Source organism: Rhizobium acaciae (assembly GCF_025941625.1).
Taxonomy (GTDB): domain Bacteria; phylum Pseudomonadota; class Alphaproteobacteria; order Rhizobiales; family Rhizobiaceae; genus Rhizobium; species Rhizobium acaciae.
In genome coordinates, this window is the sequence record NZ_JAPCZO010000005.1 from 57,672 (window position 1) to 283,185 (window position 225,514).

Consider the following 225,514-nt stretch of genomic DNA (forward strand, 5'->3'; position numbering starts at 1 on the left):
ATACCTATTTCGCCGGTTACGACGAGTCGGCGGTCTTCCACATGCAGAAGCTGCTCGATGAGAACGAGACGGCGACCAGGCTGCTGCGCGCCATGTATTTCGGGCCGGAGCTGATCTTTCCGGCATTGCTGACGGCGCTGCTATTCCTTGCCTTCCTCAAGCTCGGCCCCGGCGGCGCATGGTTCGGCCGATCGGCGCATCCGCTCGTCGGCAAGGCAGTCTACCTGCTGCCGTTCATCTACGGCATCGCCGACTACGGCGAGAACATCTCGAGCCTCATCGCCTTCGGCAACGGTGCGTATGCAGGTCTTGCAACGCACCTGCTGCCCTGGATGACGCGATTGAAATTCGCAAGCCTCGCCATCTGCTTCATCCTCATCGCTCGGCTCGCCATCGCCCGCTGGCTCTCACCGCGCCGGGACTGAAGCGCCGGGTAATCCACCCAACACCGTGACGGATTGCAAAACCGGTACGCCTGGACGGCATGCATTTGGCAACGCCGGTGCCGATGCGGGGCAGCGCTGGCATCCGGCTTTCCTTTCAGCTAATGCTCGCGTCGAAAGCGGAAGCGGAAAGGAAACGGCCACACATGACCGGCTATCAAATCTTCTGGCCACTCCTTGCCCATGTGGCCCTGGTCTATGGTCTTTACGCGCTTCTTGGGCTTCGGCGCGCAAAAATGGTCCGCGCCGGCGGCATCGCGAAATCGGATTATCGCGAAAACCGCAGCGAGCCGGCCGAAAGCCTCGTCGTCAAGAACTGTCTCGCCAACCAGTTCGAACTGCCTGTGCTCTTCCATGTCTGCTGCATTCTTCTTTATATCACGGACGCCGACAATATCGTCACCGTCGGGCTTGCCTGGGCCTTCGTCGTCCTGCGTTATGCTCACGCCGCCGTCCACGTCACCAGCAACGAATTGCGCTATCGCAGCCCGCTTTTTGCGGCAGGCTATGCCGTACTCGCTGCCATGTGGATCTGGCTCGCCGTTTGGATGGCAATCGGCTGAACCTGCGTCGATCGCAGCCAATAGGACGCCGTGCTCGATGTCCTCGACAACGCGATGACTGTCTCTCTTCTCTGCGGGAGGATGGCACAACCTGTCGAGGTCTTTTCGATGTTCCGTCAATCCCCGCTATATGCTGTGAGACCTTGATTTCACAGGCTTTTGCCGACCGTTAAAATCCGAACGGTTCCATTTACGGCAGGTGAAGGCTTGCATGTCATACCCGCCCGACGCGCTGGCTGGCATATGCCTCCGTCGCGACAAAAAGAATGGGAACGACATGGGCGCGGAAAGCATGGATCGGATCGGCTTGCGCAGGAAGCCGAAGCAGGAGCGTAGCATCCAGAGGCTGGACCTTATTCTCGCCGCCGCCGCCAAGATCATCGCCGAAAAGGGCGTCAGCGCCATGCGGATGACGGAACTCGCCATCGCCGCCAAGGTGCCGATCGGTTCGGTCTACCAGTATTTCCCGGAGAAGGCGGCGATCGTCAAAGCCCTGTTCGACCAGCACGCCTCGGCGATCCAGGCGAAGATGGCGGCGATGTTTGCTGACGTACAGTCAATCGACCAGGCGCTGGACGTCGTCTGCGCCACCATCGACTGGTATTACGATTCCTACCACAACGATCCCGTTTATCTCGGCGTCTGGATGGGAACGGAGACCGATCAGGATCTGCTGCAACTGAATATCGAGCACAGCGGTCACGTCGCCGGCATCTTCCGTGACGCCGTGCGTCAGCTGGCTCCCGACCTTTGCGACGAAGAAATGTATGCGCGCACTTACCTGTTCAGCCACCTGATCGGCGCCGTCATCCGGCTTGCCGCCGTCAGCGAGGAGGCCTTGGCGCGGCGTATGCTCGATGAGTGGAAGCGCGTCATCCGTGCCTCCCTTTTCGCCACGACCGTGCCGCGCGCCGCCTGAGAGCGACTACCAGCTTGGGACCATATTGGCCGCCTTCAGCCGCGGATAAAGGCGCGCTTGGGCGGATTTGACGTCCGCCTCGAGGCTGTCATCGACGACAGTGGGCGTGATGTTGTCGAGGCAGGCGGTGATATGCGCCGTGATAGCATTCATCAGCGAGAGCGAAACGCCCGGTCGCTTCATGATGCCGATCTGCACCGGCGGCAGCGCCGGGAAACCGTCCGCCTGGCTCAACACCTTCATGCCCGTCCGCAGCGCCGATTCCGGCATCACCGAAACCGCCATGCCGGCAAGCACGGCAGCGGCAACGACGGTGCAGGACCAACTGGTGAACAGGATCTGGTGCTCGCGTCCCACAGCATCGAGCGCCGAGCAGGCGAGCTGGCGCCACTGGCAATCGCGCCGGCCGACGGCAAGCGGCACCGGCGCGTCGTCGCGGATCGGATGGTTGGCCGAGCCCACCCAGCAGAGCGGCTCGGTTCTCACCACATCCGACATGCGCTCGCGCGGATTGTGGGTCACAAGCGCTATGTCGAGCTCGCCCTTGTGCATGCGTTCGGCAAGATCCACCGAGGGCTCGCAGACGATATAGAGCTCGACATTCGGATGCGTCTTGGCGAAGCGGCCGATGATCTCAGGCATGTAGCGGTCGGCGTAGTCGTCCGGGGTGCCGATGCGCAACGTCCCCTCCAGCCTGTTGTCGTCGAAGGCGGCGATCGCCTCATTGTTGAGGCGGATGATGCGCCGGGCATAGTTGAGCAGCTTTTCGCCCTCGACCGTCAGCCGGTTGCCGCGGCCGTCCTTGATGAACAGCTGCTTGCCGATGCGCTCCTCGAGACGGCGCATCTGCATCGAGACGGCCGATTGGGTCTTGTAGACCCTGTCGGCGGCCTTGGTGAAGCTGCCGGAATCGACGATGGCGATGAAAGTCTGCAATTGGTCGAGATCAAGAGGCGCGGACATGTTTTCACCCATAAAGATAGCTGATGATAATCATTAGAAACATTCGTTGGACTGATCAATAGGTCTTTGGCATCTTCGGGATGCAAATCAAGTAAAGTGAAGGACAGACACCCTGCCTGTCCGAGCCAATTCAGCCTTGCTCCTTCCCGTGCGACCTCGCGGGAGGGGTGGGTTGTTGCGCGCCTAAAAGAAAATCGAAAGAAAGGAGAGTCCCATGCGGATGACAGACAGAACAATAGAACTCGACTGCGGCAAGCTCACCCCGACGTTTCCCCAGCGTCTGGCAGCAGGCCTCGCACCGTTGACCTCCCTCTTTCGCGGGTTCCGCAATCGAATGGAGATCAACACGCTGCACGATCTGAGCGACGCTCAGCTGAGGGATATCGGCCTTAGCAGGGCCGACCTAACCTCCGCGTTCCTGGCGTCGACCTTCTTCGAGGACCCGTCGGAACATCTGACGCGCTCGGCGCGCAATCGCTGGCGCCTGTCGTCGTTCTTGCGCCCCTACGAGGAGCAGGAGCGTTAAGTTTCCCCGCAGGGTGATAGCCAATAGCCCTGCCGCTTGACCCGGTGATCGGCTTTCCCAAGCCATCTCCGGGTTTTTTTATGCGTTAAAGCATGTCGCGCAAAGATGTGCCGCGGTTTTGCGGCAACGACATGCGGGAAACCAAGGACTTGAAGCATGGCAAGCGAATAGGAAAGATCGCGACGCGCTTTAGTGCGCTATTCGCTCTTTTCCGAGGAGGGCTTCGGCCGATAGGTTTCGAAGATCGCTTCCAGGTTCCGCTGGTAGTTCTTCTGCACTTCCAGTCCGCTGTCGAACATGGCGTTCAGCATCTCGGTATAGCTGTCGGCATTGACCTTCGCCTCTTCCTTCGGCGCCTCCGGCGTCTTGGCCTTGGTCGGGGCGGCCGGCTGCTGGCCGAGCCCGCCCATCATCTCCTGGAAGGCTTTGGCGAAGGGATTGTCGAGGAAGGGGTTCGGCTGAGATGTCGCTTCCGGCTTCGGCACCGAAAACATCAGCTGCATCGCCTGCGTGAAGGGATTATCGAAGATGCTGGGTTCCGGGGTCGTCTTCGGCTTCGGCGCAAAGCCGGTGCTTTCCAGCCACTTCTGGATGGTCTCGTTCATCGCGGTGTTGACGAAGGGGTTGACCGGCGAGGCCATCTGGCCGGTCGTCTGTTTGAACAGCCCGCCCATCAGCGTATCGGCGAGCACCGGCAGCATCCGCTTGTAGATATCCTGGCCGATGCCGGTCATCTGTGCGGCCTGGGCGGCGACCGCGCGCGAAACCTCCTTCGAGCCGAAAAGCTGGGCAAGGATGTTGTTGCCGTCGGAAATGCCCTCCGGCGTGAAGGCCCGGTTCATATCCTCGAAATATCGCGCATAGTTGCCGGAGGAGACCGCCTGCATCAGCCCGACGAAATCATAGGGATTGCTGGTGCTGCGTTTCAGCCCGGCGGAAAAGGCCGGCATCAGAGCCGCCATTGCCTTCGTCGCCTGTTCCTGCGCAAGGTTGAACTGCCGGGCGATCGCCTCCATCGCAGCGCCGTTCTGCGCCTGCATCATCATGTCGAAGAGTGGCAGCATGGAAGTCCCTTTCCCCCGGTCGTGACGTGTTGTAACGCCACTATAACCGGAAATGGCAATGCGCAAACGGCTTTTTGCCATAAGAACTTAGCCTGATGGGGCGAATGCCGCCATAACGACAGCCGGCCGTCACCCTCTGTCGGCCTATATGCTATCCTCACCGGAAACCGATCCCTGCGCACCGGCGTTCTTCTTCCATGGCCGAAACCAAATCCTCCACTGGTCACGACGAGGCGCCGCCGAGCGAAGACGCTGCGAAGCCGGGCGCCGACATTTCCTTCCCCTATGACAGGATGACCGTCGAACAATTCCGAAGACGTTTCCCCCGTGCCCGCTGGAATGATGCCCGCAAGGCCTGGTTCGTTCCAGGGCGGACGGCGTCGCGCCGCATCGGGCGATGGCTTGCCGAGATGGAGGCCGAAGCCGACGCCCATGCCGATGCGAAGGGCCGCGACGCCTTCGCCTTCGATCCCATCGACAGTCCTTACCTTGAACTCGGCAAGGCGGGCTTTCGGATCCGCACGCCGTATTCAAAGACCGTCGTCGACGAATTGCGCGAAGTGCCATTCTCGCGATGGGACGGCGATCTCAAAATATGGCACGTTCCCTTCCGGTCCTATGAGGAACTCAGACGCCGGTGGCCGGAGATCGAGGCGGCGGCACGCAGAAACGAGCCGGAGGAGAGACGACGTCGAGCCGAGGAGCGCAAGGGGACCGAACAGGATGTGCGCAGCAAGCTCCGCTCTGCGGAACGAAAGCGTCATCGCTACCCGCTTCAGAGCGACGATTTGCCGCCGATAGGCCGTCCTGTGGTCACCGCCTACGGAATCGTCGTCTTTAGCGAAATCTCAGGTGAACTGGTCGATCCGAACGTCGTTACGGACTTCTATCCCGGCGTGACCGAGGATCATGTCTGGGGATATTGGCGGGTGCCTACATTGGAAGAACTCGTCCGCACCTGGCCTGCGAAGATGCCACCGGTTCAGGATGCCGAGTGGTGGCTGCCGACGATCGAGGAACTGAGGCCTGCCCGCCGCACGGCAAGATCGCGCGAAGCCAGGAAGCGCGCGAGGGCGCCGTGACTGCAGCTTGCTAGAAGTCTGCCGAACTTGTAGCAACGTCAGGAGCGCCGACTGTACCACACATCCCCGCAAGAGGATGGCATGCGACCTGGAGCAGGACATGAGCGACAAAACCTTACGTCTGCACTTCCCCCAATGGCAGGGCGGAAACATGGAAGCCTATCATTTCGGCTCGCAGTTGCTGGCCATGCTTGCGCCTGCCGCCAGCGGTCCGATTGCCACGGTCGACGTTGCGGAACCCGATGGCACCGCGCTTTCCTTGGAAAATGGCATCGTTGCTCGCAGCATACTCTTGCGCCAGATCGATTCCGCCGAGCAAATCCTGAAGAGAGAAGCGCCTGACAAGATCGTGGTGCTCGGCGGCGACTGCCTGGTCGACCTCGCCCCGTTCTCCTATCTTAATCAACGATATGGGGGCGATCTGGCGGTTCTCTGGGTGGACGCTCACCCTGACGTTGTCACGCCCGAGCACGCTGCGCATGCGCACGCGATGGTGCTTGGAAATCTCATGGGCGAGGGCGATTCCGACTTTGCCAAGAGGGTAGGCCAGCCGATCAAACCTCAAAATGTCATGTATGCCGGCCTCTACGACATGTCGCCGGTGGAATGGCAGATCGTCGAAAGGCTCGGGCTTCGCATGGCGACACCGTCGCAATTGGCCGACGACAGCGAACCGGTTCTCGATTGGCTGCGATTAACGGGCGCCAAGCACGTCGCGATCCATTTCGATCTCGATGTCATAGACCCGTCGCAGTTTCGTTCGCTTAACTTCGCAATGCCCAATATCACTCCGGACGCCTTTGCTGGGGTGGCGCGCGGACGAATGACGATCCCGCACGTCATCCGTCTGCTGAACGATGTCGCCGCTCAGGTCGAGGTCGTGGGGCTGGGGATCACCGAACATCTGCCGTGGGACGCGCTGATCATCAGAGATATGCTGCGGCAGCTTCCGCTGCTCGGAGACAGTCGCAAATAGGGCGGCTGCTAGAGCAGGTTCAGTACTGATAGTCCTCGAAGACCGGTTCGACCGAGCCGTGCCAGCGGCCGTGATAGAGCGACAGCAGATCCTCGGCGAGCGTCGCCTTCTTGGCGAGCACTTCTTCGAGCGGCGCCAGGAAGATGCTCTCGTCTTGGCCTTCCCGGTTGAGCCTGCCGCGCGCCTTGAGGCCGGCCCTTGATATGCCGACCACTTCGCGCGCCATGTCGAAAAGCGGATGTCCGCGAAATTGTGCCTTCAGCCCTTCGGCCGGAACGGCATTGCGCAGGGTGCTGATCTCGGCAAAGCTCCAATCCTTCGTCAACTCATCAGCGGCATCGAGCGCCGCATCGTCGTAGAGCAGGCCGACCCAGAAGGCCGGCAAGGCACAGATGCGCCGCCATGGGCCGCCGTCGGCGCCGCGCATTTCCAGGAAACGCTTCAGCCGCACGTCGGGAAAGAGTGTCGAAAGATGGTTCGTCCAGTCACCCATCGTCGGCGCCGGATCGGCGACCTCACCCTTCAATGCGCCGTTCATGAACTGGCGGAAAGTGACATGGGTGCAGTCGTGATAGCGGCCGTCGCGGACGATGAAATACATCGGCGCATCGAGCGCCCATTCGGCATAGTCACGGAAGCCGAAATCGTCGCGGAAGGTGAAATCGAGCAGGCCGGCGCGCCGGTTATCGACATCGCGCCAGATATCGCCGCGCCAGGAGAGCAGCCCGTTCGGCTTGCCCTCGGTAAAGGGCGAGGATGCGAAAAGCGCGGTCGCCAGCGATTGCAGCTTCATCGAGACGCGCATTTTCTTGCGCATGTCGGCTTCCGAGGAGAAGTCGAGGTTCACCTGGATCGTGCAGGTGCGGTACATCATGTCGAGACCCTGGGTGCCGACCTTCGGCATATAACGGGTCATGATCTCGTAGCGTGATTTCGGCATCTGCGGGGTTTCCGCATAGGTCCATTTCGGACTGCCGCCGATGCCGAGGAAGCGGATGCCCATCGGTTCGGCGATTTCGCGCAGCGTCGCCAGATGCTGGTTCGATTCCCGACAGGTCTCATGGATCGTCTCCAGCGGTGCGCCGGAGAGTTCGAACTGGCCGCCGGGCTCGATCGAGATCGCGCCCATGCCGTTCTGCTCGGCAAGCCCGATGATGTTGCCGCCGTCGGTGATCGGCTCCCAGCCGCTTTTTTTCTGCAGGCCGGTCAGGAGGGCCGAAATACTGGCATCGCCGAAATAGGGAACCGGGCTGTTGTCGGCGCGAAAGAAGGCGAATTTCTCGTGTTCGGTGCCGATCCGGAAGCGCTCCCGCGGCTTGTTGCCCGCCGCGATATAATCGGTCAGATCCTGGACCGAAGAGAGCGGTGTCTGGTCGGTAGTGTCGCGGGCCATGCGGGATACCTGTATTCAAAAAGGCGCCCAGGGGGCCGGGCAATTGGAAGGGTGATTTGGACCCAAGCCACCTATGTTGCAAGTGAAATTCTTTCAATGACGCATCAAAAAAATAACAGTGATTTCCATGTCAACCCGTTTTCGACCTTAGTTCCAGTCGCCGATCGCGGCCTGCACCACCGCCAGTGCCGCAACGGCTGCCGTATCGGCCCGCAGGATGCGCGGTCCGAGCGGAATGGCGGTGATGAAATCGAGGCTTCGAAGCCGCGCCCGTTCCTCTTCCGAAAAGCCGCCTTCCGGCCCGACGAGCAGAGCGAGATGTCTTTCCCTGATCGCCGACAGCACCGGCAGCGGGTTTTGTCCGGCATCGCCCTCGTCGCAATAGATGATGCGGCGCTCGCTCGGCCAGCGGTCGAGCAGGTCGAGAAGCCTCACCGGCTCGGCGACTTCGGGGATGCCGAGGATGCCGCATTGCTCCGCCGCTTCGACGACATTGGCGCGCAGCTTGTCGAGATTGGTGATCTTGCCCTGGACGTGCTGGGTCATGACCGGCTGCAGCAGGCCGGCTCCCATTTCGACCGCCTTCTGCACGAGGTAGTCCATCCGGCCGACCTTGAGCGGCGCAAAGAGATAGTGCAGGTCGCAAGGCTGCGGCTGCGGCCGCGTCTCTTCGGTTGGCGTCAAAAGGATGCGTTTGCGCGTGGGGAAGGTAAGGGTCGCCTTCCATTCGCCGTCGCGGCCATTGAAGAGCAGGATCTCCGCACCGTCCTCCATCCTCAGCACATTGCCGAGATAGTTGAACTGATCGGCATTCGCCTCCACGACGGCGCCGCTGGAAAGCGGCGCGTCGACGAAAAGCCGTTGCATACGAAAATTGGCGCGCATTTAAAAAACTCGGGATCTCAGACGAAGAGCGCGAACATAACCCAATAAATCATTGCCGCAAGCGCTCCCGAAACCGGCACGGTGACGATCCAGGCGGCGACGATCGTCATGAAATGCGAACGGCGCACGAGATAGCGCCGCCGCCGCTCGTGGATATTCGGCTCTTCCGGCTCGTCGATATCAAAGCTTTCGGCCTTGCGTCTGATATAGGCGATGCGGCGCTTCGAATGGCGCGTGTACCATTCGCGGAAGAAGCCGACGCCGAAAACGGCACCGACGGCGATATGCGTGGTGCTGACCGGCAGGCCGAGCCAGGAGGCGACGATGACGGTAAAGGCTGTCGACGACGCGACGCAATAGGCCCGCATCGGATTGAGCTTGGTGATCTCCTCGCCGACCAGGTGGATCAGGCGCGGGCCGAAGAGCAGCAGGCCGACGGAGATGCCGAAGGCGCCGATCAGCATCACCCAGAGCGGCGGATGCCCGATGCCGCCGCCACCGCCGATGCCGACCGATTGGACAATCGCCGACAGCGGCCCGACCGCGTTCGAAACGTCGTTTGCGCCATGCGCGAAGGAAAGCAGCGCCGCAGAGCCGATCAGCGGCAGCCGGAACAGCGTCCGCAGCGAGCTGTTGCGGTTTTCGAGAGCCCGCGCTTGGGCGACAACGAGCGGCCGGGCGGCAAGCCAGCCTACCAGCCCGATGCCGATCCCGATGAGGAGGACGGTCAGCGGCGGGAACCTGCCCGGGGGCGACAGCTGCAGCACCATATAGGCCATGAAGCCGCCGGCCATCACCGCGACCAGCACCGGCACCCAGCGTTGAGCCGCCGCAATCTTGTCGTCGCGGTAGATGATCAGGGTCTTGACGAGATAAAGCAGCCCGGCGGCGATCAGCCCGCCGATCAGCGGCGAGGTGATCCAGCTCGAAGTGATCTCCAGCATCACCCGCCAGTTCACCGGCTCCGGCCCGACGGCTGAGATGCCGGCGCCGATCACCGCGCCGACGATCGCATGGGTGGTGGAAACCGGCGCGTTCATCCAGGTTGCGAGGTTGATCCAGAGAGCCGCCGCCATCAGTGCCGCCATCATGATCCAGCCGAGCATCGCTTGTGGCACCTGGACGGCGTCGACGATGTTTGCCGAAATCGTCTTGACGACCTCACCGCCGCCGACCGTAGCGCCAAGAAGTTCGAAAATCGCAGCGATGACCAGTGCCTGGCCCATCGTCATGGCGCGTGCGCCGACGGCGGCACCGACATTGTTGGTCACGTCATTGGCGCCGATGTTCAGCGCCATGTAGCCGGCAAGGGCTGCCGCCGCCACGACGAGCACTGCTCCCGGCCGGTCGAACACATAGACACCGGCAAAGAGCATGGCCAGACCGAGGAAGATCAGCCCGAGTCCAGGCGTCACCAGCCGCCGCAAAACATGCTTCGCCACGTCCTCGGCATGGGTGATCTTGTCGAGGTCCTTGTCGAGCGTACGTTTTGTGAGGACTGCGGGACGTGGCGGCATTCTTGTTCCTGAGGATGAATCTGCTTCTACGCTGCTTTCCTAGCAGTGCAAGATGGCAGGATTCATTCCGCCGGAATTTGTCTCACTTCTGGAATTTGCTTCGCCGCCTTGGCCGCAAGCCTGTCGCCCATCCTTTGCTTGAAGGCGAGGAAAAGGTGGCGGAGTTCCGGTTCATGCACGCGCCCGGCCGCTTCGTCGAATGAAACCCATTCGATCCGGCGCTCGCCCTTTTCCTTGAAGTTCTTCGCCATGTCGGTGGCTTCGAGCGCATAGACCTGCACTTTGCAGATCACTTGTACCCCGTCGCGCAGCACCTTCGAATAAGTGTAGGCGCCAAGCGTTTCCGTTTCGACGACGCCGCGGACGCCGGCTTCCTCGAAGGCTTCCTGCATCGCGACCTCATGGGCGCATTTGCGCGTCATCGGCCAGCCCTTGGGAATGACCCAGCGGCCGGTGTCGCGGCTCGTCATCAACAGCACCTCGATCTCACCGCTCTTCTTCTTCACCCGATAGCAGAGCGCACCATATTGCTGTCGCGGCGGACGCCGGAACATCAGTTGCACATCGGAAGCCAGTCGGGCGAAAAGAGTCAATGGTCGGGTCACCTTCGCAGTCGTCGTTAGGAATCACTCACATACGTATATCACGGAAAGCTTACGCAATTCAAAAGGCGCAGCACGACTCGAAACGCGATCTGATCGCCGTTCATAGGGAAATCGAGGTGGGACAGGTTCGGAAAATCCGCCACATCCTGTCTCGAATGCGTCACATTGCACAGCTGTACAATATGGCGTGATCTTGCCTTTCGTTCAATGGCGAGATCTAGTGATCCACTATGATTTTGCGAATGTCGTCGTCATGCGTCTTCCTCCGCTCAATGCCATCCGCGCCTTCGAGGCCGTCTGCCGTCACGGCAGCATTCTGAAGGCTGCCGAAGAGCTGAATGTGGTGCGCGGCGCCGTACGCCAGCAGATCGCAACGCTGGAGAATCACTTCGGCCGCAAGCTCTTCACGCGTGACGGCCGCAGGCTGGTCCCGACCTTGCCGGCCAGCACTTTTGCCGCCGCCGCGAGTGCGGCTTTCGACATTCTGCTGCGCGCCGCTTCGGAACTCGAAGGTGCCGTGCCGGGCCGCATCCGCCTTGGTGTGCCCTCCGCCTTCGCGGTCTGGTGGCTGATGCCGCGCGCAGCAGATATGCAAGCGAGCCTCGGCCATACCATCGACATCGTGCCGATGACCGTGGTCGAACCGCTGCAGATGCACCCCGAATTGGACGCTGTGATCATGGGCGGCGAATATCGGCCGGCCGCAGGCATCACCGCCCTGCGATTCATGGCGGACGAGTTCGGACCGGTCGCCACCCCGGCGCTTGCCGCGACACTGCCCATGGACCCAGCAGCGATGGGCGCGCTGACGATGCTCGCCAGCCGCAGCGTTCCGAAGCTCTGGGACGAATGGTTTGTCGAAAGCCGCACGCCACCGGTCGTCTTTTCCCGCGCCCAGGAATTCGAGGACCTGCTGCTGGCGCTGGGGGCGGCCCGCTCCGGGCTGGGCATTGCACTTGCGCCACGCGCTTCGATCGAGGACGATCTCCACCGCGGGCATCTGGTCGCGCCCTACGGTTTCATCTCCCGGCCATCGGGCTATAGCCTCTGCTGCCGCACGCCGGATGCGAAACGGCCGGCCTTTGCCGCCTTGTCCGGCTGGCTGCTTCGTAGCGGGACACCGGCTTGAAAGGGCAGATTTTCTGCCCCTTCGCCAGAATTACTTCCATATTCGCCGCCCCGTTGCTCCGCTAAAAACAGCACCAACACGCAAATAGGAAAGAGATGATGGAAAAGAGCGCAACCCGCATCGACTGGATCGGCAATAGCTGCCGGCTGCTCATGGCGACGGCGGCCGAATTCGAGCGGACGCGTCCTTTCGAGAGCCTGTCGATCGGCACCGGCATCCATCTGGAGCCGAAGACGGTGGCGCTGCTGATGACGCTTCGCGCCGGCGGCGCGCGTCTCGTCTGCACCGGCAATCTCAACAGCACCCAGCCTTCGACAGTCGAGTTCCTGCGTTCCCAAGGCATCACGGTATTTGCCACGCAGACGACCGATCCTACCGCTCATCATCGGAGCCTCGAAGCTGTGATCGCCGAAAAGCCGGATCTGCTGCTCGACAATGGCGGCGATCTCTTCGCCATCGTGGCGGAAAAACCCTACGCCAATCTCCGCGGCGGCACCGAGGAAACCACCTCCGGCCGCACCCGGCTGCTGCCCCTGCGCGAGCGCCTGAACATGCCGATCCTCGTCATCAACGACAGCCCGATCAAGCAGTTCGCCGAAAACAGGCATGCCGTCGGCCAGAGCCTGTTCGAAAGCTACTTGCGCTTCACCAACCGCTCCACCAACGGCAAACGCGTGACGGTCTTCGGCTACGGCGCCTGCGGCAAGGGCACGGCCGCCTGTTTCCGCAATGCCTTTTCCTCCGTCAGCGTCGTCGATATCGATCCGGTGACGACACTCGAAGCCCATCTCGACGGTTTCGTCACGCCGCTGCGTGACGCGGCGATCCGCTCGGCCGATATAATCGTCACCGTCACGGGTTTTGCCGCTATCGTCACGGCAGCCGACCTGCCGCTCGTCAAGGACGGCGCAATCCTGATGAATGGCGGCCATTTTCCGCATGAGATCGATGTCGATGCCTTCCGCCGTCACCCCGATGTCGTCGGCATCGACCATTACGAGGCCGATCACATCGAGACCTTCCATCTCAGCGACGGCCGCTCCTTCCATGTGCTCGGCGGCGGCCACATGGCCAATCTCGCCGGCCCACGGCCGCTCGGCAATACCGTCGAATCGATGGATCTCGGCTTCACGCTTCAGGCCCGCTGCCTGGAACGCATCGCCAAGGGCGAGGCCGGCCCCCAATCCTGCGTCGTGCCCGTGCCCGCCGATATCGATGCGATGGTGGCGAACGCCTATCTCGATCTGGCGCGCTAATTCCACCGACTGATTAAGACCCGTTGATCTCGACGACGAGCTTCCCGTCCGCCTGCCGGTGTTCGATCAGCCGATGCGCCTCATCTGTATCGGCAAGGCTGAAGCGGCGCGGGTCGAGCTTCGGCATTACCTTGCCGGCTTCGACGAGCTTCGTCATCTCCCGCATGATCTCACCATGATGGCCGCGTCCTTCGCCGGTCAGGAGCGGCAGCAGCGTGAAGACGCCGGAATAGGTGGCGGCCCTGAAGGAGAGCGGCGCCAGCGCGTGGTTTCCCCAGCCAAGGCAACTGACGACATGGCCGAACTGGCTGACCGCTCGGAATGCCGTATCGAGCCCCTGGCCGCCGATCGTATCGTAGACCAGATCGAAACCCCTGCTGGCGGTATGTCTTGCGACGTAGCCTTCCACCGTTTCCGCGCCACGATCGATCGGTGTTGCGCCAAGGCCGGCGAGATAGTCCGCTTTCGAAGCGCCGTCGACCACATAGACCTCGGCTCCCACAGCCCTGGCGATCTGCGCGACGATATGGCCGACACCGCCGCCGCCAATCACCAGAACCTTGTGGCCGGTCTTGACGCCGGCGCGGTCGACCAGCCCCTCCCAGGCGGTGATCGAGATCAGCGGCAGGGCGGCGGCCTCGCGCATCGACAGATTCTGCGGCTTTGGCGCCAGCAGCGCGGCGTCGACAGCTGCGAATTCGGCAAGCGATCCCTGAATGCCGCCGACCCCGCCGGTCATGCCGTAGACCGCGTCGCCCTGGCGGAAACCGCTGACGCCAGCCCCGATCTCTTCAACGATGCCGGCCATATCGATGCCGACAATGGCGGGAAGCGGATGGCGGGCATGGGCCGCATTGCCGGCCCGGATCTTGAGGTCGAGCGGATTGACGCCGCTTGCCTTGACGCGTACCAGAATCTGGCCTTCGCCGGGAACCGGTCTTGCAATATCGGCGATGCGCAATGGCGAATTCGGCGCTTCCGCCAGCAACGCTTTCATCGTTGATTTTACGGACATGGAACTCTCCTTCATTGGCAGTGCGGTGTCTGTAGGGACCTCGCAATGAATTTGTTCTGGAAGAAGATGGTCCATTGAAACGCGAATGAAAATGAAAGATAACGACTGAAGTCCATGCATTTTTGTTTGACGGATGCGACCGATGGAATGGAGTGACCTCAAGCTGTTTCTGGCGATCGCGCGGTTCGGCACGCTGGGGTCGGCAGCCCGCAGCCTCGGACTGACGCAACCGACGATGGGCAGGCGGCTGCGTGCCCTTGAAACATCTCTCGGCCAGACGCTCTTTCAGCGCACGACCGATGGCTTCGTCCTCACGGATGAAGGCGCGGCCGTGTTCGCCGGCGCCGAACGGATCGAGGAGGAGGCGCTCGCCGTCGAGCGTGTCCTTGCCGGCGACAGCCGTCAGCTCGATGGTTTTCTCAGGCTGTCCTCATCCGACTGGTTCGGCGCGCATGTGCTTTCGCCGGTGCTGGCGGAATTCTCGCAAGTCCATCCGAAGGTGGTGGTCGAATTGTTGACCGACAGTCGGTTTCTCAGCCTGTCGCGACGTGAAGCCGACCTCGTCTTCCGTATTCAGCCTTTCACGGAAGCGGAGGTCATATCGCGCAAGCTCATCCATATCGAATACGGCCTTTACATCAGCCGCGGCGCGCCGCACCCCGAAGCCGGCGACGGCGCGGGAACCCGCCTCGTCACCATGGACGAAGCTTTCGGCGACATGCCGGATGTCGGCTGGCTGCAGCGCCTGTTGCCGCGGGCCGGCATCGTCATGCGCAGCAACAGCCGCGACGTGCAGGCGGCGCTCTGTGCCAATGGCGCCGGGCTCGCCGTCCTGCCACGGCCGCTCGGCGATTCCCTTGCGGCCATCGAACTCGTCGATCTCGGTGAACCGCCGCCCGGCCGCGACACCTGGGTCGGCTATCACCGCGACATGAAGCGCCTGGCGCGGCTGCGCGCCCTGCTGGATCTCGTCATCGAGAGGCTAGCGCGCTGAACCTGCGCCGCCATCAGCGCTCCCAGTAGGGGACAGGCCCATAAAGTTCTGCCAGATAGTCGATGAACAGTCGCACCTTGGCCGGCAGGAACTGCCGGCTGGGATAGACCGCCGACAGCGCGACATTGTGCGAGCTCTCATAGGCCGGCAGCACCTGCACCAGGCGGCCACTCTTGAGTTCTTCGCCGATATCCCAGGTGGAGCGCAGCGCGATCCCGAGACCGGCGATGACAGCCTCGCGGATCACCTCGCTGGAATTGGTGATCAGCAAGCCTTCCGGCCTGAGACTCAGCGCCCCGTCCGGCCCCTTCAGCCGCCAGGTGTCGTTGTTATGGGCCGGCAGGCAGCGATGGTGTTTCAGCTCGTCGATGTGCTTCGGCTCGCCATGCGCCGCAAGGTAGTCCGGCGAAGCGCAGAGCAGCCGGCGCACCGGCGCCAGCCTTCGGGCAACGAGGCTCGAATCGGTGAGTTCGGCGATGCGGATCGCCAGATCGAAGCCGCCGCCGACGATGTCGCTGAATTCGTCGGTCAGCACCAGGTTGATCGCAAGCTCCGGATGCGCCTCCATGAAATCCTTCAGATGCGGCGCAATATGCATGCGCCCGAAGGAGGTCGGGGCCGAGATCTTCAGCGTACCGTGCATCTGCGCCGAGCGGCCGGAAATATAGAATTCTGCCTCTTCGAGCCCGGCGAGAATGCCGAGAACGCGGTCGTAGAAGCCCTGTCCGGCCTCCGTCAGCGAGATCTGCCGTGTCGTGCGTTGCAGAAGCCGGGTGCCGAGCCGGTCCTCCAGCCGCTTGATCCGTTTTGAGACGACGGCCGGCGAAAAGCCGAGCGCCCGCCCGGCGAGCGACATGCTTCCGGTCGAAACGACCTTGGCAAAAATTTCGAGATCACCCAGATTGGTCATACGGTTTTGTGACTTTTTCCCCTTTTGGCATAAGTGCTTAGCATTTGCGCCACTTTCGGGAAAGTGCTAAGCCGGTTTATCGGCGGCAGGGAGGTCGCGGCCGGTTTCCGTTGTCATCTTCCCGCTGTCATTCCCCGTCGTCAGGGCCAGGGAGAACGCCATGTCCGACGCCATTTCGTTTCTCGAGCCGCGCGCCGACGTGCTGGCGCGCCGAGCCCAGATCGTCGCCGATCTGACCGATCTTCTGCCGCCGGAATGCCTGGTGCATGAGGCGCGCGAGCTGGTGCCGTTCGAAACCGACGCCTTCGTGTCCTACCGCCGCCTGCCGCTCGCCGTTGCCCTGCCGCGCACCACGGCCGAGGTTTCTGCCGTCATGCGTTATTGCAATCGCTACGGCATTCCCGTCGTGCCGCGCGGCGCCGGCACTTCGCTCTCCGGCGGCGCCATTCCGCAGGAGGATGCCGTCGTGCTCGGCCTGTCGAAGATGAACAGCATCCTCGAAATCGATCTGCAGAACCGGGTCGCCGTGGTCCAGGCCGGCGTCACCAATCTCAATATTTCCGAATCCGTCTTCGCGGACGGCTTTTTCTATGCGCCCGATCCGAGTTCGCAGCTTGCCTGCACCATCGGCGGCAATATCGGCATGAATTCCGGCGGCGCCCACTGCCTGAAATACGGCGTCACCACCAATAATCTGCTCGGCGTCAGGATGGTGCTGGTCGATGGCACGGTGATTGAGCTTGGCGGCAAGGCGCTGGACGCGGCAGGCTACGATCTGCTCGGCCTCGTCTGTGGCCATGAAGGCCAGCTCGGCATCGTCACCGAGGCGACGGTGCGGTTGATCGCCAAGCCGGAAGGCGCGCGCCCGGTGCTCTTCGGCTTCGAAAGCTCGGAGGAGGCCGGCGCCTGCGTTGCCGATGTCATTGCCGCCGGCATCATCCCGGTTGCGATCGAATTCATGGACAAGCCGGCGATCGAGATCTGCGAGGCCTTCGCCCATGCCGGATATCCGCTCGATGTCGGGGCGCTTTTGATCGTCGAGGTCGAGGGATCGGAAGCGGAGATGGACGCCGCGCTGAAGGACATCGTCGAGATCGCCCGCCGTCACGCTGTGAAGACCGTGCGCGAATGCCAGTCGGCGACCGAGGCGGCGTTGATCTGGAAGGGCCGCAAATCCGCCTTCGGCGCCACCGGCCGCATCGCCGACTATATCTGCATGGATGGCACCGTGCCGCTCAGCCAGCTCTCCCACGTGCTGAAGCGGACCGCCGAGATCGTCGATCATTACGGCCTGCGCGTCGCCAACGTCTTCCATGCCGGCGACGGCAACATGCATCCGCTGATCCTCTTCAACGCCAATGATCCGGAGGATGCCGCCCGCGCCGAGGCGGCCGGCAACGATATCCTGAGGCTCTGCGTCGATGCCGGCGGCTGCCTCACCGGCGAACATGGCGTCGGCATCGAGAAGCGCGATCTGATGCGGCACCAATATTCCGAAGTGGATCTCGCCCAGCAGATGGCGGCGCGCGCCGCCTTCGATCCCGGCTGGATCCTCAATCCGTCGAAGGTCTTCCCGCTCGAAGGGCGCCCCGCCGCATGATCGATCTGATGCCGAAGACCGAGGAAGAGGCGTCGGCGTTCGTCCGTGCCCATGCGGAAGCCGGCCGTCCGCTCGCAATCTGCGGCGGCGATAGCCGCTCGGGCTTCGGCAATGCGGTGGCCGCCGAAGAGCGGCTGCGCTCGAGCGAAATCTCCGGCATCGTCGCCTACAACCCCGGCGAAATGGTCATGACCGTCCGATCCGGCACGCCGCTTGCCGAGGTCGAGGCGGCACTTTCAGAGAGCGGCCAGATGCTCGCCTTCGAGCCGATGGATCATCGCCCTGTAATGGGCACATCGGGCGAGCCGACCATCGGCGGCGTCTTCGCTGCCAATGCCTCCGGTCCGCGCCGCCTGATCGCGGGTGCCGCCCGCGACAGCCTGCTCGGCGTGCGCTTTGTCAACGGCAGGGGCGAGATCATCAAGGCCGGCGGCCGGGTGATGAAGAATGTCACCGGCCTTGACCTCGCCAAGCTGATTGCGGGCTCGCATGGCACGCTCGGCTTCCTCACCGAAGTCACCTTCCGTGTGCCTCCGCGCCCGAAGACGGAGCGGACGGTGGTGCTATCAGGTCTCAACGATGCCGAGGCGGCAAACGCCATGGCGGCGGCGATGGCCCTGCCGGTGGAAGTCTCAGGTGCCGCCCACCTGCCGCTGACGGTGACGTGGAAATTCCTCGCCGGCAAATTGCCCGAGGGTGAGGCAACGGTTCTGCGCATCGAAGGCTTGGCCGGCTCGGTCGACGTGCGCATCGAAAAGCTTGCCGCGGCAATGTCGGGCCTCGCCACGGTCACGCGGCTGGAACAGCCGGAAAGCTCCAGGCTCTGGCAGGACATCCGCGACGTCCTGCCCTATGCCGACGGCACCGCGCGACCGGTCTGGCGCGTCTCGGTCGCCCCCGGCACCGGCCATCAGCTGGTCGCGGCACTCCGCCTGGAAGCAGCCGTCGACGCCTTCTACGACTGGCAGGGCGGCCTCGTCTGGATGCGCATGGAGGCCGGCCCCGAAGCGGAACTGGTCCGTCGCTATATTAAGGCGCTCGGCGGCGGCCACGCAACGCTGATCCGTGCATCCGCTGAGGCGAGGGCGGTTACATCAGCCTTCCATCCGGAGCCCGAGGCAGTGGCGATGTTGTCCCGGCGGGTGAAGGAAAAATTCGATCCGGCCGGCATATTCAATCCGGGGAAGATGGGGTGAGGGGAAGATGAGTTTGCGTCTGAGATACCCCCCTCTGTCCTGCCGGACCCGGGGTCGAGCCACGGGTCTCGACCCGTCCTTCGGACCCCCACAAGGGGGGAGATTGGCTGGGAGCTATGACTTCCCCAAACAATTCGGGCACTGCGACTCCGACACGGCAGATAGGAAGCGATGGTCCAACCTCTTGTCGATCTCCCCCCTTGTGGGGGAGATGTCCGGCAGGACAGAGGGGGGTATTCCAGGCACAACGCCCGACATGCTCCCAAAGCGGAGGTCCCGCTAGATGCAAACCAACTTCACCCCGACCCAGCTCCTCGACCCTGATGTCGCCGAATCCGAGCAGATTCTGCGCAAATGTGTCCATTGCGGATTCTGCACCGCCACCTGTCCCACCTACGTGACGCTCGGCAACGAGCTCGACAGTCCGCGCGGCCGCATCTACCTGATCAAGGACATGCTGGAAAACGGCCGGCCCGCCGATGCCGAGGTCGTCACCCATATCGACCGCTGTCTCTCCTGCCTTGCCTGCGTCACCACCTGTCCCTCCGGCGTCGATTACATGCATCTGGTCGATCACGCCCGCGCCCATATCGAAAAGACCTATAAACGCCCGTTCATGAACCGGCTGACGCGCGCCATCCTTGCCGCCGTGCTGCCTTATCCCGGCCGTTTCCGCATGGCGCTCAATCTTGCCCGTCTCGGCCGGCCCTTCGCCGGCCTGATGCGCGGTGGCGCGCTGAAACCCTTTGCCGCCATGCTGGCGCTTGCGCCGCGGCGGATCCCGGCCGCTTCGGACCTTGCAAAGCCCGGCACGTATCGGCCCGAGACGGAACGGCGCGGCCGGGTGGCGATCCTTTCCGGCTGCGCCCAGCCGGTGCTCTATCCCGGCATCAACGCGGCGGCGATCCGGCTGCTGACGCGGTTCGGCGTCGAGGTCGTGATGCCGGAAGGCGAGGTCTGCTGCGGCTCGCTGGTCCATCACATGGGCCGCGCCGAACAGGCGCTCGAAAGTGCGCGTGCCAATGTCGATATCTGGACGCGCGAGATCGACGGGCAGGGCCTCGACGCGATCATCATCACCGCTTCGGGCTGCGGCACCACGATCAAGGACTACGGCCACATGCTGCGCCTCGATCCCGCCTATGCCGCAAAGGCGGCCAGGGTCTCGGCGCTGGCCAGGGACGTCACCGAATATCTCGCAACCCTCGACCTGCCGGCGCTCATGCCGAGGGGCATCACCGTCGCCTATCATTCCGCCTGTTCCATGCAGCACGGCCAGCGCATCACGCTGGCGCCGAAGCAATTGCTGAAAGCGGCGGGCTTTACGGTGCGCGATCCGGCGGAAGGTCATCTCTGCTGCGGTTCCGCCGGCACCTACAACATCATGCAGCCGGAGATCTCAGCCGCGCTGAAGGCGCGCAAGGTCAAGAACATCGAGGCCACCAAGGCCGATATCATCGCCACCGGCAATATCGGCTGCATCACCCAGATCGCCACTGGCACCGGCATGCCGATCCTGCATACGGTCGAGCTTCTCGATTGGGCCTATGGCGGCGCTGTGCCGGAAAAATTAACAGGTTTGACGTTAGGCTGAGACCTATTACAGCGCCGCGCATCTTTTCGAGAGCCGCAAAGGACGCTGTCTCGGGAGGTTGGGCGATGTGGCGTGGAATGATCGTATTTGCGGGACTGCTCGGTGCGGCAGGCACCGCCCATGCCGACAGTCGTTTTTTCTGTTCCGCCGATGACAAGGAAGCGCGCTTTACGCTGGAAAGCGGGTTCGAAAGCGCTGCCGGCCACAAGCTCAACCATTTCCGCGGCGCGCTGATCGTCAAGGATCCGGCTCAAGAGGCCGTGTTCGGAAAGCGTGTTTTCGAATCGCAGCACCTGACCAACCATTGGTCGCGCAACGGCGAACTGCTCATGGAAGTCTTCGACGGCGGCGAAGATGACACCGCCGGCGCAACGCTGGATCTGGTGGTCGTTGCCGGCGAGCGCGGTAAGCCGACGGCAAATTTCAGCGGCACATATTCCCTGACGATCGAAGGCGGTGAAAAACCCTATGCCGTCGAGGGCAAGGTCAGCTGTGGCACGAAATAGAGCAGTTTCAGGAAAAGTGCGAAGCGGTTTTCCGCCCGGAATTGCGTAGCAATAAAAGGTTAGAGCGGTTCTGCGCTTTTATGCGCTGAACCGCTCTAACGCCGCAGCTGAAATTTGTTACCAGTGGAACGATACGCCGACGTTGACGGCATTCGTGAAGATGTTGGTCTTCAGGTCCACTCCGCTGTCGATCGGAACGTCGATGCGCGAATAGGTTCCCTTGTATTCGACGAAGGTTGACCAGCGTTCGGTCACCTTGAAGTCGACGCCGGCCTGGGCCTGCAGCGTCACGCCGCCGAATTCATAGGCCCAGGTCTTGCCCTCAGGCCGAATCACTTCGACATGCGGAATGTTCACGCCGATACCGGCGCCGAGATAGGGTGTCCAGCGGCGGGTCGGATCCTGGAAGCGATAGAGACCGTTCACGGTGATGAGGTTCAGGCCGTCGGTGAATTCGAAATGCGACCAGCCGGCCTTGGCGAGCGTATCGTCGTCCGCATAGACCTTGTCATGGGTATAATCGAGCGAGATACCCCAGTTCGGCTTGTTGAAGTTCTCGAGCCACCAGGTGACGCGGGCACCGTAATAAGGCGGGCTGCCGAAGGACTTGCCTTCCCAGCCGGCGGTGAAACTCGTGCCGTCGGAAAGATCGACGCCGCTGTGCGGGGCGGTCTGGTAGCCGCCGTAGATGGAGAATTGCAGGTCTTCCGCCGAGGCGGAAACTGCCGAACAGATGGTCAAAAACGCGATGCCCGCAAGCAGGGAGGCGGAAGAACGCAGCGCATATGTCATTGAATAGCCCCGATATAAATATGTCGACTCTTAGGCAGATTTGCCAGCTTTTGGCCGCAAAGTCTAAGCAAAATGAAAGGCGCGTCAAAATGCGCCTTTCGTTTTTTTGGTAAGTGTTGCTCAGCCGCCAAACATCGTGCGCAGCACGTCGATGCCCCTGTCCTCGAATGCTACCTTGCCCTGCCTGTTGCCGGGGCCGATGACGATCACCTTGGTGCCGATAGCGGCGCGATCGTAGAGATGGGTCACATCCTCGTTCATCATCCGGATGCAGCCGGAAGACATGTTGAGACCGATCGTCCAGGGCTGATTGGTGCCGTGGATGCGGAAGATCGTGTCGCGGCCGCCCTGGTAGAGATACATGGCGCGGGCGCCGAGCGGATTGTCCTCTCCGCCTTCCTGGAAAGCAGGAATAATATGTCCCTTGGCGGCTTCGCGGCGGCGCATCTCGGCCGGCGGAGTCCAGCTCGGCCATTCGGCCTTTCGGCCGATCTTGACGATCCCCGACCAGCCGAAGCCGTCGCGGCCGACGCCGATGCCGTAGCGGGTGGCGCGATTGTTGCCTTCGACGAGGTAGAGATACTTGTTGTTGGTATCGATGATGACGGTGCCGGCGGCCTCCGTCGTTACCAGGCGCACTTTCTTGCGCTTGAACTGCGGCTTCACATATTTCGGCATCTGCGCGACGCGCACGATCTGCGCCGGACGCCGTGCATTGTCGGAACCGGAGCCGGCGGGTGCAGCAAAGGCGGATGTGGACATCAAGGACAGGACAAGTCCGGCGGCAGCCAGACCCGGCATTAGTTTGATCATGATCGATTCCCCTCAAGCAAATCCGCCCGAAGCTACATGAACTTCTGCCCGATTCAAGATCGGTGTGGCCGGATAAAGCATTTTTGGAGAAGGGGAGCCGGATGTTCTTGCGGCTGCCACGTCATAATTTATCCTCAAATCGGAATCGACTTAAGGAAAAATTATGCAGCAATTTAAAGGGTTGCAGCGCTGTTTGCGGATCAGAAAAGACGCGCGGCGCTGCAAGTATTGCGCCGCCGTTACATGACGATGACGCGGGTCCCCACATTGACGCGGTCGTAGAGGTCGACGACGTCTTCGTTGCGCAGGCGGATGCAGCCGGAGGAAACGGCGCTGCCGATCGACCAGGGCGCGTTGGTGCCGTGGATGCGATAAAGCGTCGAGCCGAGATACATGGCCCGGGCGCCGAGTGGGTTTTCCGCCCCGCCATCCATGCGCGCCGGCAGATAATGGCCCTTGGCGGCTTCGCGGCTGATCATCTCGGACGGCGGCGTCCAATCCGGCCATTCGGTCTTGCGGGTGATCTTGTGGGCGCCTGCCCATTCGAAGCCCGGCTTGCCGACGCCGACGCCATAGCGCCGCGCCTTGCCGCCTTGCATCACCAGATAGAGGAAGCGGTTGTTGGTATCGATGACGATCGTGCCTGGCTTTTCCGCGGTGTCGTAATCCACCATCTGCGGCAGGTATTGCGGCTCGATCGGACGGCGGATCGACGGGATGCCGGGATTGATCGCCGAAACGGTCTGCGGTGACACCTGCGGCGCCCGGCGGATGATCCTGCGCTGGAAAAGGCCGCGCTGCTGCGGCTGGATGACCGGCCGCTGATAGACGACGGGACGAACCCTGCCGCCGCCCAGCTGGTTGATCCAGGGCGCGGTCAGATCGGGGCTGAGCACGACGGGCGGGCGAGTGGCGTAGCGGTCGTCTGCGAGGGCGGCCGTGGAGAAAATGCCGAAGAGGGCTGCGGCAAGAACAAGCTGTTTCATCATCGGACGAACTCTCTACAAATGACCGAAAATGCGCTGGCGGGACATGTTCCGCCCGGGCGGAGATGTTCCGCCCGGGAATGACGCTGCCACCCTATCCGCCAGCGAATAGTAAAGATCGTTTCATGAAAAGCCGACCGACCGGATAAACTTTTCGTCAGGGTTACCGTTCGGTTTGGAAAGACGGTTTGCAAATGGTAAAGCCGGAATCATGAGCAGAGAACGAAGCGGACCCCCGCAGAATGAAGGATCATGAGCGCGACAGGCATCATCATCGGCGAGGACGGCAGGAGCCGCTGCCACTGGCATGCCAATCTGCCTGATTATCTGCGGTATCATGACGAGGAATGGGGCCGCCCCGTCACCGATGATACCCGCCTGTTCGAGAAGATCTGCCTCGAAGGCTTTCAGTCCGGTCTTTCCTGGCTGACGATCCTGCGCAAACGCGAGAATTTCCGCGCCGCCTTTTCAGGTTTCGATTTCGAAAAGGTCGCTCTCTTCGGTGAAGGGGATGTCGCTCGCTGTCTTGCCGATGCGGGCATCATCCGCCATCGCGGCAAGATCGTCTCGACCATCAACAATGCCAAGCGCGCAATCGAGCTCAAGGACGAATTCGGCTCGCTCGCCCATTATTTCTGGCGCTACGAGCCCGGCCATAACGAGCGGCCGGCGGTGGTCGACCGCGAGCATATCATCGCCAATCCGACGACGCCGACATCGGTGGTCATTTCGAAGGATCTGAAGAAACGCGGCTGGACCTTTGTCGGCCCGACCACAGTTTATGCTTTCATGCAGGCGATGGGTCTCGTCAACGATCATCTGGAAGGCTGCTTCTGCCGGCCCGAGGTCGAGTCGATGCGCACCGCTCTGGTTCGCCCATGAAAGATCATTCCGTGAGAACACTGATCGCCGCCGCTGCTCTTTTACTCCTGACCGTCTCCGCCATGGCGCAGACGCCGCAGCTCGACCCCGGCGAGAAGCTGGAGAAGCTGCAATTCCCGGCCGTCACCATGCAGTTGAAGGGCTGGACGAAATTCGGCAATGGCCATGTCTATACGCTGCCGGTGCGCGCCGGCCAGCACCTGAAGATCAGCTTTTCGACGAAAAGCAAATTTGCCTTCCTGGCGATTTTCGACCTGTCGAAACCCGATGACGAGGCCTTCTTCGGCACCGACGAGGACGGCATGAGCTTCGAGACGACGATCAAGGAAAACGCCACCTGGCTGCTGCGTCCCTATTATTCCAAGGTCTCGCCGCGCCGCGGCCTCGGCGCTCCCTTCAGCATCCTGATCGAGCCGCTGGCGGCTGCCCCGCAACAGCCGAAACCGGCCGCCGAGCCGGAGCGCCCCTCGCTGTTCCCAAAGGCTCCGCCCAAGCCGCAATGAGGCAGAGGTAGCGCCCGGCTTAGCCGAGCCGGTCGATCAGGTCGCGCAATTCGCCGAGATGGTCGATCTTGCGGAAGCGCGGCGCCTCTTTCGGCTCGTCCACATGTTCCAGCACCCAGGTCAGTTCGTGCGGCACGAAAACGCCGTAGCTGCCGGCAGCGATCGCCGGCACGATGTCCGATTTCAGCGAATTGCCGACCATCATCGCTCGCTCCGGCCCGTCGCCGACCTTGGCGAAGATGCGGCGATAGGTGACGGCCGTCTTGTCGGAGACGATCTCGACCGCATCGAAGAAGTCACCGAGCCCGGATTGGGCAAGCTTGCGCTCCTGATCGAAGAGATCCCCCTTGGTGATCATGACAAGCAGGTATTTGCCGGCAAGCGCTTCCAGCGTGTCGCGCACATGCGGCATGGTCTCGACCGGATGGTTGAGAAGGTCGCGGCCGGTATCGAGGATCCTGGCGATGACGCTCGCCGGAACCTTGCCCTCGGTGATCTCGATCGCAGTTTCGACCATCGACAGCGTAAAACCCTTGATGCCGAAGCCGTAATGGCGAAGGTTGCGTTTTTCGGCCTCCAGCAGCCGTTCGGAAATCTTCGGTCCTTCGGCGAAATCGGCAAGAAGCCCGGTGAAATGCGCTTCCGTCAGCCGGTAATATTGTTCGTTCTGCCAGAGTGTATCATCGGCATCGAAGCCGATCGTGGTCAGTGGTCGCGTCGTCATATGCGTACCTCTAGAGCATGATGCCGAAAAGTGTGAAGCGGTTTTCGGACGACATCATGCTCTAACTCTTTAAATTAGAACAGGATTCAGATTTTAGGCCGACCCGGTCTAAAATCATCCTGTTCTTGAAATATGGCCGACAATCTATCGGCTGCCTGTGTCGAGACAAGGGCATCCGCCTCCGCACAGCCAAGCTACGGCGTTGAAAAGCGCCGCCGCCGCACTACATGAAAATCGCCTCACCTTGCAGCCAGCCACGGCTGTGCCTGTCATATGCAGGCCAATAATCAAAAAATGAAGTTCAGTAGTTCGCAAGCCCCTCTTGCGGCAGACACAAAGGAATTTTTCGACCATGCGTTACAATCAACTCGGAAATACGGGACTTTTCGTCTCGGAAATCTGCCTGGGCACGATGACCTTCGGCGAAGCCAAACAGGGCAGTATGTGGGGCGCCATCGCCGACGTCGACCAGAATGCCGCCGACCGGATCGTCGAGCGCTCGCTTGCATCGGGCGTCAATTTCATCGACACGGCCGACGTCTATTCATCCGGCGAGTCCGAAAGGCTGCTCGGCCAGGCGCTGAAGAACCTCGACATCCCGCGCAAGGACGTCGTCATCGCGACCAAGGTCTACGGCGTCATGGGCGACAAGCCGAACGACCGCGGCGCCTCGCGCGGTCACATCATGGATTCGGTGGAGGCAAGCCTCAAGCGCCTGCAGACCGATCATATCGATCTCTATCAGATCCACGCGACCGATACGGTGACGCCGATTGAGGAGACGTTGCGCGCTCTTGACGATCTCGTTTCCCGCGGCCTCGTGCGTTATATCGGCGTCTCCAACTGGCAGGCCTGGCGCATTTCCAAGGCGCTCGGCCTCTCCGAACGGCGGGGCTTTGCCCGTTTCGAAACCGTGCAGGCCTATTACTCCATCGCCGGCCGCGATCTCGAACGCGACATCGTGCCGATGATGCAGGAGGAAAAGCTCGGCCTGATGGTCTGGTCGCCGCTCGCCGGCGGCCTGCTCTCCGGCAAGTACGGTCCCGGCGCGCCCGGCAACGGTGAAGGCCGCCGCGCCAGTTTCGATTTCCCGCCCGTCGACAAGGACAAGGCCTGGGCCTGCGTCGCCGTCATGCGCGAAGTCGCCGAGAAACACGGCGTCAGCGTCGCCACCGTGGCGCTCGCCTATATCCTCGCCAAACCTTTCGTCACCACAGTCATCATCGGCGCCAAGCGTGTCGACCAGCTCGACCAGAACCTTGCCGCCGTCAAGCTGAAGCTCGATGAAGACGATATGAAGAAGCTCGACGAGGTCAGCGCGCTTGCGCCCGAATATCCGGGCTGGATGCTGGCGCGACAGGGCGCCGGCCGTCGTCCGGCCGATTTCGAGCCGAAGGATTGACCTCGCCAACATAAGTCTTGGGGAACGCCTGACATTTCCGGCGTTCCCCTTTTCATCAACGATCGACTACTTGCCGTGGGCCTTGAGCCAGGCGTTCATCTCGGCTCGCGGTGAATGCCGGCTGCAACCAAATACTGCCGGCGGTCACATCCTGATCACCAGGCGGCAATGACCTTGTGCTCGATCCTATAATCCTTGCTCTCTTCGCCAAGCGGCGCGACCGGCCATGTCCAAGTTGCTTTTGCCGGCGGCGCTAAAACGCCATGCAGCAGGTCCGCCTCCTCATGCGTCTTGCCGTTGCGGTCGATGACGGCATAGGCGATGTCGGTTACCAGGCAGTTGCGGCAGGGAAGCCCCGACAGTCCGGTCAGATGTGCCGAGACCAGCCTTTCCACCGTGTCTTCAGGCATTCGCCCGGCCTCGGCCTCATGGCGCCGTTTCACGCCGCGGCCGATCTGCGACAACAGGTTGGCGGAAACCACGAAATCGAGATAGGGCACGCCGCGCAGGAAGCCGAGCGGTTCGGGCTCGCGGCCGGCGGCAAGTTCATCATAGCCGGAGAGATCGCGCTCGATCAGCCGGACATTGCGATAGAACTTGGCCGACAGCCACAGGCGCACCGAGGCGAGATGAACGAGATCGACCAGTACGACGGTGTCGAAATCCCGCGCCAGCACCTCGATCGGCACGTCGCGCAACGGGCCGGAGCCGAGGACGACGGCGGTCCGCTTCTGCTTGAGGTCGGCCGTCGCCGTCAGGATCGCCTTCCGGCTCATCTCCTCATGTTCGGCCCAATCCGCCGCACAGCGCCCGGCGCGCGACCAGAGATTGACGGAATAACGGATAAACTTTCGATGCGGCTTGCCGGTCAGCGGCAAGGTCGCGGCATAGAGAAGCGCCTCGGTGATCATGAGCATATCCGCATTTCTGATGATGCCTCTTCGTTCAATCGATTCTCGTCGTGACATCAAGGGCCTTCGCCCTTGCCGCTCCCCGCCCAATCCGCTAGGAAACCGCCACTGTCACAGTCAGTGGAATTGCCGGAAATGAACGACAAGCAGAAGAAACCGCAAAAGCTCAAGGCCCGCCTGCCGCGCGGCTTCGTCGACCGGACGGCCGGCGATATCCGCGCCGTCAACGAGATGACGGCAAAGATCCGGGAAGTCTATGAGCATTATGGTTTCGATCCGCTCGAAACGCCGCTGTTCGAATATACCGATGCGCTCGGCAAGTTCCTGCCCGACAGCGACCGGCCGAACGAGGGCGTGTTCTCGCTGCAGGACGATGACGAGCAATGGATGTCGCTGCGTTACGACCTGACGGCGCCGCTCGCCCGTCATGTCGCCGAGAATTTCAACGAGATCCAGTTGCCCTATCGCACCTATCGCGCCGGCTATGTCTTCCGCAACGAGAAGCCAGGCCCAGGCCGCTTCCGCCAGTTCATGCAGTTCGATGCCGATACCGTCGGCGCGCCTGGCGTCCAGGCCGATGCCGAAATGTGCATGATGATGGCCGATACGCTGGAAGCCCTCGGCATCAAGCGCGGCGACTATGTCATCCGCGTCAATAACCGCAAGGTTCTGGATGGCGTGCTCGAGGCGATCGGTCTCGGCGGCGAGGACAAGGCCGGCCAACGGCTCAACGTGCTGCGCGCCATCGACAAGCTCGATAAGTTTGGCCCGGAGGGCGTGGCCCTGCTGCTCGGTCCTGGCCGCAAGGATGAATCCGGCGACTTCACCAAGGGCGCCGGTCTCGACAAGGGGCAGATCGACAAGGTGCTGTTCTTTGTCGGCATCACGGACTATGCCGAAAGCGCTGTCCGTCTCGCCGAGCTGGTTGCGGGAACCGCCAGGGGTGGCGAAGGCGTCGAGGAGCTGAATTTCATCGGTGCGCTGGTGACCAGCGCGGGCTATGGCCCTGACCGCATCAAGATCGACCCCTCCGTCGTGCGCGGGCTCGAATATTATACAGGCCCGGTCTATGAGGCCGAACTGACCTTCGACGTCACCAACGAAAAGGGCGAAAAAGTCGTCTTCGGTTCGGTCGGCGGTGGCGGCCGTTATGACGGCCTCGTCTCCCGCTTCATGGGCCAGCCGGTTCCGGCGACGGGCTTTTCGATCGGCGTCTCCAGGCTGATGACGGCGCTGAAGAACCTCGGCAAGCTTGGTGCCACCGAGGTCATCGAGCCGGTGCTGGTGACCGTCATGGACGGCGATGTCGAGGCGATGGGCCGCTATCAGAAGATGACGCAGGAACTGCGCGCCGCCGGCATCCGCGCCGAGATGTTCCAGGGCAACTGGAAGAAGTTCGGCAACCAGCTGAAATATGCCGATCGCCGCGGCTGCCCCGTCGCCATCATCCAGGGCGGCGACGAGCGCGCGACAAGCGTCGTGCAGATCAAGGATCTGATCGAAGGCAAGCGGCTCTCCGGCGAGATCGAGGACAATGCCAGCTGGCGCGAAGCGCGCGTCGCGCAGGAGACGGCGCCGGAAGCCGACCTCGTCGCCAAGGTGAAGGAAATCCTTGCCGCCCAGGCCGAGGATCGGAAGCGAGCGGCGAATGCGTAATAAACCCCTCCCCAACCCCTCCCCACAAGGGGGAGGGGCTTTAAGTCGCAACGCTGTGCCCAACTCGGCGGTTGCTTCATCGAGAGCGCTCTCAATTTATTTCGGCGACCGCTGCGGGTTAGTGCCTCCCCCTTGTGGGGAGGGGTTGGGGAGGGGTCTTTTCCCAGGAGCGACACGATGCCCCTGATCAATCTCCCCGAATTCGCCAACGACCTCATTGCCGAATTCATCGAGCGCAACGCCGAGCGCATCGATACGCCTGTCATTCAGCCGGCCGAACCTTTCCTGGATATCGCCGGCGAGGATCTGCGCCGCCGCATCTTCATGACGGAGAGTGAAACCGGCGCCAGCCTTTGCCTGCGTCCCGAATTCACCATCCCCGTCTGTCTGCGCCACATCGAGACGGCGACCGGCACGCCGAAGCGTTATGCCTATCTCGGCGAGGTTTTCCGCCAGCGCCGCGACGGTGCCAATGAATTCTATCAGGCCGGCATCGAGGATCTTGGCGATATCGACCTGTCAAACGCCGACGCCCGCGCCATCGGCGATGCCACTGGCATTCTCGCCCGCCTGCTGCCGGGCCGGCGCTTAGCCGTGACATTGGGCGACCAGGCAGTGTTCGAGGCTGTCGTCCAGGCGCTCGGCCTGCCGCTCGGCTGGCAGAAGCGCCTGATCCACGCCTTCGGCAATATGACGCAGCTGGAAGCACTGCTTGCCAGCCTCGTCAGCCCGCAATTCGTCACCGGGCTGGACGACGATATTGCCAGGCTTGTCGCATCGGGCGACGAGCAGGCGCTGGTCGCCCATCTCGAGCGCGAGATGCAGAAGACCGGCTATTCGACGAATGCCGGCCGCTCGGCCTTGGAGATCGCCCGAAGGCTCAAGGAAAAGCTCATCCTGTCCGAAACGCGCCTCGACGATGCCGCCTTCCATGTGCTGGAAGAGTTCCTGTCGCTCGACGTGCCGCTCGTCAATGCGTCCGCGGCCCTTTCCGGTTTCGCCGATGCTGCCGGCCTGAAACTCGGCAACGCACTCTCGCGCTTCAACGGCCGCGTTGCAGCGCTTTCCAATGCCGGCGTCGATCTTTCCTGCCTCGACTACCGCGCCGCCTTCGGACGGCCGCTCGACTATTACACCGGCCTCGTCTTCGAGGTGACGGTGGAAGGCTCGACCGCGGTTCTGGCCGGCGGCGGCCGCTTCGATCGGCTCCTGACTTTCCTCGGTGCGACGGACCGCATCCCGGCCGTCGGCTTCTCCTTCTGGCTCGACCGTATCGAAACCGAAAGGGCAGCCGCATGACCATCACCATCGCGCTTCCCTCCAAGGGCCGGATGAAGGAAGACGCTTCGGCGATCTTCGAACGTGCCGGCATGACGATTTCTGCGGTCGGCAACGACCGCTCCTATCGCGGCCGCGTCGAAGGCTGGGACGATGTGGAAATCGCCTTCCTTTCGGCTTCCGAAATCTCCCGTGAAATCGGCAACGGCACCGTCGATTTCGGCGTCACCGGCGAGGATCTGATGCGGGAGGGGTTTGCCGAAGTCGACAAGCGCGTCGAATTCTGCGCCCGCCTCGGCTTTGGCCACGCCGATGTCGTCGTCGCCGTGCCGGAGATCTGGCTCGATGTCGACACCATGGCCGATCTCGTCGATGTTGCCGCCGATTTTCGCGCCCGCCACTCCAGGCGCCTTGCCATCGCCACCAAATACTGGCGGCTGACCCAGCAATTCTTTTCGAGCCAGCACGGCATCCAGCTTTATCGCATCGTCGAAAGCCTGGGCGCCACCGAGGGCGCTCCCGCCTCCGGCTCGGCCGATATCATCGTCGATATCACCTCCACCGGCTCGACGCTGCGCGCCAACCACCTGAAGGTGCTCCAGGACGGTGTCATCCTGCATTCGCAGGCCTGCCTGGTGCGCGCCCGCAAGGAGAGCCATGCCGGCGAGCCCGCTGTGCAGGCGATCATCGACGCGGTGCGTGCCGCCCTCTGATCTCAGTCATAAAGGCATAGAAAAACCCGCCGTCGGATGACGGCGGGTTCTGTATGTCCGGAAGGATGTCTGCTGGTGTCAGGCGGCTGCGTAGGCACCGCGGCGGGCGTCGAGCGAGTAGGCGCCTGCGCCATTGGTGGCGAGCATGATATAGGCGCCGGCGAGCGTGATGTTCTTCATGAGATTGACGAAGTTCAGGCCGTTGATCCAGCCGTTAGCGGCAGCCGGGAAATCCGGAACGTTGACCGGCGCAAGGTGGAAGACGAGGCCGGTGAAAACACAGAAGACGGCGAGCAGCCAGCCGACGATGCGGACCTGGAAGCCGACGAGCACGGCAATGCCGGTTGCGAGTTCGAAGAGGCCGGCGAGATAGGCGAGCGCGGTGGAAGCCGGAAGGCCGGCACCGGCGATCATGCCGGCGGTCGAGGCCGGATCGGTCACCTTGCCGAAGCCGGCGAAGATGAACATGAAGGAAAGCAGGATACGGGCAATCAGGATGATGACGTTGTTCGACATGGACGTTGTCTCCGTTTCAAGGACTTTGGAGATCTTGGTGCCCCGGCACCGGTTCGACCTCGGATGCCTCTATGTCGCTTTTTTCTTGCGTTGTGGAAAGGTAAACGGAAGCGGACACTTCGTTCACTAATGTCGAACGATCTCTTTACCGCTGCCCCTGCTTGCCTTTGCCGAGCCCGGTTTTTATGGTCGGCGCCCAACATGGAGAATCCGATGGCAGATCTTTCCGCATTTCCGATCACGACGCGCTGGCCGGCGAAAAATCCCGACATCATCCAGCTCTATTCCCTGCAGACGCCGAATGGGGTGAAGGTCTCCGTCGCTCTCGAAGAGCTCGGCCTCGCCTATGAGCCGCACTATGTTTCCTTCGCCGCCAACGAGCAGAAGTCGACGGAATTCGAATCTCTCAACCCGAACGGCCGCATTCCGGCGATCATCGATCCGAACGGTCCGGACGGAAAGCCGATCGGCCTTTTCGAATCCGGCGCCATCCTGCTTTATCTCGCCGAAAAAACCGGCAAGCTCATCCCTGCCGATGCCGCCGGCCGCTACGAAACCATCCAGTGGGTGTTTTTCCAGATGGCGGGCATCGGCCCGATGTTCGGCCAGTTCGGACATTTCTACAAATTCGCCGCCGACAAGGTCGCCAACAACTCTTACCCGGTGGAGCGTTATCGCGATGAATCCAAGCGCCTGCTCGGGGTGCTTGAAGACCGGTTGAAGGGCCGTCAGTGGATCATGGGCGATCAGTACACGATCGCCGACATCACCACCTTCACCTGGGTTCGCGGTGCCGATATTTTCTATGGCGGCCGCGAGGTTCTCGAATACGCGAAATTTCCCGCCGTCTCGGATTGGCTGGAGCGCTGCATCGCTCGTCCGGCAAGTGCCAGGGGCCTCAACATACCGGTCAAGCCGGAGTAGCGAACGGATCGCCGGAAAGCACGAAGGCCGCCCTCGAGGCGGCCTTTTATCTTGATTTCCGGCCTATCGCCGACTTGTGATCTGCTTTGCGCCTTCCAGCTTGAAGCGCGGAAAGACGAAGACGCCGACCATGCTGCCGCTGAATTTTTCTTCCAGACCGTTAGACTCGCCCATGCAGAAGAGCGGCTGGCGAAAGCCGTTCGGCATAATGATCGTCGTCGAAAAACAGAAGGAGGAGCAGAGCGTCGCCGCCTGCTCGAACAGCTCCAATATGTGGCTGCGGTCCTTGGCATCATAGCAGCGGATCAAGCTTAAAAGTCCGCATTCCCGTGCGGCGAGGCCGTGCAGCATCGCGCTCCACTCGCCGAGACGGAGCATGCCGCTCGAAAAATCTCCAGTCCAGGCTTCGGAAACGGAAAACTGCGCCAACATCTCGTGATTTTGATTGGCGTCATCAAACGAGCCGGGCGTCAAAGGTACGGCTGCATTGGCTCTGGCGATCTTAAACAAGGCGTTCTCCCGTTCGGATGCGGCTCCCGTCGCACGCTCGGCAAACACAAAGAAACAGGATCACGCAGCAGCGGGCATGATGCCCGCGCTTCATCCGGCGATTATTGCCACGGCCATCTGGCCTCCGTAACAGGAGCCCCTCGAAGCCGAACGTTCACGTATCGCCTTCCGCGCTCCGGCCTCGTCTATTGACGAAAAACTATCGCCGGGCGCGCTTTAATTGCAGCGCGGATTTATAGGGGCTTTTGGACAAACGGCAACGGCTTTTTAAGGGGTATTCGGATCGGCCTCATTTCGTGAGATCCCTGCATTTGCGTGCGATTTCGCGAGAAACAGCATCGAAAGATCGTCCTTTGAGGGCTTTGGAAGCGTTTTCATTCCGCGTGAGCCCGGAAATCTTGTCGTAACGCTGTGATCTCTCGCATGTCGGTGGGCTGAGAAAGACGCGGGCAACGCAAGCCTGGCGCAAGCTTCGCGCCTGGGGCTGCAGTAGAGAGCCGGGTAATCGTTTCATCGGCTATGTCAATCGGGCCTGCCGCGAATCGCTTTGCTCAAAAGAAAAGGGCGACCCGAGGGCCGCCCTTCCTATTCCGGATGCCGGAATGGTGGTCAGTGATGGCTTTCGCCGATCACATCATGTCCATTCCGCCCATTCCACCCATGCCGCCCGGCATGCCGCCGCCAGCCGATTCTTTCTTCGGCAGTTCGGCGATCATGGCTTCGGTGGTGATCAGCAGCGATGCGACAGAAGCAGCGTTCTGCAGCGCCGTGCGAACGACCTTGAGCGGATCGACGATACCCATGGCGATCATGTCGCCATATTCAGACGTCTGGGCGTTGTAGCCGAAGTTGTCTTCGTTCTTGTCGAGGACCTTGCCGACAACGATCGAGGCTTCGTCGCCTGCGTTTTCAGCGATCTGACGAACGAGCGACTGCAGGGCGCGGCGAACGATGTTGATGCCGGCTTCCTGGTCGTCGTTTGCACCTTTGACGGTGATCTTCGTGGAGGAGCGGAGCAGAGCGATACCGCCGCCGGGGACGATACCTTCCTGAACGGCAGCGCGGGTCGCGTTGAGCGCGTCGTCGATGCGGTCCTTCTTTTCCTTCACTTCGACTTCCGTCGAGCCGCCGACGCGGATGACGGCAACGCCGCCGGCGAGCTTGGCAAGACGTTCCTGCAGCTTCTCGCGGTCGTAGTCGGAGGTGGTTTCTTCGATCTGGGCCTTGATCTGGGCAACACGGCCTTCGATGTCGGTCTTGGCGCCCGAACCGTCGACGATCGTGGTGTTTTCCTTGGAGATCGAAACCTTCTTGGCACGGCCGAGCATGTCGAGCGTGACGGATTCGAGCTTGATGCCGAGATCTTCGGAGATGACAGTGCCGCCCGTCAGGATGGCGATGTCTTCGAGCATGGCCTTGCGGCGGTCGCCGAAGCCAGGAGCCTTGACGGCAGCAATCTTCAGGCCACCGCGCAGCTTGTTGACGACGAGCGTTGCCAAGGCTTCGCCTTCGACGTCTTCAGCGACGATGAGGAGCGGCTTGCCGGTCTGAACGACGGCTTCGAGAACCGGGAGCATCGACTGCAGGTTCGAGAGCTTCTTCTCGTGAAGGAGAATGAAGACGTCTTCGAGGTCGGCGATCATCTTTTCCGGGTTGGTCACGAAGTAGGGGCTGAGGTAGCCACGGTCGAACTGCATGCCTTCGACGACTTCGAGTTCGGTTTCGGCAGTCTTGGCTTCTTCAACCGTGATGACGCCTTCGTTGCCGACCTTCTGCATGGCTTCAGCAATGTCGAGACCGACCTGCTTGTCGCCATTTGCGGAGATCGTGCCGACCTGGGCGACTTCTTCCGAAGTCGAGATCTTCTTGGCCTTGGCCTGGAGATCCTTCACGACGTCAGCGACAGCGAGGTCGATGCCGCGCTTCAGGTCCATCGGGTTCATGCCGGCTGCAACGGCCTTGTTGCCTTCGCGAACGATCGCCTGGGCAAGAACGGTAGCCGTCGTGGTGCCGTCGCCGGCGATGTCGTTGGTCTTCGAAGCAACTTCGCGGACCATCTGTGCGCCCATGTTTTCGAACTTGTCTTCGAGTTCGATTTCCTTGGCGACCGAAACGCCGTCCTTGGTGATGCGCGGAGCGCCGAAGGACTTGTCGATGATGACGTTACGGCCCTTCGGGCCGAGCGTGACCTTGACTGCATCGGCGAGAATGTCGACGCCGCGCAGCATCTTTTCGCGCGCGGTGCGGCCAAACTTGATTTCTTTAGATGCCATATTCTTAACTCCTGAATTCGAGTTGTTCGGGCAAAAGGCCCGTCAGCCATTTCGGGAAAGCAGGTCGGCCGATCAGCCGATGATGCCCATGATGTCGGCTTCCTTCATGATCAGAAGGTCTTCGCCGTCGATCTTGACTTCGGTGCCGGACCACTTGCCGAACAGGATGCGGTCGCCAGCCTTGACGTCGAGTGCGACGACCTTGCCGGACTCATCGCGCGCGCCGGAGCCGACGGCGACGATTTCGCCTTCCTGCGGCTTTTCCTTGGCGGTATCGGGAATGATGATGCCGCCCTTGGTCTTGGCTTCGGACTCAACGCGGCGAACAACGACGCGGTCGTGAAGGGGGCGGAAGTTGGTGCTTGCCATTGTCTAATCCCTCGATCGAATGACATTCGCGGACCGGAGTGGCCCACATGGATAGATGTTAGCACTCCCTTGCGGTGAGTGCTAGCGACGAGCATTTAGGGATGGCTCCGAGAGGAGTCAATGAGAGCAATCACGAATTTTTGTGCCGGAATTGTGAAGAGGCCGGAGAATAGTCGAAGATTGCGGCCGAAACCCGGGTGCTGCCGAACTTTGCCGAACTCGTCCGCCGTCGGCGATCTGCCGCTTGACGATAATCGTCAAAACCCTTTGCCCTTCTGCTCTGCCGGACCGCCGTTCGAGTTCTTCGCATCGGCCCGGCAGCGAAGAAAATGCCTTGCCATCGCCTTGCGCCTTTGCAATGTCACCGGTGACTGAAGCAAATTGGGAAATCGGAATGGCCAAGCGGATAGAAAACTTCTCGGAGATATCAGGTCACTATGATGTGGTGCTCTGCGATGTCTGGGGCGTCGTTCACAACGGCGTCGATCCGTTCCCGAAGGCGGCCGCAGCCCTTGAAGCGGCAGGCGACAGCGGCCTCGCCGTCGTCCTCATCACCAATTCGCCGCGCCTTTCCTGGCAGGTGGTCGAGCAGCTGCGCCAGATCGGCGTTCCCGACAGCGCCTATGACAGGATCGTCACCTCTGGCGACGTCACGCGCGGTTTGATCGCAGAAGGGCCGAAGACCGTCTTCCTGCTCGGCCCCGAGCGCGACAAGGCGCTGCTCGAAGGCATTGGCGTCGAGCGCCGGCCGGCGGGCGAAGCGCAATCGCTGGTCTGCACCGGCTTTTTCGACGACGAGACCGAGAAGCCGGAGGATTACACCGACATGCTTCTCGATTTCAAAGCCCGCGACGTGCCGATGATCTGCGCCAATCCCGACCTCATTGTCGAGCGCGGCCATCGCATCATCCCCTGCGCCGGCGCCATGGCCGCCTATTATGAGCAGCTTGGCGGAAAAACCCGCATCGCCGGCAAGCCGCACCGGCCGATCTACGAGGCGACGCTAGCGGCTGCCCGCGAGCTTCGCGGCGATTTCCCGGTCGACCGCGTGCTGGCGATCGGCGACGGCATGCCGACCGATGTGCGCGGCGCCTTGAATTACGGCCTCGACCTCCTCTACATCAGCGGCGGTATCCACGCTAAGGAATATACTCTCAACGGCGAGACCGACGAGGCGATCCTCAACGCCTATCTCGAACGGGAAAACGCCGCGCCGAAGTGGTGGATGCCCCGCCTTGCATGAAGACACGCCTTGCATGAAGAGAAGCCAGCCGATGACCGTCTTCCACCGCAATGAAACCCGCGAACCCCTACCCCCCCATCTGAAGGGCGGCGTCATTGCCATCGGCAATTTCGATGGCGTGCACCGCGGCCATCAATCGGTGTTGAGCCGGGCGCTGGAGATCTCCAAGACGCGCGGTATCCCCGCTTTGGTGCTGACCTTCGAGCCGCATCCGCGCACGGTCTTCCGACCGCAGACACCGGTCTTTCGCCTGACGCCGGCGCCGTTGAAGGCCCGGATCCTGGAAACGCTGGGTTTCAGCGCCGTCATCGAATATCCCTTCGATTACGAATTTTCGCAGCGCTCGGCCGATGATTTCATCCATTCGATCCTGAAGGATTGGCTCGGCGCCTCCGAAGTCGTCACCGGCTTCGATTTCCATTTTGGCCGCGGCCGCGAGGGCGGTCCGGCTTTCCTGATGAATGCCGGCCATACCTATGGCTTCGGCGTCACCCTGATCGATGCCTTTCGCGACGAAAACGCCGATGTCGTCTCTTCGAGCCATATCCGCGCGCTGCTGAAGGAGGGCAATGTCAGCGAAGTCGCCGGCATGCTCGGTTACCGCTATACGGTGGAAGCCGAGGTGATCGATGGCGAAAAGCTCGGCCGGCAGCTGGGTTTTCCCACGGCCAACATGCGCCTGCCACCGGAGGTCGATCTTGCCGCCGGCATCTACGCCGTCCGCTTCCGTCGCCAGGACGGCACGCTCCACGATGCCGTCGCAAGCTACGGTCGCCGCCCGACGGTGACGGAAAACGGCGCACCGCTGCTCGAAACCTATCTTTTCGATTTCAGCGGCGATCTCTATGGCCAGCTCTGCTCCGTCTCGTTCTTCGGCTATCTCCGCCCTGAGCTGAAATTCGACGGCCTCGATCCGCTCGTCGCCCAGATCAAACGAGATGAGGAAGAGGCGAGGGCACTGCTTGCGGGTGTTAAGCCAATCGGCGCTCTTGATCGGAAACTCTGCTTTTCCTCAGCGCAATAGCCGGCTGTCGAAAGGATAACGGATCGTTTTTTCGATTGCCAGGCGCGACGCGTCCGGATGACGCGGATTGATGAGAATATTCGTGGCCTCTGGCATGATTGCCGATGGGACGCGCAGGAGACAGAAATCATTGTCTTCCAGTAATTTGCTGCCACGGTCGCGCGTCAGGCTGGTCTGGTTGATCGCAGCAGGATCGATCCCGATATCGAGGACTTCGATGTTATCCGGGCAATGGATTTTCAGGAGCTGAAAATCTCTCGGAATTTGATGCAGATCGACCTGTACCAGAATTTCGAGGAGCGCAGTCGACGGGTGATCACAGCAATAGACGACGGGAATTCCCTGATGATGCCATCGTCCCGGTGCAAGCAGCCCGCCGCGTCCGGAAAGATCGGTATAATTCGAGATTCGCCATAAGATCATCGCTTAAAGCAATTCCAGGAAAAGTGCGAAGCGGTTTTCCCAGGCAAAGCGCGAAGCGCTTGCCCGGGAATTGCGTAAAAACAGAAGGTTAGAGCGGTTCTGCGTTTCCATGAAAAATTGAACCGCTCTAGACGTAAATCCCGTGGTCGATCTGGTGCAGGGCCTGCTCGACGAGGCGGGCGCCGGTTTCCGATTCCAGCAGATCGATCGGCGCGATGCCGTCCATTCCGCGATTGGGCTTGCGCAGCCAATCGAACGCAACGGCTCCGTCGCCGAAAATGCGCTTAGCCATCTCGGCAATCCGCACGATACGCAATGCGCCGTCGTTTTCCTCGACCGTCAGCGGCTCGCCGTTCGCATTGCGTCTCGCCAGAGTTCGGCGCGGTGCGACGAAACGATATATTTCCTCCACGGAAAAGCCGAGCTCTGTCAATTTCAATGCCATCGCTCCATCATAAACCTGGACGGAGCCGTGCGAAGCGATCTCGAGGCGCTCGCGTATGGTCATCGATTCTGACGTCTGAAGAAAACCGAGCATTGCCAACCTCTGTGCCACTTGCCCCAATATATATGCGCATTTGGCGCTATCTTCAATTGCTTCCGTTGTGGCAAGCCGGCCTCTTCCTTTTCCCGGCAAAAACGCCTATGAACCGGCGCGATGAAGAAATATCGGCTGGCAATGATGATGCGAATTATCGGCCCGGCCTTCCGCGCGCGCTAAGCGGCCGGAAGGTCCGGGTTTTTGGCGCTTGGATACGAGCGCTTCCGTCACCAGCTATTTCACGCCCGTTGCGCCCCTTCCTGGGCCGCCAGAAAACGATTGTCAGACATGACCGACACAGCCGAAAAGATCGACTATTCGAAGACCCTCTATTTGCCCGAGACCGACTTTCCCATGCGCGCCGGCCTGCCGCAGAAGGAACCGGAACTCGTCAAGCGTTGGCAGGAGATGGGTCTCTACAAGAAACTGCGCGCGTCTGCGGCCGGCCGCGAGAAATTCGTCCTTCACGACGGCCCGCCCTATGCCAACGGCAACATCCATATCGGCCACGCGCTGAACAAGATCCTCAAGGACGTCATCAACCGTTCGTTCCAGATGCGCGGCTACGACGCCAATTACGTGCCCGGCTGGGATTGCCACGGCCTGCCGATCGAATGGAAGATCGAAGAAAAATACCGCGAGAAGGGCAAGAACAAGGACGAGGTCCCGGTCAACGAATTCCGCAAGGAATGCCGTGAATTCGCCGCCGGCTGGATCAAGGTCCAGGCGGAAGAGTTCAAGCGCCTCGGCATCGAGGGTGACTTCGACAATCCCTATACGACGATGAATTTTCACGCGGAATCGCGTATCGCCGGCGAACTCCTGAAGATCGCCGCAAGCGGTCAGCTTTATCGCGGCTCCAAGCCGATCATGTGGTCGGTGGTCGAGCGCACGGCGCTGGCCGAGGCCGAGGTCGAATACCAGGATTATGAGAGCGACACGATCTGGGTGAAATTCCCGATCGTCGAAGGTCCGGTCGCGCTCAAGGATGCGTTCGTGGTCATCTGGACGACCACGCCCTGGACGATCCCCGGCAACCGCGCGGTCTCCTTTTCCGCGCGGGTCTCCTACGGTCTCTACGAGGTGACGGCCGCCGAGAACGATTTCGGACCGCGTCCGGGCGAAAGGCTGATCTTTGCCGATAAGCTGGCCGAGGAATCCTTCGCCAAGGCCAAGCTGCAGTACAAGCGCTTGAGCGATGTCTCTGCGGCCGACTTCGCAGCGATGACCTGCGCGCATCCCTTCAAGGGTCTCGACGGCGGCTATGAATTCCGCGTGCCGCTGCTCGAAGGCGACCACGTCACTGATGACGCCGGCACCGGCTTTGTCCACACCGCACCCAGCCACGGTCGCGAAGACTTCGATGCCTGGATGTCGGCTGTCCGCACGCTTGAGGCCCGCGGCATCGACACCAAAATCCCGTTCCCGGTCGACGACGGCGGCTTCTATACCGCCGACGCTCCCGGCTTCGAGGGCGCCCGCGTCATCGACGACAACGGCAAGAAGGGCGATGCCAACGACCGTGTCATCAGGGAGCTGATCGCCCGCGGCGCGCTCTTTGCCCGCGGCCGTCTGAAGCACCAGTATCCGCATTCCTGGCGCTCGAAGAAGCCGGTCATCTTCCGCAACACGCCGCAATGGTTCGTCTATATGGACAAGACCCTTGCCGACGGCACGACGCTGCGTTCGCGCGCGCTGGGTGCGATCGACGATACGCGCTTCGTGCCGGCCGCCGGCCAGAACCGCCTGCGCGCCATGATCGAGGGCCGTCCGGACTGGGTGCTGTCGCGCCAGCGCGCCTGGGGCGTGCCGATCGCCGTCTTTGCCGACGAGCAGGGCGAGGTCCTGGTCGACGAAGCCGTCAACGCCCGCATCCTCGAAGCCTTCGAACATGAGGGCGCCGATGCCTGGTTTGCCGAAGGCGCCAAGGAGCGTTTCCTCGGCAATGACCACGACCATTCCCGCTGGACCCAGGTCATGGATATCCTCGACGTCTGGTTCGACTCTGGCTCGACGCACACCTTCACGCTCGAAGACCGCCCGGACCTGAAGTGGCCGGCCGACCTTTATCTCGAAGGTTCCGACCAGCATCGCGGCTGGTTCCATTCGTCGCTGCTGGAATCGGCGGCCACCCGCGGCCGTGCGCCTTACAATGCCGTCCTCACCCATGGTTTCACCATGGACGAGAAGGGCGAGAAGATGTCGAAGTCGAAGGGCAACGTCACAGCACCTCAGGAAGTGATGAAGGATGCCGGCGCCGATATCCTGCGCCTCTGGGTGATGACCTCGGATTATGCCGACGACCTGCGCGTCGGCAAGACAATCATCCAGACCAATGTCGATGCCTATCGCAAGCTGCGCAACACCATCCGCTGGATGCTCGGCACGCTTGCCCACGACAAGGGTGAGGAGATCGCGCTTGCCGATCTGCCGGAGCTGGAGCAGCTGATGCTGCACCGGTTGGCCGAACTCGACGAGCTGGTGCGCGAGAACTATGACACCTTCGACTTCAAGAAGATTGCCCGTGCGCTGATCGATTTCGCCAATGTCGAGCTTTCGGCCCTCTATTTCGATATCCGCAAGGATGCGCTCTATTGCGACGCGCCGTCGAGCCTGCGCCGGCGCGCCAGCCTGCACGTCATCCGTCAGATCTTCGATTGCATGGTGACATGGCTTGCCCCGATGCTGCCCTTCACCACCGAGGAGGCCTGGCTGTCGCGCAACCCGTCCGCCGTTTCTGTGCATCTGGAGCAGTTTGCCCCGGTCGCAAAGGAATGGCGCAACGATGCCCTGGCCGAGAAGTGGAAGAAGATCCGTGCAGTGCGTTCGGTCGTGACTGGTGCCCTGGAAATCGAGCGCAAGGACAAGCGCATCGGCTCGTCGCTGGAAGCGGCTCCTGTCGTCCATATCGCCGATCCGGAATTGCTGAAGGCGCTGGAAGGCCAGGACTTCACCGAAGTCTGCATCACCTCGGCAATCGAGATCAAGGCCGGCGAAGGACCGGTGGATGCCTTCCGCCTGGCGGAGGTGCCGGAGGTCAGCGTCGTGCCGAAGCTTGCAGAGGGCGAGAAATGCGCCCGCTCCTGGCGCATCACCAGGGATGTCGGTTCCGATCCGGAATATCCCGATGTTTCGGCCCGCGACGCCGCTGCCCTTCGCGAACTTGCCGCGCTCAAGTGAAGAATATTGCCGGATGAATTGCGCTTTCGCGGTTCATCCGGTAAAAGCTGCCTGAAAATGGCCGGATTTTTGCGTCAGGGGGACGGTTGTCCGGTTTGGGCGAGGATTGCACCGGCAGGGCTGGAAGGGTTTTCATGTTAGCAACGCATTGGTTCCGTATGGGCGCCTGCCTGTCTGTTGTAGTGGCGGGATGTTCCCTGGTGTCCGGTTGTGCCAGCAGCCCGACCTACGGCACCGACAAGACCGCCATGGAGCAGTTGACCGACGATCTCGGCCAGTCCGTGTCGTTGACCGGCCCGGACCCGAAGAACAAGGGCGTCAAGTACACGCCGCGTCCGACGCTGGTGCTGCCGGCGCAGGCGCAGAAAGAGACCCTCGTTGCGCCGCAGCAGACGGTCGCCAACAAGGACAATCCGCAATGGCTTGAATCGCCGGAGGAGACGCGTGCTCGTCTCGTTTCGGAAGCCGACGCGAATTCGGACAATCCGAATTACCGCTCGCCTCTCGCAAGCTCTGCGATCGAAGGCGGCCGGCGCACGACGGAAGCCCAGACCAAGGCCTATCGTGAAGCCCGTGCCCTGCAGAAGGGCTCCTATGTCGACCAGCGCCGCTATATATCCGATCCGCCGCCCGGCTACCGCACCGTCGACGATCCGGCAAAGCTCGATGATGTCGGCGAGCCCGAGCTCAAGAAGCAGAAGAAGCGCAAGAAGGATGCAGCTGTCGCCAACACCGGCAAACAGTGGTGGAACCTCCTGCAATAGCTTTTTTTGCGCGCCGGCAAGGATGACGGCGCCGCGCAGAGGCGCTGGGATTACGGCGCCTCTCTCCTTTGCGAAAAGAACTTTCGCAGCAGATCGGCCGATTGGACCTCGTTGAAGCCGGAATAGACCTCCGGGGCGTGGTGACAGGTCGGCTGCCCATAGAATCGCACGCCATTGTCGACGGCGCCGCCTTTCGGGTCCTCGGCGCCGTAATAGAGCCTGCGGATACGCGCAAACGAGATGGCTGCCGCGCACATGGTGCAAGGCTCCAGCGTCACGTAGAGATCGGCGCCGACAAGACGTTCCTGTCCGAGCGCTTCGCAGGCGAGCCGGATCGCGGCGATTTCGGCATGCGCGGTCACGTCTTTGAGCTCGCGCGTGCGGTTTCCCGAGCGTGAGACGGCAATATCGTCGACAACGACGACGGCGCCGATCGGCACCTCGCCGCGTTCTCCGGCGGCACGCGCTTCTTCGAGCGCCATCTCCATGAAACGATTTGTCTTCACGATCGCAAGAATTTCCACTTAACCGCAGATGCGTGACCTGATAGACAGGCCCAAAAGGCAGGCAAACAACAAATGACACCCAAAGACAAGCCAAAACGCCCGGGCGCAAAGCCCCTTTCACGGGATATCAGGTCGAAAGCCGGCCCGAAGGCGGACGGCGAGAAGCCGGCAAAGCCTGCGGCCGCCCGCGCGGTCGCCGCCGAGACCGATGGCGAGGCCAAGGCCGAACGCATTTCCAAGGTGATGGCGCGTGCCGGCGTCGCCTCCCGCCGCGACATCGAACGCATGATCATGGAAGGCCGTGTGACGCTGAACGGCAGGGTTCTCGAAACCCCCGTCGTCAACGTCACGCTCGCCGATCGCATTGAGGTCGACGGCGTGCCGATCCGCGGCATCGAGCGCACCAGGCTGTGGCTTTATCATAAGCCGGCGGGCCTGGTGACCACCAATGCCGATCCGGAAGGCCGCTCGACCGTGTTCGACAACCTGCCGGAAGAACTGCCGCGCGTCATGTCGATCGGCCGCCTCGATATCAACACCGAAGGCCTGCTGCTCTTGACCAATGACGGCGGTCTCGCCCGCGCGCTCGAGCTGCCGGCGACCGGATGGCTGCGGCGCTACCGCGTCCGCGCCCATGGCGAGATCGATCAGGACGCGCTCGACAAGCTGAAGGACGGCATTGCCGTCGACGGCGTGCTCTACGGCTCGATCGAGGCGACGCTCGACCGCACGCAAGGCTCGAACGTCTGGATCACCATGGGTCTTCGCGAAGGCAAGAACCGCGAAATTAAGAACGTGCTCGGCGCGCTCGGCCTCGACGTCAATCGCCTGATCCGCATTTCCTATGGCCCGTTCCAGCTCGGCGACCTACCGGAAGGCCATGTCGTCGAAGTGCGCGGACGCACATTGCGCGACCAGCTCGGCCCGCGCCTCATCGAAGAAGCCAAGGCGAATTTCGACGCGCCGATCTACAATGCGGCGGCGGTCGCTGCCGAGGAAGAGGCAGAGCCCGCAGCACCTGAAAAGCGCGAGCGTCCGCGCCGCGACGAGGACAAGCGCGAACGGGCGCTGAGCCGCCTCGACACCAAGCGCGACGACCGCCACGGTGGCGCGCGCAAAGAGGACGATCGCCGCGACGGCGGCCGCAGGGACGACGAGAAGCCGAAGCGTCCCCAGCCGCTCGGCCAGCGCCGCAGCGCCAATGTCTGGATGGCGCCGGGCGCCCGGCCGCTCGGCGAAAAGGCCGCGGCGAAAGCCGCCAAGAATGCGCAGACGGCGCGCCGGCGCGGCGAGCAGGCGCCGGCAAAGAATGATCGCATCGAGGATCGCCCGCGCACCCAGGTGAATCGCGTGCGCGAAGAGGATGGCGAGTGGATCCGCTCGAGCGAAGAGCCCCGTCGCAAGGATGAGGGCGAGGGCTTCGGCCGCAAGCGCGGCTTTGGTGATCGCCCCGCCCGCGAAGACCGCGGTTCTGGCGACCGCCCGGCGCGCGGCGAACGGCCGTTCAGTGATCGTCCCTCGCGTGGGGATCGGCCCTTCGGCGACAAGCCGCGCGGTGATCGCAAGCCGCGTACGGATGGTGACGAGCGTCCTCGTGCCGCGAGAAGCTCCGCAGGTGATGCCCGTTCGGAACGTCCGCGCGGCGACCGGCCGTTCGGTGATCGTCCCCCGCGTGGGGATCGTCCCTTCGGCGACAACCCGCGTGGTAGTCGCAAGCCGCGTACGGATGGCGACGAGCGTCCTCGGGCCGCGAGAAGCTCTGCCGGCGAGGGCCGTTCGGAGCGTCCGCGCGGCGACCGGCCGTTCGGTGATCGTCCCCCGCGTGGAGACCGGCCCTTCGGCGACAAGCCGCGTGCTGATCGCAGGCCGCGCGAGGACGGTGACGAACGCCCGCGGGCAGCCAGAAGTTTTGCCGGCGAGGGCCGCTCCGAGCGTCCGCGCGGCGAAAGATCGTTCGGCGACAAGCCTTCGGGTGACAAGCCTCGTGGCAAGGGCTTTGCGGCAAAGCCTGGTGGGACCAAACCTGGTGGGGCCAAGAGTTTTTCCGGCAAGCCGAAAGGCGCCAAGCCGGGCGGTGAAAGGCCGGGCGGCGATAGGCCTGCGGGCGGGCCGTCCAGAGGTGGTGCTAAAGGAAAGGGAATGACGCGCGGTGCGGATCGTCGGCGGTGAGTTTCGCGGACGGCCTCTCGCCGTGCCAAAATCCAACGAGATCCGGCCGACTGCCGACCGGACGCGCGAGAGCCTGTTCAATATATTGAGCCATGCCTATCCGGAATGCGTCGATGGCACCCGGATTCTCGACCTCTTTGCCGGCACCGGCGCCGTCGGGCTCGAAGCCGTTTCACGCGGCTGTCGCCATGCGCTCTTCGTCGAAAACAGCGTCGAGGGCAGGGCGCTGCTCTGGGAGAACATCGATGCGCTCGGCCTGCATGGCCGCACGCGCATCCTGCGCCGGGATGCGACCGATCTCGGCAGCGCCGGCAATCTCGACCCCTTCGACGTGCTCTTTGCCGACCCACCCTATGGCAAGGGTCTCGGTGAGAAGGCGATGGCGGCGGCGGCCGAGGGCGGCTGGCTGCGGCCTGGCGCAATCGCGGTGCTCGAAGAACGCGCCGATATTGTCGTTTCCGTCCATCCTGCCTATGTTTTCCTCGAAAGCCGCATCTTCGGCGATACGAGGGTGCATTTCTTCCGATATCAGCCGCAATAAGCGGGGGCGGGCGTGCAGCAGGCAGAGATCATCAGCCCGAAATTGCCTGCGATCAGCGATGTGCCGACGGTCGCCGTCGCTTTTGGCGGCGGCGGTGCGCGCGGACTTGCCCATATCCATGTCATCGAGACGCTCGATGAACTCGGCATCCGCCCGGTGGCGGTATCAGGCTCGTCGATCGGCGCGATCATGGGCGCCGGCATGGCGGCTGGCATGTCAGGCGCCGAAATCCGCGAACATGCGCTGACGACCGTCGGCAACAAGACGGCCGTCGTCGCCCGCATCTGGGGCCTGAGGCCGGCGACGGTGCGCGATGCGGTGGCCAAGGGTATCCGCATCGGCCAGTTCAATCTGGAGCGGATCCTCAAGGCCTTCCTGCCGTCCGAGCTGCCGGCCCGCTTCGAGGATCTGCTGGTCCCGATGAAGGTGATCACCACGGATTATTACGGGCAGTGCGAAGTCATCATCGAACAGGGCGAACTGTTTCCCGCACTCGCGGCCTCTTCCGCCATACCCGCCGTCTTCATGCCGGTGCGCCTGCGCGACCGGGTGATGATCGACGGCGGCATCAGCAATCCGGTGCCCTATGAATGCCTGATGGATCTTGCCGACATCGTCGTCGGCATCGATGTCGTCGGCGCGCCGGAAGGCGACGGCACCCATATTCCGAACCGTATGGAGAGCATCTTCGGCTCCGGCCAGCTGATGATGCAGACGGCGATCTCGCTGAAGTTGAAGCTTCGCCCGCCGCATATCTTCCTGCGCCCGACCGTCGGCCGCACCGGCGTCATGGATTTCCTCAAGGCCCGCGAAGTCCTTGCCATGTCCGTCGGCGTCAAGGACGATCTGAAGTTCGCCCTTGACCGGGAAATTGAGGCTCGGCTGAAGCGCTAGCTGCGTCACTGGGCATGGCCCTCATGGCCGGCATGACCCCCGCCGTTTGAAGCCTCATTCATCATCACCGTGCCCTCGAAGCTTGAGAAGAGCGCAAGCGCGGAAGAATCGAGGCCGGTCTCGGCATCCTTCAGTTTCGCAGCCAGCCCGGCGGCGTCATCTCCGGAAAGCCCGACTGTCTCCAGTGTCCCGGCATCCTTCAGGCTGTCGCCGCTGCAGAAATAGATGCTCCAGCCGTGATGCGTCTTCTTCATCAGGGCCCGTCCGCCGCGTCCGTCCTGCCGCCAGCCGACGATCGCCCAATCGGCCTGAACCACGACCGGGGCGATATCGAGCGGCTTGTCTGGCCTTTCGAACATCACCTTCAGCCTCGCCGGGATCGCCTGTTGCGGATCGTCATCCGCAGATGCGATGGATGCAAGCAGCACGCCGGCAAGAATAGCGATGATCTTCTTCATCTGATGGCCTCCCTCAAGCGAGAACACGTTTCAACAACGGTACGAACCGCACGACGATCTGGTCGAAGGCGATCATGACGAGAATCGCGAGCCCGCTCATCGGGAAGGTGACGGCGAAGATCCCGACTATCACCCACAGGCCGTAATAGATCGAAGGCTTTGGCGGCATGGGCGGCACGCCGAGGCGGCCGATCGGGCGCCGTTTCCACCACATGACGACGGCGGTCACGCAGCTGAGCACAATTGCAAGGCATGTTGCGAGCATCAGCAACTGGTTGAAACGCCCCCATTCCTGTCCCTGGTGGACATTGATGCCCCACTCGATCGCTTTGCCGAGGAACGGATATTGATCGAAGCCGATATCGATCAATGGTTTGCCGGAATACTGGTCGATATGGAGGGTGCGTTCGTCGGTAAGATCGTCGGGAAAGAGCGAGGCGGTATAGACGCCCGTCTCGTCGGAGGGGATCGCCACGTCGAAGCCTGGCGCCATTCCCAGCCGTTTGGGGATCTCCACCGCTTTGTCGAGGCCGATTGGCTTGGCTGATTGCGCTGCGGCGATATCGGAAAGCGGGACCGGCGCCTTCTCGACGATCCAGCCGCTGTTCGGAAGGATATCCTCGGTGACTTTTCGCGACTTCGGCACGTCGTCCCAGAGCTGCACCGGATAGCCGAGGCCGTGTTCGGTCAGCCAGGCATTGGCGTTCGCCCCCCAATAGCCCGACCATGGCATGCCTGACATCGCAAGGAAGAAGATCAGGACACCGGCGAAGGCACCGGTCACGGCATGCAGGTCGCGCCAGAAAACGCGGCGGCCGGGCGTTCCCCGCACGCTGACAACGCCGCCCGTCTGGCGTCGCGGCCACCAGAGATAGATGCCGGTGACGACGAGCACCATGGCAAAGCCGCCGGTGATCTCGGTCAGCCGGTTCGTTATGGTGCCGAAATAGGCGAGGCTGTGGATGCGCTTGACGACATAATTGAACTCGTCGGTCGATCCGACCACATCGAGCACCTTGCCGTCATAGGGGTTGACGAAGACCAGCATCGAGCCGGCATCGCTGGAGAGGGTGACGATGGCCGATCGCTCGGGCAGGACCGGGTCCTTGTAGGATGTTGCGGTTGAGCCCGGCGCGGCGGAGGCGGCGATCTCTGCGATCCGCTCCGGCGACAGCGCTTCGCCAGCCGGCTGGACACTGTAGCGGTAGCCAAAGAAGGTGCTGTTGATCTCGTCCTTGAAGAGATAGAGCGATCCGGTAACGGCCAGATTGAGCAGGAAGGGTATGACGAGAAGCCCGGCAAAGAAATGCCAGCGCCAGATCGCACGGTAGAGCGAAACGCCGTTTGCCGCGTCCTCTGCCGGTTCGGCAGCAGTAATGGTCGACATGAGAATGGATCCGTATCCACGACCGACGGCACGCATGCAGGTCGGCCGGCGTTGAAAGGCGCGTCACGGCGCCTGCCGCTACGCGAAGTTCAGGCAGGGATCGGATCGGAAGGAGGAGCCCGAGGACCGGTATTGGGTGGGAAAAGCTGGCGATGGAAGGCCTCAGCCCGGATCGGCAGTTCAACCGCAGCCGCAAAGGGTATGGCAGCACCGGCGATGTCCGTCGGCGCCGGCAGGAGGATGGCGGCGCTGATCCGGCAGGCTTCGCAACCGTGCGAATGCGCCTTGTCGTGCTGGCTCTGACCGGATGTGTCCGTCGTGGTGACGCAAAGCGTCGGCAGTGACCCGTCCGGAAGCACATATTGGCCGAGTTCAGCCGGATCAAATTCGCCAGCCGCTGCGGCGGGCACCTGATGGGCGAAGCCGACGAACACCAGTGCGACCGCGCACAGGATGCGCAGCGCCCATTGTTCGATCTGTCTCGTCCGTCTGATCAAGTTTCCCTCTTGGATCGCTCCGATCGCGCGTTTGATAAACGTCGCCCCCTTGATATTCAATGCGTCAATTTCGCAATCAGGTCGGGGCGATCAGGCGTCCGCCGTCGCATCTGCGGTTCCGGCCAGCGGATCGTCCTCGAAGGGATCGGCGGCGCGTTTCGGCTTGACCAGCGGTTCGGGGCGGACAGGGTGGGAAAACAGCATGTCGCGCCCGGCCTGCAGCCCTTCGGACACCTGCAGCACCAGGCGCGCCTCGTCGCGTTTGCGGATATCCTCGCCGATTTCGTAGGCGTCGACCTCGGAAACGCCGAGCGCCTCCAGCGTTCGCCGTCCAAAGAGCAGGCCCGATTCCAGCGTTTCACGCAGCTCGTAGTCGACACCCTTGTTGCGCAGTTCGATCGAATGGATGCGGTCGTAGGAGCGCACGTAGAGCCTTGTGTGCGGATAGTCGGCCTGCACCAGTTCCACCACCTTGTCGGTGATTTCCTTCTTCTGCGTGCAGACGAGCACGATCTTCGCCCGGTCGATGCCGGCCGAGCGCAGCACATCCTTGCGGGCGCCGTCGCCGAAATAGATGCGGAAGCCGAAGGAGGAGGCCTGGCGGATGCGGTCGGCCGAAAAATCGATGACGGTGACGCTGCGCCCGCCGGCAAGCAGGATCTGGGCGGCGATCTGGCCGAAACGGGAGAAGCCGACCATCAGCACGTCGGCGCCGGCGCCCTCGAAATCCTCGTCCAGTTCCTCCTGTTCGTCGCCGTTGAGCAGCCGCTTCGAAAGGGCCGCCCCGATCGGCGTCAGTGCCATGGACAGCGTGACGATTGCGATCAGCAGCGAGGCCGTGCTCGTCGACATCAGCCCGACCGCACCTGCCGCGGTGAACAGCACGAAGCCGAATTCGCCGCCCTGCGGCAGCAGGAAGGCGATGCGGATCGCATCGTTGTGCGGGGAGCCCGAGATCCGGCAGAGCCCATAAATGATGATCGCCTTGACGGCCATGATGATCGGTACGGCGACGATGACGAAGAGCGCGTTGTCAGCGAGGACGTCGAGCTCCAGCGACAGGCCGACGGCGATGAAGAAGATGGCGAGCAGCACGCCGCGGAACGGCTCGATATCCGCCTCCAGCTCGTGCCGGTAGGAAGATTCGGCAAGCATCACGCCGGACAGGAAGGCGCCCATCGCCATCGAAAGCCCGGCAAGCTGCATCAGGCTCGCCGATCCCATGACGACGAAGAGGGCAGCCGCGATCATCGCTTCGCGCGCGCCGGTCCGGGCGATGATCTGGAAAAGCGGCGTCAGCAGGTAACGCCCCATGACGATCATCGCCGCAACCGCGCCGACGGCCACGGCGAAATCCATCAGCGGCGCGTTGTTGCCCTTGTCGCCGCCGTCGAGGATGGTGATCAGTGCCAGCAGCGGCACGATCGCCAGGTCCTGGAACAGCAGCATCGAAAAGGAGCGCTGCCCGTATCTCGTATTGACGTCGCCGTCGCCCTCGAGGATCTGCATGGCAAAGGCCGTCGAAGACAGCGCCAGGCCGAAGCCGGCAACGATGCTGCCGCGCCAGTCGAGAACCTGGGAAAACCAGGCAAGTGCGGTCAGCGCCAGCCCCGTCACCACCACCTGCGCCGTGCCGAGGCCGAAGATGTCGCGCCGCATCTGCCAGAGGCGGGTGGGTTTCAACTCCAGCCCGATGATGAAGAGCAGGAAGACGACGCCGAGTTCGGCGACGGCGAGGATCTGTTCGCCATCGGTGATGCCGTGGAAGACCGGGCCGATGACGATGCCGGCGGCGAGATAGCCAAGCACCGTGCCGAGCCCGAGTTTCTTGAAGATCGGAGCGGCGACCACCGCCCCGCCAAGCAGCAGGATCGTTTCGGAAAAAAAGGCATTGGACGCTGACATGCTGACAATTTCTTTCGACGGCGGGGAGCAAGCAGGCAGCCCTGATAAAGAATCGGTGACGGCGGCCTTGATGCTTGGGAGAGTGCACAATAAATGGAAGCCGAAGGAAAGGCCAAATCATGTCCTCTGAAATTGATTCCTCGACACTTCTTTCCCGTGCAAGTCAATTGATCGATCTGGCAAGGAAGGCAGGGGCCGATGCCGCCGACGCCGTCGTCGTCCGGTCGCGCTCGCAATCGGTCAGCGTCCGCCTCGGCAAGGTCGAGGGCACGGAATCTTCCGAAAGCGACGATTTTTCCCTGCGCGTTTTCATCGGCCAGCGCGTCGCCAGCGTTTCGGCCAATCCGGGCTTCGATCTTCAGGCGCTGGCAGAACGCGCCGTCGCCATGGCCAAGGTTTCCCCGGAAGATCCCTTCGCCTGCCTGGCGGATGAGGCGAGCCTTTCGAGATCCTATCCCGACCTGCAATTGCTCGACACCACCGAGGTTTCCTCCGAGATGCTGCGCGAGGCGGGTCTTGCCGCTGAAGCCGCAGCCCTTGCGGTCAAGGGGGTTACCAATTCCTCCGGCGCCGGTGCGTCGGCCGGCATGGGCGGCCTCGTTCTTGCCACCTCGCACGGTTTCGAAGGCAGCTACATGGCCTCGCGTTTCGGCCATTCTGTCAGCGTGATTGCCGGCGAAGGCACCGGCATGGAGCGCGATTATGATTATGACAGCCGCCTCTATTATGCCGAGCTCGACGATCCCGCTGAAATCGGCCGTCGCGCCGGCGAACGGGTGATCAAGCGCGTCAACCCGCGCCAGGTGCCGACCGGCAAGGACGTCACCGTCATCTTCGACCCGCGTGTCGCCCGCGGCTTCGTCGGCCATATCGCCGGTGCGATCAATGGTGCTGCCGTCGCCCGCAAGTCCAGCTTCCTGCGCGACAAGATGGGCCAGCAGGTGCTGAAGTCAGGCCTGTCGATCACCGACGATCCGCTGATCGTGCGCGGCCCTTCCTCGCGGCCCTTCGACGGAGAGGGCGTGTCCGGCGAGCGGCTGGTGATGATCGAGGACGGTGTTTTGAAGCACTGGTTCCTCTCGACCTCGACCGCGCGCGAGCTCGGCCTCGAAACCAACGGCCGCGGCGTGCGCGGCGGCACCGCTGTCTCGCCCTCCTCCACCAACCTTGCGCTGGAACCCGGCGACATCTCGCCGGAGGATCTGATCCGCAGCGTCGGCAACGGTTTTTATGTGACCGAATTGATCGGCCACGGCGTCAACATGATCACCGGCGAATACAGCCGCGGCGCCACCGGCTTCTGGATCGAGAACGGCGAACTCACCTTCCCGGTCTCCGAGGTGACGATCGCCTCGAACCTCAAGGAGATGTTCATGCGCCTGACGCCGGCAAACGACATCGACCGGAAGTTCGGCGTCGCGGCCCCCACCTTCGCCATCGAAGGCATGACGCTTGCCGGACGCTAGAGCATGATGCCGAAAAGTGTGCGCGGTTTTCGGACGACATCATGCTCCAACTGTAGTTCAGAAATGGATTGATCTGATGAGCGACATGGAGAAAGCCCGCTGGCAGAGCGATCTCACGCTGATCGCCGATGCTGCGAGAGAGGCGGGCGCCGTCGCTTTCGGCTTCTTCAACCAGTCTCCCGAGGTCTGGTGGAAGAACGAGGACCGGTCTCCCGTCAGCGCCGCCGATTTCGCCGCCAACAAGACGCTCGAGACCATCCTGCGCAAGGCCCGGCCGGATTATGGCTGGCTGTCGGAAGAAACCGACGACGATGCCGACCGTCTCTCGCGCGAGACGCTGTTCATCATCGATCCGATCGACGGGACGCGCGCCTTCCTCGGCGGGCAGAAGGTCTGGTGCGTCAGCGTCGCGGTGGTTCATCGCGGCCGACCGGTCGCCGGTGTGCTCTATGCCCCGGCGCTCGAAGAGCTCTATGAGGCGGTCGAGGGCGGCGTGGCGCTGAAGAACGGCGTCCCCTTCACCGTCTCGGCGGCCGGACCGGAAGAGATGAGCCGCCTTGCGATCGGCGACGACCTGCTGAAGACCTTTCCGCCGGAGTTCCGCTACCGGGTGACGCGCGAGAAATACATTCCCTCGCTCGCCTATCGCATCGCCATGGTGGCGGACGGTCGTCTCGAAGGCACCTTCGTCAAGGGCAATTCACATGATTGGGACCTTGCGGCTGCCGATCTGATCCTTACCTGCGCCGGCGGCCGCCTCGTCGATGTCGAAGGCAGGCCGATCGTCTACAACCGCACTGAGGTCACCCACAAGGTCCTCTGCGCGGCGCCAACGCCCCGCCTCGAGGAATTCCTCACGGCCTTTGCGGGACGACGAGACAGTTGACGTTTCCGTCAAAATCCCGCAGATGGGTGGCGGAGGAGAATAGGCAGAAAGAGAAGAAAAAATGACTGATTCCGGTGACAAGAAGCAGCTTCTGCATCTCGTTTTTGGCGGCGAACTGGAAAGCCTCGATGACGTCCAGTTCCGTGACCTGCAGGGTCTCGATATCGTCGGCATTTTCCCGGATTATGCCACGGCGCTGACGGCCTGGAAGTCGAAGGCGCAGCAGACGGTCGACAATGCGCATATGCGCTACTTCATCGTCCACATGCATCGTTTGCTCGATCCGCAGGAAAAGCCCAAGGGCTGAGCTTAGCAAGTGCCGCCGGCCGGCCGCTCGTCGAGCGGGGCTTTGCTGGATGGCGCGCGCCCGTCGATCCGGATTGTTTGACGCATTCTGAACAAATTAATCGGCCATTGCGGCCGCAACGATAATTAGGGAATGGGTTTGATGTCGATCGGTTTTGATCGGAGGCTGGCGCGATGAGTTCCCGGATGGCGCGGTTCAGTCTGAGCGCATACCGTCTGGCGGGAACCGTGGCCTCTCCAGTCGTCGGCCTCTATATCACTTACCGCACGGCCAAGGGCAAGGAAGACCGGGCTCGCCGCCTGGAACGCTTCGGCTATCCGAGCGCCAACCGGCCGCAGGGCCCGCTTATCTGGTTCCATGCCGCAAGCGTCGGTGAAACCAACGCCGTCATCCCGCTGATCCGCGAAATCCGCCGCCGCGACATTCATGTCATCCTGACGACCGGCACCATCACCTCGGCCAAGCTCGCCGCCGAGCGCCTCGGCCAGGAAGCGATCCATCAATATGTGCCGCTCGACCTGAAACCCTCCGTCAGCCGCTTCCTCGATTACTGGCAGCCCGATTGCGCCATCATCGCCGAATCCGAGATCTGGCCGGCAACGGTTCTGGAGCTCGGCCGCCGCCGCATTCCGCAGATCCTGATCAATGCCCGCATGTCGGACCGCTCCTTTGCCCGCTGGCGCCGCCGCCCGGCGATCGCCGAAGCCTTGTTCGAGAATCTTGCCCTCGTCATCGCCCAGTCGGATGTCGATGCCGAGCGTTTCCGCGATCTCGGCGCCGTCCCCGTCATCACCTCGGGCAATCTGAAGGTCGATACCGACGCGCCGCCTTACGACAGCGCTGTCTTCGCCCGCTACAAGAAGCAGATCGGCGAGCGCAAGACCTGGGCGGCGATCTCGACCTTCGACGGCGAGGAGAATGCCGCCGCCATCGTTCACCGCGCACTCAGGGAGCGTGACCATCAATTGACGATCATCGTGCCGCGCCATCCCGAGCGCAGCGACGAGATCGAGGCAGCGCTCGTCAAGCAGGGGCTGAAGGTCGCCCGCCGCACCCGCGACGATGTCTTGTCGGCCGATGTCGATATCTTCCTCGGTGATACAATCGGCGAAATGGGCCTTTATCTCCGCCTGACGGAAATCGCCTTCGTCGGCCGTTCGCTCTTTGCCGAAGGCGGCCAGAACCCGCTGGAGCCCGCCATGCTCGGCTGCGCCATTCTCTCCGGCGGCCATGTGCAGAATTTCCGCGATGCCTATCAGAAGCTTGCCCGCAGCGGCAGCGCCCGCATGGTGCGCGATACCGAAATGCTGGCCAAGGGCGTGCATTATCTGCTGATCAACGACGAGGCCCGCCGCAACATGATCGAGGCCGGCATCACCGCCGTGCACGAGATGCGCGGCGCGCTGACGGCGACGGTAAAGGGGCTGGAACCCTATATCAATCCGCTGACGGTGAAGGCGCGGCTGCTGCCCAAGGCCGTGGCCCAGGTCTGAGGAGCGAAGATGTCGGCAGCGTCCCCTATCAAAGGCATTCTCTTCGACAAGGACGGCACGCTGCTCGATTATGACGAGAGCTGGCTACCGGTCAATCGCGAGCTTGCCCGCATCGCCGCCAAAGGGGATGAGCTTCTCGCCAACCGGCTGCTTTCGGCCTGCGGCATGGATCCGGTGAACGGCCATATCGTTCCCGACAGCCTGCTTGCCGCCGGCAATACCCGCCAGATCGCCGAGGGTCTCGTTGCCGCGGGCTCGATGGTCGATGTCGGCGAACTGACGATCCGCCTCGACGATCTGTTTTCCAGTGCTGCCGAATTTTCCGTGCCGGTGACCGACCTCGCCGGCTTCTTCGCGCGGCTGCATCGGCGCGGCTTCAAGCTCGGTGTCGCCTCCAGCGACAATGAGCGGTCGATCCGCCAGACGGCGGAACGCTTCGGTTTTGCCCGCTATATCGATTACATCGCCGGCTATGACAGCGGTTTCGGTGTCAAGCCGGAGCCGGGCATGGTGCTCGGCTTCTGCGCTGCGACCGGTCTTTCGCCTGAAGAGGTCGCCATGGTCGGCGACAACAACCACGATCTGCACATGGGTCTGAATGCCGGCACCGGCCTGAGGATCGCGGTGCTGACCGGCACCGGTTCGCGGGAGACGCTTGCCGCCGCGGCCGATCATGTGCTCGACGATATCACCGCCATCGAGACCCTGCTACCGGACCTGCAGCCGGCCTGACGGGTAAGGGCTTGCATTTTTTCAGGTTTTGGCTTCTCAATCCGGCCGGGAAACGAAAATTCTGTGGCCGGGCAGGGGAGCGGGACGGCAAGATGATATCCGAAGCGCCACCGTTCTGGTGGAGGAAAGCCGATTGGCGGGCCTGGCTGCTGCTGCCGCTTTCATTTCTCTATGGCCGTATCGCCGGCCACCGCATGGCCCATGCGCGCCGCGCCTCCGTTCCCATTCCGGTCATCTGCGTCGGCAATTTCACCGTCGGCGGCGCCGGCAAGACGCCGACGGCGCTGACGATCGCTCGCGCCGCCAAGGCGAAAGGGCTGAAGCCCGGCTTTCTCAGCAGGGGTTACGGCGGCTCGCTCGATGTGACGACCGTCGTCGACCCCGATCATCACCGCGCGATTGCCGTCGGCGACGAGCCCTTGCTGCTTGCCCAGGAAGCGCTGACGGTGATTTCCCGCCGGCGCGTTGAAGGGGCTCAGCGCCTGGTGGCGGAGGGCGCCGATCTCATCATCATGGATGACGGTTTCCAGAGTGCCCGGCTGGCGATCGACTATGCCCTGCTCGTCATCGACGCGACGCGTGGCCTCGGCAACGGTCATATCGTTCCGGGTGGCCCGGTCCGCGCGCCGATCCGCCAGCAGCTGCGTTCTGCGACCGCTTTGCTGAAGGTCGGTGGCGGCAATGCCGCCGACAGGATCGTCCGCATGGCGGCGCGCGCGGCAAAGCCCTATTTCACCGCATCGCTGAAAGTCCGCGGCGACAATACGCTGGCCGGCACGAAGGTGCTCGCCTTCGCCGGCATCGCCGATCCCGCCAAATTCTTTCGCACCGTTGAATCCCGCGGCGCCGAGATCGTCGTCGCCAAGTCCTTCGGCGACCACGAGCATCTGACCGAGGAGGAGATCGACGACATCCTGACGACCGCCGAGCGTCAAGGTCTCCTGATCGTCACCACCTCCAAGGATTTCGTCCGCCTCTCCGGCCATCACGGCAAGGCGGCGCGGCTCGTCGAAAAGAGCCAGGTGATCGAGGTCGACATGGTCTTCGAGGATCACCTCGCCACCAGCCTCATCATCGACCGGGCGATCGCCGCTTGCCGCGAACGGCGGCTGCGGGAGATGAAGGCCGGGGTTAAAGCGATTCCAGCAAAGGCTGAACCGCTGTAGAGCCTTTCCGGGTTAGATTGAAGCATTCTGTTGGCTCAAACGGAGTCGGATGGTCGACCGGCCGGCGCGTGTCGTAGCCCGGCTCTACGGCCAAGCCGGCCGGTCGATCAGCCGGCCCGTTTCAGCCAACCCGAAGGGCCGGGCATCTTCCCGCCAGGATCAAAGGCGATCGGCTCGGACGTACCAAGGGGTATGCCCTTCGCCAATCGCCTCTGCCCTGACGAAAACCTGCTCCGGCAGAATGCTTCAATCAAACCCGGAAAGGCTCTAGCAGGCTGCTGCAAAATGCCTCGTTCTGCGCACATCTGTACATGCAACGCTATGACGCGATCGAGTGAAGCAAAGTCTCGCGGGCGGAAGTCAGATGCAACCGGCATGCGCGATCGATCAGGGCGATATTGCGGCTTTCGAGAGCTTCGATCAGGGCGAGATGCTCCCTGATGGCGACCTCATTCCGCGCGCGTTCATCACGCTTGTTCCACTGATAGTGATAGTGGAAAACCATGGTTATCACGTCTTGGAAGCTTTCGATAAAGCGGTTTGGCGCGACTGCGGTAATCAGCCGGTGGAAACGGCTGTCCAGCTCCGAGAAATCCTGAAACCGAGCATCGATGTCCGCGAGCAGTTCCAAATGTGCCGCCCGCATAGATTGGATCTGTTTCCAGACGGGCGACCCGTCGGGCAGGGCAGCGAAAAGCCGTGCGGAGCGCATTTCGAACATCTCTCTGATCTCAAACAGTTCGAGTGCGAAACTGGCTGTGAACCCTTTAAAAACCCAGCCTGCATTCTGACGCTTCTCGATCAGCCCATATTTCTGAAATCGATTGAGAAACTCACGGACAATCGTTGTCGCGACGCCGAATTTCCGAGCTAATTCCGCCTCATTGATTTCCGTGCCCGGACAGGCATCACCGCGCAGCATCCATTCCATGAAGCTCGTCTCGACCTGTTCCGAAATTGCCAAGGTCTCTTCCTGCGGATAGCGCTCTTTCTGCCGTGGCTGCTCACGTATGATCCGCCTGTGCGCTTCAGATATGATGATCCCACGTGCGGACATCCCCGCCAGCACCTTCCGCACCGTTGTTCTGCTCACGCCAAGCTGGGTGCGCAGTGCATTTTCGGACGGCAATTCCGCCCCAAGATCGAGAGTCCGAATGATATCGATCATATCATTGAATGCCCGCTTGAAAGTCGTATCCGTTCTCATCGCGCAACCCCAGGTATGATTAGATATCCATAAAAAACAATTTGACGCACGTGTATCATATGTTTCTTATGTATAAAAAACGAGGGAGGCTAGGGGAATTTGGAAGACTCCGGGATTCTGCCTCAGAATTCGTCCCGGCCTGGTGGTTCGCAAGATGCAACCTTCCAGCCAAGACAATCCGGCATCACATTCGGACTGAAGCTATTGAGCCTCGGCCCTCTATTGATCCTGATTATGCTCATCGCCGTCGTCAGTTTGATCACGCCGGCTTTTCTAAAGCCGATTAACCTGGGGAACATCCTGGCGCAGACAGCAGTGATTGCTGTTGTAGCAATGGGGCAGCAACTCGTTATCCTGACGCGCGGCATCGACCTGTCTGTAGGCTCGAATCTTGCACTAGCAACAGTCATCGGCGGACTTGTCTACCAGCAGGTTGATTCCTCGATCGTCGTCATTATGGCCATGCTGCTTGCCGGCGCAGCTATCGGTGCGGTCAACGGCCTGGTCTTTGTCTATGGCCGGCTGCCACACCCCTTTATCATTACACTTGCGACCTTGAGTATCTGCCGCGGCCTGGCACTTGCATTGGCGCCCGGCCACACCACCATGCGCGGGATGCCCGATGCAGTGACTGCAATCGGCGGCGGTACGACGCTTGGTGTGCCCAATTCCTTCTTTGCCGTTGCGATGTTCGGGCTTCTTTTTCTGATCCTGACGAAGTCGATGGTCTTTGGCCGATGGATTTATGCGGTCGGCGGCGCGCCGAATGCCGCCAGAAGCATGGGTATCCCGGTAAAGGGCGTTCTGCTCGCAACCTACATTATTTGCGGCTTTTGTGCAGGTGTCGGCGCGGTGCTGCTCGCAGGACGGACCGCCGCCGCCTCGCCAATCTACGGCAATCTTTTGGAACTCGACACGATTGCTGCGGTGATTATCGGGGGCGCCAGCTTCCTTGGCGGACGAGGCCATCTCGGCCACGCCCTGATTGGCGCCGTGCTGATCGGCGTCATCCGCAACGCCCTTAACCTTCTCGGCGTCGACGTGTTCTTTCAAATGATCGCGATTGGGCTCGTCATCGTCATCGCCGTAGAGGCTGACGTGCTTCGTAACCATCTTGAGGCGCGCGCGCGTGTGCTTCAATCGGCGAGAGTGCAATGAACCCTGCATCCACCACACCGGCACTTTCGGTTCGAAACGCCCAGAAGCGCTTTGGCGCCATCCATGCCCTGAAAAATGTAAGCTTTGATGCCTATGTAGGTGAGGTAACCGCTCTCTTGGGTGACAACGGCGCCGGCAAGTCGACGCTCGTCAAATGCATTAGCGGGCTTCATAGCCTCGACGAAGGAGAGATCCTCGTGGATGGTGCGCCCGTATCGCTCCATTCAACGGCGGCCGCCCGCCGCGCCGGTATTGAAACCGTCTATCAGGATCTGGCGCTTTTCGACAACCTGACCCCGGTACAGAATTTCTATTGCGGACGAGAAATCTCTTTCCCCTCCTGGCTGCCGCGTCCGCTCCGCTTCCTCAACACGGGCGCGATGAAGCGGGAGGCAGCAAGTGTCATCGATCGCTTGAAGGTTAAGCTGCCGAGATTCGACGCGCCGGTCGCGCTGATGTCTGGGGGACAGCGACAGGCGATCGCCGTCGCACGCGCCATTGTTTTTGCGCGCAAGCTGGTGGTCCTTGACGAACCAACGGCCGCCCTCGGGCTTCGCGAGTCTCGCCAGGTTCTTGACCTTATCCATCAGCTCAAGGCCGACGGCAATGCCGTGATCATCATCACGCACAATATGGAGCATGTCGTCGAAATCGCCGATCGGGCGGTTGTGCTGCGGCAGGGGCGCAAGGTGGGTGAACTGAAGCCGACTGAAGCGAACAAGCAGGACCTTGTCGCGATGATTGTCGGCGCCGAGGCTTAAGGGAGATCGCTGCTTCGTTGGGGCAGCGGACAACGAGATCGCTCTAGAGGAGGGCGGTCGAAACATGGGAGGTCTATCATGAAACCGCAATCCCTGCTGGGAGCTCTTGCGCTCCTGGCCGTCGCTGTAGTCCCGGCCCTGGCGCAGGAGCCGGTCAAGCTCGGCTTTATAACCAAATTCCCTGTACCGTTCTTCGCAACAATGGAGAACGCCGCCAAAGATTATGCGAAGAGAAATCCCGGCGTCGAGATCATCTACGGGCAGGGTACGTCCGCAACCGACATCGAGGGCCAGATTGCACAGATCGAGTCCATGATGACACGAGGCGTGCAGGGTATTGCCCTCACGCCCGTCGATCCCACCGTGTCCACTGCGCTGGACAAGGCGGTGGCGGCCGGTATCAAGGTCGTACTGATGGATAACAATATTCCGGATTGGAAAGGCAGGACGGCGCTTGCCACGACCGATAATTTCGCCGCGGGCAAAATCGCAGGGGAATATCTCAAGACTGTTCTTCATGCCGGCGATACGCTCGGGATTCTCGAGGGCGTGCCCGGTGTGCCAGCGCTTGATGACCGTGTGACGGGAATGCTTGAAGGGCTGAAGGGACTTGATGTCAAGATCGTCGGGAAAGGCGCAACAAACTGCACCGAGGAGCTCGGGATCAGTGTCGCCGAGGATCTGCTGACGAAGAACCCAGACCTCAAGGCCATTTATGCCGCTTGCGGCCCGCCCGCTGCTGGCGCGGCGCGCGCAATCAAGAACGCTGGCACTGCCAATGACAAGATTGTGCTGGTCGGTTTCGACTTCTGCTGCGGCGAAGAGGAAGCGCTGAAGAGTGGAGTCGAGGATGCGTCGGTGGCGCAGTTCCCCACCAAGATGGCAGAACTCGGTGTGGATGCGCTGGTAAAATCGATTCGCGGAGAGAAGGTTGAGTCTTTGATCGATTCCGGCGCTGCGCTGGTGACGCCAGAGAATATGGCGAAATTCAAGTGAACCGTTGCCCCGGTGGGATCGGATCACGCAAACGGCCCGTCCTTCGTGGGCGGGTCGGACGTGTGTGCCCAGATTTCAATCTTCAATCAGGACGGCCGGCACGTCTTCAACAAAGCCTTGGCTGATCGTTATCGATGGTGAGGGGGCGGCGCTCAGAGCATGAGGCCGAAAAGTGTGAGCGGTTTTCGGACGACATCCTGTTCTAGCGCCGCTGGTTCGGCAGCACACCGGCGCGTTTGTCGGCATCGATGGCCGAGATCACGTCGGCATAGGGTTCCTGCCGGGCGACGCTCCAGTAGCGTAATTCGTCGAGCGGGATCTGTTTCCCCGTCATCGCGCAGACGACATAGGAGCCGGGCGAGAGAATCTGGAAATCGCCATCGAGATACCGGATCTTCGCCTCGCGGTTTCCGTGCCCTTCGAACAAATTCATGCGCTCCGTTCCCTGCAGTCTGTCATCTGTTTGCCATACTCCCGAAAGGCTTGCTTTTCCAGCTTTTTTAGCTTCTGCCGAAAAGCCGCTCGATATCGCTGAGCTTCAATTCGATATAGGTCGGCCGGCCGTGATTGCACTGGCCGGAGCCGGGCGTCACTTCCATTTCCCGCAGCAGCGCGTTCATTTCCTCCGGCCGCAGCCGCCGTCCGGAGCGCACCGACCCGTGGCAGGCCATGGTTGCTGCCACATATTCGAGCTTGGCCGATAGGCCCGATGCCGTGTCCCACTCGGCGATCTCGTCGGCCAGCTGGCGGATCAGCCCATGCGCATCGACCTCGCCGAGCATCGCCGGCGTCTCGCGCACGGCAATCGCGCCTGGGCCGAAACGCTCGATCGCCAGGCCGAGTTCGGAAAGTTCGGCCGCATGCTGCATCAGCCGGTCGCAATCCTCTTCCGGAATGTCGACGATCTCGGGGATGAGCAGCACCTGCGAGGCCAGCCGCTTCGAATGCAGCGCCTTGCGCATCGCCTCGAAGACCAGCCGCTCGTGTGCTGCATGCTGGTCGACGATGACGAGCCCGTCCTCGGTCTGGGCGACGATGTAGTTTGCGTGGATCTGCGCCCGCGCCGCGCCGAGCGGATACCGCGCGGTCGGTTCGGCGGCTGCCGGCTGCGGCGAAAACTGCGGCTCGGCCCGCGCCGTCGGCATCGAAAGTCCGTCGAAGGACGCCTGTGGCCGCTCGCCGAAACCCGTTGTCGGCTGATACGGCCGGGAGGGCGACGTTTCGGCCGACCATGCCGTCTGCGGCCGCTGGCTATTCGGCTGGAAGCCGGGTCGGAAGGAGCGCAGCATGTCGCTCGCGCCGGTCGTTGCCGCCCGGCTGCCGTCGCGCGCCAAGGCCTCGCGGATGGCGCCGACGATCAGGCCGCGCACCAGGCCAGGATCGCGGAACCGCACGTCGGATTTTGCCGGATGCACGTTGACGTCGACGAGAGCGGGATCGAGCGCGATCGACAGCACTGCCACCGGATAGCGTCCGGATGGGATCGTCTCGGCATAGGCGCCGCGGATCGCCGAGAGGATCAGCTTGTCCTGCACCGGCCGGCCGTTGACGAAGGCATATTGATGGGCGGAGTTGCCGCGATTGAAGGTCGGCACGCCGGCAAAGCCGGTAAGCGCGATCTCTTCGCGCATTGCGTCGAGCGCAATGGCATTGTCGCGGAACTCCTTGCCGAGCACCTGCGCCATGCGCGCCAGATGGTCGTCACCGGTCGCCGGAAATTCCAGCGTCGTGCGGTCTGAGCCCGACAGCACGAAGCGCACGGCGGGAAAGGCGATCGCCATGCGCTTGACGATTTCGGTGATGGCGCCGGCCTCGGCCTTTTCCGTCTTCAGGAATTTGAGCCGGGCGGGTGTGGCGAAGAACAGGTCGCGCACTTCGACGATCGTCCCGGGATTGGCGGCGGCCGGGCGCAGATGCGCGATCTTGCCGCCGGCAACGGCGATCTCGTGGCCGCCGGCGCTGTCGCGTCTGCGGCTTGCGATGCTGAGCCTGGCGACCGAGCCGATCGAGGGCAGCGCCTCGCCGCGGAAGCCGAGCGTGCGGATATCCTCGAGCGTCTCCGAGATCTTCGAGGTGCAGTGGCGCCTGACCGCCAGTTCCAGATCGACCGCGTCCATGCCCGAGCCGTTGTCGCTGACGCGCAGCAGCGCCTTGCCGCCGCCTGATGTGGCGATTTCGATGCGCGTCGCGCCCGCGTCGAGCGCGTTTTCGATCAGTTCCTTGGCAGCGCTCGCCGGCCGTTCGATGACTTCGCCGGCGGCGATCTGGTTGATGAGCGTTTCGGAAAGCTGTCTGATGGCCATGGGCTATTTTCGGGGATTCGCGGGCCGGAGGGAAGGGGTTTCGACAGGCTTTCCCGAAACGTGATCCGGGGATCCCCCAAATTTGGGAATAGGTAATGTTAAGCCGGTTTTAACATAAAAATGGCATTTCTAATCACATACCTCCGGAAGCTGCGAAATCGAACAGATGTGGGACGCAATAGAATGAGTGCCGGCTTCGAAAAGGCGGACACATCATCAGAAATCGATGGGGCTCCCGCCGAGGCCGATCTGCAGACGGCGCTTTTCGATGTGGTGTGCGACAGCCTTTCGGCAGCTTTCATCATCTACGACAAAAACGATCATCTGATCTTCGCAAGCCGCCAGATACTCGAATTCTTTCCGCTGCCTGCCGAGATGCTGAAGCCGGGCACGCGGCTTCGCGATTTCCTCGGTGCGATGTACGACACGGGCATTCGCCAGCAGTATGATGTCAGGCAGGGCGGCTCGCCGAGCCGCGAGGACTGGCTGTCGCAGAAAATCGCCTCGCATTGGCGTGAACGCTTCGACGCCGTCGAGCGCCACGGCGCCGACCGCTGGGTTCGCTTCGTCAAGCGCAGGCTGCCGGGCGGTTACGGCGTCAGCATCATCTCCGACATTTCCGAGAACAAGAAGCGCGAAGAGCAGTGGCGCTCCGATCTGGAGCGGGTGCAGCTCACCGAGGACATTCTCGACAATCTGCCGTTCCCGCTGTTCGTCAAGGATCGCAACCTCACCTATGTCGCGGTGAATCTCGCCTTCTGCGAGAAATATCAGACGAGCGCCGACGAGGTGCTCGGGCGCAAGAGCAGTGATCTTTTTTCAGAAGAGATCGCCAAGCGCTTCGAGGAAAGCGACCGCCATGTGCTGGAGACCGGCGAGATGTCCGTCTCCCGCCAGCGGCAGATCTCCCGCGACGGCATCGAGCGCGATATCGTCAGCCGCAAGCACCGCATCGGCAAGCCTGGCCGCTATTTCCTGGTATCGACCATGCAGGACCTGCCACGCGACGGCGCCGATCTCGACGAGTTCGGCCAAGCATCCGCGATCACCGCCTCCAGCAATCAAAGCTATCGCCGGGCCTATGTGCCGGTGCCAAGCGCCATCGCACGGCGCGAGCCGGCGGCGATGGAAGCGATCGTTCCGGAGAATTTCTCCGGCCGCAAAGTCCTCGTCGTCACGGCCGACCTCGCCGCCGAGACCGCCGCGCTGCGGACGCTGACGAAATACGGCTTCGAATCCTGCGCGGTCCGCGGCGAGGACGAAGAGGAGCGGTTCCTGGAAATCGCCACCTCCTCCGGCATCTCGCTCGATCTTCTGATCATCGACAACCAGATGGGCATGCGTTGCCTCGAGCTTGCCGAGCAATACGGCATCCCGGCGCTCGTCATGGACGGTTTCCAGATCGCCAACGAGCTCACCTTCCAGATCGCCCGCCATTTCAATCGCAACAGCCGCAGCGCCGCCGGTTCGGATGCGGATTGGGAAATCAGCATTTCCGACGATACGATCGGTCTGCAGGTTCTCGTCGCCGAAGACAACGATATCAATCAGATCGTCTTTTCGCAGATCCTCGAAGGTCTCGGCTACCGCCACATGCTTGCGGCGACCGGCGACGAGGCCGTGCGCCTCTGGGCCGAGCACCGGCCGCAGATCGTGCTGATGGATATTTCCCTGCCGGGCTTCAACGGCTTCGAGGCCGCGCGCCTCATCCGGCAGATGGAGGAAACCGGCGGCGGCATCCGCACCCCGATCATCGGCGTGCTCACCCAGGCCTTCGAGCGCGACCGCGCCGAATGCGTCAAATCAGGCATGGATGACGTCATCATGAAACCCGTCAGCCCTGACATGCTGGAGACTATATTTCAGAAATACCTAATGAATGAGGTCATGCGGGCGCGAAACTGAAGCATGTCGCGCAAACGTGTGCAGGCGCCAAAATACCCGTCAACTCCCTAGATTTTGGGGAGGTTCAAGCGGTTATGTCGCTGATTTACTATCGAATTGTTAAGACCTGCCGGTCATTCTTCTGCATGGCTCCGGAGGAAAGCTCGGGTTTGGATGATGAAATCGGCGGACATAGCTTTCTTGACCGTCGGTCAGAATGAGCTTCAGGCGATGGCCTATACCGATCCGTTGACGGGATTGGGCAACCGCAATCGCATGCGGGACAAGGTCTTGCAGATCTCCGCTGAGCGCGCCAGCGATCCGGCCCCCTTCACCATCGGCATCGTCAACCTCGACAGCTTCAAGCCGATCAACGATCTGTTCGGCTCGACAGCCGGCGATGAAATCCTCTGCCAGGTCGCCCATCGTCTCAGGGCCTGCATTCCTGATGGCGCGCTGGTCACCCGCCACGATGGCGACGAATTCGCCTTCGTACTGCCGTTGATCTTCGAGCGGGCGAGTGCCGAGAAATTCGGCCAGATGATCCGCGAAGTGCTGTCGGCCCCTTATGACCTCGGCGATCGCAACGTCCGTCTTTCCGCCTCCCTCGGCTTTTCCATCTATCCCTTCGCCGGAGAGGATTGCGAGGAACTGCTGAAAAGCGCCGAAACCGCCCTCTACCGTTCCAAGCGCCGCGGCCGCGGCCAGATCACCGTCTATTCGCGCGAAATCGCCCAGGAGATGAAGCGCGCGACGCAGCTGGAGCAGGCGCTTAGAAACGCCATCATCTCCGACGCGATCGACGTGCATTTCCAGCCGATCGTTTCGCTGTCCAACAACCAGGTCGTCGGCTTCGAGGCGCTCGCCCGCTGGAACGATCCCGATCTCGGCTTCGTGTCGCCCGGCGTCTTCGTGCCGCTCGCCGAGGAGCGCGGCTTCATCGATGCGCTGTCGGAGGCGCTGTTGCGCAAGGCCGCCGAAGCAGCGCTTTCCTGGCCGCGCGAACTCTTCCTGTCCTTCAATCTTTCCTCGGCCCAGCTGATGGATCCGGGCACGAGCAGCAGCGTCTTGTCGATCCTCGGGCGCGTCGGCTTTGATCCGCATCGCCTGGAGCTGGAAATCACCGAGACGGCGGTGATGAGTTCGGCCGATACCGCTCACCGCATCATCGCCGATTTGCGCGCCGCCGGTGTGCGCATCTCGCTCGACGATTTCGGCACCGGTCAATCGAGCCTTGGGCGCCTGCGCGACTTCATCTTCGACAAGATCAAGATCGACCGCGCCTTCGTCTCGCGCATCAATTCCGATCGCGCCTCCGAACACATCATCAAGGCGATCCTTACCATGTGCGAGGGCTTGGAGCTGGAAGTCGTAGCGGAAGGCATCGAAGATTATGCCGAGGCGGTAAAATTGCGCACGCTCGGCTGCGGCATGGGCCAGGGCTATCACTTCGGCCGTCCGGCCGACGGTATCGCCACGCTGCGTTTCCTGCACGAAAACTATTACGATCCGACCATGGCGGAGCGTGCCAGCGCATAAAACGATGGCGCCCCTGGGAGCGCCATCGCCTAGGCTATACTACCGCGCACGGATTTTACTTAGGCGTGGTCGAGCCGGTTGCTGTGGTATCGGTACCGGTCGCAGCCGGAGCCTTTTCGGCCGACTGCATTGCCAGCGTCTTGAACTCAGGTGCGGCCTTCAGCGATTCAGCCGTTTCGCTGGTCGTCAGCTTGACGCTGCCGTCCTGGGTGTTCTGCGCGACGGTGATCTTTTCCATTGGCACGGCGACGTTCTTTTCGCCGATTCCGAGGAAGCCGCCGACGCCAACGATTGCGGCAACCATGCCGCCATCCTTCTTCAGAATTAGGTCGTTGACGCTGCCGATGCTTTCATTGTTGCCGTTATAGACCGACTGGCCAATATAGGTGTTGGCGCTGACCTGGTCCGGAGACTGTTCCGTCAGATAGCTGGCCTGAGCCGTATCTGCCGTCGGTTCTGCGGCCGGAGCCTGTGCGGCATCGCCAGCGGGCTTGGTGACATCAGGCGTCATCGGCTTCGGTGCTGCCGGATCGGCAGGAGCTGCCTGCGTCGGCGCGGCGGGATCCGCCGGCTGCGGCGCCGTTTGCGAGAATGCCGCCGGTGCGAAAGCCGTGGCAAACAGGGCGCCAGCGGCAACGGTCGTCAAGAGTTTGCGTGTCATTTCGAACCTACCTTCGTTTTTCCCTAGAGTAATCGCTGACCCGGCAACACCTGTTTCTCAGGTCTCTTTGCCGCGTCGGTTCGAAAGGAAAATGGCTGGTGGCGCGATTGGTTCCGGTTGAAAACACGGAAAATTTCTCGATTTTCACGGAACATTTATCGAAGGGCAGTCGCTGAACCGAGAAAAGGCGCCCCGGTGGGGGAGCGCCTCTGATCACCGATGACAAGCAAAAATCAGATTACATAGACGGGATCGAACACGCCTTTGACGTCGATGCCGAGTTCCAGCAGCGCGCCGGCACTGGGCTGCGCCGACCGCGCATCCTCGTCGAGCCCTTCCCAGGCGGTCGTCACCGCCAGGCGGTCGGCATTGACGCCGATGAAGGCAGGGCAGGAGGGCTGGACGGCAGGAACCTTGTAGCGCGAGATGCGCAGGCCGTCCGGACTGTAGCGGTCGACGACGCCGGCGCCCCAGCGCGCATTCCACAGATAGCCGTCGGCATCGACCACCGAGCCGTCGATGCTGCCGGGGTCGTCCATGCTGTCGACGAGCACGATCGGCTCGCCCGAGGGGAGGCCGGTCAACGGATCGACCATGACGCGCATCAGCCGGTTGATGCGAGAATCCGTATAATAGCCGACCGTGCCGTCAGGCGAGAAGCAGATCGAATTCGGGATGCTGATGCCATTGAAGATCTTCGTCACCTTGCCGCTGGCGACATGGTAGATGGCGCCGGCCTGGTTTTCCGCCCGCTTGCTCATCGTGCCGATCCAAAGCGCACCCGAAGGATGCGTGCGGCCGTCGTTCGAGCGGTTTTCCGGCCTGTCGTTTTCGAGCGCGGCGTAGAAGGTGAGGTTGCCGCTTGCCACATCGCGAACGAAAAGCCCTTCTTCCGTCGCGATCAGCTGCCGCCCGGCGTCGATGCGGGCAAGCACGCTTGCCATCACAGGCAGCGGATGCACCTTTTTCGCAGCCGTCGAAAGATTGAGCTCGTGCAGTTCCTTGCCGAGGATGTTGAACCACCAGACGGTATTACTATCAGGATCATAGGTCGGGCCTTCACCGAGAACAGAATTGGTATTGCAAAGTGTTTTGCCCTCGAACTCATAAATATCGGTCATACGTTCACGCTCCCAATGGCTGCATCATAGGCGTAAATGGTCGCCTTGGCGCGCTCGGCAACCTCTGACGCGGTCATTCCTGGCTTGTAGATGCTGGTGCCGAGGCCGAAGGCAAAGATGCCGGCCTTGGTATAATCGCCGAAATTCTTGTCCGAGACACCGCCGACGGCGGCAATCATCAGCTCCGGCGGCAGGATTGCCCGGATCGCCGTGATGCCGGAAGGGCCGAGCACGCTCGCCGGAAAGAATTTGAGCCCGGTGGCGCCGGCGCGCGCAGCCGCCAGCGCCTCGGTCGGCGTGAAGACGCCCGGCATCGTCACCATGCCGTATTCGCGCGCCCGGATGATCACCTCTGGCTCGACATTCGGCGTGACCAGCAGCTTGCCGCCGGCCGCATGCAGGCTGTCGACCGCCTCGACGCTCAGCACCGTGCCGGCGCCGATCAGCACTTCGGCCGGCGCCATCTTCGCGGCGATCTCGATGGATTTGAACGGTTCCGGCGAGTTGAGCGGGATCTCGATCGCCGTCAGGCCATTTTCGATCAGAGCGCCGACGACGCTTTCGGTCTCGTCGGGCCGGATGCCGCGAAGGATGGCGATCAGCGGGTGCTTCATATCGGGGAAGGGGATACGGTTCATCGTGTCAGCTTTCTCAGTTCGGCCAGATGGCTTCGGCGGCAGCCGAAAGCCCGCGGCGTACGGCGGCGTCGGCGTCGATGGCGGTGAAGGCAAGGGAGAGGGTTTTGAAGGCCTGTTCGTAGAGCGCCTGCAGCCGCCCGGAGGCGACAAGGGTAATGTCGGTGCCGTTTGCCGCATCCTGCAGCGCCCCGGCGATTTCGAGGCCGATCAGCGTACCGGAAAGCCGGGCTTGCGCGGCGGCGGCGGATATGCCGTGCAGGAGTTGGCCCGAGCGGGCGGTGAACAGCAGGTTGGAGGCAAGGGCCGGCCGCGCAAAGGCGGCCGAGACGGCGGCCGCGAAGGCGTCCGCGTCTGCCGGCTGCTCTTCCGCACCGGCAACGGCATGCGAAAGGATCGTGTGTTTGCTGATGACGTCGAAAAGCTCGCCGGTCATGAAGGTCGAAAAGCCGGTCACCTTGCCGTCCGTCACATGCACCCATTTCGAATGCGTGCCGGGCATGCAGACCGCCTGCGCGCCCGAGCTTGCGCGGCCGAGCGCGCCGAGAAGCTGGGTTTCCTCGCCGCGCATGACGTCGGGCCTCGCCATGTCCCGCTGGGCAAGGCCCGGCAGGATGCGGATGTCGCGGCTTTCGCCGGGCACGGAGACCGCCCCGGTCAGGATCGAGGCGAGCGGCGCCGGCACATCGATATAACCGGCCTCGACCCAGCCCTGCCTGGCGCCGGCCATGCCGCAGACGATCACCGGCAGGTTTTCCGGCGCCTCGATCGCGGTGAGATGGCCGGCAAGCACGGCGGAAAAGCCGGCCTTTGCCGCGCTCGTCATGCCTTCGCCGCTGCGGCGTTCGGCAAGGACGGTGCCGTCCCTGCCGATCAGCCACAGCCGAAAGCTGCTGGTGCCCCAGTCCACCGCGACATAAGCGGGATTTGTCATTACAGAACGCCTCCATCGACAATCAGGGACTGGGCGGTCATCGCCGCCGCACAGTCGGATGCAAGAAACAGGCAGGGACCGACGATCGCATCGGGTTTGAGCGCGACCTTCAGGCACTGGTCCTCGACCGAGCGCGCAATGCTCTCCTCGGTGAGCCAGTGCTGCATCTGCCGCTCGGTGACCACCATGCCGGGCAGGATGCAGTTGACCCGGATGTTCTCCGGCCCGAGCCTGCCCGCCAGGCTCTTCGTCAGCCCGACGACCGCCGCCTTGGCTGCCGCATAGGCGGGAAAGCCGCCCATGTTCAGCTTGAAGGCGATCGACGACATATTGATGATCGCCCCGCCGCCGGCCGTCCGCATCGACGGCACGACTGCCTGCGAGGTGAAGAACACATGCTTGAGGTTGACCGCCTGGTTGTTGTCCCAATAGGCCTCTGTCACCGCGTCGAATTCATGGCGGTCGTCCCAGGCGGCATTGTTGACCAGCACGCGGATTGGCCCCGAACTCGCAACGACGGTATCGACCGTGCGCCGGATCGCCTCGATGTCGCGCAGGTCGGCATGGTGAAAGGAGACCGGATGCGCCGTCTCCCGCGACAGCCTTTCGGCAAGCTCGCGGCCTGCGGCCTCGGCGATATCGATGAACGAGACCTTGGCGCCCTGGCGTGCGAAACCTTCGACGATCGCAGCACCGATGCCCGATCCGCCGCCGGTGACCAGCACGGCGCGGTCTTTGAACTCGGGAAATTGTGCTGCCATCATGGTCACCGTCGCCTCCCGACTTAACTGTTCCATTATTTGGAACTTAATTTGACTATATGGAATTATCGAATTACACTGGCCTTTCTGTCAAGGGCGGACGAGGCGATGAATTCAAACGGCGAAAGCACGGCGCAGGCACGCGAGACCGGCACGCTCGGCAAACTGATGGTCCTGCTCGATCTCGTCACCCATGCGGATGCGCCGCTGCGTTTCACCGATATCCTGGCCCTTGCCGGCCAGCCGCGCGGCACGCTGCATCGCCAGCTCACCCATCTGGTGGAGGAGGGGCTGCTCGAGCTCGATGGCGACGGCCGATATGCGCCTGGCCTGCGCCTGCTCGATTTTGCCGCGCGCAGCTGGGCGCGCAACGAATTCCGTCTGATCGCCGAACCGCACCTTGCCGATCTGCAGCGGGCGACCGGCGAGACCGTGCATCTCGGCGTCCTCAGGGGCCAGTCGATCATCTATCTCGATAAGGTCGAAGGCCGTCAGCCGGTGCGCATGTATTCGCAGATCGGCAATGCCTCGCCCTGCTACTGCACCGGCGTCGGCAAGGCCGCCCTTTCGCTACTCCCGGCCGAAAGCCTCGTCGGTCTCGTCGCCGGCCTGAGCTTCACCAGTTTTACGGCCTCGACCCTTGTCTCAGCTGAAACGCTGCTCGCGGAAATCAGCGAGATTGTCGAGCAGGGCTATGCCTTCGACCGCGAGGAACATGAGGCCGGCATCCGTTGCGTTGCCGCACCCGTCTGGTCGGAGGATCGGACCTTTATCGGTGGCATTTCGATTACCGGCCCGGCCTATCGGTTGTCGATGGAACTTCTGCACCAATGGGCCGTTCCGGTTCAGCTGGCGGCTGGGAGGATCATGGAAGGCATGCGCGTCCGTCTGGGTCCGCGCCGCTGACGCAAAAAGTCGCCGTCCGCCGGCCGCTGGACGCAATCGCAGAGCATGCTTATGATGAGCGCGATATTGAGATTTGCTGGCGAATCACCACAACTAGAACGGTCCGCGAAATCTACAACCATTCACCGGCCGAACGCTCAACGCCGAGGCCGATCCCATGTGATCCAAAGCGATCATCGTTCCCTGAGGCAATCGCAAACGGTTTGCCGGCCGCTGTGCCGAAGATGAAGAAATGTGATGGCACCCTTGTCGCAAACATCCACGGAAGAAGACGATTATGTTCAGGAAATAGCGGGCCTGAAGACCCAGTTCGATATTTTCCGTTTCATGAAACGCGTGACGGAAGCCTATCGCAGCCGTGCCTTCATGGTTCTCAACCTGCCGCCGATCACCTCTTTCGATCTTCAGGGCAGTACTGTCATCACCAGCTGGCCAGCCGAGCTTCTGGCCCTCTACGACCAGGAGGGCCTGATGGTGAACAGTCCGGTCCTCAGGCGGCTGAGGACATCCGCGCGGCCCTTCTTCTACGACATGTCGCAGCAGAACTGGTCGCGGGACGACGGCAAGTCCATCCTCGTCGCCTCGCTGTTCGAACGATTCAAGATGATGCGTTGCGCCTATTTCCCGACCCATGAGCCCTCCGGCCTGCGCGGCGCCGTCTCTTTTGCCGGCGACCGCGAACCCTTCAGCCCGGCCGAGATGCGCGAGCTCTGCTACATCGCCATCCACGTCTTCGACAGGCTCGCCGAGATCCGCAACCTCGATACGCGCATGACGGACACGCTGACCGACCGCGAGATCGATTGCCTCAACTGGACGGCGGCCGGCAAGACCAGTGCCGAAATCGCCGAAATCCTGACCCTGTCCGAGCATACGGTCAATCACTACCTCAACCGCGCCACCAAGAAGCTCGACACGGTCAACCGCACCCAGGCGGTCGCCAAGGCGCTACGCATCGGCCTGATCAAATAAGTTGCAAAAAACAACCGATGGCTTTCGAAGCCGCCCAGCACGTAGGCATATCTTTCCTGCTGAGGGGCTGTCGCAAGCGCTTTTGCGGTCTTTTTACTGATTTTCCATCTGGCACGCTTTCTGCATCTGTTGATGCGAGAGGTCCAGAGGGGACTTTGAGACCAGCGCCAGGAAATGGCGCGGCCGACACACCGCTGCCCGACGCCGATGCCGCTTTTCTCCCGGCTCTTCGGTGTCGGCGGCGGTTGTTGCGTTTTGGCACCGCTTCTTACCCGGCTGTCTGCGATTTCGTCTTCCCCGTTCACTTTTCGCTGGTCTTTTTTTCGGCTTGCTCTAGTTCGCCCCGGATTGCGCCGGTTCTCGGGGAGACCGTTGCGGCCATCAGGGCGAAAGCCCGGCGGACTTGATGGCCGCAACGGATTGCCAATTCTCCCCGGCGCTCTTTTGGCGCGCGGGATTTTCCTCCCGATGATTTTGTTTGGCGAAGGCTTCCGTCTCCACTATCTGTGATCTGCAAGAAGCAGTGAGGGTGGAATGGCCGACGTTACCAAGGAACAGGTTCTCGAAACGCTGAAGACCGTGCGTGGACCCGATCTCGAGCACGATATCGTCGAGCTCGGCATGGTCTCCGACGTCTTCATCTCCGACGGCAAGGTTTATTTCTCCATTACCGTCCCGGCCGATCGCGCCAAGGAGCTGGAGCCGATGCGGCTCGCCGCCGAGCGCGTCATCAAGGAAATGCCGGGCGTCAAGGGTGCCCTCGTCACACTGACCGCCGACAAGAAGGCGGCGGCCGCCGCTCCGGCTGCCCGGCCGAACCCGCCTCACGGCCATGCCGGCCACGATCATCAACATGATCATGCGGGCCACGCCCACGCGCCTCAACAACCGCCGCGCGCCGGCAAGATCGGTGTGCCCGGCATCGGTGCCATCATTGCCGTCGCCTCGGGCAAGGGTGGGGTCGGAAAGTCGACCACCGCCGTCAATCTCGCACTCGGCCTACTCGCCAACGGCCTTCGTGTCGGCATTCTCGATGCCGATATCTACGGTCCCTCGATGCCGCGGCTGCTGAAGATATCCGGTCGCCCGACCCAGATCGACGGCCGTATCATCAATCCGATGGAGAATTATGGCCTCAAGGTCATGTCGATGGGCTTCCTTGTCGACGAGGAGACGGCGATGATCTGGCGCGGGCCGATGGTCCAGTCGGCGCTGTTGCAGATGCTGCGCGAAGTCGCCTGGGGCGAACTCGACGTCCTCGTCGTCGACATGCCGCCCGGCACTGGCGATGCCCAATTGACCATGGCCCAGCAGGTGCCGCTTGCCGGCGCCGTCATCGTCTCGACGCCGCAGGATCTGGCGCTGATCGATGCCCGCAAGGGCCTCAACATGTTCCGCAAGGTCGAGGTGCCGGTTCTCGGCATCGTCGAGAATATGAGCTATTTCATCGCCCCGGATACCGGCACCCGCTACGACATCTTCGGCCATGGCGGCGCCCGCAAGGAGGCAGAGCGCATCGGCGTGCCCTTCCTCGGCGAAGTGCCGCTGACGATGAACATCCGCGAAACCTCCGACGCCGGCACGCCGCTCGTCGCCTCCGAGCCGAACGGCGTCGTCGCCGGCATCTACCGCGGCATCGCCGCCAAGGTCTGGGAACAGGTGGCCGGCCAGTCTCAGCGTCCGGCACCGACAATCGTCTTCGAATAATGCATGCGCCCGGAAGTGTGAAGCGGTTCCGGGATAAAGGCATGCATCACGACAAATGCATGTCGCCCGGAAGTGTGCAGCGGTTCCGGGATAACGGCATGCATGAAACAAAGAGCTGACGCGCGTCGCATGAATCGGGCTCGATGCGAAGTGCTTGAGCGAGCCGAATCGCCGCGCCGGATACCCCAAATTGTGGGGGAAACGTGGTGAAAAGCCGCGCTTCACGGAAGATGGCTTGATTATTTCACGGCTTTGCTTCATATGCCGCGGCGCCATGATGGCGTTTTGCTGCAGTTGCTCAGTGACGGTCGTCTTCGTCTCGAAGAGGCCTGCCCGCCTGCAAGTTCGGAGTTGTCTTGTCGATCGAAGGATTGGGAACTGCGATGCGGTTGAGCACAACGCGCATGCCGGCCTTTAAGGTTGGGTGCAGCCGGAGAGACGACCGGTGATTACCGCTTACTGTTCCAATTGCAGGTCGGTCGAGATCCGCGATCTGTCGCATGCCGCGTCCTTTCCCGAGGATGTCGTCTGGATCGATATGATCGAGCCGACCCGCGATGAGGAAATCTATGTCGAGAAGGTTCTCGGCATCGAGGTCCCGACCCGCGACGACCTCAAGGATATCGAGCCTTCCGCCCGTCTCTATGTCGAAAACGACGCCGTTTTCATGACCGCCTCGCTGCTCTGGAAGGCTGACACCGACGTGCCGACGCTGACAGATGTCGCTTTCATCCTGGCTGGAAACCGTCTGGTCACCATTCGCTACGCCCATCCCAAATCCTTTGCGCTGTTCATCGCTGCCCTTCACCGGCTGCCGGAAAACTGGCGCAGTGGTGCCGCCCTTCTCGCCAAGCTGTTGGAGACGATCGTCGACCGCACCGCCGAGATCCTCGAGATTTCCGTCTCGCGCATCGACATCTTGTCGATGCATGTCTTCGGCGACCGGGCAAGGAAGGTGCGCAAGCCCTCGAACTATCTCGAGGAGAAGCTGCGCGATATCGCTGGCCATCACCGGATGATCAGCAAGGTGCGCGACAGCCTCGGCTCGCTTGCCCGGCTGCTGACGTTCTTTCACACCATCCCGGCGATGCAGCAGGACCGCGAGACGAAGGAGCTCTGCCGAACCGTTTCCCGCGATATCCAGTCGTTGTCGGAGCATGCTTCCTTCGTCGCCGCCAACATCACTTTCCTGCTCGATGCTTCGCTCGGGCTGATCAACATCGAGCAGAACTCGATCATCAAGATTTTCTCGATTGCCTCGGTGGTGTTCTTGCCGCCGACATTGGTTGCTTCCGTCTATGGTATGAACTTTCAGGTCATGCCGGAGCTGACCTGGGCCGCGGGTTATCCCTATTCGCTGGCCCTGATGGTGATTTCAGCCGTCATCCCCTTTTTCTTTTTCCGCTGGAAAGGCTGGCTCTGAGGAGCCTGTTAAAACTTCATGTCCGAAGAGAGCCATCCGACCGAACGCCATATGACGCCGAAAAAGCTGTTCTATCTCGGGCTGGGTTCCGTCGGTGTCGTCTACGGCGATATCGGTACCAGCCCGCTCTATGCCTTTCGCGAGGCGCTGAAGCCGGTGGCCCACGACGGCGTTACCCGTTTCGAGATCATCAGCCTGATCTCGCTGATGATCTGGGCGCTGACGATCATCGTCACCATCAAATATGTGCTCTTCCTGTTGCGCGCCGACAATGACGGCGAGGGCGGCACGCTGTCGCTGCTTGCCCTGCTGATGAAGACCGCCAACGGCCACACCGCCATCCTGATGCTGCTCGGCCTGATGGGTGCGGCCCTCTTCCTCGGCGATGCGATGATCACGCCGGCTCTATCCGTGCTGTCGGCGGTCGAGGGTCTGAAGCTCGTCACACCCAGGCTCTCTGAATATATCGTGCCGATCTCGGTGGTGATCCTGGCGCTGCTCTTCGTCGTGCAATCGCGCGGCACCGGCGCCGTCGCGAGGTTCTTCGGCCCGATCACTGCCGTCTGGTTCCTCGTCATGGCTGCCGCCGGCATTTCCCATATTTCGGACGATTACGGCATCCTTGCCGCCTTCAATCCCTATTATGCCGTCGCCTTCCTGCTGCATGAGGGCTTCTACGGCATCGTCGTGCTCGGGGCCGTCTTCCTGACGGTGACGGGCGCCGAGGCACTCTATGCCGATCTCGGCCATTTCGGCCGCCGCCCGATCCAGTGGGCCTGGTTCCTGCTGGTCTTCCCGGCGCTGACGCTGAACTATCTCGGGCAGGGAGCACTCGTTCTCGGCAATCCGATGACGATGTCCGATCCCTTCTATCTGATGTTTCCGAAATGGGCATTGCTGCCGGTCGTCATCCTGGCGACCGCCGCGACGATCATCGCCAGCCAGGCGGTCATCACCGGGGCCTTCTCGATGGTGCGCCAAGGCATCAACCTCGGCTTCCTGCCGCGCATGGAAATCCTCTTCACCTCGGAAACCAATACCGGGCAGATCTTCGTGCCTTCGGTCAATGCCGTGCTGTTCATCGGCGTCATCTTCCTGGTCCTGAGTTTCAAGACATCGGACGCGCTGGCGACCGCCTACGGCATCTCCGTCACCGGCGCCATGGTCGTCACCTCGATCATGGCCTTCGAGTTCGTCCGCGCCCGCTGGAACTGGTCGCTTCCGGTCGCGGTGATCGCGCTTGCGCCGCTGGTGGTGCTCGAATTGATCTTCCTCGGCGCCAACCTTTTGAAGATCCACGACGGCGGCTATATCCCGATCATGATCGCCACCGCCTTCACCGTCGTCATGTGGACCTGGCGTCGCGGCAGTGCGATCCTGATGGAAAAGACCCGCCACACCGATATTCCGCTCGCCTCCTTCGTCAGCTCGATCGAGCGCAAGAGCGAACATTCGCCGGCCCAGGTTCCGGGCACGGCGATCTTCCTGACCAGCGATCCGGAATCGGCCCCCGCCGCCTTGCTGCACAATCTCAAGCACAACCACGTGCTTCACGATCGCAACGTCATCCTGACGATCCGCACGATCAACAAGCCGCGCGTCCCGAGCCAAGACCGCTACAGGGTCGAGCAGATTTCCGAGCGCTTCTCCCGCGTCGAGCTGCTGTTCGGCTTCATGGAATCGCAGAATGTCTCGCAGGCCCTGGCGACACTGCGCAAGACGGGACTGAAGTTCGACATCATGTCGACCTCCTTCTATCTCGGCCGCCGCAAGCTGGTGCCGGACGCCAAATCGGGCATGCCCTACTGGCAGGACCGGCTTTACATCGCGCTCGCCAACGCCGCCGCCAACCCCTCGGATTACTTCCGCCTGCCGGCGAACCGGGTGGTGGAGCTGGGCTCGCACGTTATTATTTGATGCGTGGGGCAAAGACCCCGCCCCAAACCCCTCCCTACAAGGGGGAGGGGCTTAACCTGCCGCTCCGGCGCTTCCCACTTCATCGTTTCATCCGCAGAACGGCTGATGTTTGTTGCGTGCGAGCGCCGCACATAGTCCCTCCCCCTTGTGGGGAGGGGTTGGGGAGGGGACTTTCGCGAGGTGGGGAGGAACCTTTCACAAGGCTGCGACACACCTATCCCTCGAATTATCCCTCACATTAGAATATCCAAAAATTCTCATGGGCACATTTCGGCACAGCCTGTTAACCGGACATCAAGGTTAATGCGGGATTTTTAATGGAATGTTCCCGCGTTCCATGCCCGGAGTCCGTGTTGCGTCGAAAGAGCCCTTCCCGTAGCAAGCTGCGTCTCATTCCCGAGAATTGGGTGTCGCCCGTAATCTTCGGTCTCGCCGGCTGGCTGATTTTCCCGAGCGTCGCATCTCATGCCGATCTCGCCGCCATGCTCGCCGGCCTCGATCATGAGGGGGAGAACTGGCGCATGGTGCTGACCAATTCGCCGGCCGGCTCCATCCACCAGGCCGAGCTCGCCTTCGCCGAGCCGATGGTGACGGGTTCGATCGCAACCGGTGCCGGCATGGTGCTGCCCGATGGCCGCAAGGTCGCCTTCAATGCCAAGGACAAGGGCACTGCCAAGGATAGGGGCCACGAGGACACGCCGGACGAGGATCGCGTCAATCGCAGCACCAAGAAGGGCCGTGTCGTCGCCGTCGAGAAGATGCAGCCGCCGAAGGACTTTTCCGCCGGCTCGATCCTCGAGCGCACCAAGATGCTCTTCACCCCCAGCTTCGATCTCAAGGACCGGTCGGCCTTCGTCAAGCCGAAGATCCAGGGCAAGGAAATCGAGATCGCCACATCTTTCTATAAGACGCGGCCCGTTGTGACCGATAACGGCGTGCCGGCCATGCTCGCAAGCCTCGTCACCAGCAACAAGGCCGATGTGCTGGCCACCGCCTATGCACCAGCAGCACCCGACTATGCCCGCCAATCGCCGTTCGATTCCATCCTGACCGAACAGGACAGCGGCCGCTTCGTTCCGGAGATCGGCCCGCGCGATCACGCCTGGGCCGCAAGCGTGCTGGCGCCGAGCGTCTTTTCCGCCCGCGAACAGCAGTGCCTTGCCTCCGGCATCTATTTCGAGGCGCGTGGAGAATCGGTGAAGGGCCAGGCAGCCGTCGCCCAGGTCATCCTCAACCGCGTCCGCAACCCTTCCTATCCGAAGACCATCTGCGGCGTCGTCTATCAGAACGAGGATTGGCGCAACCGCTGCCAGTTTTCTTTCGCCTGCGACAGCATCAAGGACAGGGTGAACTCGGAATATCACTGGCGAGTCGCCCGCGACGTGGCGATGGCGGTGACCGCTGGCAAGATCTGGCTGCCGCAGGTGGGATCGGCGACGCACTACCATGCCGTCTATGTCAGACCGAAATGGGCAAAGACCATGGAAAAGGTCGGCCGCATCGGTCTTCATGTGTTCTATCGCACCTATGGCGGCGGCTGGAGCTGAGATAAATCACCGGGGCAAGCCGATTTCCGGCCCGGAAAAGCGGATTCTTTCCGTCGAATTTGCGCGATCGACCCCGAGTCGATTTATCTCTTTGATTTGATGGAATTATTTTCTCGCTGGACAGAAGCTGTCTACGCCTTGACTATGCTAATCCCTAAAACTATGTTGCGCGCGACTTCAGAACGGGCCGGAAGGGTCTCAACCTTCGCGTCCGGGGTCCGAATGACCGGGGTAGCGGGAGTGCGGGCGACGGACAGGCGAGGAGAGATCCATGGCGGATGACCGCGAGGAAAGTCTTGAAAAGCGCCGTGCGCAATTGGCAGCGAAACTCGCGACCAAGCGCGTCGAGGCGAACGTGGAAGAGGCAAGCGAAGCCCGTGCCGAGGTAAGCCGCAAAGGTTATGCCCAGGCGATGAAGCTTTCCAGCGAGTTCATTTCCGCAATCGTCGTCGGTGCTCTCCTTGGCTATGTCCTCGACCGTTTTGTTGGCACGGCGCCTTGGGGTTTGATTGTTCTTCTGCTTCTCGGATTTTGTGCCGGCGTTCTGAACGTGCTGCGTTCTGCGGGGGTGGTGGCCCACCCCCTGGACGACAAGGACGACAAGAAATAAGGACCGGTTCCGGTCCAGTGCAATGACCCCGCGTCCTGCGGGCCAAAGAGAGAGAACAAGCGGTGTCTAACGATCCGACTCATCAGTTCCTGATCCAGAAGATTGTGCCGATCGAAATCGGCGGAATTGATTTTTCGTTCACCAATGCATCGCTCTTCATGGCCGCTTCGGCTGCCGTTGCCGCAGGCTTTCTCTATTTCGCGACATCGAACCGCGCCATCGTTCCGGGCCGTTCGCAGTCCATCGCGGAAATGTCCTACGAATTCATCGCCAATATGCTGAAGGAAGGCGCCGGTAAGCAGGGAATGAAGTTCTTCCCGCTGGTGTTCTCGCTCTTCATGTTCGTGCTGACGGCGAACTTGCTCGGAATGTTCCCGTATTTCTTTACGGTGACGAGCCAGATCATCGTCACCTTGGCCCTCGCGATTCTGGTTATCGGTACGGTTCTCGTCTACGGTTTCTACAAGCACGGCTTCAAGTTTCTGAATGTCTTCGTGCCCTCGGGTGTGCCGGGCGTTCTGCTGCCGCTGGTCGTCACGATCGAAATCATCTCCTTCTTGTCGCGACCGATTTCACTCTCGGTTCGTCTTTTTGCGAACATGCTCGCCGGTCACATCACGCTCAAAGTGTTCGCAGGCTTCGTCGCCTCGCTCGGAACCATGGGTGCTCTCGGTATTGGCGGCGCCGTTCTTCCCCTCATCATGACCGTCGCCCTGACCGGTCTCGAGTTCCTCGTCGCCTTCCTCCAGGCTTACGTCTTTGCGGTGCTGACTTGCATGTACCTCAATGACGCGATCCATCCGGGCGGGCACTAAGGATAACGACAACGACGTCAAAGGGCGTCAGTCATTCGCCGCAACAACCATTTCAAAGGAGTTCAACATGGAAGCGGAAGCAGCAAAGTACATCGGTGCAGGCCTGGCTTGCTTTGGTATGGCCGGTACGGCTCTCGGTCTCGGCAATATTTTCGGCAGCTACCTCTCCGGCGCTCTGCGCAATCCGTCTGCCGCTGACAGCCAGTTCGGCCGTCTGGTATTCGGCTTCGCCGTTACGGAAGCTCTGGGCATCTTCTCGCTGCTCGTCGCTCTCCTCCTCCTCTTCGCCGTCTGATATCGGCGAATAGATGGATCACGGCCTGCGATCGCAAGCCGTGATCCTTTGCATTTGCAGTCCACCTGGAGGTGAGCATGTTTTTTGTGACCCCGGCTTACGCTGAGGAAGCACCGGCGGCAGCGACGGGTACGGATGCGCATGCCGCTCCGGCCGCAGGCGAGGTCCATACCGAGACTGGTGTTGCCGAAGGCGGACACGCCCGCGGCCCCTTCCCGCCTTTCGATTCGACGACCTACGCATCCCAGTTGCTCTGGCTGGTGATCACGTTCGGCGTCTTCTATTTGCTCATGCAAAAGGTCATCGCGCCGCGCATCGGGGCGATCCTCGATCAGCGTCACACGCGCCTCTCCCAGGATGTGGAAGAAGCAGGCCGCCTGAAGGCGGAAGCCGACGCCGCCGTCCGGACCTATGAAGGTGAACTGGCCGCTGCCCGTGCCAAGTCCAATGCGATCGGCAGTGCCGCGCGCGACGCTGCCAAGGCCAAGGCCGAGCAGGATCGCCGTGCAGTCGAGGCGACCCTGTCGGAAAAGATCAAGGCTGCCGAGGTCCGCATCGGCGAGATCAAGGCGAAGGCCTTCGCCGATGTCGGCACCATTGCCGAGGAAACGGCCGCAGCCGTTATCGATCAGCTGATCGGCGGCACCGTCGCCAAGGCCGATGTCGCCGCCGCCGTTGCGGCCGCCAAGAAGGAGGTTTGATCGATGGAATTTCTTGATGCGACTTTCTTCGCCTTTGTCGGTCTCGTCCTCTTTCTGGCGCTGGTCGTCTACCTGAAGGTCCCGGGCATGATGGCGAAGTCGCTCGACGACCGCGCCGACCAGATCCGCAACGAACTGGCCGAAGCCAAGCGTCTGCGCGAGGAAGCCCAGCACCTGCTTGTCGAATACCAGCGCAAGCGCAAGGAAGCGGAGGCCGAAGCAGCCCACATCGTTGCCGCCGCCGAGCGCGAAGCCGAAATGCTGACCGCCGAAGCGAAGAAGAAGACGGAAGAATTCGTCACCAATCGCACGGCGCTGTCCGAGCAGAAGATCAAGCAGGCCGAGGTCGAGGCGATGAAGGCGGTGCGTTCCGCCGCTGTCGATCTCGCAATCGCGGCTGCTGAAACCGTGCTCGCCAAGCGGGCCGACGCCAAAATCCAGTCCGAGCTCTTCGGCAATGCCGTCGGCCAGGTCAAGACGCGGCTCAACTGAGCGTTTCGAAAAGATTGAGAGAGAAGGCCGGGCATGTCTCGGCCTTTTCTTTTGTTGGCAAGGCTTGGTCTCTACTCCTCGTGCGGAGGACAATGTGGTGCCGTTGATCCGGCATTGCCACCTCTGTCTGGGCCGGGCCACGTGTCTCTCGCCGTCCTTCGGACCGTCTTAAACAGAGCGAAGGCATATGCCGCAACGTCTCGATTCCCTCTTCTCCCCAGCGGGGAGAAGGTGCCCGTAGGGCGGATGAGGGGGCCGGCGAAGCCGGTCTTTCCCAATAGCGTCCATGCAGGTTTCTGCCGCGATGATATCGTCTCGATCGTATTCAGGGCGCTGGGGAACGGCGTTACCGTCGGCGTGCCGGGATAGGTTTTGCGTGAAGAACGTGCCGTGCGGCCCCCTCATCCGCCTGCCGGCACCTTCTCCCCGAGGGGAGAAGAGGACATGCAGCAACCCCTCCGTTCCTCGCGCGCCCCTTTCAGAGAGCATGCACTTCCTTCTCATTTGCCCGGTCTTCTTTGGGCGACCTATTCGGAAAGCAGCTCGTCCGTCTCAGGACCGTCCTCGGTCTTGCGCAACGGCCTGAAGCTCATCCGGTGCAGCGAACAGGGGCCGTGCCTCTCGATGCCGGCGCGGTGTTGCGCCGTGCCGTAGCCCACATGCGCGGCAAAGCCGTAATCCGGAAACACGCTATGGGCCCGGGCCATCATCCGGTCACGCGTCACCTTGGCGACGATCGAGGCGGCGGCGATCGAGACCGAGCGGGCATCGCCCTTGACCACCGCCTGTCCGGGGCAATCGAGGCCGGGCGGCACGTCGAGCCCGTCGGTGAGCACGTAGCTGGCCGGAATGGCGAGGCTGCAGATAGCGCGGCGCATGGCGTCGAGGCTTGCCTTGCGGATATCCGTCTCGTCGATGCGCGTCGAACTGGAGGAGGCGATGGAGACGGTCGCAGTCGCCAGAATCTGCACGAACAGTTCCTCGCGCCGTTGCGCCGAAAGCTGCTTGGAATCGTTCAGCCCCTCAGGGATGCGCTTCGGATCGAGAATAACGGCGGCAGCCACGACGGGTCCCGCCAGCGGCCCGCGGCCTGCCTCATCGGCGCCGGCGACCGGCCAATGGCCGGCCTTGCGGGCTTTGAGTTCCAGTCGAAAATCCGGCACGAGCGGAGCCGTGTCGAAAAGCAGGGGAGAATCGGGTGGCGTGCGAGGTTTCATGCGGCTGAACCTCGCACGCCAACCCGATTTCCCGCAAGTCCCCGGATCAGGGCGGCGGCCGGGGACCGGTCCGGCGGATGGTGGCGGTCAGGGCCATCCGCGGGAATTGCGCTCGGGGCTCGAAAACAGGCGGTTTTGTCGAGATGCCGATGCGCAAGCTTGAAGCAATTCCAGGAAAAGTGCGGAGCGGTTTTCCGTCTGGAATTGCGTAAAAGGTTAGAGGTAATTCCAGGAAAAGTGTGCAGCGGTTTTTCGTCCGGAATTGCGTAAAAACAAAAGGTTAGAGCAACGACAGCTGCACGCCGCTGCCATCCGGCGGTACGAACAGATCGTCGCGCAGCGGCACGCTGCGTCGCGTCAGGCCGAAACGTCTGGCGGCCATTTCAAAGCGCCGGGCGATCTGCCAGGCATAGGGGCCGGCGCCCTTCATGCGCTTGCCGAATTCGGCATCGTAATCCTTGCCGCCGCGCATCGAGCGTACCAGCGACATCACATGCCGGTAACGATCGGGATAATGCTGCAGCAGCCAGTCGCGAAACAGCGGGCTGACCTCGAGCGGCAGTCTGAGGATGACATAGCTCGCCTCGGCAGCACCCGCAGCCTTTGCCGATTCGAGGATACGCTCCAGCTCGTGGTCGTTTAGCGCCGGGATGAGCGGGGCGGCCATGACAGCCGTCTGGATTCCTGCTTCCGCAAGGGTGTGGATCGTCTCCAGCCGCCGCGGCGGTGTGGCGGCACGCGGCTCCATCGTCCGGGCAAGCTTGCGATCCAGCGTGGTCACCGAGATGCCGACGCGCACCAGGTTCTTACCTGCCATCTCCTGCAGGATGTCGAGATCGCGCAGGATCATCGCCGACTTGGTGACGATCGATACCGGATGGTTCGCCTTGTTCAGCACCTCGAGAATGCCGCGCATGATGCGCCATTCCTTCTCGATCGGCTGATAGGGATCGGTATTGGTGCCGATCGCGATCACCCGCACCTTGTAGCCGGGCTTGGCGAGCTCCCGCTCCAGCAGCTTTGCCGCATCGGGCTTGGCAAAGAGCTTCGTCTCGAAATCGAGCCCCGCAGAAAGCCCCATATAGGCGTGTGTCGGCCGGGCGAAACAGTAAATGCAACCGTGCTCGCAGCCGCGATAGGGATTGATCGAGCGGTCGAAGGAAAGATCCGGCGATTCGTTGCGGGTGATGGCCGTGCGCGGTTTTTCGACCTGCACTTCCGTCTTGAACGGCGGCAGCTCTTCCCACGTCTGCCAGCCATCATCGACGGTCTCCCGCTGCAGCGTCTCGAACCGGCCTGTCGGGTTCAGTCCTGCCCCACGCCCACGCCGCCGATCGACCTCGACTCTCAGACCTGAGGACACGATCATCGCATCGGCAATATCTGCCGTATTGGCAGGCGCGAATGCGGGCTGCCCTGCCAGGGACTGCTCTCTCATCGGATTCTCCCGCGGCGGAAAGCCATCGCCTCCGCCCATTTTGCTGATTAAATTCCTATCCGCAAAACAAGAACAAGGCAAGAACAAAATGAGGAAAACGATGCTGGCAAAATTTTGTGCGGCGCATTATAAATAGTCAATGTTGACGGTTGTTCTCGAATGTCAGGATCAGGAATCTGAGCTGGCACAGACTTTATCGGTATTGGTGGCAGGCGCGGTGGAGGGGCTGGTGAGCGATGTGGTCGTGCTCGATCACGGCTCGCGCGATGGCACCTCGCGGGTGGCCGACGCCGCCGGCTGCCGCTTCCATTCGCAATGGGATATCAAGGACATCGTCCGCGCAGCCCGCGGCGAATGGCTGCTCTTCGTCGAGCCGGGCGCAAGACCCCAGGCCGGCTGGATCGATGAGGTCGCCGAATATATGGCGCTGAACAAGCTGCCGGCGCGCTTCACCGCTTCACGCGGCTACCGGCGCCCGTTCTTCCAGCGTGTCGGCCGGGCCGTGCCGCCGCTGGAGCTTGGTTTGCTGATGCCGAAGAAGCTGGCGCTCGCCACCGCCAAAAGCGGCATGCGGCTCACCGAGTTCGTCAAGGGCCAGAAGCCGCGCCGCTTGGCGAGCGAAATGATTCCGTCCTGGGTCGCGCGCGCTGCTCGATAGGGCCGTCACCCTCTCCATGAGCAAAAGATGGCGCCCAATAGGATTTCGCGCTATAATTCAAACATGGCGCCGTGGAAGCGCCTCGCTTCAACGGAATGGCCATGGAATGCCGGTGAACGGCAGAACAGGTCACCGAAAATCTCCTTTTCTGCCGGGTTCCCGGCGAAAGGAGGTGCGTCATGGCACGCGGCAGGATCTACGGCGTACGCGGTATGATCTATGGCCTGCTGGCCGTCATATTGCCGACATTGGTGATCGCGCATCCGCATTCGGCAGCATCGCAGATGATGCGCAGTTGCGCAGGCCGACCCGAAATCGTCAATTTCCTCGACAAGAACTTCGCCGAAAAGCTCACGGCAGTCGGACTGATCAACCAGAACGCCGTTCTCGAGGTCTATGCCGCCGAAAGCGGCACCTGGACACTCATCGTCACGAACGTTCACGGCATGAGCTGCGTCCTGCTGTCGGGTGACAGCTGGGACACCATGCCCGCCCTGCCGGGCCTTGCGACATAGGGCAAGCGAGAACGGGTTTACTTCGTCGCGCCGCGTTTCAGGTGCTCGTCCAGGCGCGGCATGATCTCGACGAAGTTGCACGGCACGCTTCGATAGTCGAGCTGCCCTTTCAGAATGCCGTCCCAGGCATCCCGGCAGGCGCCGGGCGAACCCGGCAGCACGAAGATGAAAGTGGCGTTGGCAACGCCTGCCGTGGCGCGCGACTGGATCGTCGCCGTGCCGATCTTCTCATAGGAGATCCGGTGGAAGATGGCGGAAAAGCCGTCCATCCGCTTTTCGAACAAAGGCTCCAGCGCCTCTGGCGTCACATCGCGGCCGGTAAAGCCGGTGCCGCCGGTGGTGATGACGACGTCTATGTCTTGGTTCTCAGTCCAGGCCTTCACCCGCGCGGCAATCTTTTCGCAATCATCGGGCACGATCCCCCGGTCGACCAGCCTATGCCCCGCCTCCTTAATCCGCGCCGCCAGCGTGTCGCCTGACTTGTCCGTCTCCGGCGTGCGGGTATCCGAGATCGTGAGAACCGCAATGCCGACCGCGATGAAGGGCCGCTTTTCGTCCAGACCTGCCATCATGCGCCTCCCGAAACCGTTTCCGTCGCCTGGAAATACCAGTCGAGGCGCGCCTCGTGAAGAGCTGCCGCCGCGTCTTTCGCAGCCGCCATCGTCGCAAAGATGCCGAAACAGGTGGCGCCGGAACCGGACATGCGGGTCAAAAGCGCGCCATGGGCCTGCAACATCGCCGAGATCGCCGCGATCTCGGGCACGAGTTCGCGCGCCGGCGGCTCCAGGTCGTTGCGGGCAGCAGCAATCGCCGCGAGCCAGTCGGCAGTCTGAGACCGGCTCAGTGCCAGGCTCAGAGCCGGATTGTTTTTCTCCGCCAGCCGGCGGAAAACCTCGGGCGTCGAGACGCCCTTCAGCGGATTGGCGAGCACCATGGCAAAGGCCGGCAGCTCCGGCACGGATTCGAGCTCTTCGCCGATGCCGCGGGCAATCAACGGCCGGCTCTCAAGGCACATCGGCACGTCGGCGCCGAGCTTCAGGGCGAGAGCTGCGAGCGCCTCCTCGGGCAACGTCGCGCCCCAGAGCCGCGTCAGCCCGCGCAGCGTCGCAGCCGCATCCGCCGAGCCGCCGCCGATGCCGGAGGCGATCGGTAGGTTCTTTTCCAAATGGATGCGGATGGGAAAGGCGAGGGGACCGATCGCCGCGCGCAGGAGATCGCGGGCCTTCAGCACCAAGTTGGTGCCGCTGCCGCCGGCAAGTGTTCCGCCAAAACGGCCCGACAGGGTGAACGCATCGGTCGGCGACGGCACGAAATCCAGCCGGTCGCCGTGATCTGCAAAGGTCACCAGCATATCGAGCAGATGATAGCCATCCGGCCGCTGGCCCGTCACATGCAGGGCCAGGTTGATCTTCGCGCGAGCTTCCTCGGTGATGCTGGAGCATGATGCCGAAAAGTGTGAGCGGTTTTCGGACGACATCATGCTCTATTTCTTTGACCTGTTTCCGGCCAAGTCCTTTTCAGGCATGCCTCCCGCCCGTCAGGATTTCTTGTCGACCGGCGGCGGGATAACGGGTGCCGGATCCGGCTGCTTCTTGTCGGCCGCCTTGGCATCGTCGGTGGCGGGGGGCAGGCCGTTGGCGACCTTGTCCTTGATCTTCGGGATCTCGGCAGCTTCGGGCTCGGAGCCGAGCGCCCGGTTCCACTGGTAGACGGCCTCGAGCTTGCGCCCGACGCGCCAGTAGGCGTCGCCGAGATGGTCGTTGATCGTCGCATCGCCGGCCTTGATCTGTGCAGCCCGCTCCAACTCGTCGACGGCATCGTCGAAGCGGTTAAGGCGGAAATAGGCCCAGCCGAGCGAATCGATGATGTAGCCGTCGTCGGGACGAAGGTCGACGGCCTTCTTGATCATGCCGAGACCTTCGTCGAGGTTCCGGTTCATGTCGATCCACGAATAGCCGAGATAATTCAGTACCTGCGGCTGGTCGGGATTGAGCTCCAGCGCCTTGCGGAAGTTCGGTTCCGCCTGGTCCCACTTCTTCAGCCGCTCATAGGCAATGCCGCGCTGGAAGAAGACGCTCCAGTTGGCGCGGCCGGGAATGGGGCCGATCGTTTCGACGGCCTTGTCGTAATTCGCGGCCATCGCCTGGTAGTCCTTGGCGTCGGAGAGCACGCTGCCATAGGCGAGGTAACTGCGGATGTCCTTCGGGTCTGAGGCGATCAGCGCCTGCAGGTGCTTGCGCGCCTCGTCCACCTTGCCGCCCTGGGCAAGGGCAAGGCCGAGCTGCAGCTCGGAGATGCGCCGCATCGGCGAATTCTCCGGCACCTTCTTGTAGAGCGCGATGGCGCGGTCCATCTGGTTCTGCTTCTCGGCAATGCCGCCGAGCAGCACCAGCGTATCGGCGCTGTTCGGATCGAGCGCATTGGCCGTCTGCAGATACAGCGAGACGATGTCCTCGGCGCCGTCGCGGTTCAGCGCGCCGCCCACCGAAAAGAGCACGCCGGCTGCACCTTCTTCGGCCGTCTTGACCTGCTGCTCCTGCTTCTCGTTCTTTTCGATACTGTCGCGCAGCGCGTTCAGCGGCGCATAGTTCGGCAACAGGTTGTCACCGACGGAAACGGCGTCGAGCGCCTTCTGCTTATTGCCTTGTGTTGCTTCGAGGCGGGCAAGCGCCATCACGGCGCGCATGAAGGTGTCGGGCGCGGTTGCGCCCCCCTCCTTGTCGAGCACGGCATCGTTCAGATGCTTTCGGGCGGATTTCACGTCGCCGATGGCGATGGCGATCGCTCCGGCATTGTAATTCTGGAAGATGCGGAACCAGTCCGGCCCCTTCATCTTCTCGACCATCGTCAGCGCTTCCTTGCCGCGGCCGGCGCCGACGCGGGCCCAGGCGAGCAGCAGGTCGTTCATCATCCGATCGAGATCGTTTGGCCCCTTATATTTCAGGATTGCCTCGGCGGACTTGTAGTCGTCACGGCGTACGGCATCCATGCCGCGCACGATCGTGGTGATACGCTCGACGGAAGGATCGCCCTTCAGGTCATTGGCATATTTGACGCCGTCCTTGATATCGCCATTGAGCAGCAGCGAGATCATCAGCCGCTGGCGAATCTCGGGATTGCCAGGCTCGATCTGCAGCGCCTTCTTGTAGAGTTCGATCGCCGTTTCGTAGTCATGATCGACATCGGCCGTGCGCGCGGCGAGAAAGGCGCCGGAGAAAGTGGTGACGCTGTCCGCATCGAAGTGAACGGCCGTGCCGGAATCGTCTGTCTTGGCCGCATCCTCGGCGTTCGCGCCGCCGACACCGCTGAGCGAAAGGACAGCGGCCAGCGCTGCGCTCGTAAGAAGACGGATGGCAAGTCTCTGCCGCATTAGGAAACCTTTCTTCGACAGCGTCCCGACAAATGGTGTCGGTCGCAAAACCAGTTGCGATCACTGATTCACAACAGGATGGCTTTTTTGAAGCGGCGCTGCAAGAAAATCAGCCTGCGATCAAGGACGTTTGATCAATTGACGCGCTCGATGCAGAAGTCGATCACTTCCATCAGGGCGGATTTCCAGACCGTATCGGGAAGGGGCGCAAGCGCGTCCCGTGCGATTGTTCCGTAATGGATCGCGCGACCGATCGTGTCGCTGAGCGTGCCATATTTGGTGATCAGCCCCAGCGCTTTTTCGAGGTTGGCGTCGGTGCTGTTGCCGGCCTCGATCGCATCGCGCCAGAAGGCGCGCTCATCCTCTGTGCCGCGGCGATAGGCGAGAATGACCGGCAGGGTGATCTTGCCTTCGCGGAAATCGTCGCCGACATTCTTGCCGAGATCGGCCGCCTTGCCGCCGTAATCAAGCGCGTCGTCGACGAGCTGGAAGGCGAGCCCAAGATTCATGCCGTAGGATTTCAACGCATTGCGGCCGGACCGGCCGACCTCGGCGACGATCGGCCCGACTTCGGCGGCGGCGGCAAAAAGAGCGGCCGTCTTGGCGCGGATGACCGAGAGATAATCGTCCTCCGTCGTCTCCATGTTCTTGGCGACGGAAAGTTGCAGCACCTCGCCTTCGGCGATCACGCAGGCGGCGGAAGACAAGACGTCCAGCGCATCGAGCGAGCCGACATCGACCATCATGCGGAAGGCCTGGCCGAGCAGGAAGTCGCCGACCAGCACGCTTGCCTGGTTGCCCCAGATCATCCGCGCCGTCGATTTGCCGCGGCGCAGATCGCTTTCGTCGACGACGTCGTCATGCAGCAGCGTTGCCGTGTGCATGAACTCGACCGATGTGGCGAGCTTGACGTGGTTTTCGCCCCTGTAGTCGAACAGTGACGCGGAAGCCAGTGTCAGCATCGGCCGCAGCCGCTTGCCGCCGGACGAGATCAGATGGTTCGCCACTTCGGGGATCATCTGCACATCGGAGCCGGCCTTAGACAGAATGAGCTGGTTTACTCGCTCCATATCCGCCCTGGTGAGATCGACCAGCGGCTTTATGGATGCCAGTTTGTTTTTGCTTTCTTCAAGCGGTATGACCACGCCCAACGACCCGGACTCCTATTCATTCATTGCATCTGACAATAGAAAGGGGCGATGGACGCGGCAAGGGGTGAATTGTCGCGCTGGGCGAAATTGGAAGGAAAACGACGGCAAATGCATGAGCTTATCCGCGCCAACGATCCCGTTCTTCTCTCCTATGCCGAGAGTTTGATGAAGGATGCCGGAATTCACTGCTTCATCGCCGATCAGGGCATGAGCGTGCTGGAAGGCTCGCTCGGGATGCTGTCGCGCCGCCTGCTGGTGGATGAGGAGATGGCCGATCAGGCGCGCCGCATCCTCACCGATGCCGGTCTCGGCGGCGAGCTGCGCGAGCGGAAGTGAGCTCCGATGACCGCCACTGACACTGTCGATGCCTTTCATCGCGGCGGCTTCCATGTGGTGCAGCCGAAGGGCAGGGGCCATCGCTCCGGCATGGATGCGATGCTGCTTGCGGCTCTGGTCGCCGACGATCGCCCGATCAGGGTTGCCGATCTCGGCGCCGGCGCCGGCGCTGCCGGCCTTGCCGTCGCCTCGCGCCTTGCCGATGCAGAAGTGGTGCTGTTCGAACGCTCGGCCGAGATGGCCGATTATGCCCGCCGCAGCATCCTTTTGCCGGACAATGCCCATATCGCCGGCCGCGTCAGCGTCGTCGAGGCCGATGTGACGCTGACCGCCAAGGCGCGCAACGATGCGGGGCTCACCGATGAGAGCTTCCACCACGTCATCATGAACCCGCCCTTCAACGACGCCGGCGACCGGCGCACGCCGGATGCGCTGAAGGCCGAAGCCCATGCGATGACCGACGGCCTGTTCGAAAGCTGGATCCGCACGGCCGGCGCCATCATGATCTCAGGCGGGCAATTGTCGCTGATCGCCAGGCCACAGTCGATCGCCGAGATCATCAGGGCCTGCGGCCGGCGCTTCGGCGGCATCGAGATCACCGCCATCCATCCGCGTCCGGGTGAAAACGCCGTGCGGATCCTGGTGACTGCGATCAAGGGATCGCGGGCGCGGCTGTCGCTGCGTGCGGCCCTGATCATGCACGAAGAGGGGAGCCACAAGTTCTCCCCTCTCGTCGATGATTTCAACAATGGCCGGGCGGCCTATGCCAGGCTTTAGACTGGCGCCACACTTTTCCTGGAATTGCTTCAGCCGGTGACGAAGTCGAGGAGCAGCTTGACGTTCAGTCCGGCGATCACGACCGCGATCAGATAGGCAACCCCACTCAACCAGCGCGGCGCCACGAGTTCGCCCATCTTGGACTTGTTGGCGGTGAACATGACAAGCGGGAAGACGGCGAAGGAAAGCTGCAGGCTGAGCACCACCTGGGTGAGGATCAAAAGCTCCGCCGTGCCCTGGTCGCCATACCAGATGGTGACGATCGCTGCCGGCACGATGGCGATGGCCCGGGTAATCAGCCGGCGCACCCACGGCTTCAGCCGGATCTTGAGGAAGCCTTCCATGACGATCTGGCCGGCAAGCGTCGCCGTCACCGTCGAGTTGAGACCGCAGCAGAGAAGCGCGATGCCGAACAGCGTCGGCGCGATGGCGAGGCCGAGGAGCGGCGACAGCAGCGAATAGGCATCGCCGAGTTCGACGACGTCGGTCTTGCCGTGCGCGTTGAAGGCGGCGGCTGCCAGGATCAGGATAGAGGCATTGATCAGCAGCGCGAAACAGAGCGCGACCGTCGAGTCGATCGTCGCAAAGGTCAGCGCCTCCCTCTTTTCGGGAATGGTATGGCCATAGGCCCGCGTCTGCACGATGCCGGAATGGAGGTAGAGATTGTGCGGCATGACGGTCGCACCGAGAATGCCGAGCGCCAGGTAGAGCATCTCCGGATTGGTGACGATCTCGGTCGTCGGGAAGAAGCCGGTGAGGACCGCTCCCCATTGCGGGTCGGCCAGCAGGATCTGCACGCCGAAGCAGACCGCGATGACGCCGAGCAGCGCGATGATGAAGGCTTCCACCCAGCGGAAGCCGAGCTTCTGCAGGAAGAGGATCACGAAGACGTCGAGCGCGGTGATGAGCACGCCGAGTTCGAGCGGGATGCCCATCAACAGATTGAGGCCGATCGCCGTGCCGATCACCTCGGCGATATCGGTGGCGATGATGGCGATTTCAGCAAAGGCCCAAAGCGGCAGCGAGACATATTTCGGAAAGGCGTCGCGGCAGGCCTGTGCGAGGTCGCGGCCGGAGGCGATCGCCAGGCGCGCGCAGAGCGATTGCAGCACGATCGCCATCAGGTTGGAAAGCAGCGCGACGGTGAGCAGCGCATAGCCGAATTTCGAGCCGCCGGCGAGCGAGGTCGCCCAGTTGCCGGGGTCCATGTACCCGACGGCGACCATGTAGCCCGGCCCGGCGAAGGCTGCCGCCCTTCGCCATGCCGAGCTGTGACGCCCGGTTCCGACGGTGCGGTAGACATCGGACAGCGACGCCTCGCCGCGTTCGTGCCGCCAGCCGCTCTTTGGATTCGGATTGAGGACGTCCATGCGATTTCCACCTGTTTTATCGTGCGTGCACTATGACGACTTAGAATGACAATGCAAGTCATTCGCAACAACAAATTCAAACCCAATGTTTTCAGGAACGCAGCCATTGCGTTTGTCGTTCCAGCGCATACATGGGTGACGATCGTGCGACCCGAAGCGAAGGATGGGAAATGGCCGGATTCTTGAGAAAACTGATGCCGAAACGGTTCCGCAAGGACGGCATCACCATTCCGGTCGTCCGGCTGCAGGGGGTGATCATCAGCGGCGGCGGCCAGTTCCGGCCGACCCTCAACCTCGCCAATGTCTCTCCGGTCCTGGAAAAAGCCTTCGCCATGAAGGATGCACCGGCGGTCGCCATCTCCATCAATTCGCCGGGCGGCTCGCCCGTGCAGTCGCGCCTGATCTTCACCCGCATTCGCGAGCTTGCCCGCGAGAAGCAGAAGAAGGTTCTGGTCTTCGTCGAGGATGTCGCCGCCTCGGGCGGTTACATGATCGCGCTTGCCGGCGACGAGATCATCGCCGACGCCACCTCCATCGTCGGCTCGATCGGCGTCGTCTCCGGCGGTTTCGGCTTTCCCGAACTGTTGAAGAAGATCGGCGTCGAACGCCGCGTCTATACGGCGGGCGAAAATAAGGTGATCCTCGATCCGTTCCAGCCGGAAAAAGAAAAGGATATCGAGTACCTGAAAAGCCTGCAGCTCGAAATCCATCAGGTCTTCATCTCCATGGTGCGCGAGCGTCGCGCCGGCAAGCTGAGGGACGATGCGGCGGTGTTTTCCGGCCTGTTCTGGAGCGGTACACGCGGCCTCGAACTCGGCCTCATCGACGGCCTCGGCGACATGCGCCAGGAATTGAAGAGGCGCTACGGCCAGAAGACCAAGCTGGAGCTCGTCACCGCCGGCCGCGGCCTGTTCGGCCGCCGGATTCCCGGCGTATCGCCGGTCTCGCTCGAAGGTGCTGCATCCGGTCTCGCGACGGGGCTTGTCGAAGCGGCGGAAGAGAGAGCATTGTGGAGCCGGTTCGGGCTTTGAGAGGAGCAAGAGAGGGGCATGGCACAGCTTATTACGATCCTGGTCCTGGTTTTCTCGGCTTGGTGGCTCTACCGCCGCTTCGTCTCCGATGCCCGCAAGCTCGCCGAAAAGTCGCGCCGCGCTGAAAAGGAGCGCCAGACCGGCGCAATCGGCACACTGGTCAAGGACCCGGCGACGGGAGAATACCGGCTGAAGCGCGAGGGAGAATAAGAGGCGTCGCCGCTCATCTGCCGCCCATCCGGCATGCTAGACCCCTCCCCAACCCCTCCCCACAAGGGGGAGGGGCTTAATTTGCCGCACCCGCTTTCCAGATCTTCGACGTTTCGGGAGGAGCGAGGCGGGTACTCCGGGTTAGTCCCTCCCCCTTGTGGGGAGGGGTTGGGGAGGGGTTTTAGATCTCTCCGCCGCCGCAAAAGTCTTGACCCCCGCCGCCCTCCATGGCACCTGTCGCGCCGATAAATCCCAAGCAATCGGTGCCGTTCGATGTCAGCTATCCCAGACCATATGAACCCGAAGCGCTCCTTCCAGGCGCTGATCCTGACCCTGCATAACTACTGGGCGGACAAGGGTTGCGCGGTGCTGCAGCCCTACGACATGGAAGTCGGCGCCGGCACTTTCCACCCGGCCACCACGCTGCGCGCCCTCGGCCCGAAGCCGTGGAAGGCGGCCTACGTCCAGCCGTCGCGGCGCCCGTCCGACGGCCGCTATGGCGAAAACCCGAACCGGCTGCAGCATTATTACCAGTACCAGGTCATCCTGAAGCCGAACCCGCCCAACCTGCAGGAGCTTTATCTCGGCTCGCTGGCGGCGATCGGTCTCGATCCGCTGCTGCACGACATTCGTTTCGTCGAAGACGACTGGGAAAGCCCGACGCTTGGCGCCTGGGGCCTCGGCTGGGAATGCTGGTGCGACGGCATGGAAGTCTCGCAGTTCACCTATTTCCAGCAGGTCTGCGGCATCGAATGCTCGCCTGTTGCCGGCGAACTGACTTATGGCCTCGAACGTCTCGCCATGTATGTGCAGGGCGTCGACAATGTCTATGACCTGAACTTCAACGGCCGCGACGGCGACGAGAAGATCAGCTATGGCGATGTCTTCCTGCAGGCCGAGCAGGAATATTCGCGCCATAATTTCGAATTCGCCAACACCGAGATGCTGCATCGCCATTTCGTCGATGCCGAGAAGGAATGCCGGGCGCTGCTCGATGCCGGCGCCCCCGGCGACAACGCCAACCAGCGCCTGCACAAATGCGTCTTCCCGGCCTATGACCAGTGCATCAAGGCAAGCCATGTCTTCAACCTGCTCGATGCCCGCGGCGTCATCTCGGTCACCGAGCGCCAGAGCTACATCCTGCGCGTACGCACGCTTGCCAAGGCCTGCGGCGAAGCCTTCCTGCTGACCGACGCCGGCGGCGTCAATCTCTCGAAAGAGGCGGCGTAAAAGCCGTCTCGAAAATTTCCGTCGCTTCCGTCGCTCCGCTTCTTTTGTATTGCGCAAACCGCCCCCACATTGTCTTGTGGGTGTTGCGATCACGTATGGCTTCGGTATCTCTTTTGAAGAGCGGTATTCTTTACTTTAAACCTTTGTATGAAAATTCCGCCCCCAGGATGTTGCGCCTTTTAGCATGGCCCATCTTATGCGCCATGCTGTTCGTCCTGACTTCGTGCAGCAATTTCGACAAAGAATTCACCGTCTATTCGGCAAACACTACGATCGAAGTCTATACCGACGGCAGTGCGTTTGTGTCGGAACACTTCGACATTTTGGTCAAAAAGGCGGAAAATTACGGCGGCGTCTACGTTGATATCCCGCAACGTTTCACGGATGCGTCAGGTGGTGTTCACTGGCGCGATTTCGAACTGGCCGCAGCCCGGCGTGACGGAATCGACGAATATTATTTCAAAGAAAACAATGTGCCGGGTTATTCGGTTTACATAGGAGCGGAGCACTGCAAAAGCTGTTCTGCAGATCTGCTCACCGGTGTTACAAAGATCCAGATCGCTTACTGGCTCGGACGCCTGGTTCGTCAGGAAGGCGATCGCGAGGTTCTCTTCCTGCCGGCCTATATGGGCCGCGTGCACGGCCAGGGAGCGAAAAAAACGCTTACTCTGAAGCTGCCGCCGGGCGGAACGGTACGCCCCTCGCAACAGGATCGGGCGGCGGCCTATGCCATTACGCGGAGCGCACCGAATGAGATCTTGGTATCTATTCCAGTAGGTAAAGCGGATCGAAAGCTGCCGGACATCGAGATCGAATATCCCACAGGGACCTTTGTGACCGTAACGAGCGGCAAGCGGGTGCAGTGGTGGCTTTCCGATCACTTTCTCCCATTCATCAGCATTTTGGGACCGCTCCTCGCTGGTCTGTTTGTCCTCATGAGATTCGGGCAGAGCTGGCGATTGCCTGCACCTTCAATTGCTGTCGATAGCAAGAAGACGGAGAGCATCTCGCCTGCTTTAGCCGCCTATGTGTTTTGGAACTGGAAGCCGGATACTGCAAAGGCGGCCTTCATGGCGTCTGTCTGCCATCTCGCAATGAAGAGACTGCTTCGCATTTCTGGCCTTGGGGAGAATGCTGAAGCTTCGGATTTGTCTGCCAGGCAGGTGCGCAAGAAGGGCAAGGTGGCGCGCGCCAGATGGTATGGTCTTCCAGCTGTGACGCGTTCGGTATTTGGTCGAATTGAAGGAGAGCGGCCCGTCAATGATCGGCGCACCGTCGTATATGCCCTGTATGGTTTCGAACGTGACTTGCACCAGACAGTCGCCGAGGAATATTGGAAAGTTAGAGGCGGCGCAGATCGAGCAGCGTTGACGACTTCGGCTACAATTCTAGTTCTCGGCATTGCCACTGCCTATTTGTCGGGCCTCTTGATTTTTTCCGCGGCCATCTGCGGGATATTGTTCATTGTTTTTCTGGTGGTAACAATGTTCCGCCATCCAGAGCGGTTTCCCGTGGCCACCGGCACCTCCGAGCAGTTCAAACAGGCGATTAGTTTGTTTGTGGGTCTTCCGGCGATACTGATTGTTGCACTTGGCTATATTGGCATGACCGAGGTGATCGGCGAACAGCAGCCATATCTGGTGGCGATCTTGCTGCACATTGCCGGCATTATCGCTGTTTTGGCGATGCTGCGCATGCCAACGTCGAAGCAGCGGCAGATCCGCAATAACATCCTCAGTTTGCACCGTTATTTCCACGGCGAGATCGATGGCCCGCCAATGTCGATCGAATGTTACGAGCACCATCTGCCGTTCGCCGTGGCGCTTGGTGTCGAGCAACGCTGGACCGAACGTTTCAACCTCTGGCGAGAGAGCGAGAAGATGGATGCCTATGCTCCGGATTGGCGAATAAGTTCTTAGACGAGCGGTATTTTCAAAGTCTGATCGAAATCAGTCAAAGAATGACTGCGCCAAGATGACTTTGTTATGCCGAATCACTAACGTGCGATCATCAAATCGGGGAGCCCATCTGCATGTTTGTGACACTCGCTATTATCGTTGTCATCGCGCTTTATCTCGTCTTCGTCTACAACGGCCTGGTTCGCGCGCGGCAGATGGCGGAAGAGGCCTGGTCGGGCATCGATGTCCAGCTCAAGCGCCGCGCCGACCTGATCCCGAACCTGATCGAGACGGTCAAGGGCTATGCCGCCCATGAAAAGACCACGCTCGAAGAGGTGGTTGAGCTCCGCAACAAGGCGCAGGCCGTACCATCAGGCGATGTCGCCGGCAGGGCGCAGGCGGAAGGCCTGCTCGGCCAGGCGCTCGGCCGGGTCATCGCGCTCGCCGAGGCCTATCCCGATCTCAAGGCCAACCAGAACTTTGCCGAACTGCAGGCCTCGCTGGAAACCATGGAAGGCGAGCTGCAGATGGCGCGGCGTTATTACAACGGTGCTGCCCGCGACCTGAACGTCAAGGTCGAAAGCTTCCCGTCCAATCTCGTTGCCGGCCAGTTCGGTTTTGCCAAGCGGGAATATTTCGAAATCACCAACGAGACCGACCGCGCCGTCCCCACCGTGAAATTCTGACGATCCGGCATTTTGCCTTTGCCAGAAAGCGATTAAGAGCAGGGGCAGATCGCGACGCGCTTTAGGGTCGCCCTATCGACGGAAGAACAGCATGACACGCACAGCCAAACTCACGATCATCCCGCCGGGCAGGCCGCTTTCGGGCCGCGCCATGCCGCCGGGCTCCAAGTCGATCACCAATCGCGCGCTTCTGCTCGCCGGCCTTGCGAAGGGCACCAGCCGGCTGACCGGGGCGCTGAAGAGCGACGATACGCGTTATATGGCCGAAGCGCTGCGCGCCATGGGGGTTGCGATCGACGAGCCTGACGACACCAGCTTCGTCGTCACCGGCAGCGGCAGGCTGCTGCCGCCGAAAGCGCCGCTCTTCCTCGGCAATGCCGGCACGGCGACACGCTTCCTGACGGCGGCTGCGGCTTTGGTTGACGGCACCGTCATCGTCGATGGCGACGAGCATATGCGCAAGCGTCCCATCGGTCCGCTGGTCGAGGCGATGCGCACGCTCGGCGTCGACGTCACCGCCGAGACCGGCTGCCCGCCGGTTACAATCAAGGGCACCGGCCGCTTCCAGGCCGACCGCATCCGCATCGATGGCGGTCTGTCCAGCCAGTATGTTTCGGCGCTGCTGATGATGGCGGCCGGCGGCGACCGGCCGGTCGACATCGAACTCGTCGGCGAGGATATCGGCGCGCTCGGCTATATCGATCTGACCACCGCGGCGATGAAGGCCTTCGGCGCCAAGGTCGAGAAGACCAGCCCCGTCACCTGGCGTGTTGAGCCCACCGGCTACCGCGCTGCGGATTTCATCGTCGAGCCCGATGCCTCGGCTGCGACCTATCTCTGGGCTGCGGAAGTCCTTACAGGCGGCGCGATCGATCTCGGTGTTCCCTCCGACGCCTTTTCGCAGCCGGACGCACGCGCTTACGCCACGATCGCCCGTTTTCCGCATCTGCCGGCAGAGATCGACGGCTCGCAGATGCAGGATGCCGTTCCGACCCTTGCCGTGCTTGCCGCCTTCAACGAGACGCCGGTTCGCTTCGTCGGCATCGCCAATCTGCGCGTCAAGGAATGCGATCGCATCCGGGCGCTCTCGACCGGCCTCAACCGCATTGTTTCAGGCCTTGCCCGCGAAGAGGGCGATGATCTGATCGTACAATCGGATCCCGCACTGGTGGGCCAGCATCTGCCGGCAGAGATCGACAGCTTTGCCGACCATCGCATCGCCATGAGTTTCGCGCTGGCCGGGCTGAAGATCGACGGCATCACCATTCTCGATCCCGATTGCGTCGGCAAGACCTTCCCCGCCTATTGGAGGACGCTCGCAGCCCTCGGCGTGACCTATCAGGACAACGATTGACGAAACGCAGCCGAGGCTGCCGGCGGGGAGACAGGGATGGGTCGTCGGTTTTTCGGATTTTGCTTTGCACTGCTCTTGATGCTTGCCGCTCCAGCGGCCTTTGCAGCCGAGGTGATCGACAGTTTCGCCTCCGACATCGCGCTCGAAAAGAGCGGCGCGATGTCGGTGACGGAGACGATCACCGTCAATGCCGAGGGCAATCAGATCAACCACGGCATCTTCCGTGACTTCCCGCTCTATTTCACCGATGCCGCCGGCCGTCGCCGCAGCGTCGATTTCGATATGGTCTCGGTCCAGCGCGATGGCGAGGACGAGCCCTGGCACACCGAATCGATCTCAGGCGGCATCCGCATCTATGCCGGTTCCGCCGATGTGACGGTGACGCCGGGCCGTCATCGATATGTCTTCACTTACAGGACCAATCGCCAGATCCGCTATTTCGACAATCATGACGAACTCTATTGGAACGTCACCGGCAATGGCTGGATCTTCCCGATCCGCTTGGCAACCGCGACGGTGAAGCTGCCGCCTGAGGTCGGCGCGATGGAGACGACCTTCTTCACCGGCCCGCAGGGAGCCACCGGAAAGAACGCCCGCGTCAGCGAGACCGGCGCTGGCCTGGTCTTTTCCACCACCACGCCCCTTCGCCCCAACGAAGGGCTGACCTTTGCAATCCGCATGCCGAAGGGGTCGATCGATCCGCCGAGCGCGGACATGGAAAGCACTTGGTGGCTGAAGGACAACCGCAATTATTTCATCGGCTTCGGCGGCCTGATCCTCGTTTTCGCCTATTACACGCGCTCCTGGCTGAAGGTCGGCCGCGATCCCGCCCGTGGCGTCGTCGTGCCACGCTGGGACGCGCCTGATGGTATCTCGCCGGCGCTGGTCAACTATATCGACAATAAGGGCTTCTCCGGAGAGGGCTGGACGGCGCTGTCCGCCACCGCGCTCAATCTTGCCGTCCGCGGTTACGTCAAGCTCGAAGACCTGAAGAATTCGATCGTCATCCGCGGAACCGGCAAGCCGCTCGGCAAGGAGAAGTTCCAGGCCGGCGAGATCGAATTGCTGAGAGTTGCCGGTGGCGCCGGCTCGACGCTGACGATCGACAAGGCCAACGGCGAGCGGGTGAAGTCCGTCGGTCAGGCCTTCCGCTCGGCGATCGAGAAGGAGCATCGCGGCAAATATTACAATTCCAACCTGGCCTATACCGCCGGCGGCATCGCGCTCAGTGCCGCGGCCCTGGTGATCCTGTTCGTTTTCGGTTCGCTGGAGCCCGACACCATCGCGGTGATGCTGATCCCGATCGTCATCTCGGTCTTCATTTCGGTGTTCGTCGCCGGCCTCGTCAGGTCGCTGCATCGCGGCAAGTCGCTGTTCGGCAAGATCATCGCCATCATCTCCGCCGCGATCGGCGTCTTCGTCGGCATCAGCATCCTGGCGACCATGGGGCTGGCGCTTGCCTCGTCGCTGGTGCAACTGCACGAAACGCCGATGCTCTTTGCCGTCGGCGGCATCGTGCTTTTGAACATCCTCTATTTTTTCATCATGGGTGCGCCGACCCCGCTCGGCGCCAAGATGATGGATGGCATAGACGGCCTGCGCCAGTATCTGACGCTTGCCGAGAAGGACCGGATGAACACGGCCGGCGCCCCGGAAATGTCGCCGCGGCATTTCGAGACGCTGCTGCCCTATGCAGTGGCGCTCGGCGTCGAAAAACCCTGGTCGCGCACCTTCGAGACCTGGCTTGCGGCAGCTGCCGCCGGTGCGGCTGCCGCCTATGCGCCCGCCTGGTATGCCGGCAACTTCAACAGCGGCAGCTTTTCCGATCGTATCGGTGGCTTTTCCTCTTCGATGGCCTCGACCATCGCGTCGACGATTCCCGCGCCGCCGCCGTCGCGCTCATCCTCCGGTTTTTCCGGCGGCGGCTCCTCCGGCGGCGGTGGCGGAGGCGGTGGAGGCGGGGGCTGGTAAGCTTTCCCGCTTGACCTTTTAGCCCTTGGCCCTTAACCGCCAGACAGAAAAGGAAAGGGTCGCGCATGAAGGTTCTGTTGATCGGATCGGGCGGACGCGAGCATGCGCTCGCCTGGAAGCTGGCGCAATCGCCGTTGATGACGGAATTCTACGCCGCACCCGGCAATCCCGGCATTGCCGAACACGCCGTTCTCGTGTCGGTTGACATCGAGGATCACGAAGCGGTCGCGGCCTTCTGCAAGGACAAGGCGATCGATTTCGTCGTCGTCGGCCCGGAGGCGCCGCTGGTTGCCGGACTTGCCGACCGGCTGCGCACCGATGGCCTGGCGGTCTTCGGTCCCTCCGCTGCCGCCGCCCAGCTCGAGGGTTCCAAGGGCTTCACCAAGGATATCTGTGCCCGCTACGATATTCCGACAGGCGCCTACCAGCGCTTCAACAATGGACCGAAGGCGAAAGCCTATATCCGCGCCGAAGGCGTGCCGATCGTCGTCAAGGCCGATGGCCTTGCTGCCGGCAAGGGCGTGACGGTTGCAATGACGCTCGATGAAGCTTTGGCCGCGGTCGACGACTGCTTCGAGGGCGCTTTTGGCGCTGCCGGCGCTGAAGTCGTCGTCGAAGCCTATCTCGATGGCGAGGAAGCGAGCTTCTTCTGCCTCTGCGATGGCAAACATGCGCTGCCGCTCGCAACCGCCCAGGATCACAAGCGGGTGGGCGAGGGCGATACCGGCGTCAATACCGGCGGCATGGGCGCCTATTCGCCGGCGCCTGTGATGACCGCCGAGATGGTCGAGCGCACAATGAAAGAGATCATCGAGCCGACGATGCGCGGCATGGCCGAGAGCGGCCATCCCTTCTCCGGCGTCTTTTTCGCCGGGCTGATGATCACCCAGAAGGGGCCGGAGCTCATCGAATACAATGTCCGCTTCGGCGACCCCGAATGCCAGGTGCTGATGATGCGGTTGAAGAGCGATCTCCTGCCGCTGCTGCTCGCCACCGCCAACGGCACGCTCGATCAGGTCAACGCCGAATGGAACGACGATCCGGCGCTGACGGTGGTCATGGCGTCGAAGGGTTATCCCGGCGGCTACGAGAAGAACACGCCGATCCTCTCGCTGCCCGATGCAGGCGAGGGCGAGAAGGTGTTTCATGCCGGCACGGGTCTGAAGGATGGTGCACTGGTTGCGATCGGCGGCCGCGTGCTGAACGTCACCGCGTCAGGCGGTACGGTCGCCGAGGCCAAGGACCGCGCCTATGCGCTGCTTGACAGGGTGAAATGGGAAAACGGCTTCTGCCGGCGCGACATCGGCTGGCGGGCGATCGAGCGCGAAACCGGCTCGGAATGAGTATAAACCGCCGCGTTCTTTAAATTTTTACCCTTTCCCCTGACGGGATGGAAACAAAGCTGCGCTAATTTGCTCCGAAGGTGAGACGGAGTAACTTTGATGCGTCAGATTTTCCTCGGTGCGGCAATCCTGCTGATGGCAGGCTCAGCAATGGCGTCCTCGATAGAGGTGGTCGGCAAGATTGCTCCGTCCGCTGAAGGCAGCATCGTCACCGAAACCTGCGCCCATTGCCCGCCGCTCCAGGCGGAACTCACCAAGAAGGACTATACGGTGCCGGAGCTGAAGCCCGGCGTCCTCCAAGCAAGTGAAATCCGCGATGTCGGCGGCGAAAAGAAGATCTATCGCACCGAGGGCTGGATGGGCGGCTCGCCCGTCGTCTTCGTCAGCAAGGCGACCCCGGAAGCAATGCTTGCCGCGGCACCTCCAGCCCTGCCTGCTGACGGCATCGACATGAATGCGACGACGGCGGCCGTCATCGGCGGCGACGCCAGGCCTGTCGCGGCCGGCATGGCGGAACAACCCGCAGCCCTTAACGTTTCCGAATTCAAGCTGCGTTTCTAAAGCATGTCGCGCGAAAGTGCGCGGCGGTTTTCCCAGGCAAAGCGCGCAGCGGTTTTGCCGGGAATTGCGTAAAACCAAAGTTCCCTGCCCCTGCCTGATCAAGGTTTCGATCGCTTGGGGTTCCACCTCCGGTGGACCGGATGCACCCTCGAAGAGAAGCGAGGGTGCATTCCTGTTTTAATATGCCTGAAATCCGGCGGTTTTGCCTTGTAAATTACCCCTCGATTTTTAGGGAAATTCGCGCCGCGAACAATAAAGTTAAAGCTTTTTTATAGGGTGGGCATCAATTGTTCCTTACCCGGTCGCAGCATGTTTGTTTTAGCAGCGGTAGACGCGCCCTCTTCTTCGGCGCGCTCGCACAGGCGGTAGAAAACCGCACCGGAATGCAGCCATCCATTCCCGTTGCGAGGCGTCATGAAAAATTTGAAGATATCGAAGCAGCTCATATTGCTGGTCGTCGGCCTGATGATCGCCTTTGCGATCGCCACCTCCCTGCAGATCCGCTCCTCGGTCGATGCGATCTACAAGGAGCGTTACGACATGCTCCGCGCCGAGGTTCAGTCGGCGGTCTCGGTTCTCAAGCTTTACCAGTCCAAGGTAACCGCGGGCGAAATGACGCTCGAGGATGCCCAGAAGCAGGCCTACACCACCGTCAATGGGATGAAATACGATCCCGACGGTTATTTCTTCGGCTATAGCTACGACGTCCAGATGGTATTCCACTACGATGCCTCGAAAGTCGGGCAGATCAACAAGGGCCAGCCGGACAGCAAAGGCAAGCTCTATCGCGATGAGCTGGTCAAGCTCGGGCAGCAGGGCGGCGGTCTCGTCGAATATTATTCCACGGTCAAACCGGGCCAACCCGTTGGCGATTATCGCAAGACGGCCTATGGCCAGGCCTTCGAACCCTGGAAGATCGTCGTCGTTACCGGCGTCTATATGGACGATCTCGATGCTCAGATAAACAGTACGATCCTGACTGCACTCTCCGGCAGCATCGTTCTGTTCTTCCTTGCCATGACGGCCGCCTACATCGTCATTCGCGGCATATCGGGGCCTCTCAACAATGTCCACGCCGCCCTGAAGGCGGTCTCGGAAGAGGACGTTTCCATCTCCATCCCGCATACCGGCATGAACAATGAAGTCGGCATGATGGCCAAGGCGACGCTCTCGCTGCAGGAAAAGATCAGGGAGCGCCATCAGATGTCGGATCGCGAGGCGGCCCAGCAGCTGGCGCTGGAAAGCGAGCGCGAAAACAATCTGCGCCAGCAGCAGGACGAGGCAACGCTGCAGGCGCGCGTGGTGACGACGATCGGCCAGGCGCTGGAGATGATCGCCCGCGGCGATCTCACCGTCCGCTGCGCCGATCTCGGCCAGAAATACGCCGCCCTTCGCGACAACTTCAACGATGCGCTGTCGCATCTCGAAGCCGCCATGGCCAAGGTCAGCGCCAAGGGCACCGATATCGGCACCAGCAAGGAAGAGATCCGCCGCGCTTCCAACGAACTGTCGCAGCGCACCGAACGCCAGGCCGCCAGCCTGGAAGAAACCTCAGCGGCCCTCGATGAGCTGACCGTTGCCGTCCGCCAGACGGCCGATGGCGCCCATGAGGCGAGCAAGCGCGTCCATTCGGTCAGCACCGAAGCCACCCACAGCGATGCGATCGTCACCCAGGCGATCGAGGCAATGAGCGGCATCGAGAAGTCGTCCTCGGAGATCACCAAGATCATCGGCGTCATCGACGAGATCGCCTTCCAGACCAATCTGCTGGCGCTGAATGCCGGTGTCGAGGCGGCCCGTGCCGGCGAAAGCGGCAAGGGTTTTGCGGTCGTCGCCCAGGAAGTCCGTGAGCTCGCCCAGCGCTCCGCCGCGGCCGCCAAGGAGATCAAGGACCAGATCGCCCGCTCCTCCAGCCAGGTCGACCACGGCGTCCGTCTGGTCGGCGAGGCCGGTGAAGCGCTGAAGCGGATCTCCGACCAGATCAAGGCCGCCAACGAGATCGTCGCCAAGATCGCCCACAGCGCTTCCGAGCAGGACACGACGCTGCGCTCGATCTCCTCGTCGATGAACCAGCTCGACGCCGCCACCCAGCAGAACGCCGCCATGGCCGAGGAGACCACGGCATCGGCCGAAACGCTGGCCAGCGATACCGACGAACTGATCGACCTCATCCGCGGCTTCCGCGTCAGTGGCGAAAGCGCTGCCCCGGCCATGCATCAAGGTCGCCGCGCGGCTTAAACGGCACGGGGACAAAGGCGTTTTTATCACGAAATTCTTAGCGGCCGTCGGTTCTCCGGCGGCCGTGCCTTTTGAGGCTCATTGCCTGATACGTTCGATCAGCCGCTCGATCTCATGATCGGAAAACACTTCGACGCCATCAGCTTTCAGCGCCGCCGCCGTCACGCCGTTGCCGGCCTGCTTGCGGCCGGAAAACGTGCCGTCATAGATGAAACCGGATCCGCAGGACGGGCTGCCGTCGATGAGCAGCGCATAGCGGCAGCCGGCCTGCCTTGCGAGCGCCACGGCATTCTTTGCTGCCTGCAGGAACTCTTCCGTCACGTCGGCGCCCGTCAGCTCGACAACCCGCGCCGTGCCGGCCAGCACCTCTTCGCCGGTTGCCGCCTCTGCGATCTCCGCCGGCGGCCGCGGCACCGTCATGCCCGCCGACATCTCCGGACAGATCGTCACGAGCCGGCCCTCTTCCCGCCATGTCTCGATTACCGGATGAAGCAACGGCTTCGCCCGCCCGTCATACCGAACGGCTTGGCCCATAAGACAGGCGCTGACGAGAATCTTGCTCTGCATGTCTATATGAATAACGCTACGGCGGCGGCAATGCCAGACCGCCGATGGCGGCCGAATGTCACCCCGAAATCTTCGAGAAATCCGCAACCGTTCCCGTCGCCTCGCGGATCAGCCGCAGCAAAGCGAGACGGTTGGCGCGGATGGCGGCGTCCTCGTCGTTGACGAGCACCTCTTCGAAGAAGCGGTCGACCGGGCCGCGCAGCTTGGAGAGCGCTTCCATCGCCGAGCGAAAATCCTCGCCGGCGACGGCGTGCGACGCATCCTTCGAGGCGCTGGAGATTGCGGCGAACAATTCCTTCTCGGCATCGAGCTTCAGAAGCGCTGGCGAAACACCGTCGGCGATCACGGTGCCCTTCTTTTCCTCGGCGGCAAGCAGCTGCGTCGAGCGCTTGGTGCCGGAAAGCAGGTTCTTGCCGTCTTCCGAGGTGATGAAGGCCGTCAGCGCTTCGACGCGGCGCGCCACCATCAACAGGTCGTCGGCATCGGGCGTCAGCACGGCGTCGATCAAATCATGGCGGGCGCCTTGGTCGCGCAGGTAGACCTTGAGGCGGTCGTGGAAGAAGGAGAGCAGGTCGCCATCCCTGGTCGTTGCCAGCAGCGGCAGGCGGATCCTTCGCTCCAGCAGGATCCTGACGACACCGAGTGCTGCCCGTCGCAGCGCAAACGGATCCTTCGACCCTGTCGGCTTTTCATCGATCGCCCAGAAACCGATCAGCGTATCGAGCTTGTCGGCAAGGGCAATGGTGATCGCCACTTTGTCCTCCGGCACGCGGTCCGACGGACCCTGCGGCTTGTAGTGGTCCTCGATCGCTGCGGCAACGGAGGCGTCCTCACCCTGCAGCACCGCATATTTGCGGCCCATCAAGCCCTGCAGCTCCGGGAATTCGCCGACGGCTTCGGTGCGCAGATCGGCCTTGGCGAGTACGGCGGCGCGATCGACGAGGGCCGCATCCGCACCAGTTATCTTCGCCAATTCCTTGGCCAGCGTGCGGATGCGGGCGACGCGCGCGCCCTGTGTGCCGAGCTTGGCATGGAAGGTCACGTCAAGCGCATCGAGCTTGGCCATGCGCTGGTCGAGCGGCTTCTTGATGTCGAGGCCGAACTTTGCCGCCGAAGCCGTCAGCATCTCGAGATCCGGCAGATTGCCCTGGTCGCGCTTCCAGAAATGCAGTGCATCCGAAAGCCTGGCCCGCACCACCTTGCCGTTGCCGTGGACGATTTCCTTGCCGCCGTCGCTCGCCTGGATATTGGAAACGAGGATGAACTTGTTCGACAGCGTTTCGCCGCCCTGCGGCCGCGTCACGAAACACTTCTGGTTGGTCTTGATCGTCAGCCGGATGATTTCGGAGGGGATCGAGAGATAATCCTCCTCGAAGCTGCCCATCAGCACCTGCGGCCATTCGACGAGGCCGGAGACTTCCTCCAGCAGGCCTTCGTCTTCCACCAGCTCAAGCCCGTTGGCAAAGGCGATGTCGCGGGCGTCGTGCAGGATGATGTCCTTGCGCCGCTCGGCATCGAGGATGACCTTGGCCTTTTCCAGGTTCACCGCATAATCGTCGAAGCGCCGCACCGTGATCGCCTCGGGCGCGTGGAAACGATGGCCGTAAGTGATATTGGAGGCGGTGATGCCGTCGATCTCGAAGGGGATGACGGTGGTCTCTTCATGCTCCGGCCCGAAGGTGCAGACGATCGACTGCAGCGGCCGCACCCAGCGCAGCGCGCCGGGCTTCGACGAGGCCTTGCCCCAGCGCATCGATTTCGGCCAGGGGAAATCGCGGATGATGCCGGGCATGATATCGGTGACGATCTCTTCCGTCGCGCGGCCGGGCTTGGAGATGACCGCGACGTAGAAATCGCCCTTCTTCGGGTCGCTCACCACCTGCGCCTCGGAGACCGAGGAAAGGCCAGCGCCGCGCAGGAAGCCTTCGATCGCCTTCTCGTTGGCGTCGGTGCGCGGTCCCTTGCGTTCCTCGCGCACATCGGCCGAGCGCGCCGTCAGGCCATGGATGTCGAGCGCAAGCCGCCGCGGCGTCCAGTATTCGCGTGCGCCCTCGTAGGACAGGCCCGCTTCGACAAGCGCATCGGTGACGAGCTTCTTCAGGTCGCCGGCAGCCTTGCGCTGCATGCGGGCCGGAATCTCTTCGGAGCGGAGTTCGAGAAGAAGGTTTGGCATGTCGAATTTCCTTGCCTCCCGCGTGAGGGGAGGGATGGCATGGGCGCCGGGTCAAAACGTTGCTTCTGCTAGCAAAGAATGGCGCATCTGCACAACCGCAAAATCGCCGTCTTTCCGGCATGCTTATCCTGTGGATCGGCGCTTGCCTGTAAACTCCAACATTGCCTTGCCGCTTTTCGCCGCTATGGTCCCGCCACCTTTGTCGAAACAGGAAATCCCCAGGAACCCCCATGGCCGCAGACCTCCGTTTTCTCGCAGCCCGCATCTCGGCCGAAATCAGCGCCCGGCCGGAACAGGCCAAAGCCGCCATCGAGCTGCTCGACGAGGGCGCAACCGTGCCCTTCATCGCCCGCTACCGCAAGGAAGTGACGGGCGGGCTGGACGATACGCAGCTGCGCAATCTCGCCGAGCGGCTGGTCTATCTGCGCGAACTCGAAGCCCGGCGCGACGCGATCGTCGAATCGATCACCGGCCAGGGCAAGATGACCGACGAGCTGATGGTGAAGGTCGCAGGCGCCGAAACCAAGGCCGAGCTCGAAGATCTCTACCTGCCCTACAAGCCGAAGCGCCGCACGCGGGCGGAAATCGCCCGCGAGCGCGGCCTCGGCCCGCTCGCCGAGACGATCCTTGCCGACCGCGCCAGGGAACCGGCGGTGTTGGCCGAAGGCTTCGTCACAGCGGATGTGCCTGATGTGAAGACGGCGCTCGAAGGCGCGCGCGACATCATCGCCGAAGGCATTGCCGAAAATGCCGATCTGCTCGGCAGGCTGCGCGCCCATATGCGCCAGGCCTCGCTGCTGAAGGCGAAAGTTGTCGACGGCAAGCAGGCGACCGGCGAGAAGTTTTCCGATTATTTCGATCATTCCGAACGCTGGGCGACCGCCCCCGGCCACCGCGCGCTCGCCATGCTGCGCGGCTGGAACGAGGAGGTGCTGACGCTGACGATCGAGGCCGACGCCGAGACCGTCTCTCCGAACAAGCCGGTCGAACGCATGATCGTGGCAGCCTACGAGATCGGTACGAGCCGTCCCGGCGACCGCTGGCTGACGGAGGTCGCAAGCTGGACCTGGCGCGTCAAGCTTTCCATGTCGCTCTCGCTCGACCTGATGCGGGAACTGCGCGAGAGGGCCGAAGAAGAGGCGATCCATGTCTTCGCCCGCAATCTCAAGGATCTGCTTCTGGCCGCGCCCGCCGGCTCGCGCGCGACGATGGGTCTCGATCCCGGCATCCGCACCGGCGTCAAGGTCGGCGTCGTCGACGGCACCGGCAAGGTGGTGGCGACATCGACCGTCTATCCCTTCCAGCCGAGGAACGATGTGCGCGGCGCCCAGGTCGAGCTCGCATCGCTGATCCGCAAGCATAATGTCGAGCTGATCTCGATCGGCAACGGCACTGGCAGCCGCGAAACCGAAAAGCTGGTGGCCGACATGCTGGCCGAGTTGCCGGCGCCGAAGCCGACCAAGGTCATCGTCTCGGAAGCCGGCGCCTCGGTCTATTCCGCCTCGGCGACCGCTGCTGCTGAATTCCCCGATCTCGACGTGTCGCTGCGCGGCGCCGTCTCCATCGCGCGCCGCCTGCAGGATCCACTGGCCGAACTGGTCAAGATCGAACCGAAGTCGATCGGTGTCGGCCAGTATCAGCACGACGTCGACCAGCAGAAGCTGTCGCGTTCGCTCGATGCCGTGGTGGAAGATGCGGTGAATGCCGTCGGTGTCGATCTCAACACCGCGTCAGCGCCGCTGCTCTCGCGCGTTTCCGGCCTCGGCCCGTCGATCGCCGATGCCATCGTCCGCCACCGCGACAGCGAGGGCCGTTTCGAGACGAGAAAGGATCTCCTGAAGGTCGCCAGACTCGGCGGCCGCACCTTCGAGCAATGCGCCGGCTTCCTGCGCATCCCCAACGGCAAGGAGCCGCTCGATTCCTCCTCGGTGCACCCGGAGGCCTATGGCGTCGCCAAGAAGATCGTCGCCGCCTGCGGCCGCGATCTGCGCGCGCTGATGGGCGATAGCGCCGTATTGAAATCGGTTGATCCGCGCCAGTTCATCGACGAGAAATTCGGCCTGCCGACGGTCAGGGACATCATCGCAGAGCTGGAAAAGCCCGGCCGCGACCCGCGTCCGAGCTTCAAGACCGCGACCTTTGCCGAGGGCGTCAACGAAATTTCCGACCTGAAGCCCGGCATGGTGCTGGAAGGCACGGTGACCAACGTCGCCGCCTTCGGCGCCTTCGTCGATATCGGCGTGCACCAGGATGGTCTGGTGCACGTCTCCCAGCTTGCCGATCGCTTCGTCAAGGATCCTCACGAGGTCGTCAAGGCGGGGGATGTCGTCAAGGTGCGGGTTGTCGAAGTCGATGCCAAGCGCAAGCGCATCGGCCTTTCCATGCGGCGCGATGACGGCTCATCAGCGCCGCCGCCGCGTGGTGATTCTCGCCCAAACCAGGGGTCGAGGCCGCAGAACGAGCGCCGGCCCGCGGCTCAGAAACCGGAGAGCCAGGGCGCCTTCGGCGCAGCACTTGCCGAAGCCATGAAGCGAAAATAAGGGTTTAGCCGGCATTTCGGCAAAAATGCAACAGTTTGGCAGCGTTCTGAACGGAGTGCTAAATCCGGCGCTTGTAAGGCGAAAGAGAGCTATTAAGTTGATGTGACCATCCTGTCACATTTGCGAGGCGTCCATGGCGTCGGCATTCTTATCGATCGTCCAGCAAATCGTCCGCAAGGGTTCGTTGAAACTTACCCTTGCCAATGGCGAAACCCACACTATCGGCGACGGCACCGGTGAAACCGTTGTCGCCCGCCTTGCCGACCAGGAGGCCGAGGACGCCATCCGGCGCGACCCGGCCATGAAGCTCGGCGAAATGTACATGCAAGGCCGGTTCATTCTCGAACAGGGCAACATCTACGATTTCCTGTCGCTGGTGAAACAGAACACCACCAACGAGATCTTCGATTTCAAGATGGCGGCACTGCTGCTTGGCCGCATTGCCTGGCAGCAGCTGAAGAGCCGCGTGCCGGTCAATCGCAACAAGCACAATGTCGCCCATCATTACGACCTGTCGGCCAAGCTCTTCGATCTTTTCCTCGACGAGGACTGGCAATATTCCTGCGCCTATTTCGAGCCGCCGGGCATTGGTCTCGACGAGGCGCAGCTCGCCAAGAAGCGCCATATCGCCGCCAAGCTTCTGCTCGAGCCGAACCAGCGCATCCTCGAGATCGGCTCCGGCTGGGGCGGCATGGGCATGTACCTGACGGAGGCGACCGAAGGTGCAGAGTTCACCGGCATCACGCTGAGCGAGGAGCAGCTCAAGGTCTCGCGTACGCGCGCCGAAAAGCGCGGCTTTGCCGACCGGGTGCGTTTCGAACTGCAGGACTACCGCACCATGACGGGCAGGAAGTTCGACCGCATCGTCTCGGTCGGCATGTTCGAACATGTCGGCATCGGCCATTATGGCAATTTCTTCCGCAAGGTATCGGATCTGCTCGACGACAACGGCGTCATGGTGCTGCATTCGATCGGCCGCCCGAAGCCGAGCTTCGGCACCAATGCCTTCATCGAGAAATACATCTTCCCGGGCGGCTACATCCCTTCCGTCGGCGAGGTCGTGCCGCCGCTTGAAAAGGCCGGGCTGCTGGTCAAGGATATCGAAATCCTGCCGCTGCATTATGCCTATACGCTGCGCCATTGGCGCGAACGTTTCGTGGCGCGCAAGGCCGAAGCGGTGGCGCTCTACGACGAGCAATTCTTCCGCATGTGGGAATTCTATCTGGCGGGTTCCGAAATGGGCTTCCGCTGGGACGAACTCTTCATCCTGCAGATCCAGATCGCCAAGAACCAGTTCGCCGTTCCCGACAATCGCAACTATATTGAGCGGAACGAAGCGAAGCTGAAGGAATTCGAGGCGAGGCGCGCGCCGCTCGAAAAGGTGACGTTCTGATCCCGCGGAAGTGCCGTTTCCGCTGGCGCTTTTGCCGGGGGACGGATTCTCATGAAAGGACGTGCCGATGAGCAATGCGTTTCCCGAGATCTACTTGGTCCGCCACGGTGAAACCGAATGGAGCCTGTCCGGGCGCCATACCGGACGCAGTGATATTCCCTTGACGTCGAATGGCGAAGAGGCCGCCCGCAAAATCGCCGACCGGCTGGCGGGCCTTAGCTTCTCCGCCGTCTGGTCGAGCCCCTCCGAGCGAGCGCGCAAGACCTGCGCGCTCGCCGGATTCGGATCGGGCGCGGTGATCAAGGACGATCTCGCCGAATGGGACTATGGCGCTTACGAAGGCATCACCACCAAGGCGATCCTTGCCGACCGCCCCGGCTGGCAGCTCTTTCGCGACGGCTGCCCGAAGGGCGAATTCGCCGCCGATGTCGGCGATCGCGCCGACGCCGTGATTGGCGGACTTCGTCAAACGGCCGGCACCATCCTGATCTTTTCGAGCTCGCATTTCCTGCGGGTCCTCGCCGCCCGCTGGCTTGGCCTGCCGCCGGAAGACGGCTCCCGTTTCGTGCTCGATACCGCGAGCATCAGCGTGCTCGGCTATGAGCACGATCTGACCGAACCGGTCATCCGCCGCTGGAACCTGCGTTAGAGCCACTGCGGGACCGGTTTTGCGGAATTCGATAGCAGATGCCACCGGCCTTTCATCAGCGCCCTTTGTTTCGCCGTGGTTAAGATCGGGGTAACGACATCAGGATAGATGTAACGAGCGCCGCCCTTCGCGGCTTTGTCTTTGCGTTTTCTGGAGTGTGGACGTGTCTCATCGATCAGTCGTATCGATCTCTCTGGCTATTGCCCTTTCATCTTTTGGTTCGGTCGCCGCGCAGGAAAGCGGCCAGCACTTCTGGTCCGGCGACTGGTATCTGAGCGTCGGCGTCGCCGGTTTCTCCGCCCCGAAATTCGAGGGCTCGTCGCACAATGAATTCAAGTTCAGCCCGCTGATCTCGGTCGGCCGCCAAGGCGCCGGTCCGCGTTTTTCCTCGCGCAACGACAATCCTTCTTTCGCCCTCATCGACAGGGGCGCCTTCCGCGCTGGCATCGTCGGCAAATTCGTGCCGTCGCGCGATGATGGCGACGGCAGCGAACTGAAGGGCTTGAAGAAGGTCAAATGGGGCGCGGAAGCCGGCGGTTTCGTCGAAGTCTACCCGACCGATTTCCTTCGCGCCCGCGCCGAAGTCCGCCAGGGCATCCGCTCGCATGACGGCATCGTCGCCGATCTCGCGGTCGATGCCTTCACCGATATCGCCCCCGACCTGCAGCTATCTGGCGGTCCGCTCGCGACCTTCGCCACCAGCGGCTATTACGACGCCTATTACGGCGTCAACGCCAAGCAGGCGGCAGCAAGCGGCCTTGATCCCTATAAGCCGTCGTCGGGCATCCAATCCTATGGCGCCGGCGCGGCGCTGACCTGGAAGGCGACGGAAAACCTTTCGGCCAGTTCCTTCCTCGAATATAAGCGGCTGGCGGGTCCCGCCGCCGACAGCAGCCTCGTGCGCGAGCGCGGCTCGAAGAACCAGGTCCTGATCGGCGTCTCGGCGACCTACAAGTTCAATTTTTCCCTGCAGTGATTGACGCGGCTGCGCATCCCTCCCAGATGCGCAGCGCTGTAACACTTTGAATTGCAGGATAATTTCATCCCGGGATCGATTCTGATCTAGGGATGATGCAAGTGGCAGCGCAATGATCGCTTCTTGACCGGATCGGCCGCCCGCCGCTAGATGAGCGGCATGCACGATACCGGCGACTTAAACGATCGCGTCTCCGACGCACCTTCCGATAACTGGGTCTACCGGATCCTGCCGCCATGGCTTTGGCCCTATGCGCAGCTGGCACGCTGGGATCGCCCGATCGGCTGGCAGCTCCTGATGTGGCCGTGCTTCTGGTCGGCGACCCTTGCCGCCAATGCGGCGATCGGCGAGGGGCTCTATTCCGGCAGCGTGCTGGTGTCTCACCTGTTCCTCTATTTCATCGGCGCCGTCGCCATGCGCGGCGCCGGTTGCACCTATAACGATCTCGTCGACCACGAGATCGACATGGAAGTGGCGCGCACGCGGTCGCGTCCGCTGCCCTCCGGCCGTGTCACGCGCCGCCGGGCGAAGATCTTCATCGGTTTGCAGGCGCTGGTCGGCCTCTTCGTGCTGTTGCAGTTCAACTGGTTTAGCGTCTTCCTCGGCGTGCTCTCGCTCGGGATCGTGGCACTTTATCCCTTTGCCAAACGCTTTACCGACTGGCCGCAATTTTACCTCGGGCTTGCCTTTTCCTGGGGCGCGCTGATGGGCTGGGCCGGCATTTTTGGCGGCCTCTCCTTTGCCGCCATCCTGCTCTACGCCGCCTCCGTCGCCTGGACGATCGGTTATGACACGATCTATGCGCATCAGGACAAGGAGGATGACGAGCTGATCGGCGTCCGCTCCACCGCGCGCCTGTTCGGCGACAGGACACGGCAATGGCTGATCGGCCTTTATGGGCTGACGCTGGTGCTGATGTTTATTGCTTTCGCGCTCGCCGGCGCCAATCTCATCGCGTTTCTGGGTCTGCTCGGTGCGGCCGGCATGTTCGCCTGGCAGATCGTCCGGCTCGATATCAACGATGCCGACCAGTGCCTGGCGCTCTTCAAATCGAACAATCGCGTCGGCCTGATCATCTTCTTCGGCCTCTTCGTCTCGCTGCTGTTTGCCATTCCCTGATTGGGACGATGAATGAAACGATAAACCCGGCGCGGGCGCCGGGTTTCAAAATGGCATTGCCACATTGGGACTTTCGCGATCTCGCTTAAGTCCGGGCGATGATTTCCTTGCCTTCGATCTTCATGGCGACGCCCAGCCGGCCGGTGGTGCGGCGCACGAGGAAGCGCGGACGGCGATTGGCGAAATAGGAATGACGGCGGCGCGGCTTGAGGTCGCTGGTGCGTAAGGCGCCGATGTGGTCTTCGAGCGGCCGGGCGACGCCGTCGGCCTCGACCATCAGCATCGGAATGCGGAAGGCTTCGGACCAGCTGCGCCAGTCGGCGGCGATGTCGCTGAGATCATGGGCGACGAGCAGCGGAATGCAGAGCTCGGGATCGGCGTGGTGAAGCTCGAGCGTGACGGTGACATCGCCGTCGCCATGGTCGATGGCGCGGGCGGCGACACCCTTGAAGACGCGCTTCGGCAGCGCAATCGAGAGCGGCAGGCCGCTGGAGGGGAGGACCTTGCGCAGGACCGCACCGCGTTCGTCTATGGTGATATTGACGTCATCCGAACAATCGTGGATGGCGTAGCTGACCTGCTGGGGAAAGCGGGACGGATCGAGGCGTAACGTCGTGCCAGCCCAGGCGGGCTTCATAACGGGATTGTTCATTTCATTCTACCCTTGTCTTACCTGAGAGCCGATTTCCGGTCTTCTCCTTGGGACTTTTCGTCCTCTATCGCCGACAATAGGCACCCGCCGTTCCGTACAGCTTAAAAATTGCGGTTAAGAAAACTTTGCCTCCTCTGATGGTTATCAAAACCGAATCCGGCAGGGTTTCCGGAAGGTGAACGGTGTGGTGTCCTGAAATGATGCATCCACAGGTAAGCCTCAGGTAAGCTTTCCATGGCAAAATGTGCTCACCAGCAGTTCGTCGTTTTTTAGAAATTTGGGTGAAAAGGGCGCTTTTCATGATCTCGGCTTCCCTCGCTTACACGATCCTGTCGCGGGATATGACGTCCAGCCTCAACAAGGTTGCGTCGCAGGCGACGGTCAAGAAGGATGCTCAATACTACGCCGACCATATCAACAAGGTCGAAAACGTCGACGATTTCCTCGGCGACTACAAGCTCTACAGCTATGCAATGAAGGCCTATGGTCTCGAGGACATGACCTATGCCAAGGCCTTCATGAAAAAGGTGCTCGAAAGCGACCTCACAGACCCCAACAGCTACGCCAACAAGCTTTCCGATACGCGTTATCGCGAATTCGCCGCCGCCTTCAATTTCAATGCGCCGGAGAAGGATGTGCAGACAGACGCGCAGGAGGACGACCTGATCGGCCTCTACAAACAGTCCTTCGTCGATGCCGACAAGGCCGCCAGCGCCGAGAGTACCTATTACAGCAACAATATCGATAGCGTGCAGACCGTCGACGACCTGGTCAACAACACCCGGCTGCGCACCTATGTGCTGAAGACTTTCAACATCGATCCGACCTATGCGTCGAAGGATTTTCTGCGGCAGGTGCTGACGAGCGATCTCAGCGACCCCACGAGCGTCGTCAACACCCAAGGCGGCGACAAGTACAAGGCGCTTGCCGCCCAGTTCAGCTTCAATGCCGACGGCACCGTCACCGGCACGGCGCAGACCGCCGCGCAGAAGGCCTCGGTCATCGAATCCTACACCCTGAATTCCCAGTCCGTCATCATCGACAATTCGGTCGGTTCGGACGTCTATTACGTGGGCCAGACGGCGGCGGACTATAACAAGGCCTATTACACGGCGAAGATCGGCACGATCACCAATGTCGACGATCTGGTCGCCGACAAGCGCCTGACCTCTTATATCACGACGGCCTACAGCATGGGCGCCGACTTCACCGCCGCAGCGCTGCGCACGGTGCTGACCGATCCCGGTTATGCGCAGCTGATGGGCTTTACCAATGTCTACAACGCTTTCAACTTCAAGGCTGACGGGTCGGCCTCCAGCACGGCGCGCGTCCAGACGGTCGACCAGGCGAACAATCTGAAGAACGCCGCCGCGATGACCGGCAACTACTATACCACGACATCCCAGTCGACCGGCATCACCAACGTCGATGATCTGCTCGCCGACAATGTACTGGCGCGCTACATCAAGGATGCCTATGGTCTCGGCACGGACTTCAGCAATGCCGAGCTGAAGAACATCCTGACCGATTCGGCCTATGCCGCGGCCCAGGGCCATGCCGATCTCAATGCCGACTTCAACTTCCAGGCAGACGGTTCGATCAACGGTTCCGTGATCCAGACCGCGGCGCAGCGGAAATCGACGACCGACAAGTCGGCGGCGAATGCAGCACATTTCAACAGCATGATCGGCAACGTCACCGATGTCGACGACATCATGTCGGATGCGGTTGCGGTCAGCTATATCAGAAACAGCATGCAGATCGCAGACAGCGTCTCCGATGCGACATTGAGGACTTTCCTCGTCGACCGCACGGCTGCCAGCGCCCAGGGCTACAGCGACGTTCACGACCTCTTCAACTTCAAATCGGACGGTTCGATCGCGACCCTTTACGCCTCGCAAACGGCGACGCAAAGTGCCAGCACCACCAGCAAGGCCGACAATGCGGCAGTCTATTACCAGTCGACCATCGCCGGCATCTCAAACGTCGATCAGTTGCTGGCGGACCAGAAGCTGAACAATTTCGTGCGCAACGCCTACGGCATCCCGTCGACGGTCAGCGACGTCGACCTTCGCGCTATCCTGACCGATCAGAGCGGCACCGGCACCTATGCCGACGTTGCCGCCGCCTTCAATTTCAAGGCGGATGGCACGCTTGAGGACGGCATGGCGGCGCAGACGGCGACCCAGATCAGCAGCACGAAATTTGCCGCTACGGCGCGCACGGATGATTATTCCGCCAGGATGTCGACGATCAGCAATGTCGATGATCTGCTTGCCGACAGCGTCATTACCAATTTCCTGAAGAGCACCTACAATCTGCCGTTCAATATTTCGGACGCCGATCTGAAGAGCATCCTGACCGATGCGACGGCCGCTGCCGCAGCCGGCCATGCCGATCTCAATGCCGACTTCAATTTCGCCGCCGACGGATCGCTTCCTGTCGTCAGCTCGGCCCAGACGGCAGACCAGGCACAGACCACCAACGACAATTATGCGGCGCGCTACGACGACGAACGCGACGAGGCGATCGACGAGGTCGCATCCAACTACCAGAAGCTTATGGCCGACAGCAGCAGCCTGCTGAATTTCTCCGACGTCAACAGCGTCAATGATTTCCTGCGCAGCAATTCGGCGGCCGATTTCAGCAAGAGCAACGACAATCTGCCGGATCTCTTCCATGTGGCGCTGCAGGCCTTCGGTCTGACCGACCAGGAGGTCTCGCGCTCGATGATGCGCAAGATCCTGACGAGCGATGCCTATGATCCGGATGGCTATGTCGCCTCGCTCAAGGATGAACGCATCACCAATCTTGCCCGCGCCTTCAACTTCGGCCCCGACGGCAAGGCGGCATCACCCTTCCAGGCGCTGCCCGACGCGACCATGGCCAAATACGCCACCGACTATAGATCGCATATCACCATGCTGATGAAGGACGGTCCGGTGAAGGACAAGGCGGCGAAGGACGCGACGGCTGAAGTCGACTATTTCGCCAAGGGCATGGCGAAGGTAAAGTCGCTCGACGATTTCCTCGACGACAGCCGCCTGACCGACCTGGTGCTGAAGGCGAACAACCTTGATCCGAAGGATTACGACAAGGCGACGCTCAAGAAGATCTTCACATCCGATCCCGACGACAAGAAGAGCTATCTCAACGCCACCGCCGATGCGCGATTCCAGGACATCGTCGCTGCCTTCAATTTCGACAAGGACGGCAACCTGACCCGCGCCAAGATCGGCACCATCCAGAACAAGGCGGCCGAGGAGCATACGCAGGAGCTCTACGTTCAGCAGACGATGGAAGCCCAGCAAGGCGAAAGCAATGACGGCGTCCGTCTGGCGCTCTATTTCAGCCGCAAGGCCTCGAGCATCACCTCGATCTATGGGATCCTCGGCGACAAGGCGCTCTATCAGGTCATCACAACAGCCTACAGCCTGCCGTCGCAGATCTCGGGCATGGATGTGGCCAAGCAGGCCGATCTCATCAACCGCTTCGTCAAGCTCGAGGATCTCCAGGATCCGAAGAAGGTCGACAAGCTGCTGCGCCGGTTTACCGCGATGTACGACGTCCAGAACGCCACGCAGCAGTCGCCGGCGCTGATGATCCTCACCAACGGCGGCACGCAGTAGGCCTGATGGCGTGCAGCCTCACGGATCGAGGCTGACAACCTTTCCCGGGTTCATGATATCGGCTGGGTCGAAGGCGCGTTTGATGCGGCGCATCAGGTCGATTTCGATTGCCGGGCGGATCGCCGCCAGTTCGTCGCGCTTCAGCTGGCCGATGCCGTGCTCGGCCGAGATCGAGCCGCCATGCGCCAGCACCAGCCCATGCACGATATGGTTCATCTCGCGCCAGCGAGCGATGAAGGCGGCCTTGTCGGCGCCGAGCGGCTGGGAAATATTGTAATGAATATTGCCGTCGCCCATATGGCCGAAGGCGCAGATGCGGGCGCCCGGCATCGCCGCCATGACAGCTTCTTCGGCCTCAGCCATGAAATGCGGGATCTTCGACACCGGCACGGAAACATCGTGCTTGATCGACCCGCCTTCCGGCTTCTGCGCATCCGACATGCTTTCGCGCATGTGCCAGATCGCCTTCTGCTGCGCTACCGATGCAGCGATCGCGGCATCAAGCACCAGCCCGGCCTCGAAACCCTGCTCCAGCACGCCATTCATCATCCGCTCCGCCGTCTCGGCAGAATCCGACGTCGATATGTCGATCAGCACGTACCAGGGATAGGCCGCGTCCAGCGGATCGCGCACGCCGTCGATGTGGCGCGTGGTAATCTCGACGCCGAAACGCGGCATCAGCTCGAAACCGGTCAGCGAGGCGCCGCAGAGGCTGGAGGCGAGGTTGAAGAGGGCAAGGGCATCGACCACCGAATTCAGGCCGGCGAATGCCACCTGATGACCGAGCGGCTGGGGAAAGAGCTTCAGCACCGCGCCGGTGATGATGCCGAGCGTGCCCTCGGCGCCGATGAAGAGATCGCGCAGGTCGTAGCCGGTATTGTCCTTCTTCAGGCGGCGCAGCCCGTCCCAGATTTCGCCGGTCGGCAGCACCACTTCGAGGCCGAGGCAGAGCTGGCGCATATTGCCGTAGGCAAGCACGGCCGTGCCGCCGGCATTGGTGGAAAGGTTGCCGCCGATGCGGCAGGAGCCCTCCGAGCCGAGCGACAGCGGAAACAGCCGCCCATGCGCTTCGGCTGCCTTCTGCACCTCGGCAAGGATGGCGCCGCCGTCTGCCACCAGCACGTTCGCCACCGGATCGACATCGCGGATCCTGTTCATGCGCTCGAGCGACAGGATGACATCGGACTTGCCCTGACGCGGCGTCTGGCCGCCGACGAGGCCGGTATTGCCGGTCTGCGGCACGATCGCCGTGCCCGTCTCCGTCGCGAGCTTCATGATCTCAGAGACTTCCTCGACCGAACCGGGTTTCAAGAGGAGAGGGGAGGAGCCGTGGTAGAGCCCGCGGTTTTCGATCAGATGCGGCGCAAGATCGGCCTCGCTGCGAAGCGCGTATTTTTCGCCGACGATCGCAATAAAGCGGTCGAGATCCTCGTTGGAAATGCTGCTCATCGGGCTCGATTCTCCATCCTATTCCCGGTCCTTCAGTCGCGAGGCGCGGCTGCCCGCTGCAGCCGGTCGTTGATCGCTTCGCCCAACCCTTCCTCAGGAATGGGCGAAAAGGCGATGCTCCGGGCACCGCTGGCATCGGCCCGCTTCATGTAGTCGAAAAGATTGGCCGCGGCCTCTGCAAGGTCGCCGTGCGGGCTGAGATCAAGCACGATCCGCGCACTGTCCGCGCCGGAGACCGCAGCGCTGCCGAAGGCGATAAGCGCTTCGCCGGGTTCGACTGCCGTTGCATTGAGCCGCACGGAAGCACCCGGCGCGTAATGCGAGGCGAGCATGCCCGGCGCTTCGATGGCCGCCGATGCTGCCTTCGCCCGCAGCAGCGGTTGGCCGGCGATGCGCTCGATCTCGCGCGCCGCCAGTCCACCCGGCCGAAGCAGCCGCAGTCGGCCGCCCTCTGCCTTGACGATCGTCGATTCGACGCCGACAGCGCTTGGACCTGCATCGAGGATCAGCGGGATTTTCGCCCCGAGATCGGCTTCGACATGGGCGGCACTCGTGGCGCTGACCCCGCCCGAGGTATTGGCGCTGGGGGCTGCGAGCGGCCGTCCGAAGGCGCCGATCAACGCGCCTGCAAATCCCTTCGGCACGCGGATGCCGACGCTGTCGAGCCCGGCGGTCGCCAGCGAATGGATCGAGCTCTGAGGCTTCAGCGGCAGCACGAGGGTCAGCGGGCCGGGCCAGAAGGCTGCAGCGAGCGCCCGCGAGACCGGGTCGAATTCGGCATGTTCCTCGGCCATCGCGAGATCGGCCATGTGGCAGATCAGCGGGTTGAAGCGCGGCCGTCCCTTTGTCTCGTAGATGCGGGCGATGGCCAAAGGATTGGTGGCGTCGGCGGCAAGGCCATAGACGGTCTCCGTCGGGATGGCGATGGCAAAGCCGTCCGCAAGAGCGGCCGAGGCCGCCTCGAGCGCTGCCTGCCTGTCCGCCGTGATGTCGATTATGCGTGCCATGTCCTGCCCGTGTTAGTCTTGGCAGTCATTAGGCTTTCCGCCGTCCGCGATCAATCGCGTTGTATGCTTGTCGCCCAAAAGTGTGCAGCGGTTTTGGGACAACGACATGCATCAAGCAAGGACTTGAAGCGCGTCGCGCTTTAGAGTTGCCGGATGATTTCGCGCAGCTGTTCGTTGCGGGCGCCGAGCAGCAGGATGTTGCGGATCGCTGCCTGCGGATCGTGGGTGCGGAAGAGCAGGCCGTTGCCGCGCACGGAGCGGTCGATGGTCATCTTTTCCGCGGAGTCCTCGCCCGGTTTGATCGCGACGGCGAAATACATGCGGGAATAACCGACATCGATGCGCTCGAAGAAATTGTCGTTATCGCCGATGTCGGAATAGAAATTGGAGATGTAGAAGGCCCAGCTTACCTCTTCGTAATGGGCGAATTTCGTCCGCGCGGCGGTGACGTGGCAATAGCCGAGATGCGGGCTGTCCTCCAGCGTCCGGTGGAAGATCATCTTCGGAAACTGGATCGAGTGGTGAAAGCCGTTGATGTGCTGATGCGTCTTCTCGCCGGCCACCTGCAGCTTGCGGCCGGTCTTCGCGGCGACCTCGTCATGGGTGAAATACCGCTTTTCCTCGGCCAGCCAATGCCGCCGCTCGCGGGGGATGCGGCCGGTGCGGAGGAATTCGGAATGGGCGGCAATCAGCTGCGGCTCTTGCGATCTGCTCGCATCTTTCGCGTCGAAATAACGGAGTCTGGCCATGGTTCGCGTTCTTCGGTCGGTCGGTGATCATCAGGAGGATAGGACCGTATGCTTAAGGCGATGTTAAAAAATGACCCCACAGCCGGCCGGCTGAAGGGCAAATGCCGGCAGATGTCGCAAACGCGACTGACATCGACATCAGGCGGCCGACCTCTTTGCGGAGCGGGTCTTTACGCCATGTCGCAATTGAGGATAATTGCCCGGAGAGTCGGGCGATGTCATCGACCGGGATCGGCAGCTTGCGGCTTGCCGCATCCTGTCGTCAATTTCGAAGCCGATGTCGCATTACAACCACGCGGCAGGCAGGCTCGGTGATTAAATGACGCCATGAACACTTCTCCCGCAGGAGAAGGAAGCGGGCGCGCTTCCGCCGGCCTTCTTGCCGGAAGGCGGCAGCCGGGTGCACGAGGACATGAAGATGGATATTCGCAGCAACGTTTTGCGTCAGCTCAAGAGCCGCCGTGAGGGCTTCAGCCTCGAACAGCCGTTCTATATCGACGAGGATTATTTCCAGCTCGACATGGAGATGATCTATTATCGCGACTGGCTGTTCATCGGCCATGATTGCGAGCTGCCGAAGCCGGGCGCCTATTTCACCGTCCAGATCGGCAGCTATCCCGTCGTCATCGTCCGCGGCCGTGACAATGTCATCCGCGCTTTCCACAACAGCTGTCGCCATCGCGGCTCGCGCGTCTGCACCAAGGAGCACGGCTCGTCCGTGCGTCTCGTCTGTCCCTATCATCAGTGGACCTATGATCTCGAAGGCAAGCTCGCTTTCGCCCGCCACATGGGCGATGATTTCGACAAATCAGGTTTCAACCTGAAGCCTGTCCATTGCGAAACCGTCGCAGGCTTTGTCTTCATCTGCCTTGCCAACACCGCCCCGGATTTCCAGCCGGTGCGCGACAAGATCGAACCCTATGTCGCGCCGCACCGGATCAGCGAGAGCAAGGTCGCCTTCCAGAGCACGATCATCGAGAAGGGCAACTGGAAGCTTGTCTGGGAAAACAACCGCGAGTGCTATCACTGCGCCGCCAATCACCCCGAACTCTGCCGCACCTATCCCGAAGCGCCGAGCGTGACCGGCACGGATGGCGGCGCCGACGATCCCGAGATCGCCGGCCATTGGGCGCGCTGCGAAGCCGCCGGGCTGCCGAGCAAGTTCCAGATTTCGCCGGACGGTCAGTTCCGCACCGCCCGCATGCCGCTGATCGAGGATGCCGAAAGCTACACAATGTCGGGCAAGCGCGCCGTCAAGCGTCCGCTCTCCGACGATATCTCGATCGGCCATATCGGCACCATGCTGCTCTTCCACTACCCGACGACGTGGAACCACCTGCTCGGCGACCATGCCATCTCCTTCCGCGTCCTGCCGCTCAGCGCCAACGAGACTGCGGTGACGACCAAGTGGCTCGTCCACAAGGACGCCGTCGAGGGCGTGGATTATAATCTCGAAGAACTGACCCATGTCTGGACCGAAACCAACGATCAGGATCGCCGCATCGTCGAGGAAAACGCCTTCGGCATTCACTCGCCTGCCTATGAGCCCGGCCCCTATTCCGCCTTGCATGAAGGCGGCGTCATGCAGTTCCTCGAATGGTATTCGAACTTCATGGTCAACCGCCTGCAGGGCGATCAGGCGAAATTCTCCGTCGTTGCGTAGATCCGGATGAATCCGGATCTAAATTAAAGAAGCAGAGCATGATGTCGTCCGAAAACCGCTCACACTTTTCGGCGTCATGCTCTAAGCGCTTTGCTGCGCCGGTTAATCTCCGGTTCAGTTCAGACTCTTTAAAAGGGACAGCAGCCGGCCCAAGCTGCTTTTGGAACCATTCGGGCGCGAAAGCGTTCCTGGGCAGGCGGTGATCGCTGTAGAATGGAGATGAAGCAATGATCGGGTTGAGAAACAAGATTGCGACCGCAGTTCTGGCTGCTGCCGTAGTGCTGACGGGCTTTGCGCCGTCGCAGGCAATCCAGATGCCCACCGCCCCGCAGATGGAAAAATCCTCCGCCGTCGAGAATGTCCAATATCGCCGCTATTATCGTCCCGGTTACCGGCCTGGCTATCGTCCCGGCGCCTACTACCGCCCCGGCTATTACGGCGGCTATCGCGGATATTCCTATTACCGCCCGGGATACCGTCGTTATAACGGCTACTGGTATCCGCTCGCCGCCTTCGGCGCCGGCGCAGTCATCGGCGGCGCCATTGTCGCGCAGCCGCGTTATGTCGAGCCTGCACCCCGCATGGGTTCGAGCCACGTCGCCTGGTGCGCCAACCGCTACCGGTCCTATCGCGCTTACGACAACACGTTCCAACCCTATAACGGCCCGCGCCAGCAGTGCTATTCGCCGTATTGAGAAACGTGCCGTTCTCGAGAAACGTCTGCCCCTCACCCTAACGAAGGACGGGTCGAGACCCGAGGCTCGACCCCGGTGGTGCCGGCAGGCGGATGAGGGTGCGGGTTGCTCCCCATCGGATCGAGGCTTAGGTCCACGAACCTAAGCTTACCCCCGACAGTCACGCCCGCACGTCTACCCTCAAAGAATGTCCACCCGCCGCAGCAGCCACCAGGCAAAGGCAATGGAGGCGACGATGAGGACGACGGCGTATTCCGTGCCGTAGTCGCCGACGGCGAAGGGCAGGTTTGCCGTGTTCATGCCGAAAAAGCCGGTCACCAGCGTCGGCGGCAGCAGGAAGGCCGTCATGATCGACAGCAGGTATAGGTGGCGGTTGGTTTCGGAGGATTGTTTCGAATCGATTTCTTCGTGCAGCAGGCGTGCCCGGTCCTGCAGCGCATAGATATCGTGGTCGACCGTTTCCAGCCGGCTCGTCAGCCGCCGCGCCACATCGTCGAAGCCGAAGGGCATCTCGTCGTCGTCGGCCGCCGCCGCCCGGCGCATCAGCGCCAGCACGGTGCGCAGATGCCGATGCAGCCGGACCACGGTGCGCCGCACCGGCGCCAGGCGCCGGCGTTCATCGCGCTGCGCGCTGTCGTAGACGATATCCTCGATCTGGTTCAGTTCTTCGGTCAGCTCGATGACGATCGCGATCAGCGTGCGCTGGAATTCGATCACCAGCAGTTCGAAGAGATCGACCGGCCGGGAAAATTTGCCCGGGTTCTTCTCGATCAGCGCCCGCGCCCGTTCGACGCTGCGCAGCGGCTGCAGCCTTGTGGTGATGAGGAAGCGGTCGGACATGGCAAAATGCAGCCAGCCGAGATTGTTGGTATCCTGGGCGAAATCGCGCTGGCAATCGACAAGCGTGCCATAGAGCATCTGCTCGTCGACGGTGATTGCCGCGTGCGTGTCCCGCGTCGTCAGCGCCGATTTCGCGTCCTCCGTTAGCCCCTCCAGCGTATCGAGCAGGGCCGGCACGCGGGCGTCGACAAGGTTGAGATGCAGCCAGTAGAAACAATTGTCGGCGGTCAGTTCCGCCACCGTCGCACTATTGTTCAGTCGCGCCGCGGTCTTTTCTTCGGGCGAGAAGCGATAGGCCCAGACGAAACCGGGTATGTTGACGGGCAATGTATCCATTGTTCGCCGGTCCTTTGCGAAGGCGATGTCTTCCCTTAGAGATTGTTCATGACGTTCATTTGTCCAAAGGTGCAAGAGCAAAGCGCCATGTCAGGCGATTTATCGCATGGTGGCTGAGGAAATCGAAATTGACGTTTACGTAAAAATCAATTAGCCCTTGCCTCGGAGGGGCTTTGCCGCGCGCGAGGCCGGTCTGCGGAGGAAAAACCATGTACAAGGCGCCCGTCGAAGAAATAGCGTTCACGTTGAAGCACGTAGCGGGCATGGGCGAGGCGATTTCAAAAGGGCTGCTCGGCGATCTCGGCGAAGATCTGGTCGACGCCATCCTCGCCGAGGCGGGACGTTTTGCCACAGAGGAAGTGGCGCCTCTCGCCGAAATCGGCGACCGCCAGGGCGCCCGGCTGATCGATGGCGAGGTCCGGCTGCCGGATGGCTGGCGCGATCTCTATCGCCATTGGATCGCCGGCGGCTGGAACGGCCTGACGGCGCCGGAGGCCTTCGGCGGCCAGGCCTTGCCGCATATGCTGAATGTCGCAGCACTCGAAATGTGGAATTCCGGTTCCATGGCCTTTGCGCTCGCTCCTACCCTGACGATGGGCGCCATCGAGGCGGTCAGCGTCCATGGCAGTTCTGCGCTGAAAGACACATATCTCGAAAAGATGGTCTCCGGCGAATGGACCGGCACCATGAACCTGACGGAGCCGCATGCCGGCTCCGATCTCGGCGTGCTGAAAGCCCGCGCCGAGCGCTGCGATGACGGCAGCTACCGCCTGTTCGGCCAGAAGATCTTCATCACCTGGGGTGAGCATGACGCGGCCGACAACATCATCCATCTGGTGCTGGCCCGTCTGCCGGATGCGCCGGCCGGCACACGCGGCATCTCGCTCTTCCTGGTGCCGAAATTCCTGGTGAACGACGACGGCTCGCTTGGGCCCCGCAACGATCTCTTCTGCCATTCGCTGGAGCACAAGCTCGGCATCCATGGCTCGCCGACCTGCACGATGATCTACGGCGACGGAAAATTCGGCGGTGAAAAGGGCGCTGTGGGATGGCTGGTCGGCGAGGAGAACAAGGGACTGGCCTGCATGTTCACGATGATGAACAATGCCCGCCTTGCCGTCGGCATGCAGGGCGTGGCGATCGCGGAGGCCGCCACCCAGAAGGCGCTCGCCTATGCCAGGGAACGCACCCAGGGCAGGGCGCCGGGTTCGAGCGGCGCCGGCATGAGCCCGATCGTCGAACATCCCGATGTCGCCCGCATGCTCCTCACCATGAAGGCGCTGACCCAAGGGGCGCGCGCCATCTCCTATGCCTGCGCCCATGCGATCGACATGTCCCACCGGGCAGGGGAGACTAGTCGCCACTGGCAGGAGCGCGCCGCCCTTTTGACGCCGATCGCCAAATCCTTCTCGACCGATGCCGGCGTCGACGTCGCCTCGCTCGGCATTCAGGTGCATGGCGGCATGGGCTTTATCGAGGAGACGGGTGCTGCGCGTTATCTCCGTGATGCCCGCATCGCCCCGATCTATGAGGGCACCAACGGCATCCAGGCGATCGACCTCGTCACCCGCAAGCTGCCGCTCTCCGGCGGTGATCAGGTGAAGGGCTTCATCGCCGAGCTTAGAGAGATCGCCGACGACGTCCGCCGCTCCAATCTTGATGGTTTCGGCGAGAGCGCTGTGAGGCTCGACGCGGCGATCGGCGATCTCGAGCAGGCGACCGCCTGGCTGATAAAGACGCTTGCCGATGAGAAGGCCGCCGAGGCGCTTTCGGGTGCCACCCCCTATCAGCGCCTGTTCGGCCTCGTGCTCACCAGCTGTTATCTTGCCAAGGGCGGTCTCGCCGAGGGAGTCGATGGGGCAGGCGAGGGCCGCATCGCGCTCTGCCGCTTCGCCGCCGAAAACTTGCTTGCCGAGACCGCAGCCCTGCGCGACCGCGTCGTCAACGGCGCGGCAAGCCTTGCCGCCGCCCGTATCCTGCTTGCCTGAGGAGACCCCATGACCTCTGAGGAAACCCAATGACCGATCACATCATCGTCGAGCAGCCTTCCGCCTATCCCGGCGTCCAGTCTATCCGCTTCAATCGGCCGGAGAAGAAGAACGCCATTACCCGGGCCATGTACCGGACAATGGCCGATGCGCTGAATGCGGCCAACACAAATCCCGGCATCCGTGCCACCGCTTTGCTCGGCACCGAAGGCTGCTTTTCGGCCGGCAACGACATGAACGATTTTCTGGCTGCCGCGATGGGCGGCCGCGGCCTGGAGCAGGAAATCCTCGATTTCCTCTATGCGCTGGTGAATGCCGAAAAACCCGTCGTCTCCGGCGTCGACGGCCTTGCGATCGGCATCGGCACGACGATCCATCTCCATTGCGACCTGACCATCGCATCCAGCCGCAGCCAGTTCCGCACCCCCTTCGTCGATCTGGCGCTGGTGCCGGAGGCCGGTTCCAGCCTCGTCGCGCCGCGCCTGATGGGGCATCAGCGCGCCTTCGCCCTGCTGGCGGCCGGCGAAGCATTCTCCGCCGAGGAAGCGAAGGAAGCCGGCCTGGTCTGGAGGGTCGTTGAGTCAGGCGAGGTCGATGCCGTGACGCTTGGCCTCGCCGCAAAGCTCGCGGCCAAGCCGCCGGAGGCGCTGCGCATCGCCCGCGATCTCATTCGCGGCGATCGTGGCGAGATCATCGCCCGCATCGATGAGGAGGCGCGCTATTTCTCCGCGCGGCTGAAAAGCGCCGAGGCTCGGGCGGCCTTCGAAGCCTTCATGCGCCGCTGAGCATCGCTTCTCGGTGATCTCGGTCAGCAGGCCGACCAACACCGGGAGCAAACGGATAGCGATTAGGCCGCCGGCACATTGAATACCTCGCCGGCCCTGAGCGGCCGGAACCGTTCCGGGGGAATAGCATGCTCGCGCATTGCGTCTTGCAACGCCCTTGCCGGCGCATCGACCGCTTCATTTGTCAGTTGGAACGTGGCGAAGTGATGCCCGGCCACATAGGCCGCATTCGCCAACTTCATCCCGATCACCGCCTCCTGCGGATTCTGGTGCTGCCCTTTCATGAACCAGCGCGGCTCATAGGCGCCGAAGGGTAAAATGGCCAAGCGAAAGCCGCCATGCTTCTGCTGTGCCGCTTTGTAATTGATGCCGTGGTGAAAGCCCGTATCTCCGACGTGATAAATTTTTCCGGCTGGAGTCGACAGGACGAACGATGCCCAGAGTGCCATCCGGCGGTCGGCGGTTCCGCGCGCGGACCAATGGTGTGCAGGCTCCGCATCAATGCTTATCCCGGCGTGCGAAATGCGCTCGCCCCAGTCCATCGATGTCGTCTGCATATCGGGCACGGCACGGCGTATGATCGTGTCATTGCCGAGTGGCGTCACGACACGTAGCCGATGCTTCGCACCCAACCGCCTGAGCGTTGCAATATCGAGATGATCATAATGATTGTGCGATACCAGCACGAGATCAATTGGCGGCAGATCATCGAACGCGATGCCCGGTTGGACGACGCGCTTGGGTCCAGCAAAAGCGAAGGGACTCGCGCGCTCCGACCACACCGGGTCGGTGAGGATATTGAGCCCAGCGACCTGCACGAGCATTGTTGCATGGCCAACCATGGTCACCCTTAGATCCTCGCCGTCGACGTATGGATCCGGCTTGGCCGCAACGTACGGACTTGGGACCGACCTCGGCCAGCGCTCACGGCCACCGCCGAATTGCCACCGCAGCAGATCGCGGAAACCAAGGGGTTCAATACCTTCGGGATTGAAGAAATGCGTGCCGTCGAAATGATCGGACGCGGGGCCGTTATAATAGGGGTTGCGTCTTTTGGTCTTTCCGACAGGCACGCCTATTTCTCCAGCGTCGCCACCACCTCGACATGCGAGGTCCAGAGGAACTGGTCGATCGGCGTCACCCCGGTGATCCGGTAACCGCCCTCGACGAGGATCGCGAGATCCCGCGCCAGCGTCAGCGGATTGCAGCTGACGGCGACGATCCTCTTCACGCCTGAGCGGGCAAGCTCCTGGCACTGGAACTCGGCACCGGCGCGCGGCGGATCGAAGACGACGGCGTCATAGGGCTTGAACTCCTGCGTCATCAAAGGACGGCGGAAGAGATCGCGCTTTTCGACGGTGACCGGTTTCAGCCCTTGCGTATTGCGGGCCGCATGATCGAGTGCTGCGAGCGCCTTTGCTTCGGCTTCGACGGCGTGCACGCGGCCGATCCGCGCCAGCCGCAGCGAAAACGTGCCGGAGCCGGCAAAGAGATCGGCGATCCGCTTCGACTTGCCGGCATGGGCCATGACCAGCTCCGCCATCGCCTCTTCCGCGGGCTTCGTCGCCTGGGTAAAGCCGCCCGGCGGCGGTGAAACCTGGACGCCGCCGAATTCGACCATCGGCTTCGACGGCTCGACGAGGATTTCGCCGTTCAGCGAAACACGGGCGATGCCGCGCAGGCCGAGCGCGGTCTCGATTGCCTTGCGCCGCTGCGGATCGGAGAGTTTCTTCACCTCGTCGACGGAGATGTCGAGGCCGGAAAGCGTTTCGAGCACCGCGACGCGAAAGGGTTCGGCACTGGTCGCCAGCGATGCCGCAATCGCCCTGATCGCCGGCAGCCGGGCCATGATCCCTGCCGACGAGATCGGACATTCCTCGATGGCGACAATATGGTGGCTTTCGGCCTGGTTGAATCCAACAAGCATGTCCTTCTCGGTCTTGCGCGCCGCAAACACCACGCGCCGCCGTTCGCCCGGCCGGGCCGGAACGATCTCGCCGACCTCCGGCGTCAGCCCCTTGGACTTCAGCGCATCGATGACCAGCTGGCGCTTGAAGGCGCGGTAGGGCGCATCCGCCATATGCTGCAGCGTGCAGCCGCCGCAGGTGCCGTTGACGCCATCCGGGCCGAAATGCCGGCAGGGCGGCTCCTGCCGGTCGGGTGAGGGCGTCGTGATCGACATGATCGTGCCCTGGCTCTTGACCCGGGCGATCGCCACCCTTTCACCCGGCAAGGAGAAGGGCACATAGACAGGTCCGCCGGCGCTGCTGGCGATGCCGTCGCCCTGGGCGCCGAGCTTCTCGATCGTGACGGTTTCGGTGCTCACGGCTTCAATCCTGCCAGAAGGAACTCCTGATTGCCGTCGCCGCCGGAAATCGGGGAGGGGATGAGGCCAAGGCTTTTCCAGCCCATGTCCTCGACGAACCAGCGCTCCAGTTCTGCAGCAACGGCGGGAGCGGACGAGGGGTCCTTCAGCATCCCGCCCTTGCCGATCGCATCGCGCCCGGCCTCGAACTGCGGTTTGACCAGCAGCACAGCGACAGCGCCGGGTTCGGCGATCTCAAGGGCCGGCGCAAGCGCCAGCCTCAGCGTAATGAAGGAGACGTCGGAAACGATGAAGGTGGCAGGATGGCCGATATCCTCTGCGGTCAGGTTGCGGGCGTTGAGGCCCTCCCTGTTCGTCACCCGCGGATCGCCGGATATGCGCGGATGCATCTGCCCATGGCCGACATCGATCGCGGTGACATGCGCGGCACCGCGCTGCAGCAGCACCTCGGTGAAGCCGCCGGTGGAAGCGCCGACATCGAGACAGTGATGGCCGGCGGGATCGAGCCGGAAATGATCGAGTGCGGCGGCAAGCTTCAGTGCGGCGCGCGAGACGTAGTCCTGCGCCGGATCGTCGATCTCGATTGCCGCGTCTGCGCCAAACAGCGCGCCGGCCTTCGTGACCACCTGGCCGCCGATCCTGACGGTGCCGCGCTGCACGGCGTCGCGGGCGCGCGAGCGGCTGGCAAAGAGGCCGAGGGAGACGAGAAGCTGGTCGAGACGTTGGGTGTTTTGATCTGACATCGGCTGTGCATGACCGGCAAAGCCGCCGGTTGCAAGCATTTTGTTCCCAGGACCGTCATTGACCCTCAAAAGCTTTCGGCGATAATCCCTCCGCGGCGATCGCGGGGCGTGCCGCAGACACGGGGGTGTTCCATGCTGAAGCTCTTCACTCTGCCTGTCGCGATGGGGCTTGTCGCGGCAGTGATCGCATCGCCCGCGCTCGCGAACGACACTATGGCCGAGGTCAAGACCGGCGGGCTGATCTTTGCCCAATCCGACGATGTCAGCATGGCGGAAGAGGATCTCTTCATCTCCGCTTCGGAAGTGCGTGTCGACTACGTCTTCGAGAACAGCTCCGACAAGGATGTCGAAAGCCTGGTCGCCTTTCCGATGCCTGACATATCAGGCCAAGTGGACAACAATTCCGCCATCTCCGATTATGACAGCGATAATTTCCTGCATTTTTCCACCCTGCAGGACGGCAGTCCGATCACCGCCAAGCTGCAGCAGCGCGTCGTCTCGCTCGGCATCGACGTGACCGACGAGTTCGCCAAGGAGGGCATTCCCGTCCTGCCCTACAGCCAGAAGACGACCGAGGCGCTCGCCAAGCTTCCTGAAACCGTCCGCAAGGACTGGATCGCTCGCGGCCTCGTTTATCCCATGAGCGCCGGCGATGCCAAGGTCGATCTCGTGCCGCTCTGGACACTGCGCTCGACCTATTGGTGGCGCACCACCTTTCCGGCGAAGAAAAAGGTCAGCGTAGCGCACCGTTACAAGCCGGCCGTCGGCGGCACGGTGGCCATCAGCTTTCTCGAAGGTGGTGAGCCGAAGGGTGAGCGCTTCGAGGAATATTCCCGCAAATACTGCCTCGACGGAGATTTCGTCAGGGTCGCCCAGCAGCGTGCGCGGGAAGCCGAGGCCGGAGGCGCCAACTATACCGAAAGCTGGATCTCCTATGTGCTGTCGACCGGCGCCAACTGGGCGGGGCCAATCAAGCGCTTCCAGCTGACGATCGACAAGGGCAAGCCCGGCAGCCTCATCAGCTTCTGCGGCAGCAATGTTCAGAAGATCGGTCCGACGACCTTCCGGATGACGGCCGAGGATTTCGATCCTGCGAAGGATTTCGACATCCTGATCCTCAATCCTCCGGAAACGGCACAGTAATCCTCAGGCTTGGCTGCTGTTGCGCCGCACAAATTTAAACAAATTTAAAGCCTGCCCGGGTAGGGTCGGCGTGATTGTAGCGGTTCATCCAAGCCGCTCGGCGCCATGACGGCGCAAGCGTTTCCACGCCGATCATGTTCTCAGCTTCAAACATCCCGGCGGTTGCGTCTCGTGCGACCTGCCTCGCCGCGTCGACTGTCGTCAGGAGAAATCACCGATGTCCGCCAAAAACATATCCTTGAACGGTAAGCTTGCGGCCACGTTCGCAGCCCTCATTCTCATTTTCGTCGCCGTTTCCGCTTTCGTCTATTCCAAGGCGACGGCGTCCGCGGCCGCGTCTGCCGAGCAGGAAAAGTCCGAGCTGCTCGTGAACCAGATCGACGATGCGTTGCAGGCGATGCTCGAGCAGGCCGTCAACCTGCGTGGCTTCATCCTCTTCCGCAGCGACAGCACCTATGGCGATGTCTTCGCCAACCGCGAGCGCATGCTGAAGGCGATTGCCGCCGCCAAGCAGACGGCGGCCGGCGAGCCGCAGCTGGTCGAGATGATCGACGGCATGCAGAAGGCCGCCGATCTCTATTTCCATGAACTTGCCGAGCCGCAGACCAAGGCGCGCAAGGAAACCGACATGCCGATCGAAGAGGTCGTCAAGATCGGCGTCAACGCCACCAAGGGCCAGCTCGACGGCTTCCGCCAGGCCTCGGCCAAGATCAAGGCCACTGCGCGTGAAAAGTCGAACGCGCTGGCCGCCATCCGGGCCGATGCCAACGGCCATCTGAAGACGACGCTGCTTGCCGGCGGCATCGTCGCCTCGCTTGCCGCCGCCATGCTCGCCTGGCTTATGTCGCGCACCATTGTCCGCCCGGTCGTCGGCATGACGAGCGCCATGGATCGCCTCGCCGGCGGTCAGAACGATATCGAGGTTCCGGCTGTCGAGCGCGGCGACGAAATCGGCCGCATGGCCCAGTCGGTCCTGGTCTTCAAGCAGGCGGCGATCGAGAAGCTGCGCCTTGCCGGTGAGACCGACCGCATGCGCGACGATGCCGAGCGCCAGCGCCGGGCAGGCGACGAGCAGAAGGCGCGCGAGGAAGGCGAGATCCGCTATGCCATCGACGCTTTGGCGGGCGGCCTTGCCGAACTTGCCAATGGCGATATGGCCGGTCGTATCCAGACGCCGTTTGCCTCGCAATATGACAGCCTGCGCAATGACTTCAATCATGCCGTCGAAAAGCTGCAGGCGGCACTGCAATCGGTCGGCCGCAACGCCTCGGCGATCAATGCCGGCGCCGGCGAAATCCGCTCCGCGGCCGACGATCTTGCCCACCGCACCGAGCAGCAGGCTGCCGCGGTCGAACAGACGGCCGCTGCGCTCGAGGAAGTGACGACGACCGTCCGCGACAGCGCCAAGCGCGCCGAGGATGTCGGCAATCTCGTCGAGCGCGCCCGCCTCGGCGCCGAGAAATCAGGCGAAGTCGTCCGCAAGGCCGTCTCCGCCATGCAACAGATCGAGAAGTCCTCGGGCGAAATCTCCAACATCATCGGCGTCATCGACGACATCGCCTTCCAGACCAATCTTTTGGCTCTGAACGCCGGCGTCGAAGCCGCCCGCGCCGGCGATGCCGGCAAGGGCTTTGCCGTCGTCGCCCAGGAAGTACGGGAGCTTGCCCAGCGCTCGGCCAAGGCGGCCAAGGAGATCAAGGCGCTGATCACCACCTCGGGCGAACAAGTCGTTGCCGGCGTCGGCTTGGTCGGCGAGACCGGCAAGGCGCTGGAGGTCATCGTCTCCGAGGTGCAGGAGATCAACCACCACGTCAGCGCCATCGTCACCGCCACGCGCGAACAGTCGATCGGCCTGCAGGAGATCAACACCGCCGTCAACAACATGGACCAGGGCACGCAGCAGAACGCCGCCATGGTCGAGGAGCAGACCGCGGCCAGCCATGCGCTCGCGCAGGAGGCAAACGCCCTCGAAGAATTGCTGCGCCAGTTCAAGCTCGGCCAGGTGGCCCCGGCGCCGCGCGCCAGCGTTGCCGGCAACAACGCCCGCCCGGTCGCCTCTCCAGCCCACGCCCTGACCCGCACCGTCGCCAAGGCCTTCGGCGGAAGACAGGCAAGCGCTGCGGCGACCGTTCAGGAAGAGTGGACGGAGTTCTGAGAGGCGCTTTCTTCGGAAACGGACTTCAAATGAAGAGGGCGGTGCAGTGATGCGCCGCCCTTTTTTCATTGGATGGACTGCCGGGCAGCCCCCTCATCCGCCCTACGGGCACCTTCTCCCCGAGGGGAGAAGAGGGAATCGAGACGTTGCGGCATATCTCTTCTCCCCTCGGGGAGAAGGTGCCGGCAGGCGGATGAGGGGCCCACACGGCACGTCCTCACCCAAATCCTATCCCGCAACCCCAACCGCAACACCGCGCCCCAGCGCCCTGAACACCGTCGAGACGATGCCGGCGCGGTCGAGGCCGGCGTGGGCGTTCATGGCTTCGGGCTTGGCCTGCTCCATCCAGATGTCGGGCATCACAAGCGAGCGCAGCTTCAACCCGTTGTCGAGCAGGCCTTCGGTGGCGAGGAAATGCATCACATGGCTGCCGAAGCCGCCGATCGAGCCTTCCTCAACGGTGATCACCATCTCATGGTGGCGGGCAAGCTGGCGGATCAGGTCATGGTCGAGCGGCTTGGCGAAACGCGCATCGGCGACCGTCGTCGAAAGCCCGGCGGCGTCGAGATCCTCGGCGGCCAGCAGACAATCGGCAAGCCGTGTGCCGAAGGAGAGCAGCGCCACCTTGGTGCCTTCCTTGACGATGCGGCCCTTGCCGATCTGCAGGATTTCGCCGCGCGCCGGCATGTCGACGCCGACGCCTTCGCCGCGCGGATAGCGGAACGAGATCGGTCCGCCATCATAGGCGACAGCCGTGCGCACCATGTGCTTGAGTTCGGCCTCGTCGGCCGCCGCCATCACCACGAAGCCGGGCAGGGTGGTGAGGAAGGCGGTATCGAAGGAGCCGGCATGCGTCGGCCCGTCGGCGCCGACGAAACCGGCACGGTCGATCGGAAAACGCACCGGCAGTCCCTGGATCGCCACGTCATGCACGACCTGGTCATAGGCGCGCTGCAGGAAGGTGGAATAGAGCGCCGCGAACGGCTTGTAGCCTTCGGCTGCCAGGCCGGCGGCGAAGGTGACCGCATGCTGCTCGGCAATACCGACGTCGAAACAGCGCGACGGAAAGGCCTCGGCGAGCTTGTCGAGGCCGGTGCCATTCGGCATGGCGGCGGTGATGCCGACGATCTTGTCGTCGAGGGTGGCTTCCTGCACCAGCGCTTCGGCAAAGACGCTGGTATAGCTCGGCGCATTCGGCTTGACCCTTGCCTGGGCGCCGGTGATGACGTCGAACTTGTTGACGCCGTGATATTTGTCGGCTGCGGCTTCGGCCGGCGGATAGCCCTTGCCCTTCTGGGTGACGACATGGATCAGCACCGGTCCGCGCCCATTGTCGCGCACATTGCGCAACACGGGCAACAGGTGGTCGAAGGAATGCCCGTCGATCGGGCCGATATGGTAAAAGCCCATCTCCTCGAACATCGTGCCGCCGGTGACGTAGCCGCGCGCATGCTCGACGGCGCGGGTGATCGCCCGGTCGATATTCTTGCCGAGATAGGCCGTCAGCTTCTTGCCGAAGTCACGGAAGCCCATATAGGTGCGCCCCGAGGCGAGACGGGCAAGATAGGCGCTCATGGCGCCCGTCGGCGGCGCGATCGACATGTCGTTGTCGTTGAGGATGACGATGAGGCGCGCATCCAGCGCCCCGGCATTGTTCAGCGCCTCATAGGCCATGCCCGCCGACATCGCCCCGTCGCCGATGACGGCGATGACGCGGCGGTCTGATTTGTCGAGGTCGGCGGCAATCGCCATGCCGAGGCCGGCCGAGATCGAGGTCGAGGAATGTGCCGCACCGAAGGGATCATATTCGCTTTCGGCCCGGCGGGTGAATCCGGACAGCCCGTCTTCCTGGCGCAGCGTGCGGATGCGGTCACGCCGGCCGGTGAGAATCTTGTGCGGATAACATTGATGGCCGACATCGAAGATCAGCCGATCATCAGGCGTGTCGAAGACGCTGTGGATGGCGATCGTCAATTCGACGACGCCGAGACCGGCGCCAAGATGGCCGCCGGTGCGCGACACCGCATCGATCATTTCGTCCCGGACTTCGCGGGCAAGCTGCGGCAGGTCGCGATCCTCGAGCTTGCGCAGGTCGGCGGGATAGATGACCTGGTCGAGCAGGGGGGTCTTCGGCAGTTGTGTCACGGGCGGGCGCTCTTTCTTGCTTTTCCTTGTTCCGCTTTATTCGATTAGATTGCGGCAAAACAAGTGCATTTCAGGAACCGAAGGTTTTTACCTTAGAGCATGATGCCGAAAAGTGTGAGCGGTTTTCGGATAACATCATGCTCCCACTATTAAAACATGATGCCGAAAAGTGTGAGCGGTTTTCGGCGGAGATCCAGCTCTATTTCTCGATCCCGATCCGGAGGATTCGGATCATCTGGATCCATTTAGCCTTCCGGCAAAGGCACGAATTCCTCTTCGTCACCGGGAACGATATCGAAGCGGCCGGTGCGCCATTCCTCCTTGGCCTGTTCGATCCGCTCCTTCGAGGAGGAGACGAAATTCCACCAGATATAACGTTTCGAATTGAGCGCCGCGCCCCCGAAGAGCATCAGGTGACAGCCGTCGCGGCCGGCTTCCAGCGTGATCGCGTCGCCCGGCCGGAAGACCAGCAGCTGGTCGGCGGCGAAGCGGTCGCCTGATATGACGACCTCGCCCGACAGCACATAGACGGCGCGCTCTTCATGGCCCGCGCCGAAGGGAAATTTGGCGCCCGGCTGCAGGTCGAGATCGACATAGAGCGTGTCGGAGAAAACGCCGACCGGCGATGTCATGCCTTCGAACGAGCCGATGACCACACGCCCGCGCACACCTGCCGTCTCGATCAGCGGCATGGCGGATTTTTCCGTATGGGCGAAGGCGGGATCGATCTCCTCCTTGTCGTCGGGCAGCGCCAGCCAGGTCTGCAGCCCGGACATCAGCAGCGGATGGCCGCGCAGATTGTCGGGTGTGCGCTCGGAATGCACGATGCCGCGGCCCGCCGTCATCAGGTTGATATCGCCGGGACGGATGACCTTTTCGGTGCCGAGGCTGTCGCGATGGCGGATCTCGCCGTCGAACAGATAAGTGACGGTCGACAGCCCGATATGCGGATGCGGCTTGACGTCGAGCGCCTCGTCGGGCTTCAGGATCGCCGGACCCATGCGGTCGAAGAAGATGAATGGCCCGACAAGCCGCCGCTGCCGGCTGGGCAGCGCGCGGCGCACCTGAAAACCGCCGATATCGCTGGTGCGCGGGATGATCAGGTTCTCGATCGCATCGCAGGCGAAGGCATCGCCGGGCAGGGGATCTTTACCGGGAAAGAAGGACATGGGGATCTCCGATCGCTACAGGGCCGCGCGTCATCGCCCACAGATAGCGCCTGGAGCGCCGCGCGTCCAATCGGATGCGCCAAGACGCTCCAAGACTTTAAAGCGCGCCGCGCGTCCAATCGGACGCGCGTAAAGGACGCTCCAGCACTGAAAGCCCGCCGCGCGAATGACTCAGATTGCGGTGAAGCCATTGTCGACGAAGAGATGGGCGCCATTGACGAAGCTCGACTCGTCGCTGGCGAGATAGAGGGCGGCCCGCGCAACATCCTCCGGCTCGCCGATCCGCCCCTGCTGGGCGGTAATGGCGGCATCCGAAACGTCGACGCCGAGAGCCTGCAGGTCGGCCACCTCGCGCAGGCCGTGCGGCGTGCGAATGAAGCCGGGGCAGACGGCGTTGCAGCGGATGTTGCGGTCGCGGAATTCGACCGCGATGGCGCGGGCAAACATATGCACCGCCCCTTTCGTCGTGTCGTAAAGCACTTCCATCGGCGTGGCGGCAACCGCCGAGATCGACGAGGTGCAGACGATCGACCCGCCGCCGCTTTCAATCATCTTCGGCAGCACGGCCTTGGTCATCAGGAACATCGAGCGCACGTTGACGGCGTGCAGCCAGTCCCATTCCTCAACGGTTGTTTCGAGAAAAGGTTTGATGACGATCGTGCCGGCGTGATTGAAGAGCACGGTCACTGCGCCGTAGCGCGCCTCCACCCCGGCGACGGCGGCATTGACGGCTGCTTCGTCCGAGACATCGGCCGTCCAGCAATCGGCCTCGCCGCCGGCATCACGGATTTGCTTGACGGTCTCTGCGGCTGCATCGCCATTGCGGTCGATGATCGCAACACGCGCGCCTTCCGCCGCAAAAAGCTTCGACGCAGCGCCGCCCATGCCGGTCGCGCCGCCCGAGATAATGGCAACCTTGCCCTTCAACCTGTCCGTCATTCCGCTGTCCCTTCACTGTTTTGCAAAGGGATCATAGATCGGTCCGAAGCCGATGGCCAAGCATCTTCAAAAGGGAGTTTGCTGCCTCAGGCGCCGTCGAGCGGCTCGACGCCCTGCGGCTTGCCGGCGCGGTCGAGCCGGATCTTCTCGATGCGGTTTTCGGCGGCCGAAAGCAGCGTCTCGCAATGTTTCTTCAGCGCTTCGCCGCGCTCATAGATCTCGATCGATTCATCCAGTGCCACATCGCCGCGTTCCAGCCGGGCGACGATGCTTTCGAGTTCGGCGACCGCCTTTTCGAAGGAAAGGCCGGACACCTCCGGCTTGGCGCTGTCAGTCATTCTCACCCCTTCATCATTCTCAGAATATGCATGCCTGCCGATTCGGCGAGTCCCTCGAGATCATAACCGCCTTCAAGCAGGCTGACGACCCGGTTCTTCGCGTGCCGGTCCGCGAGTTCCAGCACGCGCCCGGTCGCCCAGTCGAAATCCTCGCCGGTCAGATTGATCTGCGCCAAGGGATCACGGTGATGCGCGTCGAAGCCGGCGGAGATGATGATGAGATCCGGCCGGAAATCGTCAAGGGCGGGCAGGACGCGCGATTTGAACGCCTCGCGAAAATGGTCGCTGCCGACATTCGGCGACAGCGGCGCATTGACGATGGTGTTGTGCTTGCCCTTCTCGTCCTTGGCTCCGGTGCCGGGATAGAGCGGCATCTGATGCGTCGAGCAGAACAGCACCGAGGCATCGTCCCAGAAGATATCCTGCGTGCCGTTGCCGTGGTGCACGTCCCAGTCGACGATGGCGATGCGCTCGGCGCCATGCGTCTTCTGCGCATGCCGGGCGGCGATCGCCGCATTGTTGAAGAAGCAGAAGCCCATCGCCGTCATCTTCTCGGCATGGTGCCCCGGCGGGCGGGCGGCGACGAAGACATTGTCGGCCCGGCCGGTAAAGACATCGTCCACCGCCGCCATCGCCCCGCCAATGCCGGTCAGTGCGGCCTGCAGGCTCTTGCTGCTGGCATAGGTATCGGCTTCGATCTGGTTGATCTCACCCTCTTCCTCGGGGATCTCCCGCATCACGGCGATGAGATGTTCCTCCGGATGGGCCAGCAGCACCGCATCCTCATTCGCCTGCGGCGCCTGCCGGCGCTCCAGCCGCTCGAAATTCGGATGTTCCAGCGCGACATTGATGGCGCGTATCCTGTCCGATCGCTCCGGATGGCCGTCGGGCGTCACATGTTCCAGGAAGATCGGGTGTTCATAAAGACGGGTGCTCATGAAGACACTCTATCGGTCGCTTATGTCATGTGCCACAGCAGATGGGGCATCGCCTGACGATTTCAACAAGCGCTCTTGCCGCGCCTTCCGACCGTTCGCCCATCGCAACTGTCTCGTTTGCACCGTTTCCGTCGATTAGGTCCATTGCAACGGCGCCGCATCTTTTCGGCGGTGGAGGAGACTGTAACACTTTGAACTATTGCGTAATTTATCCTTAAGCCGGTTCCTGTATAAGCAATTATGAAGTAATGTTGCCATGGGAACTCTGTAAGGCAGATCTGTTGATGAGTCAGTCGAAACGTCCTGATGTGGCGGAAATACGCGTGCCGTTTCGCGATGTCGATATGACCGGCCGGATGTTTCTGGCCTCCTATATTTCCTATGCCGAGTCCGTCCTTGTGAGCTTCTGGTCCTCACGGCCCGATGTCGATGACGAACCCGTCTATAGCCCCAGCAAGGTTTCCTGCTTTCTCCACCGCCCGCTGCACTACGACGAGCCGGCAACCTTCACCGCCACCATCGACAAGATCGGCGTGCGCTCCATCGGCTTCCTCATCTTGATCGATACCGGCGAGGAGCGCGCCGCCGAGGTCGAAATCATCTGGCAGGCCCACGCCCCCGAAGACGAATCGCCGGCTCCGTTGCCGGAGGAGACGCGCGATTGGCTTTATCGGTTTTTGAATTAGGGCCACGGCGCGTGATCGGCCGGAGCCCAAGCCCGGCTATGCGCTGACCGGCTCTGAAACGCTCTTTCGCGAACGCCACTCCTCCTTGGTCTGCGTCTTGACGTCGAACTGGTCGCGCGTCCTTGTGTAGGTATGGCCGCCCATCCTGCCGACGGCGTCCATCAGTTGCTGGTCGATATGCAGGTTCGTCGGATTGACTGCATCGCTTCTGACATAGACGCCGAGGACTTCGCCGAGGATGATTTCGCGCGCCGGGCCGACCTGCAAGGTCGTGTGGCGGCGGCATTCGAGTGCTGCGGGGGCTGCGAGGATGCGGGGGCTTCTGACCATCTGTCCCGGTGCCGTTGCCAGTCCGGCTTCGGAGAGTTCGTCGACCTCAGGGCCGAACTTGATGGCGCAGACTTCCATCTGGTCGACAAGCGCGTCATCGCAGATATGGACCGTGAACTCGCCGGTTTCGCGGATGTTGCGGGCGGTATCCTTGAAGCGCATGTCGGCATAATTCTCGACGCCGATGGCAACGATTGCCGGGTCGTGGGTGAGGACGTTGAAGAAGCTGAACGGGCCGGCATTCGGCAGGCCTTCCTTGCTCACCGTCGTCACCAGCGCGATCGGGCGGGGAATGACCGTGCCGATGAGGATCTTGTAACGCTCGCGCTCGGTCAGCTTGGCGAAATCGAAATGGGTGTGTTGTTTATGATTGCTCATGTCAGGCCTCGGCAGCGACGCGGTGGGTTTCAAGCGGGGTATGACGGCTGAGGTTCTCGAAACCGTCCTTGGTCACGACATACATGTCGCCGATATTGCAGCCGGCCGACAGCGGTTCCAGCCACTGCGTGTGCAGCACGAAGACCATGCCCTCCTCCATCCTGTCGTAGTTATGCGAGGAGATGTTGAAGCTGTTCTGGCCGCCGGCCATGCCGACCGAATGGCCGAGGTTCGGATTGTGCGGTCCGTGCGTTGCCGGGTAGACATGCATGAGCTTGCGGCCCTGCGCCTCCCAGTCGATGTCCTTCACATACTGATGGGGGATCAGGCGTGCTCCGCCATCTTCCATCGGCGACCAGTTGTAGGGCATGGTGCGCGCCTCGGCTGAGGTCAGCATGCCGCGCTCGATCATCGGCTCGAAGGCGGCATTGTTGACGTCGCGCATCAATGCGCCGGGCCTGATCAGCTTTTCGGCCCGCTTGACGCCTTCGGTGCAGGCGGCAAGCACATCCTCCTGATGGCTGCTGATATCGCCGACCGCGATCATGCGGGCGGTCTGGGCGGTATAGCCGCGATAGGTGACGTTGGAGATATAGAGGTTGATGAGGTCGCCGGGCCGGACGATGTGGCCATAGGGTTTGCCGCAATGGGTGCCGAATTCGTTGATGCCGATCTGGTAGCCGTCGCCGGTTTCGCCGCCGAGCGTCATCTGCGCATAGGTGAAGGCGGCAAGGATTTCATGGTCGGTGACGCCTGACTTCGCCACATGATAGGCGGCCTGCGTGCCGATGCCGATCAGCTGGGCGGCGGCGCGGAACATCTCGATCTCGCGCGGTGAGCGGAGCTTCTGCATGCGGTCGAGGATGGCGTTGTCAGCCACGAACTTGCTCTTCGGCATCAACTCGTCGAGCGCCGACCAGAAGCTCAGCGACGTGCGGTCGCCGATCCTGCCGATCTGGGCCTTGGCGAGGCCGAGACTGGCGAGAACCTCGGCGCATTTCTCGGCGGTCTTGAGGACGGAATCGCCGGGACGGTCGGCATATTCGCGGCCGATCGGGCCGATCTGCCAGATTTCGTCGATGAGCACAGGCTCGCCGCCCGGCGGGAGCAGGACGGATTGTGTGAAGAAGGAGAGAAGCACCATCGCCTTGTCGGCATCGGTCGGAATGATCAGCACGCCTTCGCGCATCCAGTCGCAGATGTAACGCAGATAGGCATTCGAAGCGTGGAACCAGCCGACGCTGCCGGCGTGAACGACCAGTGCGTCATGACCGGCTTCGACCGCCTGACGGCGAATTCTGCGAAGGCGATCCTCGAACTCTTCGACAGGAAGCGGCAGCGGCGCGGAGAAATCGAAATCCGGCTGGAAACCGGCCAGCAGCGATCCCATCCGGTAGCCGCCTGCGTTTGTCGCGCGCATGTTCATGAGTTTGTTCCTTCTAATTCAAGCATAGGTCAATGACGGATCGTTCAGGCCTGCCGCGGCGGCGCGAGCACGCGCCGGGCAACCAGCAGTCCCACCAGCGTCACGGCGATCAGAATTCCGGAGATTGCGGCGACGCGCACATCGAGCGATTCCTCGATCAGCGCGAACATGCGCAGCGGCAAGACGGTCGTTCGGGCGTCGGCGAGGAAAAGCGATACCGACACATTATCGAGCGACTGGATGAAGACGAGGAATGCGCCGGCCAGGATGCCGGGCATCAGCAGCGGCAGGGTGACGCGCCGCAGCGTCATGAACCAGCTCGCGCCCATCGTCGTCGATGCCTCGGCAAGCGAGGGATTGAGGCCCTGGGCGACGACGGAGGCGGCGCGGTACATCAGCGGCCCGAAGACCACGACATGGCCTGATACGGTCAGCCAGAGCGACGGCTTGAAGCCGATGAAATTGGCGACGATCAGGGCGGCAAGGCCGTAGACCAGGCTCGGCAGGACGAGCGGGGCGAGCAGCAGCGGCTCGATCGTGCCGACCGTGCTGCGCTTCATGCGCGTCATGCCGATGGTTGCCGGAACCGCAAAGATCAGCGATCCGAGGACGGCAAGGCCGGCGATCTTCAGCGAGTTCCAGGCGGCGATATGTTCGGTCGCCGAGCGCACCGGATCGAGCAGCGCCGCATACCACCTGAGCGAAAAGCCCTGCGGCGGATATTTCAATGTCTGCCCCGAGGTAAACGACATCGTCAGCGCAATCACGATGGGTGCCACGAGATAGATGACGCAGAGCCCGCCGAAACCGTAGACGAATGCCTTGTAGAGCATGACGGGAATGGGATTTTCGCGACGATCACGCATGACCGACCAACCTCCTGTGACGGGATATCATGGTAAGGGCGACCAGCAGGCAGCCGGTGGACAGCAGCAGGACGACGGCGATGGCCGAGGCCAGCGGCCAGTCGAACAGCGTGCCGACTTCGCGGTAGATCAGCTGCGGCACATAGACGTTGCGCGCGCCGCCGATGACGGCCTGGGTGACGAAGGAGCTGCTGGTGCTGGCAAAGACCAGGATCCAGCCCGCCAGCAGGCCCGGCAGCATCAGCGGCAGAAGCACGGTGACAAAGATGCGCCAGGGGCCGGCGCCGGAAACCTGAGCCGCTTCCGTCAGTTGCACCGGCGTGCGCGACAGGATGGCAATCAGCGGCAGGATGATCAGCGGCAGGTCGATCTGGCACATGGCCATGACCAGGCCGAGTTCGGTAAACAGCAGACTGGTCGGCATTCCCGTCAGGCCGAGCGCGACCAGCGCTTCGCTGATCGGCCCCTGGCGCCCGAGGATGACGATCCAGGCGAAGGTGCGCACGACATTGCTGGTCAGCATCGGAATGAGCGTCAGGAAGATCAGCACCTGCCGCAGGTTTCGGCCACCATGCCAGTAGAGAAGCGCGATCGGCACGCCGAGCAAGGTCGTGCCGATGACGGTTTCGAGCCCGAGCCTTGCGGTATTGACGAGGACGCGGAAATTGAATGCGTCGCCGAAGAAGCGGACATAATGTTCGAGGGTCGCTCCGCCGGGGCCGGCGAAGCTGAAACCGACGAGGACGGCGAGCGGCGTTGCGAAGAACGCCACGGCAAGCAACAGCATCGGTAGGACGTATGGGAAGCCGCTCGCCTTCATCACATCACCTCAACCGGCAACGAGCGCGTCGAACTGGCGGATCCAGCCGTCGCGGTTCTTGTTGATCGCGACCCAGTCCGGATAGACCATGGTCTTGATCTGGTCGCGGGTGACATAGGCTTCGATGCCCGGCGTCAGCGCCACGTCCTTGTTGGTCGGGAACATCTCGGTCGGCGGCTCCTTGAGCAGGTCCTGGGCGGCCTTGGAGATCGCGGCATCCATATAGGCATAGGCCGCATCGAGATTGGCCGTGCCCTTGGTCAGGTGGATATTGACGGGGGCTGCCGGCGAGCCGGTTTCGGGTTGGACGAACTCGGCGTTGAGGCCGAGGCTCTTCAGGCGGGCGACGTTGCCGGTCGAGCACATGAAGACGGCGATTTCACCCTGCTGAAACAGCGTCATCTGGTGGTTGGTGCTGTCGACCACGCCCTTCAGATGCTCCGGATGATCCTTGAACAGCTTGAAGACGGCGTCCATGTCGTTGGGGCCGGAACCGAAGATCTTGGCGATCTCGGTATAGGCCATGACGGCGGTGTTCGAGGCAAAGCCGGTCCAGGAAACCTTGCCGCTATAGGCCGGGTTTTCGAAGAGATCGCGATATCCCTTCGGCTTCGGAACGAGATCGGGATTGTAGGCGATGCCGTTGACTTCGATGGTCACGGTCGGGCCGTATTCGCCCTGGAAGGACGGATCGAGCATGCCCCAGTTCTTGAGCTTGCTCGGATCGATCTTCTGGATGAGATCCTTCTCGATGGCGACGGCCATCTGGCCGGGCGACATCAGCAGCGTGTCATAGGGCGGGTTGCCGGGGCTCGCCATGATCTTGGCAAGCTGGTCCTGCGCCATCGCCGGGGCAATGGTCAGGTCATAGCCTGCATCCTTGACCATCGGCGTCAGCACTGTGCGGTAGGCATCCTCCCAACTGCCCGGGAAAGTGGCGGCAACGGCTCCGCCGCCGGCAGCGCGGGCGGAATGCGGAAGCATGGCCGATGCGGCAACACCGGCCGCCAGGAAACCGAACCCACGACGGGTAATCTGAAAGTCCTTCATCACGTTCACCTCTGTTGAATTGTTTCTTCACTCATGATTTCCGGTTCGGCCGGAAAGGCGTGACACCTTGCGGTGTCGATCTCGGCAAATAGCGGCGTTCCCGGTTCGGGAATGAATGTGGTGGGGCCTCTGACCTCGGAGGCGCGCAGGCCTGTGCCGTCTTCCAGAACAAGGTCATGGACGAGGGAGGGGCCGAGCGGCACGGACACGGTCATGCGAACGGGCAGGGTGCTCCCGCCCCGCTGCGTCGACAGGCGAACCTCTTCCGGCCGGAAGGTGATCGTCACCTTCGAGCCGAGGGTGAAATTCAACCGGCGCGGCAGGAGCAGGGTCCGGCCATTGGCAAGGCCGATCAGGGTGCTCTCGGCATCGAGCCGCAGCACCGTTCCGTTGAGCAGGTTGGCCTGGCCGATGAAGGTGTTGACGAAAAGCGTCTTCGGGCGATCGTAGACGGTCATCGGCGTGTCGATCTGCTCGACATTGCCCTTGTTCATCAGCACCAGGCGGTTTGCGAGGCTCTGGGCCTCCTCCTGATCATGCGTGACGATCAGCGTCGTGATGCCGAGCGTCTTCTGCAGGTGCAGCAGCTCGACCTGCAGATCGAAACGCAGGGCGCGGTCGAGCGCGCCGAAGGGTTCGTCGAGAAGCAGAAGGGAGGGGCGTCCGGCGATGGCGCGGGCGACGGCGACGCGCTGCTGCTGGCCGCCGGAGAGTTCCCGCGGCAGGCGGTTGCCATAATCCTTGAGCCTGACGAGAGACAGCATCTCCTCGACGCGCGCCTTGCGCTCGGTGCGGGGAAGCTTCTGGCAGGCGAGCGGATAGGCGATGTTTTCTGCGACCGTCAGATGCGGAAACAAAGCATAGTTCTGGAAGACCATGCCGACGCCGCGCGAGCGGGCCGAGACATTGGCGAGGTCCTGATCTCCCAGCTCAATCCTGCCGTTCTTCGGCTGGATCAGCCCGGCGATGGCGCGCAGCACGGTCGACTTGCCGCAGCCGCTCGGCCCGAGCAGGGCAACGATCTCGCCGGCCTCGATATCGAAGGCCACGTCGCTGATGGCATTCTGGCCACCATAGCTGTGGGTGAGGCCCTGAACGCTGAGCCGTTTGCGTTCAGCCATATTCGGTATGCCTGGCATAGGGCCTCCCTGGTTCTGGGTCGAGGTCACGGATTGCAGCGCTGTCTCCGGCACAAGACGGAGATGCGGTCCGGCGAGAAATTTTGCGTCGAGCTTGTTCATGAGAAACGAATTGCAAGCGGCGTGCCAGTTTTGCCGTCTGTCGTTGACGACGTTGCCAAGTCTATGAAAATAAATCGATATTTTTGACTTATAAAGTTTCGAAAGTTTGTAATAATAATCATTCGATTTAAAATTCGAATTTGCTTTTTGTATAAATTTTCGCCAGTGCCGTATATTAAATGGGCATCAGATAGAAGTAGCCACGGCCTCCGAACGGGCGATCAAGCGCCGAAAAGTGTGGGTTTTGGCCTCTGAATCGGTGTTTTTGGGTCTTGGGGGCGAATGAGACGGTCAGAAATGATGCGGCAGCGCCAGGGAGCGTAAAAATTGTGCATTATACGTTCGAAACTTTATGCGAATTCTATTGCGAAAATCTATCCGAAATATCGTTATCAACAAAAATCCTAGTGATATCAGATAATTATTGATCAAGAACTGCAAGTGGCACGGCGATTGCATGGATGATCCCGAGAATTCACCGATACAAAAATGACAGGGGATCACATGATGCGCATCCAGAAAATCTTGAAGGCCGGAGTTGCCGGAGCGATGGTCACTTTGATCGCGGCCTCTGCTTACGCTGCCGGAGGTGCCGCCGAGAAGATGACGGCCGATGCCGATGTCGCCAAGCTCCCCGGTGTCGTCCTCACGCAAAAATTGGCCGACAGGCTGCCGCCTTCCATCAAGTCATCGGGTGTGCTGAAGGTCGCGACCGACCTGACGCCGCCGATCAGCTTTCATGGCGAAGACGGCAAGCTGATCGGCATCGATGCCGATATCGCTGCCGCACTCGGCGTCATCCTGGGTGTCGATGTTGAGATGACCGATGTCGGTGCGGGTGCCGCAATCGTGCCCTCCATATTGGCGAAGCGCTTCGACATCTCGATCTCGGGCATCAACGACGATCCGGAGTTGGAAAAGCAGGTCGACGTCATCGACTATATGTATGACGCGACGACGATCATGACGATCAAGGACAATCCTCTCGCCATCAAGGGCATGGAGGATCTGTGCGGCAAGAAGGTCGCCGTTCCCGTCGGTACTTTCCAGGCGAGGATGGTCGAGGCGGCATCGGCCAGATGCGCGACCCCAGTCAACATCATGTCGATCCCGAAAATGCCGGATGTGCTGCAGGCCGTCCGCACCGGGAGGGCTGACGCCACGGTCAACGGTTACGCCACCAGCGTCTACACGACCGAACACCAGACCGGAAATGGCAAGGGGCTGCAGGCGCTGCCGGATATCCGCCTTGCCGTCGGTTATCTCGGCATGCTGACGGCCAAGGACAATCCGCAGCTGCGCGACAGCGTCGTTGCCGCCTTGCAGCAGATGGTGGACTCCGGCGCCTACGAGACCATTATGAAGAAGTGGAGCCTCGGACCGCTGGCCGTGAAGACCGTCAAGGTCAACGATGCCGCCAGCATGCCTGCGGATTGACGCCGATGGCCCTGTTTCAAGCGTCACCCATATCGCTCTCCCTTGCGCCATCGGTCGGAAGACCGATGCGTTGGGGCCAGATCGCAACCGGTGCCATCGCAATTTCAGCGCTGGCCTTCTTCGCGCTCGTCGTCGGGCAGAGCCAGAGCATCCAGTGGTCCGAGATCCCCCGCTACCTGGTGGATCCTTCGATCCTGCGCGGCGTGCTGCTGACGCTTGAACTGACGGCAGGCGCCATGGTGTTCGGCATCGTGCTCGGATGCCTGCTGGCGCTGATGGCGACGAGCCAGAACCTGGTTCTCAAGGTGATCGCCGCCGGCTTCGTCTGGTGGTTTCGCGGCGTGCCGCTGATTGTCCAGATCTTCTTCTGGTTCAATATCGCCCTCTTCATCCCGCAGGTCGGGATGGGAAGCTTCACCATTTCGATCAACGATCTGGTGACGCCGGCCCTGGCCGGCTTCCTCGCACTCGGGCTGCATGAAGCCGCGAACATGTCGGAGATCATCCGCGGTGGCCTGATTGCGGTCGATCGCGGCCAGCGCGAAGCGGCCACCGCGCTCGGGCTGAAAAAGACACAGACGTTTCTGACCGTCATCATGCCCCAGGCTACGCGTATCATCGTGCCGCCGACGGGGAACCAGGCCATCGGCATGCTGAAGGCCAGCGCCATCGTCTCGGTCATCGGCATGCAGGATCTGCTGACGCAGGCCCAGGCGATCTACGCCCGGAACTTCCTCGTCATCGAACTGCTGTTCGTCGCCTCGATCTGGTACCTCGCCATCACGAGCGTCGCATCCCTAGGCCAGCATTATCTCGAAAAGAGTCTCGTTCCGAAAGGCCGGACAGCAGAGAAGCCTCGCGCTCCCGGACGGACGTGATCGCCGATCGATCGACCTGAATTGAGATCAACAACGAAGGGGTCGCCAGTGCAGCGCGCCCCATCAGGAAACAGCAGAGGAGCATGACATGAAATTGGGAATCGACAGCATAAAGCTGCCCGAGGCAAAGAAGCGGGGGCCTCTGGCAAGCCTTGATCACGTCAAGGAACTTGGGCTCGCAGGCATTTTCTTCAGTACGGCGCTGGACATGAGCCCCGACCTCGACAGCGGCCTGCTGCGCGAGATCAGGGCGAAGGCTGACGACCTTGGCCTCTATCTCGAAAGCGGCATCGGCAAGATCAATCCCTATTGCAGCGCCGAGGAACCGGCGCTGCGGGCAGCCGGCGGCGGCGATATCATTGCCGGTTTCACGCGGATGATCGAAGCAAGTGCCGCGATCGGCTGCCATGAGCTCTGGGTTGCTCCGGGCAATTTCAAGAGCGAATATCGCGGCCGGCTGGCCAATGACCGCTTCCGCACCGATGTGACCTGGGAAGAGCAGCTGCTCGGGATCGAAAAGGTCCTCCGCAAGCTGGCGCCCGTCGCGCGCGCCAATGGCGCGCACATGAACATCGAAACCCACGACGAGATCACCTCCTTCGAGATCCTGCGATTGATCGAGAAGGTCGGCGCCGATTGCGTCGGCGTCGTCTTCGACACGGCCAACGGACTGCAGCGGGGCGAGCATCCGGTCTTCGCCGCCAGGCGCCTGGCTCCCCATATCCGCCAGACCCATATCAAGGATGCCTATGTCGGGCGCGCTCCAGGTGGTCTCGATTTCCAGACCAGACCCGTTGGCGGCGGCATCGTCGATTTCGCCACGATCCTCCCCATTCTTGCTGACGCCAACCCGACGCTGAACCTGTCGCTGGAAGTTGCCCAGTCTGTCGCCGACAAGCCGCGCAAGCCCAATCCGCGCCAGTGCATCGAGATCGACGATCCTATCTGGCGCGCCGGCCACCCCGACCTGACGGCGGATGAGCTTGCGGCCTATATGGCGATGGTGGATGCCTATGAGAAACGGGTCGCCTCCGGGGCTGTTCTCGACTGGGAGGCCTATGAGAGCAGCCGCTACGGCTATCCGACCTATGAGGTGCAATCCTACGGTTTCGACGAGGCAATCGCTTTCATCCGGCAATCGGCGCGTCATGTCGAGACGGTTTGCGCCGAAAAGGGCATTGCCCTGTCGGTGCCGGAAAAGAAGCAGAAAGCGGCTTGAGTCCCGAGGCGGTGCCGGCCTTTTCCATCGGCGCCGCCTGTCGAAATGCTGGCGCCGGAATTATTTACGCAAAAATATTCTTATGGAAATAATTATCGTGCTTGGATATCTGGTGATCGATCGAATCCACGCCGGGCCGCCAGAGGCAATTTGGAGACTGCAATGAGGAAGATGCGCCGTCAGAGTGCCAAAGTGATGACAGCGGCCAATGGGCCGGTAGAAAGCACCGATACCAATGACGATGTTTCGGAACGCATCCGCTCCACGCTTGCCGCCGCCATCGGCGAGGGTGCGCTCAAGCCCGGCACCAAAATCCTGGAGGAAGCGATCGCCGAGCATTTCGGTGTCAGCCGAACAGTGGTGCGTGGGGCGCTCGGCGTGCTTGAAAGCGACCACCTGCTGGAGCGGAAGAGAAACCGCGGCACTTTCGTTGCCGAGCCGAGCGTCGAGCAGGCCAGGAGCCTTTTCGAGGCGCGGCGGAAGATCGAGGGCCTGCTGCTCGAACTGGTGATCGACCGCGTCACGCCCGAGCAGCTGGATGCGCTGCAGAAGCTGACGGATGAAGAAGAGCACATCCACCACCACGGCGACGAAAAGTCGAAGACGGTTCTGTCCGGCAAGTTCCACATCGTGCTTGCCGAAATCGCCGGCAACCCCGTGCTGACGGAAGTGCTCGCCAAGATCGTCGCCCGGCTTTCCCTCGTCATGTCCTTGTACGAAGAGGACCGCAAGGACGACTGCGGCGCGGACCATCATCGCATGATCGTTGCCGCCTTGAAGGCGAAAGACCTCGCCAAGGCGCAACAGCTGATGGACCACCACCTCGCCGACATCGAGGGTCGCGTGCGCCTGACCGAAGGGCAGGGCGACCGGCACACATTCCTGGCCGTGCTGGAGAATTTTTCCTGATGGAGACCCGCGCGCATCGCTGATGCTCGCTCTTGCTCCCGGCATGAATCAACAAGAATCCGTCGCTCTACCTTTTTTGACTGTAGCAACTCCGCCAAAGGGCGACGCATAGCCAGGAATTGCCCGGCACGCACTCCGTGCAGGCGCTTCATGTCCGATACCGCAATGCATCCAATAACAGCGCAAACGCCGCAGAGTGCTGTTTGCGACTTGGGTAATAGAGATGGTATCCGGGGAATGGTGGACACCAGTCCGTTAAGACTCGGATTAGTCGTCCGTCGTCCAGGTAAGTCTGCACGTGATCTTCAAGCATGTAAGACAAGCCGATACCGGCAAGGGCGGCATTCATTCGCAGCGAGCCGCTGTTGAACACGACCTGACCATCAACCCGCACTTTCACCGCCTTGCCATCTTTCTCGAATTCCCAGGCGTTGATCGCCTTGGAGGTCGGCATGCGAATGTTGATGCACTTGTGTCGTGTGAGGTCATCCGGGTGTTGCGGTTCTCCGTATCGCGCGAAATATGCGGGAGAGCCGACCACTGCCATGCGGAGATCCGGGCCGATCCGCATGGCTATCATGTCCTTTTCGACCTGCTCTCCAAGTCGCACGCCCGCGTCAAACCGTTCAGCAACCAGGTCAACCATCACCGAGTCGACAATCACCTCGATGTTGATATCGGGGTAGTCGAGGAGAAACTTCTGCAGCACTGGCCAAAGGACCGTATCGGCCGCATGTTGGCTTGTCGTAATCGCGATCCTGCCCGCCGGCCGCTCTCTTAGTTGGGTCAGCGCTTCCAGTTCCGCGTCGATTTCCTCGAAATGGGATCCGAGTGACGTCAGAAGCCGCTCTCCCACATCGGTGGCGGAGAGATTGCGCGATGTTCGCGCCAGCAGCCGCAATCCCAGGCGCTCCTCGAGATTTTTGATCGTCTGGCTGAGTGCCGATTGGGAAACGCCGAGCTTTGCCGCCGCCTTAGTAAAACTTCCCTCACGCGCGACTGCGACGAACACGGCAAGATCATTATAGCTTCTATTGGCCATGCATTAGAATTCCTAATAGGGCCTAGATCATTTCACCATCTTTTCGATGGAAGCAAGCCAAGTTACTCATGATGCCAGACGTGCCTGCCGATTGGTTTCAGTGGCCAGCAAGATGCTAACCACCGATGGAGAGACGCATGAAAACCGGCCGCCAGAACAGACGCCAGTTCCTTTCAATTGCTATGCTCGGCCTCGCCGCACCCATCTTTTTGCGAGGAACCATGGCAATCGCGGCAGACCCGATCACGGTGAAGATCACGAATGGTATCCTGCGAGGCGCAGCAGCAAAGGGGGCGGTGAGCTTCAAGGGTATCCCCTATGCCGATACGACGGCCGGAGCCAATCGTTTCAAGGCGCCGCAGCCCGTACCTCATTGGAGCGGGGAGCGAGACGCCACGCGTTACGGCTCGCTCTGTCCGCAGATCAATACCGGAATGGATGGGGCGATCTTCGAATGGTATAATCAGCAAGAGCCGCTCGGCGAAGACTGCTGCGTCCTCAACGTCTTCACGCCTGACCTGAATGCCAAGGCCAAGCGCCCGGTGATGCTCTATATCCATGGCGGCGGCTATATCAATGGCGGCGGCGGCAGTGCTGGTCTCGATGGCAGCAATCTCGCTCGCTACGGCGACGTGGTCGTTGTGACGATCAACCATCGTCTCAATGCATTCGGCTATACCTATCTTTCGCATCTCGATCCCGAGGCGTTCGGCGATGCCGCTAACGCCGGCAACCTCGATATCATTGCCGCCCTGGAATGGGTGCGCGACAATGTCGAGGCCTTCGGCGGCGACCCCGGCAGCGTGACGGTTTTCGGCCAGTCCGGTGGCGGATCGAAGATCATGACCCTGCTGGCCATGCCAAAGGCGCAGGGCCTCTTTCATCGCGCCATCAGCATGAGCGGGGCGGCTGGGCTCAATGTCGATCCGGCTTCGGCGATGGAACCCTATGTCAACGCGCTCATCAAGGAACTTGGTGTCGATCCGAAAAATCTTGCTGCCATGCAGCAGATTCCGTTTCAGACCGTTCTTGACGCGCGGTCCCGCGCGGTCGTCGCCTCGGGTCTGGAAGGGGCGCGGCCCGTGATCGACGGAAAGCACATCATCGCACAGCCGATGACCCCGCCCGGATTAGCGATGCACATCAATGTGCCGTTGATGATGGGCAGTACCAAGACCGAGGCCAGCCTGTTCTTTCAGAGCGACATGCGGAATTTCAACCTTACTGAGGCGCAAATGCGTGCGCGGATGCGCTCTGTCTTCTCGGTCGATGATGCCAAAATCGATAGCATCATGGCGGCCTACCGCAAGGACGCCCCTGAGATGACGCCTTCGGACATCCTGGTCGCGGTCGCATCGGATGTGCAGTTCCGTCGCCCGCTCACGGAGGCAGCGGAAATCAAGTCGGGCGCATCAGGCCAGGCACCTGTTTATATGTATAATTTCACCTGGACCATTCCGTGGCAGAACGGCGTGCTCGGCTCGCCGCATGCGGTCGATATTCCATTCGCCTTCGGCACGGTGAACGAAGCCGGAGCCATGACCGGAGCGGGTGTTGATGCGATGGAAACCTCGATGAACATGATGTCGGCCTTCGTGAATTTTGCGCGGACGGGCAACCCGAACAATGAGCGCCTGCCCGAATGGAAACCATATGACAGGGGCACGCGGACGACGATGTTGATCGATGCGGATTGCGAGGCCGCCAGCGACTGGCGTGGCGAGGCGCGTCGGGCCATTGCCGACCTGAAGATCGATCCTTTCAATCGTGCCGCGCTTTATCGCTATGCGGCGTGAAAGACCGCTCGCTTAGGTGCTGGGCGATGAGATCGCAGACGCCCCTCGGGTTCGCTGCCGTCTGAGATCACTCACGCTGTCCAATCATCTGACCGCCATGCTTGCGACCAGATCGCTGAACCTCTCTCCCTGAATGCCGACATGGGTCCGCAGCAGGCGGCGGGCTTCATCTCCGTCTCCGGCAAAGATCGCATCGACGATGGCGCAATGTTCTGAGAAGGACGTCGACAGGCGGTTGCGCACGCGCAGCTGGAGGCGGCGATAAGGCCGCAGGCGGCGGTGCAATTGCACACATTGCTCCTCGAGGAATTCGCTTCGGCCGGCCGCATAGATCGCCTTATGGAATTCCTCATTGTCGTAATAATAGGCATCGCTGTCACCGGCAGAGGCTGATTGCTCGCAGCGGCTGTGGGTGGCCGTGATCGCTTCCCGGGAGGCCTTGTCCAGCCGTCGTGCGGCGAGCGACCCGGCCAGGCCCTCCAATTCGGCCATCACCTCGAACATCTCATAGACGCGGTGCGGCCCCGGATCGATGACGATTGCGCCTCTGCGCGGTCGAATTTCGATGAGGCCGATCGCATCGAGCTGCATCAGCGCCTCGCGCACCGGCGTGCGGGAGACCCCGAAACGCGTCGCAAGCACCATTTCGTCGAGCCGCTCACCGGGGGAGAACTCGTTGGAAAGAATTGAATTTTCAATCTCATCGCGAAGCCATCGGCCGACATTCTCGGACATTCGTTTCAATTCCCTCATACATAAAAGCATTTCTTGTATACACGATCATTGACCTCGTGTACGAAGAGTGGCATTCTACATACTACCGGTGAAACCCGACGATGGGAAGCAGCCGTCAAAAACGGCCCGCACCCAGCCGGCCAAACAGAAAATGCCAGCAGAAGAGAGGAGAATGGCATGTCTGAGGCTTCCTTCTTCACCGACATGCTGCAGAGCATCACGGATCGCGGACGCCAGCTTCTGTTTTCCGGCTCCCGCGCCACGCAGGTCGCAGCCAAGGCCGATCTCCAGACACTCTGTGAAATGCTGCTGTCGAGCCGGGGCGAAGCCTCGGGCATGGCGCTTGCTGCCGAGATACTCGATCGCTGGGGCGCGCTCGAGAGCGAGGGCGCGCAGGCATTCCTCGATATGCTGCATGAAAAGTTCGGCCCCGACACGGCCAAGCTCGACCAGACGATCGAAAATTACCGCACCGACAAAAGCTCTGCCGCGATCATTGCGCTCCACCAGGCAGCCGAGCCGCGGCGACAGGAGCTTCTGCGCCGATTGAATCACGCGCCGAACGGCACCGCCAAGCTTGTCCGGATGCGTGAGCAACTGCTTGCTTCCAAAGACCAATCCGCAGGATATCACGCGCTTGACGCCGACTTCACGCATCTGTTCGGCTCCTGGTTCAATCGCGGCTTTCTCACGCTGCGACCCATCGACTGGTCGACGCCGGCCTATATCCTTGAAAAGATCATCAAATACGAGGCCGTGCACGAAATCGCCGGCTGGGAGGAGTTGCGCAGTCGTTTGGCACCGGCCGACCGCCGATGCTTTGCCTTCTTCCACCCCCGATTGGCCGACGAGCCGCTCGTGTTCGTCGAGGTGGCCCTCACACGATCCGTGCCCAGCGCGATCGGAGATGTGCTGGTCGAGGGCAGGGAGCAGATCAATGCCGACGAGGCGACGACGGCTGTCTTCTATTCGATCTCCAACTGCCAGGATGGCTTGCGCGGCATCTCGTTCGGCAACTTCCTGATCAAGCAGGTCGTGGAAGACCTGCGCAGAGACCTGCCCGGCCTCAAGAATTTCGTCACGCTGTCGCCCGTTCCAGGCTTTGCCCGTTGGCTTGCCAAGGCGCGTGCCTCGGCCGCCGACCGGTTGTTGCCGGAAGCGGCCCGCGAAACGCTGATGCTGCTGGACGACGCGAGCTGGCCTGACAACGAGAATACGGCGAGCGAAGTGGAGCGCGTGTTGCTGCCTCTTGCCGCGCGCTATTTCCTGACCGAACGGACGCCGGAGGGCCGCCCCATCGATCCTGTCGCCCGCTTCCATCTCGGCAACGGCGCTCGACTGGAAAGACTGAATTTTCTTGGCGACCGCTCGAGCAAGGCGATGCAGCAGGCCCACGGCCTGATGGTCAACTACCTCTACAAGCTCGACGACATCGTGGCCAACCACGAGGCCCTGGCGCAGCGCGGCGAAGTGATTGCCTCGCCTGCCGTCAAGAGCTTGCTCAACCAGAACGACGAAAGCCGCCGCGGCGGCAATGGCCAGCAAGGCTCCCGGCCATTCGCACAGATAATGAACTCAACGCTTGGAGGAGGGCGAAAGTGAGCAACCATCTTTTCGACGCCATGCGGATGGCTGCGCCCGGTGACGCACCGTTCATCCGGATCGATAGCACGCGCACATGGACCTATGATGACGCTTTCGCTCTTTCCGGCCGCATTGCCGGCGCGATGGACACACTCGGCATTCGCCCCGGCGACCGGGTGGCGGTGCAAGTCGAGAAAAGTGCCGAGGCACTGATCCTCTATCTCGCCTGCCTTCGAACCGGCGCCGTCTACCTGCCGCTCAACACCGCCTATACGCTGGCTGAGCTCGATTATTTTATCGGCGATGCGGAGCCGCGTTTGGTGGTTGTCGCGTCGGCTGCGAGAGAGGGTGTGGAGACAATCGCCAAGCCTCACGGTGCGATCGTCGAAACGCTCGATGCCGACGGCAGCGGCTCGTTGCTGGATCTCGCCCGCGATGAGCCGGCCGACTTTGTCGATGCCTCGCGTTCCGCGGATGATCTGGCTGCGATCCTCTACACGTCGGGAACGACCGGACGCTCCAAGGGGGCGATGCTCACGCATGGGAACCTGCTCTCGAACGCCCTGACCTTGCGAGACTATTGGCGCGTCACCGCCGACGATCGGCTGATCCATGCCTTGCCGATCTTCCACACCCATGGGCTGTTTGTCGCCACTAACGTCACGCTGCTCGCCGGCGCCTCGATGTTCCTGCTGTCGAAGTTCGATCCGGAGGAGATCCTGTCGCTGATGCCTGAGGCAACGATGCTGATGGGCGTGCCGACCTTCTACGTGCGCCTCCTGCAAAGCCCGCGCCTCGACGAGCAAGCGGTCGCCAGCATCCGCCTCTTCATTTCCGGTTCGGCTCCGCTGCTGGCCGAAACCCATACCGAGTTCCAGGCCCGTACCGGTCACGCCATTCTCGAGCGCTACGGCATGACGGAAACCAATATGAATACGTCGAACCCCTATGAGGGCAAACGGATTGCCGGAACGGTCGGTTTTCCGCTGCCTGATGTGACGGTGCGCGTCACCGATCCCGCCACCGGGCTCGTGCTGCCGCCTGAAGAAACGGGCATGATCGAGATCAAGGGGCCGAACGTCTTCAAGGGCTATTGGCGCATGCCGGAAAAGACCGCGGCCGAATTCACCGCCGACGGTTTCTTCATCAGCGGCGATCTCGGCAAGATCGACCGGGAAGGCTATGTCCACATCGTCGGCCGCGGCAAGGATCTGGTGATTTCGGGTGGATACAACATCTATCCGAAAGAGGTCGAAGGCGAGATCGACCAGATCGAGGGTGTGGTTGAGAGCGCTGTGATTGGGGTGCCGCATCCCGATTTCGGAGAAGGCGTAACGGCCGTCGTCGTGTGCAAGCCCGGCGCCGTCCTCGATGAAAAGACCATCGTCAGCGCCCTCCAGGACCGTCTCGCCCGCTACAAACAACCCAAGCGCATCATCTTCGCCGACGACCTGCCGCGCAACACCATGGGTAAGGTTCAGAAAAACATCCTGCGGCAGCAATACGCCGATCTTTACACAAGGAGCTAGAGCAATTCCAGGAAAAGTGTGAAGCGGTTTTCCGTACGGAATTGCGTAAAAACAAAAACTTAGAGCGGCGCTGCGTTTCCATGAAAAGCTGAACCGCTCCAAAGCGACCGCGCCCTCTGGGAGGAGGGTGCGCCGACATCCAGCATCGATCTTAAAACAGCAACTACGGCGCTGGAGGCGTCGGAGGGAGGGGAATCATGGGTATTGAATTACTGGCCATAGGCCTGCTGGTCGCGATGTTCATCATTGCGACGATCCAGCCGATCAACATGGGTGCGCTCGCCTTTGCCGGCGCCTTCGTGCTCGGCTCGATGATCATCGGGATGAAAACCAGCGATATTTTCGCCGGCTTTCCGAGTGATCTGTTCCTGACGCTCGTCGCCGTCACCTACCTCTTCGCCATCGCGCAGATCAACGGCACGATCGACTGGCTCGTCGAATGTGCCGTCCGCCTGGTGCGCGGGCGGATCGGCTTGATTCCCTGGGTGATGTTCCTGGTCGCCGCCATCATTACCGGTTTCGGTGCCCTTGGGCCTGCCGCGGTCGCCATTCTTGCACCCGTCGCGTTGAGCTTTGCCGTGCAATACCGCATCCACCCGGTCATGATGGGCCTGATGGTGATCCACGGCGCGCAGGCGGGCGGTTTTTCGCCGATCAGCATCTATGGCGGTATCACCAACCAGATCGTTGCGAAGGCCGGCCTGCCTTTCGCGCCCACGTCGCTGTTTCTCTCCAGCTTCTTCTTCAACCTGGCGATCGCGGTGCTGGTCTTCTTCGTTTTCGGCGGCGCAAGGGTGATGAAGCAAGATCCCGCATCACTTGGCCCCTTGCCCGAACTCCATCCTGAGGGCGTATCGGAGTCGATCAGAGGTCACGGCGGCACGCCTGCAAAACCGATCAGGGAGCATGCCTATGGCACGGCGGCCGATACCGCGGCGACGTTGCGCCTGAACAATGAGAGAATTACCACCTTGATCGGCCTGACGGCGCTCGGCATCGGCGCCCTGGTTTTCAAGTTCAACGTCGGCCTCGTCGCCATGACCGTGGCCGTCGCGCTGGCGCTGCTGTCACCGAAGACCCAGAAGGCAGCAATCGACAAGGTCAGCTGGTCGACCGTGCTGCTGATATCAGGCATCATCACCTATGTCGGCGTCATGGAGAAGGCCGGGACGGTCGACTACGTGGCGAACGGCATATCCAGTCTCGGCATGCCGCTGCTGGTGGCGCTCCTGCTTTGCTTTACCGGCGCCATCGTCTCGGCCTTTGCATCCTCGACCGCGCTGCTCGGCGCGATCATCCCGCTCGCCGTCCCATTCCTCCTGCAAGGACACGTCAGCGCCATCGGCGTGGTCGCGGCGATCGCGATCTCGACGACGATCGTCGACACCAGCCCATTCTCCACCAATGGCGCCCTTGTCGTCGCCAACGCGCCGGACGACAGGCGAGAGCAGGTGCTGCGACAGCTGCTGATCTACAGCGCCCTGATCGCGATCATCGGCCCGATCGTCGCCTGGTTGGTGTTCGTCGTGTCCGGGCTGGTGTAACGGCGGCTGCCAGGAACCATCGCTTTCCGCCGCAGGTCATGGCCCGCGGCGGCCAACTTCCTCCTTCAACTGAACCACTCTTAAATTGTTCGTCGTTCCCGGCCGGCCGAAAGGGATGCCCGCAACCACGACGATATTGTCTTGGGGGGAGGATAATCCGGATTTGCTCGCCATCTGCCGGGCGTAGTCGACCGTGTCTTCATAGGTGACGATCTCCTTGGAATGGATACTGACAGCCCCCCAAAGAAGACAAAGCTGCCTGGAGACCAGCTCGTCAGGCGTAATGGCAAGAATGGGCAACGAAGGTCGCCTGCGGGCAATTCTGGCAGCGGTCGTGCCGCTGGATGTAAAGGCCGCGATCAGCGGTGCGTTGATGGCTGTTGCCAGGTCGGCAGCGGCGGACGCCACCGCGTGGGGCGGTGACTGTTCGATTTCCGGTTCAGACGCGGCAATCAGCGAGCGGTAGAGTTTGTGGCCCTCGGTACTCCGGATGATGCGGTCCATGATCTCCACCGTCTCGCGGGGAAACCTGCCGGTCGCGGACTCGGCAGACAGCATGACGGCATCTGCTCCGTCATAGATCGCCATGGCGACGTCGGAGGCTTCCGCCCGTGTCGGCGTCGGCGCGGCCACCATCGAATCCAGCATCTGGGTAGCGACGATGACGGGTTTGACGGCAAGGCGGCAGGCGCGAATGAGTTCCTTTTGACGGCCGGGAACCTCCTCTGGCGGAATTTCGACGCCGAGATCGCCGCGCGCCACCATGATGCCGTCCGAAAGACGAATGATATCATCGATCTGATCGAGCGCCGAAGGCTTCTCGATCTTGGCGATCAACCCGGCCCTCTGACTGACGAGTGCGCGCGCCTCGATCATGTCGCTGGCCTTCTGCACGAAGGAGAGAGCCACCCAGTCGACCCCGAGTTCCAGCCCGAATTCCAAGTCGCGCCTGTCCTTCTCGGTCAAAGGCGAGATATCGAGAATTGCCCCGGGAATATTGACGCCCTTGCGATCGGAAATCACCCCGCCGACCACGACCACCGCCATTATCGTTTCAGCTCCGATGCCATCGACGCGGACCCTGACGCGGCCGTCATCGATCAGCAGGTCGTCGCCCGGCTTGACGGCTGCGAATATCTCGCGATGAGGGAGTGGAATGGAATCCGCTATGCCCTCGTCTGTTCCGAGAACGAAGCGGATCCGATCGCCTTTCGAAACCGAAATCGCGCCGTTTCGAATTCGTCCGACACGGATTTTCGGACCCTGAAGGTCCTGCAGGATGCCGATCGGTCTTCCAGCTTCTCTTTCCAATGCGCGGATCGATCTGAAGACAGCCGCATGATCCTCGTGTGAGCCGTGGCTGAAGTTGAGGCGAAACGTGTCGACGCCCGTTTCGAACAGCGACTTCAGCATTTCGGGAGACGCGCTTGCGGGCCCGACAGTCGCCACGATCTTGGCCCTGCGATTGCGATGCATCGAAATTTCCTCAGGCTTGATCGCCGTTTCAGACGACGAGTATGGCGCGGATATCATTGACATTGGTGAGCGTCGGCCCGGTTTTGACCAGGTCCCCGATCTCGTCGAAGAATGAATAGCTGTCGTGCGAAGCGAGATAGGCTCGGGCATCGAGGCCCTTCCTGCGGCCGCGCTCCAATGTATCGGGCGTGACGACTGCACCCGCCGCATCTTCAGTGCCATCGATGCCGTCGGTATCGCCGGCAACCGCCCATATTCCGGCATGTCCCTTCAGGGCCACCGCAAGTCCGAGAAGGAATTCGGTGTTGCGGCCACCGCGGCCTGCGGGTTCGCAGCCGATCGACACCGTCCCTTCGCCGCCCGACAAAAGGACGGCAGGCCCGCGAAGGGGAAGCCCCTTGATCTTTGCGGACAGGGCGATGCCAGCCATCACCGTGCCGAGCTCGCGCGCCTCTCCCTCGATGGCGTCGCCGAGGACAAGGGTTTGCAGGCCTGCATTGGCGGCCGCTTTCGCTGCGCTATCGAGGGCGAGCGAGGGGGCAGCGATGATGCGGACATCGCTTGCGAGATCGGCGGGTTTCGGCGTCTCGCCGCTGCTATCGAGGACGGCGCGTGCCGTATCGGGCAGGACGATCCTGTAGCGGGATATGATGCCGCGAACCTCGTCGATCGTGCTTTCATCGGCGATCGTCGGGCCGGATGCGATGGATGCAGGATCATCGCCCGGCACATCGGAAATGACCAGGGTGACGACTTTCGCGGGCCGGGCGGCCAGCCCGAGACGGCCTCCCTTGATGCGCGAGAGGTGCTTGCGAACAGCGTTCATCTCGGTGATTGTCGCGCCGCTCGCCAGAAGCGCGCGATTGACGTTCTGCTTGTCCGCCAAACTCATGTCGCCCGCCGGAGCGACCAGAAGCGCCGACCCGCCGCCCGAAACGAGAGCAACCACGAGATCCCCAGGTGTCAGCCCGCGAACGGCTTGCAAGACATCGGCAGCCGCCGTTTCGCTCATCGCATCCGGAATGGGGTGCGATGCCTCGATGATGCGGATACGACCCGCGGGCACCGCGTGACCATAGCGTGTTACGACAACACCGGAGACATCGACATCCGGCCAGGCGCTATCCAGAGCCGCCGCCATGGCCGCCGATGCCTTTCCGGCGCCGACGACGATGCATCGGCCCTTTGGCTTGTCCGGAAGGTTTTCGAGAACCGCCCGCTGCGGACTGGCGCTTTCGATCGCTGCATCAAAGATCTGATGCAGCGTTTCCCGTGCTTTCTGATCGGTCCAGGACATCGTCGTTCAGACGTTCGACGCGTAGATCGCATCGACGACCGCGTCGGTGACTTCCTTGGTGTTGGCCGTCCCACCGACGTCAGGCGTCAATATGCCGGCCCCCGTCACGCGTTCGACGGCCCGCATCAGGCGTGCGGATGCATCTGTTTCACCGAGATGGTCGAGCATCTGCGCCGCCGTCCAGAAGGTCGCCACCGGGTTTGCGATGCCCTTGCCGGTGATGTCGAAAGCAGAGCCATGGATCGGCTCGAACATCGACGGGAAGCGGCGTTCCGGATCGATGTTGGCGGTCGGCGCGACGCCGAGGCTGCCTGCGAGCGCGCCTGCAAGGTCCGAGAGGATATCGGCATGGAGATTGGTGGCGACGATGGTGTCGAGACTCCTGGGATTGAGGGTCATGCGGACGGTCATGGCGTCGACGAGCATCTTGTCCCAAGTGACGTCAGGGAATTCCTCGGCCACTTCGGCCGCGATTTCATCCCACATCACCATGCCGTGCCGCTGGGCATTGGACTTGGTGACGACGGTCAAGAACTTGCGCGGCCGGGACTGGGCGAGCTTGAACGCATAGCGCATGATGCGGGTGACGCCGACGCGGGTGAAGATGGCGACTTCCGTGCCAACCTCTTCCGGCAGCCCCCTGTGTGCACGGCCGCCGTGGCCGGAATATTCGCCTTCGGAGTTTTCGCGGACGATAACCCAGTCCAGATCGCCAGGGCCGCAGTTGCGCAGCGGCGGCGTGATCCCGGGCAAAATCTTCGTCGGGCGAACGTTCGCGTACTGGTCGAAGCCCTGGCAGATAGGCAGCCGCAAACCCCAGAGCGTGATGTGGTCGGGAACATCAGGCGCTCCGACGGCGCCGAAATAGATGGCGTCGAACTTCTTCAGCTGCTTCAAGCCGTCCGTCGGCATCATGACGCCGTGCTTCTTGTAGTAGTCGGACCCCCAGTCGAAATTCTCGACGTTGAACTTGATCCCGCCTTCGCGCTTCTCGATGGCAGCCAGGACACGTGTACCGGCAGCGATGACTTCAGGACCGATGCCGTCGGCGGGGATGGTGGCGATTGCATATTCACGCATTGGTATTCTCCGATCGTGTCAGGGGTGATCAGTGTTGACTGGCGGCGCGGGTATCAGTCGTCTTGGGGCCGGACCGTGCCAGGACGAGGGTGAGGATTGCCGAGATCAGCAGAAGCCCGGCGACGAAGTAAAGGCCACCGGCGAAACTCCCGGTCGTGTCCTTGATCCACCCGATCATCGACGGACCGACGAAGCCGCCAAGATTGCCGATGGAGTTGATGGTGGCGATACCTGCCGCCGCAGCCGGGCCGGAAAGGAAGAGGGTCGGCATGCTCCAGAGCGGCGGCTTCGAAGAGCTGATGCCGATGTTGACGAGGGTGAGAGCGATGAGGACGGTATATACGCTGGTCGCACCCGTTGCGAAGGCCAGTCCTGCGGCCGCGAGCAGGCAGGCTCCGACCACGTGCCATGTCCGTTCGCCGGTCTTGTCGGAATGACGTGCCCAAAGGATCATGGCGACCACGGCGAAGATGCCCGGAATAGCATTGATGAAGCCGACCTGGAGCGCCGATAGGCCGAACTGTTTGATGATCTGCGGAGCCCAGATGCCCAGGGTGTAAAGCCCGGCAGAGGTGCCGAAATAAACCAGGGCGAGGGCAATGACACGGATGTCGGCCAGTCCTGCCAGGATGCTGTGGCTGGCCTGGCTTTTGCCCGCCTGCTCCGCATTCATTGTTTTGACGAGCCAGCTGCGTTCTTCGTCCGTCAGCCATTTCGCCTTTTCCGGACGATCGGTGAGATAGAACAGGACGACGACGCCAAGGATGATGGCTGGGGCTGCCTCGATCAGGAACATCCACTGCCAGCCGGCAAGGCCGAGAAAACCGTGCATTTCCATCAGCGCACCGGAGATCGGTGACCCCAGGACCGTGGAGAGCGGTGCTGCGGCCATGAAGATCGCGGTCACGGCGGCCCGGCGGCGGGCGGGGAACCAGAAGCTCAGATAGAGGATGATGCCGGGAAAAAAGCCCGCTTCGGCGACGCCGAGAAGGAAGCGCAGGGCGTAGAAGCTGGTGGTCCCCTGCACGAAAGCCATGAGGCCCGACACGATCCCCCAGGTGATCATCACCCGGGCGATCCAGATGCGGGCGCCGACCTTGTTGAGAATGAGGTTCGAGGGAACTTCGAAGAGGAAGTAGCCGACGAAGAAGATGCCCGCACCGATGCCGAAGACGGTCGACGAGAAGCCGAGGTCCTGGTTCATCGTCAGGGCGGCAAAGCCGATATTCACGCGGTCGAGGAACGCGATGAAATACAGCAGCATGATGAACGGTACGATGCGGAATGTGATTTTGCGCAGGACGCGCGTTTCCAAGTCGTGAGTCACGACGGTCTCCTCCCAGATTGGACGATAAACGAAGCGCACCTCCTGCGCTTGCGAATATCTATGACCACCGTCGGCTTGATCCTCAAGCGACACAGGAATATATAAAAATTTGATATAATCGAATTCTGGAGCAGAACTTCGTGGACCTGAACCAGCTTCGATGTTTCGTGTCGGTAGCGGACGAGCTTCATTTCGGGCGGGCCGCTCAAAAGCTTGGCCTCCTGCCGGCGTCGCTATCGAGGCACATACGCCTGCTTGAAGAATCCCTTGGGACGCGGCTGATGGCGCGAACGACACGCAGCGTGTCGTTGACTGAGGACGGCCTCGTCTTCCTGGAGGGCGCGCGGGAGATTCTGGTCAAGACCGAAGCTCTTCAGCAACGGTTCCACACTTCCCGCCAGGCAAGAGCGGATGTGCTGCGGATCGGGGCGATCGACAGCGCGGCCGCAGGGCTCGTCCCCATGCTGCTGCACGATTTCCGCCAGCAATGTCCCGACGTCTCGACGCAGTTGTCGGAAGACAAGACGATCAGGCTGATCCCGAAACTTCTGTCGGGTTCATTGGATCTGGCATTCATCCGCGCTCCCGATATCGTCGATCCCAAGCTGAAGACGATGTTTCTCTTCCATGAGACTGCGGTCGTCGCCATGTCCGAGAACCATCGGCTGGCTTCGAGGGCCAGTGTGAGAATCGAAGATCTTGCCGACGAACCGTTGATCGTCCCGGAGCGGCGGTCGCGCCCGCATAGCCATGACCTGACGATGAAGCTGTTCATCGAGGCGGGACTGCAGGCACGGGTGGCCCAGCTTGCCGAAGAAAAGCAGACGATCGTCAACCTCGTGGCTGCGGAGATCGGGCTGGCGATCGTACCCCAATGGACATCACGGCTCGCCGTCAGCGGCGTCCGTTACATCGCTCTGGATATGGGAGGGACGGCGGCGATGAACAAGCTTCCCCTATCGGTCGCGTGGTTGAAGGGCGTCCGCGACCCGGGACGGGACCGCATTCTCGCAATGCTTCAAGACAAGCTGGCCCACTATGCCGAGCTTGCCTGACACGGCGCATCCAGTGCGTTTCACCCTTGAATGTGTTTGGACAAGGCTGAAGCACCATGCCCGGTCAAAGAGTGCGCTTGTTCGAAACTTCGCTTGATGCTAGGAAATTTGCATGGACAACACCGTGATCAGCACTTTCGTGATGATGATGCCGCGCTCATAGCGTGGCGGGTTTCGTGCGTCCAGAATGCACCAGCGACCGCCCTCGAGGCGGTCTTTTCATGGGTCGATCCGTCTCGCGGGCAATAACAGCCTTCGAAAGGAACACCGATGAACAAGATCTACATCACCACCTCGATCCCCTATGTGAATGCCGCGCCGCATGTGGGCTTTGCCCTCGAACTGGTCCAGGCCGATGCCTATGCCCGCCATTTCCGGCTTCTCGGCCACGACATCAGGTTGCAGTGCGGAACCGACGACAACAGCCTGAAGAATGTCCGGTCGGCGGAAGCCTCGGGAGTGCAGGTCAAGGACTTCGTCAATGCGAACGCGGACAAGTTCGAGCGCCTCGGCCGTCTGCTCGATATCTCCAACGAGGAATTCGTCCGCACCTCCCGTGATCCAAGGCATATCGCCTGCGTCCACGCCTTGTGGAGGGCATGCGCCGGAAATGGCGACCTCTATCGCAAGGCCTATGAGGGTCTCTATTGCGTCGGTTGCGAGCAATTCTACGAGCCGTCGGAACTCGACGACGGGCGCTGCCCGGAACATGGCATTGCCCTTGAGACCATCCGCGAGGAGAACTGGTTCTTCCGTCTTTCCCGATACGGCGACCGGCTGCTTGAGCTTGTCGAGACGGGCGAGCTTCGCATCGTTCCCGCCCATCGGCGCAACGAGGTTCTTGCCCTGCTGCGGCGTGGCCTGACCGACATCAGCGTGTCGCGCAGTGCGGAGCGGGCGCGAGGCTGGGGCGTTCCCGTCCCCGATGGAGATGAGGTGGTCTACGTCTGGTTCGATGCCCTGGCGAACTACCTCACAGGTCTCGGCCACGGCTCCGACCAAGCCCTCTTGCAGTGCTATTGGAACGGCGGCCAACGCATCCATATTGTCGGCAAGGGTATCTCCAAGTTCCACGCCATCTACTGGCCGGCCATCCTCTTGTCCGCTGGCCTGCCGCCGCCATCGTCGATCCTCGTGCACGGCTACGTCACGGTGGCCGGCCGGAAAATCGGCAAGTCGGCCGGCAACGGCATCGATCCCGAACGCATCATCCAATCCTATGGGACGCCGGACGCGCTACGCTATTACCTGCTCCGGCATATACGCTCGGGAGACGATGGCGATTTCTCCGCCGAACGTCTCGAAGCCGCCTGGTCGGGCGAGCTCGCAGGGCAGCTCGGAAATCTCGCCAACCGGGTGCTTGCGCTTCTGTCCACGTCATTCGGCGGAATCGTTCCGCCTGTGCCGGACAGCGCGTTCGTAGACGAGGCTGCCCGCCTTCCGGGGAAGGTGGCGCAAGCTTTCGATGCCTACGAGCTGCATGTCGGCCTCGCCGATATTTTTGCGTTTATCGGCGAGGCGAACAGGCGGTTTACACAACGCGCGCCGTGGGCGGATGCGAAAGCCCTGCTTGCCGATCTCACGCACGAAGATCGGAGGGCGACCGCCGCTCGTCTTAGCGCTTGCCTGGCCGAGCAGGTTTATGGCCTTGCCATCATTGCCCGCTGCCTCCTGCCGCTCCTGCCGAGCTCGGCCACAAAGCTGCATTCCAGGCTTGGAATACCGTTACCTCGCCTTTATCGGGACCCCTTGACCGTGGCTGGAGTCAAAGCCGCCCCGCAAGCCGTCCTCTTTCCGCAAAGAGCGGCGGCTTGAGGAGGCAGCCCGAGACTCTCTGCGCTGCAACTTTAGGCAGCGCAGAGTTCGAGCCTGGCGGCGGTAAGAGAGGGTATTCATCCTCGTCCGGATCGCACTGACAGCAGAGATTCGGATGATCTGTAGGATCGACCAAAACTCTGTGTCACATCGCAGCAGCCAAGATCCCAGTGTAGGTCAAATGATGCAACAACTGATCCGCTCCGTGCGCGGCCCAGTAAGGACGGGTTGTCATGGCAGCCGGATGGCGGCGCGAATGTACGGCCTTCAAGTGATCGATGGTGAAGTGAATTAGAAATTCGGCCAGCGCCAAGACCGCGACCGTCGCGCCATCCAGCCCGAACAAAAACAATCCCGGAAGGGTGCCTGCGACGTGGATCGCTGCATGGATATAGCCGCCCGGATGGCGGATATCGCCCTTGCCCTGCAAAATCCAGGCCGGCTGCAAGAGATAGTCGGCGGCGAAATGCTTGACCTGCAGCCAGGCGAGTAGGCCAATAAGGGAAGATGCACTTTCCATGATCCTTCCTCCCTCAAATCGGGGGCGATTTCCGGTCCAGGGTAAAGATCGGCACCGGTTGCGATTTGCCCCGCACTACCGTCTCTCCCAGCGAGCGGGCATCGAGCCGCCCGTCTGCCCGTTCCCACGTCTCGCCACTCAACACGATTTCAACGCCTTTGTCTTTGGCGACGCCGACCAGGCGGCTCGCGAGATTTACGGCATCGCCAATCGCCGTGTAGCTCAGGCGTTCGGCCGAGCCGATATTGCCGACGAGTGCCGTCCCGCTGTTGATGCCGATCCTGACCCGCACGGCGTCATGCTGGGGCGCAAGCGGCGGGATGGCATGCATCGCGTCACGGATCGCGGCCGCCGCACGGCAGGCGCGCGACGCGTGATCGGGCTCGTCGTTCGGGGCATTCCAGATCGCCATCACAGCGTCGCCGATGAATTTGTCGACCGTGCCGCCCTCGGCGTGGATCGCGGCGATGGAAAGCGTCAGGAAGCGGGTGAGATGCGGCTCGACACCGGCGCCGAGTTCCTCGGTCATCTCCGTAAAGCCCGGCAGGTCGGCGAAGAGAACCGTGATGTCGGTGAGCTTGCCGCCGGGCCTGGGCTCGATGCCGCCGTTGACGAGCGGCCTGACGACATCGAGCGGCATGAAGCGGGCGAAGGCCGATAGCCCCGAAGACATCCGTTTCAGCGCGACGGAGAAGTCATTAAGTTCAACCAGCACGGTCGGCGTGTGGCTGACGGCATCGAGTTCGAAGCGTTCGACCGCATGCAGCTGTCGGGCAAGGCGGGCGAGCGGCCGGGCGAAAAGCAGGCGGGCGAAAATAATCGCGGTGACAGCGGCGAGTAGCGCGATGCCAGCGACGATGAAGAGCACGCGCTTGGTGTTCTGATCGATATCGCCGGCGAAGGTGGAGCGCGGAATCGCCGTCAGCAACCGCCAGTCTTCAAATGGCAGCGCACTGGACGAGATGAAGACCGGCCCGAGAGCGTCACTCCGTTGCAGCGTGCGGAAGACGCTTTGAGGATGGGTTCGGCGCGCGGATGCGACGGCAGCAGAAAGCACGTCGGTCTTCGGAAAATCCGCGAGATGGGCGGCCATGACGCCGTCCGACGGTTCGGATGTAGCGAGGACCACATCGTCCTTCGCGAGCACATAGACTTTGCTCTCGGAAGGAATGTTGAGGCCCTGCAATGTCAGCGACAGCTGTCGCAGGCTGACCGCTACCATGACGACACCTTCGAGCCGCCCGAAGGCTTCGACCCGTTTGGAAAGAACGATCGAAGGCTCGAAACCGCTTGGCAATATGTCCACGACGGTCCATGCCGCACCGGTGCTGTCTTTGCCCTTGCGATACCAGGACGCGCCCTCCGTCACATAGGCGCTCTCGGTCTTGACGCGTTCTTCGAAGAATATGTCGCCGGGGATCGGCTTGTATCGGTCACGGCGCAATGTTCGAGGTTTGCCGGGCGCGGCTTTGCCGATTTCGACCATCTCGATCCGGCCATCGGGGGCGGCATGCGAGCCGAAGAAGCGCCCATCGGTGAAACCGAACCCGATCCAGGCGATCGCCGGCTGCTCACGCAGCAGCGAGAGAAATAAGAACTCGCGCTTGACCTCGTCGTCGGGCTTGATGGCGCCCTGGAAGAAGACGGAGCGGATTATTTCAGCCGTGCTCGATACGAGTGCGAGTTGCGAGGCGAGTTCGTTGCGGACGGCCCCAGTGCTCTGCGCATCCAGGGCCGCCACGACATTATCGACATTGGCACTCGCGGTGCGTTGCCAGATCAGATGTACCAGGATCGCCGTCGAGATGACGGCAAGCAGCAGCAGCAGGGTGACTGCGCGGCCCATCTTCACGCGGGGAAGGAAATCAGCGCTCATGGCGGTCGGTGATGAGGCGGACGCTGCGCTCATAGCGAAGATAGGCCAGGCCCCAATCCATGAAAACCACGAGGCGATTGCGGAAACCGACGAGGAACCAGAGATGGGCGAGGTTCCAGACCAGCCAGGCCGAAAACCCGGACAGCTTGATCCGTCCGAAATCGGCGACCGCCGCCTTGCGGCCGATCGTGGCGAGATTGCCGAAATGCCGATAACGGAATGGCTCGACCGGATTGCCCGCGATGAGCGCCCGGATGGCATGCGCGGCATGCTCGCCCATCTGCTTGGCGGCCGGGGCTATGCCCGGCACAGGGCGGCCATCCTCGTTCTTCACCGCGGCGGTATCGCCGATGACGAAGATGTTGTCGTGGCCGGGGACATTCAGCCGTTCGTCGACCACCGTGCGGCCGGCGCGGTCGGCCGCGGCGCCGAGCCATTTGGCCGCTTTGGATGCCATGACACCCGCGGCCCAAAGCACGCATGCCGAGCCGATGTGGCGGCCGTCGGCGAGCATGACGCCTTCGCCATCGCAATGGGTGACGGCAGCCGTGGCCAACACTTCGACGCCCAGGCCTTCAAGCTGACGCTGCGCCTTTGCCGAAAGGCAGGCCGGCATGGTGGGCAGGATACGGTTGCCAGCTTCGACCAGGACGACGCGTGCCGAAGCGGCATTGATGTGACGGAAGTCGCGAACCACGACCTTGCGGGCAAGTTCGGCAATCGCACCGGCCATTTCGACGCCTGTCGGGCCGCCGCCGACCACAACGAAGGTCAGTAACGCCTCGCGCCGCTGATCATCCTCAGTGACTTCGGCGCGTTCGAAAGCGGAGAGAATCCGGGCACGGATCTCCGTCGCGTCGCCGATCGTCTTCAGGCCCGGCGCGCTTTCGGCCCACTCCTCATGGCCGAAATAGGCATGACGGGCGCCAGTGGCGACAACAAGATAGTCGTAGGGGATAGAGCGCTCGGCGGTGTGAACAACCTGCATGGCTTTCTCGATCCGCTCGACCCTTTGCATCAATACCGTCACATTCTTCTGGCGCGACAGGATGCGGCGGATCGGCATCGCGACTTGCGCGGGGGATAGGCCTGCAGTCGCCACCTGGTAGAGCAGCGGCTGGAAGAGGTGATAATTGCGACGGTCGATAACGGTGATATCGACCTGGATGCTCTTGAGCGCCACGGCTGCGGCAAGCCCGCCGAAGCCGGCACCGAGAATGACCACGCGTGGGCGGCCATTCCCGGGCATTGGGCGGATCATGTTCGGCGCACCGCCCGTCATCGCGCCCTCGGCTTCGATCCGCATGGCTCAGCGCTCCCGCGAGAAAAAGCGGCCGGCGAGATGGTCGAGCGAAATGACGCCCGCGCCTCGCGCGAAAATCAGCAGCAGCGGAGCCGCCCAGGTCAGATGTTCGCCCCAATGGGTGGGATAGACGAAGATCTGGATCGTCGCCACGACCCCAAGCAGCATCAGTGCCGCGAGACGCGAAAAGAGGCCGAAGAAGATCAGGATTGCACCCGACAGTTCGGCGGCCGTGGCGAGCAGGGCCGCGACACCGGGATCGAGCACCGGCAGGCGGTATTCGAAGGCGAAGAGCTGGACCGTGACGGGCCAGGAGGCGAGCTTGCTCTGCGACGATTGCCAGAACACGTTCGCAACAGTGAGCCGCGCAACGAGCTGCACGGCCGAAAGCGGCACGGATGAGGCTAGTCGGAGTGCCTGCGAATAAAGGCCGGCGAAGCCGCCTCGTTCGGGCATGGATGTCGGGGTCATCATGGTCATCGATCCATTTCCTTGTCAGTTGATGTTTGCAGGTTGGTGGCGGACACGCGTGACGAGTCCGTCGGCAAAGAGACCGCCGATCGAGGCGACGAGGTCGAAATTCGGATCGCGCGCGGCGGCTTTCTTGACGGCATGTTCAAGTCCGCGGCCGCTCTTTAGCGCCTGCAGAAAGGCGTAATGGGCGCCGTTGAGGCGAAGAAAGCGAACGCTGTCCCGGTTCCGCCACAAGGCGATCCGCTGCGGTTGCCTTCTGATGCCGCCAAGCTGTTCGAGATCGCCGCTTGCCTGGTGCGCCGACCAGATGTCGAGCGCCGGCCAGCGGCAAAAGAGCAGTCGCAAAGACGGCTGTAGGATCAACTCGGGCATGGTGTCTTCGCCACCCCGGGAGAGTTCCGTCATATTCGCCGGCGGCAGCGGCGGCGCATCCAGCGCCTCGGCGATCAGCCATTCAAGGCGCGCCGTATCGGCGATGAAGGGCATAGGCCTGAGGTCTTCGAGCCGGCCGAGGAAATCGGCGAAGTCGCTGCCATAGCGTACCAGCCGCGCTTCGGACGGCGGGCTCACGCGGATGAAACTTGCGGCAATATGGCGGAAATACCGCTCTCCAATCAGGCTGACGCCGACAGGGAAGACCGACACGAGCGTGGCACTCAGCGATGCGAATGTGTTGTTGCGGTAGATGTTGAAGCGGCGCATGGGATCGAAGCGGCCGCCCGTGTCGAATGAGGGACCGAGATCCGGCCCTTGACGGCAAAGGATAGCATCCGCGACGGCGTGCTGCAGTTCGAGTTCAGACAGCATAACGCGCCCTCCGTGTGACGGAGTTGCTCGCGAAAACCGACGGTGTGATCGTCGTCAAGGCCGAGATCGCAGGCATGGCGCCGCGTGCGAGATTGCTCGTGGAGGGCAGCTCGATGCCGTGGAACCTGCGGTCCGGCTGCTGGGCGATTTGCGGCGCACCACGCTTCTCGAAACTGATCGAGGCGGCCATCATGTCGGCCCACATTGCTTCGCCGAGCAGCACATCGAGCGCGGGAACTTCGGTGTCCCATTCGATCAGCGTCGGGCGTGGGCCGATCTTGCGCAGCACATGCGCATAGAGCGACCAGACGGCCGGCGGCACGCGCGAGCCGTGATCGTCGATCAGCACGATGTCGCCCTCGACCTCGTTGACCGCATGGCCGGCCAGATGGATCTCGCCGATGGCATCGGCGGGCAGGTCGTCGATGAAGGCCTTGGCGTCGAAATCGAGATTGCAGGCCGAGACATAGACATTGTTGATGTCGAGCAGGAGGCCGCAACCGGTGCGCTTGACGAGCTCGGCGAGGAATTGCGCCTCGGTCATCGTGGAATTGGCGAAGGCGATATAGGCCGACAGGTTCTCGATGAAGACGCGGCGCTGCAGCCTGTCCTGCAACTGGTCGACATTGGCGACGACGATATCGAGCGCATCTTCGTCGTAGCGGAGCGGCAGGAGATCGTTGAGATAGGCGCCGTCGGCAACGCTCCAGGCCAGATGTTCCGAGACCAATGCTGGCTGAAACCGGATGCACACGCTCCGCAACCGGTCCAGATGGTCCCGATCAAGGCCCGAAGCGCTGCCGAGCGAGAGACCGACGCCATGCACCGACAGCGGATAGGTCTCGCGCAAATTTTCCAAAGCATCGACGGCGGCGGAATCGCCCATGTAGTTTTCAGCATGGACCTCCAGCCATCCCGCCGAAGGCCGGCGGGAGATCATATCGGAAATATGCGGGGAGCGCAGACCAATGCCCGCGGCATCCGGTACTGGAAGATTGGGAAATATCTTGGACATTGGTCACTCCTTCATATGGGTTGAATGAAGCTTGGGAGGCCTCAGGCCTTGGGTTCGATCGCGCCGCCGGAAATCTTGGCGCAGGTGCCGGCCGGCACGTAGACCCAGGCATCACCCTGGTTGTCGGCCGTCGAGGTGCCAGCGCAGGAATGGGTGGCCGTCTGGCAATCGTTGAGGCCGGCCTTGACGACGCCGTAGCACTTCTCGAACGAGAATTCGGGCTGTGCAGCCGGGCCGGCAAAGGCGCTGGAGGCAGCCATGGAAGTGATGGCAGCAAGGGCGGAGCCGATGAGGATGCGGGTCGAGTTCATGGAAATGTCTCCTGGTTGAGGTTGGATCAAACCGGTTTCCGGCTTGACTGGAATTACTTTCCCGCATTGCCGGTGATGTTTGAAATGCTGTTGCGGCATGGTTTTCATAGGTTGGCGCTATGCGCGGCAGCGGCTGGCGAGAAGGCAAAAAATACCCCCCGGCGGCGACCGGGGGGAGGAAGTGGCATGCAGCGAGGGAGGGCGCGGGACGGAACCGGCGACGCGGAAGGAACTCCTTGGAAAATCAGAGATATCGTTCGCGAATGTCGACTGTCGATCGCTTGCCGATGTCCTGGTAGTTGGCCAGCAGCCACATGTCGGCGCATTCCCGGCCGCGGTCGCGCAGATCGACCAACGCCCCCCAATCGGCATTGAGCTTGCTCGACACGGAGAGGCTCTTCATCGTCTCGTCATCGGAGATGCCGTGCACGAAGATGCGCTTGAGATTGCCGGTACTTTCCGGAGACGCATCGATCAAATCGGTGACGAAAGCCACCGCCCGCATTTCCCGCAGCAGCGACGAATTGAAACTGATCTCGTTGATGCGATTGAGTATCTCGGAGGCGGTGTGTGGCACCTCGGCACGCTCGATCGGATTGATATGGACGACCAGCACATCCGGCGTGTCGCAGCCATAGATCAGCGGAAAGATCGCCGGATTGCCCATATAGCCGCCATCCCAGTAGGACTCGCCGTCGATCTCGACCGCCTGAAACAGGAAAGGCAGACAGGCCGAAGCCATGATGGCATCGATCGACAGTTCGTCATTGCCGAACACTTTGACCTTGCCGGTCCGGACATTGGTGGCGCAGATGCTGAGCTTCACCGGGCAGCGCGCCATCCGGATCGCATCCATGTCGACCGATTGCTCCAAGATCTGCCGGAGCGGATTGAAATTGAAAGGGTTGAACTGGTAGGGCGACATCAGCCGCGTCACCATGTCGAACATCATGAAGGCCGGCGAGAATTCCAGCGCCCGAGATCCGGTCATCTTGTCGAAGATCGTCGGCTGTAGAGGCCCGGATGCCGATGCATGGCTGACGCGCCGCCAGAAATTGGCGAGCGCGGTCTGCGCCCCGCTCCGCCCGCCTTCGGCCAGGCCATAGGCCAATACCGCGGCATTCATTGCGCCGGCGCTGGTTGCGACGACACCTTCCAACGACAGCTTCGGCTCGTCGAGCAGCCGATCGAGCACACCCCAGGTGAAGGCGCCATGCGCGCCTCCGCCCTGGAGCGCCAGATTGAGCGTCCGCGGCTCTCGCTCAGAGGAGGCGACAACCGCGCTGTCGGAGATTATTTTCTTCACACCTGCGTGCTTGTTCATGGTCCTCACTCCCGATTTGTTTGTGTTGAGATCAATGCGCCGTCCACCCGCCGTCGACCGGAATGGCCGTGCCGGTGATGGAGCTCGCCAGATCGCAGCAGAGAAAGACGCTGAGGGCGCCCATTTCCTCGACGGTTGCGAAACGCTTGGTCGGCTGGTTCTTGAGAAAAACGTCGCGGATCACTGCGTCACGGGCGATGTTATGCGACTTCGCCTGCGCGTCGATCTGCTGCTCGACAAGCGGCGTCCAGACATAGCCGGGGCAGATTGCATTCGACGTCACGCCGAACTCGGCACCCTCAAGTGCAATCGACTTGGTGAACCCCACCATGCCGTGCTTTGCTGCGACATAGGCCGACTTGAAGGGCGAGGCGACAAGGCCGTGAGCTGAGGCGACATTGATGATGCGGCCATAACCGCGCTCGCGCATGCCGTCGAAAGTGGCCTGGACAAGATGAAAGGCGGCCGACAAGTTGATCGCCATGATCGCATCCCACTTCTCGGGCGGAAATTCGCCTATGGGAGAAACATGCTGGATGCCGGCATTGTTGACGATGATATCGACCTGGCCGAACCGTGCCTGTGCGCGCTCCACCATCATCAGGATAGCGTCGCGCTTCGACATATCGGCGCTGTCATAGGCGACATCGACATCGTTGCCTTCGGCCATCTCGGCTCGCAACGTTTCAATCTCGGCCGGATCGCCGAAACCATTGAGCATGATCGAGGCGCCCGCCCTTGCCAGCGCATGGGCAATGCCAAGGCCGATGCCGCTGGTCGAGCCCGTCACGATCGCCGTACGACCTTCGAGCATCTTCCGGCCAGCCAGGGCTTCGGTTTCTGTAGCAAGCAGATTGAGCATCGCATTCTCCATTTTTAGGCGCCACGACGTGTAGCTTCCCGTTCAAAATGGCGCGGCTGCAGTCATAAGAGAAATGCCGCTCGCTAATGGAATTGATAATTCAGTGGCATTGGCGGAAGATAGCACGCGGGACCAGAATAGATGCACTGGCATACATTTGGGTTATTGGGGAGCGGATATGGATATTCATCACATCCGGTATTTTCTGGCCGTTTGCGAAACGCGCAACTTCACGCGCGCGGCGCAGAACTGCAATGTCACCCAGCCCGCGCTGAGCCGCGCCATTCAGCAGCTCGAGGACGAGGTGGGCGGGCTGCTTTTCCGCCGCGAACGGAACCTCACCCACATCACCGATCTCGGCAACCTATTGCGTCCGCGTTTCCAGCAAGTGCAGGACGAACTTCTGGGCGTCAAAACCGAGGCGTCGAGATTTCTCTGCCTCAACGATGCGCACCTCAAGGTCGGCATCATGTGCACGATCGGACCGCGGCGCTTTACCGGCCTGCTCACCGACTTCAACATGCGCCACAAGGGCATCCAGCTCCAACTCGTCGAGGGCATTCCGGCCAAGTTGTCGGGCTTGCTGGAACAGGGCGAGCTCGATATCGCGATCATGTCGAGCGCCGACAATTTTCCGGAACGCTTCGATGTGACGCCGCTGTTTCGGGAACGGTTCATGCTGGCCTTTCCGTCGGGGCACCGGCTCGGCCAATACGATGCGATTCCGATCGCCGCGATTGATGGCGAGATCTATCTTCGCCGTGTCAATTGCGAGTACTGGGACTACCTGACAGATCTCTGCGACGCCCAGGGCGTGAGCACTATCGTCTCCTATTCGAGCGAACGGGAGGATTGGATTCAGAATCTTGTCGCCGGAGGGCTCGGTATCTGTTTCATTCCGGAATACAGCGCGGTCGTGCCTGGCCTGCAAGTCCGGCCCGTCGCCGAACCGGAGGTGACCCGCGAAGTCTGCCTTGTAACCGTAACCGGCCGCCGCTTCTCCCCCGCCGTCTCGACTTTCGTCAGCGCGGTCAAATCGTACGGTTGGGCCACGCTGCCAGGCCGCTCGCACTGAAAGCATAACGAATGCAATGATTTGTGCTCCGTGTCCTGGTGATGCGGAGGCGTCCGTACGCCCTGCGTTTCACGATAGCTTCAGGCTATGGAATTGAGAATGAGGCGGCATTTCTCATTCGCCATCGAACTCTCCATGCTCCTTGTCATGCCCGGCGCGAACGCTTCATCCGGGCTCAACAAGGAGAACTCTGATGAAATTCGACCTCAATGCCAAGCGCATGACACTCGCCACCGTCCTCACTCTCGCATCCTTCACCGCCATCCCGACCGGCTATGCCTATGCCGGCGAATGCCCGGTTGATCAGGTCGCCGAAAACGGCATGCAGCCCGGCGAAATGATGCCGAAGAACGTGACCGACGAGGTCATTTCCTCGATCGATCTCGCCTCCAAGGGCGATGCCTGGAAGAACAGTGCCCTACGCATGCGCAAGCTCGTCGTGCAGCCCGGCGGCGTCGTGCCGTGGCATTCGCATGAGGCTCGCCCGGCCAATATCCTGATCGTTTCGGGCTCGATCACCGAATACCGCAGCACCTGCAAAGTGCCGATCGAGCACAAGGCCGGCGACGTGACTGCCGAATTCGGCATGCTGTCGCATTGGTGGAAGAACAATGGCAGCGAGCCGGCTGTCCTCTACTCCGCCGACATCCTGACCTCGGAAGCGCAAAAGCACGAATCCATGTGAGCCGCTCCCAGGCTCGCTGAAAGGCGTCTCCGGTCCCGCCAGATCGGAGATGCCGCACCACTTCATCCAACCTTTGGAGCGATCGCCATGACCGGCATCGAGCACGTCCTCAATCCGCCGCGCGCGAATCTCGGAGCCGACACCGATCGTTGGCGCTTTGCCGTCATCGCGCTGATCGCCTTTCTGACGCTGGTCGATCTCTTCGCGGCCCAGGCGATCCTGCCCGCACTGGTCGAGAAATTCCAGGTCAGTCGCGCCGCGATGGGCTTTGCCGTCAATGCCAGCACTTTCGGCATGGCCGTCGCCGGCCTTGGCATTGCTTTCTTCGGTCGCAGGATCGATCGCCGCAGCGGTATTTGGATCAGCCTTGCGCTGCTTTCCCTTCCCACGACGGCTCTCGCCTTTACCAACGATCTGACGGTTTTTGCCATCCTCCGCATCGTCCAGGGCCTCTGCATGTCGGCAGCCTTCACGCTGACCATTGCCTATCTGTCGGAACACTTCTCGGCAACCCAGGCGACAGGCGCCTTGGCGGCCTATGTCACCGGCAATGTCGCGAGCAACTTCTTTGGTCGCATCCTGTCCGCAATGGTAGCCGGGTTCGGTGGGCTCGAAATCAATTTCCTCACCTTCGCGGCCCTCAACATCGCGGGAGCGCTGCTTGTCTGGCTCACCCTCAAAAAGACGTCGGCCATGATGCAGACCAGCGATGACGGATCATTCAACATGCGCCGATGGACTTATCATTTCGCCGATGGTGAGCTGCGCCGCGTCTTCGCGATCGGCTTCCTCATCCTTTTCGTCTTCATCGGAACCTTCACCTATGTAAACTTCCAACTTGTGGCTCTCGGCTTGTCGCCGATGACCCTCGGCCTCGTTTATCTGGTATTTCTGCCGTCGATGCTGACCACGCCGATGGCAGGCAAGCTCGCGGTCCGAACAGGGGCAAAACTCGGGATCATCTCGACGCTTGGGCTCGCCATTGCCGGCCTCGCGGCACTTCTCAGTCTCAGCTTGCCTTTGGTGTTGGCCGGACTGGCGCTTGTGGCAATAGGGACATTTCTCGCCCAAGCGATCGCCACCGGATTGGTTGGCCGACGCGCAGTCACGGACAAGGCAGGCGCCAGCGGAATTTACCTCGCCTCCTATTACACCGGGGGTCTCGCAGGTAGCCTCGTACTCGGCCAGATCTATGATCAGATGGGCTGGTCGACCTGTGTCGGCGTGCTCGTCGCAGCGCTGCTTGCAGCCATCGTGATCGCCCTTCCCATCGGCTCAATGCCCGGTCCATCCCGGCGATGATCCAGGGTCACCGAAACGCACATGGAACGGCATTCTCCATGTTCTCATTGATCAGTCGAAGGACGATTCGGTGAATGCGGACCTTGCCCGCTGATGCAACAGCCCACGCTTGACGTGATCCAGAATGTCATGAAAGTTTCATATTCAGGCTATTTTCGAGAGCGGGGAAATAATCTACTATTTTAATCAGGAAACAAGATTTCCTGAAACAAACGAAGGAGACTGATTGAGTATATTTCTTATGACTACCATGCTCATCGCAGGCTTTGTCCTGTATGCCCTGATCACCGGGGCGGCACGAGGGCGCACTGCCCAGTCCGCTGCAAACACCAAGCGCAGGTCGGGCAGTTCAGGAAATTCCGGCGATGGAGGTGGAGGCTGGTTCGATGCCTCAAGCGACGGCGGCTGTGATGGCGGTGGCGGAGATGGTGGAGGAGGAGACTAGATCAAACTGAAACCGATAGAATGCCCGACCGCCTCAAGGCGGTTTTTTGTTGCCCGGATTCCCGGCGCGGCTGTGCCCCGGGTCAATCCAAGGGCATCACAAAGGTGAAGCGCGTCTCCTTGTCATCGGAACTGACCGTGATCGTCCCGCCATGGGCGCGGGCGATTTCCGAAGCGATGTGCAGACCCAGCCCCAATCCTCTTTGACTTGTGCCGGCTTCGCCTGTGAAGAAAGGCTGAAAAAGCCGTGTCATCGCGTCGCTGGAAATCGGAGCGCCGCCATTGGCGATCCAAAGCTCCAGTCTTCCGTCGACAGTTGCCGCCGAGAGCCGCACCGGTTCGTCCGGTGTGCCATGGGTCAGGGCATTCCCCAGAAGATTGGACACCAACTGGCCGATCCGGCCGCTGTCGCAGTTTATCGGCCCGTCGAATTCGATCGTCACCTCAATTGCGCGGTCGAGATGACTGAAGCGGAGTTCTTCGATGACCTGCCGCAAGAGCGGCTCGAGATGCTCCGCCCGCCTCTCGAGCGTGATGCCGCCACCCAATCGTCCGCGCGCGAAGTCGAGGACGTTATCGATCAGGGCGGACATGCGAACGACGCTGCCCTGCATCAAATCGAGAACCTTAATCGCCCGATCGGTCTGCTTCTCTTTTCGCAGCATGCGCGCTGCGGCTGCAATCGAGGCAAGCGGGTTGCGCAGGTCGTGGCCGAGAACAGCAATGAATTCTTCCCGCAACTCGGCGGTTTGCTGTTCGAAGGCGAGTTTGGATTTGATGGTGGCGCCGGCAGCATCGGCGGCTGTGCGCGCATCGACCAGCTCCCGTTCATAGCGGCGACGCTCGGCAGCCTGAAACATCGTCACGCGGGTGAAAAGCAGGGCACCGTCTTCTGCACGTCTTTCCACGGCATTGGCGAGCACAGGCAGCTTTCTGCCGTCCACTGTGACAAGATCGAGGGCAACCTCGTTGAAAAACCCTTGCATGCGCAGCAAAGGCGCAAAATGGGTTTCGTAGAATATCCGGCCCGAGGTGTTGAGAAGGTCGTGAAGTCGTTTGCCGAGGAGCTGCTCGGCAGGGATGCCGATCCAGGTCGACAGCGTTCTGTTGACCTTGACGATGCGCCCGTCCGGCTGCAGCGAAAGATAGCCGCATGGCGCGTTTTCGTACAGGTCCTCGAGGTCTTCCGCCGGCATGGCGACCTGCATATCGGCATCGCTCATCGGACGAACCGCCGGATTGCCGATATGACCTCGTCGGGAGCGCTGAGGTTAGGGCAGTGGCCACTCGCATTCAGCACGACCAATTGGCTGTTTGGGACCTGCTGATGGACGAATTCGCCGACCTCTTCGCAGGCGATGACATCATTCCGGCACTGAAGGATCAGCGTTCTGGCAGTGACTTCAGCAAGGTCGCTGCGATTGTCCGACGTGAATGTCACCCGTGCGAACGCCTTGGCAATGTCCGGATCGGTGCGGCAGAAGCTATTTGTCAGCTCTTCGCCGAGTTCCGGTCGATCGGGATTGCCCATGATGACGGGCGCCATGGCGGCAGACCACCCCATGTGGTTGTCGTCCAACGACGCCAGCAGTTCGTCTATATCTGCCGCGCTGAAGCCGCCGTGATAGCCATCGTCATTGATATAGCGCGGCGACGGCCCGACGAGGACCAGGCTTTCAAACAGTTCCGGTGCCTGCAGCGACGCGATGACGCCGATCATCGCGCTGACCGAGTGCCCGACAAACACCGTTTGCGTCAGGCCGAGCGCGCGGCAAATTTCGACGAGGTCATCTGCATAACCCGACAATGACGAATATTTCCGGGCGTCATAAGCCGCAAGATCGGATCGTCCCGCGCCGACATGATCGAACAGCACTGTCTTGAAGTCGGCCTCAAAAGCCGGCGCCACGAAGCGCCACATATTCTGGTCGCAGCCGAATCCATGCGAGAAGATCATCGCACGCTGGCCATCGCCCCGGATTTGAACATGATTTCGATCGATGACGGTCATCTCGTCCTCTTCCCTACTTTCATAGCATGTTCCGCCTGTCATGGATTGAGGAAAGATCGGGGAGGCAACGGGTTCGATGGTCGTGTGACATGACATTCCGGAAGGCGGCCGCCCGGCCGTTTGCGACATGCCTCAGCCCGTCACTTTCCGGAGCTTGAAGAAGAATCGCCGAGGGTCGTCGTGCACGCACATCATCCCGGCAATGCCCTCATCGTCAATCCTCCGGAAGTAGTCCACGATCGGCTGTTTGTCGTAGACCATCGCAGCCGTTTTGACGCCGTCGAGGGCCTGAAGCCTCAATGAAGCTGTCGTGCCTCTGGCTCGAAGCAGCTTCTGCAGATACGAGAAGCTGTGGCGGGCGACGAACGTCCGGCCAAGGGGCGCCATCTTGATCGCCAGCCCAATAGGGAAAAAATTTGGCTCGATCGGCACGAGACGGCCCGGTCTCCACTGGAAGAGCAGGGCGTCCGCCCGCATGCCGGAATGGAAGCGCTTGCCAAACCAGTTGAGATTCTCGAGCACGCCGTCCAGTGGATGACCCGACGGAATGCCGACGCCGCTCCAAAGGCCGACCATGTCCTTTGGCCGGATGGGCTCCAGCGACCGGAACCAGGCAGCCATCTCCTCCTGCTGGTCGCCTGGCATGGGTTCTCCTTCAGGGATGTTCATTGCGGAAAAATGAAAAGAAGGCTTGGAAGTTCCCGTTCATGCGGACCGGGCGGAACGTCTGGTGAGACTTTCGCATAGATCCCATATCTTTAAGCCCAACGGCCCTCGAAGGAGCCGTTGGGGCATTCGCCAGACAAGATCGACCTCTGCGTCAGGCGCGCGACGGCAGCAGTGGATAGCCGACCATGACGGCGCGGCCAAGCAGGGCTGCGACGAAAGCCTTGATCACATCGCCGGGAATGAATGCCATCGAGCCGACGAAGGCTTTCGTGAAGCCGAGGCCGGCGACGGTCGCCAGATAGGTGATGCCGAAGGCGTAGAGCACGACGATGCCGCCGACCATGGCGGTGAGGAAGAAGCTCACCGTCTGCACCAGGCCGGATTGCTGATGGTTGACAAGCCGTTCGCTGAGATAGCCGGTGACGAAGGCGGCAAAGACCCAGCCGATCAGGAAGCCGGCCGTTGGCGATGCGAAGATGGCAAGCCCGCCGCGGCCGCCGGAAAGCACCGGCAGGCCGATCGCGACCAGCACCAGCACGATCAGTACGGCAATCGCGCCGCGCCGGGCGCCGAGCACGACGCCGGCCATCATCACGCCGAGGGATTGGGCGGTGATCGGCACCGGAATGAAGCCGAGCGAGATCGGCGGCAGCAGGCCGAGCGCCACGATGATCGCGGCAAAGAGGGCGGTAAGAACGAGATCGCGAGTGCTCATCATGAATTCCGTGTTTATCAATCGTTAACTCACATGCCGCCGAATGCCGCGCGCGTCAATCGCCGCGGCGATATTATCTGCATCCCTCAGCGTCAAGATGATCAGCGGCGCAAGCAGCGTCGTCGGCCGGACCTTCAGCCCGCGTGCCTTGTGCGCCTCGCGGATCGCCTGATAACGGCCGACGATCTCCGGTACGAAACGCAGCACCAGCCCGAGCGCCAGGCCGATATCGTCGGCCTGCACCCAGCCGGTGCGTTCGAGCGGGCGGGCAAGCGCCGTCACCTCGTCGATGAACTCGGTGATCGACGTCGTCGCCGTCACGGTAGCGGCCAGCAGCATCAGCGCCGTCAGCCGCAGCAGGGGCACGAGCGCCTCCTGCCAGGGATTGAAGATGAGGTTGAAGAGTGCCACGACCGCGATTGTCAGGAAGATCGGCCGCAGCCGCCTGAGCCCATCCGCAAACGGCAGGCCGACCATCCGGTAGAGAACCGCCGTCAGCAGCACGGCGGTCGACAGCAGGACGAGATTCCCGGTGATGAACAGCACGACGCCGAAGATCGTCAGCGACCACAGTTTTAGCCGCGGCGAAAGCCGGTGCATCACGCTGTTGCCTTCGACATAGAGCGACTGCATCAGGCGGCGATCTCCTTGTAGCGGGCGATCGCTTCGGCAGCCGGCGCATCTGCGGCAAGCCGCCCTTCATGAAACAGCAGCACCCGCTCGAAACCGGCGATCAGCTCCAGATCATGCGTGATGATGATGGCGCTTTCCGGGAGACCGGCGATAATCCCTTCGACCAGCGCCCGGTTCTTGAGGTCGAGTTGGTTGGTCGGTTCGTCGAGGATGAGGATGCCCGGCCCCGTTGCCAGTACCGAGCAGAGGGCCGCCACCTGCAACTCGCCGCCGGAAAGCTCATGTGCGCGCCGATCGGCCAGCGCCTCGGCGCCGAAGCGGGCCAGCACACCCTCGACCTTCGCCTCGATCTCCGCCTTGGTGAAGCCGCGCCGCTTGAGCCCGAAAGCGATGTCGTCTTTGACGATCGGCAGGATGATCTGGTTCTGCGGCGACTGGAAGATGAAACCGACATCGGCCACAGCGGTTTTCTCGTCGCTGGTGTCGCGGCCGTTGACGGTGACGCGGCCGACCGACGGTTTGGCCAACCCGTTGATCAGCCGCGCGAACGTGGTCTTGCCCGAGCCGTTCAGCCCGATGACGCCGATGCGTTTTCCACTGATGCCAAGCGTCAGCGGCTGCAGCGCCACCCGCGCCCCGAAACTGACCCCGGCGCCTTCGAAACGAATATCCAAACCAATCCCTCGCATCCATGCGATCCCGCTTCTATACGGGTAATCGAGGGTGATGAAAGAGCAAATTGCGCTGTCGATATCGGGTGGCTAGGAAGATTTTCCGGATTATGATGGGGCCATGACGAATCTGCTTTCCAATTCCGACGCCCGCCGTGTCTTCCTTGCCAAGCAGGGCCTCAGCGCTCCGCCGAACCGCGCCTTGACCAAGGCCGGCTTGTTGCAGCTCATCCATGAACTGGGTTTCGTCCAGGTGGACAGCATTCAGACGGTGGAGCGGGCCCATCATCAGATCCTGTTTTCCCGCAACCAGACCTATAGGCGCGAGCACCTGACCGCGCTGCTCGAAAAGGACGGTGCGCTGTTCGAGCATTGGACGCACGACGCTTCCATCCTGCCGAGCGCCTTCTTCGTCTATTGGAAGCACAAGTTCCTTCATCAGGAGAAGGTGCTCATCGAACGCTGGCGCAGATGGCGCGGCGAGGGCTTCGAGGCGGCGTTTGCGGAGACCTATGAGCGCGTTGAGCGCGACGGTGCAATCCTCTCACGCGATATCAAGGCCGATGGACACGTTTCCGGCGGCTGGTGGAACTGGCATCCGAACAAGACGGCGCTCGAATATTTCTGGCACACCGGCAAATTCGCCATCGCCGGCCGCTCGAACTTCCAGAAGATCTATGATCTGGCGGAGCGCGTCATCCCGGCCGAATTCCGCGAGCCGGAGGTGAGCCGCGAGGAATTTGTCGACTGGGCTTGCCGCAGCGCGCTCACCCGGCTCGGCTTCGCCACCCATGGCGAGATATCAGCCTTCTGGAACCTGGTCTCGCCCGATGAGGCCAAGGCCTGGGTATCAACCCATCGCGACGAACTGATCGAAGTGCTGATCGAACCGGCGCTCGGCGGCAAGGCGCGGCCATCCTGGGCTTTTGCCGATTTCCTGTCGACGCTCGACGACTATCCCGGCGCGCCGCCCCGCATCCGTGTGCTCAGCCCCTTCGACCCGATGATCCGCGACCGCAACCGCACCGAACGCCTGTTCGGCTTCTTCTACCGCATCGAGATTTTCGTGCCCGAGCCGAAGCGCGAATATGGCTATTACGTCTTCCCGCTGCTCGAAGGCGACAGACTGATCGGCCGCATCGACATGAAGGCGGACCGGAAGAAGTCGACGCTCGACGTCAAGCGGCTCTGGCTGGAGCCGGGTGTGAAGCCGTCAGCCGGGCGGCTGGAGAGGCTGGAAGCGGAGTTGGAGCGGCTCGCGCGGTTTGCCGGCGTGGAGAAGGTCGTGTTTCTGGAGGGGTGGAGAGGGTAAAGCCTTCGCCGGAGCAGCAGCATCCTGCGCGAAAACCCCTCCCCAACCCCTCCCCACAAGGGGGAGGGGCGGCCGTGTGGCGCCCGTCGCATTTCGTTCCTGACGATACGGCATGTGGTGGCGTATTTTTGGTGGCAGGACCGGGCCGCGGGTTAGTCCCGTCCCCTTGTGGGGAGGGGTTGGGGAGGGGTCTTTGTCTCTGCCTTGCCGACCGCTGAGCTCCCCTCAGCAGATCTCCGTCGTGCTGATCTTGATGCCGAAACCTTCGAGGCCGACATAGTGGCGCTCGCGGCTGGTCAGCAGCTTGATCGAGCTGACGCCGAGATCCTTGAGGATCTGGGCGCCGAGGCCGATTTCCAGCCATTCGCTGTCGCGCGTCTGGGCTTCGGCATGGGCCTCGCGGCCCTGGTTGCGGGCCTTGCGGCCGTTATCGTGGTGGCCGACGCCGACGGAGCCTTCGCGCAGATAGACGATGACGCCGCGGCCTTGCACGGAAATCTTCTGCATGTAGAAATCGACCGGGCTGTTCTTGCCGAAGAGATCCTCGGCGACATTCTCCGGATGCAGGCGCACCGGGATGTCGACGCCGTCGCGGATGTCGCCGAAGACGACGGCAAGATGCTGCATCGGGTCCCAGGGCAGGGAATAGGTATGGGCCTTGGCCTTGCCGAACGGCGTCTCGATGTCGAAGCTGGTGCCGAGTTCGATCAGCGTTTCCTTGCGCTGGCGGTAGGCGATGAGATCGGCGACGGAGACGAGCTTCAGCCCGTGCTGCGCGGCGAAGTCGACCACCTCAGGGCCGCGCGTCACCGTGCCGTCGTCGTTGACGAGCTCGGAGATGACGCCGATCAGCGGCAGGCCGGCGAGCTTGCAGAGGTCGACGGCGGCTTCCGTATGGCCGGAGCGCATCAGCACCCCGCCTTCGCGGGAAACCAGCGGGAAGATGTGGCCGGGACGGACGAAATCGGAAGCGCCGACATTCGGATTGGCGAGGTTGCGCACCGTCAGCGTCCGGTCGTCGGCGGAGATGCCGGTCGTCGTGCCGTGCTTGAAATCGACCGAGACGGTGAAGGCCGTCGTATGGGCCGAATCGTTTTCCGCCACCATGGCGTTGAGGTTGAGGCGCTTGGCCTCTTCCTTCGGCATCGGCGCGCAGACGATGCCGGAGGTATGGCGCACGATGAAGGCCATCTTTTCCGGTGTGCAATGCACCGCGGCGACGATCAGGTCGCCCTCGTTCTCGCGGTCATTGTCGTCCATGACGACGACGATCTCGCCGGCCTCGAAGGCCCGGATGGCGTCGACGACGCGCTTCTGGTCGTAAGACATGGGCGAGCGCTCCTATTTCAGACGGCCGGTCTGGCCGCGGTCGCGAAGATAATGGTCGGCGATGGCGCAGGCGACCATGGCCTCGCCGATCGGCACGGCGCGGATGCCGACGCAGGGATCGTGCCGGCCCTTGGTGCGGATATCAACATTCTTGCCCTCCGCATCGATCGACTGGCGTTCGGTCAGGATCGACGAGGTCGGCTTGACGGCGAAACGCGCCACCACCGGCTGTCCGGTGGAGATCCCGCCGAGAATACCGCCGGCATTGTTGGAAAGGAAGATCGGCGTGCCGTCATTGCCCATGCGCATCTCGTCGGCATTGTCTTCGCCTGAGGTTTCGGCGGCGGCAAAACCATTGCCGATCTCGACGCCCTTGACGGCGTTGATCGACATCAGCAGCGAGGCGATGTCCTGGTCGAGCTTGGCATAAATCGGCGCGCCGAGGCCGGCCGGCACACCTTCGGCAATCACTTCGATGACGGCGCCGATCGACGAGCCGTTCTTGCGGATGCCGTCGAGATATTCCTCCCAGACCGGCACGATCGCCGCATCGGGCGAGAAGAACGGGTTCTGATCGACCTGGTCCCAGTCCCAGTTGCGGCGGTCGATCTTGTGCTTGCCGATCTGCACCAGCGCGCCGCGCACGGTAACGCCTGGTACGACAAGGCGGGCGATGCCGCCGGCGGCAACCCGCGCAGCGGTTTCGCGCGCCGAGGAGCGGCCGCCGCCGCGATAGTCGCGAATGCCGTATTTGAGGTCATAGGTATAGTCGGCATGGCCGGGGCGGTATTGCCGGGCGATCTCGCCGTAATCCTTGGAGCGCTGGTCGGTGTTTTCGATCAGCATGGAGATCGGCGTGCCGGTGGTCGTCATCGTCTCGCCGTCGGCGTCGAGCATGACGCCGGATAGTACCTTCACCAGATCGTCCTCGCGGCGCTGCGTCACGAAGCGGGATTGGCCGGGCTTGCGCTTGTCGAGCCAGACCTGCAGGTCCTCGAGCTTGAAGCTGAGCCCCGGAGGGCAGCCGTCGACGACGCAGCCGAGCGCCGGACCATGGCTTTCGCCCCAGGTGGTTACGCGGAAAAGGTGACCGAATGTATTGTGCGACATGTGTTCCCACGGTGGCGCGCCAAAGCCGGTCGCTGCCGGCCGCGCCATTGCTTGAAAAGGCGCGACACTCATAGGCCAAAAAACCGCCGAGGCAAAAGCCTTTCTTTGCGCCAAACCGGCAGCTCAGGAAATGCTGTTTCCGTTCGTTGCCACGGACGGGTGGCGCATGTTGGCCCCATGCTCTCTGCTCAGGCGGGGAGGGGGAAGGGCGAGACCTGTCGGCAGGCCGCGATCAGGACGCCAGCCGCCACCCCGTTCCTGTGGCTTCGTTGGTGAAATCGTCGAAGGAGAGCGGCCGCGAGAAGGCAAAGCCCTGCAGGATATCGCAGCCGAGATCGCGCAGCAGTGCGGCATGTGCCGCCGTCTCCACCCCTTCGGCCACCGTCTCGACGCCGAGCGAGCGGGCGATTTCGATGATCGAGCTGACGAGTGCGCGCTCCTGCGAGGCATTGACGATCGGCTGCACCAGCTGGCGGTCGATCTTCAGCCGCTTGGGCTTCAGCTTCAACAGGCTGACGATCGAGGTATGGCCAGTGCCGAAATCGTCGATCTCGATATCGATGCCGAGCGCCTTGATGCGCTCGAGATTCTGCGAGACGACGTCCTCGCTCTCGTCGAGGAAGATCGATTCCACCAGCTCGAAGGAGATTTCGCCCGGACGGATATGCAGGTCGGCGAGCGATTCCAACAGGCTGCCGTCATGCAGCCGCCGTGCCGAAACATTGACCGAGACCTTGGGCACCACAATGTCGCGCGCCGTCCAGCGCACCTTGTCGCGCAGCGCCGTTTCCAGAACGATCCGGTCGAGCATCTGCACGACATTGATCTCCTCGGCGATGCGCAGGAACTTGTCGGGCGTGAGCAGCCCCTTGGACGGGTGGTTCCAGCGGACCAGCGCCTCGACGCCGGTCAGCTCCATCGTCCGGGCGCAGAATTGCGGCTGATACCAGGCGGTGAATTCGCCGTTGTCGATGCCGGCAAGGATCTCGTCGGCGGTGCGCTTGGTGTTGATGATATCGGCCTGGAGATTGTGATTGAAGAATTCGAAGCGGTTGCGGCCCATGCTCTTGGCGCGGTAGAGCGCGATATCGGCATTGATCAGCACCTTGCGCGCATCGACATGGATGCCGTTGGCGAGCGCAATGCCGATCGACACGCCGCAGCGGCAGGAAAACCCCTGGAAATCGATCGGCTGGCGCATCTCCTCGATGATCCGCGTCGAAAGCTGCGCCATCTCCTTGTCGCCGACGTCGAGTGCCAGAATGACGAACTCGTCGCCGCCGATGCGCGCGACGATGTCGCTGCCGCGGACATTCTTGGCAAGCACTTTCGAGGCGTGCACCAGCATCGCATCACCGGCGGCATGGCCGAGCGTGTCGTTGATGTCCTTGAAGCGGTCGAGATCGATATGCAGGATCGAGAATTTCTGCCGCTGCTGAAGGCCGTCCTGGGTGAGATTTTCGAGCGCGATGTCGAGCTTGCGGCGGTTGGCGAGGGCGGTCAGCGGATCGTGCAGCGAATTGTGCTCGATCCTGTTCTTGACGAGCTCGAGCTCGATATTCTTGGCGACCGCCTCGTCCTTGGCCGCTTTCAGCCGGATCGTCATCAGCACGTCTTCGGTGGCGTCGAAGGCGATGCCCATGATCTTCATCTCTCCGGCCCCCGTCTGGTGGACCTTGCCGACCGAGCGCACATAGCGCACCGAGCCGTCGTCGACGATCACGCGGCAGACGAGGGTGTGCGTGTCGCCGTTGCGCTTGAAGTGGCGTGCGCTTTCAAGCGCTAAGGCCCGATCCTCGGGGTGGATGCAGCCAAGCCAGGTCTCTTCGGTCATGAAGCCGTTGCGCGGCGCAAGGCCATAGAGTTCGTGCATCCGCTCGTTCCAGATCGAGCCGCCGAGGCCCGGCCGAGCCTCCCATATGCCGCACTGATAGGAATTGAGCGCTAGGTCGAGCCGGCTGGAAAGCTCGGCGAGCTGCCCCTCGCGGCTCGACAGCTCTTCGAGCGCCAGCTCCAGCTCGGCATTCTTGACCTCGCTCGTATCCATGGCCTTGCGCAGCGTGTCGGTGGTCTCCGCGTCGGCGGTCACGTCCCAGACGATGCCGATCGTCTTGCTGACGCCGCCGGCGTCCGTATAGAAGGCGCCGACCGAGCGCAGGTGGCGGATGCCGCCGTCGCCAAGCAGGATCCGGTACTGCGCCGTGCAGGCGGCACCCGCAATGCTGCAGCTGAAGAAATGCACTTCGGCGGTTTCACGATCCGCGGGCAGGATCGCCGCTAGCCATTCGTCGAGGGCCCGGCTTCCTTCTGCCGCCGCTTTGCCGTGCAGGGCTGCAGCGCGCGCGTCCCAGAGCAGACTGCTCGAATGATCCTCCAGCTCCCAGATGCCGATATTGGAGGATTCCAGCGCCAGGTTGAGCCGCTGCGACAGTTCCAGCAGTTTTGCCTCGCGCGTCTCCAGCGCGGTGATGTTGCGATTGCGCTCGCCGAGCAGCAGGGTGGCGAAGAAGATCGGCACGATGATGATGAAGCCGGCGGCAACGATGATCAGGCGCAGCTCGGTGCGGTTTTCGGGTATCGCGTTCCAGCCGCTGTTCGGGACAGCGGAAAGCTCCCACTTGCCGCCGGCAAAACCGATCTTCTGGCGCATCGGATCCTTGCCGTCGATATCGGAGGACCCGAAGAACGGCGCCGGGGGAGGAGCTTTGGCGGCTGTCGGCGAGCCGGTATCGCGAATGGCGATCGAAAGATGGCCGAGATGCGGATAGCGCTCCTGGTTTTCGCGGTCGCGCGCCGGCATCAGCCCGGTCGCCTGGTAGAACATCGTCTGGTCGATGGCGACTTCGACCGCCCCCCAGATCCGCCGTTGGCCATTCTCCTTGACGTAAACCGGGAAGAAGATGGCAAAGGCGTCCCGGCCGTCGGTGCTGATCGGGCCGTAGAAGCGCGCCGACTGGTTGCCGGTCGCGCTGGTCATCGCCTTGCGAAAGAAGAGAGCCTCGCGCACGTCGCGGCCGATCCGCTCATTGCCGGATTGCGCCGGGTGGATGTCACGGATGATGAAATCAGGCGCGACGGCGATATGAATGAAAGACGGGTTCTGGATCAGCAGCCAGTTGATCTGGCGCTCCATCTCCTCCCCGTTTGCCGCGCTGACGGAGATCAGGTTCGTCAGGTCGCGCACGACGCTGAGGTCCATGTTGATCTCGGCCATGACCCGGGCGCGGATGAGGTTCGTCTCGTTTTCGGTGCGGATACGAAGTTCGCGCACATAAGACGCAGTATTGGCCTGGTCGAGCCCGAAGCCGACCATGATGACGACGAGGGCGACAAGCGACGAAACCAGAAACGAGACGCGGCTATTCTTCAACACGCGCCGCAACTGCTTGCTGTCGCTGAGCCTGGATAACAAAATGAAACCCCCATGTTGACGAGCAACTGTAGGGCGCGCGGGTTAATTTACGATTGCCCGTCGGGCATGCCGAGAGATCGCGGGAAGGGAAAAACCGCGGATTAACGCACCATCTTGATTATATTTAAAATCCTATTCATCAATTGGGCGGGAAAAGCCATTCTTACGGGCAATTTTCGCCATATTCAGGAGCTTATCTGTGGCCAGTCATGTTCTCGTGCAGCGTCTTAAAAGGATTGTCGCCATGCGTTTCGTCGTCGCCACGCTTTTGGCAACAGCAAGCTTCCTGTCACCGATGAGCGGTTTTGCCGAGAGCGCCGATGTCGAGGCGACCATCAAGAAGGTCGACACGGCCAACCTCGTGCTGACGCTCGACGACGGCAAAACCTATCAGGCGCCCGAGGAATTCAATTTCGACGGCCTCGAAGCCGGCGTGAAGGTGATCGTCTTCTATACCGAGGTCGACGGCAAGCGCGTCATCAACGATCTCGATATCGTCAAATAGGCAGCGGATGGCTGCCCCTCACACTAACTTACCGGGGTCGAGCCACTCGTCTCGACCCAGGCAAAGATGCCGACAGGCGGATGAGAGGCGGGCTTGGCAATACCTATAGCCAGGCGATCGTCCGCTCAGTGGTTTCGATCCGGATGATCCGGTCCTGCGGGATCGCGCCTTCTGCGGCAGTGCTTTTCGGCAGGTCGGCGATCGTCTGGAAAAGCGTGCGGATGACGCCGCCATGGGTGACGCAGACCGTCGGACGATCGACGGAGTTCAGCCAAGAGCCGGTGCGCCAGGAGAGGATTTCATAGCTTTCCGCATCATCGCCAGGCGGGATGAAATCCCATTTCGAGGCGTTGCGTTCCGCCACCCGCTCGCGCTGCGTCGCCTTCAACTCCTTGATCGTCGAGCCCTCCCAGTCGCCGAAGGAAATTTCCACCAGCCTCGGATCGGTGCGATAGGCAAGCGGCGGCAGGCTCATGGCGGTGCGCATGATTTCCATCGTCGCGCGCGTGCGCTGAAGCGGGCTTGCGACAAAATCGAACTCGTCGACCGTGTCGCCGAGAATCTCCGCCAGCGCGACACCGTTCTGCCGGGCCTGTTCCAGGCCCGTGGCATTCATCGGGATATCCTTCTGACCCTGCAGACGGCGCTCCGCATTCCAGTCAGTCTGGCCGTGTCTGATCACGTAGATAAGCACGGTCTCGCATCCCTATGGAGAAATCAGTCCTTGACGACGGAAATGTCGGGCGCGTCGACCGCCTTCATGCCGATGACATGATAGCCGCTGTCGGCGTGGTGCACTTCGCCGGTGACGGAGCGCGACAGGTCCGACAGGAGATAGAGGCCGACATCGCCGACTTCTTCGATGGTGACGGTGCGGCGCAGCGGCGCGTTATATTCGTTCCACTTCAGAATATAGCGGAAATCGCCGATGCCGGAGGCGGCAAGCGTCTTGATCGGTCCGGCCGAAACCGCGTTGACGCGGATGTTCTGCGGTCCGAGGTCGACGGCGAGATATTTGACGCTGGCTTCGAGCGCGGCCTTGGCGACGCCCATGACGTTATAGTTCGGCATCACCTTTTCGGCACCGTAATAGGTCAGCGTCAGCATGGCGCCGCCATCCGTCATCAGCTTCTCGGCGCGGCGTGCGACCGAGGTGAAGGAATAGACGGAGATCTGCATCGTCTTGGCGAAATTGTCGGCCGAGGTGTCGACATAGCGGCCGGTCAGCTCGTCCTTGTCGGAAAAGCCGATCGCATGCACGAGGAAATCGATCTTGCCCCACAGCTTTTCGACGTTCCCGAAAACCTCATCGATGGTGGCTTCGTCGGCGACGTCACAGTGGCCGACGAGCGTCGCGCCGATTTCGGCGGCGAGCGGCTCGACACGCTTCTTCAGCGCATCGCCCTGGTAGGTGAACGCAACTTCTCCGCCCTGCGCATGAATGGCCTTGGCAATACCCCACGCAATCGAACGATTGTTGGCGACACCCATGATGACGCCGCGTTTGCCTGCCATGAGGCCGGATGCTTGAGCCATATTTCGCTCCCTAGGATTCTGATCGATCCTGCCTATGGCATAGGCCGTTAATCGGTTCAAGCTTGGCCGGGATCATCAACTGTTAGGGATCGTAATAAAGGGTGCGAATGTCATAAAAATTTCATAGGAACAGGCCTTCGCGCATGCTCCGCATGAGATCGGTGATTTTGTCGTCGGGTTTTTCCCACAGGATAATGCGCAATTCGACAACGAGATCGCCTCTGCCGCCCTCTTCGCGGGGCAATCCCTGGCCGGGAATTCTAATCGTCTTGTCCGAGCCGGACCATGCGGGGATCGTCACGTTCAGCGGCCCGCTCGGTCCTTCGATACGCGCCTCGGTGCCGAGCACGGCATTTTCGATGCTGAGCGGCAGCACCGCGTGCAGATCGAAACCATCGACGGTGAAGCGCGGATCGGGTGCGATGCGAATGTTGATGACGGCGTCGCCGCGCTGCATGCCAGGCAGCTTGAAGCCCTGTCCCTTGAGCCTGATCTCGTGACCGTCGGTCGTGCCTGCCGGCAATGCGAAGCCGATTTCGCGGCCCTCCGGCAGCGACGCGGTAATCCAGCCGCTCTTCAACACGTCGTCGATCGTGACCGTCGCCGTCGTCACCTCATCCGGCGCTTTATCGAGGCCGGTATCCTTGGCGCCGGTGAAACGGCGCACCAGGTTTGTCAGGATGCTGAGCGGCAGCGACAGGTTGGCGGCGGCATTTTGCCCAGCTTCGCCCGCTTCCTCGTCGCCCTTGATCTCGGCCTCGGCGGCATCGCCATCCATGCGCTTGCCGGTCTCGCCCTGGGCGTTTTGTGCCTGCTGACTTTGAGCCTGCTGATATGGCGTCTGCTGGGCGCGACCCTGCGCCTGGCCGCCGCCGGCGGCGCGCGCCTGGGCGCCGAAAATGCGATCCACCATCTCGTCGGCGGCCTCGGTCGCGCCTGCCTGTTGCCTGGAGCCGTCGGCGGCGGCCTTCTGGGCGGCACGCGCCAGCTCTTCCATCACGCGCTCGGCATTGGCCTGCGCCGCCTTGGCGCGCACGGCTGCCTCGCGGGCGGCCTGGCGCTGCTGCATGATCGTCTGTTCGTGCTTCTTGGCTTCGGCCATCCGCAAGGCATTGTCGAACAGGCTGCGTTTGCGTGGGTCCTTCAAGGTTTCATAGGCGCGGCCGATCTCGGCGAACCGGGCCGTCGCCGTCGGGTCGTCCTGATTATGGTCGGGATGGGCTGATTTGGCCATGTTGCGCCAAGCCGCCTTGATCTCGTCTACTGCCGCGTCGCGCTTGACGCCCAGAATTTTATAAGGATCGCGCATGTTAAAACCGCCGGTGTTGCGATGCGGCAAGCCTCGTCCTTGCCCGGCATCCCCGTCCAATAAAACGTGTGTGGCGTCACCCGCCGCAAAGGCAGGAACAGCCACTCTCAACGCCGATCCTGCGGCGGAGTTGCTAATCACTTGTTATTTCTGTGAAGAGATGTGGGGTGTTTCGCGGTAAATGGTTAGCTCTTTGCTAAGCATTCGGCAGAAAGCGGTCGCGCGTTAACCTGTTGGCGAGGGCGCTGCGCGTCTTTCGGACGCGCAAAGGGACGCGGTAATGGTTTGAATTTAGCCTTAGGCGGCGTGGACACTTGTCTGATCGATAAGATGATGGCGGCGACGCGCGACTACCGACAGACCACGGGAACCGGCGTTCGCTCCCCGGGTTGCCGCAATGAAAGCGATCTGTACCTCCGTGAACTTCGACTTTTCATGCCGAAAACTCCGTCTAGACTGGAATTTCCAGTCTCAACCGGTCCGGAAAATCGCAGGTGTCAAAGCGGCAACAATGCGTCAGGCTTCACATCACCGATTGATGCGTAACTGTGGGTTTCCCTGACGCCAGGAAGTGGCAGAATGACCCGCTGCAGGAATTCCTGAAACGTCGCCATATCCGCTATTCGTGCTTTGACCAGGTAGTCGAAGCCACCAATCACCATATGACATTCGATGATTTCGGGTGCCTTCGCAACAGCCTCCGCAAAGCGGTCGAAGACGTGCGGCGCGGTGTGATCGAGCCTTACCTCGATAAAGACGAGCGTGCCACGTCCGATCTTTGAAGGCTCGAGCACAGCCCGCACAGCGCGGATAAAGCCTTCACTGAAAAGCCGCTTGATGCGTTGGGATGCGCCGGTCGGTGACAATCCAACGCGTTCGGCGAGGTCAAGAACAGTGCGGCGACCATCTTCTTGCAATAGCCCGAGCAGCATCCGATCGACACGGTCCAAGTCACTCATTTCTGATTCACACTTTCTTGGGTTGATATGCGTGATAATCACGTAAATATGTCGAAAATACTATATTTTATCGCGCAGTTTGCCGCAATACGGTTGGAAAGGAACTAAACCCCGACCAGACGAAGGCAAGCAACATCATGCACAGAACCCAACCTGCCTTAAGCACTCACACCAAAGGTGAGATCAAGATTCTCTCGCTGAGCGAAGCGGAGGTCAAAACATGTATCGACCTGCGCAAGCTGCTCGACGCGCTAGCGGACGGGTTCAAAGCGCTCTCCGACGGTCGTGTCGTCAATCCAGCGCGGCCACAACTCGATATTCCGAATGCGGGCTATTCGTTGGCGATGCCAGCCTGGATGAAGGGAATGCATTTGACCGTAAAACTGGTCAACGTGTTCGAAGGCAATATCGCCCGGGGCATCCCCAGTCACCTCGCAACAATACATCTCTTCGATCCAGAAACAGGAACGCCTGTTTGCATTATGGACGGCACCTACATCACGGCTGTACGCACGTCTGGTTCGGCCGTCCTCTCAGTGCGAGAACTCGCCAGGTGTAATGCCAAGGTCGCGACCGTCGTGGGCGCGGGCGTTCAAGCCAGCCAGCACCTTCGTCTGTTGCCGCTCGTTCGCGATTTCCAGGAAATTCGGGTGTTCTCTAAAGATTTTGCTGATGCGCAGGCGCTGGCTTCACGTCATTCAGGCATCACTGCCGTCGAGGATCTTGAGGCGGCGATACGCTCTTCAGATGTCGTGTGCCTCGCGACGCACTCCTATGTTCCAGCAATATCCGCAGAATGGGTTCAACCAGGAACGCACGTGTCTTCGGTTGGCGTCGCGCCCCCCGGCGGCGAACTTCCGATCGATTTGATGGCTCGCGGCACCCTCTTTGTTGAGGCGCGGGATTCGTTTGCACCAACACCCGTAGGCTGCTGCGAACTTGCAAATATTGATCCCGAGGCAAGCACCGATCTTGGCGCGATGTTGCTGGGGCAGCGACCAGGTCGGACCTCAGATCAGCAGGTCACAATCTACAAGGCCATGGGCGTCGCCATGGAAGATATGGTGACAGCCGACCTCGCTTACCGCGAGGCCAAGCGCCTGGGTGTGGGCCAAACTATTTCTCTCTAGGTGGCCTGGGCTGTTATCTGATCCATAGGACGATCGCTGCGATCGTGACGACGGCGAGGTCGTTTCTGGCGGTTTTCTCGAAGCGCGTTGCGACTCTTTTGAACTGCTTCAGTTTGGAGAAGCAGCATTCGACCACACGACCTAGGAGGCTCAGCTCTCCCGCTGGATCAGCTCTCGGGCTGGAAGCTCAGAAGTTGCCAGTTGCCGCCGCCGACGAGGCAGGTCTTGCCGTAGAATTTGGCGATGCCGACATAGGAATGCCGGGTCGTGCGGAACTGGCGGCAGACCTGGCCGGACTCATTGTTCTCGACGATCGTATCGATGACGCCGGCACTGCCCGTCGATGCGTTCGCCCAGGGAAGCGGCTGGCCCTCGAGCCTTTGCACGTCGGCCGAGGTCACGGCGTTGCGCACGGTCATTTCGTCGGAAAGCGTATCGGTGCTCGGCGGCGTCTGCGGCACGGTGCCGGTTGCCACCGACCGGTCGACCTTGGCTTCACTGAGGAAATCCATGCCGCCGCCGACGCAGCCGGACAGCGACAACATCGCGACGCCGATGACGAAGAACACAGTGCTGCGTTGCCGCAGGCCCTTTGTATGGCGAGATGACTTTGTTATGACTTCCACCCTGCATCCTGTCCAGTTATCAAAAGCTGGGCGAGTTTTGAATAATCCGGGGCATTTGAACCAATATGTCGGCAAACGAGTTAACAAGCGGTGACTTTACCGAAAGTGGCGAGCCCTTCAAGCTCTTTGCCGAATGGCTGAAAGAAGCCGAGGCCTCAGAGCCCAATGACCCCAATGCGGTGGCGCTGGCAACGGTCGATGAGGATGGTCTTCCGAATGTCCGCATGGTTCTCCTGAAGGGATTCGACGACGACGGTTTCGTCTTTTACACCAATTTCGAGAGCCAGAAAGGCCGCGAAATTCTCGGCCAGAAAAAGGCCGCCATGTGCTTTCACTGGAAAAGCCTGCGGCGTCAGGTGAGGCTGCGCGGCCCCGTCGAGATCGTCACCGATGCCGAAGCCGACGCCTATTTCAAGACGCGGGCGCGCGGCAGCCGCATCGGCGCCTGGGCCTCCAGACAATCCCGCCCGCTCGAAAGCCGTTTCGCGCTCGAAAAGGCCGTGGCCGAATATACAGCGCGTTATGCTATCGGCGAGATTCCGCGCCCGGCCCACTGGTCGGGCTTCCGCATCCGCCCGACCTCGATCGAATTCTGGAAGGACCAGAAATTCCGCCTGCATGACCGCGTCGAGTTCCGCCGGCCGTCACCGGAAGGCGAATGGGACAAGGTGCGGATGTATCCCTAGAGCAATTCCGTTTTTCTTCGAATCACGAAATTGCTCTATCTCTTTGTTTCACGCAATTCCGGGCGCAAAACCCGCTGCACACTTTTGCTGGAATTGCTCTAACGGGCTTTACCTGCCCATCAGCTTCAGCGGTATGCCGGAGGCGAGCGCCGAGACGTAGCGTCGCTTCTGGTAGAAGCCGTTGAGCGAAATGCGCGGGAGATAGCCGGTCAATTGCGCTGACGGCAGCCCGGGCTGCGTGGTGACCGCAAGGGTAAAACCGAGATTGCGAGCGATGCGCGCCTCGCGGGCGGTCGCAGCATCAGGCGTGCCATAGGGATAGGCGATCGTCTCGGGACGGATGCCGGTCACCGCCTCGACGTAGTCCGCCGAAACCTGCATTTCGATTCGCGCTTCGGCTTCCGGCAGGCGCGCGAGCGCCCGATGGCTGATCGTATGGGCGCCGAGCGTTGCGAGCGGATGTGCCGCCAGCCATTGCAATTCGCCAGGCCCCATCACCAGTTCGCGGACGATATCCGTCGGCTCGATGCCGTTTTCGCGCGCCAGCAGATCGATGGCGGCAACGGCGCGCGCCTCGTCGGAGCCGTGGATATAGTTGGCAAAGCGGTCGAAGGCATGCCACTGCTGCTGCGGGCTGTCGAGCGCCAGCCGTTCTCTGCCGCGGCCGAAATCGAAGCGGATTTCCGGCACCTGGCGTAAGAGGATCGCCAGCGTCTCCCACCAGATACTGTGGGAGCCCTCGGCAAAACCCTTGGCGACGAACACCGTGAACGGCGCTTGATGCCGCTCGAACACCGGCAGCGCATGCTCCAGATTGTTGCTGTATCCGTCGTCGAGCGTGAAGGCAGCAAACGGCGCTCCACCCTCGGGCTCTGCCAGCAGCACCGGCACTTGATCGAGGGGCACGAAACGATAGCCTTCCCGCCGCAGCCGCCGCAGCGCCGCATCGAGAAAACGGGGGGTGATTTCGAGATGCGCATTCGGCTCGAAAGCCTGGGGCAGGTGCGGGCGGACATGATGCAGGGTGAAGACGATACCGCGCCCGCGTGCTTCGCGCATCAGCCCGACTGAGGCGAGCAGCCAGGAAAACTCGAGCCCGGCGCCGATCGCCAGTCGCTTGCCCAATCGCTTGAATTGTCCCGTCATGCGGCGCTTTTCCCCTGCCTTTTCCGGAAACTAGCAAGTGCGACTTAAGCCTTGCTGAATCCCGATCCGGCACGGGTCTTTCATTTCCTGTTTACCAAGACGATGAAAAGACTAGAAAAATGATAGGCGTTGCCTCAAAGTCGCGCCAAACTTGCGGCTTCTGTCACATTACGGCACAAATGCCGGTCTGACCGAGAGCCCGCATCAAGGGCAGCGCATCAGGTGCCAGCGTATGAGGGGCCAGGGTATGAGGGGAAAGTGCATGAGAAAGCTTTTGGCGGCTGTTTTGACCGTAACGCTTGCCGTTTCGGCGCCGCTTGCGGCCCTTGCCGGCAACGCTTCGCTGATCCTCGATGCCCGGACCGGCAAAGTTCTCGCCTCCGAAAACGCCGATACGCTGAACCATCCGGCCTCGCTGACGAAGATGATGACGCTCTATCTCACCTTCGAGGCGTTGAAGCGCGGCAAGATCACCTGGGACACCCCGATCCGGATGTCGAAATACGCCGCTGCACGCCCGCCGACCAAGCTTGGCGTCAAGGCGGGCGGCACGATCACCGTGCGCGAGGCGGTCTATGGCATGATCGTCAAATCCGCCAATGATGCCGCCTCCGCAATGGGCGAGAAGCTCGCCGGCTCGGAAAGCGGCTTTGCCCGGGTGATGACGGCCAAAGCCCGCCAGCTCGGCATGAGCCGCACCGTCTTCGTCAACGCTTCCGGCCTGCCGGACGGCCGTCAGGTCACGACGGCGCGTGACATGTCGACGCTCGCCATCGCGCTGATGAAGAATTATCCGAACGAATACCGGCTGTTTTCGACGGCCAGTTTCAATTTCCGCGGCCGGACGGTGCGCGGCCACAACAATCTCATGTACCGCTACCAGGGAATGGACGGCATCAAGACCGGTTATACCAACGCTTCCGGCTTCAACCTCGTCAGCGCGGTCAGAGACGGCAACCGCCGCGTCGTCGGCGTCGTGCTCGGCGGCCGCACCGCCCGCAGCCGCGACGCAAAGATGGCCGGTTTGCTCGACCGTTATCTCGGCCGCGCCTCGTCTTCCGGCGGCGCAAAGCTGATGGCGAGCGTCGGCGCAAGGGAACCCGTCGAAGTCGCGTCCGCCGCCGAGGCCTCCGATGTTCCGGTGCCGCTCAACGCACCGCGGCAAGTCGACGATCTCGCAGCCAAGAGCCTTGCCTATGCCGATGACGCCGTCGTGCCGCTGGATCGTCCCGTCGCGATGGACGAGATCCTGAACGCCGGCAAGACGCCGAAGACATCGGCAGAGAAGGCCAATGGCGACTGGCAGATCCAGATCTCGGCCGCTCCCAGCGCCGATGCGGCTCGTGCGCTTCTCGCCCTGGCGAAGTCGGAAGCCGGCGCGCCGCTCGTTTCCGCCTCGCCCTATACCGAGGCGGTCGGGCAGGGGGTCAACAAGATCTATCGCGCCCGCTTCGTCGGTTTCGCCAGCAAGGATGCCGCCGTCTCGGCCTGCGATGCCCTGAAGCAGCGCTCCTATGACTGCATGCTGCTGCCGGATCGCGGCTGATCGCCGTCCGGCACTCTGGACAATCCCGTTCTGGACAATTGTTGGGAATCAGCGTCTCCTCCATAAACAAAAGGAGAACGCTCATGCTGCGCCGTCTCGCCGATCAGTTCGAAACCTCATCCGCGGCCTATGCCGCAGCCAACGGCATCGAACGTGACGCCGACTGGTTTTTGCTGAAGCTGCAGGAGGAGGTGGGCGAACTCACCCAGGCCTGGAACCGCCTGACCGGCCGCGGGCGCCGCAGGGAACGGACGCAGGAAGAACTCGACCGCGATCTCGCCGACGAAACCGCCGACCTGCTCGGCCACATCCTGCTCTTTGCCCGCCGCAACGATATCGACCTTGCCGCCGCGATCGAACGGAAGTGGCGGTTCCAGCCGGCGCTGACGTCGAAGGGCTGATGCATGTCGCCCCACGTTTACGTGCGGCCGTCAGGCTTCGGAAACTTAAGTCACCCGACCTTATAGCGGTAGAATTTGCTGTCCACCGCCATCAGCGGGAAGGCGCGGGGCAGAGCGCTCTTGGCGATCTCGGTAAAGCCGTTCTTCTCGTAGAAGCGATGCGCGGCGACGAACTTGTCGGTCGTGCCGAGGAAGATATCGGTGAGGCCGGCATCCCTGGCATGGGCAAACAGCCGATCGAGAAGCCGCGCCGCCACGCCATGCTCGTGGCCGCGAACCTCAGCTGAGACGAACATCTTGCGCAACGCCGCCTGGTTGTTGCCGATATCCTTGAGCCCGACCGTGCCGACGATGGCGCCATCCTTGACGGCAACCCAGAACTGCCCCTTGCCGGACTGGTAGAAATCCGGGATGACCCTGAGATCCGGCTGCGCATCCGCGGTGATATCGATGCCGAATTCCTCGCGCTGGATCGGCAGGATCACCGAAAGCACGGCATCGGCGTCATCGGCGGTGAAGGTTCTGATTTCGACGTCCGCCATGACAGGTCCTTTCGCCTCAGGTCTGCGTGCCGCCGACCGTCACCTGATCCATGCGCAGATGCGGCTGGCCGACGCCGACGGGAACCCATTGGCCGGCCTTGCCGCAATTGCCGATGCCGGTATCGAGCTTCATGTCGTTGCCGATCATCGACACCCGCTTCATCGCATCCGGGCCGTTGCCGATCAGCATCGCGCCCTTGATCGGCGCGCCGACCTTGCCGTTCTCGATCAGATAGGCCTCGGTGCAGCCGAAGACGAACTTGCCGGAGGTGATGTCCACCTGGCCGCCGCCGAAGGAGACGGCATAGATGCCCTTCTTCACCGAGGCGATGATCTCCTCGGGCGTCTTGTCGCCGCCGAGCATGTAGGTGTTGGTCATGCGCGGCATCGGCACATGGGAATAGCCCTGGCGACGGCCGTTGCCGGTCGGCGCCATGCCCATCAGCCGGGCATTCTGCCGATCCTGCATATAGCCGACGAGCTTGCCGTTCTCGATCAGCACGTTGTAGGCGGACGGCGTGCCCTCGTCATCGATGGTGATCGAGCCGCGGCGATTGTCGATCGTGCCGTCATCGACGACGGTGACGCCGGGAGCGGCGACCATCTGGCCGAGAAGACCGGCAAAGGCCGATGTCTTCTTGCGGTTGAAATCGCCTTCCAGCCCGTGACCAACAGCCTCGTGCAGCATCACGCCCGGCCAGCCGGAGCCGAGAACGACGTCCATCGTGCCCGCCGGCGCATCGATCGCCTCGAGATTGACGAGCGCCTGGCGCAGCGCCTCGTCGGCGCCGTATTGCCAGCTGCCCTCGGCGATGAAATCGCCGAAGCCGATGCGGCCGCCGTGGCCATAGGAGCCGCTCTCCTGCCGATCGCCTTCGCCGACCATGACCGAGATGTTGATGCGCGTCATCGGCCTGATGTCGCGCACACGATGTCCGTCGGCCCGCAGGATGTCGACGACCTGCCAGCTTGCGGCGACCGAGGCCGTCACCTGGCGCACCTTGTCATCCTTGCCCCTGAGATAGGCGTCGATGTCCTGCAGGACCTTGACCTTCTCCTCGAAGCTCGGCTGGCCGATCGGGTTCTCGTCGCTGTAGAATTTCTTGTTGGTGCCCTGGGGCGCTGCCGCATAGGAGCCGGAATAACCGCGCGTCACCGCGCCGACCGCATCGGCCGCCCGCTTCAACGCCGCCACCGAGAGATCGCCGGCATGGGCGTAACCGACCGCTTCGCCGGCAACGGCGCGCAGGCCGAAACCCTGTTCGGTGTTGAAGCTGCCGCCCTTGAGCCGGCCATTGTCGAAGGTCAGAGCTTCCGCCTGCGCATGCTCGATGAACAGTTCGCCGTCATCGGCGCCGGACAAGGCCTCGGCGACAAGCCCACGCATCGTGGCTTCGTCGGCATCGAAAAGCGTCAGGAGATCGGTGGTCATGATATGGCTCCAATGGGCATGCGTTCAGGAGTGCACTGACTCCCTAGATAGGGCTCCACATAATAAGGAGTGAAGCCCTGCCGTCGAATTATTCTTTTTTAATGGGATGTGAGCGGCAAACCGCCTTGCGCTGCGTGGCGGCTCAGCTTTTTTACATAATCAGTTTGAGAGCTGATTTTTTCGAAATGCCGAGGAAATATCCGCCCCTCACCCTAACCCTCTCCCCGTAAAAACGGGGCGAGGGGACGTGCCTTACGCGAGGTGAGTGGGGAACGGAGAGGTTGCGGCATACCCCCTTCGCCCCGCGAGAGGGGAGAAGGAGGCGGCAGCCGGATGAGGGGCGGACCCCACGGCAGCCTGCCCTCACGGCAGAGCGTCGAAACCTTCGGCGAAGCCCTTGAGGTCGACGGGGATGCCGATGCCTTCTTCCGGGGTCTGGAAGACGATGAAGGTTGCCTGGGCGCCGCTGCGGAAGGTCTTGAGCAGTTCATCCTCGAGCACGACCTCGGCGTAGCAGCCGTCGGCAAAGCAGCGGACGAAATAGGCGCGGCCGATATCCTTGCCGTCGACATTGAGCCCGAGGCCGTTCGGCAGCAGCACGCCGAGTGGTGCCAGCACGCGCAGAATCTTCGACTTGCGGTCGGCCGTCTTCAGGACGACGACGGAAAGCCCGACCTCCGGCCGATCCTCGGCGATGACATTCTGCATCAGCGCGCATTGTTCGGTCGCAGCCCCCGCCGGCTTGTCGCAGACGACGGACCACGCGCCATGATTGGACTTCACCGTGCCCGGCGCCGGCGGCTGTGTCTGGCCAGGCACCGGTTCGACATTCGGTTTGGCGGCGCTCGGCTGCTGCGGCGCCGGAGCAGGGGTCGGCGCCGGCGCGGAAGCCGGGGGCTTGGCCTGTGACGGGGTGGGTTGCTGCTGTGCGAAAACGGGCGTCGTCGCTGCGGCCGCGATGCTGGCAGTCAGGAGTAGCGACTGCGCGAGGGAACGGAAACCCATGGAAACCTCTGGATATCGAATCATTGCGGCTATTGTTGAAGCTGCCCACCAAAAATGAAAAGCCCCACCCCGTGAAAACCGGGGGACTGCGGCGGAAATTGGACCTTTGCGAAATAATGTGTCGCGCGCGGATTGGCCGGAAAGCCGATTTTTCATATGCTGATGAAAAACTTGGGATGTTTTGCCGTTCGAGCCTGCCTATGCTTTGAGCAAAAATGCCGCATAGACAATTGCTCTGACCTGTTGCGGCAAATGCCAAACTGTGGTTTGAAGCGCTGAAGATGGCAAGGATTCTGCGTTCTATTTTGCAGTCAAGCGCTCGAGGGAGATAATAAGGTGATGAAGAAGGCTTATGCAGCCCTGACCACGCTGGTCTGTCTGCTTTTTGCTTCCGGCACATATGCCGACCAGCCCACGCCGTGGCAGGCGACGCTGCAGCCGGCGGCAACGCCGATCATGCGGGAAATCCGGTGGTTCGAACAGTATACCCTGTGGTTTATCGTTCCGATCACGCTGTTCGTTCTGGTCCTGCTCATCGTCGTCTGCGTCAAGTTCCGCGCCAGCGCGAACCCGGTTCCCTCGAAGACGAGCCACAACACGCTGATCGAGATTGCCTGGACCGTGGGGCCGGTTCTGGTGCTTCTTCTTCTCGCCATTCCGTCGTTCAACCTGCTGACCGCGCAGCTGACGCTGCCGGAAAACCCCGACGTGACGATCAAGGCGACCGCCACCCAGTGGCAGTGGAATTACGAATATGAAGGTTCGGGCGAAAGCCCGCTGGCCTTCGATTCCTACCTCTTGAAGGATCAGGACCGCGCGGCCGCCGGCAAGGAAGACAAGTCGATCTATCCCAGGCTTCTCGCCGTCGATAACGAGCTCGTCCTGCCGGTCAACAAGACTGTCCGCGTTCTCGTGACCGCAGCACCAACCGACGTCATTCACGCTTTCGCCATGCCGTCCTTCGGCGTCAAGATCGATGCCGTGCCGGGCCGCCTGAACGAGACCTGGTTCAAGGCCGAGCGCGAAGGCCTGTTCTACGGCCAGTGTTCCGAGCTCTGCGGCAAGGACCATGCGTTCATGCCGATCGCCATCCGCGTCGTCTCCGAGGACAAGTACAAGCAGTGGCTGACCGCAGCAGCCAGCGACCTGCCCGGCGCCTACAAGACACTCATGGCCGCAACCGATGGTCCCGCAAAGACCGTCGACGTCGCCGAAGCACAGTAATAAAGGGGATCGGGACAATGGCTGGACCTTCCGCTCACGACGATCATTCTCATGATCACGATCGCACGCATGGCGATCACGCCGCCCATCATGACCACGCGCATGACGATCACGATCACGGGCACAAGCCGAGCTTTGCCAATCGCTGGCTGTTCTCGACCAACCACAAGGACATCGGCACGCTCTACCTGATCTTCGCGATCATTGCCGGCATCATCGGCGGCGCGCTGTCGGTTGCCATGCGCATGGAGCTGCAGGAGCCGGGCATCCAGATCTTCCACGGCCTGGCCTCGATGGTCTACGGCTATGAGGGCGATGCCGCGATCGACGGCGCCAAGCAGATGTTCAACATGTTCACGACCGCGCACGCGCTGATCATGATCTTCTTCATGGTCATGCCGGCGATGATCGGCGGTTTCGCCAACTGGATGGTGCCGATCATGATCGGCGCGCCGGATATGGCTTTCCCGCGCCTCAACAACATCTCCTTCTGGCTGATCGTTCCGGCCTTCGCGCTGCTGCTGCTGTCGATGTTCGTCGAAGGCCCGGCAGGCGCCTATGGCACGGGCGGCGGCTGGACGATGTATCCGCCGCTCGCCACAACCGGCACGCCGGGACCGGCAGTCGACCTTGCGATCTTCGCGCTCCACATTGCCGGCGCCTCGTCGATCCTCGGTGCGATCAACTTCATCACCACGATCCTCAACATGCGCGCTCCCGGCATGACGCTGCACAAGATGCCGCTGTTTGCCTGGTCCGTGCTGATCACCGCCTTCCTGCTGCTGCTGTCGCTGCCGGTTCTGGCAGGCGGCATCACCATGCTGCTCACCGACCGCAATTTCGGCACTGCATTCTTCTCTCCGGAAGGCGGCGGCGATCCGATCCTTTACCAGCACCTGTTCTGGTTCTTCGGTCACCCCGAGGTCTACATCCTCATCCTGCCGGGCTTCGGCATGGTCAGCCACATCATCTCGACCTTCTCGAAGAAGCCGATCTTCGGCTATCTGGGCATGGCCTACGCCATGGTCGCGATCGGCGCCGTCGGCTTCGTCGTCTGGGCCCACCACATGTACACCGTCGGCCTGTCGCTCGACGCGCAGCGCTACTTCGTTTTCGCGACGATGGTCATCGCCGTTCCGACGGGTGTGAAGATCTTCTCCTGGATCGCGACGATGTGGGGCGGCTCGATTTCGTTCCGCACGCCGATGCTCTGGGCGATCGGCTTCATCTTCCTGTTCACGGTCGGCGGCGTCACCGGCGTCCAGCTGGCCAATGCCGGTCTCGACCGCTCGCTGCATGACACCTATTACGTCGTGGCCCACTTCCACTACGTTCTGTCGCTCGGCGCCGTCTTCGCGATCTTCGCCGGCTGGTACTACTGGTTCCCGAAGATGACCGGCTACATGTACAACGAGCTGGTCGGCAAGCTGCATTTCTGGATCATGTTCATCGGCGTCAACCTGGTGTTCTTCCCGCAGCACTTCCTCGGCCTCGCCGGCATGCCGCGCCGCTACATCGACTATCCGGATGCCTTTGCCGGCTGGAACTATGTTTCCTCGATCGGCTCCTATATCTCGGCCTTCGGTGTGCTGATCTTCCTCTATGGCGTCTTCGAAGCCTTTGCCAGGAAGCGTGTCGCCGGCGACAATCCGTGGGGTGAGGGTGCAACGACGCTCGAATGGCAGCTGCCTTCGCCGCCGCCCTATCACCAGTGGGAACAGCTTCCGCGCATCAAGTAAATTGCGCGGATATCAGGACGCCGCATTCGATACGGCGTCCTGATGGTAAGACATTCAGGACGGAATGATGACGGTTATCGACAATCACGAGGTGCTTGCAAAGGACGGCGAATTGTCGGAAGCGAGTGCACGCGATTATTTCGAATTGTTGAAGCCACGGGTCATGTCGCTCGTGGTCTTCACTGCGTTTGCCGGTCTCGTGCTGGCGCCGGGCCATATCCATCCCGTCCTCGGCATGATCGCCATCCTCTGCATCGCCGTCGGCGCCGGCGCCTCCGGCGCGCTGAACATGTGGTATGACGCCGATATCGACGCCATCATGAGCCGCACCGCCAACCGTCCGATCCCGGCCGGCCGCATCGCGCCTTCCGAGGCACTCGCCTTCGGCCTGGTGCTGTCGGGCTTTTCGGTGGTGATCCTCGGCCTGGCCGTCAACTGGCTCTCGGCTGGCATCCTCGCCTTCACCATTTTCTTCTATGCCGTCGTCTACACCATGTGGCTGAAGCGCTCGACGCCGCAGAACATCGTCATCGGCGGTGCTGCCGGCGCCTTCCCGCCGATGATCGGCTGGGCCTGCGTGACCAACAGCGTGACGATCGAGAGCACCGTTCTCTTCCTCATCATCTTCCTGTGGACACCGGCGCATTTCTGGGCGCTCGCGCTCTTCAAGATGCGCGACTACGAGGCCGTCGGCGTGCCGATGCTGCCGAACGTTGCCGGCGAACGGGTGACCAAGCATCAGATCGTCGCCTATGCGGTGCTGACCGCCGTCTGCGCGGTATTGCCGTCCTTCCTCGGTTTCGCCAGCCTCGGCTATGGCCTCGTCGCAGCCGTCCTCGGCGCGATCTTCATATACTGTTCCATCGCCGTCTGGCGCATGCCCGACGGCGATCCGAAGATGATCCCGGCGAAGAAGCTCTTCGGCTTCTCGATCTTTTATCTCTTTGCCGTGTTCTCCGCCTTGATGATCGACCGGCTGGCGTCGGTGCTGGTCTCGCATGCGGGAGGTTGGTTCTGATGGAATTGCTCAAGCTCACGGAAGCGCAGCGCAAGTCGCGCCGCAACCGCAACGTCGCCCTCGGGCTGGTGCTTGCCGGCCTCGTCATTCTCTTCTACGTGATGGCAATCGTGAAGATCGGCGGAGGAATGGCTGGATGAGCGAAAACGCCGCCGCACCGAAGAAGCAGACCCGCAACAACGGCGCCGTCGTCATGATGTGCCTGAGCTTCGTCTTCGGCATGGGCGCGATGAGCTATGCCGCCGTGCCGCTCTACCGCATCTTCTGCCAGGTGACCGGCTATAACGGCACGACGCAGCGCGTCGACCAGGTGTCGAGCGTCGTGCTCGACCGCACGATGCGCGTCACCTTCGACGCCAATGTCGCCCCCGGCCTGCAGTGGGACTTCAAGCCGGTCGAGCGCGAGGTCAACCCGAAGATCGGCGAGACCATCCAGGTCAATTTCACCGCCGAGAATCGTTCGAACGAGACCCAGCGCGGCCAGGCGGTTTTCAACGTCACGCCGGGCGAAGCCGGCGTCTATTTCAACAAGGTGCAGTGTTTCTGTTTTACGGAAACGGACCTGAAGCCGGGCGAGAAGCTCGACATGCCGGTGGTGTTTTACATCGATCCTGAAATCGTCAAGGCGGTGGAATCGAAGAATATCCATACGATTACGCTGTCATATACGTTCTACCCGAAAGAGGGTCCGAAGCCGGTGGCTTCGAATGAGGGTGGAGCCGAGAAGATTGAAAAGAAACTTTGATCAAGGCTCGTTTCCGGCTATGCCGGGAACGGAGTGAAGGAAGACATCCGGGGATAGCGACATGGCCGATGCTCATCAGAAGAATCACGACTATCACATCATCGATCCGAGCCCGTGGCCGATTCTAGCCTCGCTCGGCGCCTTCATCATGGCGCTCGGCGGCGTCTCCTACATGCGCTACCTGAACGGCGGTTCGTTCAAGGTCGCCGGCTTCGAGCTTGCCAATCCCTGGGTTTTCTATATCGGCTTCGCGCTGGTGCTCTACGTCATGTACGGCTGGTGGGCCGATACGGTGAAGGAAGCCCATGAGGGCGCCCATACCCGTGTCGTCTCGCTGCACCTGCGCTACGGCATGATCATGTTCATCGCTTCGGAAGTGATGTTCTTCGTCGCCTGGTTCTGGGCCTATTTCGACGCCAGCCTCTATCCGAATGAAGCGATCCAGGCCTCGCGCCTGCTCTATACCGGCGGCACCTGGCCGCCGAAGGGCATCGAGGTCCTCGACCCCTGGCACCTGCCGATCTACAACACCGTCATCCTGCTCCTGTCGGGCACCACGGTCACCTGGGCGCACCATGCGCTGCTGCACAACGACCGCAAGGGCCTGATCCAGGGCCTGACGCTGACCGTGCTGCTCGGTATGTTCTTCTCTGCCGTTCAGGCCTACGAATATGCTCACGCCCCGTTCGCCTTCAAGAGCTCGATCTACGGCGCGACCTTCTTCATGGCGACGGGTTTCCACGGTTTCCACGTCCTCGTCGGCACGATCTTCCTGGCTGTCTGCCTGATCCGTGCCCTGCGCGGCGACTTCACCCCGAAGCAGCATTTCGGCTTCGAGGCCGCCGCCTGGTACTGGCACTTCGTCGACGTCGTCTGGCTGTTCCTGTTCTTCTGCATCTACGTCTGGGGCGGCTGGGGCGCACCCGTCGCAGCCGGCTGATCGGAACGATATTCAAGGAAAAGGCGGGCCTCGTGCCCGCCTTTTTTGTTGGTAAATCTCGTTTTGCTTGGCCTCGTGCCACTGATGTCCGGTTTGCGCCGATGGCTGCCCCTCACCCTAACCCTGCCGGGCTCGAGCCACTCGTCTCGACCCGTCCTTCGGACCCCCGTAAAAACGGGGAGAGGGGACGTGCCCTGCGAGAGGTCGGCGGGGAACGGAGAAGGGCGCGGCATATCCCCTTCGCCCCGCGAGCGGGGAGAAGGTGGCGGCAGCCGGATGAGGGGCTGCCATCGGCAATCTCTTCGGCCGATGAAGGCCCTCGTGCCCGCTTTTATCGCCTCAGCGCGCCCCGGCGATCCGGTCGAAGGCCGAAGGTTCGGGAATCCCGAGATCCAGCTGATGGCGGATCGCCTCGGCGCATTCGAGCGGTGTCAGCACTGACGTATCGACCTCCATATCGTAGATGCCGGGACGATGCACCTCGTCCTGCCAGCGCTTCACCGGTTCTGGAATGGGCACGTCCTCCGTGGCGCTGAGATAAAGCGTCTCGCGCCCCTCTTGGACAATGTCGCGCCGCTGCATGATCGTCTCGATCGGACAGCGCACGCCGACGAACAGCACGGGAAAGTCTTCCAGCCGCCGGGCGCAATCGCCGAGAATGCCGAGCGGCTGCGAATAGCTGTCGTGGTGGCCGAGATCGGCGATGACATTGAGCCCCAGGCTGGCATGGATGGCGATCGATTCGTAGAGCGCTGCATAAAAGAACGGCACCAGTTCCTCCAGGTCCGGCCGTTCGCCGCCCGGCCGCAGTCCGATGCCCGGAAGGTAGCGCTTCGGTGTCATGGCATTGTAGCTGTCGACGCCGAGGTTGATCCACGGCCCCTCGAAGTGTTCCTGTATTGCGCGCGCGATGCTCGATTTGCCGCTCCGCGGCGCGCCGTTCAGGATAATGATCTGCACGGAATGGCTATCATTGGTCATCAGTCTTCTTCTTCTGTTTGGCGCGAATCGCTGAGGCGAAAACGCGCAGCTATTTCCATTCGAATTGCGAATACTTTATGGGAGAGTTAAGGCAGCATTGAAGAAGCCGCGACCACCAGGATCGCTATAAGGAATGCCATGAACGAGGACAGCGCCCATTTTCCGCCCGTCGATCCGGTGAAGACAGGCATCAAGGGCTGCTGCCCGCGCTGCGGCCAGGGCAAACTCTTCGATGGCCTGCTCGGCGTAAAGCCGCGCTGCGCCGCCTGCGGCCTCGATTATTCCTTTGCCGATTCCGGTGACGGCCCGGCCGTCTTCGTCATCCTCATCGTCGGCTTCATCGTCATCGGCATGGTGCTGTGGCTGCAGGTGAATTACGGGCCGCCGATCTGGGTGCATATCCTGCTCTTCGCTCCGTTGACGATTATCCTGTCGCTGCTGACGCTGCGCTGGTTCAAGGGCATCCTGATCGCCATGCAATACCGCCATAATGCCCGCGAAGGACGCCTGAGTGACTGATATCGACCATGCCGCGCCGCGCCGCCGGCTACCGGTTTTCACCGGCATCCTGGTGCTGGTTGCCCTTGCCATCCTGATTTCGCTCGGCACCTGGCAGGTGGAGCGCCTGCACTGGAAGGAGGGACTGATCGCCGATATCGCCACGCGGCAGGCAGCAAGCCCCGTGCCACTTGCCGACATCGAGGCGATGGCGGCTGCAGGCGGTGACATCGAATACCGCAAGGTGACCGCCACCGGCCGCTACATCAACAACAAGGAGCGGCATTTCTTCGCCACCTGGCGCGGCCAGACCGGCTATTACATCTATACCCCGCTGGAGCTTGCCGACGGGCGCATTCTCTTCGTCAATCGCGGCTTCGTTCCCTTTGACAATAAGGAGCCGGAAATGCGCATGCAGGGCCAGCTGACGGATCAGCAGACCGTCACCGGCCTGGCGCGCGAAAAGCTTCCCGGCAAGCCTTCCTGGGTGGTGCCCGACAACGACGTCGCCAAGAACATCTTCTACTGGAAGGATCTCGACGTCATGGCCGAGAGCGTCGGGCTGGAGAAAGCGAGCGTCATTCCCTTTTTCGTCGATGCCGATTCCACCCCTAATCCGGCCGGCCTGCCGATCGGCGGCGTCACCCAGATGGACCTGCCGAACAACCATCTGCAATATGCCTTTACCTGGTACGGGCTTGCCGCCGTGCTTGTCGTCGTGGTGGCGATCTCCTGGTTCCGCAAGGCACCTCAGCAATAGTATCGCTTCAATTCTCGACCATATTGGGCTAGAGGTCCCTAAATCTCTCAACCCGGAACAGACATGAATATTGCGGCGAAACCTCCTTTGACGATCCGGCTCTGCGGCCCGCGCGGCTTCTGTGCCGGCGTCGACCGTGCCATCCAGATCGTCGTGCTGGCGCTGAAATCCTATGGCGCGCCGGTCTATGTGCGCCACGAGATCGTCCACAATCGCTATGTCGTCGAGGGGCTGGAAGCCAAGGGCGCTGTCTTCGTCGAGGAACTGGACGAAATCCCGGCCGAACATCGCGCCCAACCGGTGGTTTTTTCCGCCCACGGCGTGCCGAAATCCGTGCCGGAGGATGCGGCAAGCCGCAACCTCTTCTATCTCGACGCCACCTGCCCGCTGGTCTCCAAGGTCCACAAGCAGGCGATGCGCCACAATCGCCTCGGCCGCCATGTCGTCCTCATCGGCCATGCCGGCCATCCCGAGGTGATCGGCACGATGGGTCAACTGCCGGAGGGGTCGGTCTCGCTGATCGAGACGATCGAGGATGCCGACGCTTATGTCCCTGTTGATCCCGACAATCTCGGCTATGTCACCCAGACGACGCTGTCGGTCGACGATACGGCCGGCGTCATCACCCGCCTGCACGAACGCTTCCCGAACCTGACGGCGCCGGCGGCGGACTCGATCTGTTACGCGACGACCAACCGCCAGGAAGTGGTGAAGCAGGCAGCGCCCGGCTGCGATCTCTTCATCATCGTCGGCGCGCCGAATTCGTCCAACTCCAAGCGCCTCGTCGAAGTGGCGCTCAGGGCAGGGGCGAAGAAATCGATCCTCGTGCAGCGCGCCGCCGAGCTCGACTGGGACGAGATCGGCGCGATTTCGACGCTCGGCCTTTCCGCCGGCGCCTCGGCCCCCGAGGTCATCGTCAACGAGATCATCGAGGCTTTCCGCGCCCGCTTCGATGCCCGCGTCGAGCTGGCCGAAACGGTGCAGGAAACCGAAAACTTCCTCGTCAACCGCGAACTGCGCAGCATCGAGCTGACGGCGGCCGACATGGCCTTCGTCAACGGCTAGATCGGCCTTTCGGCCTGGCGTCCACTCCGGCAAATCCAATATCAACAAGGCACGAAGGGCGAGACCTCACTTGGCAGTCTATACCGATATCGCCGAAGACGATCTGAAGTGGTTCCTGACGGAATATGACGCGGGCACGCTGCTCTCCTACAAGGGCATTGCCGAAGGCGTCGAAAACTCCAACTTCCTGCTTCACACCTCCAAGGACCCGCTGATCCTGACGCTCTATGAGAAGCGGGTGGAAAAGAGCGACCTGCCGTTCTTCCTCGGCCTGATGCAGCATCTTTCCGCCCGCGGTCTCTCCTGCCCGCTGCCGCTGCCGCGCCGCGACGGCGCGCTGCTCGGCTCGCTGTCCGGCCGTCCGGCGGCGCTGATCTCCTTCCTCGAAGGCATGTGGCTGAGAAAGCCGGAGGCGAAACACTGCCGCGAGGTCGGCAGGGCGCTGGCCGAGATGCATGTGGCCGGTGACGGTTTCGACTTGAAGCGGGCGAATGCGCTGTCGATCGACGGCTGGCGGGGGCTCTGGGAGAAATCCGAAGCGCGCGCCGGCGAGGTCGAGCCCGGCCTGCGAGACGAGATCCGCAGCGAACTCGATGTCCTCTCCGCCGCCTGGCCGAGTGGCCTGCCGGCCGGCGTCATCCACGCCGACCTCTTCCCCGACAACGTCTTCTTCCTCGGCGACCAGCTCTCCGGCCTGATCGATTTCTATTTCGCCTGCAACGACCTGCTCGCCTATGACGTCTCGATCTGCCTGAACGCCTGGTGCTTCGAGAAGGACGGCGCCTATAACATCACCAAGGGCACGGCGATGCTCGAGGGGTACCAGAGCGTCCGGCCGTTGAGCGACGCCGAAATCTCAGCCTTGCCGGTGCTGTCGCGCGGGTCGGCGCTGCGTTTCTTCCTGACGCGGCTCTATGACTGGCTGACGACGCCTGAGGGCGCCATGGTCACCAAGAAGGATCCGCTCGAATATCTCCGCAAGCTGCGGTTCCACCGCCAGATCAAATCCCCGGCCGAATACGGATTGAGCCTATGAAACACGTCGATATCTTCACCGACGGCGCATGCTCCGGCAATCCCGGCCCCGGTGGATGGGGCGCGGTGCTGCGTTATGGCGATGTCGAAAAGGAGCTTTGCGGCGGCGAGGCGGACACGACCAACAATCGCATGGAGCTGCTGGCGGCGATCTCGGCGCTATCGGCCTTGAAAAGCCCTTGCGAGGTCGATCTCTATACCGACAGCGCCTATGTCAAGGACGGCATCTCCAAGTGGATTTTCGGCTGGAAGAAGAACGGCTGGAAGACCGCCGACAAGAAGCCGGTGAAGAATGCCGAACTCTGGCAGGCGCTGGAGGCGGCCCGTGACCGCCACAAGGTGACGCTGCACTGGGTCAAGGGCCATGCCGGCCACCCGGAAAACGAACGCGCCGACGAGCTCGCCCGCCGGGGCATGGAGCCCTTCAAGAAGGGCAAGGCGGTTTCGTTCTAAGTCCTGCACATTTGCCTTTGCGCGTCTCGGCGACATCGAGCGCGAAATCAACTGCGATAACGCAATGCATTCACCAGAAGCGAGAATGCGGGGGAGGCAAGGCGTCGGCTCGGATAATAAAGGTGATATCCGGGAAATGGCGGTGACCAGTCCTCCAGCACGGGCACCAGTTTTCCTTCACGGATCAGCGGCAGCAGGTAATCGTCTGGCAGGCATGCCAGACCAAAACCACCGAGCGCCGCATCGACGATCATCGGGACGTCGTTGCAGATGAACTGACCTTCAACACGAACATTCAGCGGCTTGCCGTCCTTTTCGAACTCCCAGGCGTACAAGCCGCCGACGGTTGAAAGCCTGAGATTGATGCAGCGGTGCTGCGTCAGGTCATGCGGCGTGGCCGGTTTCGGATGCCGTGCGAAATAATCCGGCGAGGCAACGACCAGCATCCGCATTTCCGGGCCGATCTTGAGTGCGATCATATCTTTTTCGATATGCTCCCCAAGCCGCACCCCGGCGTCAAAGCGCTCGTTCACAAGATCGATCAGCCGGTTGTCGACAGAGATCTCGATGTTGATATCCGGGTAGGACTGCATCAATCCCTTTACGGCAGGCATGAGGATCGTTTCTGCGGCATGCCGGATCGACGTGATGCGTATCGTGCCTCCCGGCGCACGACGCATGGCCCCAAGTGCATCCAGCCGGCTGCGGATATCATTGAACGCAGGTCGCAGCGTTTCGGCCAGCTGCTCTCCGGCCTCGGTTGGAACAACGGTGCGGGTCGTCCGCGTCAGGAGCCGGAGGCCCATGCGATCTTCCAGTCGGCGCACTGTATGGCTGAGGGACGATTGCGAGGTCCCCAGCAGCGCGGCCGCACGTGTGAAGCTTCGTTCTTCGGCGACCGTCAGGAAGGCCGCCAGGTCACCCAGTTCATCGCGCTTCATTCATGAATCCTCAATATAAGTCCATTCGGATCCTAGCATCCAGTCGGAGTAATCAGCCAGGAGTAAATTCTCCTCGAAAGCCGGCGGTCTAGATCCGCCAGGAACAAGGGCCCGCGGACCAACTGTCCAGCGGAGCGGCGTCCTGGAGGCCGCCCCTTTCATGAACGGCGGATATAGCCCCTTTCGGAATCCGATGCCTAATCCGGCGCGTCCTCCGATCCTATGTCGGAGCGGACAGTCAACAAGGAGATCACCATGAAAACCATCGCCGCAAGCCTTGCCATCTCGGCATTCGCAGCCGCAGGCGCCGAAGCGCAACAGAATCCTCGCGTGGCTCCGTCGGCCGTCTATGAGGTCGCCCCGGGCCTTGGCCATTTTACGGATGACGTTCTGTTCGGCGAGTTTTGGAAGCGCGGCGATCTGACCCCGCGCGACCGCAGCCTGGTCACCATTTCGGTACTGATCTCAACCGGCAAGGGGCACGTCCTTGCCAACCATGTAAAGCGCGCCCTCGAAAATGGTGTCGAGCCCAGGGAAGTGGGCGAGGTCGTCACGCATCTCGCATTTTATTCCGGCTGGCCCAATGCGATATCGGCCGTGACGGAGATCAAGAAGGTCTTTGACGAGCTGAAGATCGCGCCCGTGGCGGACAGCGATGCCACACGCGTTCAGTTCGATGCCGCAACGGAAGCTGCCCGCAGCGCGTCCGTGGATGCCGAGGTGGCGCCTACCGCGCCGGCGCTTGCCGACCTGACAAACCGGGCATTGTTTGGCGATCTGTGGCAGCGCCCGGATCTGTCGGCTCGCGATCGCAGCCTCGTTACGGTGGCCGCTCTCGTGGCGATGGGGCAGTCTGATCAACTGACCTTCCATCTCGACCGCGCCATGGATAACGGTCTCAGCCGCGAAGAGGCAGCTGAAGCTATTACCCATGCCGGGTTTTATGCCGGTTGGCCTCGCGCCATGTCGGCAGTGCCGGTTCTCAAAACCGTCTTCGCCAGCCGTGAAGCCTCCGCCGCGCGCAATCCGGCGGAAGCAGATATCAAGGTGGTCAAACGCGGCAGCCAACCGGTAAGCGGTCCGGCGGAGCGTTTCACCGGCGAGGTCCAGGTATCGGCCGCTTACAAGGGTGATGGCGCTGCCCGCATCGGCGGTGCCACGGTTGCCTTCGAACCCGGCGCCCATACGGCGTGGCATTCGCACCCGCTCGGTCAGACGCTGTTTGTCGTTTCCGGCCGAGGCTGGGTCCAGAAGGAAGGCGGCACGGTCCAGGTCATGGAACCGGATGATATCGTCTGGATCCCCCCGATGGTAAAACACTGGCACGGTGCGTCGGCTGATCAAGCGATGGTGCATTTTGCGGTATCGGAAGCACTCGACGGCAGCAGCGTGACCTGGATGGAGAAAGTCGCTGCCGAGGACTATAGCCAGGGTCGCCAGGCCGATAATTGACCGACAAGCCCGTCGGGACATGGAGCCTTTCAAGAAGGATGCGGTTTCGTTTTAAGGTGCGTTTGTTCCTCGGGCTCTTGGCGGGTGAGAGGGAATATGGCGCTGCCACGAGTCTCTTCTCCCCACTGGGGAGAAGAGGGAGCAAACAGCGCGCCCGAAACTCTTTCAAGCCGCCCGCTGCTGCGGCGCGGTCGCCGCGCCCTGGATCAGCCGGTGCAGATATTCGAGCTTTGCCACGACAGGCGAGGACAGCACGAAGGGGTAGGAGTCGGGCTGACCCATGCTGCGCTGGATGGCGTTGATCGCGATGCTGAGCGGCACCCAGGCGCTGACCAGCTGCTCGGCGCTTCTTGCCCGGTAGGGGATGAAATCCACCTCGCCTGATATTTCCTCATGGCCGCTCGGATCGATGGCGATGCCGAAGGCGCGCGCGGTTTCGAGCGTGTCGACGATGTGGAGGTAATGCGCGAAGCATTCGGCGAAATCCTCCCAGGGGTGCGATGCCGCATAGGCGCTGATGAAATTGTCCTGCCATCCCAAGGGCGCGCCGCCGGCATAATGGGTCTGCAGGGCGGCCATATAATCCTGCCGTTCGTCGCCGAAGACGGCGCGGAAATCGGCAAGGCCGCCCCGATCGCGCACCAGCTTGTTCCAGATGAAATGGCCGGCCTCGTGGCGGAAATGGCCAAGCAGCGTGCGATAGGGTTCGTTCATCGAGCTGCGCGCCTGTTCGCGTGTCGCATCGTCGGCCTCTGCGGCGCGGATGGTGATCAGGCCTTCCTCGTGGCCGGTCATAGCAGGCACGATAAAGCCGTTGCTCTCGATCGAATCCTCGAGGAAATCGAAGACCAGGCCGCCTTGCGGGTCTTGCGCCCGATCCGGATGCGGCAGCTTCCAGCGCAGCAGCGAATAAAACAGATGACGCTGCGCCTGGCTGATGCGCCGCCAGCGATCGATGCCGTCCTGGGTGTCGGTGTTCGGAACCAGCCGGTTATGGCGGCAGGCAACGCAGAATTCGCTCTCGCCATCATCGTCCACCAGCCAGTTGCAGATGTCGAGGCTGGCATTGGCGCAGAAGCGGACGTCGCGATCGGGATTGGAAACGAGCTGCCAGAGCGTCTCGTCGCGCGGCTCCAGCGCATGCATGGCGAGATCGCCGGGCAGGAAGCCGAGGCGGTGGTTGCAGCGCACGCATCGTCGGTTGTCGAAGTGGACGACCTGATCGCAATTGTCGCAGGCAAAAAGCTTCATCTTGTCTATCTCTGCAAAGCATGAGGATGGGGGATTAAAAATGCCTGCCGCGCGAGGGGCGCAGCAGGCATGGTTCTTGAAGGATGCACTATGGCTCAGAGCCGGTCGACGGCACCCTTGAGCTTGTCCTTGACCTTGCCGGTTGCGACTTGTCCCTTGCCTTTGGCTTCCTGGACGGCGCCCTTGGCCTGCATTTCGCGATCGTCCGTCGCCTTGCCGACGGCCTGCTTGGTCTTGCCGGCAATTTCGTTTGCCTTACCGGAAATCTTGTCGCTGGTGCTACCCATTATGTGATGTCTCCTTGGTCAGCACGGGCCTTTTGTCCATGCTTGCCGAAATGAAACGTCACTCGCAGCTATTCGTTCCCGCTGCCGTCAGGTCAACTGCTGTCAGGCCGGCCCCTCAAGCATGGCCGGCTTCGGCCGAAAGCATGGCAGCGGTCACGCCCATGCCGGCCAGCGCCCGCTCGTATTTGTCGTCGAGGCTGCGGTCGAAGATCAATTCCTCGTTGGCCGGGCAGGTGAGCCAGCCATTGTTGACGACCTCGCTTTCGAGCTGGCCGGCCGCCCAGGAGGAATAGCCGAGCAGCATCGTTGCCCGCGTCGGCCCGTCGCCCTTGGAAATGGCGCGCACGATGTCGAGCGTCGCCGTCAGGCAGATATCGTCGCTGACGGGGATCGAGGAGTCGCTGGAATAATCGTCCGAATGCAGCACGAAGCCGCGGCCGCTTTCCACCGGGCCGCCGGTCTGGATCGGGAATTCGCGCGCCCGCTTCGGCAGCACGATCGAATCTTCCTGCTTGATCATGTCGAGATGCAGCAGCACATCGGTGAAGGTAAGGCTCTGCGGACGGTTGATGACGAAGCCCATGGCGCCGGCATCCGAATGCGCGCAGATGTAGATGACAGTGCGCGCAAAATTGCGGTCTTCCATGCCCGGCATGGCGATGAGGAACTGGCCATCGAAGAAGCCACGTTCCCGTCTGTTCTTCAGCGTCAATAAGGACATCGTTCCTCCTGCTGCTAGACCGCACCAAGGCCTCGACAAAAGAAACATGGGCCAATGTCACACATCAATCAACTGAAAATGAAGATTTAAATCGCCGCGACTTCTGGCGGCCAAACAGCACATTCGGTAAACCTTTGTTCCATGATGATTATTTCCTCAGGCCCGCGCAGGCTTTTAATGGCGGTTGTATCAGCGGTCGCAGCCCTTGTGCCGTTTTATTCCGCCCATGCGGAAATGAGCGCCTGGGCGGAAAACGAGGGCGGCCGCATGCGCCTCGTGGCGCTCGCGCCCGATGCCGGCGGCAAAATCCGCGCTGCCCTTCAGATCGAGCCGAAGCCCGGCTGGATCACCTATTGGAAAGAGCCCGGCAACAGCGGCATTCCGCCGCAAATCACCATCGCGGCGGCAAGCGGCGTCACGCTCGATGCCATCGCCTATCCCGTTCCGAAGCATTTTTTCAACGGCGCGATCGAGGATATCGCCTATGACGCGCCGGTGACCCTACCGCTGTCGCTGACGGCGGCCGGCAAAGGCCCGGTTACGATCGATGCTGCCGCCTTCATCGGCATCTGCAAGGATATCTGCATTCCCTTCCAGGCGAATTTGCAGCTGAAGCTCGGCCCCGCCATCCAGTCGCACCCGCAGGAGGAGGCGATCCTTCAGGCCGCCGATGCGAGGCTGCCGAAGCCGCCATCGCAGGATTTCGACGTGACGGCGCATGCGATGTCGCCCGATAGGAAGACGCTGTCGCTCGATCTCGTCTTGCCGGCCGGGGGGGCGGGTGAGGGGAAGGCCGCGCCGGATATCATCGTCACCGGCCCGAGCGGCTATGCCTTCACCAAGCAGATCGGCGGCAAACGCGACGGCGCCACCTTCAAGGTCGATATATCAATCGGCAAGCTGCCGAAGGATTACGACATATCAGGCAAGCAATGGAGCGTGCTCGTCATCGATGGTGAGCGGGCGATGGAGACCACCCTTGCCTTTCAATGACCGGGTCTTATAGTCCGCGCAGATCCGCTGCGGCGCCCGCCGCCAGGCAGAACCCCCAAAGCCTGAACCCCAAAGCCGGAACCAAGGAGAAGACCATGACCATCGCGATCGGCGACAAGCTTCCTGCCGCCACCTTCAAGGAAAAGACGGCTGACGGTCCGGTCGAAATCACCACCGATCAGCTCTTCGCCGGCAAGCGCGTCGTGCTCTTTGCCGTGCCGGGCGCCTTTACGCCGACCTGCTCGCTGAACCACCTGCCGGGTTATCTCGAAAACCGCGATACCATCCTTGGCAAGGGCGTCGATGACATCGCCGTCGTCGCCGTCAACGACTGGCACGTGATGGGCGCCTGGGCGCAATCCTCCGGCGGCATGGGCAAGATCCATTTCCTCGCCGATTGGGACGCCGGCTTCACCAAGGCTGTCGGACTCGACGCCGACCTCTCCGCCGGCGGCCTCGGCCTCCGCTCCAAGCGCTATTCGATGCTGGTGGAAGACGGCGTCGTCAAGGCCCTCAACGTCGAGGAAAGCCCCGGCCAGGCAACCGTCTCGGGCGCTGCCGCGATGCTGGAACAGCTCTGAGCGTTCATTCCTGACAGATGAAGGGCGGCCATTCGGTCGCCCTTTTCACCTGTGTGATCTGCTCGCTCTCGGGCGGCGCCTGCTGCCGGATACCGGCATCATCCTGCTCGCCGAGCTGTCAGACGAGCGATGAGCCCACAAAAAACGAGGACCACCAGGGGCGGAATTGCATGCGCATATTCGCCATGGAACAGAACCGTACCCACAGCGGCCAGCATTACGGCACTCCCGAGCAGTGAACCGTAGAGGCGCAGTGGTTTGAAGATGAGCATGACCGCCGCCGTGAATTCGCAGATGGCGGTCAGATAGTGAAAGCTTTCCGGATAGCCCCACCGGGCGTAGTCCGCGGCAATTTCCGGGCTGACGAAGGTGTTGCCATAGGCGCCGATGAAGAAGAAGGCTGCAAGCAGCCAGGCAATGACGTTTGCTAGGGATAGGTTGACGAGAGACATAGCGGGCGACCTCAATGCGACGGCGCTTGGAGCGCGAGAATGCGGCTCGCCAGACGCCAGCCCTCCGGCGTCTGCCGCAGCCTGTCGGTATAGGTCACGCTCGCCACTGCCCCGCTCGGCAACAGGCCAAGGCCCTTCGAGACGGCGACGAGTTCGTTGCCCGCGCCTTCCTGAACGTAGACATTCGTCGTGTGATGGGCCTTCGCATGGCCGTCCTGGCTGGCCACATGGCAGATCGCTGCGATGCCCGTGACCGGCGCAAAGCCGAATACGCTCGAGTCGAAATGCGCATCCTCGGTAAAGACGTCACCGAACCTGTCCCACGCATGATTGTCGACGAGGTGTGCCCAGAGCGAGAGGATCTGGTTGATCTCGACGATGTCATCCGTCGTTGGTTTCATTTTTCATGGTCCTTGAAAGGGAGTGGGGTGCAAGATTCGGTATCGCTGAACGGTCCTGCGCGCGCCAGATTGTCCAAGCGCCCGACCGAGGGCCATCACCAGTTGATCGGGCCGTCTGTGTTGAAAAACTGGCCGGTCGGTCCGGTGTCATCCAGCAAAGCATATTTGACCGGGGCGCGAACGCCGTCTTCGATCGTGATGTAGCCGCCGCCTCTGTTCAATTCGGTCATGACATAGCCGGGGCAGACCGCGTTGACCTTGATCGGTGTATCTTTCAACTCAAGGGCAAGCTGCACGGTCAGCATGTTGACCGCCGCCTTGGAGGCGGCATAACCAAGCCATTTGACATCGGGGGAAGGATTGTTCGCATCGCCCGTCCACCAAAGCGAACCCACGCTGCTGGAAAGGTTGACGATGCGCCCGCTGACCGCCTTGCGGATAAGCGGCAACATTTTCTGGGTCACGATCACCATTCCGATGAAATTGACCTCATAGGATTCACGCAGGGTTTCGACGGAGGCCACGCTGGGGAAATCGTCGGTGTCGAGCAGCAGGATTCCCGCATTGTTGATCAGGATGTCGAGCCTGCCGAAGCGCTCGCCGATCGACGATGCGGCAGCGTCGATCGTATCAGGGCGATTGAGATCGATCTCGATCGCCTCGACCGTCAAGCCCTCCGCACGCAATGTTTCGGCCTTTGCTTGGCCTGCGGCAAGATCGCGTGCGCCGAGAAGGACGAGCACGCCTTCCCGGCCGAGCTGGCGAGCCGTTTCAAAGCCAAGGCCGCGGGTGGCGCCGGTGACGAGCGCGATCTTTTGATCTGTGGACATTCTATCTCCCAGGCAGGCGCGCTCGCAGGGCGAGGCTGTTTGCAATGACGTTGCTCAGCAACGCATCGTGAAATTGCATGGGAAATTATGTCTGTCAACGACAAATGACACTAAGTGACATTTTGTTCGAAATGGACGATACTGGCGGCGCGATCGAAGAGATCGACAAGCGACATTGCCGCTCCGCCGTCCACCCAACTGTTTATCGATGCTCGAATGAGCGCGAAAACCGTTCCCGCCACCGTATAGGCGACAACGTCAGGGAGCGGAGACCGCCTGTCCGGCGAGGCGAGAATATGGGCGACTTCGTCGATCAGTTCGGCGATCATCTGTTCTTTTCGCGCGGAAATGCTCCTGTTGGAGCGGATCGCCGTCTCGATGGCGAGAAAGAAACGCGACCTTTCATCGAACGCCAAAAGCATCGCCCGCGCGGCAGCAAGAAGTGCGACAACCGGCGGCTCCGAGGCGAGCCTCTCCGTCAGTTCAGCACGGATGATCGTCATGCCATCCTGAACCCAGCTGACGATCACATCCTCCTTTGTCGGGAAATAGCGAAGCAGCGTGCGGGGAGAAACGCTGACGGCGGCAGCGATATCGGCGACCGTCGTTTCCTCGAAACCACGCTTGTGGATCAGGTCGAGCGCGGCCTCGATCAGCTGTGCTCGCGTGCGATCCTTCTTATCTTCCCGAAGTCCCAAGATTGTCTCCACGCTGACATGCGGCGCGCTCTTTTGACACATCATGCCATTTGTCGTCCAGCGACAGAAATGCGCTAATCCTGTATCGGCTCGCCGAGCGTATGCATCAGGCGGTTCGCCCAGCCGAAGATCGCCGAGGAGAGGACGAGATCGAGAGCCTCCAACTCGTCGAGCCCGACATCCGCCAGCGCCTGCGCGTCGGCCGCGACCGCTTCGGGCGGCGTGGTCGACAGTCGGGCCGAAAAGTTGAAGATTTCCTGGAGGTGCTCGTCGAGTGTCGCCTCGAGACCATCGGCGAACACGGCTTCGATGACATCAGTGCGTTTTGTCAGATTGTTGAACCGGGATGCATGGACGGCGGCGCAGTAGACGCAGCGGTTGACGACGGAGGCGGCGACGGCACCCAGTTCGCGCTCGCTGGCCGCCAGTCCGTCCTTGCCGTACATGATCAGGTTGAACAGCGGCGAGCGG

Annotated in this window: 214 protein-coding genes and 1 pseudogene (2 of these 215 only partly in view); 109 read left to right on the forward strand and 106 right to left on the reverse strand. The window is 61.8% G+C overall.

What is annotated here, in order from left to right:
- The 3 genes from OLZ32_RS09525 to OLZ32_RS09535 form a co-directional block, all read left to right on the forward strand.
- Positions 1-425 carry the 3' portion of a hypothetical protein gene (locus OLZ32_RS09525; RefSeq protein ID WP_130792470.1) on the forward strand. 130 nt of this gene lie to the left of the window's left edge, so only the last 425 of its 555 coding nucleotides appear in the window; the start codon falls outside the window, past its left edge; the stop codon is at positions 423-425.
- Positions 426-589: 164 nt separating this feature from the next.
- Positions 590-1,006 carry an MAPEG family protein gene (locus OLZ32_RS09530; RefSeq protein ID WP_011650596.1) on the forward strand — a complete coding sequence of 139 codons (417 nt, stop codon included), beginning with the start codon at positions 590-592 and terminating at the stop codon, positions 1,004-1,006.
- 277 nt (positions 1,007-1,283) lie between these two features.
- Positions 1,284-1,925: a TetR family transcriptional regulator gene (locus OLZ32_RS09535; RefSeq protein WP_264396994.1), complete on the forward strand. Its 642-nt coding sequence runs from the start codon at positions 1,284-1,286 to the stop codon at positions 1,923-1,925.
- Positions 1,926-1,931: 6 nt separating this feature from the next.
- Here the strand turns inward: OLZ32_RS09535 and OLZ32_RS09540 are convergent, their stop codons facing one another.
- Positions 1,932-2,888: a LysR substrate-binding domain-containing protein gene (locus tag OLZ32_RS09540; RefSeq protein WP_032986695.1), complete on the reverse strand. Its 957-nt coding sequence runs from the start codon at positions 2,886-2,888 to the stop codon at positions 1,932-1,934.
- A 214-nt stretch (positions 2,889-3,102) separates the two neighbouring features.
- Between OLZ32_RS09540 and OLZ32_RS09545 the strand changes: the two genes are divergently transcribed.
- Positions 3,103-3,414 (forward strand): DUF1127 domain-containing protein, encoded by a 312-nt coding sequence (locus OLZ32_RS09545; protein ID WP_003545730.1) that lies wholly within the window; start codon positions 3,103-3,105, stop codon positions 3,412-3,414.
- A gap of 197 nt (positions 3,415-3,611) precedes the next feature.
- On the opposite strand, the gene OLZ32_RS09550 is transcribed toward OLZ32_RS09545, so the two are convergent.
- The gene (locus OLZ32_RS09550; RefSeq protein WP_264396995.1) at positions 3,612-4,478 is read right to left on the reverse strand and encodes a DUF937 domain-containing protein; all 867 of its coding nucleotides are present in this window, start codon (positions 4,476-4,478) and stop codon (positions 3,612-3,614) included.
- 197 nt (positions 4,479-4,675) lie between these two features.
- On the opposite strand from OLZ32_RS09550, the gene OLZ32_RS09555 reads away from it, so the two are divergent.
- Together OLZ32_RS09555 and OLZ32_RS09560 are read left to right on the forward strand one after the other, a co-directional pair.
- A complete protein-coding gene (locus OLZ32_RS09555) occupies positions 4,676-5,560 on the forward strand; it encodes a hypothetical protein (RefSeq protein ID WP_264396996.1) in 885 nt (294 codons plus the stop codon).
- A gap of 7 nt (positions 5,561-5,567) precedes the next feature.
- Positions 5,568-6,536, forward strand: a complete 969-nt coding sequence (locus OLZ32_RS09560; RefSeq protein WP_264420723.1) for an arginase family protein — start codon at positions 5,568-5,570, stop codon at positions 6,534-6,536.
- Positions 6,537-6,555: 19 nt separating this feature from the next.
- On the opposite strand, the gene OLZ32_RS09565 is transcribed toward OLZ32_RS09560, so the two are convergent.
- From OLZ32_RS09565 to OLZ32_RS09580, 4 genes are all read right to left on the reverse strand, one after another.
- A complete protein-coding gene (locus OLZ32_RS09565) occupies positions 6,556-7,929 on the reverse strand; it encodes a glutamate--cysteine ligase (protein WP_003545749.1) in 1,374 nt (457 codons plus the stop codon).
- Positions 7,930-8,076: 147 nt separating this feature from the next.
- Positions 8,077-8,814: a 16S rRNA (uracil(1498)-N(3))-methyltransferase gene (locus tag OLZ32_RS09570; RefSeq protein WP_003545751.1), complete on the reverse strand. Its 738-nt coding sequence runs from the start codon at positions 8,812-8,814 to the stop codon at positions 8,077-8,079.
- A gap of 17 nt (positions 8,815-8,831) precedes the next feature.
- Positions 8,832-10,331 (reverse strand): inorganic phosphate transporter, encoded by a 1,500-nt coding sequence (locus OLZ32_RS09575; RefSeq protein ID WP_264420724.1) that lies wholly within the window; start codon positions 10,329-10,331, stop codon positions 8,832-8,834.
- Between the two features lie 62 nt (positions 10,332-10,393).
- Entirely contained in the window at positions 10,394-10,924 is a 531-nt protein-coding gene (locus OLZ32_RS09580; protein ID WP_264420725.1) for an NUDIX hydrolase, read from the reverse strand.
- A gap of 232 nt (positions 10,925-11,156) precedes the next feature.
- On the opposite strand from OLZ32_RS09580, the gene OLZ32_RS09585 reads away from it, so the two are divergent.
- Together OLZ32_RS09585 and OLZ32_RS09590 are read left to right on the forward strand one after the other, a co-directional pair.
- Entirely contained in the window at positions 11,157-12,065 is a 909-nt protein-coding gene (locus tag OLZ32_RS09585; RefSeq protein ID WP_264420726.1) for a LysR substrate-binding domain-containing protein, read from the forward strand.
- Positions 12,066-12,163: 98 nt separating this feature from the next.
- The gene (locus OLZ32_RS09590; protein WP_264420727.1) at positions 12,164-13,321 is read left to right on the forward strand and encodes an adenosylhomocysteinase; all 1,158 of its coding nucleotides are present in this window, start codon (positions 12,164-12,166) and stop codon (positions 13,319-13,321) included.
- A gap of 13 nt (positions 13,322-13,334) precedes the next feature.
- Here OLZ32_RS09590 and OLZ32_RS09595 read toward each other — a convergent pair whose 3' ends face one another.
- Entirely contained in the window at positions 13,335-14,336 is a 1,002-nt protein-coding gene (locus OLZ32_RS09595) for a zinc-dependent alcohol dehydrogenase family protein (protein ID WP_264420729.1), read from the reverse strand.
- Between the two features lie 142 nt (positions 14,337-14,478).
- Between OLZ32_RS09595 and OLZ32_RS09600 the strand changes: the two genes are divergently transcribed.
- Positions 14,479-15,330 (forward strand): LysR family transcriptional regulator, encoded by an 852-nt coding sequence (locus OLZ32_RS09600; RefSeq protein ID WP_264420731.1) that lies wholly within the window; start codon positions 14,479-14,481, stop codon positions 15,328-15,330.
- Positions 15,331-15,343: 13 nt separating this feature from the next.
- On the opposite strand, the gene OLZ32_RS09605 is transcribed toward OLZ32_RS09600, so the two are convergent.
- Complete coding sequence (locus OLZ32_RS09605; protein ID WP_025393312.1) at positions 15,344-16,240, reverse strand: LysR family transcriptional regulator; 897 nt, start codon at positions 16,238-16,240, stop codon at positions 15,344-15,346.
- Between the two features lie 160 nt (positions 16,241-16,400).
- On the opposite strand from OLZ32_RS09605, the gene OLZ32_RS09610 reads away from it, so the two are divergent.
- The 4 genes from OLZ32_RS09610 (at position 16,401) to OLZ32_RS09625 (ending at position 21,136) form a co-directional block, all read left to right on the forward strand.
- Complete coding sequence (locus tag OLZ32_RS09610) at positions 16,401-17,840, forward strand: FAD-linked oxidase C-terminal domain-containing protein (protein ID WP_264420734.1); 1,440 nt, start codon at positions 16,401-16,403, stop codon at positions 17,838-17,840.
- Positions 17,837-19,036: a glycolate oxidase subunit GlcE gene (gene glcE / locus OLZ32_RS09615; protein WP_264420736.1), complete on the forward strand. Its 1,200-nt coding sequence runs from the start codon at positions 17,837-17,839 to the stop codon at positions 19,034-19,036. The genes OLZ32_RS09610 and glcE overlap by 4 nt, the downstream gene beginning before the upstream one ends.
- Before the next feature lie 283 nt (positions 19,037-19,319).
- Positions 19,320-20,630 (forward strand): glycolate oxidase subunit GlcF, encoded by a 1,311-nt coding sequence (gene glcF, locus OLZ32_RS09620; protein WP_264420738.1) that lies wholly within the window; start codon positions 19,320-19,322, stop codon positions 20,628-20,630.
- 65 nt (positions 20,631-20,695) lie between these two features.
- Positions 20,696-21,136: a hypothetical protein gene (locus OLZ32_RS09625; protein WP_264420740.1), complete on the forward strand. Its 441-nt coding sequence runs from the start codon at positions 20,696-20,698 to the stop codon at positions 21,134-21,136.
- A gap of 117 nt (positions 21,137-21,253) precedes the next feature.
- Here the strand turns inward: OLZ32_RS09625 and OLZ32_RS09630 are convergent, their stop codons facing one another.
- From OLZ32_RS09630 to OLZ32_RS09640, 3 genes are all read right to left on the reverse strand, one after another.
- Positions 21,254-21,928 (reverse strand): outer membrane protein, encoded by a 675-nt coding sequence (locus OLZ32_RS09630; RefSeq protein WP_011650614.1) that lies wholly within the window; start codon positions 21,926-21,928, stop codon positions 21,254-21,256.
- Positions 21,929-22,048: 120 nt separating this feature from the next.
- Positions 22,049-22,741 carry a L,D-transpeptidase gene (locus tag OLZ32_RS09635; protein WP_264397004.1) on the reverse strand — a complete coding sequence of 231 codons (693 nt, stop codon included), beginning with the start codon at positions 22,739-22,741 and terminating at the stop codon, positions 22,049-22,051.
- A gap of 239 nt (positions 22,742-22,980) precedes the next feature.
- Positions 22,981-23,730, reverse strand: coding sequence for a L,D-transpeptidase (locus OLZ32_RS09640; RefSeq protein ID WP_264397005.1), 750 nt, complete (start codon positions 23,728-23,730; stop codon positions 22,981-22,983).
- Between the two features lie 249 nt (positions 23,731-23,979).
- Here OLZ32_RS09640 and OLZ32_RS09645 point away from each other — a divergent pair, with 249 nt between their 5' ends.
- Both OLZ32_RS09645 and OLZ32_RS09650 read left to right on the forward strand, forming a co-directional pair.
- Complete coding sequence (locus tag OLZ32_RS09645; RefSeq protein WP_264397006.1) at positions 23,980-24,609, forward strand: DNA-3-methyladenine glycosylase I; 630 nt, start codon at positions 23,980-23,982, stop codon at positions 24,607-24,609.
- Positions 24,606-25,112: a hypothetical protein gene (locus tag OLZ32_RS09650; RefSeq protein WP_264420742.1), complete on the forward strand. Its 507-nt coding sequence runs from the start codon at positions 24,606-24,608 to the stop codon at positions 25,110-25,112. Before OLZ32_RS09645 ends, OLZ32_RS09650 begins: the two co-directional genes overlap by 4 nt.
- A gap of 19 nt (positions 25,113-25,131) precedes the next feature.
- Here the strand turns inward: OLZ32_RS09650 and OLZ32_RS09655 are convergent, their stop codons facing one another.
- Positions 25,132-25,836: an HAD family hydrolase gene (locus OLZ32_RS09655; RefSeq protein ID WP_017990401.1), complete on the reverse strand. Its 705-nt coding sequence runs from the start codon at positions 25,834-25,836 to the stop codon at positions 25,132-25,134.
- A gap of 352 nt (positions 25,837-26,188) precedes the next feature.
- On the opposite strand from OLZ32_RS09655, the gene OLZ32_RS09660 reads away from it, so the two are divergent.
- Positions 26,189-27,238: an aldo/keto reductase gene (locus tag OLZ32_RS09660; RefSeq protein ID WP_018449391.1), complete on the forward strand. Its 1,050-nt coding sequence runs from the start codon at positions 26,189-26,191 to the stop codon at positions 27,236-27,238.
- A gap of 155 nt (positions 27,239-27,393) precedes the next feature.
- Here OLZ32_RS09660 and OLZ32_RS09665 read toward each other — a convergent pair whose 3' ends face one another.
- Positions 27,394-28,155: a hypothetical protein gene (locus tag OLZ32_RS09665; RefSeq protein ID WP_264420747.1), complete on the reverse strand. Its 762-nt coding sequence runs from the start codon at positions 28,153-28,155 to the stop codon at positions 27,394-27,396.
- 129 nt (positions 28,156-28,284) lie between these two features.
- Here OLZ32_RS09665 and hisS point away from each other — a divergent pair, with 129 nt between their 5' ends.
- The 3 genes from hisS (at position 28,285) to hisG (ending at position 31,796) form a co-directional block, all read left to right on the forward strand.
- The gene (gene hisS / locus OLZ32_RS09670) at positions 28,285-29,805 is read left to right on the forward strand and encodes a histidine--tRNA ligase (RefSeq protein WP_264420749.1); all 1,521 of its coding nucleotides are present in this window, start codon (positions 28,285-28,287) and stop codon (positions 29,803-29,805) included.
- 177 nt (positions 29,806-29,982) lie between these two features.
- Entirely contained in the window at positions 29,983-31,104 is a 1,122-nt protein-coding gene (locus OLZ32_RS09675) for an ATP phosphoribosyltransferase regulatory subunit (protein ID WP_028743742.1), read from the forward strand.
- Positions 31,101-31,796 (forward strand): ATP phosphoribosyltransferase, encoded by a 696-nt coding sequence (gene hisG, locus OLZ32_RS09680; RefSeq protein ID WP_012756202.1) that lies wholly within the window; start codon positions 31,101-31,103, stop codon positions 31,794-31,796. The genes OLZ32_RS09675 and hisG overlap by 4 nt, the downstream gene beginning before the upstream one ends.
- Before the next feature lie 78 nt (positions 31,797-31,874).
- On the opposite strand, the gene OLZ32_RS09685 is transcribed toward hisG, so the two are convergent.
- On the reverse strand, positions 31,875-32,312 hold the full coding sequence (locus tag OLZ32_RS09685; RefSeq protein WP_011650625.1) for a DoxX family protein: 438 nt from the start codon (positions 32,310-32,312) through the stop codon (positions 31,875-31,877).
- Between the two features lie 213 nt (positions 32,313-32,525).
- Here OLZ32_RS09685 and OLZ32_RS09690 point away from each other — a divergent pair, with 213 nt between their 5' ends.
- Positions 32,526-33,236: a glutathione binding-like protein gene (locus OLZ32_RS09690; RefSeq protein ID WP_240602044.1), complete on the forward strand. Its 711-nt coding sequence runs from the start codon at positions 32,526-32,528 to the stop codon at positions 33,234-33,236.
- Between the two features lie 63 nt (positions 33,237-33,299).
- On the opposite strand, the gene OLZ32_RS09695 is transcribed toward OLZ32_RS09690, so the two are convergent.
- From OLZ32_RS09695 to OLZ32_RS09710, 4 genes are all read right to left on the reverse strand, one after another.
- Entirely contained in the window at positions 33,300-33,746 is a 447-nt protein-coding gene (locus OLZ32_RS09695) for a hypothetical protein (RefSeq protein WP_264420757.1), read from the reverse strand.
- A 629-nt stretch (positions 33,747-34,375) separates the two neighbouring features.
- Positions 34,376-36,019, reverse strand: coding sequence for a chaperonin GroEL (groL, locus tag OLZ32_RS09700; RefSeq protein ID WP_003545786.1), 1,644 nt, complete (start codon positions 36,017-36,019; stop codon positions 34,376-34,378).
- 72 nt (positions 36,020-36,091) lie between these two features.
- The gene (gene groES / locus OLZ32_RS09705) at positions 36,092-36,388 is read right to left on the reverse strand and encodes a co-chaperone GroES (protein ID WP_003545797.1); all 297 of its coding nucleotides are present in this window, start codon (positions 36,386-36,388) and stop codon (positions 36,092-36,094) included.
- Between the two features lie 117 nt (positions 36,389-36,505).
- Positions 36,506-36,790, reverse strand: a complete 285-nt coding sequence (locus OLZ32_RS09710) for a hypothetical protein (RefSeq protein ID WP_264420759.1) — start codon at positions 36,788-36,790, stop codon at positions 36,506-36,508.
- Between OLZ32_RS09710 and OLZ32_RS09715 the strand changes: the two genes are divergently transcribed.
- Positions 36,783-37,631: a TIGR01459 family HAD-type hydrolase gene (locus tag OLZ32_RS09715; protein ID WP_264420761.1), complete on the forward strand. Its 849-nt coding sequence runs from the start codon at positions 36,783-36,785 to the stop codon at positions 37,629-37,631. The two genes, OLZ32_RS09710 and OLZ32_RS09715, sit on opposite strands and share 8 nt — an antisense overlap.
- A gap of 31 nt (positions 37,632-37,662) precedes the next feature.
- The gene (locus OLZ32_RS09720) at positions 37,663-38,655 is read left to right on the forward strand and encodes a bifunctional riboflavin kinase/FAD synthetase (protein WP_026160117.1); all 993 of its coding nucleotides are present in this window, start codon (positions 37,663-37,665) and stop codon (positions 38,653-38,655) included.
- On the opposite strand, the gene OLZ32_RS09725 is transcribed toward OLZ32_RS09720, so the two are convergent.
- On the reverse strand, positions 38,644-39,078 hold the full coding sequence (locus tag OLZ32_RS09725; protein WP_003545802.1) for an RES family NAD+ phosphorylase: 435 nt from the start codon (positions 39,076-39,078) through the stop codon (positions 38,644-38,646). The two genes, OLZ32_RS09720 and OLZ32_RS09725, sit on opposite strands and share 12 nt — an antisense overlap.
- Before the next feature lie 127 nt (positions 39,079-39,205).
- Positions 39,206-39,616 carry an antitoxin Xre/MbcA/ParS toxin-binding domain-containing protein gene (locus OLZ32_RS09730; protein ID WP_003545804.1) on the reverse strand — a complete coding sequence of 137 codons (411 nt, stop codon included), beginning with the start codon at positions 39,614-39,616 and terminating at the stop codon, positions 39,206-39,208.
- 291 nt (positions 39,617-39,907) lie between these two features.
- Between OLZ32_RS09730 and ileS the strand changes: the two genes are divergently transcribed.
- Together ileS and OLZ32_RS09740 are read left to right on the forward strand one after the other, a co-directional pair.
- Positions 39,908-42,799: an isoleucine--tRNA ligase gene (gene ileS / locus OLZ32_RS09735; RefSeq protein WP_264420763.1), complete on the forward strand. Its 2,892-nt coding sequence runs from the start codon at positions 39,908-39,910 to the stop codon at positions 42,797-42,799.
- A gap of 134 nt (positions 42,800-42,933) precedes the next feature.
- The gene (locus tag OLZ32_RS09740) at positions 42,934-43,563 is read left to right on the forward strand and encodes a hypothetical protein (protein ID WP_028743735.1); all 630 of its coding nucleotides are present in this window, start codon (positions 42,934-42,936) and stop codon (positions 43,561-43,563) included.
- A 50-nt stretch (positions 43,564-43,613) separates the two neighbouring features.
- On the opposite strand, the gene OLZ32_RS09745 is transcribed toward OLZ32_RS09740, so the two are convergent.
- Complete coding sequence (locus OLZ32_RS09745; RefSeq protein WP_041936180.1) at positions 43,614-44,051, reverse strand: nucleoside deaminase; 438 nt, start codon at positions 44,049-44,051, stop codon at positions 43,614-43,616.
- A gap of 90 nt (positions 44,052-44,141) precedes the next feature.
- Here OLZ32_RS09745 and OLZ32_RS09750 point away from each other — a divergent pair, with 90 nt between their 5' ends.
- From OLZ32_RS09750 to OLZ32_RS09760, 3 genes are read left to right on the forward strand one after another with little or no spacing between them, the layout of a single operon-like run.
- Positions 44,142-46,238: a pseudouridine synthase gene (locus tag OLZ32_RS09750; RefSeq protein WP_264420766.1), complete on the forward strand. Its 2,097-nt coding sequence runs from the start codon at positions 44,142-44,144 to the stop codon at positions 46,236-46,238.
- On the forward strand, positions 46,219-46,779 hold the full coding sequence (gene rsmD, locus OLZ32_RS09755; RefSeq protein ID WP_264420768.1) for a 16S rRNA (guanine(966)-N(2))-methyltransferase RsmD: 561 nt from the start codon (positions 46,219-46,221) through the stop codon (positions 46,777-46,779). Before OLZ32_RS09750 ends, rsmD begins: the two co-directional genes overlap by 20 nt.
- A gap of 12 nt (positions 46,780-46,791) precedes the next feature.
- Entirely contained in the window at positions 46,792-47,673 is an 882-nt protein-coding gene (locus OLZ32_RS09760; protein ID WP_003545810.1) for a patatin-like phospholipase family protein, read from the forward strand.
- Between the two features lie 5 nt (positions 47,674-47,678).
- Here OLZ32_RS09760 and OLZ32_RS09765 read toward each other — a convergent pair whose 3' ends face one another.
- The 4 genes from OLZ32_RS09765 to OLZ32_RS09780 form a co-directional block, all read right to left on the reverse strand.
- Positions 47,679-48,131: a copper uptake system-associated protein gene (locus OLZ32_RS09765; protein WP_264420770.1), complete on the reverse strand. Its 453-nt coding sequence runs from the start codon at positions 48,129-48,131 to the stop codon at positions 47,679-47,681.
- Between the two features lie 13 nt (positions 48,132-48,144).
- Positions 48,145-49,518, reverse strand: a complete 1,374-nt coding sequence (locus OLZ32_RS09770) for a PepSY-associated TM helix domain-containing protein (protein WP_264420772.1) — start codon at positions 49,516-49,518, stop codon at positions 48,145-48,147.
- 89 nt (positions 49,519-49,607) lie between these two features.
- Positions 49,608-50,015 (reverse strand): DUF2946 family protein, encoded by a 408-nt coding sequence (locus tag OLZ32_RS09775; RefSeq protein WP_003545815.1) that lies wholly within the window; start codon positions 50,013-50,015, stop codon positions 49,608-49,610.
- Positions 50,016-50,105: 90 nt separating this feature from the next.
- Complete coding sequence (locus tag OLZ32_RS09780) at positions 50,106-51,920, reverse strand: monovalent cation:proton antiporter-2 (CPA2) family protein (RefSeq protein ID WP_017990420.1); 1,815 nt, start codon at positions 51,918-51,920, stop codon at positions 50,106-50,108.
- A 119-nt stretch (positions 51,921-52,039) separates the two neighbouring features.
- On the opposite strand from OLZ32_RS09780, the gene OLZ32_RS09785 reads away from it, so the two are divergent.
- The 6 genes from OLZ32_RS09785 to lpxK all read left to right on the forward strand — a co-directional run bounded on the left by OLZ32_RS09785 (position 52,040) and on the right by lpxK (position 57,970).
- Positions 52,040-53,386 carry a TldD/PmbA family protein gene (locus OLZ32_RS09785; RefSeq protein ID WP_264420774.1) on the forward strand — a complete coding sequence of 449 codons (1,347 nt, stop codon included), beginning with the start codon at positions 52,040-52,042 and terminating at the stop codon, positions 53,384-53,386.
- A 76-nt stretch (positions 53,387-53,462) separates the two neighbouring features.
- Positions 53,463-54,272, forward strand: coding sequence for a 3'(2'),5'-bisphosphate nucleotidase CysQ (locus OLZ32_RS09790; RefSeq protein ID WP_264420776.1), 810 nt, complete (start codon positions 53,463-53,465; stop codon positions 54,270-54,272).
- Positions 54,273-54,333: 61 nt separating this feature from the next.
- Entirely contained in the window at positions 54,334-54,579 is a 246-nt protein-coding gene (locus tag OLZ32_RS09795; RefSeq protein ID WP_003545820.1) for a DUF4170 domain-containing protein, read from the forward strand.
- A 173-nt stretch (positions 54,580-54,752) separates the two neighbouring features.
- Positions 54,753-56,072 (forward strand): lipid IV(A) 3-deoxy-D-manno-octulosonic acid transferase, encoded by a 1,320-nt coding sequence (gene waaA / locus OLZ32_RS09800; protein ID WP_264420778.1) that lies wholly within the window; start codon positions 54,753-54,755, stop codon positions 56,070-56,072.
- Between the two features lie 9 nt (positions 56,073-56,081).
- On the forward strand, positions 56,082-56,804 hold the full coding sequence (locus OLZ32_RS09805) for an HAD family hydrolase (protein WP_003545823.1): 723 nt from the start codon (positions 56,082-56,084) through the stop codon (positions 56,802-56,804).
- Between the two features lie 92 nt (positions 56,805-56,896).
- The gene (lpxK, locus tag OLZ32_RS09810) at positions 56,897-57,970 is read left to right on the forward strand and encodes a tetraacyldisaccharide 4'-kinase (protein WP_264420780.1); all 1,074 of its coding nucleotides are present in this window, start codon (positions 56,897-56,899) and stop codon (positions 57,968-57,970) included.
- Between the two features lie 319 nt (positions 57,971-58,289).
- Here lpxK and OLZ32_RS09815 read toward each other — a convergent pair whose 3' ends face one another.
- Complete coding sequence (locus tag OLZ32_RS09815) at positions 58,290-59,177, reverse strand: GntR family transcriptional regulator (RefSeq protein WP_003545827.1); 888 nt, start codon at positions 59,175-59,177, stop codon at positions 58,290-58,292.
- Positions 59,178-59,276: 99 nt separating this feature from the next.
- Between OLZ32_RS09815 and OLZ32_RS09820 the strand changes: the two genes are divergently transcribed.
- The 3 genes from OLZ32_RS09820 to OLZ32_RS09830 all read left to right on the forward strand — a co-directional run bounded on the left by OLZ32_RS09820 (position 59,277) and on the right by OLZ32_RS09830 (position 62,092).
- The gene (locus OLZ32_RS09820; protein ID WP_264397021.1) at positions 59,277-60,335 is read left to right on the forward strand and encodes an ABC transporter permease; all 1,059 of its coding nucleotides are present in this window, start codon (positions 59,277-59,279) and stop codon (positions 60,333-60,335) included.
- Positions 60,332-61,096, forward strand: a complete 765-nt coding sequence (locus tag OLZ32_RS09825) for an ATP-binding cassette domain-containing protein (RefSeq protein WP_003545829.1) — start codon at positions 60,332-60,334, stop codon at positions 61,094-61,096. The genes OLZ32_RS09820 and OLZ32_RS09825 overlap by 4 nt, the downstream gene beginning before the upstream one ends.
- Positions 61,097-61,174: 78 nt before the next feature.
- Positions 61,175-62,092 (forward strand): sugar ABC transporter substrate-binding protein, encoded by a 918-nt coding sequence (locus OLZ32_RS09830; RefSeq protein ID WP_003545831.1) that lies wholly within the window; start codon positions 61,175-61,177, stop codon positions 62,090-62,092.
- A gap of 202 nt (positions 62,093-62,294) precedes the next feature.
- On the opposite strand, the gene OLZ32_RS09835 is transcribed toward OLZ32_RS09830, so the two are convergent.
- Positions 62,295-62,525: a DUF2093 domain-containing protein gene (locus OLZ32_RS09835; protein ID WP_003545832.1), complete on the reverse strand. Its 231-nt coding sequence runs from the start codon at positions 62,523-62,525 to the stop codon at positions 62,295-62,297.
- A gap of 67 nt (positions 62,526-62,592) precedes the next feature.
- Positions 62,593-64,395 (reverse strand): DNA mismatch repair endonuclease MutL, encoded by a 1,803-nt coding sequence (mutL, locus tag OLZ32_RS09840; protein WP_264397024.1) that lies wholly within the window; start codon positions 64,393-64,395, stop codon positions 62,593-62,595.
- Positions 64,396-64,578: 183 nt separating this feature from the next.
- On the opposite strand from mutL, the gene OLZ32_RS09845 reads away from it, so the two are divergent.
- Together OLZ32_RS09845 and OLZ32_RS09850 are read left to right on the forward strand one after the other, a co-directional pair.
- Positions 64,579-66,300 (forward strand): response regulator, encoded by a 1,722-nt coding sequence (locus OLZ32_RS09845; RefSeq protein ID WP_264420783.1) that lies wholly within the window; start codon positions 64,579-64,581, stop codon positions 66,298-66,300.
- 153 nt (positions 66,301-66,453) lie between these two features.
- Entirely contained in the window at positions 66,454-67,818 is a 1,365-nt protein-coding gene (locus OLZ32_RS09850; protein WP_003545835.1) for a putative bifunctional diguanylate cyclase/phosphodiesterase, read from the forward strand.
- Positions 67,819-67,873: 55 nt separating this feature from the next.
- Here the strand turns inward: OLZ32_RS09850 and OLZ32_RS09855 are convergent, their stop codons facing one another.
- The 5 genes from OLZ32_RS09855 to OLZ32_RS09875 form a co-directional block, all read right to left on the reverse strand.
- Complete coding sequence (locus OLZ32_RS09855; RefSeq protein WP_003545837.1) at positions 67,874-68,479, reverse strand: PRC-barrel domain-containing protein; 606 nt, start codon at positions 68,477-68,479, stop codon at positions 67,874-67,876.
- A 233-nt stretch (positions 68,480-68,712) separates the two neighbouring features.
- Positions 68,713-69,600: an SMP-30/gluconolactonase/LRE family protein gene (locus OLZ32_RS09860; protein WP_003545839.1), complete on the reverse strand. Its 888-nt coding sequence runs from the start codon at positions 69,598-69,600 to the stop codon at positions 68,713-68,715.
- Positions 69,597-70,238, reverse strand: a complete 642-nt coding sequence (locus OLZ32_RS09865; protein ID WP_264420786.1) for a 2-dehydro-3-deoxy-6-phosphogalactonate aldolase — start codon at positions 70,236-70,238, stop codon at positions 69,597-69,599. Before OLZ32_RS09865 ends, OLZ32_RS09860 begins: the two co-directional genes overlap by 4 nt.
- Before the next feature lie 13 nt (positions 70,239-70,251).
- Complete coding sequence (locus OLZ32_RS09870) at positions 70,252-71,169, reverse strand: 2-dehydro-3-deoxygalactonokinase (protein ID WP_264420788.1); 918 nt, start codon at positions 71,167-71,169, stop codon at positions 70,252-70,254.
- A complete protein-coding gene (locus OLZ32_RS09875; protein ID WP_406647980.1) occupies positions 71,169-71,933 on the reverse strand; it encodes an SDR family NAD(P)-dependent oxidoreductase in 765 nt (254 codons plus the stop codon). Before OLZ32_RS09875 ends, OLZ32_RS09870 begins: the two co-directional genes overlap by 1 nt.
- 105 nt (positions 71,934-72,038) lie before the next feature.
- Between OLZ32_RS09875 and OLZ32_RS09880 the strand changes: the two genes are divergently transcribed.
- From OLZ32_RS09880 to OLZ32_RS09930, 11 genes are all read left to right on the forward strand, one after another.
- Positions 72,039-72,836: an IclR family transcriptional regulator gene (locus OLZ32_RS09880; protein WP_003545844.1), complete on the forward strand. Its 798-nt coding sequence runs from the start codon at positions 72,039-72,041 to the stop codon at positions 72,834-72,836.
- A 237-nt stretch (positions 72,837-73,073) separates the two neighbouring features.
- Positions 73,074-73,808 carry a LuxR family transcriptional regulator gene (locus tag OLZ32_RS09885; RefSeq protein WP_003545846.1) on the forward strand — a complete coding sequence of 245 codons (735 nt, stop codon included), beginning with the start codon at positions 73,074-73,076 and terminating at the stop codon, positions 73,806-73,808.
- Between the two features lie 534 nt (positions 73,809-74,342).
- Entirely contained in the window at positions 74,343-75,515 is a 1,173-nt protein-coding gene (locus tag OLZ32_RS09890) for an Mrp/NBP35 family ATP-binding protein (protein WP_003545848.1), read from the forward strand.
- Positions 75,516-75,960: 445 nt separating this feature from the next.
- Positions 75,961-76,938, forward strand: a complete 978-nt coding sequence (locus OLZ32_RS09895) for a magnesium transporter CorA family protein (RefSeq protein ID WP_003545849.1) — start codon at positions 75,961-75,963, stop codon at positions 76,936-76,938.
- An 18-nt stretch (positions 76,939-76,956) separates the two neighbouring features.
- Positions 76,957-78,855, forward strand: a complete 1,899-nt coding sequence (locus tag OLZ32_RS09900; protein ID WP_264420790.1) for a potassium transporter Kup — start codon at positions 76,957-76,959, stop codon at positions 78,853-78,855.
- Positions 78,856-79,172: 317 nt separating this feature from the next.
- Positions 79,173-80,402 carry a cell wall hydrolase gene (locus OLZ32_RS09905; protein ID WP_264420792.1) on the forward strand — a complete coding sequence of 410 codons (1,230 nt, stop codon included), beginning with the start codon at positions 79,173-79,175 and terminating at the stop codon, positions 80,400-80,402.
- Between the two features lie 271 nt (positions 80,403-80,673).
- On the forward strand, positions 80,674-81,012 hold the full coding sequence (locus tag OLZ32_RS09910) for an AtpZ/AtpI family protein (RefSeq protein ID WP_003545852.1): 339 nt from the start codon (positions 80,674-80,676) through the stop codon (positions 81,010-81,012).
- Positions 81,013-81,074: 62 nt separating this feature from the next.
- Positions 81,075-81,827, forward strand: a complete 753-nt coding sequence (locus OLZ32_RS09915; RefSeq protein WP_003545853.1) for a F0F1 ATP synthase subunit A — start codon at positions 81,075-81,077, stop codon at positions 81,825-81,827.
- A 67-nt stretch (positions 81,828-81,894) separates the two neighbouring features.
- The gene (locus OLZ32_RS09920; RefSeq protein ID WP_003545854.1) at positions 81,895-82,122 is read left to right on the forward strand and encodes a F0F1 ATP synthase subunit C; all 228 of its coding nucleotides are present in this window, start codon (positions 81,895-81,897) and stop codon (positions 82,120-82,122) included.
- A 77-nt stretch (positions 82,123-82,199) separates the two neighbouring features.
- Positions 82,200-82,823, forward strand: coding sequence for a F0F1 ATP synthase subunit B (locus OLZ32_RS09925; RefSeq protein WP_003545855.1), 624 nt, complete (start codon positions 82,200-82,202; stop codon positions 82,821-82,823).
- A 3-nt stretch (positions 82,824-82,826) separates the two neighbouring features.
- Complete coding sequence (locus OLZ32_RS09930) at positions 82,827-83,315, forward strand: F0F1 ATP synthase subunit B (RefSeq protein ID WP_003545857.1); 489 nt, start codon at positions 82,827-82,829, stop codon at positions 83,313-83,315.
- A gap of 527 nt (positions 83,316-83,842) precedes the next feature.
- On the opposite strand, the gene OLZ32_RS09935 is transcribed toward OLZ32_RS09930, so the two are convergent.
- Together OLZ32_RS09935 and OLZ32_RS09940 are read right to left on the reverse strand one after the other, a co-directional pair.
- Entirely contained in the window at positions 83,843-84,532 is a 690-nt protein-coding gene (locus tag OLZ32_RS09935) for a ribonuclease HII (protein ID WP_003545859.1), read from the reverse strand.
- Positions 84,533-84,812: 280 nt separating this feature from the next.
- The gene (locus OLZ32_RS09940) at positions 84,813-85,970 is read right to left on the reverse strand and encodes a PA0069 family radical SAM protein (RefSeq protein ID WP_264420796.1); all 1,158 of its coding nucleotides are present in this window, start codon (positions 85,968-85,970) and stop codon (positions 84,813-84,815) included.
- A 139-nt stretch (positions 85,971-86,109) separates the two neighbouring features.
- On the opposite strand from OLZ32_RS09940, the gene OLZ32_RS09945 reads away from it, so the two are divergent.
- Both OLZ32_RS09945 and OLZ32_RS09950 read left to right on the forward strand, forming a co-directional pair.
- Complete coding sequence (locus OLZ32_RS09945) at positions 86,110-86,628, forward strand: glycosyltransferase family A protein (protein ID WP_003545863.1); 519 nt, start codon at positions 86,110-86,112, stop codon at positions 86,626-86,628.
- Positions 86,629-86,807: 179 nt separating this feature from the next.
- Positions 86,808-87,143 carry a hypothetical protein gene (locus OLZ32_RS09950; RefSeq protein WP_003545864.1) on the forward strand — a complete coding sequence of 112 codons (336 nt, stop codon included), beginning with the start codon at positions 86,808-86,810 and terminating at the stop codon, positions 87,141-87,143.
- Positions 87,144-87,160: 17 nt separating this feature from the next.
- On the opposite strand, the gene moaB is transcribed toward OLZ32_RS09950, so the two are convergent.
- The 4 genes from moaB to OLZ32_RS09970 all read right to left on the reverse strand — a co-directional run bounded on the left by moaB (position 87,161) and on the right by OLZ32_RS09970 (position 91,664).
- On the reverse strand, positions 87,161-87,712 hold the full coding sequence (moaB, locus tag OLZ32_RS09955; RefSeq protein WP_026160118.1) for a molybdenum cofactor biosynthesis protein B: 552 nt from the start codon (positions 87,710-87,712) through the stop codon (positions 87,161-87,163).
- Positions 87,712-88,623, reverse strand: a complete 912-nt coding sequence (locus tag OLZ32_RS09960) for a 4-(cytidine 5'-diphospho)-2-C-methyl-D-erythritol kinase (protein ID WP_264420799.1) — start codon at positions 88,621-88,623, stop codon at positions 87,712-87,714. The genes moaB and OLZ32_RS09960 overlap by 1 nt, the downstream gene beginning before the upstream one ends.
- A gap of 57 nt (positions 88,624-88,680) precedes the next feature.
- Entirely contained in the window at positions 88,681-90,513 is a 1,833-nt protein-coding gene (locus OLZ32_RS09965; RefSeq protein ID WP_264420801.1) for a tetratricopeptide repeat protein, read from the reverse strand.
- A 134-nt stretch (positions 90,514-90,647) separates the two neighbouring features.
- Entirely contained in the window at positions 90,648-91,664 is a 1,017-nt protein-coding gene (locus OLZ32_RS09970) for a polyprenyl synthetase family protein (RefSeq protein WP_018070111.1), read from the reverse strand.
- A 108-nt stretch (positions 91,665-91,772) separates the two neighbouring features.
- Between OLZ32_RS09970 and OLZ32_RS09975 the strand changes: the two genes are divergently transcribed.
- Both OLZ32_RS09975 and OLZ32_RS09980 read left to right on the forward strand, forming a co-directional pair.
- Positions 91,773-92,000 (forward strand): putative signal transducing protein, encoded by a 228-nt coding sequence (locus tag OLZ32_RS09975; protein ID WP_003545870.1) that lies wholly within the window; start codon positions 91,773-91,775, stop codon positions 91,998-92,000.
- A gap of 6 nt (positions 92,001-92,006) precedes the next feature.
- Positions 92,007-92,777, forward strand: a complete 771-nt coding sequence (locus OLZ32_RS09980) for a tRNA1(Val) (adenine(37)-N6)-methyltransferase (protein ID WP_264420805.1) — start codon at positions 92,007-92,009, stop codon at positions 92,775-92,777.
- Positions 92,778-92,806: 29 nt separating this feature from the next.
- Here the strand turns inward: OLZ32_RS09980 and OLZ32_RS09985 are convergent, their stop codons facing one another.
- On the reverse strand, positions 92,807-94,147 hold the full coding sequence (locus tag OLZ32_RS09985) for an Nramp family divalent metal transporter (RefSeq protein ID WP_003545873.1): 1,341 nt from the start codon (positions 94,145-94,147) through the stop codon (positions 92,807-92,809).
- A gap of 170 nt (positions 94,148-94,317) precedes the next feature.
- Between OLZ32_RS09985 and OLZ32_RS09990 the strand changes: the two genes are divergently transcribed.
- The 10 genes from OLZ32_RS09990 to OLZ32_RS10035 all read left to right on the forward strand — a co-directional run bounded on the left by OLZ32_RS09990 (position 94,318) and on the right by OLZ32_RS10035 (position 106,669).
- A complete protein-coding gene (locus OLZ32_RS09990; RefSeq protein WP_003545874.1) occupies positions 94,318-95,178 on the forward strand; it encodes a S49 family peptidase in 861 nt (286 codons plus the stop codon).
- Between the two features lie 18 nt (positions 95,179-95,196).
- Positions 95,197-95,388: a hypothetical protein gene (locus OLZ32_RS09995; protein WP_003545875.1), complete on the forward strand. Its 192-nt coding sequence runs from the start codon at positions 95,197-95,199 to the stop codon at positions 95,386-95,388.
- Between the two features lie 273 nt (positions 95,389-95,661).
- On the forward strand, positions 95,662-96,618 hold the full coding sequence (locus tag OLZ32_RS10000; RefSeq protein WP_011650682.1) for a glycine--tRNA ligase subunit alpha: 957 nt from the start codon (positions 95,662-95,664) through the stop codon (positions 96,616-96,618).
- A gap of 167 nt (positions 96,619-96,785) precedes the next feature.
- Entirely contained in the window at positions 96,786-98,537 is a 1,752-nt protein-coding gene (locus OLZ32_RS10005) for a DUF2207 domain-containing protein (protein ID WP_264421120.1), read from the forward strand.
- 113 nt (positions 98,538-98,650) lie between these two features.
- Positions 98,651-99,202, forward strand: a complete 552-nt coding sequence (locus OLZ32_RS10010; RefSeq protein ID WP_264420808.1) for a LemA family protein — start codon at positions 98,651-98,653, stop codon at positions 99,200-99,202.
- A gap of 91 nt (positions 99,203-99,293) precedes the next feature.
- Positions 99,294-100,556, forward strand: a complete 1,263-nt coding sequence (locus OLZ32_RS10015) for a 3-phosphoshikimate 1-carboxyvinyltransferase (protein ID WP_264397042.1) — start codon at positions 99,294-99,296, stop codon at positions 100,554-100,556.
- A 36-nt stretch (positions 100,557-100,592) separates the two neighbouring features.
- The gene (locus tag OLZ32_RS10020; protein ID WP_264420810.1) at positions 100,593-102,527 is read left to right on the forward strand and encodes a DUF2207 domain-containing protein; all 1,935 of its coding nucleotides are present in this window, start codon (positions 100,593-100,595) and stop codon (positions 102,525-102,527) included.
- A 65-nt stretch (positions 102,528-102,592) separates the two neighbouring features.
- Positions 102,593-103,870, forward strand: a complete 1,278-nt coding sequence (gene purD / locus OLZ32_RS10025) for a phosphoribosylamine--glycine ligase (RefSeq protein WP_264420812.1) — start codon at positions 102,593-102,595, stop codon at positions 103,868-103,870.
- 99 nt (positions 103,871-103,969) lie between these two features.
- The gene (locus tag OLZ32_RS10030) at positions 103,970-104,431 is read left to right on the forward strand and encodes a plant virulence effector HPE1-like domain-containing protein (RefSeq protein ID WP_221963914.1); all 462 of its coding nucleotides are present in this window, start codon (positions 103,970-103,972) and stop codon (positions 104,429-104,431) included.
- A 414-nt stretch (positions 104,432-104,845) separates the two neighbouring features.
- Positions 104,846-106,669, forward strand: a complete 1,824-nt coding sequence (locus OLZ32_RS10035) for a methyl-accepting chemotaxis protein (RefSeq protein ID WP_264420814.1) — start codon at positions 104,846-104,848, stop codon at positions 106,667-106,669.
- Positions 106,670-106,747: 78 nt separating this feature from the next.
- Here the strand turns inward: OLZ32_RS10035 and OLZ32_RS10040 are convergent, their stop codons facing one another.
- Positions 106,748-107,236 (reverse strand): DUF523 domain-containing protein, encoded by a 489-nt coding sequence (locus OLZ32_RS10040; protein ID WP_264420816.1) that lies wholly within the window; start codon positions 107,234-107,236, stop codon positions 106,748-106,750.
- Between the two features lie 58 nt (positions 107,237-107,294).
- Positions 107,295-109,409 carry a glycine--tRNA ligase subunit beta gene (gene glyS / locus OLZ32_RS10045; protein WP_264420818.1) on the reverse strand — a complete coding sequence of 705 codons (2,115 nt, stop codon included), beginning with the start codon at positions 109,407-109,409 and terminating at the stop codon, positions 107,295-107,297.
- Positions 109,410-109,639: 230 nt separating this feature from the next.
- Between glyS and OLZ32_RS10050 the strand changes: the two genes are divergently transcribed.
- From OLZ32_RS10050 to ubiA, 5 genes are all read left to right on the forward strand, one after another.
- On the forward strand, positions 109,640-111,949 hold the full coding sequence (locus tag OLZ32_RS10050; RefSeq protein WP_264420820.1) for a Tex family protein: 2,310 nt from the start codon (positions 109,640-109,642) through the stop codon (positions 111,947-111,949).
- A gap of 133 nt (positions 111,950-112,082) precedes the next feature.
- On the forward strand, positions 112,083-113,342 hold the full coding sequence (locus tag OLZ32_RS10055) for an SAM-dependent methyltransferase (RefSeq protein ID WP_264420822.1): 1,260 nt from the start codon (positions 112,083-112,085) through the stop codon (positions 113,340-113,342).
- Positions 113,343-113,409: 67 nt separating this feature from the next.
- Positions 113,410-113,991, forward strand: a complete 582-nt coding sequence (locus tag OLZ32_RS10060; protein WP_264420824.1) for a histidine phosphatase family protein — start codon at positions 113,410-113,412, stop codon at positions 113,989-113,991.
- 163 nt (positions 113,992-114,154) lie between these two features.
- Complete coding sequence (locus tag OLZ32_RS10065; protein ID WP_264420826.1) at positions 114,155-114,967, forward strand: MipA/OmpV family protein; 813 nt, start codon at positions 114,155-114,157, stop codon at positions 114,965-114,967.
- A gap of 159 nt (positions 114,968-115,126) precedes the next feature.
- Complete coding sequence (gene ubiA, locus OLZ32_RS10070; protein ID WP_264420828.1) at positions 115,127-116,086, forward strand: 4-hydroxybenzoate octaprenyltransferase; 960 nt, start codon at positions 115,127-115,129, stop codon at positions 116,084-116,086.
- 85 nt (positions 116,087-116,171) lie between these two features.
- Here the strand turns inward: ubiA and OLZ32_RS10075 are convergent, their stop codons facing one another.
- Together OLZ32_RS10075 and OLZ32_RS10080 are read right to left on the reverse strand one after the other, a co-directional pair.
- Entirely contained in the window at positions 116,172-116,738 is a 567-nt protein-coding gene (locus OLZ32_RS10075; protein WP_003545897.1) for a DUF6101 family protein, read from the reverse strand.
- Positions 116,739-116,802: 64 nt separating this feature from the next.
- Positions 116,803-117,039 carry a hypothetical protein gene (locus OLZ32_RS10080; protein WP_264420831.1) on the reverse strand — a complete coding sequence of 79 codons (237 nt, stop codon included), beginning with the start codon at positions 117,037-117,039 and terminating at the stop codon, positions 116,803-116,805.
- On the opposite strand from OLZ32_RS10080, the gene OLZ32_RS10085 reads away from it, so the two are divergent.
- Positions 117,038-120,367, forward strand: coding sequence for a DUF1217 domain-containing protein (locus tag OLZ32_RS10085; protein ID WP_264420833.1), 3,330 nt, complete (start codon positions 117,038-117,040; stop codon positions 120,365-120,367). The genes OLZ32_RS10080 and OLZ32_RS10085 overlap by 2 nt on opposite strands.
- A gap of 18 nt (positions 120,368-120,385) precedes the next feature.
- Here the strand turns inward: OLZ32_RS10085 and OLZ32_RS10090 are convergent, their stop codons facing one another.
- The 3 genes from OLZ32_RS10090 to OLZ32_RS10100 all read right to left on the reverse strand — a co-directional run bounded on the left by OLZ32_RS10090 (position 120,386) and on the right by OLZ32_RS10100 (position 123,572).
- Positions 120,386-121,816: an FAD-binding oxidoreductase gene (locus tag OLZ32_RS10090; RefSeq protein ID WP_264420836.1), complete on the reverse strand. Its 1,431-nt coding sequence runs from the start codon at positions 121,814-121,816 to the stop codon at positions 120,386-120,388.
- A gap of 32 nt (positions 121,817-121,848) precedes the next feature.
- Positions 121,849-122,823 (reverse strand): L-threonylcarbamoyladenylate synthase, encoded by a 975-nt coding sequence (locus tag OLZ32_RS10095; protein WP_264420839.1) that lies wholly within the window; start codon positions 122,821-122,823, stop codon positions 121,849-121,851.
- A 140-nt stretch (positions 122,824-122,963) separates the two neighbouring features.
- Positions 122,964-123,572 (reverse strand): DUF6656 family protein, encoded by a 609-nt coding sequence (locus OLZ32_RS10100; RefSeq protein WP_003545901.1) that lies wholly within the window; start codon positions 123,570-123,572, stop codon positions 122,964-122,966.
- 418 nt (positions 123,573-123,990) lie between these two features.
- Here OLZ32_RS10100 and OLZ32_RS10105 point away from each other — a divergent pair, with 418 nt between their 5' ends.
- Both OLZ32_RS10105 and OLZ32_RS10110 read left to right on the forward strand, forming a co-directional pair.
- The gene (locus OLZ32_RS10105; protein WP_264420842.1) at positions 123,991-125,235 is read left to right on the forward strand and encodes an aromatic ring-hydroxylating oxygenase subunit alpha; all 1,245 of its coding nucleotides are present in this window, start codon (positions 123,991-123,993) and stop codon (positions 125,233-125,235) included.
- A gap of 227 nt (positions 125,236-125,462) precedes the next feature.
- Positions 125,463-125,930, forward strand: a complete 468-nt coding sequence (locus OLZ32_RS10110; protein ID WP_264397055.1) for a BA14K family protein — start codon at positions 125,463-125,465, stop codon at positions 125,928-125,930.
- A gap of 180 nt (positions 125,931-126,110) precedes the next feature.
- Here the strand turns inward: OLZ32_RS10110 and OLZ32_RS10115 are convergent, their stop codons facing one another.
- A complete protein-coding gene (locus tag OLZ32_RS10115) occupies positions 126,111-127,106 on the reverse strand; it encodes a transporter (protein WP_264420844.1) in 996 nt (331 codons plus the stop codon).
- A 209-nt stretch (positions 127,107-127,315) separates the two neighbouring features.
- On the opposite strand from OLZ32_RS10115, the gene OLZ32_RS10120 reads away from it, so the two are divergent.
- Both OLZ32_RS10120 and OLZ32_RS10125 read left to right on the forward strand, forming a co-directional pair.
- Positions 127,316-129,094 (forward strand): acyl-CoA dehydrogenase, encoded by a 1,779-nt coding sequence (locus OLZ32_RS10120; RefSeq protein ID WP_264420845.1) that lies wholly within the window; start codon positions 127,316-127,318, stop codon positions 129,092-129,094.
- Between the two features lie 29 nt (positions 129,095-129,123).
- Entirely contained in the window at positions 129,124-129,879 is a 756-nt protein-coding gene (locus OLZ32_RS10125) for a crotonase/enoyl-CoA hydratase family protein (protein WP_264420847.1), read from the forward strand.
- A gap of 62 nt (positions 129,880-129,941) precedes the next feature.
- On the opposite strand, the gene OLZ32_RS10130 is transcribed toward OLZ32_RS10125, so the two are convergent.
- From OLZ32_RS10130 to OLZ32_RS10140, 3 genes are read right to left on the reverse strand one after another with little or no spacing between them, the layout of a single operon-like run.
- Positions 129,942-130,952, reverse strand: a complete 1,011-nt coding sequence (locus OLZ32_RS10130; RefSeq protein WP_264420849.1) for an MBL fold metallo-hydrolase — start codon at positions 130,950-130,952, stop codon at positions 129,942-129,944.
- A 2-nt stretch (positions 130,953-130,954) separates the two neighbouring features.
- Positions 130,955-132,205 (reverse strand): class I SAM-dependent RNA methyltransferase, encoded by a 1,251-nt coding sequence (locus OLZ32_RS10135; RefSeq protein ID WP_264397060.1) that lies wholly within the window; start codon positions 132,203-132,205, stop codon positions 130,955-130,957.
- The gene (locus tag OLZ32_RS10140; RefSeq protein WP_003545911.1) at positions 132,202-132,987 is read right to left on the reverse strand and encodes a TlyA family RNA methyltransferase; all 786 of its coding nucleotides are present in this window, start codon (positions 132,985-132,987) and stop codon (positions 132,202-132,204) included. Before OLZ32_RS10140 ends, OLZ32_RS10135 begins: the two co-directional genes overlap by 4 nt.
- Before the next feature lie 93 nt (positions 132,988-133,080).
- Here OLZ32_RS10140 and OLZ32_RS10145 point away from each other — a divergent pair, with 93 nt between their 5' ends.
- Entirely contained in the window at positions 133,081-134,091 is a 1,011-nt protein-coding gene (locus tag OLZ32_RS10145) for a DUF4424 domain-containing protein (RefSeq protein WP_003545914.1), read from the forward strand.
- 217 nt (positions 134,092-134,308) lie between these two features.
- Complete coding sequence (locus OLZ32_RS10150) at positions 134,309-136,246, forward strand: methyl-accepting chemotaxis protein (RefSeq protein ID WP_264420852.1); 1,938 nt, start codon at positions 134,309-134,311, stop codon at positions 136,244-136,246.
- 228 nt (positions 136,247-136,474) lie between these two features.
- On the opposite strand, the gene dxs is transcribed toward OLZ32_RS10150, so the two are convergent.
- The 5 genes from dxs to OLZ32_RS10175 form a co-directional block, all read right to left on the reverse strand.
- The gene (gene dxs / locus OLZ32_RS10155) at positions 136,475-138,391 is read right to left on the reverse strand and encodes a 1-deoxy-D-xylulose-5-phosphate synthase (RefSeq protein ID WP_027666638.1); all 1,917 of its coding nucleotides are present in this window, start codon (positions 138,389-138,391) and stop codon (positions 136,475-136,477) included.
- Between the two features lie 245 nt (positions 138,392-138,636).
- Positions 138,637-139,560 (reverse strand): pirin family protein, encoded by a 924-nt coding sequence (locus OLZ32_RS10160; RefSeq protein WP_017959229.1) that lies wholly within the window; start codon positions 139,558-139,560, stop codon positions 138,637-138,639.
- Between the two features lie 171 nt (positions 139,561-139,731).
- The gene (locus OLZ32_RS10165; RefSeq protein WP_264420857.1) at positions 139,732-140,499 is read right to left on the reverse strand and encodes an SDR family NAD(P)-dependent oxidoreductase; all 768 of its coding nucleotides are present in this window, start codon (positions 140,497-140,499) and stop codon (positions 139,732-139,734) included.
- 86 nt (positions 140,500-140,585) lie between these two features.
- Positions 140,586-140,837, reverse strand: a complete 252-nt coding sequence (locus OLZ32_RS10170; RefSeq protein ID WP_003545921.1) for an exodeoxyribonuclease VII small subunit — start codon at positions 140,835-140,837, stop codon at positions 140,586-140,588.
- Positions 140,838-140,839: 2 nt separating this feature from the next.
- Complete coding sequence (locus tag OLZ32_RS10175; RefSeq protein ID WP_264420858.1) at positions 140,840-141,775, reverse strand: histone deacetylase family protein; 936 nt, start codon at positions 141,773-141,775, stop codon at positions 140,840-140,842.
- Positions 141,776-142,059: 284 nt separating this feature from the next.
- On the opposite strand from OLZ32_RS10175, the gene OLZ32_RS10180 reads away from it, so the two are divergent.
- Complete coding sequence (locus tag OLZ32_RS10180) at positions 142,060-142,461, forward strand: acyl-CoA thioesterase (RefSeq protein ID WP_264420859.1); 402 nt, start codon at positions 142,060-142,062, stop codon at positions 142,459-142,461.
- A gap of 36 nt (positions 142,462-142,497) precedes the next feature.
- Here OLZ32_RS10180 and OLZ32_RS10185 read toward each other — a convergent pair whose 3' ends face one another.
- From OLZ32_RS10185 to OLZ32_RS10210, 6 genes are read right to left on the reverse strand one after another with little or no spacing between them, the layout of a single operon-like run.
- Complete coding sequence (locus OLZ32_RS10185) at positions 142,498-143,169, reverse strand: flavin reductase family protein (protein WP_264420860.1); 672 nt, start codon at positions 143,167-143,169, stop codon at positions 142,498-142,500.
- Between the two features lies 1 nt (position 143,170).
- Positions 143,171-144,595, reverse strand: a complete 1,425-nt coding sequence (locus tag OLZ32_RS10190; protein ID WP_264420862.1) for a M24 family metallopeptidase — start codon at positions 144,593-144,595, stop codon at positions 143,171-143,173.
- 44 nt (positions 144,596-144,639) lie between these two features.
- A complete protein-coding gene (locus OLZ32_RS10195; RefSeq protein ID WP_264397070.1) occupies positions 144,640-145,461 on the reverse strand; it encodes an ABC transporter permease in 822 nt (273 codons plus the stop codon).
- Entirely contained in the window at positions 145,454-146,281 is an 828-nt protein-coding gene (locus tag OLZ32_RS10200; RefSeq protein WP_264420864.1) for an ABC transporter permease, read from the reverse strand. Before OLZ32_RS10200 ends, OLZ32_RS10195 begins: the two co-directional genes overlap by 8 nt.
- 9 nt (positions 146,282-146,290) lie before the next feature.
- On the reverse strand, positions 146,291-147,340 hold the full coding sequence (locus OLZ32_RS10205; protein WP_264420865.1) for an ABC transporter substrate-binding protein: 1,050 nt from the start codon (positions 147,338-147,340) through the stop codon (positions 146,291-146,293).
- Positions 147,337-148,572 (reverse strand): ABC transporter ATP-binding protein, encoded by a 1,236-nt coding sequence (locus OLZ32_RS10210; protein ID WP_264420866.1) that lies wholly within the window; start codon positions 148,570-148,572, stop codon positions 147,337-147,339. The genes OLZ32_RS10205 and OLZ32_RS10210 overlap by 4 nt, the downstream gene beginning before the upstream one ends.
- A 504-nt stretch (positions 148,573-149,076) precedes the next feature.
- On the opposite strand from OLZ32_RS10210, the gene OLZ32_RS10215 reads away from it, so the two are divergent.
- The 4 genes from OLZ32_RS10215 to OLZ32_RS10230 all read left to right on the forward strand — a co-directional run bounded on the left by OLZ32_RS10215 (position 149,077) and on the right by OLZ32_RS10230 (position 153,015).
- On the forward strand, positions 149,077-150,009 hold the full coding sequence (locus tag OLZ32_RS10215; RefSeq protein WP_264420867.1) for an ABC transporter substrate-binding protein: 933 nt from the start codon (positions 149,077-149,079) through the stop codon (positions 150,007-150,009).
- Positions 150,010-150,014: 5 nt separating this feature from the next.
- A complete protein-coding gene (locus tag OLZ32_RS10220; protein WP_164580931.1) occupies positions 150,015-150,887 on the forward strand; it encodes an amino acid ABC transporter permease in 873 nt (290 codons plus the stop codon).
- Positions 150,888-150,975: 88 nt separating this feature from the next.
- A complete protein-coding gene (locus OLZ32_RS10225; RefSeq protein WP_017990490.1) occupies positions 150,976-152,106 on the forward strand; it encodes a sugar phosphate isomerase/epimerase family protein in 1,131 nt (376 codons plus the stop codon).
- A 162-nt stretch (positions 152,107-152,268) separates the two neighbouring features.
- A complete protein-coding gene (locus OLZ32_RS10230; protein WP_264420872.1) occupies positions 152,269-153,015 on the forward strand; it encodes a GntR family transcriptional regulator in 747 nt (248 codons plus the stop codon).
- A 148-nt stretch (positions 153,016-153,163) separates the two neighbouring features.
- Here the strand turns inward: OLZ32_RS10230 and OLZ32_RS10235 are convergent, their stop codons facing one another.
- Positions 153,164-154,057 carry a LysR family transcriptional regulator gene (locus tag OLZ32_RS10235; protein ID WP_264397075.1) on the reverse strand — a complete coding sequence of 298 codons (894 nt, stop codon included), beginning with the start codon at positions 154,055-154,057 and terminating at the stop codon, positions 153,164-153,166.
- A 137-nt stretch (positions 154,058-154,194) separates the two neighbouring features.
- Here OLZ32_RS10235 and OLZ32_RS10240 point away from each other — a divergent pair, with 137 nt between their 5' ends.
- Positions 154,195-155,853 (forward strand): carboxylesterase/lipase family protein, encoded by a 1,659-nt coding sequence (locus OLZ32_RS10240; protein WP_264420874.1) that lies wholly within the window; start codon positions 154,195-154,197, stop codon positions 155,851-155,853.
- A gap of 84 nt (positions 155,854-155,937) precedes the next feature.
- Here the strand turns inward: OLZ32_RS10240 and OLZ32_RS10245 are convergent, their stop codons facing one another.
- On the reverse strand, positions 155,938-156,588 hold the full coding sequence (locus tag OLZ32_RS10245) for a GntR family transcriptional regulator (protein WP_003545936.1): 651 nt from the start codon (positions 156,586-156,588) through the stop codon (positions 155,938-155,940).
- A gap of 177 nt (positions 156,589-156,765) precedes the next feature.
- Here OLZ32_RS10245 and OLZ32_RS10250 point away from each other — a divergent pair, with 177 nt between their 5' ends.
- From OLZ32_RS10250 to OLZ32_RS10260, 3 genes are all read left to right on the forward strand, one after another.
- Positions 156,766-158,190, forward strand: coding sequence for a malonyl-CoA decarboxylase (locus tag OLZ32_RS10250; RefSeq protein WP_264420877.1), 1,425 nt, complete (start codon positions 156,766-156,768; stop codon positions 158,188-158,190).
- Entirely contained in the window at positions 158,187-159,701 is a 1,515-nt protein-coding gene (locus tag OLZ32_RS10255) for a malonate--CoA ligase (RefSeq protein WP_264420879.1), read from the forward strand. The genes OLZ32_RS10250 and OLZ32_RS10255 overlap by 4 nt, the downstream gene beginning before the upstream one ends.
- 197 nt (positions 159,702-159,898) lie before the next feature.
- Complete coding sequence (locus OLZ32_RS10260) at positions 159,899-161,245, forward strand: SLC13 family permease (RefSeq protein ID WP_264420880.1); 1,347 nt, start codon at positions 159,899-159,901, stop codon at positions 161,243-161,245.
- A 36-nt stretch (positions 161,246-161,281) separates the two neighbouring features.
- On the opposite strand, the gene pyk is transcribed toward OLZ32_RS10260, so the two are convergent.
- Genes pyk through OLZ32_RS10280 form a run of 4 tightly spaced genes read right to left on the reverse strand, consistent with a single transcriptional unit; the run spans position 161,282 to position 166,518 of the window.
- Positions 161,282-162,721 (reverse strand): pyruvate kinase, encoded by a 1,440-nt coding sequence (gene pyk, locus OLZ32_RS10265; protein ID WP_264420882.1) that lies wholly within the window; start codon positions 162,719-162,721, stop codon positions 161,282-161,284.
- Between the two features lie 28 nt (positions 162,722-162,749).
- Complete coding sequence (locus tag OLZ32_RS10270) at positions 162,750-164,018, reverse strand: glycerate kinase type-2 family protein (protein ID WP_264420884.1); 1,269 nt, start codon at positions 164,016-164,018, stop codon at positions 162,750-162,752.
- Between the two features lie 6 nt (positions 164,019-164,024).
- A complete protein-coding gene (locus OLZ32_RS10275; protein WP_028742767.1) occupies positions 164,025-165,098 on the reverse strand; it encodes a tartrate dehydrogenase in 1,074 nt (357 codons plus the stop codon).
- Between the two features lie 28 nt (positions 165,099-165,126).
- Positions 165,127-166,518, reverse strand: a complete 1,392-nt coding sequence (locus tag OLZ32_RS10280; RefSeq protein ID WP_264420888.1) for an MFS transporter — start codon at positions 166,516-166,518, stop codon at positions 165,127-165,129.
- A 47-nt stretch (positions 166,519-166,565) separates the two neighbouring features.
- Between OLZ32_RS10280 and OLZ32_RS10285 the strand changes: the two genes are divergently transcribed.
- Positions 166,566-167,480 carry a LysR family transcriptional regulator gene (locus tag OLZ32_RS10285; RefSeq protein WP_222288048.1) on the forward strand — a complete coding sequence of 305 codons (915 nt, stop codon included), beginning with the start codon at positions 166,566-166,568 and terminating at the stop codon, positions 167,478-167,480.
- Between the two features lie 270 nt (positions 167,481-167,750).
- The gene (locus tag OLZ32_RS10290; protein ID WP_264420892.1) at positions 167,751-169,295 is read left to right on the forward strand and encodes a methionine--tRNA ligase; all 1,545 of its coding nucleotides are present in this window, start codon (positions 167,751-167,753) and stop codon (positions 169,293-169,295) included.
- 145 nt (positions 169,296-169,440) lie between these two features.
- Here OLZ32_RS10290 and OLZ32_RS10295 read toward each other — a convergent pair whose 3' ends face one another.
- From OLZ32_RS10295 to OLZ32_RS10335, 9 genes are all read right to left on the reverse strand, one after another.
- Positions 169,441-169,815 (reverse strand): DUF3307 domain-containing protein, encoded by a 375-nt coding sequence (locus OLZ32_RS10295; RefSeq protein ID WP_003545948.1) that lies wholly within the window; start codon positions 169,813-169,815, stop codon positions 169,441-169,443.
- Between the two features lie 13 nt (positions 169,816-169,828).
- Positions 169,829-171,691: an adenylate/guanylate cyclase domain-containing protein gene (locus OLZ32_RS10300; protein WP_264420894.1), complete on the reverse strand. Its 1,863-nt coding sequence runs from the start codon at positions 171,689-171,691 to the stop codon at positions 169,829-169,831.
- Positions 171,681-172,997: an NAD(P)/FAD-dependent oxidoreductase gene (locus OLZ32_RS10305; protein ID WP_264420896.1), complete on the reverse strand. Its 1,317-nt coding sequence runs from the start codon at positions 172,995-172,997 to the stop codon at positions 171,681-171,683. Before OLZ32_RS10305 ends, OLZ32_RS10300 begins: the two co-directional genes overlap by 11 nt.
- 3 nt (positions 172,998-173,000) lie before the next feature.
- Positions 173,001-173,474: a DoxX family protein gene (locus tag OLZ32_RS10310; protein ID WP_131666116.1), complete on the reverse strand. Its 474-nt coding sequence runs from the start codon at positions 173,472-173,474 to the stop codon at positions 173,001-173,003.
- Positions 173,475-173,489: 15 nt separating this feature from the next.
- Complete coding sequence (locus OLZ32_RS10315) at positions 173,490-174,275, reverse strand: HvfC/BufC family peptide modification chaperone (RefSeq protein WP_264420900.1); 786 nt, start codon at positions 174,273-174,275, stop codon at positions 173,490-173,492.
- Positions 174,265-175,290 carry an MNIO family bufferin maturase gene (bufB, locus tag OLZ32_RS10320; RefSeq protein ID WP_264397090.1) on the reverse strand — a complete coding sequence of 342 codons (1,026 nt, stop codon included), beginning with the start codon at positions 175,288-175,290 and terminating at the stop codon, positions 174,265-174,267. The genes OLZ32_RS10315 and bufB overlap by 11 nt, the downstream gene beginning before the upstream one ends.
- Before the next feature lie 41 nt (positions 175,291-175,331).
- Positions 175,332-175,601: a BufA1 family periplasmic bufferin-type metallophore gene (locus tag OLZ32_RS10325; protein WP_003545955.1), complete on the reverse strand. Its 270-nt coding sequence runs from the start codon at positions 175,599-175,601 to the stop codon at positions 175,332-175,334.
- Between the two features lie 244 nt (positions 175,602-175,845).
- Positions 175,846-176,925, reverse strand: coding sequence for a patatin-like phospholipase family protein (locus OLZ32_RS10330; RefSeq protein WP_264397091.1), 1,080 nt, complete (start codon positions 176,923-176,925; stop codon positions 175,846-175,848).
- 31 nt (positions 176,926-176,956) lie between these two features.
- The gene (locus tag OLZ32_RS10335) at positions 176,957-177,787 is read right to left on the reverse strand and encodes a 3-hydroxybutyrate dehydrogenase (protein ID WP_003545957.1); all 831 of its coding nucleotides are present in this window, start codon (positions 177,785-177,787) and stop codon (positions 176,957-176,959) included.
- A gap of 178 nt (positions 177,788-177,965) precedes the next feature.
- Here OLZ32_RS10335 and OLZ32_RS10340 point away from each other — a divergent pair, with 178 nt between their 5' ends.
- The 3 genes from OLZ32_RS10340 to OLZ32_RS10350 all read left to right on the forward strand — a co-directional run bounded on the left by OLZ32_RS10340 (position 177,966) and on the right by OLZ32_RS10350 (position 180,849).
- Positions 177,966-178,862 (forward strand): LysR family transcriptional regulator, encoded by an 897-nt coding sequence (locus tag OLZ32_RS10340; RefSeq protein WP_003545959.1) that lies wholly within the window; start codon positions 177,966-177,968, stop codon positions 178,860-178,862.
- A gap of 193 nt (positions 178,863-179,055) precedes the next feature.
- Positions 179,056-179,547 (forward strand): cupin domain-containing protein, encoded by a 492-nt coding sequence (locus tag OLZ32_RS10345; protein WP_017990502.1) that lies wholly within the window; start codon positions 179,056-179,058, stop codon positions 179,545-179,547.
- Between the two features lie 87 nt (positions 179,548-179,634).
- Positions 179,635-180,849, forward strand: a complete 1,215-nt coding sequence (locus OLZ32_RS10350) for an MFS transporter (RefSeq protein WP_264420902.1) — start codon at positions 179,635-179,637, stop codon at positions 180,847-180,849.
- Positions 180,850-181,376: 527 nt separating this feature from the next.
- On the opposite strand, the gene OLZ32_RS10355 is transcribed toward OLZ32_RS10350, so the two are convergent.
- The 6 genes from OLZ32_RS10355 to OLZ32_RS10380 form a co-directional block, all read right to left on the reverse strand.
- The gene (locus OLZ32_RS10355) at positions 181,377-182,516 is read right to left on the reverse strand and encodes a PAS domain-containing sensor histidine kinase (RefSeq protein ID WP_017990505.1); all 1,140 of its coding nucleotides are present in this window, start codon (positions 182,514-182,516) and stop codon (positions 181,377-181,379) included.
- A complete protein-coding gene (locus OLZ32_RS10360) occupies positions 182,513-183,304 on the reverse strand; it encodes an alpha/beta fold hydrolase (protein WP_017990506.1) in 792 nt (263 codons plus the stop codon). Before OLZ32_RS10360 ends, OLZ32_RS10355 begins: the two co-directional genes overlap by 4 nt.
- 132 nt (positions 183,305-183,436) lie before the next feature.
- Positions 183,437-183,973: a DUF4334 domain-containing protein gene (locus OLZ32_RS10365; protein ID WP_264397093.1), complete on the reverse strand. Its 537-nt coding sequence runs from the start codon at positions 183,971-183,973 to the stop codon at positions 183,437-183,439.
- 151 nt (positions 183,974-184,124) lie between these two features.
- Positions 184,125-184,688 (reverse strand): biotin transporter BioY, encoded by a 564-nt coding sequence (locus OLZ32_RS10370; protein ID WP_264397094.1) that lies wholly within the window; start codon positions 184,686-184,688, stop codon positions 184,125-184,127.
- 24 nt (positions 184,689-184,712) lie between these two features.
- On the reverse strand, positions 184,713-185,321 hold the full coding sequence (locus OLZ32_RS10375) for an energy-coupling factor transporter transmembrane component T family protein (RefSeq protein ID WP_264420903.1): 609 nt from the start codon (positions 185,319-185,321) through the stop codon (positions 184,713-184,715).
- On the reverse strand, positions 185,321-185,995 hold the full coding sequence (locus OLZ32_RS10380; RefSeq protein WP_032987417.1) for an energy-coupling factor ABC transporter ATP-binding protein: 675 nt from the start codon (positions 185,993-185,995) through the stop codon (positions 185,321-185,323). The genes OLZ32_RS10375 and OLZ32_RS10380 overlap by 1 nt, the downstream gene beginning before the upstream one ends.
- Positions 185,996-186,113: 118 nt before the next feature.
- On the opposite strand from OLZ32_RS10380, the gene OLZ32_RS10385 reads away from it, so the two are divergent.
- Positions 186,114-187,304 (forward strand): winged helix-turn-helix domain-containing protein, encoded by a 1,191-nt coding sequence (locus OLZ32_RS10385; protein ID WP_264420906.1) that lies wholly within the window; start codon positions 186,114-186,116, stop codon positions 187,302-187,304.
- A gap of 225 nt (positions 187,305-187,529) precedes the next feature.
- Here OLZ32_RS10385 and ribB read toward each other — a convergent pair whose 3' ends face one another.
- From ribB to OLZ32_RS10400, 3 genes are all read right to left on the reverse strand, one after another.
- Positions 187,530-188,633 carry a 3,4-dihydroxy-2-butanone-4-phosphate synthase gene (gene ribB / locus OLZ32_RS10390; protein WP_264420908.1) on the reverse strand — a complete coding sequence of 368 codons (1,104 nt, stop codon included), beginning with the start codon at positions 188,631-188,633 and terminating at the stop codon, positions 187,530-187,532.
- Between the two features lie 12 nt (positions 188,634-188,645).
- Positions 188,646-189,743 (reverse strand): chorismate synthase, encoded by a 1,098-nt coding sequence (gene aroC, locus OLZ32_RS10395; protein WP_130749422.1) that lies wholly within the window; start codon positions 189,741-189,743, stop codon positions 188,646-188,648.
- Between the two features lie 232 nt (positions 189,744-189,975).
- Positions 189,976-193,155 (reverse strand): bifunctional diguanylate cyclase/phosphodiesterase, encoded by a 3,180-nt coding sequence (locus OLZ32_RS10400; protein WP_264420912.1) that lies wholly within the window; start codon positions 193,153-193,155, stop codon positions 189,976-189,978.
- 244 nt (positions 193,156-193,399) lie between these two features.
- Here OLZ32_RS10400 and OLZ32_RS10405 point away from each other — a divergent pair, with 244 nt between their 5' ends.
- On the forward strand, positions 193,400-193,660 hold the full coding sequence (locus OLZ32_RS10405) for a DUF1344 domain-containing protein (RefSeq protein WP_003569889.1): 261 nt from the start codon (positions 193,400-193,402) through the stop codon (positions 193,658-193,660).
- A 103-nt stretch (positions 193,661-193,763) separates the two neighbouring features.
- Here OLZ32_RS10405 and OLZ32_RS10410 read toward each other — a convergent pair whose 3' ends face one another.
- From OLZ32_RS10410 to OLZ32_RS10425, 4 genes are all read right to left on the reverse strand, one after another.
- Positions 193,764-194,354, reverse strand: a complete 591-nt coding sequence (locus OLZ32_RS10410; RefSeq protein WP_017990513.1) for a histidine phosphatase family protein — start codon at positions 194,352-194,354, stop codon at positions 193,764-193,766.
- Positions 194,355-194,377: 23 nt separating this feature from the next.
- Positions 194,378-195,196, reverse strand: coding sequence for an enoyl-ACP reductase FabI (gene fabI, locus OLZ32_RS10415; RefSeq protein WP_003545976.1), 819 nt, complete (start codon positions 195,194-195,196; stop codon positions 194,378-194,380).
- A 121-nt stretch (positions 195,197-195,317) separates the two neighbouring features.
- On the reverse strand, positions 195,318-196,535 hold the full coding sequence (locus OLZ32_RS10420) for a J domain-containing protein (RefSeq protein ID WP_264420914.1): 1,218 nt from the start codon (positions 196,533-196,535) through the stop codon (positions 195,318-195,320).
- A gap of 467 nt (positions 196,536-197,002) precedes the next feature.
- Entirely contained in the window at positions 197,003-197,464 is a 462-nt protein-coding gene (locus OLZ32_RS10425; protein ID WP_024324002.1) for an Lrp/AsnC family transcriptional regulator, read from the reverse strand.
- A gap of 137 nt (positions 197,465-197,601) precedes the next feature.
- On the opposite strand from OLZ32_RS10425, the gene OLZ32_RS10430 reads away from it, so the two are divergent.
- Entirely contained in the window at positions 197,602-198,594 is a 993-nt protein-coding gene (locus OLZ32_RS10430; protein WP_264420917.1) for an ornithine cyclodeaminase family protein, read from the forward strand.
- Positions 198,595-198,607: 13 nt separating this feature from the next.
- Here OLZ32_RS10430 and OLZ32_RS10435 read toward each other — a convergent pair.
- Both OLZ32_RS10435 and OLZ32_RS10440 read right to left on the reverse strand, forming a co-directional pair.
- Positions 198,608-198,730 (reverse strand): annotated as a pseudogene (locus OLZ32_RS10435) (IS5/IS1182 family transposase); the annotation flags it as partial.
- A gap of 31 nt (positions 198,731-198,761) precedes the next feature.
- The gene (locus OLZ32_RS10440; protein ID WP_011650749.1) at positions 198,762-199,220 is read right to left on the reverse strand and encodes an RT0821/Lpp0805 family surface protein; all 459 of its coding nucleotides are present in this window, start codon (positions 199,218-199,220) and stop codon (positions 198,762-198,764) included.
- A gap of 65 nt (positions 199,221-199,285) precedes the next feature.
- Between OLZ32_RS10440 and pdxH the strand changes: the two genes are divergently transcribed.
- Positions 199,286-199,906, forward strand: a complete 621-nt coding sequence (gene pdxH, locus OLZ32_RS10445) for a pyridoxamine 5'-phosphate oxidase (protein ID WP_072639439.1) — start codon at positions 199,286-199,288, stop codon at positions 199,904-199,906.
- 108 nt (positions 199,907-200,014) lie between these two features.
- Here pdxH and OLZ32_RS10450 read toward each other — a convergent pair whose 3' ends face one another.
- A complete protein-coding gene (locus tag OLZ32_RS10450; protein ID WP_264420923.1) occupies positions 200,015-201,052 on the reverse strand; it encodes a polysaccharide deacetylase family protein in 1,038 nt (345 codons plus the stop codon).
- A 262-nt stretch (positions 201,053-201,314) separates the two neighbouring features.
- On the opposite strand from OLZ32_RS10450, the gene OLZ32_RS10455 reads away from it, so the two are divergent.
- Complete coding sequence (locus OLZ32_RS10455) at positions 201,315-202,598, forward strand: D-alanyl-D-alanine carboxypeptidase family protein (RefSeq protein ID WP_264420949.1); 1,284 nt, start codon at positions 201,315-201,317, stop codon at positions 202,596-202,598.
- 83 nt (positions 202,599-202,681) lie between these two features.
- A complete protein-coding gene (locus tag OLZ32_RS10460; protein WP_028742779.1) occupies positions 202,682-202,999 on the forward strand; it encodes a nucleoside triphosphate pyrophosphohydrolase family protein in 318 nt (105 codons plus the stop codon).
- Positions 203,000-203,049: 50 nt separating this feature from the next.
- Here the strand turns inward: OLZ32_RS10460 and OLZ32_RS10465 are convergent, their stop codons facing one another.
- The 3 genes from OLZ32_RS10465 to OLZ32_RS10475 all read right to left on the reverse strand — a co-directional run bounded on the left by OLZ32_RS10465 (position 203,050) and on the right by OLZ32_RS10475 (position 206,002).
- A complete protein-coding gene (locus OLZ32_RS10465; RefSeq protein ID WP_264420951.1) occupies positions 203,050-203,541 on the reverse strand; it encodes a GNAT family N-acetyltransferase in 492 nt (163 codons plus the stop codon).
- A gap of 16 nt (positions 203,542-203,557) precedes the next feature.
- Positions 203,558-204,973 carry a metalloprotease TldD gene (gene tldD / locus OLZ32_RS10470; protein WP_003545985.1) on the reverse strand — a complete coding sequence of 472 codons (1,416 nt, stop codon included), beginning with the start codon at positions 204,971-204,973 and terminating at the stop codon, positions 203,558-203,560.
- 363 nt (positions 204,974-205,336) lie between these two features.
- Positions 205,337-206,002 carry an invasion associated locus B family protein gene (locus OLZ32_RS10475; RefSeq protein ID WP_017990521.1) on the reverse strand — a complete coding sequence of 222 codons (666 nt, stop codon included), beginning with the start codon at positions 206,000-206,002 and terminating at the stop codon, positions 205,337-205,339.
- Between the two features lie 315 nt (positions 206,003-206,317).
- Between OLZ32_RS10475 and coxB the strand changes: the two genes are divergently transcribed.
- The 6 genes from coxB to OLZ32_RS10505 all read left to right on the forward strand — a co-directional run bounded on the left by coxB (position 206,318) and on the right by OLZ32_RS10505 (position 211,644).
- The gene (gene coxB, locus OLZ32_RS10480) at positions 206,318-207,202 is read left to right on the forward strand and encodes a cytochrome c oxidase subunit II (RefSeq protein WP_264420953.1); all 885 of its coding nucleotides are present in this window, start codon (positions 206,318-206,320) and stop codon (positions 207,200-207,202) included.
- A 17-nt stretch (positions 207,203-207,219) separates the two neighbouring features.
- Positions 207,220-208,941 carry a cytochrome c oxidase subunit I gene (gene ctaD / locus OLZ32_RS10485; RefSeq protein ID WP_017990523.1) on the forward strand — a complete coding sequence of 574 codons (1,722 nt, stop codon included), beginning with the start codon at positions 207,220-207,222 and terminating at the stop codon, positions 208,939-208,941.
- Positions 208,942-209,008: 67 nt separating this feature from the next.
- On the forward strand, positions 209,009-209,959 hold the full coding sequence (locus OLZ32_RS10490) for a heme o synthase (RefSeq protein WP_003545989.1): 951 nt from the start codon (positions 209,009-209,011) through the stop codon (positions 209,957-209,959).
- Positions 209,959-210,099 (forward strand): hypothetical protein, encoded by a 141-nt coding sequence (locus OLZ32_RS10495; RefSeq protein ID WP_264420957.1) that lies wholly within the window; start codon positions 209,959-209,961, stop codon positions 210,097-210,099. The genes OLZ32_RS10490 and OLZ32_RS10495 overlap by 1 nt, the downstream gene beginning before the upstream one ends.
- Positions 210,096-210,704 (forward strand): cytochrome c oxidase assembly protein, encoded by a 609-nt coding sequence (locus OLZ32_RS10500; protein WP_164026216.1) that lies wholly within the window; start codon positions 210,096-210,098, stop codon positions 210,702-210,704. The genes OLZ32_RS10495 and OLZ32_RS10500 overlap by 4 nt, the downstream gene beginning before the upstream one ends.
- Before the next feature lie 61 nt (positions 210,705-210,765).
- Complete coding sequence (locus OLZ32_RS10505) at positions 210,766-211,644, forward strand: cytochrome c oxidase subunit 3 (RefSeq protein WP_003545992.1); 879 nt, start codon at positions 210,766-210,768, stop codon at positions 211,642-211,644.
- Between the two features lie 339 nt (positions 211,645-211,983).
- Here the strand turns inward: OLZ32_RS10505 and OLZ32_RS10510 are convergent, their stop codons facing one another.
- Positions 211,984-212,625, reverse strand: coding sequence for a chloramphenicol phosphotransferase CPT family protein (locus OLZ32_RS10510; protein ID WP_264420961.1), 642 nt, complete (start codon positions 212,623-212,625; stop codon positions 211,984-211,986).
- Positions 212,626-212,763: 138 nt separating this feature from the next.
- On the opposite strand from OLZ32_RS10510, the gene OLZ32_RS10515 reads away from it, so the two are divergent.
- The 5 genes from OLZ32_RS10515 to rnhA all read left to right on the forward strand — a co-directional run bounded on the left by OLZ32_RS10515 (position 212,764) and on the right by rnhA (position 216,436).
- Positions 212,764-213,144, forward strand: coding sequence for a DUF983 domain-containing protein (locus tag OLZ32_RS10515; protein ID WP_003545995.1), 381 nt, complete (start codon positions 212,764-212,766; stop codon positions 213,142-213,144).
- A complete protein-coding gene (locus tag OLZ32_RS10520) occupies positions 213,137-213,883 on the forward strand; it encodes an SURF1 family protein (RefSeq protein ID WP_264420964.1) in 747 nt (248 codons plus the stop codon). The genes OLZ32_RS10515 and OLZ32_RS10520 overlap by 8 nt, the downstream gene beginning before the upstream one ends.
- A 63-nt stretch (positions 213,884-213,946) precedes the next feature.
- Complete coding sequence (gene ispH, locus OLZ32_RS10525) at positions 213,947-214,948, forward strand: 4-hydroxy-3-methylbut-2-enyl diphosphate reductase (RefSeq protein ID WP_003545997.1); 1,002 nt, start codon at positions 213,947-213,949, stop codon at positions 214,946-214,948.
- A 70-nt stretch (positions 214,949-215,018) separates the two neighbouring features.
- Positions 215,019-215,984, forward strand: coding sequence for a homoserine kinase (locus OLZ32_RS10530; protein WP_264420968.1), 966 nt, complete (start codon positions 215,019-215,021; stop codon positions 215,982-215,984).
- Positions 215,981-216,436, forward strand: a complete 456-nt coding sequence (rnhA, locus tag OLZ32_RS10535; RefSeq protein ID WP_003545999.1) for a ribonuclease HI — start codon at positions 215,981-215,983, stop codon at positions 216,434-216,436. The genes OLZ32_RS10530 and rnhA overlap by 4 nt, the downstream gene beginning before the upstream one ends.
- A 47-nt stretch (positions 216,437-216,483) precedes the next feature.
- On the opposite strand, the gene OLZ32_RS10540 is transcribed toward rnhA, so the two are convergent.
- A complete protein-coding gene (locus tag OLZ32_RS10540; RefSeq protein ID WP_264420970.1) occupies positions 216,484-217,377 on the reverse strand; it encodes a LysR family transcriptional regulator in 894 nt (297 codons plus the stop codon).
- Positions 217,378-217,632: 255 nt separating this feature from the next.
- Here OLZ32_RS10540 and OLZ32_RS10545 point away from each other — a divergent pair, with 255 nt between their 5' ends.
- Positions 217,633-218,829: a (R)-mandelonitrile lyase gene (locus OLZ32_RS10545; protein WP_264420972.1), complete on the forward strand. Its 1,197-nt coding sequence runs from the start codon at positions 217,633-217,635 to the stop codon at positions 218,827-218,829.
- A 165-nt stretch (positions 218,830-218,994) separates the two neighbouring features.
- On the opposite strand, the gene OLZ32_RS10550 is transcribed toward OLZ32_RS10545, so the two are convergent.
- From OLZ32_RS10550 to OLZ32_RS10560, 3 genes are all read right to left on the reverse strand, one after another.
- The gene (locus OLZ32_RS10550) at positions 218,995-220,080 is read right to left on the reverse strand and encodes a zinc-binding metallopeptidase family protein (RefSeq protein ID WP_168271416.1); all 1,086 of its coding nucleotides are present in this window, start codon (positions 220,078-220,080) and stop codon (positions 218,995-218,997) included.
- 95 nt (positions 220,081-220,175) lie between these two features.
- A complete protein-coding gene (locus OLZ32_RS10555) occupies positions 220,176-220,367 on the reverse strand; it encodes a CsbD family protein (RefSeq protein ID WP_003546001.1) in 192 nt (63 codons plus the stop codon).
- A gap of 115 nt (positions 220,368-220,482) precedes the next feature.
- Entirely contained in the window at positions 220,483-221,088 is a 606-nt protein-coding gene (locus tag OLZ32_RS10560; protein ID WP_003546002.1) for a YqgE/AlgH family protein, read from the reverse strand.
- A gap of 141 nt (positions 221,089-221,229) precedes the next feature.
- Between OLZ32_RS10560 and OLZ32_RS10565 the strand changes: the two genes are divergently transcribed.
- Both OLZ32_RS10565 and OLZ32_RS10570 read left to right on the forward strand, forming a co-directional pair.
- Positions 221,230-222,081, forward strand: a complete 852-nt coding sequence (locus OLZ32_RS10565; protein ID WP_264420976.1) for a protein-disulfide reductase DsbD domain-containing protein — start codon at positions 221,230-221,232, stop codon at positions 222,079-222,081.
- Positions 222,082-222,176: 95 nt separating this feature from the next.
- Complete coding sequence (locus tag OLZ32_RS10570) at positions 222,177-222,662, forward strand: peroxiredoxin (RefSeq protein ID WP_011650769.1); 486 nt, start codon at positions 222,177-222,179, stop codon at positions 222,660-222,662.
- A gap of 98 nt (positions 222,663-222,760) precedes the next feature.
- On the opposite strand, the gene OLZ32_RS10575 is transcribed toward OLZ32_RS10570, so the two are convergent.
- The 5 genes from OLZ32_RS10575 to OLZ32_RS10595 form a co-directional block, all read right to left on the reverse strand.
- Positions 222,761-223,114 carry a DoxX family protein gene (locus tag OLZ32_RS10575; RefSeq protein WP_264420978.1) on the reverse strand — a complete coding sequence of 118 codons (354 nt, stop codon included), beginning with the start codon at positions 223,112-223,114 and terminating at the stop codon, positions 222,761-222,763.
- Positions 223,115-223,125: 11 nt separating this feature from the next.
- The gene (locus OLZ32_RS10580; protein WP_264420980.1) at positions 223,126-223,515 is read right to left on the reverse strand and encodes a nuclear transport factor 2 family protein; all 390 of its coding nucleotides are present in this window, start codon (positions 223,513-223,515) and stop codon (positions 223,126-223,128) included.
- 95 nt (positions 223,516-223,610) lie between these two features.
- On the reverse strand, positions 223,611-224,345 hold the full coding sequence (locus OLZ32_RS10585; protein ID WP_264420982.1) for an SDR family oxidoreductase: 735 nt from the start codon (positions 224,343-224,345) through the stop codon (positions 223,611-223,613).
- A 110-nt stretch (positions 224,346-224,455) separates the two neighbouring features.
- Positions 224,456-225,043, reverse strand: a complete 588-nt coding sequence (locus tag OLZ32_RS10590; protein ID WP_264420986.1) for a TetR/AcrR family transcriptional regulator — start codon at positions 225,041-225,043, stop codon at positions 224,456-224,458.
- Between the two features lie 74 nt (positions 225,044-225,117).
- A protein-coding gene (locus OLZ32_RS10595; RefSeq protein WP_264397117.1) for a peroxidase-related enzyme crosses the window boundary here: on the reverse strand, positions 225,118-225,514 show its 3' portion. 179 nt of this gene lie beyond the right edge of the window; only the last 397 of its 576 coding nucleotides appear in the window; its start codon lies off the right edge, out of view — the gene reads right to left on this strand; it ends in the stop codon at positions 225,118-225,120.

Excerpts from the sequence above, each read along its gene's own strand:
- OLZ32_RS10475 (WP_017990521.1), bottom strand. The coding sequence starts at position 206,002 with ATGATTCGATATCCAGAGGTTTCCATGGGTTTCCGTTCCCTCGCGCAG.
- OLZ32_RS10575 (WP_264420978.1), bottom strand. The coding sequence starts at position 223,114 with ATGTCTCTCGTCAACCTATCCCTAGCAAACGTCATTGCCTGGCTGCTT.
- OLZ32_RS10505 (WP_003545992.1), top strand. The coding sequence starts at position 210,766 with ATGGCCGATGCTCATCAGAAGAATCACGACTATCACATCATCGATCCG.
- OLZ32_RS10260 (WP_264420880.1), top strand. The coding sequence starts at position 159,899 with ATGGGTATTGAATTACTGGCCATAGGCCTGCTGGTCGCGATGTTCATC.
- hisS (WP_264420749.1), top strand. The coding sequence starts at position 28,285 with ATGAACGACAAGCAGAAGAAACCGCAAAAGCTCAAGGCCCGCCTGCCG.
- lpxK (WP_264420780.1), top strand. The coding sequence starts at position 56,897 with ATGATATCCGAAGCGCCACCGTTCTGGTGGAGGAAAGCCGATTGGCGG.
- glcF (WP_264420738.1), top strand. The coding sequence starts at position 19,320 with ATGCAAACCAACTTCACCCCGACCCAGCTCCTCGACCCTGATGTCGCC.
- OLZ32_RS10190 (WP_264420862.1), bottom strand. The coding sequence starts at position 144,595 with ATGAACATGCGCGCGACAAACGCAGGCGGCTACCGGATGGGATCGCTG.
- OLZ32_RS09890 (WP_003545848.1), top strand. The coding sequence starts at position 74,343 with ATGGCCGACGTTACCAAGGAACAGGTTCTCGAAACGCTGAAGACCGTG.
- OLZ32_RS09925 (WP_003545855.1), top strand. The coding sequence starts at position 82,200 with ATGTTTTTTGTGACCCCGGCTTACGCTGAGGAAGCACCGGCGGCAGCG.
- OLZ32_RS10180 (WP_264420859.1), top strand. The coding sequence starts at position 142,060 with ATGAGTCAGTCGAAACGTCCTGATGTGGCGGAAATACGCGTGCCGTTT.
- OLZ32_RS09635 (WP_264397004.1), bottom strand. The coding sequence starts at position 22,741 with ATGATCAAACTAATGCCGGGTCTGGCTGCCGCCGGACTTGTCCTGTCC.
- OLZ32_RS10565 (WP_264420976.1), top strand. The coding sequence starts at position 221,230 with ATGATGATTATTTCCTCAGGCCCGCGCAGGCTTTTAATGGCGGTTGTA.
- OLZ32_RS09990 (WP_003545874.1), top strand. The coding sequence starts at position 94,318 with ATGGCCGGATTCTTGAGAAAACTGATGCCGAAACGGTTCCGCAAGGAC.
- OLZ32_RS09625 (WP_264420740.1), top strand. The coding sequence starts at position 20,696 with ATGTGGCGTGGAATGATCGTATTTGCGGGACTGCTCGGTGCGGCAGGC.
- OLZ32_RS09920 (WP_003545854.1), top strand. The coding sequence starts at position 81,895 with ATGGAAGCGGAAGCAGCAAAGTACATCGGTGCAGGCCTGGCTTGCTTT.
- OLZ32_RS10465 (WP_264420951.1), bottom strand. The coding sequence starts at position 203,541 with ATGGCGGACGTCGAAATCAGAACCTTCACCGCCGATGACGCCGATGCC.
- OLZ32_RS10215 (WP_264420867.1), top strand. The coding sequence starts at position 149,077 with ATGATGCGCATCCAGAAAATCTTGAAGGCCGGAGTTGCCGGAGCGATG.
- OLZ32_RS10460 (WP_028742779.1), top strand. The coding sequence starts at position 202,682 with ATGCTGCGCCGTCTCGCCGATCAGTTCGAAACCTCATCCGCGGCCTAT.
- OLZ32_RS09825 (WP_003545829.1), top strand. The coding sequence starts at position 60,332 with ATGAACCCTGCATCCACCACACCGGCACTTTCGGTTCGAAACGCCCAG.
- coxB (WP_264420953.1), top strand. The coding sequence starts at position 206,318 with ATGAAGAAGGCTTATGCAGCCCTGACCACGCTGGTCTGTCTGCTTTTT.
- OLZ32_RS10035 (WP_264420814.1), top strand. The coding sequence starts at position 104,846 with ATGAAAAATTTGAAGATATCGAAGCAGCTCATATTGCTGGTCGTCGGC.
- OLZ32_RS10450 (WP_264420923.1), bottom strand. The coding sequence starts at position 201,052 with ATGACGGGACAATTCAAGCGATTGGGCAAGCGACTGGCGATCGGCGCC.
- OLZ32_RS10085 (WP_264420833.1), top strand. The coding sequence starts at position 117,038 with ATGATCTCGGCTTCCCTCGCTTACACGATCCTGTCGCGGGATATGACG.
- OLZ32_RS09790 (WP_264420776.1), top strand. The coding sequence starts at position 53,463 with ATGAGCGACATGGAGAAAGCCCGCTGGCAGAGCGATCTCACGCTGATC.
- OLZ32_RS10335 (WP_003545957.1), bottom strand. The coding sequence starts at position 177,787 with ATGCTCAATCTGCTTGCTACAGAAACCGAAGCCCTGGCTGGCCGGAAG.
- ileS (WP_264420763.1), top strand. The coding sequence starts at position 39,908 with ATGACCGACACAGCCGAAAAGATCGACTATTCGAAGACCCTCTATTTG.
- OLZ32_RS09905 (WP_264420792.1), top strand. The coding sequence starts at position 79,173 with ATGGAATGTTCCCGCGTTCCATGCCCGGAGTCCGTGTTGCGTCGAAAG.
- OLZ32_RS10300 (WP_264420894.1), bottom strand. The coding sequence starts at position 171,691 with ATGAGCGCTGATTTCCTTCCCCGCGTGAAGATGGGCCGCGCAGTCACC.
- OLZ32_RS10365 (WP_264397093.1), bottom strand. The coding sequence starts at position 183,973 with ATGAACATCCCTGAAGGAGAACCCATGCCAGGCGACCAGCAGGAGGAG.
- OLZ32_RS09960 (WP_264420799.1), bottom strand. The coding sequence starts at position 88,623 with ATGATGTCGTCCGAAAACCGCTCACACTTTTCGGCATCATGCTCCAGC.
- OLZ32_RS10120 (WP_264420845.1), top strand. The coding sequence starts at position 127,316 with ATGTACAAGGCGCCCGTCGAAGAAATAGCGTTCACGTTGAAGCACGTA.
- ribB (WP_264420908.1), bottom strand. The coding sequence starts at position 188,633 with ATGTCTTACGACCAGAAGCGCGTCGTCGACGCCATCCGGGCCTTCGAG.
- OLZ32_RS10015 (WP_264397042.1), top strand. The coding sequence starts at position 99,294 with ATGACACGCACAGCCAAACTCACGATCATCCCGCCGGGCAGGCCGCTT.
- OLZ32_RS10540 (WP_264420970.1), bottom strand. The coding sequence starts at position 217,377 with ATGAAGCGCGATGAACTGGGTGACCTGGCGGCCTTCCTGACGGTCGCC.
- OLZ32_RS10040 (WP_264420816.1), bottom strand. The coding sequence starts at position 107,236 with ATGCAGAGCAAGATTCTCGTCAGCGCCTGTCTTATGGGCCAAGCCGTT.
- OLZ32_RS10545 (WP_264420972.1), top strand. The coding sequence starts at position 217,633 with ATGAAAACCATCGCCGCAAGCCTTGCCATCTCGGCATTCGCAGCCGCA.
- bufB (WP_264397090.1), bottom strand. The coding sequence starts at position 175,290 with ATGTCCAAGATATTTCCCAATCTTCCAGTACCGGATGCCGCGGGCATT.
- OLZ32_RS10340 (WP_003545959.1), top strand. The coding sequence starts at position 177,966 with ATGGATATTCATCACATCCGGTATTTTCTGGCCGTTTGCGAAACGCGC.
- OLZ32_RS09875 (WP_406647980.1), bottom strand. The coding sequence starts at position 71,933 with ATGATGGCAGCACAATTTCCCGAGTTCAAAGACCGCGCCGTGCTGGTC.
- OLZ32_RS10060 (WP_264420824.1), top strand. The coding sequence starts at position 113,410 with ATGAGCAATGCGTTTCCCGAGATCTACTTGGTCCGCCACGGTGAAACC.
- glyS (WP_264420818.1), bottom strand. The coding sequence starts at position 109,409 with ATGCCAAACCTTCTTCTCGAACTCCGCTCCGAAGAGATTCCGGCCCGC.
- OLZ32_RS09830 (WP_003545831.1), top strand. The coding sequence starts at position 61,175 with ATGAAACCGCAATCCCTGCTGGGAGCTCTTGCGCTCCTGGCCGTCGCT.
- OLZ32_RS10405 (WP_003569889.1), top strand. The coding sequence starts at position 193,400 with ATGCGTTTCGTCGTCGCCACGCTTTTGGCAACAGCAAGCTTCCTGTCA.
- OLZ32_RS10230 (WP_264420872.1), top strand. The coding sequence starts at position 152,269 with ATGAGGAAGATGCGCCGTCAGAGTGCCAAAGTGATGACAGCGGCCAAT.
- OLZ32_RS10250 (WP_264420877.1), top strand. The coding sequence starts at position 156,766 with ATGTCTGAGGCTTCCTTCTTCACCGACATGCTGCAGAGCATCACGGAT.
- OLZ32_RS09555 (WP_264396996.1), top strand. The coding sequence starts at position 4,676 with ATGGCCGAAACCAAATCCTCCACTGGTCACGACGAGGCGCCGCCGAGC.
- OLZ32_RS10100 (WP_003545901.1), bottom strand. The coding sequence starts at position 123,572 with ATGGCCAGACTCCGTTATTTCGACGCGAAAGATGCGAGCAGATCGCAA.
- OLZ32_RS10165 (WP_264420857.1), bottom strand. The coding sequence starts at position 140,499 with ATGACGGACAGGTTGAAGGGCAAGGTTGCCATTATCTCGGGCGGCGCG.
- OLZ32_RS10295 (WP_003545948.1), bottom strand. The coding sequence starts at position 169,815 with ATGGAAAGTGCATCTTCCCTTATTGGCCTACTCGCCTGGCTGCAGGTC.
- OLZ32_RS10115 (WP_264420844.1), bottom strand. The coding sequence starts at position 127,106 with ATGGATACATTGCCCGTCAACATACCCGGTTTCGTCTGGGCCTATCGC.
- moaB (WP_026160118.1), bottom strand. The coding sequence starts at position 87,712 with ATGGCAGGTCTGGACGAAAAGCGGCCCTTCATCGCGGTCGGCATTGCG.
- OLZ32_RS10150 (WP_264420852.1), top strand. The coding sequence starts at position 134,309 with ATGTCCGCCAAAAACATATCCTTGAACGGTAAGCTTGCGGCCACGTTC.
- OLZ32_RS09590 (WP_264420727.1), top strand. The coding sequence starts at position 12,164 with ATGGAAAAGAGCGCAACCCGCATCGACTGGATCGGCAATAGCTGCCGG.
- aroC (WP_130749422.1), bottom strand. The coding sequence starts at position 189,743 with ATGTCGCACAATACATTCGGTCACCTTTTCCGCGTAACCACCTGGGGC.
- groL (WP_003545786.1), bottom strand. The coding sequence starts at position 36,019 with ATGGCATCTAAAGAAATCAAGTTTGGCCGCACCGCGCGCGAAAAGATG.
- OLZ32_RS10510 (WP_264420961.1), bottom strand. The coding sequence starts at position 212,625 with ATGACCAATGATAGCCATTCCGTGCAGATCATTATCCTGAACGGCGCG.
- purD (WP_264420812.1), top strand. The coding sequence starts at position 102,593 with ATGAAGGTTCTGTTGATCGGATCGGGCGGACGCGAGCATGCGCTCGCC.
- OLZ32_RS10125 (WP_264420847.1), top strand. The coding sequence starts at position 129,124 with ATGACCGATCACATCATCGTCGAGCAGCCTTCCGCCTATCCCGGCGTC.
- OLZ32_RS10195 (WP_264397070.1), bottom strand. The coding sequence starts at position 145,461 with ATGCGTGATCGTCGCGAAAATCCCATTCCCGTCATGCTCTACAAGGCA.
- ubiA (WP_264420828.1), top strand. The coding sequence starts at position 115,127 with ATGCACGATACCGGCGACTTAAACGATCGCGTCTCCGACGCACCTTCC.
- glcE (WP_264420736.1), top strand. The coding sequence starts at position 17,837 with ATGATCGATCTGATGCCGAAGACCGAGGAAGAGGCGTCGGCGTTCGTC.
- OLZ32_RS10550 (WP_168271416.1), bottom strand. The coding sequence starts at position 220,080 with ATGAAGCTTTTTGCCTGCGACAATTGCGATCAGGTCGTCCACTTCGAC.
- OLZ32_RS10345 (WP_017990502.1), top strand. The coding sequence starts at position 179,056 with ATGAAATTCGACCTCAATGCCAAGCGCATGACACTCGCCACCGTCCTC.
- OLZ32_RS10140 (WP_003545911.1), bottom strand. The coding sequence starts at position 132,987 with ATGCTTGCAACCGGCGGCTTTGCCGGTCATGCACAGCCGATGTCAGAT.
- OLZ32_RS10145 (WP_003545914.1), top strand. The coding sequence starts at position 133,081 with ATGCTGAAGCTCTTCACTCTGCCTGTCGCGATGGGGCTTGTCGCGGCA.
- OLZ32_RS09940 (WP_264420796.1), bottom strand. The coding sequence starts at position 85,970 with ATGAGAGAGCAGTCCCTGGCAGGGCAGCCCGCATTCGCGCCTGCCAAT.
- OLZ32_RS09640 (WP_264397005.1), bottom strand. The coding sequence starts at position 23,730 with ATGATGAAACAGCTTGTTCTTGCCGCAGCCCTCTTCGGCATTTTCTCC.
- OLZ32_RS09610 (WP_264420734.1), top strand. The coding sequence starts at position 16,401 with ATGTCCGACGCCATTTCGTTTCTCGAGCCGCGCGCCGACGTGCTGGCG.
- OLZ32_RS10185 (WP_264420860.1), bottom strand. The coding sequence starts at position 143,169 with ATGAGCAATCATAAACAACACACCCATTTCGATTTCGCCAAGCTGACC.
- OLZ32_RS10495 (WP_264420957.1), top strand. The coding sequence starts at position 209,959 with ATGGAATTGCTCAAGCTCACGGAAGCGCAGCGCAAGTCGCGCCGCAAC.
- OLZ32_RS09780 (WP_017990420.1), bottom strand. The coding sequence starts at position 51,920 with ATGTCAGCGTCCAATGCCTTTTTTTCCGAAACGATCCTGCTGCTTGGC.
- OLZ32_RS10490 (WP_003545989.1), top strand. The coding sequence starts at position 209,009 with ATGACGGTTATCGACAATCACGAGGTGCTTGCAAAGGACGGCGAATTG.
- OLZ32_RS10560 (WP_003546002.1), bottom strand. The coding sequence starts at position 221,088 with ATGTCCTTATTGACGCTGAAGAACAGACGGGAACGTGGCTTCTTCGAT.
- OLZ32_RS10005 (WP_264421120.1), top strand. The coding sequence starts at position 96,786 with ATGTTGCGCCTTTTAGCATGGCCCATCTTATGCGCCATGCTGTTCGTC.
- OLZ32_RS10385 (WP_264420906.1), top strand. The coding sequence starts at position 186,114 with ATGACGAATCTGCTTTCCAATTCCGACGCCCGCCGTGTCTTCCTTGCC.
- fabI (WP_003545976.1), bottom strand. The coding sequence starts at position 195,196 with ATGGCTCAAGCATCCGGCCTCATGGCAGGCAAACGCGGCGTCATCATG.
- tldD (WP_003545985.1), bottom strand. The coding sequence starts at position 204,973 with ATGACCACCGATCTCCTGACGCTTTTCGATGCCGACGAAGCCACGATG.
- groES (WP_003545797.1), bottom strand. The coding sequence starts at position 36,388 with ATGGCAAGCACCAACTTCCGCCCCCTTCACGACCGCGTCGTTGTTCGC.
- OLZ32_RS10160 (WP_017959229.1), bottom strand. The coding sequence starts at position 139,560 with ATGTCCTTCTTTCCCGGTAAAGATCCCCTGCCCGGCGATGCCTTCGCC.
- OLZ32_RS10425 (WP_024324002.1), bottom strand. The coding sequence starts at position 197,464 with ATGAGTGACTTGGACCGTGTCGATCGGATGCTGCTCGGGCTATTGCAA.
- OLZ32_RS10245 (WP_003545936.1), bottom strand. The coding sequence starts at position 156,588 with ATGTCCGAGAATGTCGGCCGATGGCTTCGCGATGAGATTGAAAATTCA.
- OLZ32_RS10580 (WP_264420980.1), bottom strand. The coding sequence starts at position 223,515 with ATGAAACCAACGACGGATGACATCGTCGAGATCAACCAGATCCTCTCG.
- OLZ32_RS09885 (WP_003545846.1), top strand. The coding sequence starts at position 73,074 with ATGGCACCCTTGTCGCAAACATCCACGGAAGAAGACGATTATGTTCAG.
- OLZ32_RS09770 (WP_264420772.1), bottom strand. The coding sequence starts at position 49,518 with ATGTCGACCATTACTGCTGCCGAACCGGCAGAGGACGCGGCAAACGGC.
- OLZ32_RS09740 (WP_028743735.1), top strand. The coding sequence starts at position 42,934 with ATGTTAGCAACGCATTGGTTCCGTATGGGCGCCTGCCTGTCTGTTGTA.
- OLZ32_RS09880 (WP_003545844.1), top strand. The coding sequence starts at position 72,039 with ATGAATTCAAACGGCGAAAGCACGGCGCAGGCACGCGAGACCGGCACG.
- OLZ32_RS09980 (WP_264420805.1), top strand. The coding sequence starts at position 92,007 with ATGACCGCCACTGACACTGTCGATGCCTTTCATCGCGGCGGCTTCCAT.
- OLZ32_RS10105 (WP_264420842.1), top strand. The coding sequence starts at position 123,991 with ATGGATATTCGCAGCAACGTTTTGCGTCAGCTCAAGAGCCGCCGTGAG.
- OLZ32_RS10325 (WP_003545955.1), bottom strand. The coding sequence starts at position 175,601 with ATGAACTCGACCCGCATCCTCATCGGCTCCGCCCTTGCTGCCATCACT.
- pdxH (WP_072639439.1), top strand. The coding sequence starts at position 199,286 with ATGTCGGCAAACGAGTTAACAAGCGGTGACTTTACCGAAAGTGGCGAG.
- OLZ32_RS10220 (WP_164580931.1), top strand. The coding sequence starts at position 150,015 with ATGGCCCTGTTTCAAGCGTCACCCATATCGCTCTCCCTTGCGCCATCG.
- OLZ32_RS09950 (WP_003545864.1), top strand. The coding sequence starts at position 86,808 with ATGGCACGCGGCAGGATCTACGGCGTACGCGGTATGATCTATGGCCTG.
- OLZ32_RS09985 (WP_003545873.1), bottom strand. The coding sequence starts at position 94,147 with ATGGACGTCCTCAATCCGAATCCAAAGAGCGGCTGGCGGCACGAACGC.
- OLZ32_RS09630 (WP_011650614.1), bottom strand. The coding sequence starts at position 21,928 with ATGACATATGCGCTGCGTTCTTCCGCCTCCCTGCTTGCGGGCATCGCG.
- OLZ32_RS10235 (WP_264397075.1), bottom strand. The coding sequence starts at position 154,057 with ATGGCCAATAGAAGCTATAATGATCTTGCCGTGTTCGTCGCAGTCGCG.
- OLZ32_RS10170 (WP_003545921.1), bottom strand. The coding sequence starts at position 140,837 with ATGACTGACAGCGCCAAGCCGGAGGTGTCCGGCCTTTCCTTCGAAAAG.
- OLZ32_RS09935 (WP_003545859.1), bottom strand. The coding sequence starts at position 84,532 with ATGAAACCTCGCACGCCACCCGATTCTCCCCTGCTTTTCGACACGGCT.
- OLZ32_RS09600 (WP_264420731.1), top strand. The coding sequence starts at position 14,479 with ATGGAATGGAGTGACCTCAAGCTGTTTCTGGCGATCGCGCGGTTCGGC.
- OLZ32_RS09720 (WP_026160117.1), top strand. The coding sequence starts at position 37,663 with ATGACCGTCTTCCACCGCAATGAAACCCGCGAACCCCTACCCCCCCAT.
- OLZ32_RS09865 (WP_264420786.1), bottom strand. The coding sequence starts at position 70,238 with ATGAACCGTATCCCCTTCCCCGATATGAAGCACCCGCTGATCGCCATC.
- OLZ32_RS10200 (WP_264420864.1), bottom strand. The coding sequence starts at position 146,281 with ATGAAGGCGAGCGGCTTCCCATACGTCCTACCGATGCTGTTGCTTGCC.
- OLZ32_RS09795 (WP_003545820.1), top strand. The coding sequence starts at position 54,334 with ATGACTGATTCCGGTGACAAGAAGCAGCTTCTGCATCTCGTTTTTGGC.
- OLZ32_RS09545 (WP_003545730.1), top strand. The coding sequence starts at position 3,103 with ATGCGGATGACAGACAGAACAATAGAACTCGACTGCGGCAAGCTCACC.
- hisG (WP_012756202.1), top strand. The coding sequence starts at position 31,101 with ATGACCATCACCATCGCGCTTCCCTCCAAGGGCCGGATGAAGGAAGAC.
- OLZ32_RS09665 (WP_264420747.1), bottom strand. The coding sequence starts at position 28,155 with ATGCTCATGATCACCGAGGCGCTTCTCTATGCCGCGACCTTGCCGCTG.
- OLZ32_RS10275 (WP_028742767.1), bottom strand. The coding sequence starts at position 165,098 with ATGCGTGAATATGCAATCGCCACCATCCCCGCCGACGGCATCGGTCCT.
- OLZ32_RS10350 (WP_264420902.1), top strand. The coding sequence starts at position 179,635 with ATGACCGGCATCGAGCACGTCCTCAATCCGCCGCGCGCGAATCTCGGA.
- OLZ32_RS10270 (WP_264420884.1), bottom strand. The coding sequence starts at position 164,018 with ATGTCCTGGACCGATCAGAAAGCACGGGAAACGCTGCATCAGATCTTT.
- OLZ32_RS09750 (WP_264420766.1), top strand. The coding sequence starts at position 44,142 with ATGACACCCAAAGACAAGCCAAAACGCCCGGGCGCAAAGCCCCTTTCA.
- pyk (WP_264420882.1), bottom strand. The coding sequence starts at position 162,721 with ATGCATCGCAATCGCAGGGCCAAGATCGTGGCGACTGTCGGGCCCGCA.
- OLZ32_RS10500 (WP_164026216.1), top strand. The coding sequence starts at position 210,096 with ATGAGCGAAAACGCCGCCGCACCGAAGAAGCAGACCCGCAACAACGGC.
- OLZ32_RS10585 (WP_264420982.1), bottom strand. The coding sequence starts at position 224,345 with ATGTCCACAGATCAAAAGATCGCGCTCGTCACCGGCGCCACCCGCGGC.
- OLZ32_RS09595 (WP_264420729.1), bottom strand. The coding sequence starts at position 14,336 with ATGTCCGTAAAATCAACGATGAAAGCGTTGCTGGCGGAAGCGCCGAAT.
- OLZ32_RS09725 (WP_003545802.1), bottom strand. The coding sequence starts at position 39,078 with ATGATCTTATGGCGAATCTCGAATTATACCGATCTTTCCGGACGCGGC.
- OLZ32_RS10225 (WP_017990490.1), top strand. The coding sequence starts at position 150,976 with ATGAAATTGGGAATCGACAGCATAAAGCTGCCCGAGGCAAAGAAGCGG.
- OLZ32_RS10375 (WP_264420903.1), bottom strand. The coding sequence starts at position 185,321 with ATGCAGTCGCTCTATGTCGAAGGCAACAGCGTGATGCACCGGCTTTCG.
- OLZ32_RS10430 (WP_264420917.1), top strand. The coding sequence starts at position 197,602 with ATGCACAGAACCCAACCTGCCTTAAGCACTCACACCAAAGGTGAGATC.
- OLZ32_RS09855 (WP_003545837.1), bottom strand. The coding sequence starts at position 68,479 with ATGACACGCAAACTCTTGACGACCGTTGCCGCTGGCGCCCTGTTTGCC.
- OLZ32_RS10355 (WP_017990505.1), bottom strand. The coding sequence starts at position 182,516 with ATGAGCGATGCCGATATGCAGGTCGCCATGCCGGCGGAAGACCTCGAG.
- OLZ32_RS09845 (WP_264420783.1), top strand. The coding sequence starts at position 64,579 with ATGAGTGCCGGCTTCGAAAAGGCGGACACATCATCAGAAATCGATGGG.
- OLZ32_RS09530 (WP_011650596.1), top strand. The coding sequence starts at position 590 with ATGACCGGCTATCAAATCTTCTGGCCACTCCTTGCCCATGTGGCCCTG.
- OLZ32_RS10055 (WP_264420822.1), top strand. The coding sequence starts at position 112,083 with ATGGCGTCGGCATTCTTATCGATCGTCCAGCAAATCGTCCGCAAGGGT.
- OLZ32_RS09945 (WP_003545863.1), top strand. The coding sequence starts at position 86,110 with ATGTTGACGGTTGTTCTCGAATGTCAGGATCAGGAATCTGAGCTGGCA.
- OLZ32_RS10360 (WP_017990506.1), bottom strand. The coding sequence starts at position 183,304 with ATGACCGTCATCGATCGAAATCATGTTCAAATCCGGGGCGATGGCCAG.
- OLZ32_RS09930 (WP_003545857.1), top strand. The coding sequence starts at position 82,827 with ATGGAATTTCTTGATGCGACTTTCTTCGCCTTTGTCGGTCTCGTCCTC.
- OLZ32_RS09570 (WP_003545751.1), bottom strand. The coding sequence starts at position 8,814 with ATGCGCGCCAATTTTCGTATGCAACGGCTTTTCGTCGACGCGCCGCTT.
- OLZ32_RS10210 (WP_264420866.1), bottom strand. The coding sequence starts at position 148,572 with ATGAACAAGCTCGACGCAAAATTTCTCGCCGGACCGCATCTCCGTCTT.
- OLZ32_RS09805 (WP_003545823.1), top strand. The coding sequence starts at position 56,082 with ATGTCGGCAGCGTCCCCTATCAAAGGCATTCTCTTCGACAAGGACGGC.
- OLZ32_RS09540 (WP_032986695.1), bottom strand. The coding sequence starts at position 2,888 with ATGTCCGCGCCTCTTGATCTCGACCAATTGCAGACTTTCATCGCCATC.
- OLZ32_RS10570 (WP_011650769.1), top strand. The coding sequence starts at position 222,177 with ATGACCATCGCGATCGGCGACAAGCTTCCTGCCGCCACCTTCAAGGAA.
- OLZ32_RS10555 (WP_003546001.1), bottom strand. The coding sequence starts at position 220,367 with ATGGGTAGCACCAGCGACAAGATTTCCGGTAAGGCAAACGAAATTGCC.
- OLZ32_RS09900 (WP_264420790.1), top strand. The coding sequence starts at position 76,957 with ATGTCCGAAGAGAGCCATCCGACCGAACGCCATATGACGCCGAAAAAG.
- OLZ32_RS09550 (WP_264396995.1), bottom strand. The coding sequence starts at position 4,478 with ATGCTGCCACTCTTCGACATGATGATGCAGGCGCAGAACGGCGCTGCG.
- OLZ32_RS10110 (WP_264397055.1), top strand. The coding sequence starts at position 125,463 with ATGATCGGGTTGAGAAACAAGATTGCGACCGCAGTTCTGGCTGCTGCC.
- OLZ32_RS10370 (WP_264397094.1), bottom strand. The coding sequence starts at position 184,688 with ATGAGCACTCGCGATCTCGTTCTTACCGCCCTCTTTGCCGCGATCATC.
- OLZ32_RS10330 (WP_264397091.1), bottom strand. The coding sequence starts at position 176,925 with ATGAACAAGCACGCAGGTGTGAAGAAAATAATCTCCGACAGCGCGGTT.
- mutL (WP_264397024.1), bottom strand. The coding sequence starts at position 64,395 with ATGGCCATCAGACAGCTTTCCGAAACGCTCATCAACCAGATCGCCGCC.
- OLZ32_RS10090 (WP_264420836.1), bottom strand. The coding sequence starts at position 121,816 with ATGAGCAGCATTTCCAACGAGGATCTCGACCGCTTTATTGCGATCGTC.
- OLZ32_RS09645 (WP_264397006.1), top strand. The coding sequence starts at position 23,980 with ATGAGCGCGACAGGCATCATCATCGGCGAGGACGGCAGGAGCCGCTGC.
- OLZ32_RS09965 (WP_264420801.1), bottom strand. The coding sequence starts at position 90,513 with ATGCGGCAGAGACTTGCCATCCGTCTTCTTACGAGCGCAGCGCTGGCC.
- OLZ32_RS09850 (WP_003545835.1), top strand. The coding sequence starts at position 66,454 with ATGATGAAATCGGCGGACATAGCTTTCTTGACCGTCGGTCAGAATGAG.
- OLZ32_RS09785 (WP_264420774.1), top strand. The coding sequence starts at position 52,040 with ATGTCCTCTGAAATTGATTCCTCGACACTTCTTTCCCGTGCAAGTCAA.
- OLZ32_RS09655 (WP_017990401.1), bottom strand. The coding sequence starts at position 25,836 with ATGACGACGCGACCACTGACCACGATCGGCTTCGATGCCGATGATACA.
- rnhA (WP_003545999.1), top strand. The coding sequence starts at position 215,981 with ATGAAACACGTCGATATCTTCACCGACGGCGCATGCTCCGGCAATCCC.
- OLZ32_RS10305 (WP_264420896.1), bottom strand. The coding sequence starts at position 172,997 with ATGCGGATCGAAGCCGAGGGCGCGATGACGGGCGGTGCGCCGAACATG.
- OLZ32_RS10080 (WP_264420831.1), bottom strand. The coding sequence starts at position 117,039 with ATGAAAAGCGCCCTTTTCACCCAAATTTCTAAAAAACGACGAACTGCT.
- OLZ32_RS09975 (WP_003545870.1), top strand. The coding sequence starts at position 91,773 with ATGCATGAGCTTATCCGCGCCAACGATCCCGTTCTTCTCTCCTATGCC.
- OLZ32_RS09565 (WP_003545749.1), bottom strand. The coding sequence starts at position 7,929 with ATGGCCCGCGACACTACCGACCAGACACCGCTCTCTTCGGTCCAGGAT.
- OLZ32_RS10310 (WP_131666116.1), bottom strand. The coding sequence starts at position 173,474 with ATGACCATGATGACCCCGACATCCATGCCCGAACGAGGCGGCTTCGCC.
- OLZ32_RS09675 (WP_028743742.1), top strand. The coding sequence starts at position 29,983 with ATGCCCCTGATCAATCTCCCCGAATTCGCCAACGACCTCATTGCCGAA.
- OLZ32_RS09660 (WP_018449391.1), top strand. The coding sequence starts at position 26,189 with ATGCGTTACAATCAACTCGGAAATACGGGACTTTTCGTCTCGGAAATC.
- OLZ32_RS09765 (WP_264420770.1), bottom strand. The coding sequence starts at position 48,131 with ATGAAGAAGATCATCGCTATTCTTGCCGGCGTGCTGCTTGCATCCATC.
- OLZ32_RS09910 (WP_003545852.1), top strand. The coding sequence starts at position 80,674 with ATGGCGGATGACCGCGAGGAAAGTCTTGAAAAGCGCCGTGCGCAATTG.
- waaA (WP_264420778.1), top strand. The coding sequence starts at position 54,753 with ATGAGTTCCCGGATGGCGCGGTTCAGTCTGAGCGCATACCGTCTGGCG.
- OLZ32_RS09535 (WP_264396994.1), top strand. The coding sequence starts at position 1,284 with ATGGGCGCGGAAAGCATGGATCGGATCGGCTTGCGCAGGAAGCCGAAG.
- OLZ32_RS10010 (WP_264420808.1), top strand. The coding sequence starts at position 98,651 with ATGTTTGTGACACTCGCTATTATCGTTGTCATCGCGCTTTATCTCGTC.
- OLZ32_RS09730 (WP_003545804.1), bottom strand. The coding sequence starts at position 39,616 with ATGCTCGGTTTTCTTCAGACGTCAGAATCGATGACCATACGCGAGCGC.
- OLZ32_RS10020 (WP_264420810.1), top strand. The coding sequence starts at position 100,593 with ATGGGTCGTCGGTTTTTCGGATTTTGCTTTGCACTGCTCTTGATGCTT.
- OLZ32_RS10030 (WP_221963914.1), top strand. The coding sequence starts at position 103,970 with ATGCGTCAGATTTTCCTCGGTGCGGCAATCCTGCTGATGGCAGGCTCA.
- ispH (WP_003545997.1), top strand. The coding sequence starts at position 213,947 with ATGAATATTGCGGCGAAACCTCCTTTGACGATCCGGCTCTGCGGCCCG.
- OLZ32_RS10075 (WP_003545897.1), bottom strand. The coding sequence starts at position 116,738 with ATGAACAATCCCGTTATGAAGCCCGCCTGGGCTGGCACGACGTTACGC.
- OLZ32_RS10095 (WP_264420839.1), bottom strand. The coding sequence starts at position 122,823 with ATGGCACGCATAATCGACATCACGGCGGACAGGCAGGCAGCGCTCGAG.
- OLZ32_RS09745 (WP_041936180.1), bottom strand. The coding sequence starts at position 44,051 with ATGGAGATGGCGCTCGAAGAAGCGCGTGCCGCCGGAGAACGCGGCGAG.
- OLZ32_RS09575 (WP_264420724.1), bottom strand. The coding sequence starts at position 10,331 with ATGCCGCCACGTCCCGCAGTCCTCACAAAACGTACGCTCGACAAGGAC.
- OLZ32_RS09860 (WP_003545839.1), bottom strand. The coding sequence starts at position 69,600 with ATGACCGATATTTATGAGTTCGAGGGCAAAACACTTTGCAATACCAAT.
- OLZ32_RS10050 (WP_264420820.1), top strand. The coding sequence starts at position 109,640 with ATGGCCGCAGACCTCCGTTTTCTCGCAGCCCGCATCTCGGCCGAAATC.
- OLZ32_RS09835 (WP_003545832.1), bottom strand. The coding sequence starts at position 62,525 with ATGAATTTGTTCGAAGGGCACGGAAACCGCGAGGCGAAGATCCGGTAT.
- OLZ32_RS10515 (WP_003545995.1), top strand. The coding sequence starts at position 212,764 with ATGAACGAGGACAGCGCCCATTTTCCGCCCGTCGATCCGGTGAAGACA.
- OLZ32_RS10175 (WP_264420858.1), bottom strand. The coding sequence starts at position 141,775 with ATGAGCACCCGTCTTTATGAACACCCGATCTTCCTGGAACATGTGACG.
- OLZ32_RS09995 (WP_003545875.1), top strand. The coding sequence starts at position 95,197 with ATGGCACAGCTTATTACGATCCTGGTCCTGGTTTTCTCGGCTTGGTGG.
- OLZ32_RS10315 (WP_264420900.1), bottom strand. The coding sequence starts at position 174,275 with ATGCTGTCTGAACTCGAACTGCAGCACGCCGTCGCGGATGCTATCCTT.
- OLZ32_RS09870 (WP_264420788.1), bottom strand. The coding sequence starts at position 71,169 with ATGACAAATCCCGCTTATGTCGCGGTGGACTGGGGCACCAGCAGCTTT.
- OLZ32_RS09685 (WP_011650625.1), bottom strand. The coding sequence starts at position 32,312 with ATGTCGAACAACGTCATCATCCTGATTGCCCGTATCCTGCTTTCCTTC.
- OLZ32_RS10455 (WP_264420949.1), top strand. The coding sequence starts at position 201,315 with ATGAGAAAGCTTTTGGCGGCTGTTTTGACCGTAACGCTTGCCGTTTCG.
- OLZ32_RS09715 (WP_264420761.1), top strand. The coding sequence starts at position 36,783 with ATGGCCAAGCGGATAGAAAACTTCTCGGAGATATCAGGTCACTATGAT.
- OLZ32_RS09650 (WP_264420742.1), top strand. The coding sequence starts at position 24,606 with ATGAAAGATCATTCCGTGAGAACACTGATCGCCGCCGCTGCTCTTTTA.
- OLZ32_RS10000 (WP_011650682.1), top strand. The coding sequence starts at position 95,662 with ATGTCAGCTATCCCAGACCATATGAACCCGAAGCGCTCCTTCCAGGCG.
- OLZ32_RS10290 (WP_264420892.1), top strand. The coding sequence starts at position 167,751 with ATGAACAAGATCTACATCACCACCTCGATCCCCTATGTGAATGCCGCG.
- OLZ32_RS09690 (WP_240602044.1), top strand. The coding sequence starts at position 32,526 with ATGGCAGATCTTTCCGCATTTCCGATCACGACGCGCTGGCCGGCGAAA.
- OLZ32_RS10240 (WP_264420874.1), top strand. The coding sequence starts at position 154,195 with ATGAAAACCGGCCGCCAGAACAGACGCCAGTTCCTTTCAATTGCTATG.
- ctaD (WP_017990523.1), top strand. The coding sequence starts at position 207,220 with ATGGCTGGACCTTCCGCTCACGACGATCATTCTCATGATCACGATCGC.
- OLZ32_RS09605 (WP_025393312.1), bottom strand. The coding sequence starts at position 16,240 with ATGACCAATCTGGGTGATCTCGAAATTTTTGCCAAGGTCGTTTCGACC.
- OLZ32_RS09815 (WP_003545827.1), bottom strand. The coding sequence starts at position 59,177 with ATGAGAACGGATACGACTTTCAAGCGGGCATTCAATGATATGATCGAT.